Origin of the sequence: Skermanella rosea (assembly GCF_016806835.2) — a bacterium.
Taxonomy (GTDB): domain Bacteria; phylum Pseudomonadota; class Alphaproteobacteria; order Azospirillales; family Azospirillaceae; genus Skermanella; species Skermanella rosea.
Window position 1 is genome coordinate 1,911,724 of the sequence record NZ_CP086111.1, and the last position, 230,686, is coordinate 2,142,409.

Here is a 230,686-nt window from a genome sequence, read left to right on the forward strand (position 1 = left end):
CCCGACCGAACCCGTGCTGGGCGCCACCGTCGTCTATGGCGGGCACAGGATTCGCTTGATGCCGCTGGCCGGTCACACCGCGGCCGACCTCGCGCTGTTCGACGAGACCACCGGCGTGCTGTTCGCGGGCGGCCTCGTGTTCTCCGACCGGACGCCGACGACGCCGCACGCCGACATCGCGCGGTGGCTTCGGTCGCTCGACGAACTGGAGGCGCTGGACATCGCCGTGCTGGTGCCCAATCACGGCACCGTCCGGTCCGACGAAGCCGCGATAGGCCAGACCCGGGATTACCTGACCTGGCTCGACGCGACCTTGCGCGGGGCGGCTGAGGCCGGCCTCGACATGAACGAAGTCATGGCGATCGAAATCCCGGCGCGATTCGCCGCCCTCAACGTCCTTCGGGAGGAATTCACGCGCTCGGTGGCGCACCTGTATCCCAAAATAGAACAATCTGTATTGCCGCGGGTGAACTAAACAGGGTCCGATCCAGCTCCTCCCGCTTCCTTATGGAAGCGGGATGATTTGCGTTTTCTTGATTTTTTATCGCCAGACCTATTGTACTTTTTGCCAATTGCTTGGGTCCGGCATGAGGTTAATCTCCCCGACCAAGGACAAACAGGCCTGCGGGGCCGGGAAGATTTGGCAAGGCCGGGGCTTGGCTGACGGGGCGGGGTTGCTCCGGCGGCCGCCCGGTGGCCCAGCGACCCGGCGCCGGCGTCGTGTGCTCTTGAGGGAGGCTGACTTTATGAAGCGAATTAAGACGTCTTATGCCGTGGCGGGCGCCGTCGCCGGCGGGCTCGCCTTCGGTCTGGCGACGGGTGCCGCGCAGGCCGCCGGCCCGACCAACGACGACATCCTGAAGGATGCCCAGACGCCCGGCGACGTGCTGACCTATGGCATGGGCCACCAGGGCCAGCGCCACAGCCCGCTGAAGGCGCTGAACACCGACACGGTCAAGAAGCTGACCCCGGTCTGGGCCTTCTCCTTCGGCGGCGAGAAGCAGCGCGGCCAGGAGTCGCAGCCGATCGTCCATGACGGCACGATCTACGTGACCGGCTCCTACTCCCGCCTGTTCGCGCTCGATGCGCGCACCGGCGAGAAGAAGTGGCAGTACGAGGCGCGCCTGCCGGAAGGCATCATGCCGTGCTGCGACGTGGTCAACCGCGGCGCCGCCATCCTGGGCGACAAGGTCTATTTCGGCACGCTCGACGCCCGCCTGGTCGCCCTCAACAAGGACACCGGCAAGGTCGTCTGGAACAAGAAGGTCGCCGACTACCAGGCCGGCTACTCGATGACCGCGGCGCCGCTGATCGTCGACGGCAAGATCATCACCGGCAACTCCGGCGGCGAGTTCGGCGTGCTGGGCGCGGTCGAGGCCCGTGACGCCGAGACCGGCGAGGTGATCTGGACCCGGCCGACCATCGAGGGGAACATGGGGACCCTCGATGGCAAGGAAAGCACCATGACCGGCGTGCGGAACGCCACATGGACCGGCGACCTGTGGCAGACCGGCGGCGGCGCCACCTGGCTGGGCGGCACCTACGACCCCGAAACCAAGCAGCTCTTCTTCGGCACCGGCAACCCGGCGCCCTGGAACTCGCACCTGCGGCCGGGCGACAACCTGTACACCTCGTCCACGCTGGCGATCAACCCGGACAACGGCGAGATCAAATGGCACTTCCAGACCACGCCGCATGACGGCTGGGACTTCGACGGCGTCAACGAGTTCATCTCGTTCGACCTGAAGAAGGACGGCAAGACCATCAAGGCCGGCGCCAAGGCGGACCGCAACGGCTTCTTCTTCGTGATCGACCGGACCAACGGCAAGCTGCTGAGCGCCACGCCGTTCGTCACCCAGACCTCCTGGGCGAAGGGCTTCGACCTCAACACGGGCCGTCCGATCTACAACGAGGAGAACCGTCCGCCGAACCCGATGGACGGCGGCGGCGCCGCGGCCGGGCAGGGCAAGCCGATCTTCGCGGCCCCGAGCTTCCTGGGCGGCAAGAACTGGATGCCGATGGCCTACAGCCCGGAGACCGACCTGTTCTACGTCCCGGCCAACGAGTGGGGCATGGACATCTGGAACGAGCCGATCACCTACAAGAAGGGTGCTGCCTATCTGGGCGCCGGCTTCACCATCAAGCCGCTGTTCGACGACTATATCGGCGCGCTCCGCGCGGTCGACCCGAAGACCGGCAAGATCGTGTGGGAATACAAGAACCCGGCTCCGCTGTGGGGCGGCGTCCTGACCACCGCCGGCAACCTGGTCTTCACCGGCACGCCGGAAGGCTTCCTGAAGGCCTTCGACGCCAAGACCGGCGCCGAGCTGTGGAAGTTCAACACCGGCTCGGGCATCGTCGGCAGCCCGGTCACCTGGGAGATGGACGGCGAGCAGTATGTCTCGGTCGTGTCGGGCTGGGGCGGCGCGGTCCCGCTGTGGGGCGGTGAAGTCGCCAAGAAGGTCAAGGACATCAACCAGGGCGGCATGCTCTGGGTGTTCAAGCTGCCGAAGGCCTGAGGCGGTTCCGAAGGTTCGGGACGCATACTGGAACGGGTGCGGGGGCCGGTGCGAACCGGCCCCCTTTTCCCCTCGGGAACAGCGCTTTTGTGACGAGTTCCATCTTGCATCGTGCCGTAACCCGAAGCACACTCGGCTACCAGGAAACGCCGCTACAACGAGCGCAATAAGCAGCCATGTGCAAGGTTCTGATCGCGGATGACCATCCGCTGTTTCGAGACGCCCTGAAGACTGCGCTCTCGCTTTCCGTCGAGGGCAGCCTTCCCACGGAAGCCTCCAACCTCGAGGAAGCCATCGAGGCGATCCGCGCGCAGGGCGATTTCGACTTGGCGCTGCTCGACCTGTCCATGCCGGGGGTGAACGGCTTCAGCGGCCTGCTGGCACTCCGCGCCCAGTTCCCGGCCCTGCCGGTCGTGATCGTCTCCGCGCACGAGGACGCCAAGCTGGTCTATCAGGCGATCGACTACGGCGCCGTCGGTTTCATCCCCAAATCGACCCCGCGCGAGGAGATGGCGGAAGCCCTTCGCACCGTCATCAAGGGCAACGTCTATGTTCCGCCGCACATCCAGCGCGAGCAGCGCACGACGGAGTGCAACGGCCGCGACGACGATGCCGAGATCGCCCGCCGGATCGCGACCCTGACCGCCCAGCAGCTCCGGGTGCTGGAAATGCTCGGCACCGGCAAGCTGAACAAGGAAATCGCGTTCGAGCTGAACATCGCCGAGACGACGGTCAAGGCCCACGTCTCCGCGATCCTCCAGAAGCTCAAGGTCTACAGCCGCACCCAGGCGGTCGTCTTCGCCTCCAAGCTCCATTTCGACAGCTTCCAGGGCGCCCGGTAATCAGCTTCTGGAACGGGTAACAGATTTACTTGTCCACAGATGAACGCAGATGGACACAGATAATTATTCGAGATCTTCCTTATCTGTGTCCGTCTGCGTTCATCTGTGGATGATAAAATCACTTCGCACCCATTGATCGATGCTCTGGCCCGTCAGAACCCCTGTGCGGGAACAACAGCCGTGATGTGCCGGGGCGCCGCCATTCGGTCCGCGGCGCGCCGGGTAGGCACCATCATGCTCCGGGAAGGATCCAGATCGAAGGGCGCTGTCCAGACCTTGGCGAGCCGGTTGCGGATCTCCGCCCGGGTGAGGTCGTCGAGCAGGATGCGGTAGCTTCCGGCGTCGGGGAAATGGTCGTAGCGCAGGCCGGTTCCGCTGAAGTCGGCGAACAGCTCGATCGAATGCCCGACATCGACGACGATGACGAAGGGCGGCGGGCCTTCCCGGGCGGGCAGGGCGCGGGCGTAGGCCAGGGCCTGCAGTCGGGCGTCGTTCATCGTGCGCTCCCAGTGCTTGCCGCCGCGGACCGCCGTGCCGCGCCGGGTCTTCAGCGACAAGGTCTTATGGTCGCTGCCCTGTTTCGCCTCCAGCACGAAGCAGCCGCGCTTGTAGAGGTCGATCCTGCCCGTGCTGACCGCACCGTAGGCACGTGGATACGCCACTTTCCGTTCGAACACATAGAGATTGTAGCGGTCGTCGTCCCGCGTGGGGTCGGGCCTGGAAACCCCGATCAGATCGCACAGTTCCGACAGGAACAGCTGGCAGTTCGCGCGCTCTCCGGCGCCGGATTCCTTCCATCGGTTGATGAAGGCTTGAACGGGGTCGGCGATCACCGCGGATGCGAACTTCATGAGGGAACCCATGGTGGATGTTCCCGTCAAAATACATTCGTACTCACACGAAGGCAATTTTATGCATCCGGGTGCGACAGTATTGTTTAATTAGAAAGAAATTTAAGTTTACCCCAATACTTGTTCTGAAACAATAAATTTTACAGCCAAGTCGCGATTGTGAACAGGGGTTGAAGATATTAGCCCAGTAGTCGGTCGGTCGAGCGGTGCGGGCTTACCGGTCGATACGGACGCGCAGGCGCACGAGATTTCGGGTCCAGCCGGTCTTGCATCCATCCATCGTGATTCGGGTCATGTAGATATAGGCGTCGTCGTCCGTGTCCTCGAAGTTGCGCGACGGGCTATCGGGATCGACCAGCGACGGATAGACCACCGGCCGGGTGTCGCATCCCTTGTTCAGGGTGACCGGCGTCGGGAACAGCAGCCGGGGCGGCGACCATGCCAGCAGGTCGGGGCTGGTGCTGTAGAAGACGCCGTCGACCGTTGCGCCGTCCGCACCCGTGGGCTGGCGGTGGGTGAACAGGCCGATATAGAGGCCGGATGGACGGTGCAGGCTGAGGCTGGTCATCAGCCGCGTCAGGCCGGGAACCGGCGTGCATGTCGCCGGCGGGCCGGCCGGGTTCGGTTCTTCCCGGTAGGGGTCGATGAAGCGGACCGTGAAACCGCTGCCGTCCCAGGCCCGCCAGGACGCCGGGTCGTCCAGGCGGTCGGTCCGCATCAGGCAGATGCCGAAGGCCTGCTCGCCCTGCGGGGCGGCGCTGAACATCGTGTAGAAATAGTCGCCGCGCCGGATGATGTTGGCAGGGTTGAACAGGCCGCTCCGCTTGCCGCGGTTGGGGTCGTACCGGTACGGGACGCCCGCGACCAGTCGGCGGCCCTCGGGCGCCTTGAAGGTCCGGCCGCCGTCGACCGAGACGGCGTAGGTGATGGTGTTGTACCAGCACTCCATGTAGCCCCCGGACGGGCAGAGGGCCGGGCGCCGGTGACCGTGGAACTCGTTGTGGACCAGCGCATGGACGGTCCTGCCGTCGAGGGTGTAGGTGCTGGTGATCCAGCCCCGGTCGTCGAAGGCCGAGGGGTCGTCGTCGTTGGCGCCCTCGTACAGGATGTCGCAGGAATGCCGGAGATGGTCGAGGTCGGGACCGGCCATGCCCCGGTTGGTCCAGTGGCTGGCGATCAGGCGGACGGTGCCGTCATGGGCGCGGAAGACGCTGGCCGGAACGTCGGGCACGTCGAACTTCTCGCAGGCGTCCCGGGCATGGTCGAAGACGATCTCCGGCGCCGCTCCCGGCGGAATGGTCAGGGTCAGGGCGGAGGCTTCAGGCGCCGCGAGCATCGGCAGCAGCAATGCCGCCAGCAGGCGGACCGGTGCGGAGCATGTCGGCATCATTCATCTCCGGTTGCTTTCGGGACATTTCCCATGAACCGGAGATTTTAGGTGCCGTTGGTTAACGGATAGCTGACACCTCGTCCAGCCCGACATCCCAGGGCGGGACCCCGCGGAAATGTCCGGCCAGGAAATCGACGAAGCTCCGGACCTTGGGCGACAGGTTGCGGGCATGGGGATAGACCGCGTAGGCACTGGGCTGCGGCAGGGCGTGGTCCGGCAGGACCGTGACCAGCCTGCCGTCGCGGAGCGCGTCACCGACGATGAAGGTGGGCTGCCGAACGATGCCCTGGCCGGCGATCGCCGCGGCCACCAGCGCGTCGCCGTTGTTGGCCGACAGGCTGCCGGTCACGCGCACCACCGTCTCCACGCCGTCCGGCCCGACCAGCGTCCAGTCGAGCGGGGTTGGGGAGTAGGTATAGAGCAGGCAGTTGTGCCCGGCGAGATCCTGGGGCGTGCGCGGCGCTCCATGGCGACCCAGGTAATCGGGGGAGGCGCACAGGACGATCCGGATCGGGGCGAGGCGGCGGGCGATCAGGCTGGAGTCGGTCAGACGGGCGATCCGGATCGCGACATCGTAGCCTTCCTCCACCAGGTCGACCTGCCGGTCGTTGAGCACCAGGTCGATCCGGACTTGCGGGTGCCGCTCGCAATAGGCGGCCAGGGCGGAAGCGAGATGGGGGCTTCCGAAGCTCATGGGGCCGTTGACCCGCAGCGTGCCGCGGGGTTCGGCCTGCAACTCGCTGGCGACCCGCTCGGCCTCGCTCAACTGGTCCAGGATGCTGGCGCATTTCTCGAAGAAGGCCAGCCCGGCCTCGGTCAGGCTCTGCTTGCGGGTCGTGCGGTTGAGCAGGCGGACGCCCAGCCGGTCTTCCAGCTGCTGGATATGGCGGCCGACCATCGCCCGGGACAGGCCGAGATCCTCGGACGCCGCGGCCTGACTCCCCAGTTCCACGGTGCGGACGAAGGCGGCGAGGGCGGTGATCCTATCCATGAAGCGGTCTTCCCGATTGTATACGCGGAGTGGCTTATTTATGCATGAATGGGCGGATTAACCGCCAGTCGTTTTCAATGCACAGTTCTGTCCATCAGGGGACCGGACAATCCGCCCCTTTCACCAAAACGGGCCCGCGGGACGGGCCCCGGATCGGGATGGACTGACAATGAACGCTTCTCACTCGACCCACTCGCAGGCCGATTACGCCGCTCTTCTGCTGCGGGTCAGCCTCGGCATCCTCTTCCTCGCCCACGCCGGGCTGAAGATCTTCACCTTCACGATTCCGGGCACGGTGCAGTTCTTCGAGACCATCGGCTACCCCGGCTTCTTCGCCTACCTGGTCATCCTGGGCGAGCTGGGCGGCGGCCTCGCCCTGATCCTGGGCGCCTGGACCCGCGCGATCTCCATCGCCCTGCTGCCGATCATGGTCGGCGCCACGCTCCAGCACCTGCCGAACGGCTGGATGTTCGGCAGCACCGGCGGCGGCTGGGAATTCCCCGCTTTCTGGACGGTGACGCTGCTGGTCCAGGCCCTGCTCGGTGCCGGCGCCTATGCGCTGAAGCCGGAGAAGCTGCTGGGCATCGGCGGCGCCGGACGCACCGCTCAGGCCGCCCGCTGACCGCAGCGTAGTCCCGAACGAAAAAGTGCCCGGGAGCATCGGCCGATGCTCCCGGGCACTTTCAGCCACGTCAGGACTTCAGGTCGGGCTGCTCAGCCGGCCTTCGACATGGCGACGGCGGTGTCGGCCATGCGGTTGGAGAAGCCCCATTCGTTGTCGTACCAGGTCAGGATACGGACGAAGTTGCCGTCGATGACCTTGACCTCCTTCAGGGCGAAGATCGAGGAGTGCGGGTCGTGGTTGAAGTCGGTCGACACCAACTCCTCGTCATAGGCGCCCAGGATGCCCTTCAGCTGGCCGGCCGCCGCGTCGGAGATGGCCTTCTGGATCTCCTCCGGGCTGGTCGCCCGCTTGGCGATGAACTTGAAGTCCACGACCGAGACGTTGGGGGTCGGCACGCGGATGGCGGTGCCGTCCAGCTTGCCCTTCAGTTCCGGCAGCACTTTGCCGACGGCCTTGGCGGCGCCGGTGGAGGTCGGGATCATGTTCAGCGCGGCGGCGCGGGCGCGGTGCAGGTCCTTGTGCATCGTGTCGACGATGCGCTGGTCGCCCGTGTAGCTGTGGATCGTGGTCATGAAGCCCTTCTCGATGCCGACCAGATTGTTCAGCACGAAGGCGACCGGGGCCAGGCAGTTGGTCGTGCACGAGGCGTTCGACACGATCTTGTGCTCGGCCGTCAGCTTGTCGTGGTTGACGCCGTAGACGACCGTCAGGTCCTCGTCCGTCGCCGGGGCGGAGATCAGGACCTTCTTGGCGCCGGCGGTCAGGTGCTTGGCGGCATCGTCGCGCTTGGTGAAGATGCCCGAGCATTCCAGCGCGATCTCGACGCCCATGTCGCCCCAGGGGAGCTGGGCCGGGTCGCGGACCTGGACGACCTTGATCTCGTGACCGTTGACGACCAGCACGCCCTCGCGGGCTTCCACGGTGCCCGGGAACCGGCCATGGACGCTGTCGTACTTCAGCAGGTGCGCGTTGGTATGCACGTCGGCGAGGTCGTTGATCGCGACGACCTCGACGTCGGTGCGGCCGGACTCATAAATCGCGCGCAGCACCAGACGGCCGATACGCCCGAATCCGTTGATCGCAACCTTAACAGCCATCGATTCCTCCTATCCCAATACGTTCGCGGGCTTTGACGCGCCCGTTTACAACTTGGCCTTGGCGGCCGTCACCACGGCATCGGCGGTAATGCCGAAATGCTTGTAGAGATCCTGGTAGGGCGCCGATTCGCCGAAGCTCTTCATGCCGACGAAGGTCCCCTTGCGGCCGATATAGCGGTCCCAGCCGTGGCGGACCTGGGCCTCGACGGCGATGCGGACCGTGTTCTCGCCGATCACCTCGTCCTGGTAGGCCTCGTCCTGCTCCTCGAACAGCTCCATGCTGGGCATGGAGACCACGGCCGTGCCGATTCCCTCGGCCTGGAGCGTGGCCCGGGCCTGAAGGGCGATCTCCACCTCCGACCCGGTGGCGAAGATCGTGACCTTCCGCTCGCCGTCGGCCGGGGCCAGGATATAGGCCCCCTTGGCGGACAGGTTCTCGGTCGTGTGCTCGGTCCGGACCGTCGGCAGGTTCTGGCGGGTCAGCGCCATCAGCGACGGGCGGTGGACGCTCTTCATCGCGATCGCCCAGCACTCCGCCGTCTCGACCGCGTCGGCCGGGCGGAAGACCAGCAGGTTGGGGATGGTGCGCAGCGCCGGGACATGCTCGACCGGCTGGTGGGTCGGGCCGTCCTCGCCCAGGCCGATGCTGTCATGGGTCATGATGAAGATCGTGCGGCTCTTCATCAGGGCGGCGAGGCGGATCGCCGGGCGGCAATAGTCGCTGAAGGTCAGGAAGGTGCCGCCGTAGGGAATGATGCCGCCGTGCAGCGCCATGCCGTTCATCGCCGCCGCCATGCCGTGCTCGCGCACGCCGAAATGGACGTAGCGGCCGTGGAAGTCGCCGCGCTGGACGGCGCCGGTGTTCTTCACGCGGGTGTTGTTGCTGGGCGTCAGGTCGGCGGAGCCGCCGATCAGCTCGGGCACCGCCGGGACCAGGACGTCGAGAACATTGCCCGAGGCCACGCGGGTCGCCAGCTTCGGCTGCTCGGCCGAGACCTTGCTCTTGAAACCATCGATCACCGCGTCGAAATCGGCCGGCAGTTCGCCTGAGACGGCGTGGGTGAAGCTCCTGCGCAGGCTGTCGTCGGCGCCGTCCAGGCGGGCCTGCCAGCTCTCCCGCTCTGCCACGCCGCGCTGGCCGAAGCCGCGCCAGACCTGGGTGATCTCTTCCGGGACGATGAAGTGCTCGTGGGTCCAGGCCAGCTTCTCGCGCGCGGCCTTGATCTCGTCGGCGCCCAGCGGGGAGCCGTGGCAATGGTGGGTGCCGCCCTTGGTCGGCGCGCCGTAGCCGATGATGGTCTTGCAGGCGATCAGGGACGGGGCGTCGGTGGTCCGGGCGTACTCGATCGCCGTGGTGATCTGCTGCGGATTGTGGCCGTCGATCTCGCGCACGTCCCAGCCATAGGCGCGGAAGCGGTTCAGCGTATCGTCGGTGAAGCTGAGGCTGGTCGGGCCGTCGATCGAGATCTGGTTGTCGTCCCACAGGACGATCAGCTTGGACAGGCCCAGGTGGCCGGCGAAGGACGCCGCCTCGTGGCTGATGCCTTCCATCAGGTCGCCGTCGCTGGCGATCACGTAGGTGTAGTGGTCGACCAGGTCGTCGCCGAACCGCGCGTTCAGGATGCGCTCGGCCAGCGCCATGCCGACCGCGGTGGAGATGCCCTGGCCGAGCGGGCCGGTGGTCGTCTCGATCCCGCCGGACTGGAGCACTTCCGGGTGGCCGGGGGTCTTGCTGTGGAGCTGGCGGAACCGCTTCAGCTCGTCGATCGTCATCTCCTCGTAGCCGGTGAGATGGAGCAGGCTGTACAGCAGCATCGAGCCGTGGCCGGCGGACAGCACGAAGCGGTCGCGGTCGGGCCACTGCGGCGCCTTGGGATCGAACTTGAGGAACTTGCCGAACAGCACCGTCGCCACGTCGGCCATGCCCATCGGCATGCCGGGGTGGCCGGACTTCGCGGCCTCGACCGCGTCCATGGCGAGTACGCGAATCGCATTGGCCAGCTGCTCGTGCGGAACGCCGGCAGGGCTTGCGGGGGTCGCGGAGGTGGGCGGCGTCGGCATGGTGACGGGTATCCTGGCTAGGTTCTGAACGCTCGATTCCCGGTCGCCCCCACTGGTCGGGAGAGGCGGCAACCCGGGTGCGCGCGGCATTGCGACAAGGCTTCAAAATTCTGAAACGCCGGCACCATGCCGCCGCCGGTTGCCCACGTCAACACGCGAGATGCCGGTATGTGGCGTCTGCGAAGCGTGGTTGACGGCGGCGCGGGCGCGCCTCTAAGGTCGGGGCCGACTGGTTTCACTTCTGCGCAGGATCGGCTTCGCCCCGATGGACCGACTTAAAGCCGCTTTGGAAAGCCTCGACGTGGCGATCGACCAGCTCGACGCGGCCCTGGACCGCCGGGAAGCGCGCCGCATCGCCGAGCGCGACGAACTGGCACGTGCCCTGGAAGCCGCCAGGACGGCGGAGGCGGAGGCCAAGGGCGTGGCGGACACCGTCTCGGCGCGCCTGGACACGGCGATAGGCCGGCTGCAGACCGTTTTGGAGGATTAGGAGCGGATGCCGCGTGTCGACGTTACGCTGAACGGGCGCAGTTATCTGATCGGCTGCGAGGAAGGGCAGGAGGCCCGCCTGCGTCAGCTCGCCAACTATCTCGACGGGCAGCTGCGCGCCATCGCCGGCCGCGCGCCGACCGCCGGGGAGGCGCAGGCCTTGGCCATGGGCGCCCTTCTGGTGACCGACCAGCTGTTCGACCTGAAGGCCGAGTACGATGCCCTGGCCGCCAGCGCCCGCGACGCCGCATCCGGCGAAGCGAACGGAATTTCCCCGGCCGACGAGGACGTGATGGTCGCCGCGGTCGATCATCTGGCAAAACGCATCGGGGATATTGCAGCCAAGCTCGATCGTGCCTAGGTTAGGGATCGGAAGGTTGCTGCGCGGTTCGTCAGGCTGCTTTATCCCTGGGGCCGATAACCTATTACTCTCGGGAGCTGTCCCTGCCGGAACCGTGGTTTCGGTACACGGCGCCCACCTGCTTAGGCAGGCCGCAGAGGATAGCAATCACGCCAACGGCCAAGCGGCTCCTTCCACTTTCCCTTTTTCGCGCCCCCCTTTCTCGCGCCCCCCTTTTGCGCGCCGATGACCGATCCAGCCGACCTTCGCGACCTGAAGAACGCGGCGCGGGCGTCGGCCAAGGTGCTGCGCGCCGAAGCGGCTGCCGGAGCCGGCATGGAGTGCGCCGAGGCCGTGAGCCGCCGGGTCGCCGGATTGCTGGCCGGATTGTCAGGGCCGGCCGTGGTCGCCGGTTACTGGCCGATCGGCAGCGAGCTTGACGTCAGGCCGGCCCTGTCCCATCTCGACCTCACTGGTTTCGTCTGCGCCCTGCCGGTCGTGGCGGCGCGCGGCGAGCCGCTGCTGTTCCGCCGATGGACGCCGCAAAGCCCGATGGAGCGCACCGGGCTCGGCATCCTGGCCCCGGCCGCCGGGGAACCGGAGGTGGAGCCGGACGTTCTGCTGGTGCCCCTGCTGGCGTTCGACCGGGCGGGTTTCCGGCTGGGCTACGGCGCGGGCTTCTACGACCGAACGCTGGAACGGCTGCGGCGGGTCAAGCCGGTGACGGCGATCGGCATCGGCTTTGCGGCGCAGGAGGTCGAAACGGTTCCCCGCGATCGGTACGACCAGCCGCTTGATTGGATCGTGACGGAGACGTCGGCGCTCCGAATTTCAGTTTAGATTGATGGTGACATGAGACTCCTGTTCCTGGGCGACGTGGTCGGACGCAGCGGCCGCGAGGCGGCGTTGAAGCGCATTCCCGAACTGCGCGCCGCGCTGAAGGTCGATTTCCTGGTGCTGAACGGCGAGAACGCCGCCGGCGGCTTCGGGATCACCGACAAGATCGCCCGGGAGTTCTTCGAGGCCGGCGTCGATTGCATCACCACCGGCAACCATGTCTGGGACCAGAAGGAACTGGTCGGGTCGATCGACCGCGAGCCGCGCATCCTGCGCCCGCTGAACTATCCCGACGGCACGCCGGGCCGGGGCGCCTCGATCTTCCAGCTCCAGGGCGGGCGCAAGGTGCTGGTCATGAACGTCATGGCGCGGCTGTTCATGGACGCGCTGGACGACCCCTTCGCGGCGGTCGAGAAGGTGGTCCGCCAGCACAGGCTGGGCGGCGGCATCACCGCTGCCGTGCTGGACTTCCACGGCGAGGCGACCAGCGAGAAGATGGCGATGGGCCATTATCTGGACGGCCGCGTCTCCCTTGTCGTCGGCACCCACTCCCACATCCCGACGGCCGACCTCCAGATCCTGAACGGCGGGACCGCCTTCCAGTCGGACGCCGGCATGTGCGGCGACTATGACAGCGTGATCGGGATGAAGAAGGAAGTCTCGGTCGCCCGCTTCGTCCGCAAGCTGCCGACGGAGAAGATGACCCCGGCGGAGAACGAGGCGACCGTCTGCGGCGTCTTCGTGGAGACCGACGACAGGACGGGACTTGCCGTCCGGGCGGAAGCGGTGCGGGTCGGGCCGAGGCTGGCCAACCATCTGCCGGCGGTGGAGTAGAAAGGCCTGGACGCGGGCCGAACCTATCGTCGGGCCTTCCTGAGCTCGTGCTGCATGTAGGCGCGCAGCACGGCGTTGATCTTGGTCTGATAGCGCTCGCTGGTGGTCCGGAAGAAGTCCAGCACGTCATTGTCCAGGCGGATGCTGATGGCTGACTTTGTCGACGGTTCGATCACTTCGGCGGCCTCGAACCACTTGGCGTCGAGAAGCGGCGCCGCGTCGGGATCATCCTCGACAGCTGCTCTAATGTCGGCATCGGTAAGCTGTTCGACTTTTGACCAATCAGTCCTTCCGACCGACTTCGACTCCAGGGAACGTCGAACAGTAGCTGCTTCTTTCATCCTTATCCGCTCTTCTCGCTGAGATGATTCGGCATATTTCGCCACGCCATGTATATACAACTGTCAGTATGACGCCGTCCAGCGCTCCTATAGCCACATAACGGGTTTCGCCGTATTCGCGTCGGTCGTCGATCGCGCATTGGATCGGCCCGAGAAAGATTTTCCTGGCATCGTCGAAGTCAATGAGGTGCTTTAGCAGGTTCGACTCATTCTTTCTGGGGTCCCATTCGAACTCCATTCTCAACTATCCGTAGTTTCAAAATCGGTTGCCGATTTGTTATAGAAGCCTGCGCTGGGGCTGGGGCAGGCGTTGCAGTCGACAGGCCTATGCCCAATGGCATTCCAGTGTATGGAATTGGACCGGAAACCGGCAATATCGATTTAAGTAGCCCTGGCGCGGAACTTGGTCGGCCCGCCTGTCGGCAACCCCTGGGCAGACGTCCGATGGGGCCGCCCTTCGGCCGGGTTCCGCGACGGCAAGAACCCGGTTCATCAGACCGAACGGGTTAGCGGCGCCTCAATATCGCCTCATTGGATAATCAATCTGCGGCCCGTGTCCGGCGCTGGCTCGGCTGGCGCCGGCTTGCCGCCCCCGCTGCCGTTCTGTCGCGTGCGGCCCTGCGCCGGGTGTGGTAGACAGCTGCCATAATCATCCCTATCGACACTCAGAAAGCCTCTCGAAGGGCAGGTTCAAGCGCATGGCAGGTCATTCACAGTTCAAGAACATCATGCACCGCAAGGGCGCGCAGGACGTCAAGCGTGCCAAGATGTTCAACAAGCTCGCCCGGGAAATCAGCGTCGCGGCCAAGTCGGGGCTCCCGGATCCCGCCGCCAACCCGCGGCTGCGCGCCGCGATCATCGCGGCCCGGACGCAGAACATGCCGAAGGACCGGATCGACAGGGCGATCAAGAGCGGCAGCCCCGGCGGCGACGACGCCAACTATGAGGAGGTCCGGTACGAGGGTTACGGTCCCGGCGGCATCGCGCTGATCGTCGAGGCGCTGACCGACAACCGCAACCGCACCGCCGCCGAGGTCCGTTCGGCCTTCACCAAGCATGGCGGGTCGCTGGGCGAGACCGGGTCGGTCGCCTTCATGTTCAGCCGCATCGGCCTGATCGTCTATCCGGCCAAGGCTGCCGGGGCCGAGGCCATGTTCGAGGCGGCGCTGGAGGCCGGGGCCGAGAACGTGGACTCGACCGACGACGCCCACGAGATCACGACCTCGCTGGAAGACCTGTCCGCCGTGCGCGACGCGCTGGAGGAGAAGTTCGGCCCGGCGGAGAGCGCCGCCCTGACCTGGAAGCCGGTCAACACGGTGGCCCCCGACGAGGAGACCGCCGCGAGCCTGCTGAAGCTGATCGACGTGCTGGACGACAACGACGACGTCCAGACCGTGTCGGGCAACTTCGACATCCCCAACGAGCTGCTGGAGCGGCTGACCGCCTGATGCGAGCACCGGGACCGTTCAGGCTGGTCGGGCTCGATCCCGGCCTGCGGCACACCGGCTGGGGCATCATCGATGTCTGCGGCAACCGGATGACCCATGTCGCCAACGGCGCCATCCATTCCGACGGCGACCTCACCCTCGCCGAGCGGCTGGTGCAGCTCCACGACGGTCTCAGCGCCGTGATCGAGCGCTGGAAGCCCGACGAGGCGGCGGTCGAGGAGACCTTCGTCAACAAGAACCCGGCGTCCACGCTGAAGCTCGGCATGGCGCGCGGCGTCGTCCTGCTGGTCCCGGCCAAGGCCGGGCTGCCGGTGGCGGAGTACCCGACGAACCTCGTCAAGAAGTCGGTGGTCGGCGCCGGGCATGCGGACAAGAACCAGGTGCAGGTGATGGTCGGGATGATCCTTCCGGGCGTCGAGATGAAGTCGGCCGACGCCGCCGACGCGCTGGCCGTGGCGATCTGCCACGCCCACCACGCGGCCACGCGCAACGTGATCGCGGGCGCCCTGGCGATCCCGGGGGTGCGGGGAGGCCGGGCATGATCGCCAAGCTGTCCGGCCTGCTCGACAGCGTCGGCACCGACCACTGCATCATCGACTGCGGCGGCGTCGGCTACCTCGTCTACTGCTCGGCGCGCACGCTCCGGCGGGTCGGCGATACCGGGGCCGCCGTGTCGCTCCGCACCGAGATGCAGGTGCGCGAGGACGCCATAACCCTGTTCGGCTTCATCGACGCGGCGGAGCGCGACTGGTTCCGCCGCCTGACCACCGTGCAGGGCGTCGGGTCGCGGGTGGCCCTGGCGCTGCTGTCCGTGCTGGAGCCGGACAAGCTGGGGCAGGCGATCGCGGCGCAGGACCGCACCGCGCTGGCCCAGGCCGACGGCGTCGGCCCCAAGCTGGCCAACCGCCTGATCAGCGAGCTGAAGGACAAGGTCGCCGACCTGCAGTTCGGCGGCGGCCCGGCGACGGCCGCGTCCGGCGGCGCGCCGGCCGGGGCGGGGGTCACCGGCGACGCGGTATCGGCGCTGGTCAATCTCGGCTACCGGCGGGCCGAGGCCTTCGCGGCGGTCGCCCAGGCCGCCCAGAAGGCCGGCCCCGACGCCAAGGTGGAACAGTTGATCATGATGGGACTGAAGGAGCTTAGCGCGTGATGGCGGCAGCCGAGCAGGATCGCATGGTGCAGCCCGAGCCGATGCGGGGCGAGGTCGCGGGGGAGCAGGCGGAAAGCACGATCCGGCCCTTGTCCCTGTCGGAGTTCGTCGGGCAGCGGCAGGTGCGCGAGAACCTGGCGATCTTCATCCAGGCGGCGCGCGGCAGGAGCGAGGCGCTGGACCATGTCCTGTTCTTCGGGCCGCCGGGCCTGGGCAAGACCACGCTGGCCCAGATCGTCAGCCGGGAGCTGGGCGTGGGCTTCCGCTCCACGTCGGGGCCGGTGATCGCCCGGGCGGGCGACCTGGCGGCCCTGCTGACCAACCTGCAGCCGCACGACGTGCTGTTCATCGACGAGATCCACCGGCTGTCCCCGGCGGTCGAGGAGATCCTCTACCCGGCGATGGAGGATTTCCAGCTCGACCTGATCATCGGCGAGGGGCCGGCGGCGCGCTCGATCAAGATCGACCTGCCGCCCTTCACGCTGATCGGCGCCACGACCCGGTCCGGCCTGATCACCCGGCCGCTGCGCGAGCGCTTCGGCATCCCGCTGCGGCTGCAGTTCTACGAGCCGGACGAGCTGGAGCTGATCGTCAGCCGGGCCGCCCGCGTGCTCGGGCTGGAGCTGACCCCGGACGGCGCCGCCGAGATCGCGCTGCGGTCCCGCGGCACGCCCCGCGTCGCCGGACGCCTGCTGCGCCGGGTGCGGGACTTCGCGGCCGTCGCGGGCGGCTCCGCGGTCGACGCCGCGGCGGCCGACGCGGCGCTGAACCGGCTGGAAGTGGACCGGCTGGGGCTGGACGGCATGGACCGGCGTTATCTCGGCTGCATCGCCGGCAATTACGCCGGCGGGCCGGTCGGGGTGGAGACCTTGGCCGCCGCCCTGGGCGAGCAGCGCGACGTGCTGGAGGAGGTGGTCGAGCCCTACCTGATCCAGCAGGGCATGCTCCAGCGGACGCCGCGCGGACGCATGCTGACCGACGGCGGCTTCCGCTACCTGGGCCTCAGCGTCCCGCAGATCCCGGCGCGCCAGCTCGACCTGCTGGTGCCGGAGGGGGATACCGATGAGTGAAATCTTCGGCGGCGGCATGGACGGTGCGGTACATCGGCTGCCGGTCCGCGTCTATTACGAGGACACGGACGCCGGGGGCCTCGTGTTCCACGCCAACTACCTGCGCTACGCCGAGCGCGGGCGCACCGAGATGCTGAGGGCGCTGGGAAGCCGTCATGCCGAGATCGCGGGCGACACGGGTGTGGCCTTTGCGGTACGCAGGTGCGAGATCGACTTCCGGGCCCCGGCGCGGCTCGACGACCTGCTTGAAGTCGAAACGCGAATCATCGATATCCGCGGCGCCTCCATGGAGTTCGAGCAGACCGTCCTCATGGCTGGCGTGCCGGGGCGCCGGGTCCTCGTTCGTATTTTGTTAACCGTGTTCTGCATCAATCCGCTGGGCCGGCCCGTGCGGTTGCCGGAGCCGGTCCGGGCCACCCTGGACGCGCTACGGACCCGCGGCGAAACCGATCAAGGCCCAAACAGCTAAAGGCGAGACCGACTACCATGGATCCTTCTGTCATCACTTCCGGCGCGGCGGCGGCGTCTCACGACCTCTCCGTCTGGGGGCTGTTCATGGCCGCCGACGTGGTGGTCAAAGCCGTCATGCTCATGCTGTTCGCCGCGTCGGTCTGGTGCTGGGCGATCATCTTCGAGAAGATCGTCAAGCTGCGCCGGCTCAACGCGCAGGCCGCCGACTTCGAGGAGAGCTTCTGGTCGGGCGGATCGCTCGAGAAGCTTTACGAGGACGTGGGCAAGCAGCCCGGCGACCCGATGGCCGCGACCTTCGCCGCCGGCATGCGCGAGTGGCGCCACGCCAGCGAGCGCTCCCTGAATGCCTCGGGCATCAAGGCCGGGCTGCAGCAGCGGGTCGAGCGCGTGATGTCCGTGACGATCGGCCGCGAGATGGCGCGGGCCGAGCGCTACATGTCGTTCCTGGCGACCGTCGGCTCCACGGCGCCCTTCATCGGGCTGTTCGGCACGGTCTGGGGCATCATGAACAGCTTCACCTCGATCGCCGCCTCCAACAACACCAGCTTGGCCGTCGTGGCGCCGGGCATCGCCGAGGCGCTGTTCGCCACGGCCCTCGGCCTCGTCGCCGCCATTCCCGCGGTGGTCGCCTACAACAAATTTTCGACAGATTTGGGGCGCTACGCTGAACGCCTGGAGGCGTTCTCCAGCGAGTTCAGCTCCATCCTCTCGCGCTATCTGGAAGAACGGGCCTGATCCATGGGAGCCCAGCTCGCCGGGAAATCCGAGGGCCGCGGCCGACGCCGCGCCTACAAGCAGCTCGCCGAGATCAACGTGACGCCGTTCGTCGACGTCATGCTCGTGCTGCTGATCGTCTTCATGGTCTCGGCGCCGCTCATGACGGTCGGGGTGCCGGTCGACCTGCCCAAGACGGCGGCGCCGGCCCTGCCGACCGACAGCAAGCCGCTGTTCATCACGGTGGACACGCAGAACCGCATCTTCGTCCAGGAGACCGCCGTGGAGCTGGACAACCTCGTCCCGCTGCTGCGCGCGATCACCGAGAACAATCCGGAAGCCCGCGTCCTGGTGCGCGGCGACAACAGGATCGCCTACGGCACCATGCTCCAGGTGATGGGCACGATCAGCGCAGGCGGCTTCACCAAGGTCGGGCTGGTCGCCGAGCTGCCGCAACCCAAAGCCGCGGCGCGCTAGATCATGCGCAATGGCATCATCTTCTCGGTGGTGGTCCACGTGGCGGTCATCGCGATCGCCGTGATGGGCCTGCCAATGATGCAGAAGCCTATCGAGATTCCGGAATCGATTCCGATCGACATCGTCGATGTCGGCGAACTGACCAATACCCGCATCGACGAGTCGCCGCCGGCGCCGCCCCGGCCGCCCCAGGCGAAGCCCGAGCCGGCTTCGCAGCCGCCCCAGCCGCCGCAGCAGCAGCTTGCTCAGGCGCCGCCGCCGGAACCGGTGCCGGTCCCGCCGCGTCCGCCGGAGCCGCCGAAGGTGGCCGAGCCGCCGCCGGCCCCGCGCGAGCCGGCGCCGCCCCAGCGGCAGCCCGAACCTCCGCCTCCGCCCCGTCCGGTCCCGCCGCCGCCGGCTCCCGCCCCGCCGCCGCCCAAGGCGCCGGAGCCCGAACCCGCGCCCGCGCCGAAGCCTGAGCCGGCCCCCAAGCCGGAACCGAAGAGGCCCGAGCCGCCCAAGCCGGAGCCTCCGAAGCCCGAGCCCCCCAGGCCCGAACCGCCGAAGCAGGAACCGAAGAAGCCAGAACCGCCGAAGCCGGAGCCTCCCAAGGAGGTCAAGAAACCCGACCCTCCCAAGCAGGAGGCGAAAAAGCCCGAGCCGGCCAAGCCCGAGGCGCCGAAGAAGGCCGAGCCGGAGAAGAAGCAACCCGAGGCCAAGCAGGATTTCGCGAGCGTCCTGAAGAACCTCCAGAACCTCAAGCCGGAGCCGTCGAACGCGCCGGCCCAGCCGCAGCGTCAGCAGCCGGCACCGGCGCAGTCGACCCCGTCGCAGCAGCAGGCCGCCAGCAACGCGCCGAAGCTCTCCGACCGCCTGACGGCGAGCCAGGAGGACGCGGTGCGCCGGACGGTGGAGGCGTGCTGGAACGTGGACCCCGGCCTGGCCGGCATCCACGAGATCACGGTCGAGATCCGCCTGGAGATCGGCCGGGACGGCCAGGTGATGAGGGCGGAGGTGGTGGACAAGGGACGCATGGCGCGCGACCGCGCGTTCCGGGCCGTCGCCGAATCGGCCCAGCGCGCCGTGATGAACCCGCGCTGCCGCACGCTGCCCCTCCCGCCCGACGGCTACGACTTCTGGAAGGACGCCGTCTTCGTCTTCAGCCCGCGCGACATGCTCCGGGGATAGCGGACCGTTGGGCACCTTGATTATGACACGATCAAGGTGCCCATTCGGCGCACCTGCCGAGTGCTCCAGGGGACGCCCGTTCCCGCAAGAACAACGATCATAGTAAGGCATGACCCGATCATGATTGCATTCCCGTACCATCTGGTCCTGCTTGCCCGCCGCCTGGCGCTGGCCGTCCTGGTCATCACGCTGGCCGGAGCCGCGGGCGCCCGGGCCGAACTGCGCCTCGACATCACGCGCGGCAAGGTCGAGCCGATGCCGATCGCGATTTCGACCTTCCACGGGCAGGCCGGTCCCGAAGTCCAGGTCGGCCGAGACATCGCCCAGGTGGTGTCGGCCAACCTGGAGAGGTCCGGCCTGTTCCGGCCGATCGACCCCAAGGCGCTGATCCAGGATGCCGCCTCGCTGCACAACCAGCCGCGGTTCGCCGACCTCAAGGTGATCAATGCCCAGGCGCTGGTCAGCGGCACCGTCCAGGGGCAGCCGGACGGCCGCCTGCGGGTCGAGTTCCGGCTGTGGGACGTGCTGGCCGAGCAGCAGATGACCGGTCTGGCCTATTTCACCGTGCCGGAGAACTGGCGCCGGGTCGCCCACATCATCTCCGACGCGATCTACAAGCGGATCACGGGCGAGGAAGGCTATTTCGATACCCGTATCGTCTACATCTCGGAGACCGGGCCCGCCGACAAGCGGATCAAGCGCCTGGCGATCATGGACCAGGACGGCGAGAACCACCGTTTCCTGACCGACGGCAGGACGCTGGTGCTGACCCCGCGCTTCTCGCCCAGCGCGCCGGAAATCACCTATCTTTCGTATTTCAACAACAAGCCCCGGGTCTACCTCTTCAACATCGACTCCGGCCGCCAGGAGGTCCTGGGGGACTTCCCCGGCATGACGTTCGCGCCGCGCTTCTCGCCGGACGGCAACAAGGTGATCATGAGCCTGGCGACCTCGGGCAACTCCGACATCTATTCGATGGATCTGCGGACGCGCCGGGTCGACCAGCTGACCAACAGCCCGGCGATCGACACCTCGCCCTCCTACTCGCCCGACGGCCAGCGGATCGTCTTCGAGTCGGACCGCGGGGGCACCCAGCAGCTCTACGTAATGGACGCGAGCGGCGGAAATGCGCAGCGGATCACCTTCGGCCAGGGCCGCTACGCGAGCCCGGTGTGGTCGCCGCGCGGGGACCTGATCGCCTTCACCAAGATCGCCAACGGGCGCTTTCATATCGGGGTGATTCGGCCCGACGGGACCGGCGAGCGCCTGCTGAACGAGGCTTTCCACGTCGAAGGGCCGACCTGGGCCCCGAATGGACGCGTTCTGATGTTCTTCCGCGAACGTCCGAGCGGCGAGGGGAATCGCAGCAGGACCGCGCGTTTGTACAGCGTCGACTTGACCGGGTTCAATGAACGCGAGGTCGTCACGCCGCTCGATGCTTCGGATCCTGCTTGGTCGCCCTTGATTCCTTAGCGGTAACCATTTATTTTCGCGCTGCACGATCGACGCTAAGGTTAGACAGTCGGGAGATCGAAAACTTTCGGTAGACTGGGTTCGATGGACTGGGCGGAGATTAGCGTCGGCCCGTTCGCTCTTCCGTGTTTGGTATCGTGTGTCGCTGTAGGGGGTTTTTCAGATGCGTTTGAAGGTTCTGAGCCTGTTGGCTGCGGTAGTGCTGGTCGCCGCGTGCGAATCCACGCCGCAAGACGCCGGCTCGGCCGGTGCCGGTGGTGGGGCTACCGCCGGTGCGGCTCCGGTCCGGACTGGTCCGGCTCCGGGCACACAGGAGGACCTGGTCGTCAATGTCGGCGACCGTGTGTTCTTCGGTTATGACAAGTTCGACCTGACTCCGGAGGCCCGGGCAACCCTGGACCGTCAGGCCGCTTGGCTGAACCAGTATCCGCGCGTCACCGTGACCGTCGAAGGTCACGCCGACGAGCGCGGCACCCGCGAGTACAACATCGCGTTGGGCGAGCGTCGCGCCAACTCGGTGCGCAACTACCTGCTGGCGCGTGGCGTCGATGCCAACCGCATCGCCACCACCAGCTACGGCAAGGAACGTCCGGCCGTCCTCGGTTCCAACGAGGCCGCCTGGGCGCAGAACCGCCGTGGCGTGACCACCGTCAACTAAGCTGACGGCGGACACGGCAGCAGCGGATGCAAGCCCGCTGACGAATGGGGCGCCACACCCAGCGGTTCCTGAACGGGCCGCCGGGTGTGGCGCCTTATTTTTGCCTCCGGTTTCGGGTAAGGCGCGGAAATCCGCCCCGCATGCGGGGGGAGGGCGCCGCCCTGGCCGGCCGGCAGCCAAACAGACACTTTTGACGCAGCGGCAGGGACGGCCGGGTCCGATCAGGTTCGGGGAACAATGATGGCGGTAGAGGCGATGGTTCGAGCGACAGGTAAACGGTTGACCGAAGGGTGCGGCGGAGCCGCGCTGCTTGCCGGCGCCAAGCCGGCCGGTTTCATGCTGACCGGCCTCATGCTGACGGGCCTGATGCTATGGTCCGGGCCGGCGTCGGCGCAGGCCGATATCAACATCCAGAACCGGCTGAACCGGCTGGAGAACGAAATCCAGACCCTCAACAGGCAGGTATACCGCGGCGGCACGGCGCCGGCCGGATCGTCCGCGGCGCCCGTGCCCGGGGGAGCGGGCGTCCCGCCCAGCCTCGCGGCCGACTTCGAAGTCCGGCTGTCGCGCCTGGAAAGCGAGCTTCAGACCCTGACCGGCAAGTACGAGGAAGCCACGTTCGGCATCACCCAGGCGCGGGAGCGGCTGGACAAGCTGGCATCCGACCTGGACTACCGGCTGAGCGAGATCGAGAGCAAGCTGAACGCCGAGCCGGCCGATCCCCAGGCCGCCGCCCCGGCCGCGAAGGCGCAGAGTCAGACCGCCGCGGCGCCGCCGAAACCGGCCCCGCAGCAGCCCCAGCAGCAGGTCACCGCCGCGGCGCGCCTGCCGGCCGGCTCGGCGCAGGAGCAGTACAATTACGCTTTCGGCCTGCTCCGCGCCGCCGACTACGCCAATGCCGAGGCGGCCCTGGGGCAGTTCGTCAAGAACCACCCCGACAGCCCGCTGACCGGCAACGCCCAGTACTGGCTGGCCGAGACCTATTACGTCCGCGGCAAGTACAGCGACGCCGCCGTGGCGTTCGCCGAGGGATACCAGAAGTACCCAAAGGGTTCGAAGGCCGCCGACAACCTCCTGAAGCTGGGCATGTCCCTGGGGCAGTTGAACCAGAAGAAGGAGGCCTGCGTCACCTTCCAGCAGCTCAACTCGGAATTCCCCGACGCTCCGGCGACGATCAAGCGTCGTGCCGACCAGGAACGAGGCCGGCTGAACTGCTCGTGAGCCCGGGATGACCCGGGATCTCGTCGGCGACTTCTTCGATCTGATGGACCGCCTGGGACCGTTCGAACCGCGGCCCCGAGTCGCGGTCGGAGTGTCCGGCGGATCCGACAGCCTGGCGCTCTGCATCCTGATGAAGGCTTGGGCGGACCGGGTCGGCGGATCCCTGCTGGCCCTGACGGTCGATCATGGCCTGCGACATGATGCCGCAGCTGAGGCCGCCCAGGTCGGCGCCTGGCTCGCCGCCCGGGGCATCGACCATCACGTGCTCCGGTGGGGCGGGATCAAACCGTCCGCCGGCATCCAGGCGGCCGCGCGCGAGGCCCGCCATCGGCTCCTCGCGGAGCGCTGCCGCTCCGAAGGCATCCTGCACCTGGCGCTGGCGCATCATCTGGAGGACCAGGCCGAAACGGTCCTCCTGCGCTTCGCCAAGGGAAGCGGCCCGGACGGCCTGGCCGGCATGGCGCCGCTGCGGGAGAGCGGGCCCGTGCGGATCCTGCGCCCGCTGCTCGGCCTGTCGCGATCGCGCCTGAAGGACCTCCTGGAGGCGGCGGGCCAACCCTGGATCGAGGACCCGTCCAACCGGTCCGCCGCCTACGCGCGGGCACGGCTGCGCTCCATGGCCGACACGCTCGCGGGGGAGGGCTGGACGCCGGCCCATGCCGCCGACACGGCGCGCCGGGCCGGAAGGTCCCGCTCGGCGCTGGAGGCCGCGACGGCGCAATTGCTCGGACGGGCGGCCGAGGTCTGGCCGGAGGGATGCGTCCTCCTGCGGCCCGAGCCGATCCGGGCCGCTCCCGACGACCTCGCCCTGCGCGCCCTGGGCCGCTGCCTCGCTTCGGTCGGCGGCGCCCGCTACCGGCCCCGCAGCGAGGCGGTGGAGCGGTTCCACCGATCGCTTTCCGACGCCGCCCCGCCGCGCGGGGCGACCTTGGGCGGGTGCCGGATCATGCCCCGCGGCGATGGCAGGCTCCTGGTCGCGCGGGAGCCGCGGGCCGCGGACGAGCGCACCGTCACCGGGGGCGGGGCCGTCCTTCGCTGGGACGGGCGCTTCCTGGTGACGGTGCCGCCCGGCGTGGCCGGCACCGTGGCGGCCCTGGGTCCCCGGACGGGCGCGCTGCCGAAGCACCTGGAAAGACTTCCGGCGGTTGTGCGCGAGACCGTGCCCGTCCTGCTGCGCGAGGACGGTGTCACCGGCTTTCCGCGTTTCGATTTCGCGAACGAATTCAATATGCAGGACGAAGCGGGAACCGGGAAGTCGATCGTGGCTGTATTCGCCCCTCCGGAACCTGTGAGCGCATCCGCATTCGTAGTTGTTTAAAACCGGGTCGGCATTATCTAATCTGATGGACTTCCCATGTATCGGGATCAAGTGTCGAGGGCTGGCGCCCGGCGTGCATTGAAAGGCGCCGAGGTTGTCCGACGAAAGGCGTGAACCGTGAACAATTTCGGTAAAAACCTGGCTCTCTGGATCATCATCGGGCTGCTTCTGGTGGCCCTGTTCAATCTGTTCCAGAGTTCCTCCACCCGTAGTCCGCAGGCAAGCGTGCCGTTCAGCGACTTCCTGAACGAGGTCGAACGGGGCCAGGTCGCGGATGTGACGATCAAGGGCAACCAGATCAGCGGCCACTTCAGCGATGGCCGCTCGTTCAGCACCTATTCCCCGCCCGATGCCAACGTGGTCGATCGTCTGGCCGATCGGGGCGTCCGGATCAGCGCCATGCCCGACGACAGCAACGTGCCGTCGCTGTTCAGCGTGCTGCTGTCCTGGTTCCCGATGCTGCTCCTGATCGGCGTGTGGATCTTCTTCATGCGCCAGATGCAGTCCGGCGGCGGCAAGGCCATGGGCTTCGGCAAGAGCCGGGCGCGCCTGCTGACCGAGAAGGTCGGCCGGGTGACCTTCGACGACGTCGCCGGCATCGACGAGGCCAAGCAGGAGCTGGAGGAGATCGTCGAGTTCCTGAAGGACCCGCAGAAGTTCCAGCGCCTGGGCGGCAAGATCCCCAAGGGCGTGCTGCTGGTCGGTCCTCCGGGGACCGGCAAGACCCTGACGGCGCGTGCCGTCGCGGGCGAGGCCAACGTTCCCTTCTTCACCATTTCCGGTTCCGACTTCGTCGAGATGTTCGTCGGCGTCGGCGCCAGCCGCGTCCGCGACATGTTCGAGCAGGGCAAGAAGAACGCCCCCTGCATCATCTTCATCGACGAGATCGACGCGGTCGGACGCCATCGCGGCGCCGGCCTGGGCGGCGGCAACGACGAGCGCGAGCAGACCCTCAACCAGCTGCTTGTCGAGATGGACGGCTTCGAGGCGAACGAGGGGGTCATCCTGATCGCCGCGACCAACCGCCCCGACGTGCTCGACCCGGCGCTGCTGCGTCCCGGCCGCTTCGACCGCCAAGTCGTCGTGCCGAACCCGGACGTGCTGGGCCGCGAGAAGATCCTGAAGGTCCACATGCGGAAGGTTCCGCTGGCGCCCGACGTGGACGCCCGGATCATCGCCCGCGGCACCCCCGGCTTCTCCGGCGCCGACCTCGCCAATTTGGTCAACGAGGCGGCCCTGCTGGCGGCCCGCGCCGGCAAGCGCGTCGTCGGGATGGCGGAGTTCGAGAACGCCAAGGACAAGGTCATGATGGGCGCCGAGCGCCGATCCATGGTCATGACCGAGGACGAGAAGAAGCTGACCGCCTACCACGAGGGCGGCCACGCGATCGTCGCGATCCACATGAAGGACAGCGACCCGGTCCACAAGGCCACCATCATCCCCCGCGGCCGCGCGCTCGGCATGGTGATGCGCCTGCCGGAAGGCGACCGGATCTCGCTGAGCCGCGCCAAGCTGGAGGCCGACCTGGCCGTCGCGATGGGCGGCCGCGTCGCCGAGGAGCTGATCTTCGGCATCGACCGCGTGACCACCGGCGCCTCGTCGGACATCAAGATGGCGACCGACATCTCCCGCCGGATGGTCACCGAGTGGGGCATGAGCGAGAAGCTGGGGCCGCTGCTGTACGGCGAGCCGAGCCAGGAGGTCTTCCTGGGCCACTCGGTCACCCAGCACAAGAACATGTCCGACGCGACCGCGGCCGAGGTCGATGCGGAGGTCCGCCGGATCGTCGACACCGCCTACGCGACGGCGCGGCGCATCCTGACCGAGAATATCGACCAGCTCCATACGCTGGGCAAGGGCCTGCTCGAGTACGAGACCCTGTCTGGCGAGGAGATCAATGCCCTGCTGCGCGGCGATCCGATCGTCCGTACCGACAAGCAGGACACGCCGCCGCCGCCCAAGCAGCCGACCCCGGGTCGCCGGGCCTCGGTCCCGACCAGCGGCAGCAAGGACTCCGGCGGTCTCGAGCCGGAGCCCCAGCCGGGCACGTAAGGTCGGGAACGTGAAGGCTGATATTTGGTGGACATGATGGCTCCCATGGGAATGGAGCCGGCAACGAGCCCCGGGTCACTCCGGGGCTTTTGCTTGTCGGCGGAACGGTCCGGCGCTTCCGTGTACCTGCGGCCGCTGGGCATCCTCGGGCACGAGGCGGCAGGCAGAGCGGTGGAAGCCGGCACGGCGCTTCCCCTCGCGGGCGGTCCTCTGGCCTTCGGCATGGTCGAGGCGATCGCCAGGACGGAGGGCGAGGGGGCGGCCGAAGTCCGGCGCGCGGCTGGCCCGGTCGGCGAACTGGCCGGCTGGGATCCCGCCGCGGGCCTGCTCGACGCGCTGTCCCGGCCCCGGGCACCGTTCGCCGGGCTGGCGTTCGACCGGCCCGCCGTCATGGGTATCGTCAACGTCACTCCCGACAGCTTCAGCGACGGTGGCGACTTCCTGGACCATGACCGCGCCATCGCCCAGGGCACCGCGCTTCTGGAGGCCGGCGCCGACATCCTGGACGTCGGCGGCGAGTCGACGAGACCCGGAGCCGATCCGGTCCCCGCGGAAGAGGAGATTCGGCGGGTCGTTCCGGTCATCCGGCACTTCGCCGGGCGCGGCGCGGTCGTGTCGATCGACACCCGCCACGCCGCCGTCATGGCGACGGCGCTGGAGGCGGGAGCGACGATCATCAACGACGTCACGGCGCTGACCGGCGATCCCGGCAGCCTCGGCGTCGCGGCCAGGGCGCAGGCGCCGGTCGTCCTGATGCATATGCGCGGCGAGCCCCGGACCATGCAGCAGGCGCCGGAGTACGCCGACGCGCCGACCGACGTGTACGCCGACCTCGCGGACCGGGTCTCCGCCTGCCTTGCAGCCGGCATGTCCGCAGGCGATCTCTGCGTCGATCCGGGCATTGGATTCGGCAAGACGGTCGAGCACAATCTCCAGATCCTGCGCCATGCGGCGCTGTACCATGGACTGGGCGTGCCGCTGCTGATCGGGCTGTCCCGCAAGCGCTTCATCGCGTCGCTCAGCCGGGGCGAGGCACCGAAGGACCGGATGGCCGGCTCGCTGGCCGGGGCGCTGGCCGCTTTCGACCAGGGCACCCAGATCCTGCGCGTCCACGACGTCGCGGAGACCTGCCAGGCCCGGGCACTCTGGACGGGGCTGCACGTTCGGGGGAAGTGAGGCCCGGCCCTTGGCTGTTGCCGGACTTTCCGGTTAAGTACGGCATGACTGTTCGAGAGGAATGATGACGCGAAAACTGTTTGGCACCGACGGCATCCGCGGCACCGCCAACATCGAGCCGATGACCGCGGAGACCGCCCTCAAGGTCGCCATGGCGACGGCGGTCCAGTTCCATCGGGGCGATCACCGGCACTTGGCGGTGATCGGGAAGGACACCCGCCTGTCCGGCTACATGCTGGAGCCGGCCCTGACCGCCGGGCTGATCGCCATGGGCATGGACGTCGTGCTGGTCGGGCCGATGCCCACGCCGGCGGTCGCGATGCTGACCAGGAGCCTGCGCGCCGACCTCGGCATCATGATCTCGGCATCCCACAATCCGTTCCAGGACAACGGCATCAAGCTGTTCGGCCCCGACGGCTACAAGCTGTCCGACGAGGTCGAGGCGGAAATCGAGGGCCGGCTGGCCGATCCCCTGGGCTCGTCGCTGGTCAAGCCGGCGGCGCTGGGCCGGGCGAGCCGGCTGGAGGACGCCAGCGGCCGCTACATCGAGTTCGTCAAGAACACCTTCCCGCGCGGGTTGCGGCTGGACGGGCTGAAGATCGTGGTCGATTGCGCCCACGGCGCCGCCTACAAGGTGGCGCCCAAGGTCCTGTGGGAGCTCGGGGCGGAGGTCGTCTCGGTCGGCGTCAAGCCGGACGGCATCAACATCAACCGCCAGTGCGGCGCCACCGCCCCCCAGATGCTCCAGAGCGAGGTGGTCGCCAACGGCGCCGACCTGGGCATCGCGCTCGACGGCGATGCCGACCGGCTGATCCTGGTGGACGAGAAGGGCCGGCAGATCGACGGCGACCAGGTGATGGGACTGGTCGGGCGGTCCTGGTGCGAGTCGGGCAAGCTCAAGGGCAACGGCGTGGTCGCCACGGTGATGTCCAACCTGGGCCTGGAGCGTTCGCTGAAGGGGCTCGGCCTGGAGCTCGTGCGGACCCCGGTCGGCGACCGCTACGTGGTCGAGCACATGCGCGAGCACGGCTTCAATGTCGGCGGCGAACAGTCCGGCCATATCGTGCTGAGCGACTACGGCACGACCGGCGACGGGCTGGTCGCGGCGCTCCAGGTCCTGGCCGTGATCCAGGAGAGCGGCCGGCGCGTCAGCGACGTCTGCCGGGTGTTCGAGCCGGTTCCGCAGTTGCTGAAGAATGTCCGGTTCGAAGGCGACGCGGCCCCGCTGGAGGACGGGCAGGTGAAGGCGGCGATCCGGGACGGCGAGGCCCGGCTGAGCGGCTCGGGCCGGTTGCTGATCCGCAAGTCCGGGACCGAGCCCGTGATCCGCGTGATGGCGGAAGGCGACGATGAAACCTTGGTGAATGCCGTCGTCGGGGATATCGTTCAGCGGATCCAGGAAGCGGCGATACGGCAACAGGAAGCGGCGGAATGAGGGGAAGGGTCTTGATCGTCGCCGGCTCCGACAGCGGAGGCGGCGCCGGTATCCAGGGCGACATCAAGACGGTGACGGCGCTGACGGGCTATGCCGCGACCGCCATCACCGCGCTGACGGCACAGAACACCCTGGGCGTGTTCGGCATCCATCCGGTGCCGGTGGAGTTCATCGCCCAGCAGATGCGGCTGGTCCTGGAGGATATCGGGGCCGACGCGATCAAGACGGGCATGCTCCACAGCGGGGAGGTGATCGACACGGTCGCCGACGTGCTGGAAGAACTCGGCGGCGACATCCCGCTGGTGGTCGATCCGGTGATGGTCGCGAAGGGCGGGGCCATGCTGCTCGACCCCGACGCCAGCCACGCGCTCCAGCGCCGGCTGCTGCCGCGGGCGGACGTGATCACGCCCAACATCCCGGAAGCCCAGGTGCTGAGCGGCCTGGAGATCCTGGACCTGGACGACATGCGCCACGCGGCCACCCTGATGCTCAGCTACGGCCCCAAGGCCGTGCTCTTGAAGGGCGGCCACATGGAAGGCGAGACCGTCACCGACCTGCTGCTGACCAACGACGGGGAGGAGGTCTTCACCTCCCGCCGGATCGATACCCCGCATACCCACGGTACCGGCTGTACGCTGGCCTCCGCGATCGCGACCGGCCTCGCCCAGCGGCTGACCCTGCCGGAGGCGGTCGCCCGCGCCCGCAACTATGTGGACCAGGCGATCCGGCAGGCCCCCGGCTACGGCGCCGGGCACGGCCCGCTGAACCACGCCTGGACCGTCGCCGACGGGTTCTGATGCTGTCGGCATCCGTGGATGATTGGACCTGAAGCGATACATAATCAGGTTGAACCGCTTCGGTCTTCGTGGCCGGCCGTTCCACTCGGCGCACTATGTTGCGCCATGGGCGCAACCTACGGCTCGATGCAGGGCGGAGGTGATGCGGACCGGCGATCGTAGGTTGCGCCCATGGCGCAACGCAACGGATCAGCTGCCCCAGGGCGGATCGACCTGATCGAGCGCAGCTCCAGTGGTGCTGCACAGAGGTTCTGACGAGTCCTGTGGAGCGTTGACGCAGGGTGTTGGCCTTCTGCCGAGGCTGACCTCGATTCTACCGGACGGTCACGGACGGGCCATGGCAAAGGCCGGTCACACCATCGAAACCGTCGCGCCGACGGGGCTGCACAGCAGGTCGGCGATGACCTCCAGCCCGTGGCGCACGTCCTCGCGCCGGGCCGGCATGGACAGGCCGACGCGGACCGCGTGCGGGGCGGCGCCCCGGCCGACCATGAAGACGTCGGCCCCGGTCAGGATGATGCCCCGGCTGCGGGTCTCGGCCACGAAGTCCTCCCGCCGCCAGGGATCTGGAAGCTTGAGCCAGAGATGCTGCCCGACCGAAGGCACCGCGACGGCCGGGCCGTCGCGCAGGATTTCCGCCGCCAAGGCGTGGCGCGCGCGGCATTCCCGGCACTGGGTCTCGGCGAAGCGGTCGGCGCTGCCGTCCTCGATCCAGCGGGTCGCCAGCTCGCCCATCAGGGGCGGCACCGCGTAGTTCAGCGCGCGCATCGTGGCCTCCAGGCGCGGCATCAGCCGGGACGGCGCCACCAGGTAGCCGATCCGGAGGCCCGGCGCGATGCTCTTGGACAGGCTGCTGATGTGCAGCGTGATGTCGGGCGCCAGGACCTGGATCGGCGGCGGCCCGTCCGGCACCAGGAAGCCGAAGACGTCGTCCTCCACGATGGTGACGTCGTATTTCCGCGCGATCTCGATGATCCGCCGCCGCCGCTCCGTCGGCATGATCGCCGTCGTCGGGTTGTGCAGGGTCGGCACGGTGTAGAGCGCCTTGGGCGCCGACTGCCGGCAGGCCGATTCGAACGCGTCGGGCAGCAGCCCGTCTTCGTCCATGGCAAGCCCCTCCAGCCGCAGCCCGAGGGTGGCCGTGAGCGCCTTCATGCCGAAATAGGTCAGCCGCTCCGTCAGGATCAGGTCGCCCGGCCGGGTGACCGTCGTGAAGGCGATGGCCATGCCGTTCTGCGCGCCGCTGGTGACCAGCACGTTCTCCGGCCCGACCGAAACCTGGTGCCGGGCCAGCCAGCGGGATCCGGCCTCCCGGTGGGCGGGCAGCCCGCCGTGGGGCGGGTAGTTGAGCATGTCGGCGAACCCGGCCGGATCCTTCATGCCGGAGAGCAGGGCGGCCAGGGCTTCCGCGACCCCGGCGGCGCTGGGCGTGCAGAGCGACAGGTCGACCACCGCCGGCGTGTCGCCGGGCGGTGGCGGCAGCTGCGGCCACTCGTCTCCGGCGCTCCGCACGGTCCCCGCCTTCACGTAGGTGCCCCGGCCGACCTCTCCCCCGATCAGGCCGCGCCGCTCGGCCTCGGCATAGGCGCGCGTGATCGTGCCGACCGTGACCTTGAGATGGTAGGCCAGGTCGCGGTGGGTCGGCAGGCGCTCGCCGACGGGAAGCCGGCCGGCGGCGATGTCCGCGGCCAGCGCGTCGGCGATGGCCCGGTAGCGCGGACCCGGGTAGCGGTCGAGATCGGGGATCCAAGTTGTCATGGTGACAATGTATTCATTGACCCTCAAGAGAAGCAAGCAATAATCGCATTGTCTCGAATGTAGCGAGGCAGAACGCCAGAGGATGGAGGATTGTATGCATACAATTGATACCGCCACACCTCCCCGCCCGGGGATGTCGGCACCGGCCGCAACGTCTCTCCGCGTCGCCGCCCGATGGGTCCTGGCCGTCCTGTCCTCCGTCTTCGAGATCCTGATGACCTGGCATGAGAAATCCCGCCAGAGGCGCCAGCTCCTTGCGCTCAGCGACGACATGCTGAAGGATATCGGCATCAGCCGGGCCGACGCGCATTACGAGGGGAGCAAGCCGTTTTGGCGCACCTGAAGCCGTTCACCGACAGGAGCGGTGCCGAGATCCGTTTCCGGTGCGAACCGGATCTCGGCACCGCCGAGTTCATCGACGTCCTGCGCCGCTCCGGCCTGGCCGAGCGCCGCCCGGTCGATCAGCCAGAGCGGATTTCCCGGATGCTGGCGAAGGCGGACCTGATCGTCACCGCGCGCGATGGGGACAATCTGGTCGGCGTCGCCCGGTCGGTGACCGATTTCAGCTATTGCTGCTATCTGTCCGACCTGGCGGTGGACCGGCAATGGCAGGGACGGGGCATCGGCCGGGCATTGATGGCCCGGACGCGGACCGCCGCGGGTGGCGACGCCGTGCGCTGCATCCTGCTGTCGGCCCCCTCAGCGATCGAATTCTACGAAAAGGTGGGGCTGGAACGGCATCCCGACTGTTTCGACTTCACCAACCTGCACGATTGAGACCCGAACGAGAGACGCCATGAGCCAACGGATTTATCAGGTCGATGCCTTCACCGACACGGTCTTCGCCGGCAATCCGGCGGCGGTGATGCCGCTGGACATCTGGCTGCCGGACGGCACGCTCCAGGACCTCGCGGCGGAGAACAATCTGGCCGAAACGGCCTTCTTCGTCCCGGAGGGGCAGGAGGGCTACCGGCTGCGCTGGTTCACGCCGACCACCGAGGTCGACCTGTGCGGCCACGCCACCCTGGCTTCCGCCTATGTCATCATGTCGATCCTGCGTCCCGGCACGGAGCGGGTCGAGTTCGCCACCCAGGTCGCCGGCAACCTGACGGTGACCCGGCGCGGCGACCTCTACACGCTCGATTTCCCGGCCCGTCCGCCCGAGCGGCCGGCAGAGGATCAGGACGCCGTCCGCGCCGATCTCGCCGCGGCGCTCGGCGGTCCGGTTCCGTCCGACCTGCTGACCGCCCGCGACTACATGGTCGTCTACGACGACGCGGCGTCCATCGCGTCCCTCAAGCCGGATATGGGGGCGCTTTCCCGGCTGGACCGGGGCGTGCTGGTGACGGCGCCGGGCAGCGACGTCGATTTCGTGTCGCGCTTCTTCGCCCCGCATCACGGCATCCCGGAGGACCCGGTCACCGGCTCGACCCACTGCACGCTGGCGCCCTACTGGGCCGAACGGCTGGGCAAGACCGAATTGTCCGCGCGCCAGCTCTCCGCCCGAGGGGGGCAATTGTGGTGCGAGCTGCGCGGCGACCGGGTGATGATCTCCGGCAAGGCCATTCTCTACATGGAAGGCACCGTCTACCTGTGACCGGCGTCCCGATCACCGAGGCGGCCGGGGAGGAAGACCTCCGCGCCGTGCGTGCCCTCCTGCTGGACTACGGCAGGGCGATGGACTTCGCCATCTGCTTCAAGGGATACGAGCGCGAGGTCGCAGCCCTTCCCGGCCTGTGGCTGCTGGCCCGGCAGGACGGGGAGCCCGTCGGCGTGGTCGGCCTCTCCGCGCCGGCCGAGGCGGGCGGCGACTGCGAGATGCGGCGGCTCTATGTCCGCGACGACCGGCGCGGGACCGGGCTGGGGCGTCGCCTGTGCGAGGCGGCTCTGGATGAAGCGCGCCGGCGCGGCTATACCGGTATGCATCTGGAGACGCTGCCGTCGATGGCCGCAGCCCTGGGGCTTTACCGCTCGCTGGGCTTCGAGCCCGTTCCGCCCGGGGATGGCGGGGCATCCGACGGCATCATCCACCTGACCAAGAGGCTGTGACCGCGGCCCGACACCGGGGAGAAACCAAGCGCATGAAGTCGATGTTCTTCGAGGATTTTCAGGTCGGCGACCGGTTCGGGACGGCGGGTGTCACCCTGACCGAGGCGCAGATCATCGATTTCGCGCTGATGTACGACCCGCAGCCGTTCCACATGGATGCCGTTGCCGCCGCCAACGGACCCTTCGGCGGCCTGATCGCCAGCGGCTTCCAGACCCTGGCGCTGACCTTCCGCCTGCTGCGCGACACCGGCATCATCCATGACAGCAGCATGGGCGGCAGTGGCGGCGACCAGCTCCGCTGGCTCCGCCCGGTCCGGCCCGGCGATACGCTGAAGGTAGTTGTCGAAGTAACTGAAGTTCAGCCATCCCGCAGCCGCGACGACCGGGGGCGAGTCCGCCTTCAATACAATACTTATAATCAGCGGGACGAACCAGTACTTAGTATTCTATTGGATCACATTATTGCCCGCAGGACTCCCGAAACGATCTCCGTCTAAGTTCTATTATTTATCTGCCCAGATAGTGTATACATGACTTCCTCAGAAGTGGGGGTGGCGCTCGCATGCCTGACCGCACGTCCGTCGAAGTCAGTGTCGAATACGAGATGCACATGCTCCAGGACGGGGCATGGCAGCCTGCGGTCGAGTCGCCGTCCGCCGCGACGCTGCTGAAGGCGGCGGAAAAGGTGCTGGCGCTGCGGGGGCTGGACGGGGTGCGCGTGGTTCGCGCCACCCGCTTCGGCGGGTTCGACCACTCCGACCGCACGATCCTGTTGAAATGGGTGGCGCCCGGCCGGACCGATCCCGATCCCGCCGGCCTGCCGACGCTGGGCGCCCGAACGCCCTGCCGCACCCGTCAGGATTTCCAACGGGAGCAGACCCGCGACGACATCCGGGTCCTGCTCGCCCGGTTCCTGGAACCGCGCCGGATGACTCCGCTGGAGCTGATCCACTCCGTCAGGCACACCACGGAGCTTGCCTCCGGCAAAAGCATGGTGGAGGGGGCGATCCAGCGCGCCGCGATGGCCCAGGTCCAGGGCGCCAAGGACGCGTCCAAGGCCAGCAAGGCGCGCTATATCGAGTTGATCGACACGGTCCACAAGGTGATCGAGGCGTTGCACGCCGACGACCGCAAGCACTCCATCCCGCAGATCGAGGCAGGCAAGTTCCTCGCCGTGGTCTGGGAGATCGAGAGCCGGTTTCCCGATGCCGAAGATTTTTCCTACCACTGCCTGCGCGCCCTGACCCGCTACCTGATGGGGGCGGGCAGCTGGGGGGAGAAGCTGTCGCGGTTGGTCCTGCTGGTCCAGCCCGGCCTGGAGATCCGGCACTACAGGCTGCTCGACATGCTCGCGGCGGAGATTCTCGACGCGCCGCCGAGCCTGCGGGAGCTGCGGGGCGGACGGCTGCGGCCGGACCAGACGGTGATCCTGCTGGCCGAACTGCATGCCGGCACCTTCGCCTATCCGGACGGCGGAGCGCTGATCGGGCTCGCCCAGCTCAACACGCTGATGAAGGCGAACCTGCTGCCTCGGTGCCGCACGGTGCTGCGCCGCCGGCTGCTGGCCGAACTCTCCGGTCGGTCGGCCCTGCGGCCCGACGAAGGCCTGTTCCAGGAGATCGAGGCGGTCGGCGCGCTCGGCCGCTGGCTGTCCGAGGTAAATCCCGGGCTCGGCGCCGACGAGGAGATCCGGGCGACCCTCGAGCAGCGAATCGGCGCCGTCCTCACCGAGGCGCGGGTCGCCACCGAACTGGAAGGGCTGCGCACCCGGTCGGAGCGGATCGACCGGCTCAGCCGCCTGATCCGCATGGTTCCCGGCGAGCGGGACAAGACAAGGCTGCGGCGGCATCTCGCGGCTCTGATGGAGCCCGAGCCGCTGCTCCGCGAGACGGTCGGGGGTCGCAGGAGCGTGGTCGAGACGGTGGAGGCGCTGGTCGATCTCCAGTCCTCGATCCGTCTGGCCGGCTTGGCCGACGATGCGGCGGCGCCGGTCCTTGAGGAGTTGGACGGCGCCGTGTTCGAGGCGCTCCGCAACGGCGTGATGGGCGTGAAGAAGCCGCTGGCGGAACGGATCGCCGTGCTGTTGAAGGTCTGCGGGCAGGTCAGCTTCCCGGAGGGCCGAGCCCGCACCTTCGTCGCCGAAACGCTGGAGCGCGCCATGAAGAGCCCCGACTTCCAGACCACCTGGGCCAAACGCTTCGGCAGCGAGGCGGAGCGGAAGCAGGGCATGGCCAAGCTTCAGTCGGCGCTGTGGTCCGTGGGCTTCCCCGGCGCCGCCGCCTGACCGGCCCCGGTCGAAATGGCGACGTTCTCTTGCTAATTATCTTGTGCCGCCATGCCGTGGGCGCGGAACGGAATTGCGCCGTTGATTTGGTCCAGGGCGGTATCTAGTATCCGCGCCGGGCCACAACCCCCCAACGGGTTGCAACTATTCTGCAAGGAATAGCCTCCATGAAGCCGACTGCGCGGCCAAAGAACACCCATTTCTCCTCCGGTCCCTGTGCGAAGCGTCCTGGCTGGACGCTGGAAGCGCTCTCCGACGCGCTGCTCGGCCGGTCCCATCGCTCCAAGCCCGGCAAGGCCAAGCTGGCCGAGGTGATCGAGCTCAGCCGGTCGATCCTCGGCATTCCCGCCGACTACCGCATCGGCATCGTCCCGGCCTCCGACACCGGCGCCGTCGAGATGGCGCTGTGGTCGCTGCTGGGCGCCCGGCCGGTCGACATGCTGGCTTGGGAAAGCTTCGGCAAGGACTGGGTGACCGACGTGGTCAAGCAGCTGAAGCTGGACGACACCCGGACGCTCCAGGCCGATTACGGCTCGCTGCCCGACCTGTCCCAGGTCGATTTCGGCCATGACGTGGTGTTCACCTGGAACGGCACCACCTCGGGCGTGCGCGTGCCCGACGGCGACTGGATCCCGGCCGGCCGCGACGGCCTGACGATCTGCGACGCCACCTCGGCCGCCTTCGCGATGGACCTGCCCTGGGACAAGCTGGACGTGGTCACCTGGTCCTGGCAGAAGGTGCTGGGCGGGGAGGCGCAGCACGGCATGCTGGTGCTCAGCCCGCGCGCCGTGGCCCGGCTGGAGAGCTACAAGCCGTCCTGGCCGATGCCCAAGATCTTCCGCATGACCAAGGACGGCAAGCTCAACGAGGGCATCTTCAAGGGCGAGACGATCAACACGCCGTCCATGCTGGCGGTGGAGGACGCGATCGACGGCCTGAAATGGGCCCAGTCGGTCGGCGGCCTTCCCGGCCTGATCGAGCGTTCCGAAAGCAACCTCCGCGCGCTGGCCGACTGGGTCGCCCGGACGCCCTGGATCGATTTCCTGGCGGTCGAGCCGTCGATCCGCTCCTGCACCTCGATCTGCCTGAAGATCGTAGATCCGCAGATCACCGCGCTGGACGCCGCCGCCCAGGCCGACGTCGCCAAGAAGGTCGCGGCCCTGCTGGAGAAGGAGGGTGTCGCCCTGGATGCCGCCTCATACCGCGACGCGCCTCCCGGCCTGCGGATCTGGGGCGGCGCCACCATCGACCGGAGCGACATCGAAGCCCTGATCCCGTGGATCGAGTGGGCCTTCGAGACCGTCAAGTCGGAAACCGTCAAGGCCGGCTGACCCGGAAGGAAGGTACTGGAATGCCCAAGGTCCTTATTTCGGACAGCCTGAGCCCGCGCGCGGTCGAGATCTTCCGCGAGCGCGGCGTCGAGGTGGACGTCAAGACCGGCCTCAAGCCGGACGAGCTGAAGGAGATCATCGGCGGCTACGATGGCCTGGCGATCCGCTCCGCCACCAAGGTGACGAAGGAAATCCTGTCCGCCGCGTCCAGCCTGAAGGTGGTCGGCCGGGCCGGTATCGGGGTGGACAACGTGGACATCCCGGCCGCCACGGCGCGCGGCGTCGTCGTGATGAACACGCCGTTCGGCAACTCCATCACCACGGCCGAGCACGCCATCGCCATGATGTTCGCGCTCGCCCGGGAGATTCCGGCGGCCAACGCCTCGACCCACGCCGGCAAGTGGGAGAAGAACCGCTTCATGGGCGTCGAGCTGACCGCCAAGGTGCTGGGCGTGGTCGGCTGCGGCAATATCGGTTCGATCGTCGCCGACCGGGCGCTCGGCCTGAAGATGCGTGTCGTGGCCTACGACCCGTTCCTCAGCCACGAGCGGGCGGTCGATCTGGGCGTGGAGAAGGTGGAGCTGGACGACCTGCTGGCCCGCGCCGACTTCATCACCCTGCACACGCCGCTGACCGACGGCACCCGCAACCTGCTCAACGCCGAGTCGCTGGCGAAATGCCGGAAAGGCGTCCGGATCATCAACTGCGCGCGCGGCGGCCTGATCGTCGAGGAGGACCTGAAGGCGGCGATCGAGAGCGGCCATGTGGCGGGCGCCGCCCTCGACGTGTTCGCGGCGGAGCCGGCCAAGGAGAATCAGCTGTTCGGCATGGAGCAGGTGATCTGCACTCCCCATCTGGGCGCCAGCACCACCGAGGCGCAGGAGAACGTGGCGCTCCAGGTGGCGGAGCAGATGGCGGACTACCTCGTCTCCGGCGCCGTGGTCAACGCGCTCAACATGCCGTCCGTCTCGGCCGAGGACGCGCCCAAGCTGCGGCCCTACATGCAGCTCGCCGAACAGCTCGGCAGCTTCGCCGGCCAGATCACCGAGAGCGGCCTGAAGGGCGTCACCGTCGAGTACGAGGGGCACGTCGCGGAGCTGAACACCCGGCCGCTGACCGCCCTGGTCCTGATGGGCCTGCTGAAGCCGCTGCTGGACAGCGTCAACATGGTCAACGCCCCGGTGATCGCGCGCGAGCGCGACATCGAGATCGCGGAGACCAAGCGCGAGCGGGCCAGCGACTACCAGACCCTGATGCGCGTGATCGTCCACACCGAGCAGCGCAGCCGGTCCCTGACCGGCACCCTGTTCGGCGGCGAGAAGCCCCGGATCGTCGGCATCGAGGAGGTGCCGATCGAGGCAGAGCTGTCCAACCACATGCTGTTCATCCGCAACGAGGACAAGCCCGGCTTCATCGGCCATCTCGGCACCACGCTGGGGAGCGCCGGAGTGAACGTCGCGACCTTCCACCTGGGCCGCACCGCCCCGGGGGAGAACGCGATCGCCCTGGTGTCGGTCGACCAGCAGATCAGCGACGAGCTTCTGCACAGGATCGGCACCCTGCCCAGCGTCGTCCGGGCCAGGGCGCTGAGTTTCTGAGGTCGCTGTATGCAATCGTAGGTCGGCCTTCGCCGTCAGGCGAACGCCGACACCATGTGCCGACGCTCCCGCCGGGGGTGTCGGCGTCGGCCCTGCGGGCCGAGGCCGACCTACGATATTCCGGCGTGCTGGACCATCAGAACATCACGAGCTGGCGCACGGCGGTGCCGTCCGCCAGCTTGTCGAACGCCTCGTTGATCTCGTCCAGCCGGATCCGCTCGCTCATCAGGGCGTCCACCGGCAGCTTGCCCTTCTTGAACATCCGGATGTAGCGGGGGATATCCCGCTTGGGCACGCCGCCGCCCAGGTAGCTGCCCTTCAGCGTCCTCTCCTCCGCGACCAGCGAGACCGCCGGGATCGACATCATCTTGGCGGGATTGGCGAGGCCGGAGGACACCGTCGTGCCGCCGCGCCGGGTGATCCGGTAGGCCATCTCCAGCGCCGGGGCCGAGCCCGCCATCTCGAAGGCGTAATTCACGCCGCCGCCGGTCGCCTGTTTGATCCGGGCCTCCACGTCGGGCGTCCTGGCGTTGAAGACGTCGGTCGCACCCAATTGCCGGGCCAGGTCCAGCTTGCGGTCGATCATGTCGATGGCGACGACCCGGTCGGCCCCGGCCATGATGCAGCCCAGCATGGCGTTCAGCCCGACGCCGCCCAGGCCGATCACCGCCACGCTGGCGCCGGCGAAGACCTTGGCCGTATTGACCACCGCGCCGACGCCGGTCAGCACGGCGCAGCCGAACAGCGCCGCCTCGTCGAACGGGATGGTATCGTCGATCTTCACGGCGGACCGGGCGGAGACCACGGCGAACTCGGCGAAGGCCGAGACCCCGACATGGTGGTGGACCGGCTGGCCCTGCGGACCGGTGATCCGCATGCCGCCGCCCAGCAGCGTGCCGGCGCCGTTGGCCGCGGCACCGGGCTCGCACAGGGCCGGCCGGCCCTCGGAGCAGGGGCCGCACAGCCCGCAGCTCGGCACGAAGACCAGGGCGACATGGTCGCCCGGGCGGAACTCCTCGACGCCGTCGCCGATCTGCTCGACGATGCCGGCCGCCTCGTGCCCAAGCGCCATGGGCATCGGCCGGGGCCGGTCGCCGTTGATGACGGAAAGGTCGGAATGGCACAGGCCGGCGGCTTTGATCCGGACCAGCATTTCCCCGCGGCCGGGTGGTGCCAGCTCGACCTCCTCGATATGCAGCGGCTTGCTGTCCGCATAGGGCCTGGGAAGCCCGATCTCGTGCAGTACGGCGGCCTTGGCCCTCATCGCTTCCCCCTCGGCTATTGGTCTCCTTACCTCATGAATAGCGCATTCCGCCGGCCGCACGGGCGGAAAATTCAGGGCATCCGGCGCAGCACCGTATCCAGGGTGGCGCTGCCGTCCCGGGCCTGCCAGGAGCCGGCCAGGGCGCCGTCGGGGCGCAGCCGGAAGCGGAGCTGGTTCAGCGCGGGTTCGTCGAACACCAGCTCGCCGTCCGCGAAGGAACCCTCGCGGCGCGATGATTCCGCCCGCTCCTGCGCCATCAGGCCGGAGCCGAGCAGGTAGCTGGCAACGACGCGGTCGCCCTCGACCTGCTCGATGTTCAGCATCACCTCGCGGCCGTTCCGATAGAACCCGTACCAGGAGCCGGCCAGGCCGGCCGCGATCGGCGGCTTCACCGAGGCCAGCGTCGAGCCGAACCGGGGAGTGCCTCCGCTGTTGCCCAGGTCGGCGCTCGGGCGGCGGCCCCAGGACGTCTCGCAATCGGCCTCGTCGGCCGGCGTGCGGATCTGCCCCGCGACGAAGCGGCCGATGCAGCCGGCGAACCGGCGGGCGAACAGCCCGCTCGCGGCGGCGGAATGGCCGATCAGGTCGGCCGGCTGGTCGATGATCAGGTCACGGACCTGCCGGTCGCTGCGGATCGCCCGCGTCATGTCCCCGCGGCCGCCGGGGTCGTAGCCGTCGCCGTGGAAGAAGACCATCATCAGCGGTGTCGTCCCGACCTGCCGCAGCAGGCGGTAAAGCTCGGTCGCGTTGGCCCGCCACGTCCCGTACGAATCGGTGAAGCTGCCGTAGGCGGCGGGGGCGGTGGCGACCACCGCGTCGGCGACGCCGTCCTCGGCGACCGCCGCCAGGGCGGCGAAGGCGCCGAAGCTCTGGCCGGCGAGCCCGATTCGCGCATAGCCCTGGGCGCGCAGGTCGCGGGCGGCCTTGGCCAGCCGGGCTCCCGTTCCGTTCAGGCTGTCGGCCTGGCGCAGCCGGTTCAGCCTGAAGGTGTCCCAACCCTGTTCGGCCAGGGCGCGGATGTAGGGCGGCGTGGGCGCGCGCGAATCCTCGTCGTGAAGCGACAGGCCATGGGCCCAGACGATGGCACCCGCGGCCCGTCCAGGCCCCAGCGGAGCCTGCTCCGGAACGGCCGGCTCCACCCACATGGCCGGCTTCGCCGCCGGTGACGCGGCAGCGGCGGGCGCGGGCGCGGGCAGCAAGGCCGCAAGCCCGATCGCCAGTCCCGTCAAAACGCCCGTCGAAGCCCGCCCCAGCCGGTCCCGAACCCATTCCATCGCCGCAACCCGATTCCCATGGTTAATGCTCCGCTCCAGGGTCGGGCAGGGGTGGTGAAAAAACGGTTAGTACCGCAATCGATCGGCCGTGCGGACCGTTACCCGGCATCCTTCCGGTTTGTGTTGTCCCGCAACCGGGCGGGGCGTTAGGGTCGCTGCCACGGTCCAAGCCCCTCAACTCCCTTGTCTTCACCCCGAAGGCCCCATGTCCGAACCTGCCGCGACAGATGAAGCCGCCCGGTCCCGCATGGCCGAGGGATGCCCGTCGGAGGCCGCCGGGATCTACCGCCGCGCCATCGCCGAGCGGCCGGACGACTTCACGCTCTACAACAACATGGCGGCGGCGCTCCGGCGGACGGGCGACCGGTCCGGGGCGTTGGCGGCACTGGAACGGGCCGGCCGCCTGCTGCCGGGGCATGCGACGGTGGCGCTGAACCGGGCCGCGCTCCTGGCGGACCTGCGCCGCCCGGCGGAGGCCCGCGACGTGATCGCCCCCGTGGTCGCGTCCCGTCCCGGCGATGCCGACGCGGCGCTGGTGCTGGCCGGCGCCCTGGCGGACCTGGACGACTTCCCGTCCGCCATCGCCACCTACCGGCGCGCGCTCGACCACTCCCCCGACCATCCCGGCCTGCGGCTCAACCTGGGCAATCTGCTGAAGCGGACCGGCGACAGGGCGGGGGCGGCGGACTGCTACGGCGCCATCCTCCGGCGATCGCCCGGGCACACCGGCACGATACTGGCTGCCGCGGCGCTGCTGCAGGAGGACGGGGCGACCGAGGACGCCGCGGGCCTCTGCCGCGCCGCCCTGGCCCTCGACCCGGACCAGGCGGAGGCGCATCTGCTGCTCGGCAACGGGGAGCTTGCCGCCGGCCGGGCCGCCGCGGCCGCCTCACGCTACCGGAGCGCCCTCTCGATCGACCCGGCCCATGGCGGCGCTCATCTCACGCTCGGCGCGGCGCTCCAGCAACTGGCCCGGCACGGCGAGGCCCGGACATGCTTCGGCCGCGCCCTGGCGGTCGATCGCCTCGACGCCTCCGCACGGTTCCGCCGCTGCTTCGCCGAACTGCCGATCATCTACTCGGACATGGGGGAAGTGGACCGCGCGCGGGAAGCCTATGCCCGTCGCCTGGAAGAGCTGGCCGACCATTACGCCGCCGCCCCGGAGGTGGAACGGGCGGCGGCCGCGGCGGCGGTGGGCGACAGCCAGCCCTTCTACCTGGCATACCAGGGGCGCTGCGACCTCGGCCTGCAGACCCTCTACGGCGACCTCGTCTCCGGCCTGATGGCCTCCGGCTACCCGGAATACTCCCGGCCGCCGGCAGCCCGGCGCGGGAACGGCGGTCCCCTCAGGGTCGGGTTCGTCGCCGGCCATATCGGCAGGCATTCCGCCGTGAACGTGTCGCTGCGCGGCTGGGCGGACGCGTTCGATCCCGCGCGGGTCGCCCTGTTCTGCTATCACACCGGTCCGGCGTCCGACGACGAGACGACCCGCTTCGAGTCTCTTTCGCGCGCCTTCCGCCGGGGGCTGGGCGGGGTCCGCTCCTGGGCCGAGGCGATCCGGGGCGACGACCTGGACGCGCTGGTCTTCGGCGACGTCGGCATGGACCCGATGGCCGCGCGGCTGGCCGCGCTCCGACTGGCTCCCGTCCAGGCCATGTCCACCGGCCACCCCGTGACGACGGGCCTGCCGACCATGGACCTGTATCTCAGCTCCGCCCTGATGGAGCCGCCGGGCGCGCAGGCCCACTACCGCGAGACGCTGATACCCCTGCCGAACCTGGGCTACGCGTATCGCCCGCTCGACCCGCCGGCGGTGCCGCTCAGCCGCGCCGACCTGGGATTGCCGGAGGACGCGCCGATCTTCTGGTGCTGCCAGTCCCTCTTCAAGTACTTGCCATGCGACGACGACCTGTTCGTCCGGATCGCCGCGCGCCTGCCGGACGCGTTTTTCCTCTTCATCGACTACATGCCGGCGCCGCGCGTGGCGCTCACTTTCCGCCGGCGCCTCGCGACCGCCTTCGCGCGGGCCGGGCTGGATGCCGACCGCCACTGCCGCTTCCTGCCGCAGATGGACCATGCGCGCTTCCATGCCGTGGCAGGGTTGACCGACATCTTCCTCGACAATCCCTCCTGGTCCGGACACAACACGACGCTGGAGGCCCTGACCCACGGCCTGCCCATCGTCACGCTGCCCGGCGGGCTCATGCGCCAGCGCCATTCCGCCGGCATCCTGGAGATGACCGGCATCCGGGAGACGATCGCCCCGTGCCGTGACGGCTATGTCGAGATCGCGGTCCGCCTGGGAAGCGACCGCCGCCGCCGCGCCGAGCTCCGCCAAGCCCTGCGCCGCGCAGCACCCAAGGCGTTCCACGACTCCAGCGCCGTGCGGGCGCTGGAGTCGGTGCTGGAGCGGGGTTCAGCGTAGCGCGAACTGCACCGGGACGACCAGTTCCAGGGAGGTCCGGCCCAGATCGGCCGGGATCTTCGGCAGGGGCTGGGCGCGCCGGATCATCTCCAGCACCTCCTCGTCCAGGGCATCGTAGCCGGAGCTTTTCTCCAGGCGGTACGACAGCACGGCACCCTCGGCGTCCATGGTGAAGCGCAGCAGCGCGGTCCCCTGCTGGCGCATCCGCTGCGAGGACTGCGGATAGCGCTTGTGCCGGTTCAGGTGCTGGAGCAGCCGCTGCTGGAAGCTGGGCATCACCGAGGACTGCGCCACGGCCCGCGGCCTTGCCGGCGCCGGTTCGGCTTCCGCGACCGGTGCGGGAGCGGGCGGCGGAGGTGCTGGGGCCGGCGGCGCCGGCTCGGGCGGACGCGGCTGCTCGACCGGCCTGGGGCGCGGCGGCGGCGGCTTCTGCCGGGGCGGCTTGGGCGGCGTGATTTCCGGCAATGCCACTTCCGGCTCGACCTGGGGCGGCGGTTCCTCCTCGGGGGGCGGCTCCGGTGGCGGAGGCTCCGGGATCGGCTCCGGCTCCGGCGGGGGCGGCTCGGGAGGAGGGGGCTCCGGCGGGGGCGGTTCCGGCGGCGGTGGTTCCGGAGGGGGCGGGGGTGGTTCCGGCGCCGGCTCCTCGACCGCAGGCTCCGGCGGGGGCGGTTCGGGCGGCAGGTCGATCAGGACGGGGCCGGCGACCTCCGCCGGGGGAGGCGGGGTGTCCAGGGCGAGCACGCTGGCCAATATGCCGGCGTGGACCGCCAGCACGAAGCCGGCGCTCAGGCCCCAGCGCAGGACATCGGAACTCATGGTCTGGCGGCGGCGGGATCGGTCGGGGCCATGCCTTCAAGGCCGACGAGGGCGATCTTGAGGTACCCGGCGGCGCGCAGGTCGTTCATGACGGACATCAGGTCGCCGTAGTCCACTGTCCGGTCGGCCCGCAGGAAGATGCGCTGCTCGCGGTCGCTGCCGGTCGCCCGATCCAGCGCCGGTGCCAGCGGAGCCCCGCCCAGCGCCTCGTCCCCGATGACCAGGGACAGGTCGGCCTGGACCGTCAGGTAGAGCGGCTTGTCAGGCTTGGGCTGCGGCTTGGCGGTGGAGGAGGGCAGGTCCACCGGGACATCGACAGTCGCCAGCGGCGCCGCGACCATGAAGATGATCAGCAGGACGAGGATCACGTCGATGAACGGAGTGACGTTGATCTCATGGGTTTCGTCCAGGTCGTCGTCGCCCTGGTCCAGCTTGGCTGCCATGGTGCTACTCCGCCGCCTTGCGCAGGGACACCATCGCGCGGTCCACGTCGCGCGACGCCAGGCGCTGGAGTTCCGCCGCCGCGTCCATCAGCAGCGCCTTGTAGCCGGCGATGCCGCGCGCGAAGGCGTTGTAGATCACGACCGCCGGGATGGCGGCGACGAGGCCCATGGCGGTGGCGAGCAGCGCCTCGGCGATGCCGGGCGCCACGACCGCCAGGTTGGTGGTTTGCGCCTCCGAAATCCCGATGAAGCTGTTCATGATGCCCCAGACGGTGCCGAACAGCCCGACGAACGGAGCCGTCGATCCGATGGTGGCGAGGATGCCGGTGCCCTTCGTCATGCGGCGGCTGGACGAGGCGACCAGCCGTTCCAAACGCGACGCGATGCGGTCCCGCAATCCCCCCTTGTCCATCCCGGCGAACCACAGGTCGTGCTCCGCGACCGTGGCCCTGACGAAGCCGTGGACCGGGCCATAGGCCGGGCGGCTGTGCTCGGCGGCCTCGGCCAGCGAGCGCGCCGACCCGATCGCGCCGAGCGCCCGGGCGACCCGCCGCTTGGCGGCGCCCAGATCGATCGCCTTGGCAATCAGCACGGTCCAGGTCAGCACCGACGCCAGCGCAAGCCCGACCATGACCGATTTCACGACGATATCGGCCGCCATGAACATGCCCCACGGCGACAGGTCATGGGCTGCGGGAAGCGGCGCGGCTTCTTCCATCCCGACGGGCTCCCCCGCAGCGGGGTCGGCCACGGCGGGCTCCGAGGGAGCGGGTTCCGCTGTACCGTCAGCCGTGACGGGGGGCCGGTTGTCCGGGACTTCCTGTGTCTGCTGCCCTTGCACCGGCTGTTCCTGTGCCGCTGGCGGCGCCTCCGAACTCGGGACCTGACCCAGCGCGGCCGTGGAAAGGCACATCAGCGATACGATCGTGAGGGTCAGCCAGCGTAAGGCGCGGGGTCTCGTCATGCTTCGTTCCCCGGATGGGGTCCCGGACAGTTGGATTGGTGATTCATCCATAGGCGACACTGACCGGGCATGCAAATGATTTTGCGAGTCATTTGCACGGATAGGAATGATGCGGCCGGGCGGGCGGTGCGATCGGCGCAAGCGCACAATCTGAGCCGGCGGACTGAAACCATATCGACAAGTGTGGGTTGGAACCCGATGATGGGCGTGACGATTCCGTTACCGGCCCGCATGGGGGAAGAGACTGTAGATGAAGGGCGATCCCAGCGCTATTCGCCACCTGAACAAGATCCTGACGGGCAAGCTGACCGCGGTGAACCAGTACTTCCTTCACGCGCGCATGCTCAAGGACTGGGGCCTGGAGCGCCTGGCGGACCACAGCTACCAGGAATCCATCTCCAAGATGAAGCACGCCGACCGGCTGATCGAGCGCATCCTGTTCCTGGAAGGCATGCCCAATCTCCAGGACCTCAACAAAATCAAGACCGGCAACGATGTGCCGGAGATGGTCGAGCTGGAGATGGAAACCGAGCAAAACGGCCGGGAATCCCTGCTTGAAGCGATCGAAGTCACCGAGCAGATCCGGGATTTCATCACCCGCGAGCTCTTCACCGACATCCTCACCGATACCGAGGAGCACATCGACTGGCTGACCCACCAGCTGCGCCTGATCGACGGCGTCGGCCGGGAGAACTACAAGCAGGAGCAGATGTTCAAGGGGTCGTGATGCGCTACCCCTTTTGATTTGACTCCGGCGATCCGCGAACCTACCGTGCGTGGGTATTCCGACCGGACGGTCGCGGTATCACCGCGAGGGGTGCGCATGGTGCAAGAGACGATAGGGGAGCAGCTCGACGATGCCCTCGCTAAACTTGCGACCAAGCAGGATCTGATGGATCTGCGCTCGGAGTTGAAGCAGGATCACCTCGAACTCCGCAATGAACTCCATGTGATCGTCAAGGCTGCGGTTCAGGAACTGGTTCAGGTCATCAATCAGAACACTGATGATTTGTGCAAGGAACTTAACCGCGTCGGTGTTCCGGTAAGGACGCGGACTCGGCACACGTCATCGGCGGAATGACTTCGGCGAATTCGTAGGTCGGCCTCGGCCGAAGGGCGAACGCCGACACCCTGCGTCAACGTTTCCGCCATGCTGTCGGCGTCGGCCTTCGGCCGAGGCCGACCTACGATTTCACTTCCGCAGAGCCGCCGCGGCGCGGGCCAGTTCCTCGATCCTGCCCCAGTCGCGCGCCTTGACCGCATCGGCCGGGGCGACCCAGGAGCCGCCGACGCAGGCGACGTTCGGCAGGGCCAGATAGTCGGGCGCGTTCTCCAGCGTGACGCCGCCGGTCGGGCAGAAGCGCACGGCGGGCAGGGGCGCCGCCAGGGCCGCCAGCATCTTGACGCCGCCGGCGGGTCCCGCCGGGAAGAACTTCATGTGCGTAAAGTTGGCGCCCATCAGCGACATGACCTCCGAAGCGGTCGCCGCACCCGGCAGGAACGGCACTTCCGACTCGGTCGCGGCACGGACCAGGTCCGGCGTGCAGCCCGGGCTGACGATGAAGCGCGCGCCGGCATCGACCGCCGCCTCATAGTGTTTCGGGGTCAGGATCGTGCCGGCGCCGACGACGGCCTCGGGGACCTCCGCGGCGATGGCCCTGATCGCGTCGGGCGAGGCCGCCGTGCGCAGGGTCACCTCGATCGCGGGCAGGCCGCCTTTCGCCAGGGCGCGGGCGAGCGGGACCGCGGTCTCCACGTCGTCGATGGTCAGTACCGGGACGACGGGGCCGAGCGCCAGGATGGCTGAGATGGTCTGCATTCTTTAGATCCTCATGCTGCGGTAGTGAAGACCGACGCGCCGTCCTCGGCGCCGCCGACCAGGGCGCGGAAAGCGCCGAACAGGTCGCGGCCGGTGCCGAAGCGGTTGCCGGTCAGGTCGGGCGACGCGGGTTCGCGGGCCGCGAACTCCTCTGCGTCCAACAGGACTTCGAGGATACCGTTCTCCGCGTCGAGCCGCACCATGTCGCCGTCGCGGATCCGGGCGATCATGCCGCCCGACGCCGCTTCCGGGGTGACATGGATCGCGGCCGGCACCTTGCCCGACGCGCCCGACATCCGGCCGTCGGTCACCAGCGCCACCTTGAAGCCCAGGTCCTGGAGTACCCCCAGGGGAGGCGTCAGCTTGTGCAGCTCCGGCATCCCGTTGGCCTTGGGGCCCTGGAAGGTCACGACGGCGACGAAGTCGCGGTGGAGCTCGCCGCGCTTGAACGCGGCCTGGAGCTCGGCCTGGTCGGTGAAGACGCGGGCGGGGGCCTCGACGAAACGGTGCTCGGGCTTCACCGCCGACGTCTTGATCACCGCGCGGCCGAAATTGCCCTCCAGCACCTTGATGCCGCCGTCCTTGGCGAACGGCGCCTCCACGGTGCCGAGAACCTTGCCGTCCAGCGACACGGACGTTCCAGGCCGCCAAGCCAGCTTCTCGCCTTCCAGCGTCGGCTCCTCGGCGTAGCGGCGCATGCCGCCGTCGCCCGCGACGGTCCGAACATCCTCGTGAAGGAGGCCGGCGTCCAGCAGCTCCCGGATCACGAAGGCCATGCCGCCGGCGGCGTGGAAATGGTTCACGTCGGCATTGCCGTTGGGATAGACCCTGGCGAGCAGGGGCACGACGCCCGACAGGTCGGCGAAGTCCTGCCAGGTGAGCGCGATGCCGGCCGCGTGGGCCATGGCGATCAGGTGGATCGTGTGGTTGGTCGAGCCGCCCGTGGCGAGCAGGCCGACCACGCCGTTCACCACCGCCCGCTCGTCCACCACCTCGCCGGCCGGTGTATACTGGTTGCCCAGCGCGGTGATCTCCAGCACCCGCTTGCCGGCCGCCGCGGTCAGCGCGTCGCGCAGCGGGGTGCCGGGATTGACGAAGGCGGCACCGGGCAGGTGGAGACCCATGATCTCCATCAGCATCTGGTTGCTGTTGGCCGTGCCGTAGAAGGTGCAGGTGCCGGGGCCGTGGTAGGACTTCGATTCCGCGTCCAGCAGGGCGTCGCGGCCGACCTTGCCCTCGGCGTAGAGCTGGCGGATGCGCGATTTCTCGGCGTTGGGCAGGCCCGAGGTCATGGGGCCGGCCGGCACCATGATGGTCGGCAGATGGCCGAACGACAAGGCTCCGATCACCAGGCCCGGGACGATCTTGTCGCAGACGCCCAGCATCAGCGCGCCGTCGAACATGTCGTGCGACAGGGCCACCGCGGTCGCCATGGCGATCACGTCGCGGCTGAACAGCGACAATTCCATCCCGGCGTTGCCCTGGGTCACCCCGTCGCACATGGCCGGCACGCCGCCGGCGAACTGGGCGACGCCGCCGTTCTCGTGGACCGCGCGCTTGATGATGGCGGGGAAGGTCTCCAGCGGCTGGTGCGCCGACAGCATGTCGTTGTAGGCGGAGACGATGGCGATGTCCGGTTTGGCCGTCTCCGCCAGGTCCTGCTTCTCGGACGGGGCGCAGGCGGCGAAGCCGTGCGCCAGGTTGCTGCACGACAGCCGCGACCGGGTCGGTCCCTTGTCGGCCGCGGCGCGGATCCGGGCGAGATAGGCCGCCCGCCGGTCGGCGCTGCGCTCGATCAGGCGGTCGGTGACGCGGGCGAGGGTCTGGTTCAGCTCCATCTCGTCTCTCCTTCGGCTCAGCCGGCGGTCATGGCGTCGTCGTGCCAGGTCCGGCCGTCGCGTTCGATCAGGGCAACGGACTGGGAGGGACCCCAGGTGCCCGCGATATAGGGCTTGACGGTATCCCCGCGCGCGGCCCAGGCATCCAGGATGCTTTCGGTCCAGCGCCAGGCCGCCTCCACCTCGTCGCGGCGCATGAACAGCGTCGGGTTGCCCCGGACCACGTCCATCAGCAGCCGCTCGTAGGCGTCGGGGAACCGGCTCTTGAACGTCTCGGCGAAGCTGAGGTTCAGCGACGCCTCGCGCAGGCGCATGCCGCCGGGGCCGGGGTCCTTGGCCATCAGGTTCAGCCGGATGCTCTCGTCCGGCTGCAGGCGGACGACCAGCAGGTTCGGCGTGATCTCGCCGGCACCCCGCGGGAAGATCGAGTGCGGTACCTGGCGGAACTGGATGACGATCTCCGACACCTTGGCCGGCATGCGCTTGCCGGTGCGCAGGTAGAACGGCACGCCGGACCAGCGCCAGTTCTCGATCTCGACCTTCAGGGCCACGAAGGTCTCGGTATTGCTGGGCTTGCCGCCGGACGAGGCACCGGCCTCCTCGGCGTAGGAACCAACGGCCGCACCATTGACCGCGCCGGCGCGGTACTGTCCGCGCACCGTGCAGGCCGCGATGTTCTCGACCCCGATGGGCTTGAGCGACCGGAGAACCTTGATCTTCTCGTCGCGGACCGCCTCCTGGTCCAGCGAGACCGGCGGCTCCATGCCGACCAGGCAGAGAAGCTGCATCAAGTGGTTCTGCACCATGTCGCGGAGCGCGCCGGAATTGTCGTAATAGCCGCCGCGCCCCTCGACGCCGACGGTCTCGGCCACGGTGATCTGGACATGGTCCACATGGCCCGCGTCCCAGACCGGCTCGAACAGGGAATTGGCGAAGCGCAGCGCCAGCAGGTTCTGGACCGTCTCCTTGCCCAGGTAATGGTCGATCCGGTAGATCTGCTCCTCGGCGAAGACCCCGCCGACCTCGTCGTTGATCCGCTTCGCGGATTCCAGGTCGCGGCCGATCGGCTTCTCCAGCACGACCCGGGATTTCTCGGTGACGAGGCCGAAGGCCTGCAGCCGTTCGGAGATCGGGCCGAACAGTTCGGGCGAGGTCGCCAGGTAAAAGACCCGGACGACGCCGTCGCGCCCCTCCAGATGTGCCCGGAGCCCGTCCCAGCCCTGGGTGGAGGTGGCGTCGGCGGCGACATAGTCCAGCCTCGCGCCGAACCGCTCCCACGTCGCCTCGTCGAACTCGTCCGAATGCAGGTGGCGCCGCAGGGCTTCCTCGGCCTTGGCCTTGTACCCGGCCACGTCCAACTGGCTGCGGGAGACCGCCATGATGCGGCTTTCCGCGGTGATCTGGCCGGCCTTGTCGCGCAGGTAGAGGGCAGGCAGGAGCTTTCGGAGCGCCAGGTCGCCGGTCCCGCCGAACACGAGGTAATCGAAGGTTTCGACCGGAGCCGTGTGTGCAGTCATCCTTCAGCCTCCTTGCTTGTCGTTCCATTATCGGACGGGCCATTCCCGGATGGGCCTTTGCCGACCAGCGCCGTCACGTCCGCCCGGTGCGGCAGCCCGGGGATGCCGCCCCGCTGCGTCGTCGCCAGGGCGCCCGCGGCATTCGCGAAAAGGCACATGGCATGGAGCAGGTCCGATGTCAGGGGTGCGTTCGGATGTTCGAGCAATCCGGTCAGAAGGCCGGCCATGAAAGCATCGCCCGCTCCGGTGGTGTCCACGGGATCGACCTTGAAGCTGGAAGCCTTGCCCGCGACCTCCCGCGTCACGAAGGTACAGCCATGGCGGCCGTGCGTCACCACCATCAAGGCCGTTCCGGCATGCATCAGGCCGCGGGCACCCTCGACCGGGTCCGTCGCCCCGGTCAGGAAGTCCAGCTCGTCGTCGCTGAGCTTGACGATGGTGGCCCGCTCGATGCCCTCGCGGATGGCTTCCCGGGCGCTGTCCGCGGTCGGCCACAGGTCGAGCCGCAGGTTGGCGTCGAACGACACGTGCAGTCCCTGGCCGCGGGCCGCGTCCACCGCCTGGAGGGTGGCAACGCAGGAAGCCTCCGGGATCAGCCCGATCGAGCCGAAATGGACCAGCTTCGCCTTGGCGATGGCCTCGAAATCGACGTCCTCGGGGCAGAAGCCGGCGCTGGGGTCGCCGTAGAACAGGAACTCGCGCTCGGCGTCCTCCGCCAGGGACACGAAGGCCAGCGGGGTGCGGGTCCGGCGCGAGCGGCGCATCAGGCTGACGTCGACGCCGGAATCCTCCAGCGTCTTGATCAGGAAGCGGCCGAAACCGTCCTCGCTGGCCCGGCCCATCAGCGCGCTGCTGGTGCCCAGCCGGGAGAGGCCCACCGCGACGTTGGCGGGGGCGCCGCCGGGAGCCTTCTGGAACGCGGTGGCCGTCAGCAGATCGGTGCCCGTGGTGACGGGGACGAAATCGATCAACAGCTCGCCCATGCAGATCGCGTCTGCCATGTGGACCTCTTCGACTGGACGTTGAGACGGGGAAATCGGTTTCGGGGAAAAAGCCCCGCGCCGCACGAGGAGGATGGCGGACGGCGCGGGGAGAGTTTCGCGGCGGGTCTTCGCTACCCGCTTACTTCGACGTCCAGCCCTTGTACTGGCCGACATTCTCGCGGGTGATCAGCTCCGCCGGGATCAGCGTGGTGGCCTGGGCCGGCTGCTTGCCCTGAAGGATCTCGTTGCCGACCTCGACCGCCTTCTGGGCCATCGCGTAGGGGTCCTGGGCGGACGAGGCCTGGATCAGGCTGCCTTCCTGCTTCAGGGCGCCCTCGATGTCCGGGGCGCCGTCGACCGAGGTGATGATCAGGTCGGTCACGTTCAGCTGCTTGGCCGCCAGGTCGGCGCCGATCGCCTGCGGGTCGTTGATCGCGAAGACCGCGTCTATGTTGGGGAAGGCGGTCAGCAGGCCGATCATGACTTCCAGCCCGCCCTCGCGGGAGCCCTTGCCGTTCTGGTTGTCCGACAGGATCTTGATGTCGGGCGTCTTGGCCAGGGCCTCCTTGCAGCCGTTGACCCGGTCGATCACTGCGGAGACCGGCGGGCCGTTCATGATCACCATGTTGCCCTTGCCGTTCAGCTTCTGCGCGATGTACTCGCAGGCCTTCACGCCGGCCTCGATGTTGTCGGTGGTGACCGTGGCGGCGGCACCCTTGGCGCTGACGTCCACCGCGACGGCGACGATGCCGGCCGCCTTCAGGCGGACCATGGCCGGCTCGATCGCGACGGGGTCGGCGGCGTTGACCAGGACCATGTCGACGCCGGACGCGATGAAGTTGTCGATCTGCGTGGACTGCTTGTTCAGGTCGTAGTCGGAAGAGACGACCGTCACGTTGGTGTCCGGGCCGCCGATCTCCTTGGCCTTCGCCTCGGCGCCCTTGGCGATCTGCACGAAGAAGGGATTGCCCAGGCTGCCGACGGTGATGCCCACCGACTTCAGTTCCGCGGCCGAGGCCGGCGCCGCCGCGGCGGCGGTAAGGGCGAGCAGGGCGGTGGCGGCGAGCAGGGCTGACTTCTTGATCATGGTGTTTCCTCCGGTTCGGGATCGGTGTGGTTGCAGTTGGGCGTGACTTGGGTTCAGGCGGGTGTCAGGTGCGGGCGCTCCCCTTGTTGCGGTACCGGTCCAGCGCGACCGCGCCGACGATGACCAGTCCCTTGATGATGAGCTGCCAGACCTCGCTGACATTCATCAGGATCAGGCCGTTGGACAGCACCGCGATGATCAGCGCCCCCACCAGGGTGCCGAAGATCGAGCCGATGCCGCCGACGAAGCTCGTGCCGCCCAGGATGACAGCGGCGATGGCGTCCAGTTCGTAGCCCATGCCGAGCTGCGCGCCGTTGGCCGACAGGGTGCGGGCAGCGGACATGACGCCGGCGAGGCCCGCCAGCATTCCCGACATGGCGTAGACGAAGAGCAGCACCGCCCAGACCTTGATGCCCGACAGCCGGGCCGCGTCCGGGTTGCCGCCGACGCCGTAGATCCAGACGCCCAGCACGGTGCGGCGCAGGATGAACCAGCTGATCGCGACCACCGCCAGGGCGATGACGACCATCCAGGGCACGCCGAACAGCTGGCTGTTGCCGATCCAGGCGAAGGGCAGGTTGGCGTTGAACACGGTGGTGTCGTTGGCCGCCAGCCGGGACAGGCCGCGGACCGCGGTCATGGCGCCCAGCGTCACGATGAAGGCGGGCAGGCGGAAGAAGGCGATCAGGCAGCCGTTGACCGCGCCCAGCGACAGGCCGACCAGAAGCGCCAGCGGGATCGCCAGGTCGGGCATGCCGGTCAGCGTCATGGACACGGCGGTGACGGCGGAAACCGCCAGCACCGCGCCGACCGCCAGGTCGATGCCGCCGGTCAGGATGACGAAGGTCAGGCCGGTCGCCAGCACGATGTTGATCGACGCCTGCTGCATGACGATCGAGATGTTGCGGGCGTTCAGGAACTTGCCCGTGGCGAACTCGAACCCGATGCAGATCAGGATCAGCACCGGCAGCATGCCGACGACCTGGATGATGGTGTGCAGGTTCTGCTTGCGGGCTGCCGCCGCGGCCGACTTCTGCTCGGCGATCTGGGTGTCGGCGCCCATCGTCTTCATCGAACACATGGGAAGACTTCCTCCTGGATTTTTCCTTGGCTGGCTATGCGGGCCGGCGTTCTGCCGGAGCGCTCAGAGCCGGACGCCGGTGGCCAGCGCCATGATGGCTTCCTGGGTGACGGGAGGGCCGTCGGCGCCGCCGACCTGCCCCTCGATATGTCCTTCGCGCATCACCAGGATCCGGTCGCAGATGCCCATGATCTCCGGCAGTTCGCTGGAGATCACCAGGACCGCGACGCCGCTCTGGGCGAGCTGGTCGATGATGCGGTAGATCTCGGCCTTGGCGCCGATGTCGACGCCCCGCGTGGGCTCGTCGAGGATCATCACGCGCGGCTTGGATTCCAGCCAGCGCGACAGCAGGACCTTCTGCTGGTTGCCGCCGGACAGGGTGCCGACGCCGACCGCCGCGCTGGCGACCCGGATCTTGAGCTCGTTGATCGAGCTTTTCGCCCGGTCCACCGCCTTGCGGCGGTTGAGCACGCCGCCCCCGAAGGCGTCGCGGCCGATCACGCTGAAATTGATGTTGTCCTTGACCGACATGTCCAGGAACAGGCCCTGGTGCTTGCGGTCCTCGGTCAGGTAGGTCAGGCCGGCGTCGATGGCGTCCTTCGGAGTCCGGATGTTCACCTCCTTGCCGTCGATCCTGACGGTGCCGGCGGTCCTGGGATCGGCGCCGTAGATCAGCCGGGCCAGCTCGGTCCGGCCGGATCCCACCAGCCCCGCCAGGCCCAGCACCTCGCCGGCGTAGAGCGTGAAGCTGGCGGGATGGACCCGCCTGCCGCCGTCGGTGATCCCTTCCACCGCCAGCATCGGCTGGCCCCGGGCGCGGCCGGCCTTGGCGACGTGGTCGTGCTTGTAGAAGCTGCTCAGGTCGCGGCCGACCATCATCTTGACCAGCTTGTCGGCGGAGATGTCGTCCTTCTCCAGCGTGCCGACATAGCTCCCGTCGCGCAGCACCGAGACCCGGTCGGACAGCTCGTAGACCTCGGCCATGCGGTGGCTGATATAGATGATCGCCAACCCGTCGTCGCGCAGCTGGCGCATCAGGGCGAACAGCCGGTCGGTCTCGCGCGACGACAGGGTGGTCGTCGGCTCGTCCATCACCAGGATCTTGGACTTGGAATGGAGCGCCCGGGCGATCTCGACCAGCTGGCGCTCGGCGATCGACAGGGTCGCCACGACCGTCTCGGGGCCGAAGGTGGCGCCCAGCCGCTTCAGCACGTCGCGGCAGCTCTCCTTCATGCCGCGCCGGTCGATCAGGCCGCGCCTGGACGGCTCGCGGCCGAAGAAGATGTTCTCCGCGACGCTGAGGTTCGGCAGCAGGCTGAGTTCCTGGTAGATGATCGCGATGCCGTGCTCGCGCGCCACATGCGGGTTGCTGATGTCGATCGCCTGGCCGTCGATCAGGATCTGCCCGCCCGGATCGGCCTGGTAGGCGCCGGACAGCACCTTCATCAGGGTGCTCTTGCCCGCGCCGTTCTCGCCCATCAGGGACAGGATCTCGCCGCCCCAGGCCTTGAGCGACACGTTGCTGAGCGCCTTGGTGCCGGGAAAGGTCTTGGAGATGCCGCGCATCTCCAAGGTCGGCGGACGCATCTGCTGTGTCTGCGCGCCCTGTGCATGCGGGCCAAGCGCGGTCGCACCCATGGTTCCCTCCGGTGAAGTCGACTGTCGCCGTTGCTCCGGTCCCCGACGGGGACGGGACCGGCCTATTGGTTGACGAGGATTTCCCTGCTCGGGCTGAAGTTCAGGTGCAGCGGCAGGATCGCGGCACCCAGGGCGGAAGCCTCCCGCCCGATCATCCCCAGCAGCAGCCGGGGCGGCTTGCGGGCTTCCGGCGTCGCCGCGTCGAGCAGCGGGACCAGCCGTTCCAGCAGGTCCTCCTTGATCGACTTCGGCAGGTCGCCGTCCAGGACGATCGCTTCCACGTCCAGCAGCCGGGCCGCCGAGAGCAGCGGGACCACCAGGGCGTCGGCGCAGTCCTCCAGCCATTCCCCGACCAGCCGGGGGTGGCGGGTGAACGCCTCCTCGACCTCGCTCCGGCTGGAGATCGGGACGCCGTTGCCGCGCAGGTGGCGGATCAGCGAATTGATCGAAGCGCGGGTCAGAAGGATGTCGTGGCTGCGCGCCGGGTCCGGCGCGGTCGCCAGGCGGGAGCGCCCGACCGGCATCAGGCCGATGTCGCCGCCGTACCCGGTGGCCCCGCGGTAATACTCGCCGTTCAGCACGATGCCGCCGCCGACCGCGGCGCCGATGAAGACATGGACGAAGCTGTCCAGCTCTCGCCCCCGGCCGCGGAACATCTCGGCGACCGCCGCCGCCGTGCCGTCGTTTTCCCGGAAGACCGGCAGGCCGGTCTCGGTGCCGATCCGGGACGAGATGTCGACCTCGTTCCAGACCCGGTACGCCTCGGAGGCGATGTCCAGCTCCCGCCGCCAGCTTCCCATGTCGTACGGGGTCGCGATGCCGATGCCGGCCATCCGGGCGGACGCGCCCTGGGGAACGCCCTTGCGCAGCGCCGCGATGTCGTGCAGCGCCAGGCCGACCGCCTCGTCCGGCATCGGGAAATCCAGTTCGTGGTGCCGCCGGTCCAGCACGTGGCCGCGGAAATCGACCAGCAGCGTATCGATCGACCGGCGGCCGAACTTGACGCCGATGGCATAGGCGCCGTCGGGATCGAGGGAGAGCAGGGTGGCCGGCTGGCCCCGGCCGCCTGAACGCTTGCCCTCGCTGCGGATCAGCTTGCGCTCTTCCAGTTCCTTGACGATCACGCCGGCGGTGTTGTTGGTCAGGCTGACATAGCGGGACAGGTCGGCCTTGGAGGCCTGGCCCAGGCGGCGCAGCGCGTTCAGGATCACGCGCTCGTTGAACAGTCGGATATTGACGGAGTTGCTGCCCTGGCCCGTGGCCGGGTTGCCGTTCGACGTGCCCCCCGGAAGGGCCGAATTCGACGCGCTGGTCACCACAACCGTCCTCCCCGAATGGCGCGCTTCAGCGCTTAACCTTGAGTTAACTTTTGCACGCTCCCTCGGGCCTGTCAATAAATAATTCAGTCTGAATTAATGATGGGGCATCGGTACGATCCGCCCGTGGGCGGTTTCGCCACAGGGCGCGTCGCTTGACTCCCGCGAAGCGACAAGGCTAACAAACCATTAACGTTCCATCCTCCCTCAAAGTAGTCTCGGCCGGACGGCCTCTGGCCGGGCCGGCCGCCGCCAGGAGCGAGCCGATGACGATCTTCACCGAGCTTTACAGGAACTGGGCCGAATACGTGACCGACAGCACGCAGCGCTCGGTCCTTTTCTGGGATGTCCTGCGCAAGCGCGGCAATATCGCGGTCGAGCATTTCGAGCAGGGCAAGCCGCCGCTGCTGGCGTTCGAGCACGAAACGGTGCTGGACGGCAGGACCCTGGACCGGCCGGTCAATTACGCGCTGCTCCGCATCCTTCCCAGGCCGGGGCAGCGGATCGATCCGGCGAAGCGCCCGTTCATCGTCGTCGATCCCCGGGCGGGCCACGGGCCGGGCATCGGCGGCTTCAAGGAGGACAGCGAGGTCGGCTTCGCGCTCCGCTTCGGCCATCCCTGCTACTTCGTCACCTTCTTCCCGGAACCGGAGCCGGGCCAGACGCTGGAGGACGTGGCGCGGGCCGAGGCCCTGTTCGTCGAGACGGTCCGAGACCGGCATCCCGACAGCGACAAGCCGTGCGTCTACGGCAACTGCCAGGCCGGCTGGGCCGTCGCGATCCTGAGCGCCGCCCGGCCGGAGATCATGGGACCGATCATCCTGGCGGGGGCGCCGCTCTCCTACTGGGCGGGCATCGAGGGATCGAACCCGATGCGCTATACCGGCGGGCTGACCGGCGGTTCCTGGGCGGCGCTGCTCGCCAGCGACCTGGGCAACGGCCGCTTCGACGGCGCCAACCTGGTCCGGAACTTCGAGAGCCTGAACCCGGCGAACACCTACTGGACCAAGTACTACAACCTGTATTCCAGGATCGATACCGAGGAGGAGCGGTTCCTGGAGTTCGAGCGCTGGTGGGGCGGCATCTTCCTGATGAACCAGGAGGAAATCCTCGCCATCGTCAACGGCCTGTTCATCGGCAACAAGCTGGCACGGGGCGAGATCGTCTCGTCCCAGGGCGGCAAGACGATCGACCTGCGCAACATCCGCTCGCCCATCGTGATCTTCGCCTCGTGGGGCGACAACATCACGCCGCCCCAGCAGGCCCTGAACTGGATCGCCGACGTCTATGACAGCACGGAGGAGATCCGCACCAACGAGCAGGTCATCGTCTATACCCTGCACGAGGACATCGGCCATCTCGGCATCTTCGTGTCGGCCAGGGTCGCGCAGAAGCACACGTCCGAGTTCATCGGCGGCCTGGACTTCATCGACATCCTGCCGCCCGGCCTGTACGAGCTGATCATCGACGACAAGCGGCCGGACCTGCCCAACGCCGACCTTATCCCGGACCGCTACGTCATGCGGTTCGAGCCGCGCGAGATCGAAGACATCCTCAAGCTGGACGACACGCGGGAGGACGAGTTGCGGTTCGAGACCGTCGCCCGCGTCTCCCAGGTCAACGAGGGCCTGTACGAGACCTTCGCCCGCCCCTGGATCACCCCCTTCGTCACCGAGGCGTCGGCCCGCTGGCTGCGGCTGATGCATCCGGCGCGGCTCGAACGCCTGATGGCCTCGGACTTCAATCCCTTCATGCGGCCGCTGGAATCCCTGGCCGGGATGGTCCGGCGGGACCGCCGGCCGGCCACTCCCGGCAATCCCTTCGTCGAGGCGGAGCGGCGGACGTCGGACGGCATCGTCCGGGCGCTGGAGGAGTACCGGAAAGCCCGCGACCTCGGCTATGAGCGGATATTCAAGGCGATCTACGGGTCGCCCCTGGTCGAGGCCGCCGTCGGCCTGCGCGCCGAGGGCGCCCGGCATGTCCGCCGCCGGGGCGACGCCGGGCTGCGCGCCGAGCTGGCCAAGGCCCGGATGGCATTGCTGGCGACCCGGATCGGGGAGGGCGGCCGGCTGGAGGCGCTGATGCGCTCCCTGCTCTATGTCTTCCGCGAGGACCGCCGCATGGTGGACGAACGCACCTTCCGGATGATGGAGCGGATCCGCGACGAGCGGCCGGAGGCCGGGAAGGTGAACGTCGCCCAGGTGAAGGACTGCGTCCGCGTCCAGGCCGCCATCCTCCAGATCGACGAGGAGCGTGCGATTCGCGCCCTTCCCGGCCTCGTTCCCGACCGCGAGGGCCGCGAGCGCGTCCTGGACGCGGTCCGGCGCATCTCCCAGGCCCAGGGCGCCCTGTCCGCGAAGGCGCAGGCGCGCCTCGACCGAATCCAGGCGGCGCTTGGGCTGGACGAGCGGAAAACCGGACGGGCGGCCAGCGCTTGACGCCATCCCGAAAGGATTACCCCTTCTCGCTCTGGGTGGAGAGCCGGCGTTTCGAGTCTACTTCCCTGGTCATCAGCGGAAGGAGAGTTGCGTTGAGCAAGATCGGTCAAAAACAAGGCATCGTTCGAAATGCCGTGATCTGCGTCGCTTCGGCAGGAATCCTCGTCGCCGCCATCGGCCAGGCCGGTGCCCAATCCCAGCGGCCGGTGTCCGCCGACCCGGCCGCCGTGGTCAAGGAGCGCGAATCGGCCATGAAGAGCATGGGCGACGCGATGAAGAAGATCTCCGCCTACGTCAAGAACGAGGGCGGCACGGTCGAGGGGGTGCGCGAGGGCGCCGCCGCGATCCGGCAGGCTTCGCAGAAGATCGCCCCCAGCCTGTTCCCCGCCGACACCGGCATCGGCAGGATCGAGGGCAGCGAGGCCAAGCCCGAGATCTGGCAGCAGTGGCCGAAGTTCGAGCAGGCCGCCGCCCGGCTGGTGACCGCCGGCAACGACCTCTCTTCGGCCGCCGAGGGAGGTGACCGCGCGGCGATCGCCCGGCAGTTCGCCCAGGTCGGGCAGTCCTGCGGCGGTTGCCACGACGATTTCCGCCAGAAGAAAAACTGAACGTGGCTTCCTGGCTTCTACGCCTGGGCGTGCCGCTGGCCCTCGTGGCCGGCGGCGGCGCCCCCTCGATGGCCCAGACGGCCGGGGACGATCCGGTCAAGCGCGGCGAGTACATCTTCAACGCCGCCGGCTGCCTGGGCTGCCACACCGAATCCAAGGAAGCCCCCCGACTGGCCGGCGGGCGGGCCCTGAAGACCCCTTTCGGCACCTTTTACGGGCCGAACATAACCCCCGACCCGGAGACCGGGATCGGCGGCTGGACCGACGAGGATTTCATCCGCGCGCTGCGCGAGGGCCGCTCGCCGGACGGCACGGCCTATTTCCCGGTCTTTCCCTATACCTCGTTCACCCATCTGACCGACCAGGACCTGCGCGACCTCAAGGCCTACCTGGACGCCCAGCCGGCCGTGTCGAAGCCGAACCGGCCCCACGACGTGTCGCCTCCCTTCGGCTGGCGTTTCCTGCTCCCGGCCTGGCAGGCCCTCTTCCTGGAGGACGGCGGCTTGCCGCCCGAGCCCGGCCGCGATGCGCAATGGGAGCGCGGGCGCTATCTCGTCCAAGCGGCGGGGCACTGCGGCGAATGCCACAGCCCGCGCAACTTCATGGGCGCCGTCGACCACGACCGGATGCTCGCCGGATCGGCCGACGGTCCGGAAGGCAAGCCGGTGCCGAACATCACGTCCGATCCCGGGAAAGGCATCGGCAAATGGTCGCCCGGCGAAATCGCCTTCCTGCTGGAGATCGGCATGATGCCCGACGGCGACTTCGTCGGCGGCGGCATGAACGAGGTGGTGGAGAACAGCACGTCCAAGCTGACCGCCGAGGACCGGGAGGCGATCGCGGCCTATCTGCTGACGGTCCCGCCGGGCGGGTGAGCGGGGCCGGGCTTTCCTCGGGAACGCCCGGCGCGCGTTTAGGCGAAATACCCAACTTTTCGGGTTTCGTGAGAAAGCGGAGCACTTTACACTAATAACGAAGCAGTGGATGCGCCGAAGCGGCCTTTCCGGTCGCGGGACCGGAGGCTTCACCAGGAAGTGGGGCCGAACCGGGGCGCGGAGATCCGTGAGGAGGAGGATGGATGCGCGTGCCCGACCAGCGCCGACAGGCCGCTCGACGGGGCACGCCATGACGATCCTGTTCTGCGGCGATCCCCACGGCAGCTTCTCGCAGATCATCCGGGCCGTGGCCGCCAAGCGCCCGAAGGCGGTCGTCATCGTCGGCGACCATGACCTGGAGCAGCCCCTGGAAGAGGTGCTGGCGCCGGTCGTATCGGCGGGAGTTCCGATCTGGTGGATACCCGGCAACCACGACGGCGACCGGGTCCACTGGTACAGCAATCTCTTCGACAGCGGTCTGGCAGGCTTCAACCTGCATGGGCAGGTGGTCGAACTGGCCCCCGGCCTTCGCGTCGCCGGCCTGGGAGGCGTGTTCCGCGGGCGCATCTGGCACCCGTCGGAGGGCGACGGGACGCCGCGCTATCCGAGCCGGGACTCCTACCTGGACTCCTTGCCGACAGGCCACCGCTGGCGGGGCGGGCTGCCCCTGGCGCAAAGGGTGTCGATCTGGTGGGAGGACTACCAGAAGCTCAAGGCCCAGCGCGCCGACGTGCTGGTGTGCCATGAAGCCCCCAGCAGCCACAGGCACGGGTTCGCCGTGCTGGACGAGCTCGCCCGCTCGATGGGCGCCCGGACGATCATCCACGGCCACCACCATATCGGCTACCAGGTCATGCTTCCGGCGGGACTGCGCGTCGTCGGGATCGCGCGCGCCGGGTTGTGGCGGCTCGCCGTGCCGGCCAGGGCCTCCAGGGTCCGCCAGGACGCGTCGCATTATTAGAATACAAAGCTTCCGCGTGTTGATGTCGCAGCTTCGATCTGAAAACGATTCTTGATCGAATCTTCCTTATCGTGTTGCGAGCAACCGCCGCTTCGTGAACGATAATGATAAACGCATCGCTGCTCCTTCTCGGCGCGGCCACTGTCTTCGGGGGGGGATGGTTGGCCGGACGCCGGCGCCGATCGGGCCGGCTCCTGTCGCCCGGCTTCTCTCCCGCCGACCTGACCGGCGGAACAGCCTCGCCTGCACCGTCCGCCCCGGGATCCGCCGTCCTGGCCGAGGGGGCGTCCGCCCCATACGGCGATGGCGGCGCGGACGATCCCACCCGGGCCGGCCAGCAGCTCATCCTCGACGCCATACCGTTCCCGGTCGCGGTACTGCGCCGCTGCGACGAAGTCGTCCTCTATGTCAATACGCCGCTGGCCCGGATCGCCAACCAGGACGCCGCGTCCATGATGGGCCGCCGCTCCACGGTGAAGTACGCCAGGCGGGCCGACTACGAGGACGTCCAGGCGGCCCTGGAGCAGGCCGGCCGGATCGACGAGCGCGAGGTGAGGCTGCGCAATGCCGACGGCCGGATCTTCTGGGTCACCCTGTCGGCCGTGCTGATCCCCTACCACGGCGAGGACGCCTTCCTCGTGGGGTTCACCGACATCACGGCGCGGAAACAGGCGGAGGACGTCCAGCGCCAGCTGATCGACGCGGTGCCCGTGCCGCTGGTCCTCGCCAGGACCTCCGACGCGAAGATCCTCCAGATCAACCGTCGGGCCTCCGAACTGTTCGGGATCGCCTCCGACCTGGCGGTGGGGCGGTACGCCACGGATTTCTACGTGGTCGAGGAAGAGCGGCGGCGCCTGGGCGTCCTGCTGCGCCAGGACGCTCAGGTGGACGAGTTCGAGGTCCAGCTGGCCGACAGCATGAAGCGGCCGTTCTGGGCGCTGCTCTCGGCGCGGCTGTTCGACCACAAGGGCGAGCAGGCCAGCCTGACCGCGGTCAACGTGATCAACGAGCGCAAGCGCATCGAGCAGGAGCTGGCGATCGAGCGGGCCATGCTGAAGGCCACGCTGGAGAACATGGACCAGGCCATGCTGATCACCGACCGCGATCTTCGGGTGATCGGGTGGAACCGGCGCTGCATCGATCTTCTGGGACTGCCGGGCGAGTTCCTGGAGAGCGGCCCGACCAAGGACGAGATCGCCGGCTATCTCGCGGACCTGGGCGACTTCGACACCCTGCCCGAGTCGGAGGTCGACCTGTTCCGCGGCGACCAGCGGGCGCTGCTCGAAAGCCGGCCGATCTACGAGCGGCGGCGTCCAAACGGGACCGTGGTGGAGGCGCGCAGCAACCGCCTGCCGGGCGGCGGTTTCGTGTGCAGCTACACCGACATCACCAAGCGCAAGGCCGCCGAGGACGAGCTGCGTGCCTCGAAGGAGGCGGCGGAACTGGCCTATTCCAGCCTTCAGCAGGCCAAGAACAGCCTGATCCAGGCGGAGAAGATGGCGGCGCTCGGCTCCCTGGTGGCCGGGGTGGCGCACGAGATCAACACGCCGATCGGCACGGCCCTGACCGCGGCCTCCCACCTGGGCGAGCGGACGGCGGAGTTCCGAGCCCAGTTCCAGAGCGGCAAGCTGAAGAAGTCCGAGGCCGAGCGCTACCTGGAAACCGCGGTCGAGACCTCAGCGATCATGGTGGCCACCATCGGCCGCGCGGCCGAGCTGATCCAGAGCTTCAAGCAGGTGGCGGTGGACCAGTCCGCCGACATCCGGCGCCGCTTCAACCTGTCGGCCTACGTCGCCGAAATCCTGCTCAGCCTGAAGCCGCGCTTGAAGCAGGCCCAGCACTCGGTCGTGGTGGACTGCCCGCATGACCTTGAAATCGACAGCTATCCGGGTGCATTATCGCAAGTGCTGACCAACTTCGTGATGAACTCTCTCCTCCATGGCTTCTCCGAAGGGCAAATCGGAACGATCACCATCTCCGCCCAGTTGCGCGACAGCGCCACCGTGGTGATACGATATGCCGACTCCGGCCGGGGCATCCCGGAAAAGAACCTGGCGCGCATCTTCGAACCCTTCTTCACCACCAAGCGGGGAACGGGCGGGACCGGACTGGGACTGCATATCGTTTACAACATCGTGACCCAGAGCCTGGGCGGCACCATCGACGTGGTGAGCGAAGTGGGCCAGGGTGCCGCCTTCATCCTCGCCATTCCCAGGACCGCTCCGGGTCAAGTGGAGCTTTGGATCGACGAGTGATGACAGCCATCGACGGAGACATCGGCGAGGACGACGACCTGTTGTTCGCCGACGAGGCGGACGGCGAGGGCGACGAGACCCTCGCCCTGCAGGGCGACGACTCGACGGCGAACCGCCGCAGGATCAAGCCCTGGAAGGTGATGATCGTCGACGACGACCGGGAGGTGCACGCGATCACCAAGGTCGTCCTCAGCGACTTCGTCTTCGACGAGCGGCCGCTCGAGTTCATCAGCGCCTTCAGCGCGTCGGAAGCCTGCCATCTGATCCTGGAGCATCCCGACACCGCGGTCGTGTTGCTCGACGTGGTGATGGAGACCGACGACGCCGGCCTGCGCTGCGTCGAGTTCATCCGGCGCACGGCGGGGAACGAGCAGGTCAGGGTCATCCTGCGCACCGGCCAGCCGGGACAGGCGCCCGAGCGGCAGGTGATCGTCAACTACGACATCAACGACTACAAGTCCAAGAGCGAGCTGACGTCGCAGAAGCTGTTCACGGCGGTGGTCGCCGCCCTGCGGTCATACCAGCACATCATCAGCATCGACATGAGCCGGCGCGGGCTGGAGAAGATCATCGACGGATCGGCCTCCCTGTTCGAGCACCGCTCCATGAGCCAGTTCGTCGAGGGGGTCCTGCTCCAGCTCCGCTCGCTGATCCACGGGGCGACCGGATCGCTGCTCTGCACCGTGTGCCAGGACGGCGATACCGCGCCGGTCGGCGCGCTCCAGGTGCTCGCCAGCTCCGAAATGCTCGGCGTGGAGTCCGGGCAGCCGCTCGAGCGGATCCTGTCGGCCGATGCCGTCTCCGACATCCGGCGCTCCCTGGGCGAGGGGCGGAACATCTACTGCGCCGACCACAGCGTGATCGTGTTCCGCTCGCGCAACCATTCCACCAGCGTCGTCTACCTGGAGGGGCACCCGCCCCTGGGCGACCTGGACCGCAACCTGCTGGAGATATTCTGCGGCAAGGTCGCCATCGCCTTCGACAACGTCTATCTCTACGAACAGGTGCTCAACGCCCAGAAGGCGACGGTCTATGCGCTGGGCAAGCTGGCCGAGTTCAAGGACGAGATCACCGGCCACCATGTCCGGCGGATCGAGCGGCTCACCGGCCTGATCGCGGCGGAGCTGAAGGCGCGCGGCGCCTTCCCGGACGAGATCGACGACCGTTTCGTCGATCAGATCGGCCTCGCCAGCATCCTGCACGACGTCGGCAAGGTCGGCCTGCCCGACAGCATCCTGAACAAGCCGGCGCGCCTGACCGAGGAGGAGATGGCCGTGATCCGCCAGCACCCCACCATCGGCGGAAACGTCCTGCGCGAGGTCGCCAAGATGGTCCCGGGCCGCAGCTACCTGAGCCTCGGCGCCGAGGTGGCGGAAACCCACCACGAGAAATACGACGGTACCGGCTATCCCGCCGGCCTGAAGGGCGAGGCGATCCCGGTCGGCGGCCGGATCACCGCCGTCGCCGACGTCTACGACGCCCTGATGCACAAGCGCCCCTACAAGGAGGCCTGGACCCTCCAGGACACGATCGACCACCTCAAGTCCCAGAGCGGCACCCACTTCGACCCCCTGGTGGTCGACGCCTTCCTGACGATCCTGGACCGCGGCCTGGACGAGGAAGGGATCGGCTGAGGGGCGCTTATCGGCGCTGATCTCCGACCGGTATCGCTTTGTGGCCGCCGGATCAATCCGCCGCCCGCTCCTCCGGGGCGCCGTCCGGCGCCACGAGCCTTTCGGCCGGCAGGCGGACCGTGACGGAGGTTCCCTGTCCCTCGGAACTGGCGATCGTCAGGGTGCCGCCGTGGCGCTCTATCAAAGTCTTGGAAATAAACAGGCCCATGCCGCTGCCCTGGTAGCGCCGGGACATCACGTTCTCCACCCGGCTGAACGGCTTGCCGAGGTCCGGCAGCCGGCTTTCCGGGATGCCGATGCCGCTGTCGGAGATGGTGATCTCCAGGTCGCCGGCGGAGTCGTGCCGCACGGCAAGGCCGATGGTTCCCTGTTCGGGGGTGAACTTGGCTGCGTTGCCGAGCAAGTTGATCAGCACCTGCTTGAGCGCGCGGCGGTCCGCCCGGAGCATCGGCATCGGGTCCGGCAGCGTTCTCGTCACGGTCTGGCGCGTCTCGCCGGGGGAAAGGCGGGTCAGGCGGAAGGCCTCGTCCACGATCTCGGACAGGGAGACGGCCTCGTCCTGGAACTCCATCTGGCGCGCCTCGATCCGCGCCATGTTCAGCAGGTCGCTGATCAGGTCCAGCAGGTGCTGGCCGCTGCGGTGGATGTCGCTGGCATAGTCCCGGTAGCGCTCGCTCAGGGGACCCAGGATCTGCTCCTTCAGGACCTCGCTGAATCCCATGATGGCATTGAGCGGCGTGCGCAGCTCGTGGCTCATGCTGGCCAGGAATTCCGACTTGGCGCGGCTGGCCGCCTCGGCCGCGTCCTTGGCGGCCCGCAGCATCTCCTCCGTCTTCTTCTGCTCGGTGATGTCCCGGCAGACCCCGAAGACGTGGGCGACCTCGCCGGACTCGCCCAGGCTGCACTGCCACTGCGCCCAGACATGCCGCTCCTCCCCGTCGGCGCGGTGGACGCGGAACTCCATGGCCGAGCGGCCTTTTTCGGCGGCCGAGCGGGTCAGCCCGTCGATCACCGCGTCGCGGTCGTCCGGATGGACGAAGGAGAACACGTTGCCGAAGTCCGGGACGAAGCTCCGGCGATCGACGCCGAAGATCCTGTAGGTCTCGTCCGACCATTCGACCCGCCGGCCGTCCACATGCCACAGCCAGTCGCCGGTCCGGGCGATCCGCTGCGCCTCCGACAGCTCGCGTTCCCGGGTGCGCAGCGCGTCGGCCGAGTTGCGCTCGGCGGTGATGTCGGTCCCGGTCCCGCGGTATCCCCGGAACACCCCTCGACCGTCCAGGAACGGCCGTGCCTTGATCCGGAAATGCCGCAGGTCGCCTTCCGGCGTCCGGTGGGAGAACTCGAACGAGTCGATCGGGCGGCGGGCTTCCAAGTCCTCGTAGTAGCGCCGCCATTTCGGCGTCGCCGTGTTCTCCGAGACCATTTCCCGCAGCTGCCGGCCCATCATGTCCGCCGGGGCGATCCCCAGCGTATCGACCGCCCGGCCGGAAACGAAGGTGACCCGGAAATCCGTGTCGGTCTCCCACAGCCAGTCCGACGCCACCTCGGTGAAGTCCCGGAAGCGCTGCTCGCTCCGCCGCAGCGCCTCGACGGACTCGATCTTCTCGGTCACGTCCAGGATGCTGCCGGCGATGCGGACCGCGCGGCCGGAATCGTCCCGGACCGCCTCGGCGCGGGACTGCAACCAGCGGACCGCGCCGTCGGGCCGGTTGATGCGGAACGTGACGTCGTAGGGCGTGCCCCGGGCGAGGTGGGACTCATAGGCGGCCGCCACCTCCGCGACGTCCTCCGGATGGATCAGCCGTTCCAGCGTTTCGCCCAGGATCCCGATCCCCGTGTCGCTGCCCGGATCGGCGCTCGGCCCCAGCCCCAGCATCTGCTTGTGGAGGGGACTCCAGTGGATCGCCCCGGCGACGAGGTCGATGTCCCAGATCCCGACATGGCCGCCCCGCGCCGCGACGGCGTAGCGCTCCTCGCTGACGCGCAGGGCCTCGTCGGTGCGGCTCCGGATGATCGCGACGGCGGCAAGCTTGGCGAGCCGGCCCGCCGTTTCCATCTCGGTTTCGTCAGGCGCCCGGGCGACCCCGTAGTAGGTGCCGAAGGTGCCCAGCACGACGCCGTCCGCGATGATCGGGAAAGACCAGCAGGCGCGCAGCCCGTGGGGCAGGGCGCTGTCGCGATAGCCGTCCCATAGCGGGTCCGTCGCGATGTCCGCGACGATCACCGGGGTGCCGGTAAAAGCCGCCCTGCCGCAGGACCCCGTTCCGATGCCTATCGCGACGCCGTCGATGGCGGCGTTGTAGTCGTCCGGCAGGCCCGGGGCGGCGGCGATCCTGAGATGGACGCCGTCCGGATCGAGCAGCAGGACGGAGCAGCGGCTCTGCGGGGTCAGCTCCTCCGACAGCAGGCAGATCCGGCACAGGATGGTGTCGAGCGGGGCGCCTCCCACGATCGTCTCGAGGATCGCCTGTTCGCCCCGGGTCGCGGCTTCGGCGCGCATGCGCGCCGTGATCTCCACCATCGAGCCGCAGCTGCCGGTCAGGCGGCCTTCCCCGTCACGCTCCAGCGTGACGCTCACCTCGACCCAGCAGGGCGCGCCGGAGGCGGTCCGGTAGCGCACCTGGCGCCGGTAGCGGGTCTCCCGTCCCATGAGCAGCGCGGAGAAGCGGGTCAGGGAGCTCTGCCGTTCCTCCGGATCGACGAACTCATGGTACGGGCGCCCGATGCAGTCCTCGACGGGAAAGCCGGTCATCCGCGTCCATGCCGGGTTCAGGTAGGTCCATCTGCCCTGGGCGTCGGTCGCGAACACCACCTCGGGCATCGTGTCCAGGACCTTCGCGGATACCGGGAAGGATGGAGCCCGGGCCGGCTCCGGCCGTGGCGCGGAAGAAGGGGAGAATGTCGCGGAAGGCAATGTCGGACCGGCCAGTGCAGAAATCGGGGTTCTGGGCAATTATGGAATAACAGTGGTTAAGGGACTCCTTTTCAACCCGGCGGGACTTCTATAAGGGTGATGTACATTCGAGACGAAGTGGCCTGATCGGGGCATCGGACGGGACGCAGGGGCGGGACGGCTTCCCGGTCAGGCGCCCCGGGTGCCGCCCTCGCGCGCGACGCCGTCCCGCAGCGGGCTGTCCGGCACGATGCTCTCGGGCATCATCTTCAGGATCGTGCCCCCCGGCGCCGGGCGCAGGGCGGTGACGTCGGCCGGCGCCGCCGCAGGGGTGGTCAGCAGGAGCGGCATCGCCGGGCAGGTATCGGGAGCGTCGATCGCCGCGCCGATCATGGCAGTCATCCGGCCCAGCGCCTCCTGGGTCACCGAGAAGCCGTAGAGCACGGCGCCCGCCACCAGGGCGAAGCCGGAGATCAGGACGATCAGCATGCGGTGGTCGAGCAGGGATGAGAGGAGCCCGTAATTGATCAGCCGGTCGAGACCGCTCCCGGTGCTGAACTCGAGGACGGCGCCGGTGGTGAGGCCGAGGAAGCCGGCGGTGGACAGCAGGAGCCCGGTGATCTTCATTTCAATCCCATTGATGATTTGACGAGTGCAGCTGCGGGCATTGTAGTAAAATCCGCCGAACCGCTATCTCGCCCGGTAGGGGTGCCGGCGCGGTACTCTGCCCTACGCCGTTGGATGGACGCCCGGGGAGAAGTCGGGGAGAAGTCGGGGTGGCAATCCGGGTCTGGCCGGAAACGTGGGTTCTTTGTCATTGCTGCCAGCGCCGCGGCGGCTCGATAATGCCGGCCATGACGACGATCCCGAACCCCCGCATGGCCGTGCTGGCCTATCCCGATGTCCAGATCCTCGACGTGGCCGGACCGCTCCAGGTGTTCTGCCACGCTGGGTATCCGGTCGAGATCATCGGGCTGGAGGCCGGCCCGCTGCGGACCTCGTCGGGGATGCGGCTGGTCGCGGAGCGCGGCTTCGCGGAGGTCTCCGGCGGGATCGACACGCTGCTGGTGGCCGGCGGCGTGGGTGTCGGGACGCCCGCCTCGGATCCCCGCGTCCATGACTGGCTTCGCGCGATGCGCCCGCGCGTGCGTCGCCTCGGGTCGGTCTGCTCCGGCGCCTTCGTGCTGGCCGCGGCGGGATTGCTCGACGGACGCCGGGCGGTGACCCACTGGGCTCGGTGCGACGAGTTCCGGTCGGCGTTTCCGCGGGTGCGGCTGGAGCCGGACGCGCTGCATATCCGCGATGGCGACATCTACACCTCGGCCGGGGTGACCGCCGGCATGGACCTGGCGCTCGCCATGGTCGAGGAGGACCGCGGCCACCGGGCGGCGCTGGAGATCGCCCGCCAGCTCGTCCTGTTCCTCAAGCGGCCGGGCGGGCAGTCGCAGTTCAGCAGCCACGTGATGGCGGAGGCCGACGCCGGGTCGCCGGTCCGCGCCGTGCAGGACTGGATCGTCGCGAACCCGTCGGCGGACCTCCGGGTCGAGGCGCTGGCGGCCCGCGCCGGCATGAGCCCGCGCAACTTCGCCCGCGTCTTCCAGCGGGAGACCGGCACGACGCCCCAGAAATTCGTCGAGGGCGCCCGCCTAGACGCCGCCCGCGCCCGACTTGAACGCACCCGCGACCCGGTGGAGCGGATCGCGGAGGCGGCGGGGTTCGGCACGGCCGAGACCATGCGCCGGACCTTCCTGCGCCGGCTGGGCGTGACGCCACAGGATTACCGCAGCCATTTCCGGGCCGAAGCGTCGGTGACGGCGGCCTGAAACGCAATTCTGTTTCCGGGGGAACATCGTGTGGATCCTGCGCGAGGGCCGCGACGCCCTGATACTCTGCATCTGCCAAGCCCTCTTCTGGACCGGCCTGATGATCAGCATCACCCTGACCGGGCTGATCGGCCAGACCATCGCGCCGGTCGCGGCGCTCGCGACCTTTCCCGTGGGCCTGCTGATGGTATCGAACATCGCGCTGGCCCGGCCGGTCTCGCTGCTGATGCAGCGGCACGGGCGGCGGGCGGGCTTCGCCGCCGGCGCGCTGGCCGGGGTGCTCGGGGGCGTGATCTGCGCCATCGGCATCTTCCGCGCCGATTTCCTGATTTTCTGCTTGGGCAACCTCGTCCTGGGAGCGCACCAGGCGGCGGCCCAGTACTACCGGCTGGCGGCGGTGGACAGGGTGGAGCCGGAGCGCCGCGGCCGGGCGGTGTCGCTGGTGCTGGCCGGCGGCATCGCCGCGGCCATGGTGGCGCCGCCTCTGGCCTTGTGGACCAAGGACCTGTTCGCTCCGGTGCTGTTCGCCGGATCGTTCCTGGCCCTGTCCGCGTTGAGCGTCCTGACGCTGATCCCACTGGCCCTGATGGCGCCCCAAGAGGCACGCGTGGCCGAGATGGCGGGGCAGGGAAGGCCGATGGTCGAGATCGCCCGGCAGCCGGTGTTCCTGGCCGCCCTGGCGAGCGCCGCCGTCGGCCATGCGGTTATGGTGCTGGTGATGCACGCGACGCCGCTGGCCATGGTCGCGTGCAACCTCACCGTCGGCGACGCGGCCGGCACGATCCGGGCCCATGTGCTGGGCATGTTCGTGCCGTCCTTCTTCACCGGGCGCCTGATCGACCGCCTGGGGGCGCCCGCGATCTCGGCCCTGGGCGCCGTGATCCTGGGCCTGAGCGCCGCCGTCTCCGCCTGGGACCAGCAATTGCTGCACTTCCAGGCCGGGCTGGTGCTGCTCGGCGTGGGGTGGAACTTCATGTATATCGCCGGAACAACCCTGCTGACCCGGTCCTATCGCCCGGAGGAACGCGGCAGGGTGCAGGGCTTCGCCGAGACCACGATCGCGGCCTGCGCCGCCGTCGCCTCCTTCGGGTCCGCCGGCCTGCTGGGCGCGCTGGGCTGGCAGGCAGTCAATTACAGCGCCCTGCCTTTCCTGGCGGCGGCGCTGGCGGTGACCTTGTGGTATGCCGCTGGTTCCCGGCGGGAGCGGCGGTTAGCTATCTAACTTGTCCACCATGCTGGACGGCTGGACTGGACGGTTTATTGGTCATACCGCTTTTGGCCGGGAGCATGCCGACTTCTTCCAAGCTAGGTTACGGCCGCCGGCGCCTGGAAAACAGGCGCTGCCCGGGAAATCATCATGCCGGAGTGCCCGCGGCGGATCGGAAACATTCGTACCGCGCCGGTGGCCGGCATGGCATGGGGGTTGCTTCGGGTGGCGGCGCTATGATGCCGGTTACGAGGGGCTGACGGAATGGGGATGTCGATGGGACGGATGATCGGGCGGCGGACCGTGCTTGCGGTGGCGGGAGCCTTGGCGGGCGCGGTGGCCCTGGGGAGCGGCGCCGCCGGCGCCCTGGCGCAGGCTAAGGTCAAGGTCGCGGGCGTTTACACCGTTCCGATCGAGCAGCAGTGGGTCGGCCGGATCCACAAGGCCCTGAAGGAGGCCGAGGGCCGCGGTGAGATCGAGTATGTCTGGGCCGAGTCCGTCGCCGCGACCGACTATGAGCGGGTGCTGAGGCAATATGCCGAGGGCGGGCAGCAGCTGATCGTCGGCGAGGCCTTCGCGGTCGAGCGGCCGGCGCGCGCGGTCGCCAAGGATTATCCCAAGACCGCCTTCCTGATGGGGTCCAGCTTCGGGCCGGTCGCGAACAACTTCTCGGTCTTCGACAACTATATCCAGGAGCCGGCTTACCTGACCGGGATGATTGCGGGCGCCATGTCCAAGTCGGGCATCATCGGCATGGTCGGCGGCTACCCGATTCCCGAGGTCAACCGGCTGATGAACGCCTTCATGGATGGCGCCAAGGAGGCCAAGCCCGACATCAGGTTCATGGTCAGCTTCATCGGCTCCTGGTTCGATCCGCCCAAGGCCAAGGAAGCCGCCTTCGCGATGATCGACCGGGGCGCCGACATCCTGTACGCCGAGCGCTTCGGCGTGTCGGACGCCGCCAAGGAGCGCGGCAAGCTCGCCATCGGCAACGTCATCGACACCCAGCCGCAATACCCGGAGACGGTGGTCGCCAGCGCCCTCTGGCACATGGAGCCGACCATCTTCCGGGCCATCGCGGCGGTCCGCGAGGGCAAGTTCATCGGCGAGGACTACGGCCAGTTCAGCACCATGAAGTTCATGGGGTCGAGCCTGGCGCCGCTCGGCACCTTCGAGGGCAAGGTCCCGGCGGAGGCGGTGGCGAAGGTCCGTGAGCGCGAGGAGCAGATCCGCGCCGGGACCTTCACCGTCAAGGTGAACGACGGCGAGCCCAAGTCGTCGATGTAGGCGGTTCTTTGTGTCGCAGTCCACTTCCGCCGGCGAGCGGGACGTCGTCCTCCGGCTCGCCGGCATCACCAAGCGTTTCGGGCCGCTGGTCGCCAACGACGACGTCTCGCTGGAGCTCCGCGGCGGCCAGGTGATGGCCCTGCTGGGCGAGAACGGCGCCGGCAAGACCACGCTGATGAACATCCTGTTCGGCCATTACGTGGCCGACGCGGGGCATATCGAGGCGTTCGGCCGGCCGCTGTCGCCGGGCTCGCCCAAGGCGGCGCTGGCCGCCGGCATCTGCATGGTCCATCAGCATTTCACGCTGGCCGACAACCTGTCGGTCCTGGACAACGTGATCCTGGGAACGGAGCCGCTCTGGCGCCTCCGGTCGGACCGCCGCCGGGGCCGGCGCAGGCTGGCGGAGCTGGCGGACAGGTTCGGCCTCGCGGTCGATCCCGACGCCCGGGTCGGCTCGCTGTCGGTCGGCGAGCGCCAGCGGGTCGAGATCCTGAAGGCGCTGTACCGCGACGCCCGCATCCTGATCCTGGACGAGCCGACCGCCGTCCTGACCCCGCAGGAGAGCGACCGGCTGTTCGCCACCCTGAGGCTGCTGACCGCGGAAGGGCTGGCGGTCGTCTTCATCAGCCACAAGATGAACGAGGTCATGGCCGCCAGCGACGTGGTCGGCGTGCTGCGCGGCGGGCGCCTGGTGGCGCTCCGGCGCACCGCGGAGACCAGCCGGGGCGAGCTGGCCGAGCTGATGATCGGCCGAACCCTGAAGGCCCCGACCGTCCAGCCCCTGGACGCCGGGGAGCCGGTGCTGGTCCTGTCCGGCGTCACCGTGGCGGCGGGGGGCAAACCCGCGCTGGACGCGGTGGACCTGACCGTCCGCCGGCACCAGATCGTCGGCATCGCCGGCGTCTCCGGCAACGGGCAGTCCGTCCTGGCCGACCTGGTCAGTGGCCTGATCGTCCCGGACGCCGGGCGGCTGCGGGTGCTGGGCGACGAAGTCCGATCGGCCCGGCCGGGCGATATGATCCGCCGCGGGGTGGCGCGCATCCCCGAGGACCGCCACGCGACCGGGCTGGTCGGCGACATGACGGTGTGGGAGAACCTGATCGCCGAGCGCTACCGGCTGCCGGAATTCTCCAGCATTGGATTCCTGAAGCGGGACGCCGCGCGCGGGCGCGCCGAAACCGTCATCCGGGACTACGACGTGCGCTGCCCGGGGCCGGACGCGGTGTCGCGCCTTCTGTCGGGCGGCAACATGCAGAAGCTGATCCTGGGCCGAACGCTGAGCTATGGCCCGGGGCTTATCCTTGCCAACCAGCCGACCCGGGGCCTCGACGTCGGCGCGGTGGCCTATGTCCACGAGCGGCTGCTGGACGCCCGGGCCGCCGGGGCCGGCGTGCTGTTGATCTCGGAGGATCTGGACGAGATCCTGTCGCTGGCCGACCAGGTCGCCGTGATCCACCGCGGCAGGCTGTCCCCCCTCCAGCCGCGCGCCGGGGTCACCATCCGCCGGCTGGGGCTGGCGATGGCGGGGCATTGGGAAGAACTGTCGGAAGCGAACTGAATATGCTGCCTGAAAATGCTTTTTGAACCGAGGGCGCACCCGTCCGCGGCCTTGCGCTTGCTGGCCCCGGCCGGGGCGGTCGTCGCGGCGCTGGCGCTGTGCGCGGCGCTGATCGCCTGGACCGGGACCGGCGTGGGGGAGGCGTACGCGCTGCTGTTCCAGGGCGCGCTGGGCAGCCGATTCGCGCTGGCCGAGACGCTGACCCGGGCGACGCCGCTGATGCTGACCGGGCTGGCGGCGGCGGTGGCGTTCCGCGCGAAGCTGTGGAACATCGGCGCGGAGGGGCAGCTCTATGCCGGGGCTTTGGTCGCCGTCATCTTGGGCGGCGGCATGCTCGACCTGCCGGGCTGGGCGTTGCTTCCGGCGGCGCTGCTGGGCGGCGCGCTGGCCGGCTCGGCCCTGCTGGTCGGCCCGACGGTGCTGAAGACGAGGCTGGGCGTGGACGAGGTGGTGACCACGCTGCTGCTGAACTTCATCGTGCTGCTGTTCGTCTCCATGATGCTGGAGGGACCGTTGAAGGACCCGATGGGCATGGGCTGGCCGCAGAGCGCCCCGGTCCTGCCGGAAGCGGAGCTGCCGCGCCTGCTGGAACGGTCGCGGCTGCATGCCGGGCTGGTCCTGGCGCTGGTCGCGGCGGTGGCGCTGTGGATCATGAACACCCGGACGACATGGGGCTACGAGATCAAGGCGGTCGGCGCCAACCCGGCGGCGGCGGGCTTCGCCGGCATCCCGGTCAACCGGGTGATGCTGAAGGTGGCGGTGCTGTCGGGCGGGCTGGCCGGGCTGGCCGGTGCCGCCGAGATCGCCGGTCTCCGGGGCTACCTGACGCTCGACCTGTCGCCCGGCTTCGGCTACAGCGGGATCGTGGTGGCGATGCTGGCGCAGCTCCACCCGCTCGGCGTGATCGCGGCCTCGGTCTTCGTGGCGGCGGTCTTCGTGGGCGCCGACGCCATGAGCCGGACCGTGGCCGTGCCGAACTATATCGCGGAGGTGCTGGTCGCGGTGAGCCTGCTCTGCGTGCTGGTGTCGTCGTTCCTGGTCCGCTATCGCATCCGGCGGTCGCCGTGAACCGTGGATTGGAGAACCGGCCATGATGGGCGAGATCGCCGACCTGCTGCTGTCCGCCACCTTCTGGGCGGCGACGCTGCGCATCGCGACCCCCTATATCCTGGGCACGCTGGGCGAGCTGGTATGCGAGCGGGCCGGGGTGCTGAACCTCGGCATCGAGGGGATCATGACGCTGGGCGCCCTGGCCGGCTGGATGGCGGTGTACCAGGGCGCCGGCCTGTGGACCGGCGTGCTGGTCGCAGCATTGGCGGGCGCTCTGCTCGGGCTCCTGCACGCGCTGCTGACGGTGCCGCTCGGGCTGTCGCAGCATGTCACCGGGATCGGCGTGACCCTGCTGGGCACCAGCCTGTCCTATTACGTCTACCGCATGGCGCTGCCCCAGGTCTCGACGCCGCCCACGGTCGAGCCGTTCCAGCCCTTTGCCGTGCCCGTGCTGTCGGACATCCCGGTGATCGGGCCGGCGCTGTTCACCCAGACGCCGCTGACCTACGCCGCTCTGGCGGCGGTGGCGCTGGTCGCCTGGGTGCTTTACCGGACCCCGGCGGGGCTGGCGGTGCGCATGGTCGGCGAGAACCCGGCGGCGGCCGAGGCCCAGGGGATCGACGTCACCGCGGTGCGGGTCGGCGCCGTGGTGTGCGGCAGCGCGCTGATGGCGGTCGGCGGGGCCTTCCTGACGCTGTCGGCGTTCAACGCCTTCTTCTTCAACATGATCAACGGCCGGGGCTGGATCTGCATCGCGCTGGTGGTGTTCGCGTCGTGGCGGCCGGGCAAGGCGCTGCTGGGCGCCGTGCTGTTCGCCGCCTTCGACGCGTTCCAGCTTCGGCTCCAGCAGATCGTCGGGCCGGCCCTGCCGTACCAGGTGTTCCTGATGCTGCCGTACCTGCTGAGCATCCTGGCCCTGGTCGTGATGTCCCGGCGCGCGGCCTATCCGCGGGCGCTGATGATCCCGTTCCGCAAAGGGGAGCGACACTGATGTTCGACCTGATCGTCCGCAACGCCAACCTGCCCGACGGCAGGACCGGCATCGATATCGGCGTGACCGGCGGCCGCATCGCCGCCGTGCAGCCGGCCCTGGAGGCCCAGGCCGGGGAGGAGATCGACGCGACCGGACGGCTGGTGACGCCGCCCTTCGTCGATTCCCACTTCCACATGGACGCGACGCTGAGCTACGGCCTGCCGCGGGTCAACCGCTCCGGCACCCTGCTGGAGGGCATCGCCCTGTGGGGCGAGCTGAAGCCCCTGTTGACCCGCGAGGCGCTGGTCGAGCGGGCGCTGGAATATTGCGACTGGGCGGTCGGGCGCGGGCTCCTGGCGATCCGCAGCCACGTGGACATCTGCGACCCGCGCCTGCTGGCGGTCGAGGCGCTGCTGGAGGTCAGGCAGCGGGTGGCGCCCTATATCGACCTTCAGCTCGTGGCCTTCCCGCAGGACGGCTACCTACGCTACGCGAACGCCCCGGAACTGCTGAACCGTGCGCTGGACATGGGCGTCGACGTGGTCGGCGGCATCCCGCATTTCGAGCGCACCATGGCGGACGGGGCTGCTTCCGTCCGCATGCTGTGCGAGATCGCGGCCGAGCGCGGCCTGCGGGTGGACATGCATTGCGACGAGACCGACGATCCCCTGTCGCGGCACGTCGAGACCCTGGCCTACGAGACCCGGCGGCTCGGCCTCGGCGGCCGGGTCGTGGGCTCGCACCTGACGTCCATGCACTCGATGGACAATTACTATGTCAGCAAGCTGATCCCGCTGATGGCGGAAGCCGGCCTGGGCGTGATCTCCAACCCGCTGATCAACATCACCATCCAGGGCCGGCACGACACCTATCCCAAGCGCCGCGGCATGACCCGGGTGCCGGAGCTGATGGCCGCCGGCCTGACCGTCGCCTTCGGCCACGACTGCGTGATGGACCCTTGGTACTCCCTGGGCTCCGGCGACATGCTGGAAGTCGCCCACATGGGGCTGCACGTGGCGCAGATGACCTCGGTGGACGGCATGAACGCCTGCTTCCGCGCCGTGACCGAGAACCCGGCGCGCCTGATGGGCCTGGAAGGCTATGGGCTGGAAGTGGGCTGCAACGCCGACATGGTGGTGCTCCAGGCCCGCGACCCGGTCGAGGCGATCCGCCTGAAGGCGACGCGTCTGCTCGTGCTGCGGCGCGGCCGCGTGATCAGCCGGACGGCCCCGGCGGAAGCCATGCTGAGCCTGGACGGCAGGCCGGAGCGGGTGGGGTTCGCGACGGGCGCGCGGTGACGGCAACGGCTTGACGTGATACACTCCGGAGCATGACCACGCACCGAAACATTACCGACGAGGTCCTGGAAGGGCTTCGGGAGGCTGCGGATCACCTCGACGGCAAGCTTGCCAGAACCCGCGTCACCACTGGCAGTGTGACGGAGGACGCCGACGCTCGCCCGCTTGATGGAGTTCCTCCCGAGACGCCGGACGAGTAGGCTGCGCGCTTCGCTCCGGAGCGGTTTCCGACCGGGTTGACCCGCTCCGGTCCACACAGCCTGCCGTTCCATTTGCCGCAATGCGTTGGGCCACGGCCCAACCTACGGTTTGAGGCAGGGCAGAGGTGATGCTGGCTGTCGATCGTAGGTTGGGCCGTGGCCCAACGCATCGCTGGAGCGGAAGCGGCAGCCGAACTGGACACGTGAAAACGGCCCCGGCCCTGATGGGGGCCGGGGCCGTTTCGCCGCGACAGTAAGCTGAACGACGTTCAGCGAACCAATTACTTCTTGCCGGTCAGCGCGTCCTTGATGCCGCCGAGGGCGTTCTGGATCTTGCCTTCGGCCTTGTCGGACTTGCCTTCGGACTGGAGCTTGCTGTCACCGGTCAGGTTGCCGGCGCCTTCCTTCAGGTCGCCCTTCATCTTCTTCATCGAGCCTTCGGTCCGGTCGTCGGTCATCTTGCATTCCTTGGTCTAGGTTTGCCGCGTCCGCAGACGCGATCGTATACAGGACAACAGGAGTCGGCCGGAATCGTCCCGGGCGGGGCGAAACAAACTCCGGCAGGGGGACGTTGGGAAGGCGACGCCCTGTCCGCGCCGCCAATTCCGGAGTTCGCGACCATGCCTATCGACAGCGCCCTGACGACCGGACGCTTCACCCGCCTGCTGCTGGTCGCCGTGCTGATCGCCGGCCTCGCCCTGATGGCGTGGCAGATCGTAGACGTCCTGCTGCTGGTGTTCGGCGCCATATTGCTGGCCGTTCTGCTGCGCCGGTCGGCCGACTGGCTGGCGGCCCACTCGCCGGTTTCCGGCGGCTGGGCACTGGCGGCGGTGTTGCTGGCGATCGTGATCGTCCTGGGCATCTGCGGCTGGCTGTTCGGCGCGCAGGTGTCGAGCCAGGTCGAACAGCTGACCAAGGTCGTTCCCGAGGCCTGGGGACGCGTCCGGGAACAGCTTCAGGGGTCGTCCTGGGGCAGGGCGGCGCTCGATGCCATCAGCGGAGTCGATCCCGCCAGCGTCTCGGGCGGCATGGTCCGCCAGGCGGGAAGCCTCCTGATGACGGTGGTCGGCGGGCTCGGCAACGTGCTGCTGCTGGTCGCGGGCGGCGTCTACCTCGCGGCGCAGCCTGGGCTTTACCGGGAGGGCGTCGTGGCCCTGATGCCGAAGTCGGCGGAAGCGCGGACGCGCGAGGTCCTGGACGCCATGGGGGAGGCGCTGGGCAAGTGGCTGAAGGGCCAGTTCATCTCCATGCTGATGGTCGGGGCGCTGACCAGCCTGGGCCTGTGGCTACTCGGCGTGCCGTCGGCCCTGGCCCTGGGGCTGCTGGCCGGCCTCGGCGAGTTCGTGCCGCTGATCGGGGCCTTCGCGACCGCGATCCCCGCCCTGCTGGCCGCCTCCACCGTGGACATGTCCACGGTCGTCTATACCCTGGTGCTGTACGTCGTGATCCAGCAGATCGAGGGCAACCTGATCATGCCCATGGTGGAGCGCCGGATGGTCTCGCTGCCCCCCGCGCTCGCCCTGTTCGCGGTGGTCGCCTTCGGCCTGATGTTCGGCATCCTCGGCGTCATCTTCGCGACCCCGCTGACGGTCGTGGCCTATGTCGCCGTCCAGAAGCTGTATGTGGAGGACGCGCTGGGGAAGCGGAAGCCGGCAACCTGAGCCGGCCTTCTCCCCCGGCTGTCTGGCGCAATGATCGACACCAGCGGAAAAGTACCGATCACGGGCAGAAACGTCCCCCGATTCGTCATGGCCGGACTTGATCCGGCCATGACGATTGAAAGAAGGAATGTCAGCCGTGAGGAACACCTTTAGTTGGGCAAGCAATCATCGTGCCCAATAGCCGCAGCCCCGCTCCGGAAGTCTTGCCCTCAGGCGGTTCCCCTCAGGCGATTCATGTACTGCTTGCGGACCTTGGCGACCTTCGGTGCGATCACGACCTGGCAATAGGGCTGGGCCGAGTTGCGGGCGTAATAGTCGTCGTGGTACGCCTCCGCCGGATAGAAGACGGGCAGGGGGGCCAGCTCGGTCACGATCGGGCGGTCCCAGATCCGCCGCTCGCCGAAGGACTTGATCACCTCGCGCGCGGTCTGTTCCTGCTCCGCGTCGTGGTAGAAGACCACCGAGCGGTACTGCGGGCCGACATCGTTGCCCTGGCGGTTCAACGTCGTCGGATCGTGGGTGGTGAAGAACACTTCCAGCAGGTCACGGTAGGAGATCACCTCCGGGTCGTAGGTGATCTGGACCACCTCGGCATGCCCGGTCCGGGCGGTGCAGACCTGCTCGTAGGTGGGGTTCTCCACATGCCCGCCGGCATAGCCGGACTGGACCTTCTCCACGCCGCGCAGTTGCTGGAAGACCGCTTCGGTGCACCAGAAGCAGCCGCCGCCGAAAGTCGCCTGTGCCAATTGCCGATCTGCGGCCATCACGCTTCATCCTCTTGAGTCGTCGGTACTCCCGCCATGTGGTGCCTCCGGGCGCCGCCGAACACCCGCAGGCCCATCACATTGGCGAGAGCGCGGCTCAGGCGGTCTTCGCCGGCTCCAGCTTCAGCTCCTCGGCCATCTTCTGCCGCATGATGAATTTCTGGATCTTGCCGGTCACGGTCATGGGGAAGCCGTCCACGAAGCGGATGTAGCGCGGCACCTTGTAGTGGGCGATGCTGCCCCGGCAGAACTCCAGCACCTCCTCCTCGGTCAGCGTCTCGCCGTCCTGGACATGGATCCAGGCGCAGAGCTGCTCGCCGAACCGCTCGTCGGGGACGCCGAAGACCTGGACGTCCTTGATCCGCGGATGAGTGTAGAGGAATTCCTCGACCTCGCGCGGGTAGATGTTCTCGCCGCCGCGGATCACCATGTCCTTGATCCGGCCGACGATGTTGCAATAGCCCTCCGCGTCGATGGTGGCGAGGTCGCCGGTATGCATCCAGCGGCCGGCGTCGATCGCCTCGCGGGTGCGCTCCTCGTCGCCCCAATAGCCCTGCATCACGGAATAGCCGCGGGTCAGCAGTTCGCCGGGCGTGCCGACCGGGACGATCCGGCCCTCGGCATCGACGATCTTGACCTCCAGGTGCGGCTGGATGCGGCCGACGGTCGAGACGCGCCGCTCCAGCGGGTCGTCCACCGAGCTCTGGAAGCTGACCGGGCTGGTCTCCGTCATGCCGTAGGCGATGGTGATCTCGCCCATGTTCATCTCGCCGGCGACCCGCTTCATCACCTCGGTCGGGCAGGGCGAGCCCGCCATGATGCCGGTGCGCAGCGTGGTCAGGTCGAATTCCCCGAACCGGGGGTGGTTGAGGATGGAGATGAACATGGTCGGCACGCCGTGCAGGCCGGTGCAGCGCTCCTCCTGGACCGTGGCGAGGACGGCCTCGGCGTCGAACCCCTCCCCCGGGATCACCATGCAGGCGCGGTGGGTGACGCAGGCGAGGTTGCCCAGCACCATGCCGAAGCAGTGGTAGAACGGCACGGGGATGCACAGCCGGTCCCGCTCGGTCAGGCGCATCGCCTCGCCGATGAAGAAGCCGTTGTTCAGGATATTGTGGTGGGTCAGCGTGGCGCCCTTGGGATTGCCCGTGGTGCCGCTGGTGAACTGGATGTTGATAGCCTCGTCGAACTGGAGCGCGTCGCGCAGCCGGTCCAGTTCCGCGAAATGCTCGTCGCGGGCGCCCGCTGCGATATCGGCGAAGTTGAACATGCCGGCGCTGATCTCGGCCCCCAGCCGGATCACCGTCCGCAGGGCCGGCAGCTTGTGCGACTCCAGGTGCCCGGGCGCGCAGCGGTCGAGTTCGGGGGCGACCTGCCGCAGCATCCCGAGATAGTCGCTGCTCTTGAAGGAATCGGCCAGGATCAGCGCCTTGCAGCCGACCTTGTTCAGCGCGTATTCCAGCTCGTGGGTGCGGTAGGCCGGGTTGATGTTGACCAGCACCAGCCCGGCCTTGGCCGTGGCGAACTGGGTCAGCACCCATTCCGAATTGTTCTGCGACCAGATCCCGATGCGGTCACCCGGCTTCAGCCCCAGCGCGATCAGCCCGGCGGCCAGTCGGTCGGTCTCCGCCTTGAACTGGGCGTAGGTCAGCCGGACGCCCTGATGCCGGACCACCAGGGCGTCGGCCTCCGGCGACAGCGCCGCCATGCGGTCCAGGTGGACGCCGATGGTATCGCCGATCAGCGGCGTAGGCGACGCGCCGTGGACGTAGCTGCGGGTCAGCAGGGGTGTCTGGGTGGGTTCGGCCATCGTTTCCTCCGCGCGGCACCGTCGGCCACGGTGCCTTCTTCGTCTTGGTCCTTCTCCGGCGCACTTCGGCGCGCGGGCAGATGACTACAACGATCCGGGCGGAGGGTAAAATGGCGCAAACGAAGGCGCCGGGATTCGAACAACGTTTGATTTGGCGGCGAAAGTCAAACGTCGAGATGAAAGGACACGGTCCTCACACCATATAAATCAGATGACGTGGATGACCGCCTGGCTCGCGGCACCGACCGTCACGGCAAGGAATACCATGCGGGCTACGAAGCGTTCTGCGGGCGACCAACGCGCCCAGTCCTTGGAAAAGCTGTTCCACATGACAGCACCATCTTGGAGGTTTCACGAGCTTGGCTGATGACCTCCACCCTGAACGACCGTGGTTATTATCCGGTTAACATTATGGTTAACGGCAGCTGGCGGATTTTGTTCCGTGACGATATCACAGATGTCCGGCATTTGGTTGTTTTCCCCGACTGAGAATCATGATCGTTGAGGCATTCCGATGAGAACTTTGCTAGAACATCCCCATGGAATGGACTGACGAGGCGATCGTGCTGTCCGCCCGGCCGCACGGCGAGGCGGCGGTGGTGGCCACCCTGCTGACCCGCACCCATGGCCGGCATTCCGGCCTGGTGCAGGGCGGCCGTTCGTCCAGGCAGCGCGGCAACCTGCAGCCCGGCAACCGGGTCAGCGCCCGCTGGCGGGCCCGGCTGGCCGACCATCTCGGGACCTTCACGATCGAGCCGATCCACAACAACGCCGCCGGCATGCTGGACGACCCGCTGCGCCTGGCGGCGCTGGTGTCGGCCTGCACCGTGACGGAGGTCGTCCTGCCCGACCGGGAGCCGCACGAGCCGGTGTTCCACGGGCTGGCGGCCCTGCTGGAGGCGTTCGAGAGCCCGCTGTGGGCGCCGGCCTATGTCCGGTGGGAACTGGGGCTTCTCCAGGAACTGGGCTTCGGCCTCGACCTGGCGTCCTGCGCCGCCACCGGAAGCAACGACGCGCTGGCCTATGTCAGCCCGCGCACCGGCCGGGCGGTGTCCCTCTCGGCCGGCGAGCCCTACCGCGACAGGCTGCTTCCCCTGCCGGGCTTCCTGGCCGGGCAGCCCGGCTGGAGTGAGGCGGAAGTGCTTGCCGGCCTCGAGCTGACGGGGCATTTCCTGGAACGCGACGCGCTCGCTCATGCCTCCTCCCAGGCGGTCGCGGCCTTGCCCGCGGCCCGGACCCGCTTCATAGAACGCTATCGCAAAATGGCTACCCTTCCTGGTAGTAGATAAGACATGACCGACCCTGCACTCGACATCCACGACAAGCCGCTCTCCGAGGCGCTCGGCGAGCGGTACCTCTCCTACGCGCTGTCCACCATCATGGCGCGCTCGCTGCCTGACGTGCGCGACGGGCTGAAGCCGGTCCACCGTCGGCTGCTCTACGCCATGAGCCAGCTGAAGCTGGACCCGGACACCCCGCCCAAGAAATGCGCTCGCGTCGTCGGCGACGTGATCGGTAAGTTCCACCCGCACGGCGACACCGCGGTCTATGACGCGCTGGTCCGGCTGGCGCAGGACTTCGCGGTCCGCTATCCGCTGATCGACGGGCAGGGCAATTTCGGCAACATCGACGGCGACAACGCCGCCGCCATGCGGTACACCGAGGCCCGCCTGACCGACGTGGCCCGCGCCCTGCTCGAAGGGATCGACGAGGATACCGTCGATTTCCGCGGCACCTACGACGGCGAGGGCGAGGAGCCGATCGTGCTGCCCGCCGCCTTCCCGAACCTGCTGGCCAACGGCTCGCAAGGCATCGCGGTCGGCATGGCGACCTCGATCCCGCCGCACAACGCAGAAGAGCTGTGCGACGCCCTGAGCCATCTGATCAAGAAGCCCGACGCCACGGTCGAGGACCTGATCCGGTTCGTCCCCGGTCCCGATTTCCCGACCGGCGGCATCCTGGTCGAGTCGCAGGCCGCCATCGCCGAGGCCTACCGCACCGGGCGCGGCAGCTTCCGGGTGCGCGCCAGGTGGGAGGTCGAAAAGCTGGGGCAGGGCACCTGGCAGATCGTCGTCACCGAGATCCCCTACCAGGTCCAGAAGAGCCGGCTGATCGAGAAGATCGCCGAACTGCTGGCGGCGCGGAAGCTGTTCCTGCTCGACGACGTGCGCGACGAATCGGCGGAGGACATCCGCCTCGTCCTGGTGCCGAAGAACCGCAACGTCGATCCCGACGTGCTGATGGAATCGCTGTTCAAGACCACCGACCTGGAAACCCGGTTCGGCCTGAACATGAACGTGCTGGACAAGGACAACGTCCCGCGCGTCATGAACCTGCGCGAGGTCCTGCAAGCCTTCCTGGCGCACCGGATCGAGGTGCTGGAGCGGCGCTCGCGCCACCGGCTGGGCAAGATCGACCACCGGCTGGAAGTGCTGGGCGGCTACCTGATCGCCTACCTGAACCTGGACGAGGTGATCCGGATCATCCGCGAGGAGGACGAGCCCAAGCGCTCGCTGATGAAGACCTTCTCGCTGACGGAGGTGCAGGCGGAGGCGATCCTGAACATGCGGCTGCGCTCGCTGCGCAAGTTGGAGGAGTTCGAGATCCGCAAGGAGCACGACAGCCTGTCGGCCGAGCGCGCCGACCTGCTGGACCTGCTGGAGAACGAGCCCCGGCGCTGGAAGGCGATCGCCAAGCAGATCGCGGAGACGCGCAAGCGGTTCGGCAAGGCGACCAAGCTGGGCGCCCGCCGGACGGTGGTGGCCGACGCCCCCTCCGCCGTGATCATCCCGCTGGAGGCGATGGTCGAGCGCGAGCCGGTCACCGTCTTCTGCTCCGAGAAGGGCTGGATCCGCACGGTGAAGGGCCATCAGGCCGATACGTCCGACATCAAGTACAAGGACGGCGACCGGGAGCGCTTCGTGCTCCGGGTGGAGACCACGGACAAGCTGATCGTGCTCGGCACCAACGGCCGGTTCTATACGCTGGGGGTGGACAAGCTGCCGCGCGGCCGGGGTTTCGGCGAGCCGCTGAGGCTGATGATCGACCTCGCCAACGACGCCGACCTGGTCACCCTGTTCAAGCACCGGCCGGGACGCCGGCTGCTGGTCGCGGCCTCCAACGGCCGGGGCTTCCAGGTGGAGGAGGACGAGGTGATCGCCCAGACCCGCGGCGGCAAGCAGGTCATGACGCTCGGCGACGGCGTCGAGGCCAGATTCTGCATCCCGGCGGAGGGCGACACGGTCGCGGCGATCGGCAACAACCGCAAGCTACTGGTCTTCCCGCTGGAGGAGGTGCCGGTGATGGCGCGGGGCCGCGGCGTCATGATCCAGAAATACACCGACGGCAGCCTCGCCGACTTGACGACCTTCAAATTCTCGGATGGGCTGTCGTGGAAGAGCGGGGAACGCACCCGGCTGGAGGCCGACATGACCCCCTGGAAGGGCAACCGGGGCACCTCCGGGCGACTGCCGCCCAACGGGTTCCCAAAGAACAACCGCTTCGCCTGATCCCGATAAAGCTGTCCCGCCGAGGAACACTCCGACCGTCGTTTCGTTCTTCGTCGCACGAAGGCCCGGCATCATGGATGCCGGGGCACGAGACGACTGTCGGAGAGTGGGATGCGCAGAAGCCTGATGATGACGACCGCCGCGCTGGCCACCTGGTCCTGGGTCCCGGCAGCGGGTGCGCAACAGCCCGCCCCCGTGACGGCGCCGCCAGGGCCGGAGATCAACGTCCAGCAGCCCCCGGCCTCGGTGGACGTCCAGCAGCCGCCGCCGGAGGTGACGGTGGAACAGCAGCCGCCGGAGATCATAATCGAGCAGCAGGCGCCGCAGATCATCGTCCGGCAGGCGCCGCCCCGGATCATCGTGCGCCAGCCGCCGCCCGAGATCACGGTCCGCCAATTCCAGCCTCAGGTGATCGTCCGGCAGCGCGAGCCCGAGGTGATCATCGAGCAATCGGATCCCGAGATCCAGGTCGAGCAGCCGGAGCCCCGGGTGACGGTGCAGCAGGCGCAGCCCCGGATCGACGTGCAGCAGGCCCAGCCGCAGGTGGTCATCGAGCAGCCGGAGCCTCGGATCGACGTCCAGCCGGTCGTGCCGGTCCCGGCTCCCGCGCCGGCCGTTCCGCCCGCGCCGGCACCCGAGCCGGCACCCGAAGCGGCGCCGGCCGACGGTCCCGTGGCGGGCGTGGCACCGGAGCGGATGATCGGCCGCCCCGTGGTCAATGCCCAGGGCGAGCCGGTCGGCCAGATCCGGGATCTCCTGCTCGGGCCGGCCGGAACCGTGGAGACCGCGATCATCGATGTGGGTGGCTATCTCGGCGCGCCCAAGGAGGTCGCGGTGCCGTGGGGGCAGATGAACGCCGAACCGCAGGACGGGCCGGTCACCCTGCCGATGGACCGGCAGCAACTCGAAGCCGCGCCCGACCACGACTATGCCGAAGGCGCCAACGCCGTCGTCGGCCCCGCCCGCTGACCCGCGCCGCCAACAGGAGCAAACCCCATGAAGAGACACCTTCTCCTGGCGCCGGCCCTGGCGCTCTGCCTGGCCGCACCGGCCCTCGCCCAGGACCAGGCGGCACCGCCGCCGCAGCCGGCGGATCAGCAGGCGCCGGCCGGAGCCGTCGTCCAGGGCCAGGGCACGGTAGAGGTCCGGCCGGCCGACCCGCAGATCCGGATCGAATCGGCACCCGCCGAGGTGCAGGTCGAGACGACGGGCGAGCCGCAGATCCGCGTCGTCGAGGTCCCGACCATCGCCGGCCGCATGCCGGAGGACGTGGTCGGCTGGAACGTCCGCAATGCCGCGGGCGAGGATATCGGCGAGGTGCGCGACTTCGTGACCGAGCCCGACAGCCCGTCGATAACCAGCCTGGTCATGTCCCGATCGAGAATTCTCGGGCTGGGCGAGCAGCTGGTCACGCTGCCGTGGGACCGGGTCCGGGTCGATCCCCAGGGCAACGCGCTGATCGCGACCCTGAACGAGGAGGAACTGGATAACGCGCCGGAGTTCGAGTACGGCGCCGAAGCCAGGACGATCATCGGTCCGGAGCAGAACGACCAGTGACGGTCGGCAATCCAGGAAAAGCGTAGAAGTACGGGTAGGAGCCATCAGAGATGTACAGGACATCCGTTTCCCTCGCGGCCCTCGCGATGCTCGCCACGACCGCGGGAGCCGCGCAGGCGGAGATCCAGGTCGGCGTCGTGACCGCCGTGACGGGTTCCATGGCATCGTTCGGCGAGCAGATGCGCAGCGGCGTCGAAGCCGCCGCGAAGGAGATCAACGCCAAGGGCGGGATCAACGGCGAGGAGATCAGCGTCAAGGTCTATGACGACGCCTGCGACCCCAAGCAGGGCGTTTCCGCCGCCAACCAGATCGTCAACGACGGAATCCAGTTCGTCATCGGCCACATGTGCACCGGACCGTCGGTGCCGGCCTCCGACGTCTATTCGGAGGAGGGGATCATCATGATCTCGCCGACCGCGACCGCGCCGGTGCTGACCGAGCGCGGCCTGGACAACGTCTTCCGGGTGGCGGGGCGCGACGACCAGCAGGGGCAGGTGGCCGCCGACCATATCGCGGCGCAGGTCCAGAACCCCAAGGTCGCGATCATCCACGACAAGCAGGCCTACGGCAGCGGGCTGGCCGACGCCACGGCCAAGCGGCTCGCCGAGAAAGGCATCCAGCCGGTCATGACCGGCTCGGTCAATCCGGGAGAGAGCGATTTCTCCGCCCTGGTCACCAAGATGAAGTCGGAAGGCGTGAACACGGTCTATTTCGGCGGCTACCACGCGGAAGCGGGCCAGATCGTCCGCCAGATGAGCAACGCCGGCATGGACGCCGTGCTGGTCGCGGGCGACGGCCTGTCCAACCCGGACTTCTGGGCCATCACCGGGGAGAGCGGGGCCGGCACCCTGTTCACCTTCAGCCCGGACCCGACCGCCAACCCGACCGCCGCCCCCGTGATCGAGCAGCTCCGCGCGGACAACATCGACCCGGCCTTCTTCACGCTGTACAGCTACGCGGCCTTGCAGGTGCTGGCCCAGGGCATCGAGGCGGCCGGCGAACCCGAGCCGGACGCGGTCGCCGACGCGCTCCGCGAAGGGACCTTCGACACGGTGATCGGGACGCTGGATTTCGACGACAAGGGCGACCTGACCAAGCCCGCCTACGTCATGTACTCCTGGCAGGACGGGAAGTACCGGCAGGTGTCGGCGCGATAGCCCTGCCCACCGGGGAGGGTGCGCGTCCCGCGCACTTGGGCGGCGGGACGTCGCCCCTCCGCTGGAAGGGCTTCCACGGGATGGACGGCCGCCAGCGCTGTTGTCATGGGAATCCTATCCAAGACAGAAAGGCATCCCATGCGCAGCCTGCGGAATTCCACGGTCGTCATCACCGGTGCTTCGAGCGGCATCGGCCGGGCGACCGCCGTCGCCTTCGCCCGGCAGGGCGCCAACCTGGCCCTTGCCGCCCGGCGCGACGAGGCGCTGGACGAGGTTGCCGCCGAGTGCCGGAGCTACGGCGCCGACGTGATCGCCATTCCGTCCGACGTGACCGAACTGGACGACATGCGCCTGCTGGCGGAGGAGGCGGTCGAGCGGTTCGGCGAGATCGACGTCTGGATCAACAATGCCGGCATCGGCTTGGTCGGGCCGTTCGCCGACGTGCCCATGGCCTCCCATCGCCAGGTGATCGAGACCAACCTGTTCGGCAGCATGAACGGCACCCATGCCGTGCTGCCCTATTTCCTGGGGCAGAGCCACGGCACGCTGATCACCAATATCTCGTTCGGCGCGTGGATCGCGCCGCCCTTCGCCGCCGCCTATGCCGCGAGCAAGTTCGGATTGGAAGGCTTCACCCAGAGCCTGCGGCTCGAGCTGGAGGAGTGGCCCGACATCCATGTCTGCAACGTGTTTCCCGCGGTGATCGACACGCCGGGATACCAGCACGGCGGCAATTACATGGGCAAGGAGCTGAAGCCCGGATCGCCGCTGGTCTCGCCCGAGCGGGTGGCCGACGCGATGGTCGGGCTGGCGCTGCGCCCCCGGCGCGGCGTCAGCGTCGGCGCGCTGGCTCCGCTGACCAAGCTGGCCCATACCCTGGCGCCGGCCCTGACGGAGGAAGTGATGGCGCGCGGCCTGCGGCGCTATTTCCGGCGGGCGGCGCCGTCGCCTTATACCCACGGCTCGCTGTTCAGGCCGGTGCCCCAGGGGACCGGCGCCTCCGGCGGCTACCGGCAGCAGGCAAGCGGGTCACAGCCCCTGATGCTCGCGGGGTTGGCCGCGGCCGGGGTGATCGCCGCCGGGGTGTTCGCCGCGCGCCGCTGAAGCGGGTCTCACCAGAGCAGGCCGTAGACCTCGGCCATCCGGTCCATGCGGCGGCGGAAACTGAACTCGGCCTCGATCCGCCGCCGGGCCGCCCGGGCGAGCCGGTGCCGCGCCTCCGGATCCCCGGCCAGGCGACGCAGGCCGCCGGCCAGGGCTTCGGCCGATCCGGCTTCGACCGTCAGCATGTCGGCACCGTCTCGGGCGAAGCTGTCGATGCCGCCGCACCGGGTCGCCAGCACCGGGACTTCCATCGCCATCGCCTCCAGCACCACGTTGGGCAGGCCCTCGCGGAGGCTGGACAGGCAGAACAGGTCGAAGCACTCGAACAGCCCGACCGTGTCGGCCCGGAAGCCCAGCAGGCGGATCCGGTCGCCGTGGCCCGTCGCGGCGGCCTGGCCCTCCAGCGCCGCCTTCTCCTCGCCCTCGCCGGCGATCCACAGTTCCAGGTCCAGGCCCTCGTCGATCAGGGCCGCGACCGCCCGGATCAGCAGGTCGAACCCCTTCTCGGCGGACAGCCGCCCCACGGCGCCGACCAGCAGGCGCCCAGGTGGCAGACGGCCGCGCTCCGGCGCCAGGGCGGCGGGGCCGGACCGGCGGAAATCCTCCGTGTCGATGGCGTTCTCGATCAGGTGAAGCCGGTCCTCCCGGACGCCGCCGGCGCGGCAGCGCTCGTACAGGTCGGACGACACCACGATCACCTGGTCGTGGCGCGGCAGCGTCCAGCGGTCGATCGCGTAATAGAGCGGCGTCTTGGAGGTATGCTTGACCCAGCCGTGGACCGTCGTCACCAACTTGAAGCCGAGCAGCGGTTTCAGCAGCACGCCGAACAGGTTCGTCTTGTAGTCGTGGCCGTGCCAGACCTTGACGTCGTTCTCCCGGCAGACCGCCGCCAGGCGGCGCAGGCTCGCCGGACTGAAGGCGGAGGCGTCGTCCACCTCGATCAGCGGGCAGTCCTTGGCGGACGCCCGCCTGCGCAGCACCTCGAAACCCGGATCGCCGGGCGGGCGCAGGTAGCAGGCCAGTTCGCGGTAGCCGGTGCCGCGCATGTAGCGGGGCGAATTGAGGATGGTCTTTTCCGGCCCGCCGCCGGTCCCGGTCACGATCCGGGTATGCAGCACCGTGACGTCATCGGCGGGGGCGGCATCGAGGGGGGCGGTGACGCTCATGACGATGCCGTGATCCAGCGTTCGAACTGTGCCGCCTTGGCGTCCCAGCCTTCCCCGGCGAGGCGGGTGCGGGCCCGCGCCTGGGCCTCCGGCAGGGAGCGGCGCGCCCGATGGAGGCACAGGGATGCGAAGCGGGTCGGGTCGGCGGTCAGGTCCAGGGCGTCCGCCCAGGCCCGGTTGGCGGGGAGGGGGGTCGCCACCACCGGCAGGCCGGTCGCCAGATACTCCTTCAGCTTCAAGGGCTGCATGGCCCGGGTGACGGGCAGGTCGGCATAGGGCATCACCAGCACGTCGGCATCCTCCGCAAGGTCCGGCAGGCGGTCATAGGGGACGGGGCCGAGCCATGTGACGGCGGGGCTCCGGGCCAGCCGCTCGTCCACGTCGTCGTGCCGGCCGGCCATCCTCAGGTCGCAGGTCTCGGCCAAGGTCAGGCAGATGTCGGCATCCAGCCTGCGGTCGGCGTGGCCCCAGTAGAGCGCGATGGGGCGCCGCCCCGGTCCGCAGAGGGGGCGGCGGCGCACGCCGCTCCAGTGGTCCAGGTCGATGCCGTGGGTCAGGATCTGCGCGTCGAACCCCAGGCGTGACAGGCGCTGGCGCAGCACCTCGGAGACGCAGATCACGCCGGAGGCATGGTTCAGCAGGTCGCATTCCAGGGTCCGCAGGGTCCCGCCGTCCAGCCCCGGCCATTCGGCGAAATCGTCCACGCAGTAGTAGATCCAGTTCAGGCCGGGAAACTCGGCGGCCAGATCCGCGGTTATCGGCACCGTGGTGATCACGGCCGCCGGGGTGGGGTCGCGCTCCAGCACGGGGGCCAGCGCCCGCCGGAGAAGCCGCCGGTTCAGCGCGCGCTCGGCCCGGTTCTTGAAGCCCGGCCAGTGGACCGGAGAATGGACCCGGGGAGCGGGCCCTTCCGGAGCCGCCGGCTTGGCGGCACCGGCCGGCCGGACCCATGAAACCGCCTTCTCCAGCGCGCGCCCCAGGTCGGCCCGCGTCAGGCCGGGTCGGCGGGTGCCGATGGTATTGACCCAGTCCACGTCGAAGCGCGGCAGGAGATGCCGGACGAGATGCTGGGCACTGCTGGGGTGGCGCCCCCAATCGTCGCTGAAGACGACCAGGCGCGAGCGCGGCGGGTCGAACCGCGGGGGGCTGGGAACGGTCGGCGATGTTTCCCGATGCATGGCTGCACCCTGGTGATCCCCTGGCGGGGCATGAAGAACGTTGAAATCCGGAAATGCAGATACCGGAGCGGGGGAAGTACGTACCTGAACCAGGACGTATCGCAAGCCTCCCTATAGAGGGTTACCGCCGAAGTATCAGGCTGCCGTGCAATGCCGGCGCATTGGGATAAGCCCTTGATACGCTGCAGGGTGAATGAATTTTTCCGGTATTCCTTCGCGTTCTTCAGATATCGAGGCTCAGGCGCGATAATGGCGAATGAGCACTTGATTGTGTCAAATCCATTACTCTCTAGGAAAGCCTGATGGACGAAAATCCGGTCGTTCTGGTCACCGGCGGCGCCGGCTATATCGGATCCCATGCCGTGCTGGCCCTGCAGGATGCCGGTTTCCCGGTCGTCGTCTTCGACAATCTCTCGACCGGCATCCGGTCGGCCGTCCCGGACGGCATCCCGCTGATCGAAGGCGACATCGCCGATACCGAGCACGTGGCGGAAGTGATCCGCGGCTTCCAGGTCGGCGCGATCATGCATTTCGCGGGCAGCATCGTGGTCTCGGAATCGGTCGAGAAACCGCTGAAGTATTACCGCAACAACACCCAGAACAGCCTGGGCCTGATCGAGACCTGCGTACGCCTGGGCGTGAAGCACTTCATCTTCTCCTCGACCGCCGCCGTCTATGGAGAGCCCGAGGCCTATCCGATCGACGAGGAGGCGCCGACCCGGCCGATCAATCCCTACGGCCAGTCCAAGCTGATGACCGAGCATATGCTGCGCGACGCTTCGGCGGCCCACGGGCTGAACACCGGCATCCTCCGCTATTTCAACGTGGCGGGCGCGGACCCGGCCGGCCGGGCGGGCCAGAACACCCCGGCCGCGACGCACCTGATCAAGGTGGCGGTCCAGGCGGCGCTGGGGCTGCGCCCCGCGATCTCCGTGTTCGGGACGGACTACGACACGCCCGACGGCACCTGCATCCGCGACTATATCCATGTCTCGGACTTGGCCGACGCCCATGTGCTGGCGCTGCGCCACCTGGTCGGGAAGGGCGGCAACCTGCTGGTCAACTGCGCCTACGGCAGGGGTTTCTCGGTGCGCGAGGTGCTGAAGGCGGTGGAGAAGGTCATCGGCCGCCCGCTTCCGGTCGACGACGCGCCGCGCCGCGCCGGCGATCCGCCGGCCCTGGTCGCCAAGGCCGACCGGATCCACGAGCTGCTGGGCTGGAAGCCCGCCCATGACAGCCTGGAGGAAATGGTGGAAACGGCCCTCGCCTGGGAGCGCCGCTCCGCCGAGGACACCAAGGCGCGCCGGGCCTCCTGACATGTCGATCCAGGACTTCGCGCTCGGCGCCCGCGCCGCGCGGCTCGATCTGTACGACGAGGAAGCCCGCGCGGAGCGCCGCGTGCGCGAGATCCTGCGCCTGACGCAGGACCTGCGGGAGCTTTTCCCCGGCTCCAGCGGGATCCTGGACATCGCGGTGGGCAATGCCGAGGCGGTGCCCTGGTATCGCAGCCTGTTCCGCGGCGTCCGCCTCGTCTGCCTGGAGCCGGAGCGTCCTTCGCCCGCCCTCGCACGCTTCGGCGGACTTGCCCATTACCGGCGCTTCGACGGGACCAGGGTGCCCTATGCCCCCGACAGCTTCGACGTCGTCACCGGTTTCGGCGCCCTGACGGAAGCGTCTCCCGAGGGCCGGCCGCTCCTGCTGGGAGAACTGCTGAGGGTGCTGAAGCCGGAAGGGTTGCTCATCCTGTTCGAGCCGACCGGCGGGGAGAGCCCGTTGGGCGGCCGCGATGCTCGCCGCGCGGTCAGGGACGCAGGGTTCTGGAACGTGGCGGTCCGGTATGGCGGGGCCGTTCCGTTCCTGCCGTTCGGGCCGGAGTACAATGTGGTCGGGTGCAAGCTCTGATCGTCCGGTGATACATCGCGATCCGGCCAGCCTCGGCGCCGTTCTGTCCGACGTTCCGGACGGGGACTTCTACGATACCGCCACGTGGTACCGGGTCTTCGCCGAAACCTGCCTGGACCCCGGTGACCGCCTGTCGGTGGAGGCCACCCGGGAAGGGCTGGTCCTGCCGCTGCGCGAGCGGCCTGACGCCCTCGGGCCGTTCCGGGGGGTGCAGCTGTCCTGGCTCGGCAATTACTACACCTGCCGCTTCGGTCCGCTCCTGTTCGGGACGGCGGATGCCGCCGTAGCCTTCGAGGAGTGGGGCCGGCAGGTCCGCCGCCGCGAGCCGCGCCCCGCCCGGCTGGTGTTCTCGGCCCTGGACGGGGAGGCAGCCACGCTCGACGCGCTGCGGCGGGGGCTTGGGCGCGCCGGGTACCTGGTCGAGACGGTGGAGGATTTCGGCAACTGGTACAGCCCCGTCGCCGGCAGCTTCGAGGATTACTGGAACGGCCGCAACGCCCGCCTGCGCAACACCGTCGAGCGCAAGGAACGGGCGTTGCGCCGTGGCCATCGGGTGGACCTGGAACTCTTCCGGTCGCCGGCCGACGCGGAGCGGGCGACCGAGCTGTACGAGCACGTCCACGCTTTGTCCTGGAAGGAACCGGAGCCCTATCCGCGCTTCATTCCGAGCCTGATCCGCGCCGGACTGGAGGTGGGCGCCGTCCGGGTCGGCGTGCTTATGGTGGACGGCGAACCGGTTGCCGCCCAGCTCTGGATCGTCTGGCGGGGCCGCGCCACCATCTTCAAGCTGTCCTATGCCGAGAACCGCCGGAAGCTCTCCGCGGGATCGATCCTGACGCGCCACATGGTGCGCGAGGCGTTCCGGTCCGGCGACGTCGCGGAGATCGATTTCGGCTGCGGCGATGATCCCTACAAGAAGGAGTGGCTGCCCCGGCGGCGCCAGCGGTGGACGCTCTCCGCGTACGACCCGACGACGGCCTGCGGTGCCGCCCACACGCTCCGGCGCTATCTGCCGCGCCTAGTCCGCCGGCGGCTGCTGGGGCGGTGATGCCGTTCCGGGAGGGTTGGTGGAGGAGCCAGGATTTGAACCTGAAACTGCTGTCCCGGAGGACAGGGCTTTCCCGATTAAGCTACTCCCCCGAAATCCGGGCCGTCAGGCGGCGTAGAGCGCCTCGCCGTAGGTCTTGGCGAACAGCGACTGGAACTCCTGGAAGAGCTGTTCGACCTCTTCGTCCCAGGACTGGCCGACGCCGTCGGCCCGCCGGACATTGTAGAGGTCCAGGGCGGTGACCAGTAGCCGGGCGTCGTCCCGGGACAGGTCGAACTTCTTCGTCCGCATACCCTGTTCCAGTGCCTCGATCAGGGCATCGTACCGGTCGGTGGTGCGCCGCTCCCCGATGGTGGCGACACGGAAGCCGGCGGCATCCGTCCCGTGACCAATTCGGGCCGCCGCATCGAGCGTCCGGATAACCTGTTCGAGCTTCTTGCGGCTTGTCCGCGGGTGGAACATCGTGCCTCCTGACTTGCCGCGACCCTAGCCAAAGAAGAGACGCCGTGACAATCGCCGATCGGGCCACACCCCCACAGTTCCACCCAAGTGTTCCCGAGGTGGTAACCCGCGATCCGCCACATTTGTTTCATGTCTTTTCTTCCTTCGAGGTCGGCGGCCAGCAGATGCGTTTCGCCAAGATCGCGAATCGCCTGGGACGGCGCTACCGGCACACCATCGTCGCGGTGGACGGCAACACCGATTGCCTCGACCGGCTGGACCCAGGCCTGGACGTGACGGTTCTTCCGGTGGCGGTCGAGAAGGGCAGGGCCTTCAGCCTGCGCAACCTGGCCCACTTCCGCCGGGTACTGCGCGATCAGAGGCCCGACCTGCTGCTGACCTATGCCTGGGGGGCGGTCGAATGGGGGCTGGCGAACCGCATTCCCGCCCGTTGCCCCCACTTGCATTTCGAGGACGGCTTCGGGCCGGACGAGGCGGTCGGCCGGCATTTCCGCCGGCGCATCTGGTTCCGCCGGGTGGCGCTGGCCGGCCCCACGGAAGTGATCGTGCCGAGCCGGCTGCTGGAAGGGATCGCGCTGGAGAGCTGGCGGATCCCGCGGCAGCGGGTCCGGTTCATCCCGAACGGGATCGACTGCGCGCGGTTCGCGGCAGCGCCGGATCAGGGCGCCCTGCCGCCGCGCCGTCCCGGCGAGTTGCTGGTCGGATCGGTCGGAACGCTCCGCCGCGAGAAGAATTTCGGCCGGCTGCTGCGCGCCTTCGCGGCGCTGCCGCCGGAGCCGCCGGCCCGCCTGGTCCTGATCGGCGACGGTCCCGACCGTCCCGCATTGGAGGCTGCCGCCCGTGACCTAGGCATCGGCGATCGGGTGGATTTCGTGGGCAACATGATGAACCCGGAGCGGGCGCTGGGATTGCTGGACGTCTTCGCCATTTCGTCCGACACCGAGCAAATGCCGCTGAGCCTGCTGGAAGCCATGGCGGCGGCGCGGCCCGTGGTCTCGACCGATGTCGGCGACGTGAGGGCCATGGTCACCGACGAAAACCGGCCCCTCGTCGTGGACCGGGACGACGAGTCGGCGCTGGCCGCGGCGCTCCACCGCCTGCTGACCGACGCCACGCTCCGCCGCAAACTGGGCAACGCCAATCGTGCCCGCGTGGTCCGGGAATACGGCGAAGGCGCGATGCTGGAGACGTACGACCGGCTCTTCGAAGCATTCGGCCGTCCGGCGCCGCCGCAACGTCCGGCTTGACGCGGGGGCCTCACCCCTTAAGCTCCACCCTGCAAGGGGAGGACACATGAAAGAGAACAGACTTCGCTCGATCTGGCGCGACGGCGGCAGCGCCCTGAACTGCTGGCTGTCGATCCCGGACGGGTATGCGGCGGAGACCATGGCGCACCAGGGCTGGGACAGCCTGACCGTCGACATGCAGCACGGCGTGATCGATTACCGCGCCTCGGTCGCCATGATGACCGCGATCTCGACCACCGCCACGGCGCCGCTGGTGCGCGTGCCCTGGCTGGACGAGGCATACATCATGAAGGCACTCGATGCCGGTGCCGCCGGCGTCATCTGTCCCATGGTGAACAGCAGGGCCGAGGCGGAGCGCCTGGTCGGCGCCTGCCGGTACCCGCCCCAGGGCCATAGGAGCTTCGGGCCGAACCGGGCGATGCTGACCTCGGGCGGCGATTATCCCGAGCATGCCAACGCCGACGTCGTCGTCTTCGCGATGATCGAGACCAAGGAGGCCCTGGAGAACCTCGACGACATCCTCGGCACGCCGGGGCTGGACGCGATCTATGTCGGCCCGGCGGATCTCTGCTACGCCCTGACCGGCAGGTTCGGCTTCGACCATACGGAGCCGCCATTGTACGACGCGATCGTGGATATCCGCGAGCGGGCCGCGGCGCGCGGCGTGATGCCGGGCATCCATTGCGGTTCCGCGGCCTACGCCCGGCGCATGATCGAGCTGGGCTACCGGTTCGTGACCGGCGGCTCCGACGTCCATCTCATGGCGGCCGGCGCGCGTGCGGCGGTGCTGGAAGCGACCGGGCACGGGACATCGCCGGAAGCGCCCTCGGAGCGGCAGGCGATCGGACTCTACTGAGCCGGGCTCCGGATGGAAAAAGGGCGCCGCCGACCGGCTGGTCGGCGGCGCCCTTCCCCGTTGGCGAGGTCTGCCCGGCGCGACGCGTCAGGCGTTGCCGGTCTTCTCCTCGGCGCGCTTCTGCATCTGCTCCGCGGTCAGGCCCTGCTTCTCGGCCTCCTCCTGGCCGGCGTCCCGGGCGGCTTCGACACCCGCTTCGGCGGCGGTGCGGACAACGTTGGTGGCACGGTCGACCGCCTCGCTGCCGAACTCGCGGGCCCGGCTGTAGAACTCGTCGCTGTACTCGCCCAACAGCTCGTTCTCATAGCGGCTTGCGGGAATGCTGGCTCCCAGCACCGCGCCGACGGCGATGCCCATGATTCCGGCCATCAGCGGGTGCTCGTCGACCAGCCCGACGACGCTGCCGTAGCCCTGGCGGGCACGCTGCGAGGCCCGGTCGCCGTACTGGCGGGCACGCTCGCGATAGTCGGTCTGGCTGCCCGTGCCGCCATAGGCGTCGCCGCCGGGATAGCCGGAGCCGGAGAAGCCCTGGCCTTGGCCGCCGGTGCGGCTTTGGACGCGGTCACGCATGGACTGGGCGGAGTTGCCGGCCTGGTCGCGCCACTCGGACGCGCGGTTCGTCGCCTGGTCGCGGAACTCCGAAGCCCGGTGAAGGGCCTGGTCGCGCAGTTCCTCGGCCCGGTGCAGGGCGGTGCTGCCGTACTGGCGGGCGCGCCGGCGGGCGTCGCGGATGCGGGTGTCGACGCCGGGATGGCTGGTGTTGCTCCAGACCAGCCAGCCCACGCCGAGGCCGATCAGCGCCAGCGGTACCGGATTGCTGAGGATCGAGCGGTCCTCGTCGTCGTGGGAGTAGTTGCCGTAGCTCTCGTAATAGGTTCTGTTCATGGTGTTCCGCCTGATGGTCTGCGGGCTGCGGCTCTGCCCCGGGATGGGACAGGCGCGCCCTTTGTGGATTGTTCGGCCAAGCCGTTCCGGCCAGCGGGGCCGTCAGCGGCCCATCTGCGCCTTCGCCCAGTCCTTGTCGTCCTGGAGGGTCGAGATGGTCCGGTTCGGCTGGAGGTTCTTGGCCGCCAGCTTGCTCTTGCCCATCGACACCAGGATGATGCCGATCACCGTCACGACGCCGCCGACGATCAATGCGGCCAGCCAGGGCTCCATCAACGTCGCCAGGTAGTAGGTCAGGGCGAGCAGCAGGAAGATCACGCCCGCGAAGGCGACCATGCCGCCGGCGGCCAGCGAGACCGCTCCGGTCGTCGCCTGGTTCACCTTCTCGGACATCTCGACTTTGGCGAGTTCGACCTCCTTGCGCACCAGGGTGGTCGTCTCGTGGGCGAGCTCGGTCAGCAGGCCCGTCAGCGGCCGGTCGCCACCAGTCCGCTGCGGATCATCGTATCCGCGGAAGCTGTCGTCCGGCCTGCCTGTCATGGCGTGGTCCCCCTCGGCGGAGTGGTACCCTTGCTCTCGGTGTCGGGCTTCACGGTCGAAGCGGTGCTTCCGGAAGACGGAACCGCCGTGCCTCCCAGCCCGCTGGTCGAACGCTCCTCGCGCGCCGACGTCCCGACGACACCAGTGTTACGCTGCATCGCGCCGATGCCGCCGGCATTGCCGGTTCCAGCGCCCAGGCCGGAGCCGCCGGCTCCCGTGCCGGACACCCCGGCCGTCCCGGCGGGAGAGCCGGTCGTGGCCGCGCCCGCGGAACCGGCCATGGTTCCCGAAGCGGTTCCGGCGGAGGTGCCGCCGATGCCAGACGGCGAGGTGCCGGTCCCGGTCGAGTAGCCGCGGCTGCCGGTCTCGCGCCGGGCGAATTCGCTGGCGCTGCCGCCGTAGCCGCCGGTCTGCCGGCCATGGCTGCCGCCGCCGTAGCTGCCCCCACCGTAGCTTCCGCTATAGCCGCCCTGGCTCATGCCGCCGCGGTACTGCGCGCCGCGGCTGCCGGAGGTGCGCAGGAAGCGGGCGATGGCGAAGCCGACCACGACCGCGCCGCCGAGGAACAGCTCCGGCTGGCGGCGCGCGAAATGCTCGGCCTGGCCGATCAGGTCGTCAAGGTCGCGGTTGCGCAGGCTGTCGGCGAACTGCTCGATACGCTGTGCGGCCGTATCGGTATAGCGCGCGACCATGTCCTCGTTCCGCTCGCTGAGCTGGTCGGCGGCCTGGTGGAGCGCCTGCGCGACGCTGCCGATGCTGTCGGCGACGCGATGCTGCTGATGCTCGAAAGCCGAGCGGGCGCGGGTGCGGGCGGCGCCGGCGAGCCGGTTGCCCTCTTCCCCGACCTGCTGCTTGGCCTGTTCGACCGTGTTGGATGCGGTCTCGCGGGCCGATCCGGTGGTGGAGGCGCCCAGCCCCGACCCGGTGGAACTGCCCGGGGAACCGCCCAGGGACCCATTCGTGTCGCGCGTAGCCATATTCAGGACCTCCTCATGACGCTGTTCTTCGTTGCGCTCATTCACGCATTCTGACCAAAGATCTCCCAAGGAACAGCAAGCGACGGATTTGAGTTCCAAAGGGGTGCCGGATGGCAGGGTCGCCTTTCCCGGCCGGGAACCTTTCCTCGAAGGGGTTAGGTCTGCGCCGGATGCGTAAACCTTTGGCGTTTCCCAAGGCTTGACCGGTCTTTTCACTATCGACAGTATAGGCCCGTCAGGCGGTGGCTTGTTGCGGCGCGGTGCTCACTCCCGCCTCAGGAACGCTTCCGCCGGACCAACCCGGCGCGCGATGTCGCCGGCCGGGAACGCGGTCGGATATCCCGATGGCAAAGCCTCCGCGGCATGGCCGACGGACTGGAACGTGCTTTTGCCCATCCGACTGGGAGGCGGCGGGATCGACCGAAGTCGGCCCCGCCGCCTGATCGCTGGCGCTGTGCCGCCTTTGCCTGTCGTTTTCCCCAGCGCAATGGTGGTAAGGGTGCCGAATTGGGAAAAATCTTAAGCTTCTATTCACCAGTTTGCCCTTCATTAGTCATACGATGTATACAGCGTGGATGGTGAAGCCAACGCCGAACGTAACGCTGTATAACTTTGGGCGACAAAATGCAGATACGCACAACCTGTACCTCGACAAAGGCATTTGTCGTGTCGGTGTGCTGCATGCCTTGGACTGGACAAGCGGGGGAGTCTCCGCTCGGGGGCATTCATTGCGTATTTTAGCGGCTATTGTCTCGATGTCGGCTATTATGCTGACGGGTTGCATAGAGCAGGGGAAAACCGTGCCGCTCATGATCGTCCGTGCGGAGCCGCCCCCCGCCAGCGTGGAGGTCCCCCAAGCTCCCGTGCCGCGGGCCAAGCCGAAGCCGCCGGCTTCGGTCGCCGCCACCGCAGGCGTTCCCGCCGGCCGCAAGCCGATGCCCGACGCCGCCGCACCGTTCCGGCCCCCCGCTTTCGCCCCGGAGCCGGACGTCTCCTCCGAACGTCAGGACGCTCCCGAAGGTTCCGAGGCGAACGGCGGATCCGTCGTGATGGTGCCGCCCGCAGCTCCCTTGCCCGAGCCGTTGCCGGCGCCCGTGGAGGCGCTGCCGTCCCCGGCCACTCCCGCTCTCCCGGAGCCGCCGGCGGCCGTCCCGCCATCCGACCATCCCGGCCCCAAGGCCCTGGTCGGCCTGGACGAACAGGCCACCGTCCGACTTCTCGGGGAGCCGTCCTGGACCGAGGACGTCCCGCCCGCGAAATACTGGCAGTACGCCACTCCATCCTGCGTCTTGCGCGTCTTCTTCTTCATGGAGATGACAACGCAGAACTTCCGTGCCCTTTCCTATGAACTGACGAGTAGCGACGATGCCCCCAATGTCCATGAACGGTGCTTCGCACAACTCCTCGCCCAGGCTTCAGGCCGTCAGACGGCCCATGGCAACCGCATCAACTAACCCGGCTGCCGGCGTCGTGCCGTCCAAGGTCGCCTTGGTCGATGACGACGACCTCTTCCGGGAATCGTTGGGCATGAACCTGGCCGACGAGGGATACGAGGTCATCCCCTTCGACCGCGGCGCTCCGGCGCTCGACTATTTCCTGCGCGGCGGCAACGCCGACGTGGTCCTGCTCGACTGGCGCATGCCCAAGATGGACGGCATCGACGTGCTGCGCCAGCTCAGGGCCAGCGGCATCGAGGTGCCGGTGATCTTCCTGACCGTGCTGTCGGACCAGATCTACGAGGAGGCCGCCCTGGCCGGCGGCGCGGTCGATTTCGTCGAGAAATCCCGGTCGCTGCCGATCCTGCTGAAGCGCATGCAGCTGATCCTGGGCGGGCGCAAGACCGGCCCGGACGAGGGCGATCCCGCCGCGGCGCCGGGCGCGCAGGCCGGTGCGGCGCCCGCGGGCGGCGGCAACCCCAACCTGTTCAACCGCGGCGAGCTGGAACTGCGGCTGGACGGCAGCCGGGCCTTCTGGAAGGGCACCCGGGTCGACCTGACCCTGACCGAGTTCAACATCGTGCGGCTGATGGCGACCCGGCCGGGCGAGGACATCTCCTACCGCGAGATCTACGACCTGGTGCACGGCAAGGGGTTCGTCGCCGGCTACGGTCCGGCGGGATACCGGGCCAACGTCCGCGCCTTCATCAAGCGCATCCGCCAGAAGTTCAGGATGGTCGACGGCGACTTCGACCTGATCGACAACTATCCCGGTTTCGGCTACCGCTGGAGCGACGATCCGGTCGGCGGCGAGATGGACGGCGACGACGACCTGCGGGGGCATGCCGGAGGCTTGAGTTGACGGAGCGCCGACGGACGGAGACGGGAGCGGAGTCCTGATGGCGCAGCCGCGGGCAAAGACCGGCGGCCGTTGGCTCCTGCGCTCGCTGGCCAGCCGGCTGGTGCTTGTTTCGGTCGTCTTCATCGCCGTGCCCATCCTGATCTACCAGCAGTTCCGGGCGGCCGACGAGGACAAGCAGACGCTGCTCCTCCAGAGCGCCCAGCAGCAGGGACAGCTGATCGCCCGCGCGCTGGAGCCGCTGCTCGCCAAGGCGGATGCCAGCCTTCTGACGCGGCTCGGCGAAGAGCTTGCCCGGTTCGCCGACGAGAACACCCGGCTGAAGCTGCTGCTCCGGCCGAAAGGCGTTCCGGGAGCCCAGGGCTTCTACTATGTCGGCGCGGCGCCGCAGGCCCCCAACGCGAACCTGGACATCGAGCGCCAGCGCCTGCTGGAGCAGGGCATCCTGGCCCGCCTCGCGGATACCTGCAGCGGCAACCAGCCGCTGGCGATCCGGCTCCAGACGGCATCGGGCGCGCTGGAGGTGCTGACCTCGATCACCCCGATCAACAGCCCGTTCGGCTGCTGGGCCGTGGTGACGTCCCATTCGACGCCGACATATCTCGGCTCCTCGATCGGCCAGCCCTACTGGCAGACGCCGGAAGTCCAGGCCGCGGCGCTGATCTACCTCGCCATGGCGGCGCTGGTGCTCCTGCTGTTCCTGGGCGTCTGGAGCAACCTGCGGCGGTTCGGCCTGCTGGCCCGCCAGATCGGCAACCACGACGGCAACGGCCGTTCGTCGTTCGCCGAGCAGAACACCGTGCCCGAGCTGCGCAGCGTCGCCGAGGACTTCGACCGGCTGGTCGACACCCTGCGCAGTTCGGCCGACAACCTGCGCCGCGCCGCCGAAGACAACGCCCACGCGTTCAAGACCCCGATCGCGGTGATCCGGCAGTCGCTGGAGCCCCTGAAGCGGATCATTCCCGGCAGCGACGGACGGGGACCGAGGGCCATCGACATGATCGACCGCTCGCTGGACCGGCTCGACGGCCTGGTGTCCTTCGCCCGGCGCATGGACGAGGCGGCGGCCGACCTGCTGGAGCCGCCGCGCCGCAAGGTGGACCTGTCCGAACTGCTGGAGGACATGCTGAGCGGCTATGCCGGCCTGCTGGCGGAACGGCACCTGCACCTCAGGCTGCTGATCACCCCGCATGTCGTCGTGCGGGCCGGCGAGGACCTGCTGGAAACCGTCGTCGAGAACATCGTGGAGAATGCCATCAGCTTCTCCCCGGTCGACGGCAGCATCCAGGTGCGCCTGGCGCGGTCCGGCACCATGGCGGTGCTGACGGTCGAGGACGAGGGCCCGGGCGTCGATCCGGCCAATATCGAGCGCATCTTCGAACGGTATTTCTCGCAGCGCGACGCGACCGACGCGGCGGAACACCGGGCGCTGGACGCGACGGGCACCGACGGCGGCAGGACGGTCGTTCCCTTCGACCAGCCGGTGCAGCCGGCGGGGACGGGCGATTCCCTCCATTTCGGGATCGGCCTGTGGATCGTCCGGCGGAACATCGAGGCGATCGGCGGCCGGGTCACGGCGAGGAACCGGGACGCCGGAGGGTTGTTGATCAGGGTCGACCTGCCTATGGCGCTCTAGCGGTGCGCCGGACTGGGTACGAGGGAAGAATGCCCGTGCGCGCTGGCCATATCACAGCTTTGCCACATGACCGTAAGGGGGCTACCCCTATATCGTGTCAGCCAATGTATACCGAACGGATGGACTGTCATGTCCCAGCCTGATAGCGATGCGACTGGAGTTCAGAAGCCCACGGTATATCAGTACAGCTTCACGCGCGGCTCGGGGCAGGCGGCGGAGCGGGGGGTGGAGACGGCCGACACGGCCGAGCTTGGCCATGCCCTCGAACTGCTGCGCAGCACGAGCCTTCATCTGTCCCTGTTCAAGATCGTCCTGACGGACATCGACGCAGAGCAGGGGGCGATGACCATGCAGAAGGCCTTCGGCAATCGCGGCATGTTCGCGTCGCTGGCCGCCGGCGGATTCTCGCTGCTGCTGATCGGCACGGACATCGACAGCCGGATCACCAACGCGATGACGGTACAGGCGATCTATGCGTCCCTCGCCGACCTGGGGCTGCGCTCGCGCCTGGAGATCGCCGCCATCCACAGCCCGGCGCCCGAGATCGGCGATCCGGACGACATCCTGCTGCATCTGGCGAACCTGCCGACCGTCCAGCATCCCTTCGGCCGCGCCGCCTGACGGAGCCGGCCGGCCGATCACCGCCGGCGGTTGACCAGCGCTACGCCGCAGACGGCGAGCGCCATCCCGGCCAGCGCCGGGATGCCCAAGCGCTCGTCGAACATCAGGTAGGCGATGACCGCCGTCGCCGGGGGCACGAGGTAGAACAGGCTGGCGACCTGCGCCGCGGCGCCGCGGCGGATCAGGATGTAGAGCAGGAACACCGCCCCGACCGAGAGCACCAGCCCCAGCCAGGCGAGCGCGAACAGGAACTCGCCGGTCCAGCGGACCTCCATCGTCTCGAAACGCATCGCCAGGACCAGCAGGACGACGCTGGTGGCGGCGTACTGGAGGGCGGTCCCGCTCCGCAGGTCCATCCCGCCGCAGAAGCGCTTCTGGTACAGGGTTCCCACGGAGATCCCGACCAGGGCCGCGACGCACAGCGCCACGCCGGACAGGTAGCCGGCCTGCAGCGACAGGTTCTCCCAGACGACCAGCAGGACGCCGCACAACCCGAGCGCCAGGCCGAGCCACTGCCTGGCGCTGACGGTTTCGCCCAGCACCCGCCCGGATGCCGCCGCCGTGAGCAGGGGCTGGAGGCCGACGATCAGGGCGGCCACGCCGGCCGGCAAGCCGTTGGCGATGCCGGTGAAGACGCCGCCGAGATAGACGCCGTGGACCAGAAGGCCGGCCACGACGATGTGCAGCGCGTCGCTCCAGCGGCGCGGCCACGGCGCGCGCGTGACCAGTGCGACCGCGGCCAGCACGGCCGCCACCAACGAGAGGCGGATCAGCAGGAAGGTCAGCGGCTCCGCGTAGGGCAGGCCGAACTTGGCGCCGATGAAGCCGGTGCTCCACAGCAGGACGAAGACCGCCGGGATCAGGCGCATCCACGCCGGGCGTCCGGTCGGGGCAAGTGAGACTTGTGCCATCGCGCATTACCTGTCGCGCACCGGGGCGGGACGCCCGGCGCAGGCGGCAGGGCTAGCGCCCCGCAGCGGCTTTGGCAATGGCGGGATGCTCCGCCGGCCGCGGCGCGGGCTTCAGGACCCAGGCTTCGGGCTGCAGGCCTCAGGCGACATGGCGGCCCCTGCGGACGACCCGCCACAGCGGCAGCCGGACCGTGACATGGGTGCCCGCATGCTCCTCGCTGCGCAGGACCATGGTGCCGCCGTGCAGGCGCACCAGGGATCGGGTCAGCGGCAGCCCCAGGCCGGTCCCCGACGTCTCCTGCTGGAACTTGCCGTCGACCTGCCCGAACGGCTCCATGACGCGCGCAAGGTCCTTCCGGGCGATGCCGATCCCGGTGTCGCTGACGGTGATCGCCACGCGGCCGTCGGGCTCGCACTCCAGCTTCAGGTCCACGGAGCCGCCGCGCGGCGTGAACTTGACGGCGTTGGACAGCAGGTTGAGGAGCACTTGGCGCAGCACCCGCTCGTCGCCCCGCAGGATCGGCAGGTTCGGCGGGATATGGGTGTTGAACTTGAGGCGCTTGTCGTGGACCGGCTTCTGGACGAAGCGGCCGGCCGCCAGGGCGATCACGGCCAGATCGATCTCCTGCTCGTTCAGCTCGTACTTGCGCGCCTCGATCTTCGACAGGTCGAGCAGATCGTTGATCAGGTTCAGCAGATGGGTCCCGCTGGCATGTATGTCGGTGATGTACTCGCGGTACCGCTCGTTGCCCAGCGGGCCGAAGACTTCCTGGTTGATCATCTCGGAGAAGCCGATGACCGCGTTCAGCGGCGTACGCAGCTCATGGCTCATGCTGGCCAGGAAGTGCGACTTCGCCTTGTTGGCCTTTTCCGCCGCCTCCTTCGCGACGCGCATGTCCTGCACCGCCTTTTCGCGCCGCCTGGTCTCCACGCGGACACGCTCGAGCACGCGGTTGTACAGCGTGGCGATCTGCCCGGCCTCGGTCTCCGCATCCACCTGGACCGGGCGGGAGAAGTCGCCGTCGCGCCTCTGCCGGTCCATCTCCACCAGCAGGCGCAGCAGGGCGGTGTTCGCCCCGTGCTCCGCGACGTTGAGGCCGATCCGCTCGTCCTCCTGCGAGACCCGAAGCGGATAGAAGCGGTTGATCAGCCACAGGAGCGCGAGGCCCCCGCCGAAGGAGAAGGTGCCGATCGCGCCGACGCCGCCGAGCTGGACGAGGAACTGCTCCCAGCGGGTATGGCCGTTGTTCCACAGCTCCGGCCGGCCGACCAGGGCCACCGCCAGTGTTCCCCAGATCCCGCACATCAGGTGGACCGGCACCGCCGACACGGCGTCGTCGACGCGGACCTCCTCGAGCACGCGCATGCCGACGAACAGGATGACCCCGGAGACCGCGCCGATCACCAGGGCGCCCCCGGGGCCGACCACGTGGCACGGGGCCGTGATGCCCACCAGCCCGGCCAGCACGCCGTTCATGATGATCTCCACCTTCGGCTTGCGGTGGAAGCCCCAGGTGATCAGCAGGGCCGCGAGGCCGCCCGCCACGGGTGCCAGGACGGTGTTGATCAGGATGCGGGGGATCTCGGGGCTGAGCCGGAGCGTGCTGCCGGCATTGAACCCGAACCAGCCGACCCACAGCAGGAAGACGCCGAGCACCGCGACCGGCAGGTTGTGTCCCTCGATCTCCTTGCCGCCGGAGCCCGGTTCGGGGCCGAAGCGCCCGGACCGCGGACCGATCACCAGGATCGCCGCCAGCGCGATCCAGCCGCCGACGCTGTGGACGACGGTCGATCCGGCGAAGTCGATGAAGCCCAGGGAGGCGAGCCAGCCATAGGCCTGGCCGGTCTCCAGGCCCGCCCAGCTCCAGTGTCCGACCACGGGATAGATCAGGGTGGACAGGATCGCGGCGCACAGGAAATAGCCCGCGAAGCGCATCCGCTCCGCCACCGCTCCCGAGACGATCGTCGTGGCGGTGCCGCAGAACATCATCTGGAAGAAGAAGAAGGCGCCCGACCAGGGCGTCTCGCCGCCGTCGAACAGGAATCCGCTGGTGCCGATCAGGCCGGCCCAGCTCGCCCCGAACATCAGCGCGAAGCCGATCAGCCAGAAGCTGAAGGCGGCGATCAGGAAGTCGACCAGGTTCTTGATGACGACGTTGATGCTGTTCTTGGCGCGGACGAGACCCCCTTCGAGACAGGCGAACCCGGCCTGCATCAGGAAGACGAGGATGGCGGCGACGCTGAGCCATAACACGTCCATGTATTGACCCGCCGGATCCATGGTCAGCAGTTCCGTCCGCGGCTTCGGGAATGCATTCTGTCGAGGTGTCCTGGATGCTTGGATGAACGTGTGCCGGAGCCCGCTCCGGCGGGCGCGAACCCTGGCCCGGTCCGGTTCCCGACAGATCATGGAAGCTTACCCCAATTATGATTTCATGTGCCGCAAAATTTTGCCGCACCTGCGAAGAAATTCTGGGTCCCGATCAGGAACTCAGAGTTAAGGCAACATTAACCAATTCTTGGATAGTGTCCGGCATGTTTCGCATACCTGCGCCACCACTTGCCTTATTGCTTGCCATGTTTGCCGCAACTTGGGGTTCTGCGGCCGTGGCGGCGCCGCAGTCCGAAATGTCCGGGAGCGGCAGCGCGATGGAAGGGGACGTGCTCACGCTCAACGGCACCATGGTGCGCCTGCGCGGGATCGATGCTCCGGACGCCGGGCAGGTCTGCCGATCCCTGCGGGGGGCCGAGTACGACTGCTTCGCCGCGGCGCGCGACCAGCTGCAATCCATGCTGGACCTGGGGCCGGTGACCTGCAGGCTCAGCGAGCTGGACCGTTCGCAGCAGCGCGTGGGCGTCTGCCGGGTCCTCGGCAAGGATCTGGCGGCGGCCATGCTCGTGCGCGGCTGGGCTTTCGCCTACAGCCATCTCAGCCACGACTATCATGGGCTTGAGGCACGGGCGCAGGCGCGCCGCGCGGGCATGTGGGCCGGACGGGTGGAGGCGCCCTGGCTCTGGCGGACGCGGAAGCTCAATGAAAAGGGAGTCTCGGAACGTTAATCAAACTTAACTTGATGACAGGGACTGCTTCGGTGCCTAATGTAACTCCGGCTTACCGGTGAAAGGACCGAGGAAAGCAAGGCCAATGCGTGTCTATGCACGGGAATTGAACGAGCATCTGCCGAGCCTCCGACGCTACGCGCGCGCCCTTACCGGGTCGGTCGAGCGGGGCGACGACCTGGTGACGCGCTGCGTCGAGATTGCCGTCATGGCGCCGACCCGTTTCGGCGTGCCGCTGGCTTCCGCGGGCGGGCTCTACGCTCTTCTGCACGCCCTGTTCGACCAGGACGGGGAGGGCAGGCCGGACAGGTCGCAGCATCCGATCGAACGGGCGCTGGCGCGCCGGCCGGAGTTCGAGCGCCGGCTTTACCTGCTGGTCGCGCTGGAGGATCTTCCCGTGGCGGAGGCCGCCAAGCTGGTCGACCTGACCGTCACCGAGGCGACCGGGAGGCTGACCGCGATCCGAGAGTTCCTGCGGCTGGCGATGACCGCAAGGGTCCTGGTGGTCGAGGACAATGCCCTGGCCGCGGTGGATCTCAGCGAAATGATCAGCGGCATGGGCCATGTCGTCTGCGGGATGGCCGCGACGGAGCCCGAGGCCCTGGCGCTGGCCAACGCGGAAAGCCCGACCCTGGCCGTGCTGGACATCCGCCTGGCGCGCGGGGGAAGCGGCATATCGGTGGCGCGCATGCTGCGGGACAGGTTCGCCGTTCCGGTGATCTTCGTGACCGCCTATGCCGGCGACCTGCGGCTTCTCGACGAGGAGGACCTGGGGCCGGTCATCCGCAAGCCCTATACGACCACCGCGGTCCAGGATGCCATCTCGCAGGCGGTGTTCGCGCCTCTGCCCGAGATGCTGCTGCACTGATCCCGGAGTGTCATGACGAAAACGGACCGCTGCGGCCGTGGCCGGAGCGGTCCGATGTCCGTCGTCGGTCGGACGCGTGCGTCAGACCGCCCGCGAGCGGCCCGCGATCATGCGGTAGATCGCCAGGATGATGATCGCGCCGACCACGGCGCCGATGAAGCCCGCCCCTTCGCCGGCCCGGTACCAGCCCACGGCCTGGCCCAGATAGGTCGCGACGAAAGCGCCGGCAATGCCGAGCAGGATCGTGATGATGAAGCCGCCGGGGTCGCGGCCCGGCATCAGGAACTTGGCGACGATGCCGGCCAGCAGGCCGATAATGATTGTACCGATGATGCCCATGATGTCGATCCCTCTGGATTTGCCCCTTTGATAGCCCTGTAACGGCCGAAACGGTCGCGAAGTTCAAATCCAAGGCGCATGGCTGCCCCGGCTATGGCGGGGTAACATCGTCGGGAACACGCGGCGGGCGGCGCCTGCGGCACGCGTCGGAACAGTATTTCACCTCCTCCCAGACGGCGGCCCATTTCCGCCGCCAGGCGAACGGCCGGCCGCAGGCGGCGCAGGGCTTCGTCGGCAGGTCGCCCTTGCGCCGCATGGGGCCGGTCCGCCGGACGGCGGGCATGGCGGTCAGGACCGCTCGGGCGGGAGCGCTATGGGATGACGCATCTCGTAGGCGCGGGCGGCCCGAAGCACGAGGTCGTCCCGGTGCATCGGCCCGACGATCTGAAGGCCGACCGGCAGGCCCGCCGAGGTCAGGCCGCAGGGGATCGAGGCGGCGGGCTGCTGGGTGAGGTTGAACGGATAGCTGAACGGGGTCCAGTCGATCCAGCCGGTCTCGTCCGGACGGCTCGGCTCGTTCTGCCCGGCCTCGAAGGCCGGGATCGGCATGGCCGGGGTCAGCAGGATGTCGTGGCGCCGGTGGAAGAGGCTCATCTGCATGCCGAGGCGGGCGCGCGCCAGGACGGCCTGCTGGTAGTCGAGCAGCGAAAGCGACGCGCCCGCGCTTTCGAACCCGCGGAGGTGCGGGTCCATCAGCGCCTTCTGTTCCTCGGTGAAGCCGGCCATCACCGTGGCGGCGCCGGCCGACCAATGGGCGAAGAAGACGTCGGTGGCGCCCGGCAGGTCGAGGACCACCTCCTCGACCTCGGCGCCCAGGTCCGTGAACTCCTCTGCCGCGCGCCGGACGAGGGCGGCGACCTCCGGGTCCACGGGCGCGCCGTTCAGGGTGGGCGCGAAGGCGACCTTCAGTCCGGCCACGCCGTCGTCCAGCCCGGCCAGGTAGTCCTTGTCGACGGGGGGTAGGGCGTACCAGTCGCGCGGGTCGGGGCATGCCAGGACCCGTAGCATCAGCGCGGCGTCCGGCACGGTCCGGGTCATCGGGCCGACATGGGACACCGTTCCGAATGGGCTCGCCGGGTATGCCGGAACCCGGCCGAAGCTCGGCTTCAGCCCGAAGATGCCGGTGAACGACGCGGGAATGCGGATCGATCCGCCGCCGTCGGTGCCGACATGCAGCGCTCCCGTGCCGGTCGCCGCCGCCACCGCGGCGCCTCCGCTCGACCCGCCGGGCGTCATGGCCGGATTCCAGGGGTTGCGGGTGATGCCGGTCAGCGGACTGTCGGTCACCCCCTTGTGCCCCAGTTCGGGCGTCGTCGTCTTGCCCAGCAGGATCGCACCCTGCTCGCGCAGCCTGGCGGTCGCCGGCGCATCCTCCTCCCACGGCTGGTCGGGGCTGATCGCCTTGCTGCCCCGAAGCGTCGGCCACCCCTTCGTCAGGAGCAGGTCCTTGATGGTCGTCGGAACGCCGTCCACCAGGCCGAGCGGCTTGCCCTTCACCCAGCGCTCCTCGCTGGCGCGGGCCGATTCCATCGCCGCGTCGCCGTCCACCAGGGTGAAGGCATTGAGTCCGGCATCGAGCGAGGCGATGCGGTCGAGGCAGGACTGCGTGACTTCGACGGGGGAAATCCTGCGGCTTCGGTAGAGGGCCAGAAGCTCGGTGGCGGAGAGCAGGGCCGGGTCATTCTTCATAGGGGAATATGCCGATATTTGTGCGGGACGGGGGGTGCGTCATTTAGTCTAGTTCGCGGATGCCGATGTCACCAAGCCGTAATCGTTCCGTGCATTGAAGCATTAACGAAGCTCTCTTATGCTGCATCGCACAAACAAACCTGCGGGTTGATCAAGGAGCTTTGATGTCGCTCATTTCCCTGGAAGGCAAACGCGGCCTGGTGGTCGGTATTGCCAACGACAGCAGCATCGCTTACGGCTGCGCCAAGGCCTTCCGGGCGCTCGGCGCCGAACTGGCCGTGACGTATCTCAACGCCAAGGCCGAACGGCACGTCAAGCCGCTGGCCGACGAGCTGGAAGCTTCGCTGTTCCTGCCGCTCGACGTCCGGGTGGAAGGCGAGCTGGAGGCCGTGTTCGCCGCGATCCAGGAGAAGTGGGGCAAGCTAGACTTCGTCCTCCACTCCATCGCCTTCGCCCCGAAGGAAGACCTGCACGCCCGCGTCGTCGATGCGTCCCGAGAGGGTTTCCTGCTCGCCATGGACGTCTCCTGCCACTCCTTCGTGCGCATGGCCAAGCTGGCGGAACCGTTGATGGTCGACGGGGGCTGCCTGCAGACGGTCTCCTTCTACGGCGGGGAGAAGGTGGTCGAGCACTACAACCTGATGGGTCCGGTCAAGGCCGCCCTGGAGAGCGTGACCCGGTACATGGCGGCCGAGCTGGGGACCAAGGGCATCCGCGTCCATGCCCTGTCGCCGGGGCCGCTGGCCACCCGCGCCGCATCCGGAATCGACCGCTTCGACGAGCTGATGGCCCGGGTGACGGAACGCGCCCCGACGCACCATCTGGTCACGATCGAGGATGTCGGCGCCTACGCGGCCTTCCTGGCGAGCGACGCCGCCAAGTCGCTCACCGGATCGGTCGCCTTCATCGACGGCGGCTACAACATCGTCGGGTGACGCCCCGGCGGCTGATGGTAATCTCCCCTCGCCCCAGCCCGGGGAGAGGGGAGAACCATGACCGCTGAACCGCGCCTCGCGCGAATTCTCGATTTCCTGCTGCTGACCGACCGTTTCAAGACGATCGAGCGGCGGGGCTACATAGCCGACGGCTCGCGGCGCGAGACGGATGCCGAGCATACCTGGCACATGGGGCTGTTCGCCCTGCTGCTCCACAAGGAACTCGGATTCGAGGTCGACCTGGGGCACGTCCTGACGCTGGTCCTGGTGCACGACTTGGTCGAGATCCATGCCGGCGACACCTATGCCTATGACGAGGCGGGCTGCGTCGGGCAGGCCGAGCGGGAGATCGCGGCGGCGGAACGCCTGTTCGCCGAACTGCCGCCCGACCTGGGAGCCAGCTTGCATGCCTGGTGGCGCGAGTTCGAGGCCGGGGAAACCCCCGAGGCCCGTTTCGCCAAGGCGATCGACCGGCTCCAGGGCTTCGCGCAGAACTACAATTCGGGCGGACGGGCGTGGCGCGAGAACGGCATCGCTCGGGAGCGGACCTATCAGCGCACCGACCTGCCGATGGCGGTCGACCCGGCGCTGAGAAGCATCGTGGAGGAACTGTACCGGCGGGCCGACCGGGAGGGACTTTGGCCGGAGGATGCCGCTTCGCCGGGCCGGGCGGGCAGGTCCGGTCCGAGGGAGACCTGATGCCGAGTGACCCGCGGCCGGAACCTGTGTGTCCCGGCCGCCATTCCGGGATCGGCAGCCTTCAATAATACGCCACGCGCTGCCGCCGGCCTTGGGCATGTTCCCACGACCACTCCACCAGTGCCGATACGAAACGCTCCAGTACCGGCCGGACCGACGTGGCCAGGTCGCCGCGGTAGCGGAACGGGGGCTTTTCATCCATGTAGGTGCCCTGGCTTATCTGGAGCTGGACGACATGGATGTTGTCCTCCGGCCTGCCGTAGTGGCGGGCGATGTAGCCGCCCGCCCCCCGCGGGTCGAACAGGGACGTGAAATTGTCCGTACAGGCCAGGACGTTGGACAGGCGCCTGGAGAGATGGGGGCTGGCGCTGGTGTCGTCGGCCGTGACCAGGTTGAAGTCGCTCCGGCCGGGACCGGGAGCATCGCCGGCCGCCTTGGCGGAATGCGCATCGAACAGGACCGCGATCCCGAAGCGATCCTTCAGGGCGGCCAGTTCCGCCTGAAGCTGGCGATGGTAGGGGTGCCAGTAAGTCATGATCCGGCGCCTGACTTCCACCGCGTCGGGCTGGCACCCGTCCAGGTATATGGGAAAGTCGTCCGCCGTGCTGGTCGGGCACAGTTCGGTGAAGCCGCGGCCACTGGAAAGTCCGCTCCGCGACGGGTCGCGATTGAGATCGATGACGTAGCGCGACTGGGTCGCCGCGAGGAAACCCACGCCGAGAGCCGGGGCGAAATTGTAGAGACGATCCAGATGCCAATCCGTATCCGGCACCTGTTGCGCCCAGTCGGTCATGCCGACGGCGATCTCCCGGGGAAGGTCGGTGCCCACATGGGGCAGGCTTATCAGCACCGGGGTTTCTCCGGGCTGGAATCGGTAACTCTCCATCGGTTCCTCACATCCCCGCGATCCCCGGGTCGGGGCGGGGCGGCCAGAAGAAGAAGCGCCAGGGGGTCGGCAGCGGCGATCGAGGTCCGCTGTGCGACTATGACCAAAGAACTATCGATGAAGATCGTTCGGGGGTCAAACGATATGTAGCTTTTGTGAAGCGGTTGCAGTCCCGTCCGGGACCTCATGCCGCAGCGTTCAGGCTTCCAGATCCGGCTCGCTCTCGGCGACGTGGTCGACCATGTCGGACAACACCCGGCGGATGTGCTCGTCGGTGATCAGGTAGAAGACTCGGTTGCCGCGTCGTTCCGCCTGGATCAGGCGGCCGGCGCGCAGCAGGCGGAGATGGTGGCTGACCAGCGACGCCGAGAGCCCGAGCTGGCTCGCCATGTCGCCGACCGATGCGGGCGTTTCCAGGCAGGCGAGGATGATCCGCAGCCGGCTCGGATCGCTCATCAGGCGGAACATGTCCGCCAGTTCGGTGGTCTGGTCCTCCGAAAGACGCAGATGGGCGGGAAGATCCTTGGCGGAGGTATGCTTCAGCATGGATTGGGTCCGATCCGGCGGTTCAATACATAAAGATCAGCTTTCCGCCACCCGGTATCAAGCCCGGCGTCGCGGACATCAATCGACCAGGAGAGACCAGGTACGGTCGCTCAAGGGCACGGTTCCGGCGACGGCGGCCACCGTTTCGCCGGCCGCCGCCATCTTCATCTGCGTCCGGGACCACAGCAGGCCGGAGGTGCGGCTGACCAGGGGAGTGCGCGCGGCCCGCGGATCTTGCGCCGTCGGATCGACGATCTCCGCGACCACCTCGCCGTTCCTGACGAAATCACCGATCTCCCGCCGGAAGGCGACGATCCCCGGCAGCGGTGCGATCAGCCGGTCGACGCCCGACAGCGGCGTCGCCGCGCAGCGTGCCGGCGGGACCGGGCCGGGAGCACCGGCGACCAGGCCGCGGCGCTGAAGGAAGCGGAGGATGTTGTCCGCATCCGAAGCGGCGGTCCCATCCTGCACGTCGGACTTCCCGCGCAGCTCCACCGTCGCGGAAAGGCAGGCGGACGGTACCGGGAAGCGCTCGCCGAAGCGGAGCCGCAACTTCCACCAGGGCATGGAGCAGGCCTCGTCGAACGGATCGCCGCCGCTGTCGCCGGCCAGCATCACTGCCCGGCAGCCCAGCTGGGCCGCGAGGTCGGCGGCCCCCGGCCAGAGATCGTCGGACACATACATGTGCATCAGCGATTCGAGGTCGCAGTGCAGGTCCAGGACGATGTCGGCGTCGATCGCCAGGGTCAGCAGCGTCCGGCGCAGTTCCTGGACGTCGCTCCCGGAGCGGACTTCCCCGAGCGCCTCGATCAGCGCCGCCCGGATGGCGGCCACGTTGTCCGCCGCGTCGGCGCCGAGCCTGTCTTCGAGCCGCGGCGCCACGGTCTCGACCAGGTCTGCGAAGCCGCGGTTGAAATTCTGTCCATGCTCCAGGGAACTGCGGCCGTGGAGACGGCCCGCCAGGTACTGGTCAAGCCCGATCGGGTTCGCGACCGGGACGACGACGACCTCGCCGCGGATGGCGCCGTTCCGGTCGGCCTCGTCGAGTCGCGCGATCAGGTGGTGTGCGACCAGCATCCCGGGGATCTCGTCCGCATGCAGCCCCGCCTGGACATAGGCCTTCGGCCGCGCGCCGGGCGTGCCGTAACGATGCACGGTGACGTGTCTCGCCGTTCCGAGATGCTGCGCGGGAAGCGGAAGGGCGACGGTGGTCTTGGCCATGGAGTATCCGATACCGGGTTCTTCTATCCCGGCAATCTAAGCGGTGCCGGCCGTCCGGGCACAAGGAGGATTTTCGGACAACGGGCGGATCAGGACAGGGCGGGCGCGGTTTCCGTCGGCAGCGCGTCGAGAAAGGACCAGAGGGCTTGGCGGGATGTCTCGAACAGCGTTTCGACGTCCCCAAGCATCGCCCGGACCTTTTCGTTGCCGGCGCCGCCGCCTCCGGCATCTTCGACCTCCCGCCTCAGGTCCGACGCGACCGCTGCGAGCCGGGCCAGTCCCAGGTTGGAGGCGGCTCCCTTGAGCTGGTGGGCGTGTCGGTCGAGCGCCTCGGGGACGCCGCTCTCCGCCGCTTCGCGAAGCGCCTCGAGGGTCGCGGCATGGCTGCTGAAGAACTGGCCGGCGAGCCCGCGGTAATCCTCCACCCCGATCACCGAAAGCAGTTCCCGGATCCCGTCCTCGTCCAGCAGGTCCGGGGGCCGTTCGGGGCCGTCGGTCGCCGGCGCGGGCCGGTCGCCGGCATGGGACGTGGCGAAGCCGATGGATCCCCATTTCTCGATCATGTCCACCAGGATCTGCTGGTGGACCGGCTTCGCGATATAGTCGTCCATGCCGGCGGCAAGGCAGCGCTCGCAATCCGACGGAAGCGCGTTCGCGGTCATGGCGATGATCGGGATCCGCCGCTTTTCGCCGGGCAGGCCGCGAATCGCGGCGGTCGCCTCGAAGCCGTCCATCTCGGGCATCTGCACATCCATCAGGACGAGATCGTAAGCCTTCGACCGCACCATCTCCACCGCCTCGGCGCCGTTGTTCGCGATGTCGACCGCGTGGCCCATCTTGCGGAGCCGCCGTGCCGCGACCTGCTGGTTGATCAGGTTATCCTCCGCCAGCAGGATGGCGAGGAGCCGGTTCGGCGCTCCGGGCGCCGTGGCCGCCGGGCCGTCCGCCCGCGGGGAGGAGGTCACGGCCGCGGATTCGGCCGGCGGGGAATGGGCGGTCCGGGACATCTGGTCGAACAGGTAGTGGCAGCGGATGGGCTTCATCACCGTCGCCGCGGCTCCCGCCGCCTGGGCGAGGACGCGCAGTTCCTCCGATCCGTCGCTCGACGCCAGGATGGCCACCACCCCCGCGGTGAGCGGGTCGGCCTTCATCGCGCGGACGAGGTCGATGCCGGTCATCCCGGGCATCATCTGATCGATGATCGCCATGTCGTAGGGACGGCCGGACAGGCCCGCCCCGGCCAGCATGGCCAGCGCCTCGGCCCCGGAGGTCGCGGTGTCGGCGACCATGCCCCAGGATTCGAGCTGACGCTGAAGCAGGTCCCGGTTTATCGCGAGATCGTCCACCACGAGGGTCCGCTTGCCGGTCATCTCCATGCCGGCCCTTCCCGAGGCCCGGCCGACGCCGTCGGCGACGGGGGTGAGCGGAATCTCGATGATGAAGACGCTGCCCTTCCGGTGCTCGCTGCGCACGTCTATCGTCCCGCCCAGCAGGTCGATCAGCCGCTTCGAGATGGCGAGGCCGAGGCCGGTCCCGCCGAACCGCCGGGTGGCCGAGGAGTCCACCTGGGTGAACATGGTGAAGAGACGGGGCAGGGCCTCCGACGGGATGCCGATGCCGGTATCGGTAACCTCGAAACGGACGATGACCCGGCCGTTCGCCTCCCCGACCTTGCTGGCGACCAGGGATACCCATCCGGTCTCGGTGAACTTGACGGCGTTGCCGGCCAGGTTGAGCAGGATCTGGCGGATCCGTCCGGGATCGCTGCGGAAAACGCCCTGAAGCTCCGCCGGGACCAGATAGGCCAGTTCGATCCGCTTGCTGCCGGCGCGGGGCGCCAGGATCGCCAGGACGCTCTCGACCAATTGGAGAAGCTCGAAATCGATTTCGTCGAGGGTGAGGCGGTTGGCTTCCATCTTGGAGAAGTCGAGGATGTCGTTGATGATCGTCAGCAGCGCCTCTCCCGATTCCTGGATGATCTCCGCATAGCGGCGCTGTTCCTCCTCCAGCTTGGTGTCGAGCAGCAGGCCGGTCATGCCGATCACGCCGTTCATGGGCGTCCGGATCTCGTGGCTCATGGTGGCCAGGAACTCCGACTTGGCGCGGTTGGCGATCTCCGCCTCCTCCTTGGCCTTGCGCAGGTCGGCCTCGTTGCGCTTGCGTTCGGTGATGTCGCGCAGTTCGGTGACGCAGGCATCGACGCCGCGGAACGGGATCGGGCGCGAGCGCAGCTCGACCGGGTAGCAGGAACCGTCGCGCCGCAGGCCCGAGGCGTCGCAAGGCTCGGCCGAGCCGGTCAGGACCGGCACCGAGACGCGCGCCCGGTCCGCCGGATCGATCAGGTTGAGGACGCTGCGGCCGATCAGGTCGTCGTAGGAGAAGCCGGTGGAGGCGCACAGGGCCTGGTTCGCTTCCAGGATCACGCCCCGCTGATGGATCGCGATGCCGGTGAAGGACGCCTCGTGGAGGGCGCGGAACCGCTTCTCGCTTTCCCGCAGCGCCGCCTCCGACTGGCGGCGCGCCTCATGTCCGTCCATGAAGGCGTTGAACCAGCGGGTCAGGTCGGCGACCTCGCCGCTGCCGAGGACGGGGAGCCTTTCGCCGGGACCGGAGCCGTCCTGGCCGGATCCGTCCTGAAGGGACTGGAAGCGGGAGGTGATCCGGCGGATCGGCGCCACGACGCTGCGCGAATAGGACATCGCCGCGAGCAGCGCCACCGCCAGGCACACGGCCATCACCCCCGCGGTGACCCGGCTGATGGTGCCGACATGCCGGTTGAGCGACTCGAGGTCGACGACCTGGGCGATCAGCCAGCCGGTACGGTCGGAGCGCAGGTAGGTCACGACGACCGGCCGGCCGGCGATCGGGTGGGTGAAGCTGCCGGCCTGTCCGGAGAAGCCTTCGGCGAAGGACGCGTTGAGCCGTTCGCCGATCAGGCCGCGGTCGGGATGGTAGATGATCCGCCGGGCGGCGTCGGCCAGCAGCATGTGCGACGTGGCTTCGGTCTCGCTGTCGCGGAAATGCTGGTAGAGCAGGTCCACGCTGTAGTTCACCACCAGGAGCGCCACCGGCCGGTCGCGCAGGGTGGCCCGGTCGAAGCTTCGCATCACCTTGGCCGCGGTGATCACCTTGCGGTGGCTCGAACTGGCGTTGACGTTGTCCTCGATCCCTGCCCAGTGGACCGTGCTGGAACTGGCCACCGCCTCGTCGTAGATGCGCTCCCGGACATCCTTGCGGATGTGCCCGACGTCGAGCGTGTCGCCCACGTGGTAGTGGGTCCCGTCCGCGGTGAAGATGTCGATCGAGACCAGTCCCCTGATGTTCAGGTAGCTGTTCAGGATGTAGCCGATACGGGCCTGGGTCGCGAGGTTGGTGAAGCTGTCCCGGGCGGTGCCGTCCTGCTTGAGCGCATCGGTGATGGCATCGACGCCCGAAATGTTCGCGATCAGGCTCTCGACCTGGTCCATCTGGACGTGCAGGTGGTCACGCTGGCTGCGGACCTGCTCGGCCGCGTGCCGGCTCGCCTCGGTCGCCAGGATCGAGCGGGAGACCTCGATCGCGGTCAGCCCGATCGCCAGGATCGGCAGGAAGCTGAGGAACATCAGGTAGGCGATGAACCTCAGCGTGATGTTCAACCTCAAGCGGGACAGCCACATCGCGGCGTCACGGCCTCTCCGGCCGGGCGGTGATGACCCGCACCTCGACCATCGTCTCCAGCGGAACCTCCTCGCGGGACAGCATCCGGTTGGCGTAGACGACGCCCAGGTAGCCCTGGCGGCCCGCCTGCTGGTCGATGGTGGCGGCCAGGGTGCCGGCCTTGACCGCCTCGACGGCGTCGTGCAGGGCGTCGTATCCGGCGATCCTGACGTCCCGCCGCCCGGACTCCTGGACGTACCGGGCGGCGCCGAGCGCCATCATGTCGTTGGCGCAGAACACCAGCGAGATGCCGGGTTCGCGCTCGAACATCGACTTGGCGACGTCGTACGCCACGTCGATCTTCCAGTCCGCGCTCTCCTGGGCGACCACGGTGATCGACGGGTTGGCCGCGAAGGCCCGCAACGCGCCGGCCTTGCGCGCCTCGGCGTTGGCGGCGCTGCGGATGCCCTCGATGATCGCGGCCTTCGCCGGCCCGGCGACGCCCTCGGCCAGGACCATCCCGGCGAGGTAGGCGCCGTGGTCGTTGTCGACGCTGATGAAGGGCACCGGGGTCAGGCCGACCTTCCGGGAGAACTCGGCGTCCAGGCGGTTGTCGATGTTGACCACCGCCAAACCCGCCGCCTGCGCCCGCTTGAGCACGGGGATCAGCTTCACGCTGTCGCCCGGCGCGATGACGATCGCGTCGACCTTCTGCCGGATCAGTTCCTCGACGATGGCGACCTGCTGCTCGATGGAGGTTTCCTGTGCGGCGGTCTTGACCAGCAGTTCGATCCCGAGTTCCGACTCGGCCTCGCGCGCTCCCCGCTCCATCTCGATGAAGAAAGGATTGGTCAGGGTTTTCATGACAAGGGCGATCCGGCGTCGTTCCGGCACCGGATCGGCCGGCTTGGCGGCGCTTTCATTCCGGTCGGCGATGGAACCCTTGTCCGCGGGCTTGGGGTCGTCGCAGGCGGCGAGCCAGACGGTCGCGAAGGCGGCGGCGAGGATGCCGCCCACGGCCCTCGCGGCCGTCCTCAGCAGCGGACGCGGCTCCCCGTACGGGGCCTTGGCGGCGGAAGTCCCTGCGATGCCCATCGTTGCCTCTCCATCCGGGTCGGGCGCGGGCCTGCGGCGCCCCGAGTTGAACCTGCCGGCCGGCCCCTGGCAGGATCAACCTGCCGAGCCGCCCCTGCGAGACTGAACGCAAAGCGTTCAGCGATCATGCCGCCCTCGCGCGGAAAACGTACAGCGGGGCCGAAACAAAACCAATCCGGATCATGGCGGAAGATCGAGGCTTGCGGGCTGGGCGGGTTCGCCCCGCGCCGGCTCGGGCTCCCGCCGGCCGAGCGTGGCCGAGATCTGCAGCAGGCGATCGCGGAGCAGCGCCGGCCGGATCGGCTTGGTAAGGAAGGCCGAGACTCCAGCGGCGCGGGCGAGTTCGACGAGTTTGGCCTGCGCGTGGGCGGTCAGGAAAATGACCGGGATCTGGGAAGGGGGCGCCTGCGGCGGGACGACGCCGGCCGGCCGGGTGCCCGCGCGGAGATGCCGCAGGAGCTCGATCCCGTTGACGGGGGACATCTGGATGTCGCTGATGATGATGTCCACGTCGGTGGTCGCCAGCATTTCCAGCGCCACGCCGGCGCCGTTCGCCTCGGCGATGGTGCGCACGCCGAGGTTCCGCAGGATCGACAGGATCAGGTTCCGCGTGAAAGCATCGTCCTCGACGACCAGTAGGCTGATTTCATCGAGTCTCAGTCCGGCGGTCATGGGCGTTCACTTCGCGATGGGGTGACCCCCGACGTACTCCATGAGGAGTAACGCCTCCAGGTTTCCATAGCTTTACTTTAGAATGCAATCCCTTTCCACGGTCGAGTTGGGCGCCCCGTCACGGCTGGGGCATGGTGCCGCTGGTCCGCGCTCCCGGTTGCGGAGCTTCAAGAGATGCACGCACTGTCCGGCATGCATGGCGGCATGCGGCGGGATGGCATGGGGGTGGACGGGAGTATGCCGGGTCGGGGACCGGGAGACGTGATGCGGGCCGGCGGACTGGCCGTGGCGTTGGCCGCCTACGGCCTGTTCGGAGCTCCGGCGCCGGCCGGGATCGGCTGGGTCGAGGTGGCCGTGGCCGGGGGGCTGGCGTGCGCCCTGGGGGTGGTCCGCCCCCTCTGCGTGGGGAGCGGCCTGATGCTGATAGCGCCGTCGGCCCGGCTGCACGAGGTCGTGGGCACGGCGGCCTTCCTCTATCTTCTCTGGGTTCCCCTGCTGGGGGCCGCGTTCGCCGGGGCGGCGCCCGAGGATGTCTTCCGCGACATCGTGCCGCTGGGCTTCCTGTTCCTGCCGGTGCTGCTGGCCCCGGCGGGTCCGCTGGCGGGCCGCCTGCTGCCCGTCGGCCTGGCAGGGGTCGGCCTGCTGTTCGCCCTGCGCTGGTGGTGGCCGGCCGTCGATATCGGGTCGGTCGGGCGGACCGTCATGGCGGAGGGCGATCTCTATCTGCTGAACAGCCCGGCCGTGCTCTTCACGGCGGTCTGGCTGCCGCTGGAAGGGGTGGCGAGGCTGTTCCGCCGGCCCCGCCCGGGATGGGCGGTCCTCGCCGTCGCGGGGTCGGCCCTGTTGGCCGCGGCGGGAGCCGTCGCTGCGGCCGCGCTCGCGGGTGCCGTCCATCGCGCGGCGGTGCTGATCGCGGTGGCCACGGTCGTTAGCCGGATCCTCGTCCTGGGGCGGCGGGTCCCGCTGGTCTTGGCGGCCGTCGCCCTGGCCGCCGGCGGAGTCGCGGCGGTGCTGCAGGACACGATCCTCGGGACAGCCGCGCAGATCGCCTGGAAGACCGAAACCTACGGACTGAACGAGCGGGCCTCCGAGGCGGCGATCGTCGCCGGGCATATCGGCTCCTCCCCGGCTTCCCTGGTGTTCGGCGCAGGCTGGGGAGCCCTGGTGCGCAACCCCGCGGTCGGGGAGATGTGGGTTTCCTACACCCACTCCTTCGCGACCTATATGCTGCTGAAGACCGGCATCGCCGGCGCTCTTGCCGCCCTGGCCTATCTTCTCTCGCTCGTGCCGCCGCTGGTCGCGCTCATGAAGCGGGAACCCACGCTGGCGTTCGGTCTCCTGCCACCCCTGGCGATCGGCCTGTTCGCCCATACCAGCTTCAAATATCTCTGCTTCGGCCTGATCCTGTCGATCGTCACGACCCGGACCGCGCAATATCGCGACAGCGGGGCTTAATCTTCTTGCCTGCCCGGTGCCGGAATGCTTCTGTATGCGTGTATCGGAGCGGGTTTGGATCGCATCGGATGTACAAGCCGTCCATCCTTTTCATAAACCGGGTGTTTCCGCCGGATCGCGGAGCAACTGGCCGTTGCCTGCATGACCTCGCAGCGCGGTTCGCCGCGCGCGGCTGGCGGGTCTCGGTCCTGGCGTGCGGAGCCGCCGATGCGCCTTCGGACGCTCCCGAGGGGGTCTCCGTCACCCGGGCGGGAGACCGGGTCGGCGGCTCCGGCCCGATCGGCGCCGGCCACCTGTCGGCCCTGCATCGGCTGCACCGTGCGGCGTCGCGGATACCCCGGCACGACCTGGTCGTCACCATGACGGACCCTCCCATGCTCGCGGTTCTCGGACCTCTGCTCGGCCGGCGCTGGGGGTGCGGCGTGATCCACTGGTCGCACGACCTCTATCCGGACCTGCTCCCCGTCATCGGCGTCCGGTTGCCGTGGCCGACCCTGTCGCTGCTGCGCCGGATCGCCACGGCGGCGCTCCGCCGGTGCGACGCGGTGGTCGCGATCGGTTCCTGCATGGCGGACCGGCTTTCCGGCCGGGGCGTCCCGGCGCAGAGGATCGTCACGATTCCGAACTGGCCCGACCCGGTAATCCGTCCGATCCAGCGGGACGGCAATCCGGTCCGGGCCGCGCTGGGCCTGGAGGGGCGGTTCACGGTGGCCTATTCGGGGAACTTCGGGCTTGCCCATCCGCTGGACGCCGTGCTCGAGGCCGCTTCCTCCCTCGCCGTGACCGCACCCGACATCGCGGTGCTGCTGATCGGGGAGGGGCGGGGGCTGCCGCGGGTGCGGCGCCTCCTCGAACGGGACGCTCCGCCGAACCTGCGGCTTCTGCCGCTGCAGCCGTCCTCGACCCTGGCGGCCAGCCTGGGGGCTGCAGACCTGCATCTCGCCGTAATGGACAGGCGCGCGGAGGGCCTGCTGGTTCCCAGCAAGGTGTCCGGCGCCCTGGCCGCGGGCAGGCCCTGCATCCTGCTCGGTCCCCCGGGCAGCGCGGCGGCGAGGATGCTGGCGGAGAACCGGTGCGGCGCCGTCCTGGACCCCGACGATGCGGAGGGGCTGGCAGCGGCGATCCTGTCCCATGCCCGGGATCCCGCCTTCCACGCGGCGGCTTGCGAACGGGCGCGGGCGACCGCCGCGTCGTGGTCGGCCGACCGTGCCGCCGATGCCTTCCTGAAGGTGGCGGCCTCGGCCGTCCGCACCGTCTCCGGGGGCGAGGCGGCGCGACCGCCGGCATCCCGCTGCATGACCGTCGGCGGCTGACATGTCCCTAGACACGGACCTGATCGGCCCCCTGGGGGAAGTGCAGAAACTGCTGCGGAACGGCGTGATGATCGCGCTCGCCGGCCGCCGCCTCGTTCTCGGCGTCACCGCGATCTCGGCGGTCTGCGCCGTGCTGGCACTGCGCCAGATCGAGCCGGTCTTCACCGCCACCCTGGTGGTCGGGCCGACCGCCGCGGGAGGGCTGCTCGGCCGCGCCGCCCCGTTGCCGGCGATCCCGCCCGGCAGCGAGACCTCGACGATCCCGGGGGCCGGCGAGACGATGTCCAACTACGAGCGCTTCCTCTACGAACTCACGTCCTTTCCGGTCGCCGAGGAGCTTGCTGCCGCGCCGGAGGTGATGCACCGGGCGTTCGAGCGCATGTGGGATGCCGACGCGGGATCCTGGGTGCCCGACGATTCGCCCGTGGCGCGGCTGCGCCGCTTCTTCAACGAACTGATCGGCCGGATTCCCTGGACGGAGCCCGACGGCAGGACCCTGGTGCGATACCTCCAGAAAGAGGTGCGGATACAGCAGGTCGGCACCACGCCGCTCCGCCGGATCTCCTACCGGCATGCCGATCCCGAGTTCGCCCGCCTTCTGCTGAACCGGCTCTATGCCACGACCGAGCGGCAGCTCCGTTCCATGGCCGTCCGGGACAATGGCAGGATGATCGGCGAGATCTCCCGCAAGATCGCGGTCACGCAGGATGTCGGGCATGTCGGGGCGCTCCGGTCGCTGCTGATCGCCCATGAACGGTTCGCCATGATGATGGACGTGGACCTTCCCCTGGCCGCGAACCTGGTTCAGCCGGCCATGGCCGAGGCCCTGCCGGACACGCCCGATCCGGTCGTCGTCGTGGCCATCTCCGCCGCCGCCGGTTTCATTGCCGGCCTCTGCATCGTCTTCATCCGGAGCGCTGATCTGTCCGACTTCCTGAAGGCCGCCGGACGGTGATTCCGGTCTCCGCCATCGTCATGACGCGCGACGAGGCGGCGAACATCCGGGCTTGCCTCGAAACACTCCGCCGCTTCGACGAAGTCTTCGTCGTCGATTCGGGCAGCGACGACGGGACGGCGGCCCTGGCGGAGGAGATGGGAGCGCGGGTCGTGCCGTTCCGGTGGAACGGCCGCTATCCGAAGAAGAAGCAATGGTGCCTGCAGACGCTTCCGTTCCGGCATGACTGGGTGCTCTTCGTCGATGCGGACGAACGGGTCTCCGAGGGACTGGCCCACGAGATCGCATGCCTGATGAAATCCAGGCCGCGGGCGGCCGGATACTTCATCGCCGGACAGCCGGTCTTCGCGGGAAAGCCCCTGCGATTCGGCGCCTGGAACCGCAAGCTCGCCCTGTTGGACCGGAACAGGGCGGCCTTCGCATCCTTTCCCGACCTCGACGTGGACCGCATGTGGGAGGTCGAGGGCCACTACCAGCCCTGCCTGGACGGGCCGGCGGGAAGCCTGCGCGGCCGGATGATCCATCACGACGCGAAACCGCTCTACGCATGGTTCGAGAGGCATAACCGCTATTCGGACTGGGAAGCGGCGCTGATCGCGGACGACCGCCTCCGCATCCTGGCGGAGCGCGAGGAAGGGGCGCGTCGCCTGCTCAAGCGGATCTTCCGCCGGCTGCCGGCGCGCGCCCTGTCGGTCTTCCTGCACAGCTATGTGCTCTGCCTGGGCTTCCTCGACGGGGTGGACGGCTGGGACTATGCCGTCGCCCGGGCCTTCTACTACTGGCAGGTCGCGGTCAAGGCACGGGTCCGGCGCGGCGGACCCGTGCTCTAGCCGGAGCCTCAGGAACCCGTCGTGTCGCTATCCTTGGTTTCGCCACCGAGTGCCTTGATCAACTCGAAGGCACGCCGCCGGACGGTAGGGTCGCTGATGCGATAGTATGCCCGGACCAGCTCAAGCGTTTCGCGCTTCGCCATCGACTCGAATTCGTCGGTTTCGGTCGGTTCATGAATGACATCGGCGCCTTCGGGCAGCGGCTGTCCGGTCGGCATATCCTCGAAGAAGAAGCCGACGGGAACGTCGAGCACCAGTGCAAGATGATACAAGCGGCTCGCGCTGATGCGATTAGCGCCGCGCTCATACTTCTGTAACTGCTGGAAAGTAATGCCGACAGCCTCTCCGAGCTTCTCCTGGCTAAGGCCCAGCAAGGTTCGGCGCAGTCGGAGTCTCGCCCCAACATGAATGTCGATTGGATGGGGCCCTTCACCGCGACGCGATATCGTGTTCGCAGTTGCGGGTTGGGACTTTTTCGATTTCATCTTCTACCCCTGAGTACTTGCCCGGCGATTAAGGTGTAGCGCACAAATTTAGATTTCAAAAGGACTTATATGGCTCAAATGTCAAGACCTTTCGCGTGCATGATGTCGAGTACGGTGCAACCTGTCGAGCGTACCCTCATCTGGTTAGGAAAATGGAATAAGCGTAGTACAGGTTCCACTCATACTACACGTGTGAGTGGTGTCTTGGCTACTCGTACATCCGGCGGCATCGATAAATTTCGTAAAACACCGGAAATCCGCGGCGCGTGAGCATGGCCAGAGATTGCACCACCATTATTAAGAAGCAGGAAATGACGGAAAGTCGAAGATATCGGCGGCGAATGCGGGTCTGGTCACGCCGACCGATCGGGTGCATCGCATGGGATAGACCACCGGCTGCAAAAACGCACAACGGCTCGCGCACGCGGATGACTCGGGAGTTTCCGGACAGCGCCGCGATCGTGAACGCATAGTCCGCCCCGACCGTGAACGACAGGTCGTAGCTGAGATCGGCGACCGCCAGACGCCGGTAGATCATGGCCTGATGGTGGGTGAACATGCCGTACCAGACGGTCCTGTGCGATCTGGCAGGCTTCAGCAGCAGGGTCCCCCCGAGGGTGCGTTCCAGGGCGTCGCAGTACAGGAAATCGGGCGAGGAATTCCTCCGTATTTCCGCCGCGAGGCGTTCCAGGCTGTCGGGCGACGCCAGCTCGTCGCCGGCGTTGAGGAACAGCAGGTAGTCCCCGGTCGCAGCGGCCTTGCCGATGTTCATGGCGTCGTAGAGGCCCCGGTCGGGTCCGGAGCGCCACCACGCGATCTCCGGACCGAGGCGGACGATGTCGTCGCGGGTACCGTCCTCCGACCCGCCGTCGACGACGATCCAGGCGAAATCCCGGCAGGATTGGCGACGCAGGCTCGCCCGCGTCCGCCTCAGCCCCTCACGGTCGTCGAGCACCACGGTGACGATGCTGAACAGCGGGCGGGTCGATGCGTCGCTACTCATCGGTCGGTCAGCACGAACACGGCCGCCGCGGCGACGGCCAGCTGGCTGAGCAGGCCGCCGACATTCTGCGTGAACCGGAAGAAGTGGAACGGCTCCGGGTCCCGGGGCACGATGATGGTCGAGCCGGGCATCAGGGCCGTCCGCTCGTGGTTCCAGAAGCTGATCTTGAGCGGCTGGGCGCTGCCGTCCGGCTTCAGCACGAACGCGCGTGACGCGTCCGCATACTGGGTCATGCCGCCGGCTTCGCCGATATAGTCGTTCGCGTCCTTCGCGGCGGAGAACTGCAGGCTGGCAGGGGCGAGCACCTCCCCCGTGACGGTGACGGTCAGCGGGCGTTTCGGAAAGAAGACGCGGTCCCCCGGTTCGAGCACGATGTCCAGCTCCGGGCGGAGCGCCAGCCTTGCCGGGTCCGCTTCCACCGTGATCCGCCCGATGGGCTGGGCGTCGCGGAACTCGCTCGACAGGGTGCGCGCCTGCTCGATCTGCGCGGCCGGGGGCGGGTCCGGCCGCGCCAGGACGACCGAGATGTCGCGCTCGATGTTGCGGGCGATGGTTGCGAAGGACTCGGCCTGCTGGCGACGCACGCTCTCCCGCGCGAAGACCGCTCCGGCCGGATATGCCTGGTCCGTCAGCCCGCCGGCCCGCTTCAGCAGCGACGACAGCCGCTCGCCGCGGATCACGTCGAAGCTGCCGGGGCGCTTGACCTCGCCTTCTAGGGTCACGGCGTAGGGTTCCCGGTCGCTGAACAGGGGGTTGACCCGGACCGAGTCCCCGGGACCGACGACGGCCGCGAGCCCGTTGGCCGCGTCGAGGGATACCACCCGCCTCGCGCTGGTCACCGACCCGGCATCTCCCGGCGGCTCCCGGGCGGTGATCTCGACGCTGTTGCGGTCCGCCAGGTCGCTCAGTCCGCCCGCCGCCGAAAGCAGCAGGTCCAGGCCGACGCTTCCGTCGACCGGGTAGACGCCCGGTTCCCGGACGGCGCCGCGGACATCGACGGAACGGTCGGCCAGCAGGGCCAGCAGGGCGGGGGACGCCGACTCGCCGGGAAAGGCGCCCAGACCGGCCGGCACCGATCCGGCCTGGCCGGGCCCTCCGGGAGTTCCGGTCCTGGGCGCCATCGCCGACCGGATCTCCGCGAAGGAGAACAGCCTCACCGTGTCGCCGTCGGCGAGCGGGCGGTCCGAAAGGCCCTGGACGATCTCATGCGGCGAAAAGGCGATCAGCCGCCCGGTCAGGCGCCGCCGGTCGTACCGCTCGATCACGCCGAACAGCGGGTAAAGCCCGTTGGGCGCCTGGCTGCCGTCGCCGAGAAGCGCGCGAAGCGACGGCGCCTGGGCCAGCAGCCGCGTGCCCGGGAATCTCGCGTGGCCGGCCAGTTCGATCCGGGGCGACACCGAGTCGACGATGTCGCCGCCTTCGGCGCCCGCCGCGACGGAGGCCCTTCCCCCGCCCGTTGCCGCGTCCGACACCACGCCGAGCCCCCTCGGGCCGCCGCCCGCCGCGCGCGACAGGGTGGCCAGATCCGACCGGTCGGCCGCCGGGTACAATCCGGGCCGGAGGACGCCTCGAACCAGCACCGCATGTTCAATCGCGAAGGCAAGCAGGTCGGGGTGTTCGTCGAAGACCCGGGGGCACGGCATCGCGGACGGCGCCAGGTCCTTCGCGGCCCGGGCCAGCGGCCCGCGGGCGAGCACCCCCTCCGGGTCGCCCGAAAGCCGGCGTGCCAGCACCTCGAGGCCCGCGCACTCCGCCGGACCCCGGCTTCGGCCGCCCCGGCGCAACAGGTCGAGGACCGGCCGGGAGGACAGGAAGCCGACATCCGGCGATCCCAGCACGATGAGGGTATCGTCGCCGCCCAGGAGCCGGTCGGACCTCCCGTCCAGGACGGCCTGGAGATCGACCGGGGACAGCACCCTGGCGAGGCTGCGGGGATCGGTGGTCTCCAGTGCCGCGAAGGGCAGGTATGGGTCGGCGAGCAGGTCGGTGGAGCCGATCAGGGATGCCAGGGTCTCCGCCTCGGCCAGGGCGCGCGGTCCCGGCTGGCGCACATGGCCCGCGATGGTCACCGTGCCCCGGCGATGGTCGCGGGCCGGGCTGACGATCAGCAGGTCGCCGGCCGCGACGGGCCGGTCATCGGGTTCCCCCGGGTCGCGCGTCGCCTCGTCCGGCTCCTCGGCGCCGTCGCTGCCCAGGGCGAATCGGACGATGCGGACCGGCGCCGGCTGGATCGGGCCGCCCGCCAGGGCGAGGGCGCCGGCCATGGGCAGCGGCGCGCCGTCCGTCTGCGCGGCCGGTGCCAGTTCGTAGATTCCCGGGCGCTTGACCTCCCCGGCGACGGCGATGGTGGGACCGATCGGCGGAACCACGATCCGGTCGCCGTCGCGCAGGGCGGGGTCGGAACCGTCGAGACCCTGGAGCAGGCCGTAGAAATCGACGGTCCGGGAGCTTCCGCCGCGGATCAGCCGGATCGTCCGCAGGCTTCCGAGGCGGTCCACGCCGCCCGCTGCCAGGAGAGCGTCGAGCAACGTTCCGGCACCGGATACTTCGTGCCGTCCCGGCGATTTCACGGCGCCCGTGACCAGGATGCCCATCCGGCGCATTCCTTCCAGGGACAGGTACGCCTCGTGCCCGGCCATGCTGAGCGTCACTTCCGCTTCGAGCTGGCGGCGAAGGTCGGCGATCGTGCGGCCGGCCGCGCGCAGGGGACGCAGATGGTCGAGAACCACGTCTCCGTTGGAGTCCACCGCGTAGCGGCGGCTCGACGGGTAGGCCGCCCCGTGGATGGTGATCCTCAACTCGTCGCCCGGGCCGAGCAGGTAGTCGTTCTGGGCGGTGCCGAAGGACGGAGGTACCTTTCCCGGCCTCGGGGCGAAGAGCTCGTAGCCGTACAGCGTCAACGGAGCCCCGGCCCGGCGACTGAAAGCGGCCTCGATCGGGCTGACGGTGTCGGCCGACTCCGCAGGCAGCCGTCCGCCGGCTTGGCTCCGGTCGGCCCCGATCGCAGATCCGAAAAAGCACAGCAATACAATCGCCGACGGTATCAACCGCGCGGTGATCCTGCACGCGGAAGCAAGCATGATCCGTTGTACGTCCGAGAGAAAGTGCCGGAAGCGGATATGCAACCGGCCGCCATGTACAGACTATCGCATGCTCCTTATGAGGAGGCAACCGGCGACAGGGACTCACCGACGGTTACGCCCGAACGATCCGCGCAGGCGCGGCCAGGAATGGGCCGTGGCCGCGGCTGCGGCATTTTCGCCGTGACAGGCGCCGACGGCCCTTCCGGGCAGGTTCCGGCTGGGCGGTCAGCGCCGGATCTGCCGATGGCCGTCCAGGGTGAGGATCGGATCGTAAAGCTCGGGCCGGCGGTCGCGGAACAGGCCCCAGGAGGCGCGCGCCGCCCGCAGCCGGTCGAGATCGAACGTGGCCGTCAGCACCGCCTCCTGATCGCGCGGCGCTTCGACCACCTTCTCGCCCTGGGGACCGGCGATGAAGGACGACCCATAGAAGGTGATGCTCGACGCCTCGGCCTTTTCGACTCCGATGCGGTTGCTGGCGACCAGGGGCATCAGGTTCGCGCCGGCATGCCCCTGCATCACCCTCTGCCAGTGATCGCGGCTGTCGATGCCCGCGTCCTGGGGCTCGGAGCCGATGGCGGTCGGGTAGAAGAGGACTTCCGCCCCCATCAGCGCCATGCAGCGCGCCGATTCGGGGAACCACTGGTCCCAGCAGATCGCCGCTCCGATCGTCGCATAACGGGTCTTGAACACCTGGAAACCGGTATCACCCGGATTGAAATAGTATTTTTCCTGGTATCCCGGCCCGTCGGGGATATGGGACTTGCGGTAGGTCCCGAGAATCCGGCCATCGACGTCGATCATGGCGAGGGAATTGTAGTGGGCATTGTTCGCCCGTTCGAAGAAGCTGACCGGAAGGACCACCTGCAGTTCGGCGGCCAATGCGCTCATACGCCGCAGGACGGGATGATCGTCGACCGGCGCCGCCAGCGCGAACAGTTCCTGTTTCTGATCCTGGCAGAAATAAGGAGTTTCGAACAGTTCCTGAAGCAGAATGATTTGCGCGCCCTCGCGCGCGGCATGGCGCACGAGCCGTTCCGCCGTCGCCACATTGGCTTCCCTATCCCAGGTGCAACTGGTCTGGGTCGCGGCAAGTGTCACGTTTCTCATCATTCTCCTCACGAAACGATCGGGCCCGCATGTCGGTCGGGCCGCGTGGAAGGCCGGCTGGAAAGCCTGTCAACAGATGGGGGCAGGCAACCGCGGATGGTAGGGGGCGCAGGTCGAGGGCGACGACCGCGCCCGGCATGATCCCGTGGCCGTGCCCGGGAGGATTTCAGGACTACCGGACACGCCATCTTCCGAGCTTCGAAATCTCAGCTAATTTTCTCCAATTAAGAGAGAGTTTACGGACTGGCGATACGGTCCCGCGTGGCATGGCAATACATGAGAAGCCACCACATCATATAAGAACCAAGTAGTCTATTGGTTCGATATCTAATTAATCGGTCCGCAGGTTGCGACCGGTGAAGTAGTAGATTGCAAGGGGAAAAAATATTATCGTTGCAGCTAATCTTTCTCTAAAAACGATTGGCCACGATGCATAGTGGTGCCATCATGCAAGACGGTTCAATGAGTGGTTATTATGGGACGAAGGAATTTGATGTGTATCCGCCGCACCATAGGTAAGAACTATGGATGCAAAGACAGTTAAGACGCCATAGGCTACGAGAGAATCTTTACATGCCCGAAAGTATCGCGAATTTTGGTCGAAAGATCCAATATGCGTCCGAAAGGCCGGCTGGGCAGTCAAACCCGCAGAGCGACAATAGTGTCGGCTATGTGGTAAGGGATGTTCACCGCGCCTTCTCCCGTTCATTGCAGGCCAAGATCGCTGCCCACGGCGTAAGCATGGGACAATGGTTCTTTCTTCGCGCCTTATGGGATGAGGACGGGCTTACACAGCGCGAACTCAGCCAGCGCGTAGGCATGATGGAGCCGACTACTGTCACGGCCCTCAACAGCATGGAGCGGCGCGGCCTCGTCGAGCGCGTTCGCAACCCCCACGACCGCCGGAAAGTGAACATCTATCTCACTCCCAAGGGGCGCGGGCTTCGCGACGTCCTGCTCCCCTGCGCGGCGGATGTCAGCGAACTGGCGACCCGCGGCATCGATCCCGCCGATCTCGCCCTGGCGATCAACGTCCTGCACCGCATGATGGTCAATCTCGGCGAGAACGGCGACGCGATCTGACCTCGGCGCGACCCGAACCGCTCCTCCGGGGCTGATCAGTCCTCGTCGTCGGGCGAGTGCGCCGGCATCGCGGCGCCGTCGAGGCGCGCTCCTTCAAGGTTGACGTCCTTGAGGTTGGCGTCGATCAGGATCGCATCGGTCAGGTCGGCGAAACCGAGGTCGGCTCCGGAAAGATTGGCGCCCCGCAGATTGGTCCTGCGCAGGCTGGCGCCGATGAGCTTCGCTTCGCTGAGGTTGGCGGGCCACATCCGGCCGGTCGCCTTGCCGGTGGGGCCCTTTATGTCCACCGAACCCAGCTCCGCACCGTCCAGCCGCGCCCCGCTGAGATCGCTGCCGCGGAAATTGGTGCCGTCCAGCGTCGCATTGGACAGGTTGCATTCCCTGAGGTCCGCGAGCGAAAGGTCCGACATGACCAGGAGCGCCTCGGAGACGTTGGCGCCGACCAGTTTGATGCCTTTCAGATTGGCACCGGAGAGATTGACCCCGCTCAGGTCGATATGGGCCAGATCCTCGGATTGGAGATCGGCACGCTGACCGGCGGCGCCGTTGCTGTTGATCCAGTTGTAGTGCCCCTCGAGGCTGCGCTGGATCCTCAGCGAGAAATTCTCGGCCGTGCGGGCGATATTGGCGCCGGTGCAGTCTGCGCCGGACAGGTCGACCCCCTCCAGCTTGGCGCCCAGCAGGTCGGCGTTCTTGAGGATCGCCCCGGCCAGGATGGCACCGGCGAGGTTGCAGTCGCGCAGCACGGCTCCCGTCAGGTTGGCGCCGCTCAGGTTGACGCCCTTCAGGTCGGCCCTGGAGAGGTTGGTGTTCTTGACGTTGGCGCCGCTGAGGTTGACGCCGGTCATGATCGCGCCCTGGCAGTCCGCTCCGGACATGCTGACCTCGGACATGTCGGCGCCCGACAGGTTGGCCCGGGACAGCAGGGCGTCGTCGAAGTTCGCCCCGGTAAGGTCCGATTTGAGCACCTGGGCGCCCGAAGAGCGCCCGTCGAGCAGGGCGCCGCCCCGCAGGTCGGCTTCCCGGAGGATCGCCCCCTTCAGGCGGGCGCCCCGCATGTGGGCGCCCCTCATGTCGGCCCGGTAGAAGTTGCAGCCCGACATGTCGGCCTTGGTCAGGTGCGCGGCGAACATGTCCGAGTAGCTCAGGTTGGCCTTGTTCATGTCGCAGCCCGACATGTTGGCGCCCGACAGCTTCGCCGATTGCAGATTGGAGCCCGCCAGATGCATCCCCTGGAGATCGATCATCGCCAGATTGGCCCTTACACCCCCGGCCCGTTTGCTCAGCCAACGCTCATGCTTGTCGAGGATGGCGACCAATTCGTGTGGGGTCATGAAGTGGTCCGTTCGAAATGGGGAATGCGGGATATGTCGCGGCTGTTCGGCGGGATCGAGGCTGAACGGCGCTCCCCGGTGTGGGACGCCGTCCGGCACTCTGCCGGAAAGCGGTTAAGATCCAGTTGCCGAGCGCGCACGGCCCGCAAGGCGGGGCCGACGGGCGCACAAGCGGGTTGACGATCTCCCCTGAATCGATGAACACCTCCGGACGGTCGGCCGTTATCGTGCCGAGGCCCCCGGTCGGGGCCCGCAATGACCCTGGATGCAAGGAAGCGGAACATGCCGTCAGGACACACCGTGGTCGCGTTCGATACCGAACTGACCACGCTGCACAGGAAGATCGCCGAGATGGGCGGCCTTGCCGAGGAGCAGTTGATGCGTGCCATGGAGGCCCTGGTCTCCCGCGACGAGAACCTCGCGAGCAGCATCATCGGCCGCGATGCCGAGATCGACAGGGGCGAAGCGGAGGTGGAGGCCCTCGCGGTACGGGTCCTTGCCCTGCGCCAGCCGATGGCCAAGGACCTGCGGCAGGTGATCACCGCGCTCAAGGTGAGCACGAACCTGGAGCGGATCGGCGACTTCGCGAGCAACTGCGCCAAGCGGGTGATGGCGCTTTCGCAAGTGCCGCCCGCGGGTCCGATGAAGTCCCTGAACCGAATGGGCGTCACCACGGCCGGCATGGTCCACGATGTCGTCAAGGCCTATGTGGACGAGGACTACGATCTCGCGATGGCGGTCCGCGACCGCGACGCCGAGGTCGACGCCGTCTACACCAGTCTGTTCCGGGAACTGCTGACCTACATGATGGAGTCGCCCCAGCAGATCACCGCCTGCACGCACCTGATGTTCATCGCCAAGAACCTGGAGCGGATCGGCGACCATGCGACCAACGTCGCCGAAACGGTCTGCTTCCTGGTCAAGGGGCGCCTGCCCGGCGAGGAGCGGATGAAGGAGGACTTGAGCAGCTTCACGGTGGTCAACCCCCGCGAGCCCCAGGGATAACCCCGGGGCGAACGGCCGGCCGCGCTGCGACGGCGGAGCGGGAGGATGTCGCCTTCCGATATTGCCGCGGGGCGCCGGATGTTCTTTCGCACTGCGGCGGAGCGCGGTATCATGCCGCATCATTGGGTTGGCGGGATGACGCTGCATGAAATCTGCCGATAGTTCCCGCTCTTGACGATGGCGCCGGATACCTCGCTTCCCGCCGCCCTTTCCTCCCGAACCGAACAGCCCCGCCTGAAGATCCACGGCGCCGCCCGGGTCCGATTCGAGCATCGGGCCGGGACGACGCGGCTCGCCACCCTCTATCACCACGACCCCCTGCGGGTGCTGTTCCCGAACCCACGGGTCGGCGACCTGCCGGTCGCGACCCTGGTGACGACTTCCGGCGGGCTGGTCGGCGGCGACCGGGTCGACGTTTCGATCGAGGTTGGCCCCGGCGCCTCGGCGCTGGTCACGACCCAGGCGGCCGAGAAGATCTACCGGTCCACCGGCGCCGACGTCCATGTTTCGACCGGCGTGGCCGTCGGTGCCGGGGGATGGCTCGAATGGCTGCCGCAGGAGGCGATCCTGTTCGACGGCGCCCGGCTGCGCCGCGCCACGACCGTCCACCTGGAGGCGTCCTCCCGCCTGATGGCGGGCGAGCTTCTGGTGTTCGGCCGGATCGCGAGCGGCGAACGGTTCACCCGCGGGCTCGCGCGCGACTCCTGGGAGGTCCGCCGGGACAGCAGGCTGGTCTGGGCCGACGCGCTGCACCTGGACGGCGACGTCCGAAGCGCGCTGGACCACCCCGCCTGTTTCGGGGGAGCCGCCGCCTATGGCACGATCCTTTACGCGGCGCCCGATGCCGCGCGCCATCTGGACGCGGCGCGCCGCTTGATCGACACTGTGGTGTCCGGGGCGCCGCCCGGCGTCCTCGCCGCGGCGACCTGCCTGGACGGCATGCTGGTCATCCGCTGGCTCGGCGACCGGGCGCACCATGTGCGGCGCGCCTATGCGGGCTTCTGGGCCGGGTTCAGGGCTCACGCCGCCGGGCTGCCGGCGCGTCTGCCCCGCCTGTGGGACGTGTGAGGTGTGCTGCGCATGAGGCTTGAGACGATGCAAGTGGGGACGGAGCCATGAACCTTTCGCCGCGTGAGAAGGACAAACTGCTGGTCGCCATGGCGGCGACGGTGGCACGGCGCCGGCTGGAGCGGGGCGTCAAGCTGAACTATCCGGAGGCGATCGCCCTGATCACCGACTTCGTCGTCGAGGGCGCCCGCGACGGCAGGACCGTCGCCGAGCTGATGCGCGACGGCGCGGAGGTGCTCACCCGCGACCAGGTGATGGAGGGGATTCCGGAGATGATCCACGAGATCCAGGTCGAGGCCACGTTCCCCGACGGCACCAAGCTCGTCACCGTCCACCTGCCGATCCGCTGAAGGAGGTTGCCATGATTCCCGGCGAGTTGCTGGTCCGGCCCGGAGAGATCGACCTGAACGAGGGGCGGGAGACCGTCAGCCTCGACGTCGCCAACACGGGCGACCGTCCGATCCAGGTCGGATCCCACTATCATTTCTACGAGACCAACGGGGCGCTGTCCTTCGACCGCGAGAAGGCGCGTGGCTTCCGGCTGGACATTCCCGCCGGCACGGCGGTCCGGTTCGAGCCCGGGCAGACCCGCACGGTCAACCTGGTCGCCTATGCCGGCGGCCGCGAAGTCCACGGCTTCACCGGCCGGATCAACGGCAGGCTCTAGTCCAGAAGTCCCTTCTTCAGGTTTCCATCCATCCGGGGAAAGCGTCCGCCATGGCCTATCGCATCGACCGCTCCGACTATGCCGCCATGTTCGGCCCGACCACCGGCGACCGCGTCCGCCTCGCCGACACCGAACTGATCGTCGAGGTGGAGGCGGACCACACCATCTACGGTGAGGAGGTCAAGTTCGGCGGCGGCAAGGTGATCCGCGACGGGATGGGACAGTCCCAGGTGACCCGCCAGGGCGGCGCCGTCGATACGGTCATCACCAACGCGCTGATCGTCGACCACTGGGGCATCGTCAAGGCCGACATCGGCATCCGGGACGGCCGGATCGCCGCCATCGGCAAGGCCGGGAACCCCGACGTGCAGCCCGGCGTCACGATCGTCGTCGGTCCCGGCACCGAGGTGATCGCCGGCGAGGGGAAGATCGTCACGGCCGGCGGCCTTGATGTGCATATCCACGCGATCTGCCCGCAGCAGGCGGAGGAGGCGCTCTACAGCGGCGTCACCACGCTGATGGGCGGCGGGACGGGACCGGCGGCGGGAACCTCCGCCACGACCTGCACGCCGGGGCCGTGGCACATCGCCCGCATGCTTCAGGCGGTCGAGGCGCTGCCGGTCAATTTCGGCCTGTTCGGCAAGGGCAACGCCAGCCAGCCGGCGGCGCTGGTCGAGCAGGTCAGGGCAGGGGTGTGCGCGCTGAAGCTGCACGAGGACTGGGGGACGACTCCCCAGGCGATCGACACCTGCCTGACCGTCGCCGACGAGATGGACGTCGCGGTCGCCATCCATACCGACACGCTGAACGAATCGGGCTTCGTCGAGGATACCATCGCGGCCTTCAAGGGCCGCAGCATCCACGCGTTCCATACCGAAGGCGCCGGCGGCGGCCATGCGCCCGACATCATCAAGCTGTGCGGCCTGGGCAACGTGCTGCCCAGCTCCACCAACCCGACCCGGCCCTTCACGGTCAACACGGTGGACGAGCACCTGGACATGCTGATGGTCTGCCACCACCTCGACCCGCGCATTCCCGAGGACGTCGCCTTCGCCGAGAGCCGCATCCGGCGCGAGACCATCGCCGCCGAGGACATCCTGCACGACCTCGGCGCCTTTTCCATGATCTCCTCGGACAGCCAGGCCATGGGGCGGGTCGGCGAGGTGATCATCCGGACGTGGCAGACGGCGGACAAGATGAAGCGCCAGCGGGGCGCGCTGCCGGAGGAGCGGGGCGACAACGACAATTTCAGGGTCAAGCGCTACATCGCCAAATACACCATCAACCCCGCCCTGACCCACGGGGTGGCCGACCATGTCGGCTCGGTCGCGGTCGGCAAGCTGGCGGACCTCGTGATCTGGTCGCCGGCCTTCTTCGGGGTCAAGCCGGACATGATCCTGAAGTGCGGCATGATCGCGGGCGCGGTCATGGGCGATCCCAACGCGTCGATCCCGACGCCCCAGCCCGTCCATTACAGGCCCATGTTCGGGGCGATGGGCAGGGCGCTCACGGTCAGCTCGGTCACCTTCGTCAGCCAGGCCGGGCTGGAGAACGACCCCGCGGCCCGGCTCGGCCTGATGCGGCCGCTCGTGCCGGTCCGGGGCATCCGCTCGGTTGGCAAGAAGCAGATGGTCCACAACGACATGACCCCGGTGATCGAGGTCGATCCCGAGACCTACGAGGTGCGGGCCGACGGCCAGCTCCTGACCTGCGAGCCCGCGGACGTGCTGCCGCTCGCCCAGCGCTACTTCCTGTTCTGATTTCCGCTTTTCCGAGACCCCGCATGCTCCGCCGCGCCACCCGAGTCCACCCCGCCGGCCACTGGCCCACCGATGCCGCCGCCGGTACCGTCACCCTTGCCTTCGACGACCGCTTCCGCCGCCGTATCCAGCTCAACGACGATTCGGGGGCGCCGTTCCTGCTCGACCTCGCGCGCGCCGTGGTCCTGAACGACGGCGACGCCCTGGAACTTGACGACGGCACCTGCATCGCCGTGCGCGCCGCCGACGAGGATCTGGCGGAGGTGACCTGCGCCACCCCCGAGACCCTGGCCCGCATCGCCTGGCACCTGGGCAACCGGCATCTTCCGGTACAGATCGCCGGCGCCGCCGTCCGACTCCGCTGGGACCATGTGATCGTCGAGATGCTGCAAGGGCTCGGCGCCGACGTGGTCCGGCTGCGCGCGGCCTTCACGCCGGAAGCCGGCGCCTATGCGCATCATGACCACTGAAGACCCGGCGGCCGGATCCGCCCCGGTCGATACCGGGCACCTGACGCGGCTGCTCGCCTGGATGTCGCCGGGCTTCCCGATCGGCGGCTACACCTACAGCCACGGGATCGAGTACGCGGTCGAGGCCGGACGGGTCCGGGACCGGGAGTCGCTGGTCTCCTGGATCGAGGCGATCCTGCTGCACGGTGCGGGATGGACCGATGCCGTCCTGTTCACGGCCGCCGCCCGCGCCGTGCGGCAGGACGACGAGGCGGCCCTGCGGTGGGCGGCGGAACGGGCCGACGCGATGCGCGGCAGCAGCGAGCTGGCGCTGGAGAGCACCGCCCAGGGGACCGCGTTCCTCTCGACGGTGAAGGCCACCTGGCCCCCCGCCGGGCTGGATCGCTGGGCGCAGGTGCTTGCCGCCACCGGCCGGCCGCCGGCCCACGCCGTCGCCGTGGCCGTCGTCACCGCCTGCGCCGGCATTCACGCCGAGGCGGCGCTGTGCGCCTTCCTGCACGGCTTCGCGGCGAACCTCGTCTCCGCAGGGGTGCGGCTGGTCCCGCTCGGCCAGACCGACGGGCAGCGCGCGATAGCGCGGCTCGATCCGGTCCTGCACCGCGTCGCGTCCGATGCCCTTGCCGCCGATCCCGCCGACCTGGGATCCAGGGCGCCCCTGGTCGACTGGGCCGCGATGTCCCACGAAACCCAATATACGAGGTTGTTCCGCTCATGAGCCAAGCTGCCGAAACGGCACCCACCCAACCCGCATCGGCCGAACCCGCACCCATCGTCCGCTCCCACACCGGCCCCCTGCGGGTCGGCATCGGCGGTCCGGTCGGCTCCGGCAAGACCGCGCTGGTCGATGCCCTGTGCAAGGGCATGCGCGACGCCTGGGACGTCGCCGCGATCACCAACGACATCTATACCCGCGAGGACGCCGAGTTCCTGACCCGGAGCGGCGCGCTGGACCCGTCCCGGATCCTGGGGGTGGAGACGGGCGGCTGCCCGCACACGGCGATCCGGGAGGATGCCTCGATCAACCTGGCGGCGGTCGACCAGCTGAACTTGCGGTTCCCCGACCTGGACCTGATCTTCGTCGAGTCGGGCGGCGACAATCTCGCCGCGACCTTCTCCCCCGAGCTGGCCGACCTGACCATCTACGTCATCGACGTATCGGCCGGGGACAAGATCCCGCGCAAGGGCGGCCCCGGCATCACCCGGTCGGACCTGCTGGTGATCAACAAGATCGACCTGGCGCCGTTGGTCGGCGCCAGCCTGGAGGTGATGGACCGCGACGCCCGCCGGATGCGCGGCGACCGGCCGTTCCTGTTCAGCAACCTGAAGAGCGGGCAGGGGCTGCCCGAGATCATCTCCTTCATCGTCCGCGCCGGGGGCCTTCCGCCGCCGGGCTGAACGCCGCCCGGCCGGGGCAAGGAACACTGCGGCCTGTCAACTTGTTTCTTCACCGGTTATCTCGAACCGAAATGGAGAGGCAAGCGTGAACAAGGTCATCGACGATATCTATGAGAGGGTGGCCGGCGGGGAAGAGAACCTTTCCCAGGTCGAACGCTGGACCTCAATGCTCGGCGGCGTCGTCCTGGCTGCCGCAGGCCTGCGCCGGGGCGGCGTGCAGGGCGCCATCATGGGCGTGGCCGGCGGCCTGCTGGCCGCGCGCGGCATGAGCGGCCACTGCGCGATCAAGGCCATGATCAACGAACGGTCCGGCCACGACGAAGGCATGTATTCCGGGGACTTCCTGGAGTCGGAACGCCGCCGTTCCGACGACCACCTGGACCGCCCCTGGAACCGAGTCGACGAGGCGGCCGACGAGAGCTTCCCGGCCAGCGATCCGCCGTCCTACACGCCGGGCCGGGCGTAACCCGCCCGACGGCGCACCGGAATTCGACGCCTGATGCGCGCCGGCCCCGCGAGGGGCCGGCGCGCATCGTTTATGCAACCGGTATTACCAGTGCGTTACAAGCATATACTGATTATATTTCAAGCAGTTCCGGAATGGTCGAGTGTTTCGTAAACACTATGAAATTGCCATCCATGTGTGCTAAGTTGCATTCGCCTGTGTAGGGAACCGGGTGTTCCGTCGCAGGACAGCGTGTCGCGGACAAAACGATAACACGGTCCCCCAGGGGGGCGACCGCGACGCACGTGCCAACCGGGGGAGGCGAATGCAGGGCGAAAACATACTTGAAACCCGGAATCTGACGAAGGAATTCAAGGGCTTCATCGCGGTCAAGGACGTCAACCTGCAGGTTCGCCGCGGCAGCATCCACGCCCTGATCGGGCCGAACGGGGCGGGCAAGACGACGGTCTTCAACCTGCTGACCAAGTTCCTGACGCCGAGCGGCGGGCAGATCCTGTTCAACGGCAACGACATCACCCGGGTCAAGCCGGCCGACATCGCCCGGCGCGGCCTCGTACGCTCGTTCCAGATCAGCGCCGTGTTCCCGCACCTGACCTGCCTGGAGAACGTACGCGTGGCGCTGCAGAAGCGCCTGCGCGGCGACAGCTTCGACTTCTGGCGCTCGGAGACGACGCTGCACGCGCTGAACGGCCAGGCCGACGACCTGCTCGACCAGGTCAACCTGGCGGCCTACCGCGACATCCCGGCGGTCGAGCTGCCCTACGGGCGCAAGCGGGCGCTGGAGATCGCGACCACGCTGGCGCTGGAGCCGGAGCTGATGCTGCTCGACGAGCCGATGGCCGGCATGGGCCACGAGGACATCGACCACACCGCGGCGCTGATCCGCAAGGTCTCGGCCGACCGCACCATCCTGATGGTCGAGCACAACCTGTCGGTCGTGTCCGACCTGTCGGACAAGATCACGGTGCTGCGCCGGGGCGAGATCCTGGCCGAGGGACCCTACGCCGTGGTGTCGAAGGACCCGCAGGTGATGGAAGCGTACATGGGGACGGGACATGCCTGACGGGGCCGCGACGACGACGGGGATGCTGGAGATCCGGGATCTCCACGCCTTCTACGGCGAGAGCCACATCCTGCACGGGGTCGGGCTGGAGGTGCGGCGGGGCGAGGTGGTGACGCTGCTGGGGCGCAACGGCGCCGGCAAGACCACGACGATGCGCTCGATCATGGGCATCGTGGGCCGGCGGACCGGCTCGATCCGGCTGAACGGGACGGAGCTGGTGAATCTTCCGTCGAACCGGATCGCCCGGCTGGGCATCGGCTACGTTCCGGAGGAGCGGGGGATCTTCTCCAGCCTGAACGTGGAGGAGAACCTGATGCTGCCGCCGACGATCAAGGCGGGCGGGATGGAGGTGGAGGCGATCTACCGGCTGTTCCCGAACCTGAAGGAGCGGCGCAAGAGCCAGGGGACGCGGCTGTCGGGGGGCGAGCAGCAGATGCTGGCGATCGGGCGGATCCTGCGGACCGGGGCCGACCTGATCCTGCTGGACGAGCCGACCGAGGGCTTGGCGCCGGTGATCATCCAGCAGATCGGGCGGGTGGTCCGGGAGCTGAAGCGGAGCGGCTTCACGATCCTGCTGGTCGAGCAGAACTTCCGCTTCGCCGCCACCATCGCGGACCGCCACTACGTGATGGAGGAGGGACACATCGTCGACATGATCCCGAACGACCAGCTCGAAGCCAACATGCACAAGCTGCATGAGTATCTCGGCGTCTGATCCGGGCGCCGGAAAGCCGGGCAGGCAAGACCGGGCTCACGCCCGGGCAACGACCAACAACAATGATGATGAATAGGGATGCTGAACATGCTCAAGAAACTTCTCGCCGGCACCGCCACTCTCGCCCTGGCGGTCGGCGCCGTCACCGGTGCCGCGAATGCCCAGATCTCCGGAGATACCGTCAAGATCGGCGTCCTGACCGACAAGTCGAGCCTCTATGCCGACGTTTCGGGTGAGGGTTCCGTCGTCGCCGCCCAGTTGGCGGTGGAGGAATTCGGCGGCAAGGCGGCCGGCAAGCCCGTCCAGATCATCTCGGCCGACCACCAGAACAAGGCCGACATCTCGTCCAACATCGCCCGGCAGTGGTTCGACACCGAGGGCGTCGACGCCATCGCCGACCTGGTCACCTCCTCGACCGCGCTCGCCGTGCAGGAGGTCGCCCGCGACAAGGGCAAGGTGACCCTGATCTCCGGTGCCGCGACCTCGCGCCTGACCGGCGACGCCTGCTCGCCGACCGGCTTCCACTGGGCCTACGACACCTATGCGCTCGCGGTCGGCACCGGACGCGCGATGGTCCAGGAGGGCGGCAAGACCTGGTTCTTCCTGACCGCCGACTACGCCTTCGGCCACTCTCTGGAAGCCGACGTCACCCGCGAGGTCAAGGCGCTGGGCGGCGAGGTCAAGGGCAGCGTCCGCCATCCGCTGAACAACTCCGACTTCTCGTCCTTCCTGCTCCAGGCCCAGGGATCGGGCGCCCAGGTCATCGGCCTCGCCAACGCCGGCACCGACACCACCAACTCGATCAAGCAGGCGGCCGAGTTCGGCATCACCAGCTCGGGCCAGTCGCTCGCCGGCCTGCTGCTGTTCATCTCCGACGTGGACTCCCTCGGGCTCCAGATCGCCCAGGGCCTGTCGCTGACCACCGGCTTCTACTGGGACATGGACGACGAGACCCGGGCCTGGTCGGCCAAGTACGAGCAGAAGACCGGCAAGAAGCCGACCATGGTGCAGGCCGGCGTCTATTCCTCGGTCCTGCATTATCTGCGCGCCGTCGACGCCGCCGGCACCGACGACGGGCTGAAGGTCGCGAACAAGATGAAGGAGCTGCCGGTCAAGGACATGTTCGCCAAGAACGGCAAGATCCTGGCCAACGGCCGCATGGCCCACGACATGTACCTGGCGCGCGTGAAGCAGCCGTCGCAGTCGAAGGGGCGCTGGGACTATTACGACATCCTGCGCACGATCCCCGCCGACGAGGCGTACCAGAAGGCGGAGCTGAGCGGCTGCCCCTTCACCAAGAAGTGAGTCGCGGTCGATCCGAACGATAGGGAGGAACCGACGAAATGATGGAGCTGCTGGGGGTTCCGCCCCAGGTCCTGTTCGGTCAGCTCCTGCTGGGGCTGATCAACGGGTCCTTCTACGCCCTGCTGAGCCTCGGGCTGGCCGTCATCTTCGGCATGCTCAACGTCATCAACTTCGCGCACGGCGCCCAGTACATGCTGGGCGCCTTCGCGGCGTGGATGCTGCTGAAGTTCGCCGGGATCAACTACTGGCTGGCCCTGGTGCTGGCCCCGGTGCTGGTCGGCCTGCTCGGCGTCGTGCTCGAGAAGCTGATGCTCAGCCGGCTCTACAAGCTCGACCACCTCTACGGCCTGCTGCTCACCTTCGGCCTCGCCCTGATCATCGAGGGCATGTTCCGACACTGGTACGGCGTCTCCGGACAGCCCTACCCGATCCCCCAGGCGCTCGCCGGCGGCTACAACCTCGGCTTCATGTTCCTGCCGACATACCGCGGCTGGGTCGTCGCCGTCTCGCTGGTGGTCTGCTTCGGCACCTGGTTCATGATCGAGCGCACGAGGCTGGGAGCATACCTGCGCGCCGCCACCGAGAACCCGGTGCTGGTCCAGGCCTTCGGCATCAACGTCCCGGTCATGATCACCGCCACGTACGGCTTCGGCGTGGCGCTCGCCGGCCTGGCCGGCGTGCTCGCGGCGCCGATCTACCAGGTCAACCCGCTGATGGGATCGCACCTCATCATCGTCGTCTTCGCCGTCGTCGTGATCGGCGGCATGGGCTCGATCCTCGGGGCCGTGCTGACCGGCTTCATGCTCGGCATCCTGGAGGGCTTCACCAAGGTGTTCTACCCCGAGGCCTCCAACATCGTGATCTTCGTCGTGATGGCCGTGGTGCTGCTGATCAAGCCGGCCGGTCTGTTCGGACGGGAGAAGTAAGCCATGGCAACCCATTCCCATAGCGAGGCCCTGCGGGCCGGCACGCCGCCGCAGGCCCGCCAGGGCTCGCCCGCGCTGAAATGGGCGGCGCTGGCGGCGCTGCTGCTGGTGGCGCTGGCAGCACCCTTCCAGCTCTATCCGGTGTTCCTGGCCAAGGCGCTGTGCTTCGCGCTGTTCGCCTGCGCCTTCAACCTGCTGATCGGCTATGTCGGGCTGCTGTCGTTCGGCCACGCGGCGTTCTTCGGCTCGGCCGCCTACGTGACCGCCCACGCGGTCAAGGTGTGGGGGCTGACGCCGGAGCTGGGCATCCTGCTCGGCGTCGCGGTGGCGGCGCTGTTCGGGCTGGCGTTCGGCTACCTGGCGATCCGGCGGCAGGGGATCTACTTCGCGATGGTGACGCTGGCGCTGTCGCAGATGGTGTTCTTCCTGGCGCTCCAGCTGCCGTTCACCGGCGGCGAGGACGGCATCCAGGCGGTGCCGCGGGGCCACCTGTTCGGGCTGGTCGACCTGGGCGACAACCTGACCATGTACTACTTCGTGCTGGCGGTGTTCCTGGCCGGGTTCCTGCTGATCTACCGCACCATCCACTCGCCGTTCGGCCAGGTGCTGAAGGCGATCCGGGAGAACGAGCCGCGGGCGGTGTCGCTGGGCTACAAGGTGGAGCAGTACAAGCTGGCGGCCTTCGTGATGTCGGCGGCGCTGGCAGGCCTCGCCGGCGGGACCAAGGCGATCGTGTTCCAGTTGGCCTCGCTGACCGACATCACCTGGCAGATGTCGGGCGAGGTGGTGCTGATGACGCTGCTGGGCGGGCTCGGCACGATCTTCGGACCCGTCGTCGGCGCCTTCCTGGTGGTCACCCTGCAGAACTACCTGGCCGGCACCCAGCTCCCCGTCACCGTGGTCACCGGCGTCATCTTCGTCGTCTGCGTCCTGCTGTTCCGCCGCGGCATCGTCGGCGAGATCGCCGCACGCCTCAAGCCCAGGGGCTGAGGCTTCACCGTTTGTGGCCATGGACGGCGGCTACGGCCGCCGTCTTTGTTTTTATGGTCGGTGTAATCAAGATCTTGTCGTGCGCCACGACAGGCCCGCGGCAAGACCCCGCGAGGTTTTGTCCAGAATGGGCAGCTTCCACCTCTATCCAAAGGGCAGTTGCAATACGCCGAAGTGACGACCAGATGCTTGTGTGCGCTGCACCTAAGATAAATATTAAATGCTGGTTTTAACGTCTGTGCAGAAATTTCATCCAAAATTACTTTGCTGCACCCGCGATATCGTGATATAGCGGCGCAACAATCACAGTTAATCAACCGTTAACGTCCCGTCCGGCTTCGGCTCGGACGCGAAGCGATACCTGAGGAGTAGACGATGGCGACCGAAAAGGACACCACCACTCGCACCGCCAAGGACGCAGGTGAGGAAACGGTGAAGACCACCCGTGCCGCCGCCGCGGAGGCCGCGGATACCGGCAAGAAGGCTTCCCGCGAAGCTGCCGACGTCGCGGAGAAGGGCGCGGAAGTTGCTCAGAAGACCGCCGAGCAGGGCGCCGAGACCGTCAAGCGCGGCATGGAAGCCGGCAGCGACGTCGCCGGGAAGGCCTCGCAGACGGTCGCCCGCGTCGCGGAGGACACCGCCGGAGCCGCCCGCCAGATGACCGAGCAGTCGAGCCAGCAGTTCGGCCGCGTCTTCAGCATGCAGGCCAAGGCTTCGGAGGAAGTCACCAAGCGGACCCAGCAGAACCTGGAAGTCATGATGCAGGCCAGCTCGGTCCTCGCCGACGGCTTCCAGTCGGTGATGCGCGAGTGGGTGAACTACACCCAGAGCGCGGTGCAGCGTAACATCGACGGCGTGAACTCGATCATGCGCGCCCGCACCGTTCAGGATCTGCTCGCCGCCCAGAGCGATCTCGTCAATGCCGAGGTCGAGCTTCTGCTGAACAGCAGCGTCAAGATTTCCGAGGTGACCGCCCGCGTCGCCAACGACGCCGCCCAGCGGATCAACGGGCAGGTCAAGCAGCAGGCCCGCAAGACCGCCTGATCCGGTTCATAAGCCAGGTCCGGTAAACGCCGCGGCTCCGAACGGGGCCGCGGCGTTTTCGTTATCCGGGGATCGGCCTCACTCCGGCACCAGCCACTCGACCCTCGAGCCGCCGGCCTCCGCGCCCAAGGCGCCGTGCAGGGCCGGGAGCACCGTCCGCAGCGCCTTGTCCAGCTGCCATGGGGGATTGACGACGATCATGCCGCAGCCGTTCAGCCGCTTGTGGGTGTCCTCCTCGTGGACGGTCAGTTCCGCGACGAGGATCTTCCGGATTCCGGTCCGTTCGAGCGAGTCCTGGAAACGCCAGACGGCCGGCCGCTCCTTGATCGGATACCACAGGGCGTAGATCCCCGTCGGCCACCGCCCGTGGCCGAGCGCCAGCGCCGCGACCATCCGCTCGAACTCGTCCGGCGTCTCGAAAGGCGGGTCGATCAGGACCATGCCGCGCCGCTCCTTCAGCGGCAGGTGCGCCTTCAGGGCATGGTAGCCATCCATGTGCTGGACGGAGGTATTCCGGTCGCGCGCGAATTCCTGCCGCAGGGTCTCGACATCCTCGGGATGCAACTCGGCCAGGAGCAGGCGGTCGGACGGCCGCATCAGCATGCGCGCCAGCCGCGGCGAGCCGGGATACCAGCGCAGCGGCCCGCCGGTGCCGTTGAGGTCGCGTATCGCGTCCAGATAGGGCGCCAAGTCGTCCGGAAGCCCGTCCGCGGCCGCCATGATCCGGGATATCCCGCCGAGATGCTCGCCGGTCCGGCCCGCCTCGGGCGAGGCGAGATCGTAGCGGCCGATGCCGGCATGGGTGTCCAGCACGCCGTAGGGCGTCTGCTTGAGTCCGAGCCGGCTCAGGATGATGGCGACGACGGCATGCTTCATGACGTCGGTGAAGCTGCCGGCGTGATAGATGTGGCGGTAGTTCATGGGCCGATCATGTAGCGCGTCGACCGGCGCCGGACCAGCCCCGCCTTGGGTGCCCGGGTCAGAACCGCCGCCTGCCGGTCACCCCTCGGCCGCGACCTGGGCGCGGCGGAACGCCCTGCGGGTATCCGGAGCGATCGCCGGATCGCCCTGGCGGGCGCAGCGGGCTCCGTCCAGCAGGGCCGCGCTGTTCAGGTCCAGGCTTTCCAGGTGCTTGTGGATCTTGCAGGTATAGTCCCGCTGCTGGGAGCGGCTGCCGCCGTTGTAGCGGGCCACCGCGACGCTCCAGCTGCCGGAATCGGCGCGAAGGCGCTTCAGGTAGCGGGCGGCGTACCAGACATTGGCGGACGGGTCGAGGATGCGTTCGACCGGGCGGAAGTTGGCCCGGTGATGCTGGACGGAGAGCTGCATGCAACCGACGGTCGCATTCGGCCGGATACGCCCCTGGCTGTCGAGCAGATGGTTCCGGGCCTCGTCCGCCGTCTCCGAATAGATCGCCTTGCCGTTGATGTTCATGGCATAGGGCTGGGGCCTGCCGTCTTGGCCGCTCTCCACCAGCGCGATCGACAGGAGGAGGCCGCGGGGGATGCCGAGTTCCTGCTCGGCTTCGAGGACATGCTCCGTGCAGCTTGCCGCCTGCGCAGTTCCGAAGGGGGTGAAGCCAAGTCCGGCCGCCATCAAGGCGAAAAGACCCATGCACCGGATGCTCGATCGCCGGCCAAGTGCCCGCATTGCTCTGATCCCCCTTGTCGCACCAGCTTGCGCGCTGGCACCGTGCGCACGCACGGATTTGACCACCGGCCGCCGATACCGGTACGGCGACCGCCTCCTCGCTTGAGTTCCAGATGCCACACCCGGCATCCGTAAGGATGTTTTCCAGATATTCTTCCGACCGTCAACTCCTATGTAACTCCAACCCGTTACACGGGAGAAACCGATCAGCTACGATCGAAGACGATAGTGGGCAAAATAGAGGTATTGAAAAACCAATATTGACCCTTCGGGTGGCATCTGCCATATCCCCTTGGTTATATGGCGGCAGCCTTTCACGGGTCCCTCAATCTTGACAGATCAGCTTCTCCGCCCGGCCGGTGACGATACGGCCGACCTTGCCAGTCCTGCAAATCCTTTGAGTCCCGCCGAATTCGCCCTCGTATCGGGCTATGCCCTGCGCGATGCCGGCGACGCGGCCGCCGCCGAGATGGCGTTCCGGCAGGCCGTCGCGGCCGATCCCGCATGCGGGGAAGCATCGGGAGCCCTGGCACAACTTCTCGCCGACGACGCGCGCTGGGATGAGGCCGCCGAGGCTTTCCGCGTCGCCTTGTCGCAGGAGCCCGGGCGGATGGATTGGCGGACCGGCCTGTCCGACACGCTGGTCCGATGCGGCGAAACCGCGGAAGCCATCGCCCTGTGGCAGGACCTGCTGGAGCGAAGGCCGGACAGCGCCGCCGGGCACCGCGCCCTGGCCCGTCTCCTGATCGGCGCGGGGCAGCCGCTGGAGGCGATCGAGCATTTCCGGGAGGCGCTCTTCCTGGATGCCGGGGACGCCGGGACGGCGGTCGAGCTGGCGGACGTCCTGGTGGCATCCGGCGATCCGCTCGCCGCGGTCGAGACCCTGCAGCCGGTGCTGCGCCGGCGTCCCGACCATGCGGCCGGCCAGTTCGTGCTGGGCCGCGCCTGGCTGGAGCTGGGCGAACGCTCCAAGGCGCTGACGGCGCTCCGGGCCTGCCTCGACGCCGATCCCGCCGATCTCCACGGCGCGGAAGCCCTGATCGCCCGGATCGAGGGTGACACGACCGAGACCATGTCGCAGGCCTATGTCCGCGCCCTGTTCGACCGCTATGCGGAGCGGTTCGACGAGGACCTGACCATCCGCCTGAAGTACCAGGCGCCCCAGACCCTGCGGGCTACCGTCGACCAGGTGCTCGGCCCTGGCGCCGCCGATCTCCACGTCCTGGACGTCGGGTGCGGCACGGGGCTGGCCGGCGTCGCCTTCAGGCCGCTGGCCGCACGGCTCCACGGGTCCGACCTGGCGCCCCGCATGGTGAGGAAGGCCGGGAGCCGCGGCGTCTACGACGGCCTGGAAGTCGGCGAGATGACCGCGGTGATGGCGCGGGAGCCAGGCGTCTGGGATCTCGTCGTCGCCGCCGACGTGCTCGTCTATGTGGGCGACCTGGCGGAGGTCATGGCCACCGCCGCCCTGGCCCTGAAGCCCGGCGGCCTGTTCTGCGCGACGACGGAGCGGTGCGACGGCGACGGCTTCGTGCTCGGCCCGTCGCGCCGCTTCGCCCACAGCCCGGCCTACCTCCGTCGCATGGTCGCCGAGGCGGGCCTGGAGATCGTCGTGCTGGAGGAGGCCGTGCCCCGCTGGGAGAAGGGGCAGCCGGTGCCCGGCCTGGTCATGGTCGCCCGGCTGCCGGCCTAGACGACCCGCATCAGCGGTTCCCGCTCGCCCTCGACCTGCCAGTGCGCGTTCAGGCGGCCCTCCTCGTCGAAATGGAGGGCCAGCCAGTTCCGCGCCCGGATGTAGCGGCGGCCGGTCTCGGGAAAGGGCACCATCTCCAGCGTCATGCCGTCGGCGATGGTCTCCGTCCCGCGGCTGAGCCGTTCCAGGACGTTCGCGTACATGCGGGACGGCGCCGGATGAACGATCCCGGAGGAGGTCAGCTGCCACAGGTCGAAGCCGGGGCCGTGGATCACCCCGCAGGCGCCCAGGTGGATCTCGCCGGAGACCACCGTGATCCGCATGTCCCGGTCGCGGGCCACGGCACCCAGCAGGCGGACGAGACGGATATACTCCTCCTCGTGGACGTAGCTGCGCCACTGGTCGCGCAGATCGTCCTCCATCGCGGCCTGCGCCGGCAGGAAGTTGATCAGCTTCTCCAGGGCATGCAGGTTCGCGAAGACCATCGGCACGCTCGACATCAGGAGCAGGTGGCGGCACCCGTCGAACCGGTCGAGCCAGCCGGGCAGGGCCTCCCATGTCGCCTCGGACATCACGCGCGCCTGCGTCCGCTCGGTGCGCAGGTCCGGGGCGAAGATCCCGAGATCGCCGATGCGGAAGCCCTGGGTGAAGGTGCCCAGTTCGCCGCCCCACACGCAATCCGGCGGGTCGTCAGGGGCGCAGCCGACCTGGAACAGGGCGAAGCTTCGGCGCGCGACCTCGTAGACCCCCTGGAAAACCGGGCAGGTCCGCCGGTCGTCGGGATGGGAACCCCAGCCGTCGAAGATGTCGTGGTCGTCCCACATCATGACGGACGGAACGGTCGACAGCAGGGCCGCCGCCTCCGCTTGGCTCCACTGGCGGCAATAGAGGTCGAAGTAGAAGTTTTCGGCCTCCTCCGACATCGCGGAAGTGAACGGCGCCGACAGCTGCTCCCGCGGGGGCAGTGAACCCCATTTCCGCAGGGAGGGGCAATCGTCCCAGACCGCGTCGGCATAGAGCTGGTCGCCCCCGTGCAGGAGCAGGTGGAAGGGGCGGACGCGGTGCTGTGCGTTCAGGTGGCCCCAGCGCGCATTGCGCGGCAGGTCCTGCTGGCTGAACACCGATTCGTCCTCGGTCCCGTTGCAGGCGGTATAGGCGATCCGCGGCATTCCGGACAGGCCGGGAACCGTCATGTACCAGCGGTCCCCGCCGCGGAAGCCGTAGCCGACGCGGGTGTCGTCCGCCGCGCGCGGGACCGCGAATTCCCAGCGCCAGACATGGCGCTGGCCGAGCGACGCGACATGGCGGGGCGGCACGGGAAGCATCACGCCGTCGACGGCCATGTCCGGAGGTTCGGCCGCCCCGGTCAGGACGAAAAGGGCGGAAACCCGCCAGCGTTCACCCTGCACGCCGCGGAAATGCAGGACTGGACCGATCAGCTCTCGACGTTCTTTCTTCTTCGGCGGCAACGGCATTCAAAGGCGCCCGACTATCCTGGAAGTTCGACCGAGGAATATGAACGCCCCGTCCGGACGCGGGTTCCGTTTGCACCGTGAAGATTTGAGCCGGGTCGCCGGGACCGGCGGATCAGGTTCCTTCCGACCTGCGCCGGCGGAGAATGTCGAGCATCCGCTCGGGTACCGGTTCGTTGAGGACGCCGTCGTAGATCCGGTGAAGCTCCTGAACATGCTGGCGATACTGCTGGAGCAGGGCGGCGGCTTCGATGTCGGTCTTGATCACCAACTCCACCTCCCGCTTTTCCTCGTCGCTCAGCGCGCCATCAAGATAGGCATTGATGTCGCTCATGGTCAGTCGCTTCATTGGTGTACATCCCGGCGCTACTAGGGGCGGTTCACCCCGCAACGGGAACAAACCGAAGCAGGCGGTCTCCTGATGGACAATGAGCACTCTTGAGGCCGTCAAGCACTTCTATGCCATTTACGCTAAACCACCGGGTATCCGCAATGGCGTTCGCGGACCGCGACCTCCCGGTATGCATGAAAAAGCGACTGAACCGGCTACAATCGTGGCGTCGGGTCCTAAACAAAGTTCCCCCTCTCCTTGTTCCGGCGGGAGGTGCCCGGCTGACTTCCTTCCGGGCGCCTCCCGCCGGGCATACGGCAGGAGCCATGGAACCTGCGGCCAGCCTCCGGGTCAGGCGGCCATCAGGGTGTTCAGCCGCTCGCGGGCGCGGCACAGGCGCGACCGGATCGTGCCGATCGACACGTTCAGCTTCTCCGCCGCTTCCTGGTAGGGGCGACCCTCGATGGCGACCAGCCGCACGACCTTGCGCTGGCAGGGCGTCAGGCTGTCGAAGGCGCGGTCGACGTCGCGGAACACGAGGCGGGAGAGCTGGGCCGGTTCGACCGACATGGCGTGGTCCCACAGCTCGACCTTTGTGACGTGCTTGTCGCGCTGCAGATTATTGAAGTGAAGGTTCTTCAGCATGGTCGTCAGCCATGCCTGCATGTTGGTGCCGGGTTCGAAGCGATGGGAACGCGACAGGGCACGCGCCAGGCAGTCCTGGGTGAGGTCTTCGGCGCTCGAAGCGTCGCGAGTAAGCTTACAGGCATAGCGCTGCAGATTGGGAATGCAGTTGACTAGTTCCATGTCGAACGAGTAAGCCATAGTACGCTCCAATGGTCTCTGTTCTGGGAGGGCGGCCCCGGGGTCTGGTGCTGCGCCCTCGAACGGTCGGGAGTGGGTTTGGTCCCAGGCGGTCCGGACTGGCAGGTCCTGGAGCGTCCGGTGCCTCACCGGGTCTTGGTCGGCGGAGGTGAACTTGTCCCGCATCGCGGGCAAAGCTTCGCCCTGGAGTGCCGGTGGCAGCCGGCCCTCCCCGGATCCGGCGCCGGTGAAGGCGCCTTGTCGGACCCGGTCCTCTGGGTTCAATTCATGAGCGGTCCATGCTGGTCACGGTCGGCTTGTCGATCCCTCATCGCTGCGGAGCGTGCCCGGTGGCTCCAGTTTCTGGCGCCGGCCCGGTTGCTCCGGTGTTGGTGCGATTTCAACGTGGACCGTTTGCGAATGTTCCAATCGGGAGAACCAAAGAAATTCGCAGGGGAAGTGCAAATAAGCGGTATATCGATTAGCTGCGCCCGGCTTCACCATTCGTCCGACCATCCAAACGTCTTATGAACTCGCGAACGATAATTTTATACAATTCATCTTTTAATCTGAGGTCCTCCACCCCGGTATCAATGTTCGGATTGTCATTGATCTCGATGACGAAGATGCCGCGATCGTTCTGCTTCAGATCAACTCCGTAGAGTCCATTGCCGATCAGGCCCGCGGCCTTTACCGCGATCTCCACGACGGCCTTGGGCGCCTCCTCCACCAGCATGGTCTTGAAGGAGCCCTGCTCGAACCGTCCGTCGCTGTTGTGCTTGACGATCTGCCAGTGTTTCTTCGCCATCAGGTACTGGCAGACGAAGATCGGCTGCCGGTTCAGCACGCCGACCCGCCAGTCGAACTCCGTATACATGAATTCCTGGGCGAGGATGACGTCGGACTCTTCGAACAGGGTGGCGGCTGTCGCCTCCAGCTCTCCCCGGTTCTGCACTTTGTAGACCCCGCGCGAGAACGACCCGTCCGGGATCTTCAGGACGATGGGGTAGGGGATGTCCTGCTCGATCGTCGCGACCTTCGCCTTGTCGAGGATGATGGTCTTCGGCGCCGGCACCTTGTTCGCCCTGAGCAGTTCGGCCAGGTAGACCTTGTTGGTGCATCTCAGGATCGAGTTGGGATCGTCGATCACCGCCATGCCTTCCTTCTCCGCCTTCTTGGCGAAGCGGTAGGTATGGTCGTCCAGCGACGTGGTCTCGCGGATGAACAGCGCGTCGTACTCCGCGAGGCGCAGATAGTCCTTCTTCTCGATCGGCTCGATGGCTATGCCCAGCGCCTCCCCGGCCCTGATGAATTTCTGCAGCGTCTTGGCGCTGCTGGGCGGCAGCTCGTCCTTGGGGTTGTGCAGCATCGCCATGGTGTAGCGGGGCGGCGCCTTCTCCGTCGGCTCGCGCCAGGTCGCCTTGGTATAGGCGTCGAGCGCGGCGCGGAAATGGTCCTCCTGGTCGGTCCGCAGGTCGTCCAGCGACAGGGGCTGGAGCGAATGGATGTGCCAGTCGTCCTTCAGGCGGATCTGGATCTTCAGCATGGGGCACCGGAACACGTCGAAGGCGCGCCGGGTCACATCCTGGAACCGGCGGTCGTCGGCGCTGCCGAAGAAACTGTAGAGCGTGAACGACGCCTCGGGCGGCTGCGCCATGCGCTTCAGGCGCCGGCGCAGCAGCTCCTCCAGCTCGGGCAGGGCGTAGCGGTAGATGCTCTTCTGGCTGAGGTCCAGGATGGTCTTGACCGACGGGATGACCTTCTGCGTGCGCGCCTCGGCGAGCAGCGAGCAGTAGTAGCCGGCGCCCAGATAGCTGTAGGCCCGGCTTAGGTTGACGATCTTGGGGTTGCGGGACCGGACTGCGTCCGGCCGGGCGATGTAGTCCTTGGTGGTGATGATCTCGAGATCGGTGCGGTCGAATTTGAAGTCGGAGGACCTGTCGACGATGATCAGATGGGACGACATTCAGTGTTGATCCTGGCGGGTTTGACCCCGCGCGGGTCCTTGCCGGCGGGATCGGAGGACGACCATGGCCTTGAGCTGGGCCTTGCCGTAGCGGGCCATGCGCTCGAAGTCCTTCTTGAGGATGGGCATGTTGACGCGATCCGTGTCGCTGGTGTGCTTGGCTGTTTCGACCAGGGGGTCGTGGACATAGAAGAACCGTTCGTCGCATCCCGCGACAACGACCCAGTGGGGAAACTTCTCGTGGTAGATCCGGTAGGAGCTGATCAGCACCACCGGGATTGCTCCTGACGCCACGAGCTCGGTCAGCTCGCCGGCGCCGAAGCTCCGGTAGCCGACCGCGATGTCGGTTTCCGCGATGTCCTTCTGCATGTCCTCCTGGACGAGCCGGAGCACCTCCTTCTTTTCCTCGCTGCGCACGCTGTCCAGGAACAGCGCGCGGTCGTCGTTGAGGACCAGTTCCACGCCGAAGCCGCGCCGCCAGGCGGACAGGGCCAGCCCATAGGGACCGCATCCGCCATGGCCGGACGTCATGAAGATGGTGGTGGATTCCCGCCAGATCCGCAGTTCCAGCGCCCTGTTCAGGTCGAGCGTGGGATCGAGCGCCTTCATCGCCATCATCAGGGCCGACGGGCCACAGGTGAAATCCAAAGTTTGTTCATAATAGGGCACCCGGATGCCGCGCGGTCCGGCGGCGTTGGCCAGCCGCTTTTCCAGCCGCAGCGCCTCCATGTGGTCGGCGTAATAGTCCCGGTAGATGCCGAATTCCCGGTAGCCCGCCCGGCGGTAAAGCTCGATGGCCGGCTCGTTGTCGCGCCGCACCTCCAGCCTGAGATAGACGCACTCGTGCTCCTTGGCCTCGCGCTCGGCTTCCGCCAGCAGCCTTTGGGCTACCCCTTGCCGCCTGAAATCCGGATCGACCGCGAACGAGTAGAGCCGCGCCAGGGAAGTCCCGGCATTGAACAGGAGAAGCACGTAGCCCGCGATGCGGCGCGGCTGCGGCGGTCCCTCCCCGGCGGTGCCGGCGGCGGATGCCACCGCATGGGTTTCGACCAGGCAGACGGCGTTACCGCGCTTGAGGAGGTAATTGAAGTTGCGTCGGGTGAGGCGGTCCGACTCGAACGAGCGGTTCTCGACCTCCAAAAGCGCCGGGATATCCGAAACGGTAGCGCGTCTGATCGTATTTGCCGGCGCACTCTGGTGGATTAGTTTTGTATGCGTGGTATGGTCCAGCATCTTGCCCTACGGGATAGGCACCGGCACGGTCGGTGGCACCACATCCTACTCTCTTCACGATAGCAGGGAAGATGCTGCGAAATGAACCGGGCGCCGAGATCCGGACAGCAACGCTTAGGAAGTCTTAACTAAAAAAGCGGTACACGGTTAATCATTCGCGTGGCACGAGGGGACGCGCGATCCGATTCATGAAGTTTGCAGCAGAAAGTCGCGTATCCATGGACGCTCGCTACAATCCGCGGAACCTGGAACACCGGGGCCTTGACACCGAAGCCTTCAAGAGGTCCTTCCTCGAAGGCCTGGTTTACACGGTCGGCAAGGATAGCCGCTCGGCTACTCGCCGCGATTGGTTCACCACGTCGGCGTTCGCGGTGAGGGATCGCCTGGTCGACCGCTGGATGGAGACCACGCGCAACTACTACCAGGCCGACGCCAAGCGGGTCTATTACCTTTCCCTGGAGTTCCTGATCGGCCGCCTGATGACCAACAGCCTCGCCAACCTGGGCGTGATGCAGGCGGTCGGCGAGGCGCTGGACGGATTGGGCATGCGGCTGGACGACATCGTCGACGTCGAGCCCGACGCGGCCCTGGGCAACGGCGGCCTGGGGCGCCTCGCGGCCTGCTTCCTGGACAGCATGGCGACCCTGGGCCTGCCGGGCTACGGCTACGGCATCCGGTACGAGTTCGGCCTGTTCGAGCAGCGGTTCGAGCATGGCTGGCAGGTCGAGCACCCGGAACACTGGCTGCAGTTCGGCAACCCGTGGGAATTCCCGCGTCCGGAAGTGCTCTATCCCGTGCAGTTCTACGGCCGGGTCGAGGAGACCCGCGACAGCATGGGCGAGCGGGCCTACAAGTGGGTCGATACCGAGCGCGTCCTGGCGATGGCGTTCGACACCCCCGTGGTCGGCTACGGCGGCAGGACCATCAACACGCTCCGCCTGTGGTCGGCGCGGGCGACCAGCGACTTCCATTTCGGCCACTTCAACGACGGCGACTACATGAAGGCCGTCGAGCAGAAGATCCTGTCCGAGAACCTGAGCCGGGTGCTGTACCCGAACGACGCGACCGATGCCGGGCGCGAGCTTCGCTTCAAGCAGGAATATTTCTTCACGTCCGCCTCGCTCCAGGACATCCTGCGCCGCTATACCCAGCACCACAGCGGCTTCGACGAACTGCCCGGCAAGGCGGCGATCCAGATCAACGACACGCACCCGGCCATCGGCATCGCCGAACTGATGCGCCTGCTGGTCGACAAGCATGCGCTCAACTGGGACCATGCCTGGGACATCACCCAGCGCACCTTCTCCTACACGAACCACACCCTGCTTCCGGAAGCCCTGGAAGCCTGGCCGGTCCGGCTGATCGAGCGGGTCCTGCCGCGGCACATGCAGATCATCTACGAGATCAACGGCCGCTTCCTGCAGAAGGTGCAGGCGCGCAAGTCCGTGGACAGCGGCACGCTGGCCCGGGTGTCGCTGATCGACGAGAACGGCGACCGCCGCGTGCGCATGGGCAACCTGGCCTTCATCGGCAGCCACAAGGTCAACGGCGTCGCCGGCCTCCACACGGAACTGATGAAGCAGACCGTGTTCGCCGACCTCCACCGGGAGTTTCCCGACCGGATCAACAACAAGACCAACGGCATCACGCCGCGCCGCTGGCTGCACCAGTCCAACCGGCCCTTGTCCGACCTGATCACCAGCCGGATCGGCAGCGGCTGGATCCGGAACCTGGAGGAGCTGGAGGCCTTGAAGCCGCGCGCAGAGGACGAGGTGTTCCGCGAGGAGTTCCGCCGGGCGAAGCGCCAGAACAAGAAGCGCCTGGCCGCGCTGATCGGGCGGGAGCTGAACGTCGAGGTCTCGGTCGACAGCATGTTCGACGTGCAGGTCAAGCGCATCCACGAGTACAAGCGCCAGCTCCTGAACGTGCTCCAGACGATCGCGCTCTACAACGACATGCGCGACAGCCAGACGGTCAACTGGGTGCCGGTGACCAAGATCTTCGCCGGCAAGGCGGCTCCGTCCTATCATATGGCGAAGCTGGTGCTGAAGCTGATCAACGACGTCGCCAAGGTGGTCAACCAGGACCCCGCCGTCCGCGGCCTGCTGAAGATCGCCCTGCTGCCGAACTACAACGTCACCCTGGCGGAAGTGATCATGCCGGCGGCCGACCTGTCGGAGCAGATCTCCACCGCGGGGATGGAAGCGTCGGGCACCGGCAACATGAAGCTGGCGCTGAACGGCGCCCTGACCATCGGCACGCTGGACGGCGCCAACGTCGAGATCCGAGAGGCGGTCGGACCGGAGAACATCTTCATCTTCGGCCTCAATGCCGAGGAGGCCGGCTCGCTCCGTCACGGCAACTACAACCCGCGCGACGTTATAGCGGCCAACCCGCCGCTGAAGCGGGCCCTGGACATGATCGCGAGCGGCGTCTTCTCGCCCGACGATCCGCACCGGTACCGCCCGCTGATCCAGTCCCTGACCGACGGCGGCGACCCGTTCCTGGTGACGGCCGACTTCCAGGCCTACCGGGAGGCCCACGAGGCCGCCACCGACCTGTACCGCAACCCCGACCAGTGGACCCGGAAGGCGGTCATCAACACCGCGTCGATGGGCTGGTTCTCCAGCGACCGGACCATCGGCGAATACGCCCGGGATATCTGGAACGTCATTCCGGTCCTGCCGGAGGAGTAATTCCCGGAAGAGCATCGGCGGAGGAGGGGCGGTGGGCCGTCCTTCTTCCTGCCAGCTTGCCGCAGGCGCACATATCATCGAAATCGCCTCTGGTAATTTCCGGGAAAGGTGCTATCTACAGCCCTGTTGAGTGGCTTGGGCCCCCGACGGTCGGCATGGTGCCGTATCCGCATTTCGGCCCCTCGTGCCTTGCGGATATTGTATTGCTGGACCTTCGGACGCGACTATCGCCCGATCGCCCCGCTCGCTCATTTTCCGAAAGCAGCCGCTCGTTACGCGCGACGCCCCCTGGCTCGAAAAGCCGCCGGGAGCGCCGCCTTGTCTTGTCCCACGGTGTCGGCCCATGGCCCTCGCCGTACGGACTCACGTACCGAGGATTACGTTTTTGACTATGACTTTCGCTGAACTCGACCTTCACCCGACCATTCTGCAAGCCGTCGAGGCTTCCGGCTACAACGAGCCGACTCCAATCCAGGAAAAGGCTATTCCGTTGGCGCTGGCCGGTCGGGATCTGGTCGCTTCGGCCAACACCGGAACCGGCAAGACCGCCGCGTTCGTTCTTCCGGCCCTTCAGAAGCTGAAGACGCCGCGCCCGGCCGGCAGCTTCGGACCCCGCGTCCTCGTGCTGTCGCCGACCCGCGAACTGGCGACCCAGATCCTGGACGCCGTCCGCAAGTACTCCAAGTTCGACCGCGTCCAGACCGGCGTGATCCTGGGCGGCATGCCCTACCGCGAGCAGCTCCGCATGCTGGAGCGGCGCGTGGACCTGATCGTCGCCACCCCGGGCCGACTGATCGACCATCTGGAGCGGGGCCGCGTCAACCTGTCGGGCCTGGAACTGCTGGTGCTGGACGAAGCCGACCGCATGCTCGACATGGGCTTCATCGAGCCCGTCGAGCAGATCGCCGCCGCCTGCCCGGCGGGCCGCCAGACCCTGATGTTCACCGCGACCTGCGACGGTCCGATGGAGCGGCTCGCCGCCCGTCTGCTGAAGAACCCGGAGCGGATCGACATCGCGGGCCGCAACGTCAGCCACGACACCATCGACCAGCGCCTGCTCCGGGCCGATGACCTGGGGCACAAGCACCGCCTTCTCGACCACCTCGTGTCCACCGACGAGGCGGGCAAGACGATCGTCTTCGCCGCGACCAAGCGCGACGCCGACCGCCTGGCCGAGGAGCTGTGCGCCAAGGGTCATGCCGCCGGTGCCCTTCATGGCGACATGAAGCAGCACCAGCGCAACCGCACGATCGACGACCTGCGCCGGGGCCGTATCCGCCTGCTGATCGCCACCGACGTGGCGGCCCGCGGCATCGACATCTCCGACATCACGCAGGTCATCAACTTCGACCTGCCGAAGATCGCGGAGGATTACGTCCACCGCATCGGCCGTACCGGCCGGGCCGGCGCTTCCGGGACCGCCTACTCGTTCTTCACCCGGAGCGACTGGAAGCAGGTCAAGGCGATCGAGCATTTCATCGGCAAGCCGCTCGCCAACCACGTCATTCCGGGCCTGGAGCCGAGCGAGCGTCCGCGCAGTGCCAGCCCGGGCGGCTACAACAAGCGGCCCTACCGCAGCGGCGGCCAGGGCGCTCCCCAGGGGCGCGGCGGTTTCGGCGGCCAGCGTCGCCCTGAAGGCGAGCGGAGCGACCGGGGCCATGGTCACGGCGACCGGCCCCACGCCGAGCATCGCCACGCCGGCGGCGACCGTCCGCACGGTGAGCGCGGCGGCTACAATCCGGTTCGCCGGGACCGCGACCATTCGGCCGGCGGCGGCCGTCGCGGATACTCGTCGGCCAGCTAAGGCCGACGGGATCTCCGGGGTACGAAACGCCAAGGGAGGCAGCTCATGGATGACCTGCAGGATGCCGTCTCCCGGCGCCGGACGTTCGCGATCATCGCGCACCCCGACGCCGGCAAGACGACCCTGACCGAGAAGCTTCTGCTGTTCGGTGGTGCGATCCAGCTCGCCGGCGCCGTCAAGGCGCGCGGCGAGCAGCGTCGCGCCCGGTCCGACTGGATGAAGGTGGAACGCGAGCGCGGGATCTCCGTGACCGCGTCCGTCATGAACTTCGATTATGACGACCGGACCTTCAACCTGGTGGACACGCCGGGCCACGAAGACTTCTCCGAAGACACCTACCGCACGCTGACAGCCGTCGACAGTGCCGTCATGGTGATCGATGCCGCCAAAGGCATCGAGAGCCAGACCCGCAAGCTGTTCGAGGTCTGCCGGCTGCGCGACGTGCCGATCATCACCTTCGTCAACAAGATGGACCGCGAGGCCCGCGACCCGTTCGAGCTGATCAGCGAGATCGAGGAGACGCTGGCGATCGACGTCACGCCGGCCAGTTGGCCGATCGGGTCCGGCCGGGACTTCCTCGGCTGCTACGACCTGCTGCGCGACCAGTTGATCCTGATGGACAAGCGCCAGGGCGATGTGGCGAGCCAGGGCATCAAGTGCGAAGGGCTGGACGACCCGAAGCTCGACGAGCTTCTGCCGGCCCATGCCGTCGCGACTCTCCGCGAGGAGGTCGAGATGGCGCGCGGCCTGTGCCCGGAATTCGATCTCGAGTCCTACCGTGCCGGCCACCTGACGCCGGTATTCTTCGGCAGCGCCATCAATAATTTCGGCGTCCAGGAACTCCTTCGGGGCCTGGGCGAGCTGGCGCCGCCGCCACGCCCGCAGCCGGCCGACGGCCGCAAGGTCGAACCGATCGAGCCGAAGGTTACGGGGTTCGTGTTCAAGGTCCAGGCCAACATGGATCCCAATCACCGCGACCGCATCGCCTTCTTCCGGCTGTGCTCCGGCCATTTCCGGCGCGGCGTCAAGCTGAAGCACATGCGCTCCGGCAAGCAGCTCGCCGTCAACAACGCGGTGCTGTTCCTGGCCCGCGACCGGGAACTGGCCGAGGATGCTTGGCCGGGCGACATCATCGGCATCCCGAACCACGGCTCGCTCCGGATCGGCGATACGCTGACCGAGGGCGAGGAACTGCGGTTCACCGGCGTGCCCAGCTTCGCGCCGGAACTGCTGCAAAGGGTCCGCCTGGACGATCCGATGCGGGTCAAGCATCTGCGGAAGGCGCTGGAGCATTTCGCGGAGGAGGGGGCGAGCCAAGTGTTCAAGCCCTTGCTCGGATCGGACTGGCTGGTCGGCGTGGTCGGTCAGCTCCAGTTCGAGGTGCTGGCGGCGCGGATCGAGGCCGAGTACGGCATTTCCGCCCGGTTCGAATCGGCCTCGGTCGATGCCGCCCGGTGGATCGAGTGCGAGGACCCGGTCGAGATGAAGCGCTTCGTCGACTCCAACCGCGCCAACCTCGCGGAGGATCATGACGGCGCGCTGGTCTTCCTCTCGCGCAACTCCTGGCACATGAACCGCACCCAGGATGACTTCCCCAAGGTGCAGTTCCTGAAGACCCGCGAGCAGAATCGCATCGTCCAGCAGGCCGCCGCGCAGTAAAGTTCTCGACAGACGCACGTAGGTGGCCGCTGATATTTACGAATACTTATCTGCGTCCATCTGCGTTCATCTGTGGATGATAATTTTTCCTGCCTTGTCCTGGGATGACCTGAGAGCGACAGCGGTGGCCGGTGATGACCCACGGCAACCGAAGGTTTTTCCTCCGGCAGATTATTCACCCTTTCATCGTCATGACCGGGCTTGACCCGGTCATCGCTTGCAGACTCCATCAGCGCCGCCGTGCGGAGAGATACCCGGATCAAGTCCGGGTATGACGAAGAGGGGCGCCTCTGCCCATAGCTCAGCCTTTTGACCATGACGAAAGGGAGAGCTTCTGCCCTTAGGCAAGGCTTTTTCGCATTGGGCAATCGCCGTGCCGCACGGCCGTGTGGATGACCCGGGCCGTATCTTTGCCCATCACCGTCATCTGTGGCAAAACAGCTGCCAGCCAATCCAACGGCAAGGTTCAGGCCGGCTCCAGCGCCTCGCGGGTGACCGGGGCGGCTTCTTCCCCGGTGCAGATGCAGTCCTTGCCGGACTGCTTCGCCACATACATGCGGTGGTCGGCGATCTCCACCAATTGGGTCGAGCTTTCCGGCGCCTCCGCGATGGCCTCGGCGATACCAATGCTGGCGGTCTGCGGCTTGCCGTCGGGTCGTACCCCCAGCCCGTCGGCGCGCAGGCGCCGGATCGCCGTCAGCGCGCCCGGCGTGTCGGTGTCGGGCATGACGATCAGGAATTCCTCCCCGCCCCAGCGGATGACCAGATCGCCCTGGCGCAGCCCCTTCAGCAGGGACTGCGCCGCGTCCCGCAGCACCCGATCTCCCTCCTCGTGGCCGAAGCGGTCGTTCACCTTCTTGAAATCGTCCAGGTCGACGAAGACCAGGGACAGCGGGCGCTGGTTTCGCCGGGCATTGCCGAACTGGAGGTTCAGCATCTCCTCGCCGATCCGCCGGGCATAGGCGCCGGTCAGCTTGTCGTGCGAGGACTGGTTGACCAGCGCCATCAGGAAATGGAGCTGGCTCATCGCCGCCAGCGTCGCGACGGAGGACAGCAGCAGCAGGAGCCACATGGCCCCGAGATAGGAGTTGAACGGGAAGATCGCCGAGCCGTAGACGCCGGCGGTCAGGTGGGCCAGCACCAGGGGCGTCGCGAAGATGATCCCTTCCACCGCCGTGATGGGAAAGACGCTGAGGCCGGCGCACATCACGAAGGGCAGGAAGGCGTAGCCCGCCGCTATCGCAGCCGCGGGACTGTCGGGATCGAACTGGTTGACCATCGGATGCGACGCGATGAAGAAGAGCGTCGGCACCAACAGGGGCCATGCCAGTGCCGTCCAGGCCTGCGTCATCCCTTCGCCGCCGCAGCCGACGGTTGCTAGGCCAGCGCGATTGGGAGTATACGAAATCGTGCGCCTTACAGGACGACGAGCATGTCTTCAATCACCAGTGCTGGACCAGAAGGTTACGAACACCAGCACTTAGCTACTGTTTGGGTAGCGCTTATGCTATGGCGGCACGCCGATTTGCGTGTCCTGCCAGAGGAAGGTGAGGATTTCCGGATCGAGTGCGGCATCCTGCCGGACGGAAACATCGACATTCAAGTGAAGCAGACACCTCAGCCGTTCACAATGCAGCGTTTAGCCGATATCCTAAGCCGGTTTGGCGACCGGCAGGCCAGAAGCTGTACGTTTAACAGATTGCTGGATTGTCAGCGGATTTTGGTGATTGTCGGCGGGTCTTGCCAATCGGACACGGAACGCTACCGCTGCAATACCGGTGAGTTTGACGCGAAGCCCGCGGTCTCGCCCGAGGCCGCACGCGGCATCATGTCAGCTTTATCCGCTGCGGGGACGCAGGTCAAAAATGACAGTTATCTTGACATTGCGCGACGAAAGCAACTTGCTAGCTTTAGCAACTTGATGGTCTCACAGGTACAGGAGGCTTTGCGTCGGGTATCAGTATGGGATCGGATTGATGAGCCATTCATCCGGCAGCGTTGCATCGATATGGTCACACGGTTGCGGATTCCGGTCGACCAAGCTGAGAACATCGTCAAAAAATTGGTAGCGGCTAGTAGGGAAGCGGCCAAAGACAAAGCGGACGTAATGCCGACGCTGCGGGGAATCATCGAAGATTGCCGAATCGATAGATACTGCGGCCGAGATCACATCGTTCGCGCTGATGAGCAGACCTTCTTTGAACGCTTATGTCGGGACTACGCCATCTTGTTGAGCGGTCCGCCTCGTTGCGGAAAGACAGAAATGGCGCGCGCTCTATTGGATTGTGCCGCCGATAAGGGTTATTTCACAAACATTTTTGACAACTCCCAAGAAGCGCGACAGTTCCTCAGCCAGGGCAGCCGGGGACATCGCGCTTGTTTGCTGGATGATCCACTCGGCACCCGCGGTGTTGTCAAAGACCAAGGTCAGGGTATGCGTGAACTACGCGCCGCTGTCGACGCGACGGGGCCAGGTCGGTTTTTAATCATCGCACAGAGTCGCGATGAACTGCTGTCTGCCAGTAGCGCTGACACCCTCGACCAATGCCGCCTGCCGAAGGCGCCCTGGCAAACGCTTAACGAATATCCGGCCGGGTTCCTTAGTCAAGTTTGGGCGAGCCTCAGGCGTGAGCGCCATCTACTGGACGCAAAGTCTGATGCCGTGGATAGTTTGCTCGCTAATGACGTTCAAGTTGAAGTCGGTGCTTTGGAACTGGTCGCCGCAAATCTTGACTTTTTGCCTGACGCTCCCACGCAGGATGACCTGTGGCGTGTGTTCCATCAGGAGGCAAGCGATCTGATTCATTACTTAGTTCATCGCCGGGGTGAGGACGTAGGCGACCTCATGCTCATCCTGGCAATTACAACCACCCCCCGCTTATCAGTCAATGAGCGAGAGATTGCTTTTATACTTTCTGATGACAAATACCTGCCGGGCCAGGGCTCGATATTTAGGATGACTATATCGTTCGGCAAGAATGGATACGAAAATCTAGAGCCTCCCAAGTACGATTCCCCTCCCTATTTGGATCATGCCACGATAAGGCTTCTTGATGATTTGGAGCAACGTCGCCTGATCAACGTGTCGGGATGTGATCTACAGTTCCGCCACTCCTACTACCGAGCAGCGGGCGAATGGTGGGGAAAAGGCATCGGGCGCCGTCGCGCCATGATTATCCTGTGGTGGGTCCGCAGGGGAATGTTCAGTGCCTCGCCCCGCACGTCTAGAGCCACAGCGTTCAACCTGCCGGTCCTGTTTAACATGCTGCGTGACGAGGCCATGCGGATTAATTTGTTGGACTTGGCGGCAGACGGTCTTGGCTGCCGCTATCCGGCGACAAGGGATCTTTGCCACCGTTTTCTTCTGTCCAACCAGAACGCACTCAGCAGCAATGCGCGCGACATGTTACAAGGAAGCGGCATCTACGATGACCGTCTATTTAGCTTCGAGTGGCTAGGTGGCGAAGCTTGGAGACCGGACCAGTGGTCGTTTGGCTCGTATGTCCATGGCGAAATAGAAGACATTCAGCCCGAAAGCGTCAACCGTGTCCTCGGGTGTCTTGCCGCTGGGATTGAGGCGGCACCTGCCAGTCAGGATGCCGCGCATGCAATACTCCATTTGGCACGTTATCCCATGAGACTGACTGCGGCAATGATGGAAAACCTCCTGAGCTACGATCTGAGCGCCATCCGTGCCGAGGCAGCCGATGTATGGCTGAAGGTGGAACGGACAGAGGATGCGCACATCCGGGATCGCATTTTCTCCGACCCAGCTCCGGTCGTAGCACATCGTTCTTTTCGCAGTGTGGCGAGGGCCTGGAGCAGTTACTCCGAGGACCGGCGTAAGCTTCTGGCGAAAGACATCGGCAACGCGGCTGGGAGCACTTTCCTTTCGGCAAACGCTTTCATGCAGACAATGAGCAAGTTCGACCGGCCGCACGACTTCATGGCGAACCCACCGTGGGACTTGTTCGCTCAGACATTGCCTGCTGCAATGCGGGGCTTGGGTGAGACACAGACGTTCGATACGACGAGCCTTTGGGCGACCATCTACAACGATGCATTGCCGCATCTATCCTGTCATGACATCGTGAGCATCTGCACCGCTTGGTCTGAAGTTCTGCTGGGCTGGTCGGATAACACCTTCCGTGACTATGACTTTTCCGGGATTGTACCCGTGTTAGTGAAGGGCACTGATAGTGAGCCGGAGCTACGCGCCGAATTAAGTCAGCTGCTTTTGAGGGCGATGAACACGCCCTTGCAGATCGTTCTTCTCAAAGATTATTTGGAGCAGTGGGACCTTCTGACGCAGGCGGAGAGGAATATCATCTCTGACCGGCTGACCGGCAATCATCCGGAAAAAATCTGGTATCAAGCTATTGCCCTGACCCGGGACAGAGTGCCGCCAGAGGTTCAGGAGTGGATCACAGGTGACCCCGCAATCTTGAAGCTTTCGCCGAAGGAACTACGCGCACAACTTGATACGGAACTATTCACCACCTGCGTGCAGGTGTATTCCGGGCAACTTTACCCTCTACCTTCGCTGGGTGTGAGAAGGAACGGGCGCGATGTATGGTGCCCGGTCATGGAACTGCTCAGGGGGAGTCCACATGACCGACACTTCCTTCTCGCCCTGGAGGAGGCCCTTGGCAGGCGGGATGATGCAGCCGTCAGGGCCAGTCTTCAGGTCGCAGAAGACGCTCAGCTCCAGAAATTATTCGAAATAATGCTGGCGCATGAGATCGACTATAGTGGCGGTTGGATGCCGAATGCGTGGGATGCTCTACTAACTCGGGCCAACAAACCAGATGTGCGTAAACAATGGTTGGACAAAATGGCCGAAGCGGCTCCAGCCATCATTGACGGCATTGACGAAGCACGGTATTGGTTGATCAATAAAGAATTTCGAGAGGAGTTCCTGGGCAACTTTTTGTCCGACCATGCTTTACTGATATTTATGGACATTCTTGATCAAATGTCTAAGCAGGATGGAGAAGAGTTTTTTGATATAATTAAAGCTTGTGAAAGATTCATTGGAGTGCAGGCGCCTAGACTGATTCACACATTTACAATCCTAGAACATGAACTAGCTCGGTTCGGGGCCGCTGCGGAGCCTCTACTTAGCAATTTGGAAACTTTGCGACGGAAAGCAGTTAGCGAAGCAAACCGAATCCGGGAAGAGGGGCGCCCGGCTCTCCGATTTGTTCAGGACTGGACGCGCCCTTCGATGCTTGATGGTGCGATCTGACAATCCAGGAATTTATAGTATAAGATTTTATAGTCTTAATCGCATTACCTAAAGGCCGTTTCGTGCTGTTCAGGTGTATAATCAGTCGGACGGGCAGAGCAATTTAACAGTCAAAAGCTCGGCGTGTTGATTTTGGATGTTGTATTGTTTTATACAACCTACGGCCCGTACTCATGGGATCCAAGCATTTATCTTGTGCCACGGTTCAAGCCGACTCCAGTTCCTCGCGGGTGACCGGGGCGGCTTCTTCCCCGGTGCAGATGCAGTCCTTGCCGGACTGCTTCGCCACATACATGCGGTGGTCGGCGATCTCCACCAATTGGGTCGAGCTTTCCGGCGCCTCCGCGATGGCCTCGGCGATACCAATGCTGGCGGTCTGCGGCTTGCCGTCGGGTCGTACCCCCAGCCCGTCGGCGCGCAGGCGCCGGATCGCCGTCAGCGCGCCCGGCGTGTCGGTGTCGGGCATGACGATCAGGAACTCCTCCCCGCCCCAGCGGATGACAAGGTCGCCCTGGCGCAGCCCCTTCAGCAGGGACTGGGCCGCGTCGCGCAGAACGCGATCGCCCTCCTCGTGGCCGAAGCGGTCGTTCACCTTCTTGAAATCGTCCAGGTCGACGAAGACCAGGGACAGCGGGCGCTGGTTCCGCCGGGCGTTGCCGAACTGGAGGTTCAGCATCTCCTCCCCGATCCGCCGGGCATAGGCGCCGGTCAGCTTGTCGTGGGAGGACTGGTTGACCAGCGCCATCAGGAAATGGAGTTGGCTCATCGCCGCCAGCGTCGCGACGGAGGACAGCAGCAGCAGGAGCCACATGGCCCCGAGATAGGAGTTGAACGGGAAGATCGCCGAGCCGTAGACGCCGGCGGTCAGGTGGGCCAGCACCAGGGGCGTCGCGAAGATGATCCCTTCCACCGCCGTGATGGGAAAGACGCTGAGGCCGGCGCACATCACGAAGGGCAGGAAGGCGTAGCCCGCCGCTATCGCAGCCGCGGGACTGTCGGGATCGAACTGGTTGACCATCGGATGCGACGCGATGAAGAAGAGCGTCGGCACCGACAGGAGCCATGTCAGCGCCGTCCAGGCCTGCTTCATCCCCTCGCCGCCGCGGTAGTAAAGCGCCAGCGCGCCGAAAGCGACGCTCGCCGCGATCCTCAGGGCCGCCAGGTAACCCCATTCGGGCCAGGCGAACAGGTACATGTCGATGGCGATCCAGAGCGGCGTCAGGATCGAGAAGACGCCGGCGACGATCCGGGCCCGTGAAACGATCAGGGCGGCCCGCCGCCGCTGTATCACCGGCGAGTGACCCCCGGGCTGGATCAGGTCATGGACCTGCGCCAGCGAGAGATCACCGTCGATATTCGCCAACGTTTTGTCGGCTAAACGAACCAATATATCTGAAAGTGTTTGTTTCACGCCTTTTCCCGCAAGGCTTTAATCTATTTTGCGGGAATATACTAAAACAAGTCCTACATTGGTAGGGTTTTTCAATCCGCGAGAGGTTCGACGTCCACCTGGACGCTCAGGGTGTGGCCCCAGCCGCCCAGGATCACGCCTCTCACGGGACTGACGTCGTCATAGTCGCGGCCCCAGGCGAGCGTGATGTAGTCGGCGTCCACCGGCTTGTCGTTGGTCGGGTCCAGGTCCACCCAGCCGGTCTCCGCCCCGCACCAGACGGAGAACCAGGCGTGCGACATGTCGGCACCGACCAGCCGGGGACGGCCCGGCGGCGGGTGGGTGCGCAGATAGCCGCTGACATAGCGGGCCGGAAGGCCGAGCGACCGCAGGCAGCCGACGCCGAGATGGGCGAAGTCCTGGCAGACGCCGCGCCGGTGGGCGAGCACGTCCGCCAGCGGCGTCGCGACCGTCGTCGCGGTCGAATCGAAGGTGAAATCGTCATGGATGCGGTGCATCAGGTCGAGCACCGCTTCGACGGTGGGCCGGCCCGGCGGGAAGGACGGTTCCGCATAGGCCGCGAGATCGGGCGACGCCTTCACCATCGCGCTGTCGAAAAGGAACTCGTTGGCCCCGATCGCGGCGGCCGACCGGGGTGCCCGGGCCGTTTCCCGGACATCCTCCCAGGGCGGGGCGGAGTCGTCTTCCAGCGGATCGGGCGGCGTAACCTCCAGCTCGACGACCGACTCGATCGTCAGCGACCGGTGGGGCTCCTGGACGGCGAAATACTCCGCCGGGTTGCCGAAATAATCCAGCCAAGCCTCCCGCAGCGCGGGTTCGGGCGTGATCGTCAGGGTGACCGACGAGCAGGCCTGGCGCGGGTTGTCCCGCGGGCCGAGATGGACGACGTGCTGGGAGACCGAGACCCCGTCGCCGTACTCGTAACTGGTCGTGTGCCGGGTGCGGTAGCGCACCGGCCGGGCGGCGGCGTCCTCGCGCGCGTCGGCGTCTTCGGGCGCGTCGGCGCTATCAGGCGGGGCGGGAGAAGGCATGGCTGAAATAGGCGTGGGCCAGCAGGTTGGAGATTTCCGGCAGCCTGTCGGCCAGGCTGTTGAGGGCGTTGCGCAACGCGAAGCGGTCGCGGATGATCTCCGGCTCGCGCAGGATCTCGCGGGTGTCCTCGATCAGGCGGATCGCCGCCGTGATCGGGCTCTGGTTGACCCGCAGGTTGACCACCGGCGGGCGCGGTAGGGCCGCCAGGTGCCGGGCCAGGTGCGACAGCTGATAGGCGAGCGCCCGCGGGTTCGTCTCGTCGCACAGCAGCAGGTACAGTACCGGCGTCCGCTGGGCGGTCGTGTAGTAGCGTTCCCGGTAGGTCATGAAGCTCTCGCCGAGCTCCAGCAGGACCTCCAGCACCGCCGGATCGTCGCCGGCGGCGTCGCAGATCCGGGTGCCGCGCATCAGCGCCAGGCTGTTGATCCCGCGTTCCAGCCGCCGCCCGATGTCCAGGAACCGCCAGCCCGGGCCGCGCGTCATGCTTTCCTGCTCCAGTCCGGCGAGCGCCGCGAGCGTGGTGATCAGGTCGTCCAGCCGCAGCAGCATCGCCGTGTCGATCCGCGCCCGGGCCGAAGTCGGCTCGCACTGGCGGTCGAGCTGGGAGATCACGCGCCACATATCGAGCGACAGGCGGTCGCGTACGCCGGCGGCGGTGCGGTGAAGCCGCTGGATGTTGGCGCGCAGGCTGTTGGGGTGCCCGCCGTCGAACACCGCTCCCTGGAGGGCTTGGCGCAGGCCCCGCCCGGTACCGCTTTCCGCCATGTCGGCCAGGTCGCGGGGCACCATGCCGGTCCAGTCCATCAGCCGCATCAGCGGCACCAGCTCGTCGCCGCCGCCGGGCCGGGTCCCGTCGGACAGGCGCGTGTAGACCCCGCGCAGGATGCGTAGCGTGCTTTCCGAGCGCTCGGCGTAGCGGCCGAGCCAGAACAGCCCGTCGGCGACGCGCGACGGCAGGTCGCCGCTCTGCGGCTTGACGTCCACGTCGCGCGCGGCGACGGTGCGCGGCTCGGTGCTGCGGACCTCCGCCGGGACGCCCTGGGGACGGGGCGGCGCGGGGCGGCCTTCCGCCGGGCCGCGGGCCATCACCCAGGTATCCTTGCTGCCGCCGCCGCGCTGCATCGACACGATCAGCCGGCCGGCGGTCGCCGACATGCGGGTCAGCCCGCCGGGCATCACCGTGTAGCCGCCGTCGGGCCTCGCCGCGAGGAAGACCCTCATCACCAGCGGGCGGGGCTGCAGGGCGCCGTCGATCCAGGTCGGCACCGTGGAAAGCCCGAGCTGCTCCTGGCCGATGAAGTCGGCCGGGCGGGCGCGCAGCCGGGCGATCAGGTCCTGGCGTTCCTGCCGGGTGAGGGACGAGCCGAACACCGGCTCGGAGCCGAGATGCGCGAAGGCCGGCTTGATCACCAGGCGATCGAGATGCTCGACCACGTAGGTCCGCTCCTCCTCCTGGCCGCACCACCACATGGCGACGCCGGGGATCTTCAGCTCCTCGCCCAGCAGGTGGCGGCACAGCATCGGCAGGAACGGCTTGAACGACAGCGACTCGATCAGCCCGGTGCCCAGCGCGTTGGCGACCGTCACGGTCCCGGCGCGGACCGCCTGGACCAGCCCGGCGACGCCCAGCGAACTGTCCGCGCGCAGTTCCAGCGGATCGCAATAGTCGTCGTCCAGCCGGCGCAGGATCACGTCCACCGGTTCCAGGCCGCTCAGGGTCTTCAGGAACACCTGGCGGTCGCGAACCGTCAGGTCGCCGCCTTCCACCAGCGTGATGCCCAGGTGGCGGGCCAGGTAGGCGTGCTCGAAATAGGTCTCGTTGTAGGGGCCGGGCGTCAGCAGGACGATGCGCGGATCGCGGGTCGGGCGGGGCGCCAGCCGGACCAGCATCTCGCGCAGCGCCGTGAAGAAGGGACCCAGCGTGCGGACGTTGCAGTCCTTGAAGGCGTCGGTCAGGACCCGGCTGACCACCGCGCGGTTCTCCAGCGCGTAGCCGGCGCCGCTCGGGGTCTGGGTCCGGTCGCCCAGCACCCACCAGCGGCCGTCGGGCGCCCGTGCCAGGTCGGCGGCGTAGAGGTGCAGGAACACCCCGCCGGTCGGCACGGCGCCGTGGCAGGCCCGCTGGAAGCCGCGGTCGGAATAGAGCAGCGCCGCGGGCAGGCGGCCGGACCGGATCAGGTCCTGGGGGCCGTACAGGTCGGCCAGCATGGCGTTGAGCAGGGTCGCGCGCTGGATCAGCCCGGCTTCGATCGCGTCCCATTCCTCCGCCGGGATCAGCAGCGGGATCATGTCGAGCGGCCAGGGTCGCTCCATGCCCTGGGGATCGCCGTAAATGTTGTAGGTGACGCCGTTCTGGTGGAGCAGGCGGCGCGCCGCCTCCCACCGCTCGGCCATCAGCGACGGGTCGAGGGCGCCCAGCGCTCCCATGAAGCGCTGCCAGTGCGGCCGCAGCCGTCCGCCCCCGGTGACCATCTCGTCATAGACCGGGCCGGTGCCGTATTGGAGCGCGTGCGCGTCGCCGAACAGGGAACCCTGCTCGGCGACGGCGCGGCGGCCTTCTTGTTCCAGTGCTTCCGTGTCAGCCAAGGCGCAGGTCGAGGGTCAAAGGAAACTCCAGGTTTCGCCTTTCCGGCGGCGTCTCCATAGGACCCGGAGTGTGACCGAACGGGAAGAAGCGGGCAAGCCGCCGTCCTTCGGCCTCGTGGGCGTTAACCGGGAAAGTCTCGTGGTTCCGGCCTCCCGGATGGGCCACGTGGTACGAGCAGCCGCCCACCGAGCGGCCCGACCAGGTGTCCAGGATGTCGAACACCAGCGGGCTGTGGACCGGGATGGTCGGGTGCAGGCAGGACGGCGGCTGCCATGCCCGGTACCGCACGCCGGCCACGAATTCCCCGTCGACTCCCGTGGGATGGAGCGGAACCCGGCGGCCGTTGCAGACCACCGCGTGGCGCGACCCGACCATGCCGCCGATCTTCACCTGCACGCGCTCGACCGAACTGTCCACATACCGCACCGTGCCGCCGCCGCCGGGCTCCTCACCCAGGACGTGCCAGGGCTCCAGCGCCTGCCGGATCTCCATCAGCATGCCCCGATGCGCCACTTCGCCGCAGAGCGCGAAGCGGAAGTTAACATGCGGCGCGAACCATTCGTCCTGGATGGCGTAGCCATGGTCGCGCATGTCGGCCAGCACGTCCGACAGGTCTTGCTGGATGAAATGGGGCAGCATGAACTTGTCGGCCAGCTCGGTGCCCCAGCGCACCAGCCGGTTCTTGTACGGGGTCTTCCAGAAGCGGGCGATCATGGCGCGCATCAGGAGCTGCTGGGTCAGGCTCATCTGGGCGTGCGGCGGCATCTCGAAGGCGCGGAATTCCACCAGCCCCAGCCGGCCGCTGCTGCTGTCCGGCGAGTAGAGCTTGTCGATGCAGAACTCCGCCCGATGGGTGTTGCCCTGCATGTCGGTCAGCAGGTGGCGCAGGACCCGGTCGATCAGCCAGGGTGGGCACCAGCCGCCGGCCGCCGCCTGGTCGATCTGGTTGAACGCGATCTCCAGCTCGTACAGCGAGTCGTTCCGCGCCTCGTCGATCCGCGGCGCCTGGCTGGTCGGGCCGATGAACAGGCCGGAGAAGACGTAGGACAGGGACGGGTGGTTCTGCCAGTAGGTGATCAGGCTGCGCAGCAGGTCGGGCCGGCGCAGGAAAGGGCTGTCCGCCGGCGTGGCGCCGCCGACCACCACGTGGTTGCCGCCGCCGGTGCCGACATGCCGGCCGTCCAGCATGAACTTCTCGGTCCCCAGCCGGGCCTGCCGCGCCTCCTCGTAGAGGGCGAAGTTGTTCCGGACCAGCTCGTCCCAGGAATGGGACGGGTGGATGTTGACCTCGATCACGCCCGGGTCCGGGGTGACCGCCATGCTGTTGAGCCGGGGGTCGCGGGGCGGCTGGTAGCCTTCCAGGATCACCGGCATGTTCAGCTCGACCGCGGTGGCCTCGATCTCGGCGACCAGGGCCAGGTAATCCTCCAGCATGCCCATGGGCGGCATGAACAGGTAGAGCTTGCCGTCGCGCGCCTCGCAGCACAGGGCGGTCCGAACCACCCACCAGGCCGACTTGCCGGCTTCGGGGATCTCGGTCCTGACCTCGGCCATGGCCTGGTAGGCCTGGCGGCGCAGGGCTTCCGGCTTGGGCGGCTCCGCCGTGCGCTGGCGCAGCGGAACCGCGTGGGGGGCCAGCGGCGCGCGCTCGTCGAACGGGTCTTGCTCCCAGGAATAGGGATAGTCGCGCATGTCCACCCAAGGCAGGGAGCCCAGGGGCAGGCGGTAACCGAGCGCGCTGTCGCCCGGCGCCAGCAGCAGGCGTTCCTGGCGCAGCGGCCAGGTGCTGGACAGCCAGACCGGCCCCTTCTGGTCCATCCGCCGGTTGATCGGCAGGGCGAATCCGACCGGCTCGTTCAGGCCGCGCTGGAACACCTTGGCCAGCCGCGCGCGCTCCTCCTTGTCCTCCAGCTTGCTGTCGAGCGGATCGACGTTGACCGGGAGCTGCTGTTCCTTCCGCAGGTAGTGCCAGGGATCCTCGTAGGCGGCGAGCACCAGGCTCGGCTCGATCCCCAGCCTCTTGGCGAGCGTCACCAGGAACAGGCCGGCCTCCTCCGTGCCGAAGCCGTAGTCCACGGTCTCCTTCGCCAGCAGGTCGGTGTTGGCCCACAGCGCGTCGCCGTCGCGCCGCCAGTAGATGCTGAGCGCCCAGCGCGGCAGGCTTTCGCCCGGATACCACTTGCCCTGGCCGTAATGGACGAGGCCGCCGGGGGCGAACCGGCGCATCAGGCGGTCCAGCAGGACGGCGGCGTATCGCCGCTTGGTCGGCCCGACCGCGGCGGTGTTCCACTCCGCCCCCTCCATGTCGTCGATCGACACGAAGGTCGGCTCGCCCCCCATGGTCAGCCGGACGTCGCCGTCGTTCAGCTCCTGGTCGATCCGGTGGCCCAGCGCCTCGATGGCGCCCCACTGGGTCTCGGTATAGGGCTTGGTGACCCGGGGGGCCTCGTAGATGCGGGTGATCGACATCTCGTGGCCGAACTCGACCTCGCACTCGTCCACCGCGCCGGTGATCGGGGCGGCGCTCGACGCGTCGGGGGTGCAGGCCAGGGGAATATGCCCCTCGCCGGCCAGCAGGCCGGAGGTCGGGTCGAGCCCGATCCAGCCGGCGCCGGGCAGGTAGACCTCGGTCCAGGCGTGCAGGTCGGTGAAGTCCACCTCGGTGCCGCTCGGCCCGTCCAGCGCCTTCTGGTCGGCGGTCAGCTGGATCAGGTAGCCGGACACGAAGCGCGCGGCGAGGCCCAGGTTGCGCAGGATCTGGACCATCAGCCAGGCGCTGTCGCGGCACGACCCGGTGCCCAGCTCAAGGGTCTCCTCCGGGGTCTGGATGCCGGGCTCCAGCCGGATGACGTAGCCGATCTCCTGCTGGAGCCGCTGGTTCAGCGCCACCACGAAGTTGACCGACTGCATCGGCTCGCGCGGGACCGACGCCAGCCAAGCCGCGAGCTTCGGGCCGACCTTCTCCGTCTCCATGTAGGGGCGCAGCTCGCGCTGCAGCCACGGCTCGTACTCCAGCGGCCACTGCTCGGCGCTGGGCTCCAGGAAGAAGTCGAACGGGTTGATCACCGAGATCTCGGCGACCAGGTCGACCTCGATCGACAGGATGTCGGTCTTCTCCGGAAAGACGAAGCGGGCCAGATAGTTGGACTGCGGGTCCTGCTGCCAATTGAGGAAGTGCTGCTTCGGCTCGACCTTCAGGGAGTAGCTGAGGATCGGCGTGCGGCAGTGGGGGGCGGGCCGGAGCCTGACGATTTGCGGTCCCAGCGACACCATCCGGTCATAGCGGTAGAAGGTCTTGTGATTGAGTGCGACGTGTATCGCCATGAACTCGCCTCGAATTTTTGGTGCAGGGCGCACCGGCTGCGACGCAGGAGGGGGGAACCGTCCGCCGGTCCGGCGTTCCGGCTATTGGGTATTAGCCTGTCATCATATCCCGCATCGCGGCATGACGGTACCCGCCAGAATCACTCGGATGAGGAAAAGCGCCCTGCTTGCCGACTCCCGACGATCGGCCCATTTATAGCGACAGAATGTCGCAGCAAGGCGGGGAGGTGGGACGCTCAGCGCTCCTCGGGCATCGCCCGGCGCTCCGGAAGAATGAAAAAGGGAACTGAAGGCATCTTTGGGAGGAAGCCTCTGATGGGAATCGTCATTCAGCTCGGCCAGGACAACGGGATACCCGAACTGGCCGAACGGGTCGCCGGCGCCTGCCGCAACCGCCTGCTCGAACGGAAAACCGCCGCCGTCTCCTTCAACCACATCAGCGAACAGCTCGGCGTCGACCCGCGTCTGGTGCCCAAGGCCGTCGCTTGGCTCCAGCGGAACGGCCGGGTGGAGGTCCGCGACTTCAGCATGCGCAGCCGCCCGCACGTCACGGTGCCGGGGGTCTGCCGGATCGACGACGTCGATTGCTGTCCTCCGGCGGAGAGGACGTGAGGGCACCATTCAAGGAGATCGTGGACTTGAATTCATCATGCGCGGGCTTGACCCGCGCATCCACGCGCAAACTGCCGGGATGAAGTGCGCGCGTGGATGGCCGGATCAAGTCCGGCCATGATGAAGAGGAGGGTTGGTACTTCCATAAAAGATGGCATGCGATCTAAGTAAACAGTGATCACATATTCAGCCGTTCATACAAGCCTTCCCATTCCGGATTGTCCTTGAGGATGAGGAGCACCTTCCATTCCCTTGACCAATGCTTGATGTTCTTCTCCCGCTGCACGGCGCGTAGAATTTCATCATGCCGTTCCACCCAGACCAGGCGTTTCAAACCGTATCGCATCGTGAAGCCGTCATAGGCTCCTTCCCGATGCTCGTGCACGCGCCGCGCCAGATTGGTCGTGACGCCGACATAGAGCGTCCCGTTGGCGCGGTTCGTCATGATGTAGACCCATGCACCCGAATCCGTCGGCATACCTCTGGCTCCCACTGGTCCCGCCCTCGGGACAATCTGCCGCAGTGCGTCTAAGGTATCATATACAGCCTCCCGGTCCTCAGGCATTCATAGTGCCACGTCCAGGATAACCACGCCGTGGTCAAAGGGGGAAACGATGATTCACCAAGCTCTCGACAAATTCAGTCAGAAGATCGCCATTCGGCCAAAGTATGACAACTTCATCGGCGGCCAGTGGGTAGCCCCGGTCAAGGGCCAGTACTTCAGCAACATCACCCCGATTACCGGCAAGCCGGTCGGTGAGATCGCCCGGTCGACCGCCGAGGACATCGAGCTGGCGCTGGATGCCGCCCACAAGGCCAAGGACAAGTGGGGCCTGACTTCCCCGGCCGAGCGCGCGAAGATCCTGAACCGCATCGCCGACCGCATGGAAGAGAACCTGGACCTGCTGGCCCTGGTCGAGACCATCGACAACGGCAAGCCGATCCGCGAGACGACCCACGCCGACCTGCCGCTGGCGGTCGACCACTTCCGCTATTTCGCCGCCTGCATCCGCGCCCAGGAAGGCTCCGCCTGCGAGCTGGACAGCACCACGGTCGCGTACCATTTCCACGAGCCGCTGGGCGTCGTCGGCCAGATCATCCCCTGGAACTTCCCGCTGCTGATGGCCGTGTGGAAGCTGGCTCCCGCGCTGGCCGCCGGCAACTGCATCGTGCTGAAGCCGGCCGAGCAGACCCCGATGGCCATCATGGTCCTGGTGGAGCTGATCGCCGACCTGCTGCCCGAGGGCGTGCTGAACATCGTCAACGGCTTCGGCGTCGAGGCCGGCAAGCCGCTCGCCCAGAACAAGCGGATCGCGAAGATCGCCTTCACCGGCGAGACCACGACCGGCCGCCTGATCATGCAGTACGCGTCCGAGAACATCATCCCGGTCACGCTGGAGCTAGGCGGCAAGTCGCCGAACATCTTCTTCTCCGACGTGATGGCCGAGGAGGACGACTTCTTCGACAAGGCGCTCGAAGGCTTCGCGATGTTCTCCCTGAACCAGGGCGAAGTCTGCACCTGCCCGAGCCGCGTCCTGATCCAGGAGAGCATCTACGACCGCTTCATGGAGAAGGCCATCGCCCGCGTCGGCCAGGTCAAGCAGGGCAACCCGCTCGACAGCTCGACCATGATCGGCGCCCAGGCGTCCAACGACCAGCTCCACAAGATCCTGTCCTACATCGAGATCGGCAAGGCCGAGGGCGCCAAGGTCCTGACCGGCGGCAACCGCGCCGTCCTCGAGGGCGAGCTGGCGGACGGCTACTACGTCCAGCCGACAGTGCTGGAAGGCAACAACAAGATGCGCGTCTTCCAGGAGGAGATCTTCGGGCCGGTCGTGTCCGTGACCACCTTCAAGACCGAGGAAGAGGCGCTCGCCATCGCCAACGACAGCCTGTACGGACTGGGCGCCGGCGTCTGGAGCCGCGACGGCAACCGCGCCTACCGCATGGGCCGGGGCATCCAGGCCGGCCGCGTGTGGACCAACTGCTACCACCTGTACCCCGCCCACGCGGCGTTCGGCGGCTACAAGCAGTCGGGCATCGGTCGCGAGAATCACAAGATGATGCTCGACCACTACCAGCAGACCAAGAACCTGCTGGTCAGCTACAGCCCGAAGGCGCTGGGCTTCTTCTGATCGCGTGACGTCTCCGGGAATTATCCTCCCTGAACTGGTTCCCCTCTCCTCCGCACGGAGGAGAGGGGCTTTTCGTCGTGGCGTTTCGGGAAAACAGGGGAGAGCAACGACATGGTAGAGCGCGTCACCGTCACGCCGGCCGCCGTCGCCGTCATCGAGAAGCTGAAGGCGATCCACGGCGACTTGGCATTCCACCAGTCCGGCGGCTGCTGCGACGGCAGCGCGCCCATGTGCTTCGCGGCCGGCGAGTTCCGCACCGGCGCGCAGGACGTGTACCTGGGCGAGATCGTCGGCTGCCGGTTCTTCATCGGCGCCGCGCAGTTCGAATACTGGTCGCACACGCAGCTGATCATCGACGTGGTGCAGGGCAGGGGCGCCGGCTTCTCGCTGGAGGCTCCGGAAGGCGTGCGCTTCCTGACCCGCAGCCGGGTCTTCACCGACGAGGAGGTCGCGGAGCTGGAAGCGGCCGGGCCGCCGCCGCGCGGAGACGCCTGACGCTTGATCCGTCCCGTCCCCGGGGGTAAGGCGATTGCCTCGGCGTCCCGCCGGTGCATCTATCTTTCTCGTGCCGCCCGCCAAGGGCCGGCAGGAGCTTCAGGAAAGGCCCTCGGGAAGGACATGGACAGCATTACGCAGAGCCTGCTCGGCGCCGTGGTCGCGCAGGCCGGATTTCGACGGACCCTCGGCCGGCAGGCGATGGTGGCAGGGGCGTTGCTGGGTGCCGTTCCCGACCTCGACGTGGTCGCCGGCTTCTTCGGTCCCTATGCCAACTGGGTCCATCACCGCGGCATCACGCACTCGATCTTCTTCGGTCCGGTGGTCGGGCCGTTCTTCGGATGGGCGATCTGGCGCTTCCACCGGTGGCGCGCGTCGCGGCGGGGCGAGCCCGACCGTCCCGATCCGCCGGAGGTGCTGAGGGCCTGGATCTGGCTTGCGGTCCTGGTTCTGTTCACCCACCCGATCATCGACGTGTTCACCAGCTACGGCACCCAGCTGCTGGCGCCGTTCTCCCGCCACCGCTTCGCGATCGACGCGCTGCCGATCATCGACCCGGTCTACAGCCTGGCGCTGATCGCTGCCCTTGTCGTCGGCACCGCGGCCAAGCACCGGCCGGGCGCCGCGGTCGGATCGGCGGCCGCCGCCCTGCTGTTCATCTACGGCTATTCGCTGATGGGCTGGGCGATCAACGACTCCGTCCGGGCCACCGCCCGGGAAGAGCTGCGGCAGGCGGGCCAGCCGGTCGGCGAGGTGCTGGCCTATCCGCAGATGTTCCAGCCCTGGTTCCGCCGGGTCGTCGCCGAGACCCCGGAGTCCATCATGGTGGGCTACCGTTCGGTCTTCGGCGACCGGCCCATTGAGTGGCAGACCTATCCGATACAGACCGATCCGCTGATCGACCGGGTCGCGGCCACGCCGGAAGCGGCGATCTTCACCTGGTTCGCCATGGACAAGGTCTTCTGGCAGGTCTCGGAGACTCCCGGCGGCGCGGTGGTCGAGGCGCTCGATTACCGCTACGGCATGTGGGGTGGCGACGCCGTCGGATTCTGGGGCATCCGCGCCCAGGTGGACCGCGACGGGCATATGCTCGGGCCGCCCGAGAAGTTCCAGCGGGAGCGGAGCGCTTCCGGAAGCCTGCTGCGGGATTACTGGCGGGTGATCTGGGGGTAGGCGGCTCCGGTCGGCCGGTTCAGAACAGCTCGACGCCCTGATCGTCCGCCGGCAGCTCCGTATCCAACGCCCCCAGCCCGTCCAGGCCGCTGCCGCCGAGCAGCAGCCGGCGCAGATCCTGCTCCCGCGCCGATCCCGCGATCGCGGGCGGCAGCAGGGTGGCCAGCCAGCCGGAGCGGTCGGGAACGTCGCGCAAGGCCGGACTGGCCGACCGGGTGGCGGCGTCCAGGTCGGCAAGGCCGGCCTTCATCGCCAGCATGCCGTCGACCACATGGTCCAGCCGCTGCTTCGCCAAGTCCTGGAACTGGAGCCTCACCACGATCTGGCCGATGTTCCGGCTCATGTCGGCGGAGGCCGTGACGGCTTCGCCCAGCACCGAGGTGAAATGGTCCGCCTGGACGATCAGGCCGGACATGGCGAGGTCGATGCGCTCCTTGGCGAGCAGCTGGGGCGACAGGTCGGTCTCGGCGATGGTCCGCAGGATGTCGTAGCCGCGCGCGACCCCGCGCGAGACGGCGCCGACGGTCTGGCGCATCCGCTCGGCCAGGGCGGCGGTCCCGGCGGACAGCTCGCGCACCTCGCCCGCCACCACGTGGAAGGTCTTTCCGGCGGCGCCCGCCCGCGCCGCCTCGATGCTGGCGTTCAGCGCCAGGAAGCTGGTCTGCTGGTTGATCTCCTCGATCTCGCCGATGAACTTGCCGACCACCTCGACGTCCTGGACCACGTCGTCCAGCAGATACACCATGCGCATCGCCTGCATGGACAGCGAGACGATGTTGTTCACCATCTCGACCAGGATCTGCTGCATCAGCATCATGACCTGATCGATCGGGACGCGCTCGCCCTCCAGCTCGACGATGTTGGCGTTCGCGATGATCTCCTGCACCCGCTGGCCCTGCTCGTCCGCCGAGGCGGCGAGGTCGCGGAACCCGCTGCTGATGTCCAACGTGCTCTGTTCGACGATCCGGCTGGTCTCCTGCACCTCCAGCCGGAGCGAATCCAGGCATCGGGACTGGAAGGCGCAAAAGGCCCGCCAGTCGGCGAGCAGGCCGATCGCGGGCGGAAGGGCCGGAGAGGACGCGTTTTCCATGCTGGCCAGCCCTCTCTCCGCGACGGATCCCCGGGCATTCGGCCCAAATCCCGCGCAGCCTAACGGGTGATGGTGAATGAAAGGTAACCGTACATCCCGTCAGGCGAATTGCCCGGCACAGTAGCCGGACGACCATGCCCACTGGAAATTGTAGCCGCCCAGCCAGCCGGTCACGTCGACCACTTCGCCTATGAAGAAGAGGCCCGGCACCTTGCGGGCTTCCAGGGTCTTGGACGAAAGCTCCGACGTATCGACCCCGCCCAGCGTCACCTCGGCGGTCCGGTAGCCCTCGGTCCCGGCCGGCGTGATCCGCCAGTGCCGCAGGTCTTCGGCGAGGCCGGACCAGTCGCGCTCCCGCACCTGTCCCGCCGGCCGCCCCTCCAGCCCGGCGGGCGTCACCCGGTGGGCGAGGCGGCGGGGCAGCACCTCCGACAGCACGGTCTTCACCTCCGCCTTGGGCCGCTCGGCGGCCAGCCGCTTCAGGTGCGCCGCCGCGTCCAGGCCGGGCAGCATGTCGATCTCGACCGTGTCGCCGTCGCGCCAGTAGGACGAGATCTGCAGGATGGCCGGCCCGCTGATGCCGCGGTGGGTGAACAGGATCGCCTCGTCGAAGGCGGTGCCCCCGCAGCGCACCGACGCCTCGCACGCCACGCCGGCCAAGTCCTTGAAGTTGCGCGGGTCGGCATCGGCGAAGGTGAAGGGGACCAGCCCGGCGCGGGTCGGCAGCACCTTCAGCCCGAACTGCTCGGCGATCCGGTAGCCGAACCCGGTCGCGCCCATCTTGGGGATCGACAGCCCGCCGGTCGCGATCACCAGGCTCTCCGACTCGAACGTCCCGCGCGACGTCTCCACCCGGAACAGGTCGTTCCGGGCGATCCGCGTAACCGACGTCTCCAGCGCCAGCCGGACGCCCGCGTCGTCGCACTCGCGCAGCAGCATGCCGACGATGTCCCGCGCGCTGTCGTCGCAGAACAGCTGGCCCAGCTTCTTCTCGTGGAAGGCGATGCCGTGCCGCCGGACCAGGGCGATGAAGTCGTGCTGTGTATAGCGCTTCAGCGCCGAGATCGCGAAATGCCGGTTGGCCGAGACGAACCGGTCCGGCGCCGTGTGCAGGTTGGTGAAGTTGCACCGCCCGCCGCCGGAGATCAGGATCTTCTTGCCGGCCTTCTCGGCGTGGTCGATCAGCAGCACGCTCCGGCCCCGGCGCCCGGCGGACATGGCGCACATCAGCCCTGCGGCGCCGGCGCCGATCACGATGGCGTCGAATCGGGTGGCTTGGCTCATGCTCTGCTCATGGGAAATCGGGGACTCTCCGTTCAGGTGCCGCGCCGCTTGGCGCGGCTGGTCGGTTCGGCCTGGAGGGGATCGTCGGGCCAGTAATGCTTGGGATACTGGCCCTTCAGGTCGGCCTTCACGTGGCGGTAGGTGTTGGCCCAGAAGCTGGCGAGATCGCTGGTCACCTGCATCGGCCGGCGGGCCGGCGACAGCAGGTGAAGGACCAGGGGCACCCGGCCGCGGGCCAGCGCCGGGGTCTCCGCCAGGCCGAACATCTCCTGGAGCCGCACCGCCAGCACCGGCACGTCGCCCCCGGTATAGTCCAGCGGTATGTGGGACCCGCTGGGCACCGTGACATGGGTCGGCGCCGCCTTGTCCAGCTCGCGCTGCCGGTGCCAGGACAGCAGCGACCGGAGCGCCGCCGACAGGTCCAGCCGCTTCAGGTGGGCGCGGCGGGTCAGGCCGGTCAGGAACGGCGCGAGCCAGTCCTCCAGCGTGTCGAGCAGCGCCGCGTCGGACAGGTCCGGCCAGTCGCCGTCCGGACCCTCGACCCGCCGCAGGAACTCGACCCGCGCGCGGAAATTCTCCAGCTCCCGGGTCCAGGGCAGGACGGCGAGGCCCAGTTCGCGGATGCCCTGGCAGAAGGCGGCGGCGGTCCGGGCGCCTCCCGGGTCGGGCAGCGGCTCGTCCTTCAGGACCAGTTCGCCCAGCCGGCGCTGGCGGCGGGCAAGCACCGCCTCCTCCCTGCCGTCCCAGGCGACGAACTCCACCGTCTCGATGGTGTCGGCGAAGTCCTCTTCCAGCTCGGCCAGGGTCAGGGGGGCGGCCAGGAAGATGCGGGCCTCCCGCTTTGCGCCGTCCAGGTCGGCGACCGCCAGGAACTCCTCGGCGGCCAGGGGCTCCTTCTTCAGGAAATAGGCGCCGCGCCCGTTGCTCAGCCGGTACTGGCCGTCGCTTCCGGGCCGGCGCTGACCGATCCGGTCGGGATAGGCCAGCGCCAGGACCCGGCCGGTGTCGGCCACGTCGCCGTCGCCCGGTCCGATGCCCAATTGGCGCTGCCACTGGCGGGCCTGCCGCACCACCTGCTTCACCGTCCAGCCGCTCCGGTCGGAAGAGCGCAGCAGCTCGACCCGGCGGCGCAGGTCGCCGTCCCGCGGCTCGCCGGTTCCCCCGGCCGACGGTCCGGCCAGGATGTCGCGTTCCCCCAGCAGGGCCGCGATCTCGCAGGCCAGCGCGCCGCAGCCCAGCCGCTCGCCGGCCAGCACCATGTGGGCGAGCCGGGGATGCATGCCGAGCGACGCCATCCGCCGGCCGTGCGGCGTGATCCTGTCCCCGGCGTCGAGCGCGCCTAGGCGGCGCAGCAGGTCGCGGGCCTGGGAGAGGGCGGGCGCCGGCGGCGGGTCCAGCCAGCGCAATTCAACGGGATCGACCACGCCCCACTGGGCCAGTTCCAGCGCCAGCGGCGCGAGGTCGGCGGCCAGCATCTCCGGCGCGGTGTGGGGTTGCAGCGCGCGGTGCTGCCCCTCCGGCCACAGCCGGTAGCAGACTCCGGGCTCCAGGCGCCCGGCACGGCCCCGGCGCTGGTCGGCCGAGGCCTGGCTGACCTTGACCGTGTCCAGCCGGGTCATGCCGCTGCCCGGATCGAAGCGGGAGACCCGCATCAGGCCGCTGTCCACGACCACCCGGATTCCCTCGATCGTCAGGCTGGTCTCGGCGATGGAGGTCGCCAGCACGACCTTGCGCCGGCCCGGCGGTGTCGGCCCGATCGCCTGGTCCTGCTGCTCCTGGGGCAGGTCGCCGTAGAGCGGGGCGATCAGGATGCCCGGCCCCGGCAGGGCGTCGCGAAGCTGCCGCTCGACCCGCCGGATCTCGGCGACGCCGGGCAGGAAGACCAGGATGTTGCCCGGCTCCTCGTCCAGCGCGCGGAGCACCGCCGCCGTGACGGCGTCCTCGATCCGGCGCGCCCGGGACGGGTCGACATGCCGGGTCTCGACCGGGAAGGCGCGGCCTTCGCTGGTGACGACGGGAGCGCCGCCCAGCAGCCCGGCGACCGCGGCGCCGTCCAGCGTCGCCGACATGACCAGCAGCCGCAGGTCGTCGCGCAGCACCGTCCGGGTCTGGAGGCACAGCGCCAAGCCCAGGTCGGCGTCCAGGCTGCGCTCGTGGAATTCGTCGAACAGGACGGCGCCGACGCCTTCCAGCGCCGGGTCTTGCTGCAGCTGCCGGATCAGAACGCCCTCGGTCACCACCTCGATCCGGGTCCGCGGACCGACCTTGCTGTCCATCCGCACCCTGTAGCCTACGGTCTCGCCGACCGCCTCGCCGAGCAGCCCGGCCATGCGGCGGGCCGCCGCGCGGGCGGCAAGGCGCCGCGGCTCCAGCATGATCAGCTTGCCTCCCGCCAGCCATCCCTCGTCGAGCAGCGCCAGCGGGACGCGCGTGGTCTTGCCCGCACCCGGCGGCGCCTGGAGGACGGCATGGCGGGAGCCTGCCAGGACGCGGCGGATCTCCGGCAGGACGGGGTCTATCGGCAGCGCCGGGAAAACTGTTTCAGGATTGGACAAGGCGCTGTGTTCGTCGGGTTTCGGAAATGGCGGCGGGCTCTATAGCACGGGTTTGGCCGCGGTGCTCGGCCATCGGTCGGCCGGTGCCTCCGGTATGAATTGGTGTCATCCGCCGCAGGGTTACAGGGGGACGGCTTTACGGAAAATTAGCGCCGCCGGCGCATGCTGCCGTCCTGTGATCCTTCAACCCCGGACTTCCCCGACGAGGGTCCATGATCACGAGCGCCGCATCCTCCTCGCGGGCGTCGTCCGCTTCGACGGTTTGGCTCAGGCCGATCCGCTCGATGCCGTGCGGCTGCGCGGATGCCTGCGCCCACGTCCTGAAGAGCGATACCTCCTCGGGCATCTCGCCGTCGTCGTCATCCGGCGTGAACGGTCAGTCGAAGGACGGCGAGAAGCGCGACGCCTCCGGCCTGACCGAGGCCGAGCGGGACCAGGTCAAGGAGCTGAAGAAGCGCGACACGGAGGTGCGCAACCACGAGCGCGCCCATCAGGCCGCCGGCGGCCAGTATGCCGGTTCCCCGTCCTACACCTACCAGACCGGCCCGGACGGCAGGCGTTACGCGATCGGCGGGGAAGTGTCGATCGACATCAGCCCGGAACGTGATCCCGCGGCCACCATCGCCAAGATGGAACGGATCAGGGGCGCCGCGACCGCGCCGGCCGAACCGTCGCCCCAGGACTACAAGGTGGCCGCGGCGGCCGACAAGGCGCGCATGGAGGCGCAGCGCGAACTGAACGCCCAGACCCTGGAGAAGATCCAGGGCGGCGGCGAGGCGGAGGAGGGCGGGGAAGGGTCCGCAATCGACGGGAAGGCGCAATCCATCGACAAGTCCCGGTCCGGCCCGGCGTCGGCCGGGCGGACGGAACAGGGGCAGGAGGAGAACGAGAAGGAAAAGGAGCAGGACGGGCGGCAGGCCGGACAGCAGGATGGCTTCCCGGAGCAGAACGGCGGCCTCGTGGCCTCTGCCGCCCGCGCCTATCGCAACGCATCCGCCCTGGGACGGACTGCGGGCGGCTTGGTCGGGATCAGCGCATGACGCGTGTGACTTGGCGCCCCTTCGGGTGTTAAGGGAGTTCCGCTTCCCGCCGCACACCGACCCGGATCTCCCGCACGTGACCTTGTTCGTCCTCATCGTCTTCACCGTCACCTATGCGGGCATGGCGCTGGGGCGGTTCCCCGGCCTGCGGATCGACCGCACCGGCATCGCCCTGGTGGCCGCCATCCTGATGCTCGCGGGCGGGGCCCTGGACAGCGGCCAGGTCGCGGGGGCGGTCGATTTCCCGACGCTGTTCATCCTGTTCGGGCTGATGATCCTGTCGGCGCAGTTCGCGTCCGCCGGCTTCTACGACTGGTGCGCGCTTCGGATCGCGCGGGCCGGCCGGTCGCCCCGGGCGCTCCTGGCCGTCACCGTCGCGGTCGGCGGCGGGCTGTCGGCCGTGCTGGCGAACGACGTCGTGGTGTTCGCCATGACACCGATGCTGTGTGCGGGGCTGAAGGGACGGGGCCTCGATCCGCGCCCCTACCTGATCGCCCTGGCCGGCGCCGCCAACGCGGGGTCGGCCGCGACCCTGATCGGCAACCCTCAGAACATCGTGATCGGGCAGGTCGGCGGGTTGGATTTCTGGCGGTTCTTGGCGGCCTGCGGCGTGCCGGCGCTGGTCGCGCTGGCCTGCGTGTTCGTCACCGTGTCCGTGGTCTGGCGCGGGCGCCTGACCGATGCCGGCAACCCCGCCTTCGCCGACCTGCCGGAACCGGACCTGGACCGCTGGCAGTTCGGCAAGGCGCTCGTCGCGACCGTCGCGCTGATGGTGATGTTCGGAATGCCGCTCCCGCACGAGGTCGGCGTCCTGCTGATCGCAGGCATGCTGCTGATCAGCCGCAGCCTGGAGAGCCGGCGCATGGTCGGCATGGTGGATTGGCCGCTGCTGGTCCTGTTCGCCTGCCTGTTCGCGATCAACTCCGCCCTGGAACGCACCGGCCTGCCGGCCGAGGCCGTGGCTGCGCTGGCCTCGGCCGGGCTGCTGCCGGACCGCCTTGCCGTGCTCGCCCCCCTCTCGGTCGTCGCCAGCAACACCATCGGCAACGTGCCCGCGGTGGTCCTGCTGCTGGCGGTCTGGCCCCAGCCGCCGGAAGGCGCCATGTACGGGCTGGCCCTGCTGTCCACCCTGGCGGGGAACCTGCTGATCCTGGGCAGCCTCGCCAACATCATCGTGGTCGAGCGGGCGCGCGCCGTCGGGGTGCGGCTGGGTTTCCTCGAACATGCCCGGTGCGGCATACCTATGACCGTATTCTCGCTCGGCTTTGCGTGTGTGTGGTTGTGGGCAACCGGACTGATGCCGTTGAAGTGAACGGAAAGTTCCGTAACATTCCGGAAATTTCTATTGTGCACCTGCGAGATGAAGATGAACCGATCGGTCCAGAAGTGTTGAGGTGGCCGGGTGGAGATTCCCCGATTACTTAAATTGCCAGCTACCCGGACGACTTAATGTTCACCCGGCGGTGAATTTTTCAACAAAACCCTTTCGACGTTGAGGGAATTGCGCTATGGTCACTCCAACGATGCGGGAACAAGAAAAGCAATAAGCGAACCCGCACGACAATGGCACGCTGGGGGAGGGCGCTGCCGAACAATGAACGATCCTGCCCAGATCAAGGGCGGGACGACTAGGTTGAGGAAAGCAACGCACCGGTTCCGCTCCCGTTTGAGCGAGCGGCTGAGGTTGGCGTCGAGCCGGCTTTGGATACCAACTTGGCCACACCGGGGGCGCCGCCCCCGTCATGAAAAGGTTCCGTGGCGCAAGGCGCTGGAACCGGCCAGGTGCCAAGAAAAATATGAGGGTTAGAACGATCTGACGGCGGGCTCATGGCCCGCCGTTTTCTCTTTGTGCGGCCCCTTCCGGGAGCGGCACCCGTGCCGTCACTCCGACGCGTCGCGATAGGCTTCGAACATGGCCTCGATCGTCTCGCGGCTGACGTCGCGGGTGATGAAGACGATCCGGGAGCGGTGGTCGTCGGAAGGCCACGCTTCCAGCCGCACGGGCGGATGGAACACGTGCTGGACCCCGTGGACGACCACGGGCGTGTCGGACTCCCGCACGTTCAGGATGCCCTTGATCCGCAGCAGGTCGGGACCGCGCAACGTGATCAGGGTTTCTATCCAGGTGGCGAACCCTTCCCAGGCCAGCGGCTCCTCGACCGTCATGCAGAAGGCGCTGATGTGGTCGTCGTGCCGGTTCCGGTCGTGGGCGTGATGATGGTCGTGACCATGATGGTCGTGGTCCCCGTGCCCGTGATCGCCGTGCCCATGATCGCCATGCCCGTGGTCCTCGCCGTAGGCCTCGGCCCGCAGCCAGCGCTCCACGTCGGGGCTCTTGGTCGTCGGATTGTAGAGCCCGGCGTCGAACAGCCCGGCCGGGTCGATCTCGCCCTGCACGGCGCGCATCAGGGGTGCAGCCGGGTTCAGCGCGGCCAGCCGCCGTTCCAGGTCGGCCAGCGCCTCCGGGGCGGCGATGTCGGTCTTGGTCAGCACGATCCGGTCGGCGACGGCGGCCTGCTTGACGCTTTCCTGGTGGCGGTCCAGCTGGTCGGCGCCGTTGACGGCATCCACCGTGGTGATCACGCCGTCCAGGCGGAAACGCGCCGCGATCAGCGGGTCGTTCATCAGGGTGTGGAGCACGGGAGCCGGATCGGCGAGGCCGGTGGTCTCGATCACGACGCGGTCGAACTCGGGGATCTCGCCGCGCACCCGCTTCAGGAACAGGTCGCGCATGGTGTCGATCAGGTCGCCGCGCACGGTGCAGCACAGGCAGCCGCTGTTCAGCAGCACCGTGTTCTCCGAGCTTTCGGCGACCAGCAGGTGGTCCAGCCCGATCTCGCCGAACTCGTTGATGATCACCGCCGTGTTCGCCATGCCGGGATGGCGGACCAGACGGGAGAGCAGCGTCGTCTTGCCGCTGCCCAGGAAGCCGGTGAGGACGGAGACGGGCAGGCGGGTCGGGTTGGCGGCGATGACAGTGGTCACGGTTCGGCTTTCTGAGGAGATGACGTTAGCGAATTCTGGCAGGCGGGGCAGAGCCCGCGCACCTCGACCGTCGGCCGGTCGATCTGGAACCCCCGGGAGCGGGCGCTTTCGGCGATGGCGGCGCTGACGCCCTGGTCGTTCAGCTCGATCGCGTTGCCGCAGTCCCTGCATACCAGGAATTGGCCGGCATGGGCATGGTCGGGATCGGGACAGCCGATATAGGCGTTCAGGCTCTCCAGCCGGTGGACCAGCCCGTGCTCGACCAGGAAATCGAGCGCGCGGTAGACGGTCAGCGGCGCCACCCGGCGGCCGTCCACCTGCATGTCCTCCAGGATCGCGTAGGCGCCCCGGGGGCGGTGGCCGCTCCAGACCAGTTCCAGCACCTGCCGCCGGATGGGAGTGAGCCTGGCCCCGCGCGACGCGCACAGCGCCTCCGCGCGCGCCAGGGCGCCGGAAACGCAGTTCTGGTGGTCGTGCGCGGCCAAGGGCTGGGCCGAGGGCCGGGCCGGAGGTGTGGTGATCGCCATGGCGGCTCCCGGAAGATCGTCGGTCGGCATGTTATCATATAACGATCCTCCGCCGGAAGTTAATGGGCCGGCCGAAGGTCGATGCCGACACCATGGCCGGAGCGTCGATAAAAGGTGTCGGCGTTCGCCCTGGCGGGCGAAGGCTGACCTACAGCGCTCCGCATCCTTCACTGATTATGGCGACCCCCATGAACCTCCAGGCACTGTCGCCGGGAGCAGCAACATCGGCGCCGGACACGGCATGCACGGGTTGTCGCCCGACCCCCTCACCCCGACCCTCTCCCCCAAGGGGGCTAATCTATCAACAGATCTTTTTAGGTGCGGCAGGTTGACTCGGGTTTGTCGCTGTAGTTGCGTAGTTTGGCGGGGATGTGATTCTGTTCGTGACGTTCTCAGGCGGAGGGCGTCACGAATGGACATTCAGGTTGATATCGTCGGCCGTTTCAACGATGAACGGCTGAAAAAAGGGGGCGGCAACTGCTGCAAAGGATGGTCGAGCGCTCGACCGTCCGCATTCGGCGTTTGTCGAACGACCGGATCGAAGAGGCTCGCTTCGGGCGTTGGCTGAACAATGCCAAGGTAAGACTGGTGGAAATGGAATGCACGATCGGCGAGCAGATGCGGGCGCGCGTCGTCGGCCTGCATGTTCTGGCCATCCAGGACACCAGCGAATTGAACTATCAGGCCCATGCCGGACGAACGCGGGGCCTGGGCACCGTGGGCAATGGCCGGGACGCCGGGCTGTTCGTCCATCCGGTGCTGGCGGTCGAGGCCGAAAGCGGAGCTTGTCTGGGACTTGTCGGAGCGCAGGTCTACGCCCGTCATGAAACCGCGGCCAAGCACCGTCGGGCTCTGCCGATCGAGAGCAAGGAATCGATGCGCTGGCTGGAGGGCGCGCAGACAGCCAAGCACTATCTCGATACGGCCCGGCACGTCACGGTCGTCGCCGACCGCGAAAGCGACATCTACGAGGAATGGGAGCGGCTGCCGGAAACGGGTTTCGATCTTCTGACGCGGGCCTGCCGCGACAGGGCGCTGGCCGGAGGCGGCTACTTATACGCCTGGAGCGACGCGCTGGCGGTGGCGGAGCGCTTCACGCTGGACCTTCCCGAACGCCCCGGCAAGCGCTCGGCCCGCACGGCGACCCTGGAACTGCGCTACGGCGCGGTCGCGGTGAAACGGCCCAGGAACGGGACACACCCCGGCGCCGCACCGGCGCTCGCCCTTCGAATGGTCGATGTTCGCGAAGTGGACGCCCCCGCCGGAGAAGACCCGGTACATTGGCGGCTGCTGACGACACATCAGGTCGAGGACACCGCAAAAGCCTTGGAAATCGTGCTTTGGTACCGGCGGCGCTGGACCATCGAGCAGCTTTTCCGTACTCTCAAGACGCAGGGGCTGGATATCGAGTCGAGCCAGGTCGAAAGCGCCGACGCCCTTCAGCGGCTGGCTTTCGTCGCCCTGGTCGCCGCCACGCACATCCTGCAACTGCTCGGCGTTCGCGACGGCGTCCTGGTTCGCCCGATCGACGACACTTTCTCCGCACAGCAGGTCAGCGTCCTGATCGCCCTACAACCACGTCTGGAAGGCCGCACCGCCGCCCGCAAAAACCCACATCCGCCCGACACGCTGGCTTGGGCCGCATGGTTTATCGCCCGTTTGGGCGGCTGGGACGGCTATCCCAAATCCAAGCCGGCTGGACCCATCACTTTTGCCAGAGGCTACGCCCGTTTCGCAACAATGTGCGAGGGCGTAGCTCTCCGGCAAAAGATCTGTTGATAGACTAGGTTCAGAACACAGGGGGCAAAGGGTTGCTCCCGGCGGACCGGCCCAATCCGTCAACGGCGCTACAGTACCGCCGACCGCTTGGCCCGTGAAGGGTACAGGGGCAGCGCCACCTCAGCGGGAGCCTCGCGGAGGGTGCGTGTCCCGCCGCCCGCGGGACGCGCACCCTCAACATATCTTGCACCGAACGCGAATTCGAGCTAATGTTCACTAATTGTTCCCTTTCGGCCAAGGCGCCCCAGCCATGCTCGACCACCAGCCCTCGACCTCCGCCCGCCCCGCCCCGCCCGTGATCGTGCTGCCGCCCCGCCAGGAAGCCTTCTGTCAAGCCATGGCCTGCAACGTCGGCGCGGCGGAGGCGGCGCGCCGGGCGGGCTACTCGCCCAAGGGCGCGAAGCAGCGCGGCGCCGTCCTGATGGGCCAGCCGGAGATCCGGGTCCGCGTGGCCCAGCTCCGCGCGGGCCGCAGCGCCGACCACCAGGCCGACCTGGAGGAGGCGGCAACCCTGGTCCGGACGATCATGGACGAGGCGCTGGAGCGCAAGAGCCTCGGGCTGAGCCTGCGCGCGATCGAACTGTGGCTGAGGCTCCGCGGCGTGGTCCAGGACAAGCGCATCCCTCACCACTTCCTCGGCGACAAGCCCCATCCCGACGCCGACCTGGAAAACCTGGACTGCGATCCGGACGACGAACCTGCCCAGGCCGCCCCGGCGAAGCCGACGGCTCCGCACCCCGCGCCGGTAAAGCCCTCCCGTCCCGCCCCGAAGCGGAATAGTGACCTTTCGGCCCTCCCGATAGTGACCTCCCCCAAGACCGCCGCCCTGTTCGGCTCCACCTCGCTGGGAGCGCCGGTGCCGCCCTTCCGGGTGCCCGCCGCCGCCGCGCGGTGAGCCTGCGGACGACCGGAACTGGCCGGTTCCAACGAAAACGGGCGGCCGAAGCCGCCCGTTCCCGAAACGCCGTGCCGGACCGGTCAGACGCCGATGACCCCGCCGTCCTCCTTGGTCACGACCACCACCGACGGGCGGGGCGGCATGCCGTCCTTGAAGTCCGGCCAGCGGGTCGCCGGGTCCTCGAAGCTTGACGCCTTGCCGAACTCCGGCCAGTCCTTGGTGTTGTCGGTCGCCGGGTGCTGCACCGCCAGGAACAGGGTCTTGTCGTCCGGCGTGAACACCGGGCCGCACATCTCGGCGCCGATCGGCACGCGGAAGAACAGCTTGCTGGTGCCGCGCAGGTCGCCTTCGGTCTCCATCGCCCAGACGCCGTCGGTCGTCTTCGTGGCCTTGTAGCTGTTGCCGTCGGTGGTGACCCACAACCGGCCCTGGCTGTCCATCGCGCAGTTGTCCGGCATGCCGAACCAGCCGTCGGGGGAGGTCGCTGGGTTGAAGGTGGCGCCGACCGCGGCGACGCTGGGATCGCCGCACTTCACCAGGATGTCCCAGGCGAAGGTGGTCGAGGCGTGGTCGCCGTCGGTCGGGGTCATCTCGATGATGTGGCCGAAGGCGTTGTCGGCGCGGGGGTTGGCCACATCGACCTGCTCGGCCTTGCGCCGGGTGTTGTTGGTCAGCATGACATAGACCTTGCCGGTGACCTTGTTTGGCTCGACGTCCTCCGGCCGGTCCATCTTGGTGGCGCCGAGCACGTCGCCGGCCTTGCGGGCCTGGATCACCACGTCGGCCTGGCTCTTGAAGCCGTTCTCGGCGGTCAGCTTGCCCTGGCCGTGGACCAGCGGCAGCCACTCGCCCTTGCCGTCCTCGCCGTACTTGGCGACGTACAGGGTGCCCTTGTCGAGCAGGTCCATGTTCGCGGCGCGGTCGTTCGGGTTGAACTTGCCCTCGGTCACGAACTTGTAGACATAATCGAACCGCTCGTCGTCGCCCATGTAGAAGACGACCCGGCCGTCCTTGTTGACCACGCTTTCGGCGCCCTCGTGCTTGAAGCGGCCGAGTGCCGTGCGCTTCTTCGGCACCGAGGTCGGGTCGAGCGGGTCGATCTCCACCATCCAGCCGAACCGGTTGGCCTCGTTCGGCTCCTTCGAGACGTCGAAGCGGTCGTGGTAGGTCCCCCAGTTGTACCAGTTGCCCGGCACGCCGAGCCGCTTGTAGTTCTCCGCCTCGGGATGGTCGTCGGCGAGCTCGCCGCCGAAGTTGCCGTTGAAGTTCTCTTCCGCCGACACGTAGGTGCCCCAGGGCGTGATGCCGCCGGCGCAGTTGTTGATCATGCCGATCACGCTGGTGCCGGTCGGGTCGGCCTTGGTCTTCATGCGGTCATGGCCGGCGGCCGGGCCGGTGATCCGCATCACGGTGTCGGACGCGGTGATGCGGCGGTTGTACTTGCTGTCGGGCACCACGGCCCACTTGCCGTCGGTCTTCCTGACCTCGATGATGGTGCCGCCGTGGGCCGCCATCTCGATCTCGGCCAGCTCCTTGGTCATGGCCGTGAACTTGGCCTCCTGCTGCTCCACGCCGACGCCGGGGAACATGACTTCCTCGTCCGTGTATTCGTGGTTGATGCAGAGCAGGCCGTGGTCCGGATTGTTGGAGCCGTAGGGCAGGCCGATGTAGCCGACATAGTCGTTGTTGTAGCCGAACTGCATCTTCTGCGCGGCCGCGGTCTGCTTCATCGGGTCGAAGGCCGGGGCGCCGGGCAGCACGGGGTCGCCCCAGCGGATCAGGATGTCGGCCTTGTAGCCCTTGGCGACGTGGTGGGTGCGGTCGACGCCGCGGCTCACCTCGTCGAAGCTGAAGCTGGCCTTGCTGCCGTTGCCGGCGGCGGCCTTGGCCTTCTCGGCCGTGGCGAGCGCCAGCGGGCCGAAGGTGGCGGTGATGGCGGCGACGGCGAGCGACCCGCGCAGCATGTCGCGGCGACCGAAGCGCTTGGCGATGATGTCACCGAGCGTCGGTCCCTCGGAGGGATTGCGGCCGATGTCCTCGGACGCCTCGAAGGCTTCCGCCTTGCACGAAAACTGGGAAATGTCGCGGCTGTCCATGGTTCTCTCCCACCTGCTCCGATCCGTGATCCGCCCCGTGTTCCGGGGTGTGTTGCCGCGGACCATAGACCGGCGCCATGACACTTCGGTGACCGTTCCATTACCCGATCATTAAATCAAAATCCGAATTATCCCTTTGAAAAACCGGGAAATCATTCATCGAGACCGCGCCCGGCGGTGGACTGCGCCGCGCCTCACGCTAGTTCAGTCACACGTGTTGACGGATACGAACAAACAGCGTTGAGGCTCGGTACCAATGGCAGCACCCATCATCATCTTCGGCGCCAACGGCGGCATCGGCGAGGCCCTGGCGCGGCGGCTCGCGGCAGGCGGCGCGGAACTGTTCCTGACCGGCCGCTCCGCCGACAGGATCGGCCCGCTGGCCGACGAGTTGAAGGCCCGACACGCCCGGTGCGACGTGCTCGATCCCGACCAGGTCCAGGCTGCGGTGGGTGAGGCCGACCAGGGCGAGGGCATCGCCGGGATCGCTTATTGCGTCGGTTCGATCGACATCAGGCCGCTCAAGGCGACGAAGCACGACGATTTCATCCAGACCTACAAGCTCAACGTGCTGGGTGCGGTGGACGCGGTCCGTGCCGCCGAGAAGGGGCTGAAGTCGGCCAAGGGGTCGGTCGTGCTGTTCTCCACCGTCGCCGTCCAGCAGGGCTTCGCCAACCATACGCTGATCGCGACCGCCAAGGGCGCGGTCGAGGGGCTGGGCCGTTCCCTGGCGGCGGAACTGGCGCCCCATGTCAGGGTCAACGTGGTGGCGCCGAGCCTGACGCGGACGCCGCTCGCCCATGGATTGACCTCCAACGAGCAGATGACCCAGAGCATAGCCGGCCTGCACGCGCTGGGCCGCATCGGCGAGGCCGACGACATCGCGGCCATGGCGGCCTTCCTGCTCGGCAAGGACAGCGGCTGGATCACCGGGCAGGTGTTCGGCGTCGACGGCGGGCGGAGCAGCCTGCGCACCAAGGGCTGAAAGCGGGACGGGGCGCGGCTCGGACCGCGCTCCGGAGCCTCCGGTCACGCGGGGCTTGACTTCGCACTTGCGAAAGAGCAACTATCGTACTCGAACAAACGTACCGCCCGATCGCGCGAAGCGGCTTCGCCGCTGCATCGGGTGGACCAGCATCAGCACCAAGGGCGACCCGGCAGCGCGCGGGGCAGGCCCCGAAAGATCCCTTCATAGTGACGTCTTTCAGCGAACTCGGCTTGAGCGAGCCGATCCTGCGCGCCATCAGCGCCGAAAACTACAGCACCCCCACTCCGATCCAGGCGCAGGCCGTGCCGCACCTGATCCAGGGTCGCGACCTGCTGGGCGTCGCCCAGACCGGCACCGGCAAGACCGCGGCCTTCGCGCTGCCGATCCTCCACCGCCTGTCGGAAAACCGCACCCGGCCCCAGCCGCAGGGCGCCCGCGCCTTGGTGCTGACGCCGACCCGCGAGCTCGCCATCCAGATCGGCGAGAGCTTCGCTACCTACGGCCGCAACCTGCCGCTCACCCGCACCGTCATCTTCGGCGGCGTCGGCCAGAACCCGCAGGTCCAGAACATGGCGCGCGGCGTCGACATCCTGGTCGCCACGCCGGGCCGCCTGCTCGACCTGATCGGGCAGGGCTTCATCAAGCTCGACCGGCTCGAGGTGTTCGTGCTGGACGAGGCCGACCGCATGCTCGACATGGGCTTCATCCATGATGTCCGGCGGGTGATCAAGGTCCTGCCGGCCAAGCGCCATACGCTTTTCTTCTCCGCGACCATGCCGCCGGAGATCGCGAAGCTGGCCGACAAGATCCTGACCGACCCGGTCCGGGTCGAGGTGACGCCGGTTTCCAGCACCGCGGAGCGGATCGAGCAGCACGTCATGTTCGTCGAGAAGGCGGACAAGCGGCCCCTTTTGGGCGAAGTGCTCAAGCGTCCCGACATCGGGCGCGCCCTGGTGTTCACCCGGACCAAGCACGGCGCCAACCGGGTCGTCGAGCAGCTCGGCCAGATCGCGGTCCGGGCCGAGGCGATCCACGGCAACAAGTCGCAGACCGCGCGCCAGCGGGCGCTGGAGAATTTCCGCACCGGCGAGATCCGGGTGCTGGTCGCCACCGACATCGCGGCCCGCGGCATCGATATCGACGGCATCACCCACGTGATCAACTACGACCTGCCGAACGTCCCGGAGAGCTACGTCCACCGCATCGGCCGGACGGCGCGGGCGGGGACCAGCGGCATCGCCATCTCGTTCTGCGATAGCGAGGAGCGGGCCTACCTCAAGGATATCGAGAAGCTGATCAAGGTCCGCATCCCGGTGGTCGAGGACCATCCCTGGCATTCCCTCGGCGGCGTGGTGCAGGCCGATCCCGACGCGCGGCCCCCGCTCCAGGACCGCCGGCCGCAGCGCAACGGCAGGCCTTCCCAGGGCCGGCAGGACCAGCCGCGCCAGGGCCGGCAGGACCAGCCGCGCCAGGGGCAGGGCCGTCCGGGCCAGCCCCAGCAGGGCAGGCCGCCCCAGGGCAACCCGTCCCGCCGCCGCTCCGGGCGCTGACCTCCTGCGGGAGCATCATACCAGCCGTTGAATAACAGGCGTCGAAATCCCATATCTTGTGCATTCCCGCCCAAGGTATTTAAGGATTTCGACGCATGATCGACTTGATGAGTCTGGCTATTCTCGTTGGCGCCGGCCTCATAGCGATCAGTGTCCTCACCAGCTTGATTTCCTTCCGGGTCGGGGCGCCCCTGCTTCTGGTGTTCCTCGGCGTCGGGTTGCTTGCCGGCGAAGACGGTATCGGCGGCATCGACTTCGACAATGCGGGCCTGGCCTATTTCGTCGGCTCGATCGCGCTGGCGATAATCCTGTTCGACAGCGGGTTCGAGACCCGGTGGCAGACCGTCAAGGCGGCGGCCTGGCCGTCCCTGACTCTCGCGACGGTCGGCGTCGTCCTGACCACCGGGCTGGTGGGCGGGGTCGCGCATCTCGCCTTCGGCATGCCGCCGCTGGAAAGCCTGCTGATCGGCGCGATCGTCAGCTCGACCGACGCGGCGGCGGTCTTCTTCCTGCTGCGGGTCGGCGGCATCAACATCCGCGAGCGGGTGCGGTCGGTCCTGGAGATCGAATCCGGCAGCAACGATCCGATGGCGATCTTCCTGACCATCACCCTGGTCGAGCTGATCGCCGGCGGCGCTTCCGCCGACGGCATGTCGTGGGAACTCGCCCGCTCCTTCGTCCTCCAGATGGGGGTCGGCGTCCTGGGCGGCGTCGCCGGGGGGTGGCTGATCGTCCAGGCGGTCAACCGGATCGAGCTCGAACAGGGACTCTATCCGATCATCGTCGTCAGCTTGGCCCTCTGCCTGTTCGGCGGCGTCTCGATGCTGGGCGGCAGCGGCTTCCTCGCCGTCTATGTCGGCGGCATGCTCGCCGGGAACAGCCGGCTGCACGGCGCCCGGGCCCTGCGCCGCTTCCAGAGCGGCCTGACCTGGCTGTGCCAGATCACCATGTTCCTGATGCTGGGGCTGCTCGCCACGCCGTCGGAATTCCTCGACATCGCGCCGCAGGCGATCGCCCTGGCACTGTTCCTGACCCTGGTCGGGCGTCCCCTGGCGATCTGGCTGTGCCTGATGCCGTTCGGGTTCACCCGGAGCGAGACCGCCTTCATCGCCTGGGTCGGGCTGCGCGGCGCCGTCTCGATCCTGCTGGCGATCCTGCCGCTGATCGCCGGCTTCCCGGACGGGCAGATCTTCTTCAACACCGCCTTCATCATCGTGCTGGTCTCCCTCCTGGTCCAGGGCTGGACGATCAAACCGATGGCGCGCCGGCTCGGCCTCATCGTGCCGCCGCGCATCGGCCCGGTCGACCGGGTGGAGCTGGAGTTGCCGGGGGGCGCCAGCCACGAGCTGGTGGCCTATCGGACGGTGGCGGGCAGCCCGGTGACGCTGGGCGAGCGGATCCCCCGCTGGGCCCGGCCGTCGCTGATCGTCCGCAACGGCCAGTCCATGCGCCTGCACAAGGCCGGCCGGGTGGAGACGGGCGACCTCGTGCTGATCTTCACCTCGCCCGACAGGCTTCCCCTGCTGGACCGGCTGTTCGCCAGCCCGACGGAGTTGAAGGTCAAGGACCGGGAATTCTACGGCGACTTCACCCTGGCCCCGGACGCGGCCATTGGCAAGCTCGCGGAGACCTACGGGTTCGCGCCCCCGCCGCAGGATGCCGGCCTGACCGTGTGCGACCTCCTCAAGCGGGAGTTCAAGGGACGGGTCGAGACGGGGGATCGGCTGGCCTACGGTCCCGTCGAGCTGATCGTCCGCGCCGCCGCGGACGACAAGATCGACGAGATCGGACTGGCGCTGGAACCGTCGCGGTCCGGCCGGCCGGGGTTGTTCCGCCGCTCCGGCCGGACCTGACCGGCATTCAGGCCCGGCGGCGGCGCAACAGGCCCAGGCCCAGCAGGCCGCCGGCGAGCAACACGAGCGTCGCAGGCTCGGCCACCTCGGTCGGGTCGCCGTCGGAACCGCCCACGCCCCAGTCGGACAGGGCGGCCAGGGCGTAACTCCCGAGGATGCGGTGCGCGGCGGCGCTGGGATGCACGCTGTCCCAGAACAGGTACTGGTCGGGATTGGCGCAGACGGTCCCGGGCTGGCCGATGGCGCCGCTGAAGCACGGCGTGGTCACGTCGGTCAGCCCGTAGCCGGCGGGGTTGGCAGCGACGTCGTTGAACAGGCTGCGGACGTCCAGCGGCACCAGTTCGACCGGAAAGGTCGCCTCGATGCCGGCCAGGACCGACGTCAGCGCGGCGTTGAACGCGGCCGACAGGGTGGTGGCCCGCTCCTGTATCGCGGGGCCGCCCGCGATCGACTCCGGCGTCATGGCCAGATCACTCAGGTTGGGCACCATGATGTAGCGGGCGCCGGCCAGGGCGAGGTTCGTCACGGACTGGCGGACATTGGCGGTGGCCGCCGCTGCCAGCGTCTCGGCCGGAAGGGTGCTGCCCAGTTCGTTCCGGACGTCGTTGCCGCCGCCATAGACGATGTAGAGGGCGTCCGGGTCCGCGCCGGTCGGCGGCAGCCGTGACAGGAAGCCCAGCGTCTGCAGGGTCACGCCGGGTACCGGCACCCCTCCGACCGACGCGGTCCCGCCGGTCGTGGCGCCGCCGACAGCATAGTTGTTCCCGCCCAGGAGCGACGGCCGGGACTCGGTGCCGTAGGCGGCGGCGACGATGTCGGTCCAGACGGGGCCGTTCGAGAACCGTCCCGGCGCGTAGGGGGGCGATATCGGCAGCAGGCCGAGGGTCGCGGCGGTGACGTTGCCGGTGTCGCTCAGGCTGTCGCCGAACGTGTAGACCGACGTGACCGGGGCCGCCCCGGCCGGGCCGGCGCTCGCCAGGATGCCGACCGAGACGCCGATTCCCGCCAGCATCGCCAAGCCCTTCGGCGCCGACGGCGAATGAGCGAACCACCAAAGCATTGTCGCCTCCAGCATATTTTTGCAACCTTTGGTAAAGAGCTTTTCGGCGTGCTTGTAAAGGAACGGCGATACCGGTGCAATGGCGCGTTCGGTCGGCCCGTCACTCGCCGGGCTGGCTCGCCTCCTCGCCTTTCCGCCGCCCGTTCCATTGGCGGTAGAATCGATAGGCGAACAGGAGGACGAGGCCGGCGATGACGGCGGTGCTGATCGGGCTGATATAGGCTTCGACAGCCTGCCACTGGCCGCGCAGGATGTAGCCGCAAGCCGCGAGCGCGCCGGTCCAGGCCACGGTCCCGATCGTGGAATAGAGCAGGAAGGGGATCATGGGCATGCCGCTGATGCCCGCGGGAACGGAGATCAGGGTCCGCACGCCGGGCACGAGGCGCCCGATCAGGACCGCCACCCCTCCGTGGCGCTCGAACCAAGCCGTCGCATGGTCGATATCCTCGGGCGACACCGTGATCCAGCGCCCGTACCGCTCCGCGAAGTGGCGCATCCGCTTGGCGCCGTATTTCTTGCCGGCATAGTACCAGGGCAGGGCGCCGGCTACCGAACCGACGACGCCGGCCACGATGACGCCGACGAGCGACAAGGGGCCCTCGGCCGCGGTGAAACCGGCCAGCGGCATCACGACCTCCGACGGGATCGGCGGAAAAATGTTCTCCAGGAACATCAGGAACGCGATGCCGGCATAGCCGAGCGAGTTCATCAGACCGGTGATCCAGTCAATCATGTCATTCCAACCTTCAGCCTTGGTCGACCTTGCATCCCGTGATCCCGGTGAAAACCGTGAACCGGTTGATCCGTTGCAGGACGATCATGTGCGGTCGCCGCCCCTCCGCTTCAATTCGCGCCGTGCGCGACGCTCCGCCCGGCGGGCCTGCCGCCGCTGGCGGCGCTGCCACAGTCGGAAATAGAAGCGGCTCCTGGCGGCGTCGAGGGCGTGCAGCAGGTCGCCCGGCCGGGGGATCACGGGGATGCGCGGGCCGGCCGTCGGAGTCGCCGGTTCGAGCGCGAGGCCGACGGTGAGGAGCCTGCCCTCGTCCATGTCCCGCGCGATCAGCTCGACCGAGCCCATGCGCAGGCGGTCGCCGACCTCGACCGAGTCGCGGAATTCCTGCCGGAACAGGTCGGACAGGGTCAGCCTGGCGTTGCGGACGGAGAGGGGCAGGCCGTAAAGCTCCGCCAGGGCGCCCACCGTGACGTCGGCCTTCAGGCTCAGGTCGCCGAAGAACTGCCGGTCGTCCTCCGCCAGCTCGCGCGTCTCCCCGAACAGCCGGTCGAGCAGCGCCACCCGCGACGGCGCGGTGAACAGATAGACCAGATCGCCGGCCTGGAGGTGGCGGACGGTATGGACCGTCTGGACTTGGCCGTCCCGGATGATCAGCGACGGACGCGCCCAGCGGGGCAGGCGGTGCCCTGTCACCACCGGGCTGTGCTCGCGGATCGTATAGGCGACCAGTTCGTAATCCGCCTGCCCGGGCAGTTCCAGCTCGACGCGGTCGACCGGCCCGATCCGCGGCGGCACGATCAGCTTCAGCCAGTGCGCGAGCGGCCTGATCGTCCAGCCCTGGACCAGCAGCGACATCAGCACGATCAGGAAGGCGATGTTGAAATAGATCTGGCTGTCCGGCAGCCCGAACAGCGCAGGCACGATGGCGAGCAGGATCGACACGGCGCCGCGCAGTCCGACCCAGGCGATGAAGGTGGTCTCGTTGGCGGTGAAGCGGAACGGCGCCAGGCACAGCCAGACCGCCAGCGGCCGGGCGACCAGGATCAGCACCAGGGCCAGCAGCGCCGCGGGCGCCAGCAGTTCCGGAAACTGCGACGGCGTCGCCAGCAGGCCCAGCATGACGAACATCACGATCTGGCTCAGCCAAGTCAGCCCGTTGTGGAACCGGCGCAGGCTCTGCGCGCCGCGCAGCTTGGCGTTGCCGGCGATCAGCCCCGCGACATAGACCGCCAGGAAGCCGCTCCCCCCGAGCGTCCCGGCGGCCGCGAAGATGAACAGCGCGAGGGACAGGGACACGACCGGGTACAGCCCCTGCTCCAGGCGGATGCGGTTGATCGCCAGGATCAGCAGCCATCCGCCCGCAAGGCCGAACAGGACGCCGCCGCCGATCTGGGTGGCGAACATCAGGAGCAGGTCCCAGGGCGATGCAGCCCCGCCGGCCGCGATCAGCTCGACCAGGGCGATGGTCAGGAAGATCGACATGGGATCGTTGGTCCCCGATTCGATCTCCAGGGTCGAGCGGACACGGTCACGGAGCGTGATTCCGCCGACCCGCAACAGGAAGAAGACCGCCGCCGCGTCGGTCGAGCTGACGATCGCGCCGACCAGCAAGGCCTCCAGCCAGGGAAGGCCCAGGGCGAAGCGGGCGGCGGCGCCGACCAGGGCCGTGGTCGCGACGACTCCCGCCGTCGCCAGCGTCAGCGCCGGCCAGGCCGCCGCCTTGTAGCTGGAGAAGCGCGTGTCGAATCCGCTTTCGAACAGGATGATCGCCAGCGCCACGCTGCCGATCAGGAAGGCGGCAGGCGTATTGTCGAAATCGATGCCGCCGATCCCGTCCTCCCCCGCGGCGAGACCGACGCCGAGGAAGATCAGGAGCAGCGGGGCACCGATGCGGAAGGAAATCAGGCTCGTGAAGATGCTGACCAGCAGGAGTGCCGCGGCGACGAGAATGATTAGGTTGATCAATTCCATGGAAACATCCCGGCGCGACTTCAGATTGTGGCTGGACTGCCCTTTGACGACGCTTGGCGAAGCCGGGCAGCATTTCCGGGTGTTCGGTCCAGGGTAGACTTTCACCTACGGCTACGCATGCGCACAGCGCCAGCATCCCCTTTGATACACCGGAGCCGACCAGGACAAAAACAGGTTCCAAGCGTCACCGGCAGCAACAATATACCCGAAGTCAGAAATCAAAAGTATTAGTAATAGGCTGTATGGGTGATGTTACTGATCCAACACATATGTGCCCAAAGCTCACACTGTGAAGCAGAAAGGACTTCAGCTGGATCAGCATTGAGGTATCTATACGGCCAAGACGACAGCGGGGACGACAAGATCGTGGCTGCGTCGGTTGAATGAATACTCGATAGGGGTAGCTTAAATGAAAAAGATCCTTTTGGGGACCACCGCGATCGCCGCCGCCGCTCTGTATGCGCAGGCTGCACAGGCGCAGATCACCGTTTCCCTGGGCGGTTACACCGAGTTCTTCGGTGCCTACTACGATGACGACGTTCCGGGCCGTACCAGCCGCGAGTTCCAGCTCGAGACCGAAATCACCGTCCGCGCCGACGGCAAGGCCGACAATGGCCTGCTCTACGGTGCCAAGGTCGAGCTGCAGAACTCCTCGGGTGCCAACGCCGGCATCGTGACGGACGAGGCCTCGGTCTACCTCGGCGGCACCTGGGGCCGTATCGAGCTCGGTGACTTCGACGGCGCCGCGGACACCCTCGCGATCTATGCCCCGCTGATCGGTATCGAGCAGCTCGACGGCGACGCCTACGACTTCCTGGACGTCACCTCCGGCGGCACCCGCTTCGGCGCCCAGCCCTTCTTCGGCACCATCAAGGCTCCGGACTCGGGTGACTCCACCAAGGTCATGTACCTGACCCCGCGGTTCGCCGGCGTGCAGGCCGGTGTCAGCTACGCCACCCAGAACGGCAACGAGGGCCAGTCGGTCGTCGGCCTGAAGTCCCAGACCACCTACAAGGACTTCTTCGAGTTCGGCGCCAACTACACCGGCACCTTCGCCGGCTTCTCGGTCGCCTTGGGCGCCACCGGTTCGACCGCCAGCGGCGAAGACGCCCTGGGCGCCACCGAGCTGGAAGACTTCTTCGCTTGGCAGGCCGGTGCCCAGGTCGGCTACGCCGGCTTCAAGTTCGGCGGCGGCTACATTGACGGCGACGACTTCGGCGCTGCCGCCGGTACCGAAGCCGGTGACGCGAGCGCCTGGCACGTCGGCGCCAGCTACACGGCCGGTCCGTTCGCGGTCGGCTTGAGCTACGCCGATGCCGAGGGCGCGAAGGGTGGCTTCACCACCTACACCCCGGACTACAAGACCTACGGCGGTGGTTTCGCCTACACCCTGGCCCCGGGCTTCATCGTCCAGGCCGACCTGATGTTCGTGGACGAGGACGTCGTCAACCTCACCAACGGCGCCACGGCCAGCAACGAAGGCTACGTCGCCGTGCTGAGCACCCGTCTGAACTTCTAATTGAAGTGCGGACCCGGGCAACCGGGTCCGATCGGACAAGGAAAGGGGCAGCGGTTCATCCGCTGCCCCTTTCTTGTATTCGGAGCGGCCTGTCCGACTCAGCTCACGATCCGCCACGACCCGTCGGGTTGCTGGCAGGCGGTGCCGTTGGCCCGTTCGGCCCGTCCGCCGATATAGACGGTATGCTGGTATTCGCGGCAGGTCTGGCCGCCCGGGTTCTGGAATGTCCGGGTCGGCTCGATGGTGCCGCGGCGGTCGCTGTCGGCACTGGACCACTGGATCGGCTCGTTCCGGGTGATCGCGGTCTCTTCCGCCTGGACCGCGGTCGTCTGGTCATTGCCCTGCAGGTGCCGGCTCAACTGCTGGCCGGCCAGCGCTCCGGCCAGGCTGCCGAACGCCGTTGCGGCGACCCGCCCGGTCCCGCCGCCAATCTGCGATCCGAGAACGGCACCGCCGACGCCGCCGCCCAAGCTGCCGATGACGTCCCCGGTGTTCATGCCTTCGCAGGCGCCGAGACCGAGTGACAGGGTGGCGAAAGCGGCGATGGTCGCTTTGCGGTAAGCCATGGCGTCATCCTTTCTGGCAGGCGTGTTGGCCCGTGCAACGCCGAGATCATGCGAATGTTCCGACCGGGAGGGGCCCGGAGGCAGGGGAATGGATGTGGCGCGTTCCTGTTGTTGCGTCATGCCGGCTGCCGTCGCGGCAGCGGGCCAATGATCAAGACAGGAGAAACAGCATGACCCGCATGGCCATCGCCGCATTGGGCCTCGCCCTGTTCGCCGCAACCGCTTGCGAGAATCTGAGCGAGCAGGGGAGCAACACCCAACCGGACGGCCGGTCCAGCACGTCGGGCGGCGCGACCCTGGGATCCCGGGGCAGCAACGGACCCGCCACCGGCATCCCGCGGACCGGCAACGCCGACGTCGGAGCGCCGCGCACCGGCAGCAGCGACACCGATGCCGCGACGGGCGACATGATCCAGCCGGGGCCGCTTCCCGGCGAAGACATGCTGAACTGAGGATGGACGGACGGGCGGCGCCCGGCTAGGGAGCCGCCCGTCCGGCGTCGTGCCCTCAGGCGACGGCCTGCTCCAGCGCTTCGAGCACGTGCAGGCCGATCATGGTCTCCTCGCTGGTCCTCACGACCAGCACCTTGACCGCCGAATCGGCCGTGGAGATCACCTGGGCGTTGCCCTCGTTGGCATCGGCATCGAGAGAAATGCCGAGCCATTCCATGCCCTCGCACACCCGCCGCCGGACCATCGCCGAGTTCTCGCCGATGCCGGCGGTGAACACCAGGGCGTCGAGCCCGCCGACCGAGGCCGCCAGGGCGCCGAGCTGGCGGCGTATGGCATGGACGAAGTAGTCGATCGCCCGGGTCGCTCTGGGATCCTCGCTGCGTTCCAGGTCGCGCATGTCCGGGCTGATGCCGGACAGACCCTTGAGCCCCGACTCGTGGTAGAGCAGGCGGGTGACTTCCGGCACCGTCATGCCGGCCGTGCCGATCAGATGAAGCAGCACGCCGGGATCGATCTGCCCGCTGCGGGTTCCCATCGCCAGGCCGTCGAGCGCCGTGAAGCCCATGGTGCTCTCCACGCTCCTGCCGCCGCGGATCGCGCACATGCTGGCGCCGTTGCCGAGATGGGCCACGACGACCCGGCCCGAGGCGACGTCCGGAGCAACCTCCGTCAGGCGGCGCGCGACATACTCGTAGGACAGGCCGTGGAATCCGTAGCGCCGGATCCCCTGGTCGAAATATCTCAGGGGGATCGCGAACGCCTCGGCGGCGAAGTCGTGGCCGCGGTGGAAGGAGGTATCGAAGCAGGCGACCTGGAGAACGCCGGGATAGCGGGCCTCGACCGCGTCGATCGGCGCCAGGTTGTGCGGCTGGTGCAGCGGCGCCAGCGGCACCAGTTCCTGGAGCTTCGCCCGGACGGCGGGGGTGATGACCACGGGACCCGAGAAGTCGGAGCCGCCGTGGACCACCCGGTGACCGACGGCCAGGACCCGGGCATCGCCGAGGAACCCGTCGAGCCACTCGCTGATCACGTGCAGCGCCGCTTCATGGTCCGTCGGGCCGGAGCCGTCCTCCCAGCGGGTCTCGGCCAGCACCGTGCCGTCCGCATCCTTCGCGACGAAGTGGACGTGCGTGCCGATGCCTTCGATCTGACCGACTGCCAGCATGCGGACGGAGTCCGGTCCGACCGGCGCCTCCACCGAGAACTTGATGCTGCTTGATCCGGCGTTCAGGACGAGGATGGAGTCGATCATTGCTGCCCTCCCTGGATGCCGCCGAGGTCGAGGATGGCCTTGCCGGTCCTGGCGTAGGCCTGATGGAGCTGCGCCAGCGCGCAGGAGGCGAGACGGGATTTCTCGTCGTCGGCCCGGCTGGTCAGGATGATCGGCACGCGGGCGCCGAGCACCAGCCCCGCCGCGTCGGCATGCGCGATGAAGGTGAGTTCCTTGGCCAGCATGTTGCCGGCCTCCAGGTTGGGAACGATCAGCACGTCGGCGCGTCCGGCGACGAGCGAGGCGATGCCCTTTGTCCGGGCGGCTTCCAGATCGACCGCGTTGTCCATCGCGAGCGGGCCGTCGACGATGCCGCCCTTGATCTGTCCGCGTTCGGCCATCTTGGACAGGACGGCCGCGTCGAGCGTCGACGGGATCTTGGGGGTGACGGTCTCGACCGCGGACAGGATGCCGACGCGCGGCTGGCTGATGCCGAGCGCCAGGGCCATGTTGATCGCGTTCTGCACGATGTCGACCTTGGTCTCCAGGCTCGGCAGGATGTTGATGGCGGCGTCGCTGACCAGCAGCAGATGGTCCATGCCGGGCACGTCCATGACGAACACGTGGCTGATCCGGTGGGCCGTCCGCAGGCCGGTGCCGGACTTGGTGACCTCGTGCAGCAGCTCGTCGGAATGGAGGTTGCCCTTCATGATCGCGCCGGCCTTGCCCTGGTGGACCAGCTCGACCGCGTGGGCCGCCGCGGCCTCCGACTGCGAGATCTCGACGATGGGGAATCGGGAGATGTCGCCGCCCATCTCCTGCGCGACGGCGCGGATCCGGTCGGCCGGCCCGATCAGGATCGGCTCGATCAGCCGGGCGGCGGCCGCCAGCAGGACGCCGCCCAGGGAGCTGCGGTCGGTCGGGAACACGACCGCCGTCTCCAGCGGGGGCAGCGCCTCGCAGGCGCTTATCATGCGGGTGAACTTCTCGTGCCGCTCGATCATCAGCTTGGGCAGGGCCGCGTCGGGCGTGTCGATGTGCTCGGTCGGGGCGAGGACGTCGGCGACGCCCTCCGCGACCAGGACGCCGTTCTGGTTGACCAGCTTGCAGTCGAGGATGACGATGCCGGGTTCGCGCTTCTCGGTCACCGTGACGGTGATCGAGAGCTCGTCGCCGACATGCACCCGCTCGTAGAACGAGAGCGTCTGGCCCCGGTAGCGCGTCCCGGCGCCCGGCAGGGAATTGCCGAGCACGGCCGAGATCTGCGATCCGACCCACATGCTGGGGGCGATCGTGTCGGGATCGACGATGCCGTTCCGGTCCTTGTCGCGCGGCAGCGTCAGCGGATTGAGGTTGCCGGATGCATGGGCGAAGACCACCAGATCGTTCGCCGTGCAGACCCTGCGGATCGTCGCCGTGTCGCCGACGGAGATCTCGTTGAAAGTCCGGTTACGTGCCATGGGTCCCCTGGAATCACGTCGGCTGCCGAAGCAGCCGTGAGTTGAGGTGGCCGAAATCGGAGTCGGGGGCAGCGGCGCCGTGCCGTGCCGCGGACGGACCCCGTTCAGCGATCTCCAGCCTAGGACCTTACCATGACGAGATCATTAGCGTTCCCGGACTTTTCTTCGCGGTGCGGCAAAACGCCGTCGGGCCGGAAGGGGAGCGCCCGTGGGCCGGGCGCTCCCCTTCCGAACCGCGTCCCCGGCGCCCGCCCGCGCGGATCAGGCGCTGAGCGCCCGCGGCCTGTCGAGGCCCTGGTGGATCGCCCACAGCGCGGCCTGGGTCCTGTTCGCGGCCTTGATCTTGCGCAGCAACTGCTTGACCGACGCCTTGACCACCATTTCGCTGAGCGACAGGTGGTCGGCGATCATCCGGTTGCTGTCGCCGTTGACCAGGCGGCGCAGGATCTCGGCTTCGCGAACGGTCAGTCCGCGGGGCGCCGCCGGCTTGGGGGCCGGGATCCTGAAGGCGCTCAATCCGGCCGGAAGCAGGGTATGCCCGTCCATCACGCGGTCGAGTGCCGCGGTCAGTTCGCCGGGATCATGATCCTTGGTGAGGTAACCGTCGGCATGCGCCTCGACGGCCTGCCGCAGGCGGTCCGTCTGGAGATTGGAGGTCAGCATCACGAGGCGGGCGTCGGGTATGGCGGCACGCAGGGCCGGGATCGACTGGGCCTTGTCCGAGCCGGGATCGAGGACGATCAGCCGAGGTGCCGGCCTGATCTCCGAGAGCCGCGATGCCAGCGCCTCCTCGACGGTCGCATGCTCGGCAACCACCTGGTAGCGCGAGCCTTCGAGCAGGCGCACCAATCCCTGGCGGAACAGGCGGTGCGGGTCGATCAGCAGGGTCGGGGTCATGGGTATTCTCCATCGCGGGAACCTGACCCAAAAAGACCATGCGAGCCGAACGGAGACAGTGAAGTAGTTCACAAACGGTAAAGAAATTTTCTTTTTCTGGCTTGATAATCCAGTTGCGAACGCGCCGGGCACCGGATGCGACATTTTGGCCGCCGATGCCGCCCCCGGACTCCCGCCAGGGCATCTGTGGCATGGTTGGAGCGCGGACGCATTCGGAGTGGAGAGGACATTGAAAACTACTCTTGCCGAGGGTCCTCGAATCAGGATATGCAACGAGATATATAGAATTTGAATCTAACTATTTTAATTTCGAACGAACTGCGGACCCGTTTCAAATTCCTGCGCCGAGGAGACAGCATGCATAGGTATTTCGCCGGATCGGGATCGTGGCCGATGCTGGCCGCGGCGTTACTCCTGCTGGTCGGCGCGGTTTGGGCATTCCCGGCGCAGGCCGGACCCTTGAAGGTCGTCTACGTGGAACTGCCTCCCTACACCTATACCGATCCCGACGGCACGCCCAAGGGAAGCCTGGTCGAACTGACGCGCAAGGTCGCGGCCGACGCCGGGGTGGAGTTCACCGCGGAGTCGGTCCCGGCGCGGCGCCTGTTCCAGGGGATCGCAGTGGGTGATTATGACATGTTCATCGGCATCAAGACGCCGGAGGCGTTCCAGGGCACGACGGTCGCGAGCAGGTCGGTGATCGCCAGGATCGATCTCCATGCGTGGTCGATCGGCACGGTGCCGGAGGTCAAGGCCAAGGAGGACCTGACCGGCAAGCAGGTGATCGTGCTGACGGGCTATTCCTACGGCGGATGGCGCAGCTATTTCGAGGATCCCGCCAACGGGGTGCAGATGGTCGAGGCAAGGGCTCCCGAGCAGGCCCTCCAGCTGCTGGTCGCCGGGCGGGCGCCCATCCTGCTCCAGTACGAGCTTCCGATGGAGCAGGCGCTGGGCGGCAAGCGTCCGCCCGACCTGAAGTCGAGCCTCATCTCCAGCCTGGACTGCCATTTCGTCGTTTCGCTGAAACGCCCGGACGCGGCCGAACTGGTCGGCAGGCTGGACGCCGGATTCGAGAAGCTCAAGGCGGCCGGCGCCTTGCCCTGACGCCGGGTCCCGGCGGCCAGCCTTCCCCCGGCCCGGAAGCCTTCTTTCCCTCGAACCACGGTCGAAGCGGAACATGCCCGATCCAAACGCTGCACCGGAAGCCGCCGGAATCACCGGCCGGTTCGGTATCCGCCAGAAGGCGCTGATCCTGATCGGCGCGACAATGCTGCTGTCCGGCGCCTTGTCCATCGGCTTCACACTCCACAGGTCCGAGCAGGCGGCCTATTCCGACCTGGGAACCCGTGCCGACATCATAGCCGCGCTCCAGGCGAGGTCCGCGGCCATCCCCCTGTTCGACCTCGACTTCGAACAGGTAACCGAACTGGTCAAGGCGGCGGCAGGGGACCCCGACTACCTCGCCAGCTTCGTGCGCGATCCCAAGGGGAAGGTCGTCGCCGCCGTCGGCGACCTGGAGGCGACGGAGGGCTTCATCGAGGTCGTCCGGGAAATCCGCGGCGGTGCCGGCGGGCAATCCGCCAGGATCGGCGAATACGTGCTGCGCCTGAAGACGGCGCGGACCGACGCGCATCTGCGTTCGCAGGCGACGGTCCAGATCGGCGGCGGCGTCGCGGCGCTGGTGGTCGTCATGGCCATCCTCTACGCCATCATCGCCTCCTTCAGCGGTCCGCTGGAGAAACTGACCCGGTTGGTCGGGCGGCTGGCCTGCGGGGACCACGGAGTCACGGTTCCCGATACCGGACGCGGCGACGAGATCGGCGCCATGGCGCGCGCGGTCGACGTGCTGAAGGCCAAGGCGCTGGAGAGGGAGCGGCTGGAAGCCGAGAAGATCGAGTCCCGGGCGGCGGAAGCGGCGCGGGCCAGGCGCCTGACCGATCTGGCCGCGGCCTTCGACGGCAGCGTCGAACTGGTCGTCGTGGAGGTGTCCGGGACCGCCGGGCAGATGAAGGCCGGGGCGGAGGGAGTGCTCGACGGCGCGCTCGCCGTCGACCGGCGGAACAGCACGGTCGCCGCCGCGGCCGGGCGGGCATCCCGGAGCGTATCCATTGCCAGCGGCGCCGCGGAGGAACTGACCACGTCCATCCAGGTCATCGCCGAAAGCGTCGGCCAGTCGGTGCTGGTCTCCGGCCAGGCCATCGGCAAGGCGGACGAGACCCGGCGGACCGTCGAGTCGCTGGCGGAGGCCGCCCACAAGATCGGTGAGGTGACCGACCTCATCAACCAGATCGCCGGACAGACCAACCTGCTGGCGCTGAACGCGACGATCGAGGCCGCGCGGGCGGGGGAGGCGGGCAAGGGATTCGCCATCGTCGCGTCGGAGGTCAAGAACCTGGCCAGCCAGACCGCCAAGGCGACGGAGGAGATCGCCGGCCAGATCCGGGCGATCCAGGCGGTGACGCAGGAAACGGTCTCCGCCATGCAGCAGATCTCCGCCGCTATCATGGACCTGAACGACCGTTCCGGCCAGATATCCGCCGCCATCAGCGAGCAGCTCGGCGCCACGACGGAGATCGCGGTCCAGATCAGCGGAGCGGCCGAGGGGGCGGAGACGGTCGCCCTGACCATCCAGGAGGCTGCCGGCGTCTCCCACGAAGTTTCCACCGCCGCACGGGAGACCGTGCAACTCGCGGCGAAGCTGCAGGAGCGATTCAGCGCGCTCCGCACTGAAGTCCGCCAGTTCCTGGACTCCGTGAAGGCGGCCTGACGGCGAGCAGGCTGTCGACAGGGCGGAGGAGCCTTTCGGCGGTTCCGGCTGTTGGATCATCGGCCGGCGCCTTGCGGCGGCGTCGGCGGTCGTTCCCCGATCCGGACCCGTCATCCAGGAGCATCGCACCCCTTGCCCCCGTCCGTTTCCGCCGCCGGTTTCGGTGGCATCCTCCGAGCCCTGCGCAATCCGAATTACGGTCTCTACACCGCCGGCAACGCGGTATCCCTGATCGGCACGTGGATGCAGCGCATAGCGGTGGGCTGGCTGACCTGGCAGTTGACCGGTTCGGGCGCGTGGCTAGGTGCCATCGCGTTCGCCGACCTCTTTCCGACGGTGTTCGTCGGCCCCTTCGCCGGAGCGGTGGCCGACCGGTGGGATCGTCTGCGAGTCACGAAGGTCAGCCAGACGCTGGCCATGGTCCAGGCGATCACCCTCTTCGGGCTGACCTGGTTCGACCTGATGACCATCGAACTGCTGTTCGCCCTGACCGTGGCGCTTGGCGTCATCGCCGGTTTCAACCAGCCGGCCCGGCTGGCGCTCATCCCCAGCCTGGTGCGGCGCGAGGACCTGTCGGCGGCGGTCGCGATCAACTCCATCATCTTCAATTCGGCCCGGTTCATCGGTCCTGCCGTTGCCGGCTTGATGATCGTGACCGGGGGGCTGGCAACCGCTTTCGCCGTCAACGCCCTCAGCTTCGTGTTCTTCCTCGTGGCGCTGTCGCGCATCCGCCTGCCGGCCGAACCGCCGGCACCGCCGCGGGCGCGGAGTTCGCTGTTCCGCGACGTGGGGGACGGAATCCGCTACACCGCCTCGCACGAGGGGATCGCGCCGATGATGATGCTGCTGATCGTGGTCTGCCTGTGCGTCCGTCCGGTCGTGGAACTGCTGCCGGGGTTCGCGGCGGCGGTGTTCGCGTCGGGAGCGGGCGGGCTGGCCGTGCTCACCTCGACCATCGGAGCCGGCGCGGTGCTGGGCGGATTCTGGCTGGCCCGGCGGACCGATCCCGGCGGGCTGACCGGCATAGCGCTGGGCAACACGCTGGTGCTGTCGCTCGCCCTGCTGGCCTTCGTCGCGACGGACCGCTGGTGGGTGGCGATACCGGCGCTCGGCATCCTGGGAGCCTGCATGGTCGTCACGGGCGTCGGCACCCAGACGCTTCTCCAACTGTCGGTGGCCGGCGAGATGAGGGGCAGGGTCCTGAGCCTTTACGGGGTCATCTTCCGCGGCGGTCCGGCCCTCGGCGCGCTGGTGGTCGGGGTAGCTTCGGAACGGTTCGGGCTCCGCGTCCCCCTCGCCGTGAGCGCGGGGTTCGCCGTATTGGCTTGGCTCTGGACATGGTCGGGACGCGCACGGATCATCCGGGCGTTGGAGCCGGAAAGCCATGCCGATTGATGCTCAGTCCGGTGGAAAGTTGCGGGGCAACGGTAACTATCGATTTTCTTCGCGAAAGCAAACGCCGTGGCAGTTGATGTCATAATCCTGCCGGTAAGTTTCTTCGACCTTGCATATGACAGTCTTTGAACTGCGAAGCAAATATTCAGAACTATTTAGAAAACTTAGTGATATATGCTGGAAGGCGTGCTATCGTGCTTCGACGTATGACAAAAGGCCGAAAAGGCGGAGCCGGACGTGGAGAGACGACATCCAGACGCTTCCGCGCCGGAAGGGTGGGGCGGTTCGCCAGCCGATTTTCGGGCTGCGGATTTCCGAGCCAATGTCCTGGTCCTGGACGACGATGCCGCGGTTTGCCAAGCCTTCGCCTTCACGCTGGAAGATTTGGGATGTTCGGTCCTGGCGGTCACCGGCATCCGTGAGGCGTTCTCCCTGATCGCCAGCCGGGAGTTCGTTCCGGACCTCATCATCGCCGACCAGGGCCTGGGTGAGGGAATGACTGGGCTCGAGGCTGTCCGTCTGCTTCGGACCCGCTTCGGCAAGCAGATCCCCGCCTGCATCGTCACGGGCGATGTCCTGTCAGACGCCTTGCGAGGCGTCTCGGCCGAGGATATCGGCTGCCTCGCCAAGCCGATCGGCTCCGCGGAACTGCAGGCCCTCGTCGCTCCCGGAGACATGGCGTCCTGCCCGAGCATGCGCAAGGAGCTTGAGATTCGAACGGCATGGCAACGATGAAGTAGCCGGTTACCGTGGATTCGTGTCATATCCGTGATTGTTCCGGTCTCGGGAGACTGTTTCACTGCGGTGGATGCGGCTGAATGCCGGTGGGTACCGAAAAGCTGTGGGGAGTCCTGCGCGGTCTTCGATTGCGCCTGATGCTGCTGGTATGCTGCGGCGTCCTTCCCTTGTCCCTCCTGGTCCTTCACCTCCTGGAACAGCAGCGCCAGCAGATCCTGACCGGCGCGCGCGACGATGTCATGACCCTGGCGCGAGAGGCGGGCATGCGGCAGGGCGAGGTCCTCGCCCAGGTGCGAGGGCTTCTCCAGGTGCTCACGGCCGTTCCGGCCCTGCGGGAATTCGAGGAGGGAACCTGCAGCGGGATGCTGGACGAGATCGTCCGGCACCAGCCCGGCCTAACCTCGCTCTGGATCGCCCGGCCCGACGGCAGCGTGCCGTGCAGCCACCATCCGGGGGGCCTCGCCCTCAACATGGCCGAGCGCGCCTACTTCCGGGATGCCGTGTCGGAGAACAGGTTCGTCGTCAGCGATTACCTGATCGGCCGGGTCAGCGGGCGGCCGGTCCTCGGCACCGCCTTGCCGTTCAGCCGGCCGGACGGGCGGATCGCCGGAGTCGCGATGGCCGGCATCAATATCGGCTGGCTTCACAGGCTGGCGGAGCAGGTCGTCAATGCGAAGGACATAAGTTTGGTCCTGGTCGACGGGAACGGCACTTTGCTGGCCCATGGCTCGGTCGCCGCCCCGTCGGACCCGCCGGTCGGCTCGAAAGTCGCGGATCATCCGCTGGTCGCCGCCATGCTGGGCAGTCTGGAGGGCACCGTCGAAACCTCCGATTTGTCCGGAGTCGGCCGCCTGTTCGCCCATGTGGCGCTTCCCGGAACCGGCGCCAGGCTCGCGGTAGGCATCGAACGCGACGCCGTCCTGGCCCAGGTCGACCGGCAACGCACCATCAGCCTTGTGACCCTTTTCCTGGTGGCTGCGGCATCCCTGACCACCGCCGCCCTGGCCGGGGAGGTGCTGGTGCTGCGCTGGCTCGACCGGCTGCGGGAAGCGGCGGCACGGCTGGGGCGGGGCGACCTGTCGGTCCGGGCGCCGCTGCCTTCCGGCGGTGAACTGCGGGAGTTGGCCGGCGCCTTCAACGACATGGCCGACAGCCTGGAGCAGCGCGAGCAGAGCCGTAGCGAGTCCGAGGCCCGGTTCCGCGACATGGCCGAGGTATCGAGCGACTGGTTCTGGGAAACCGGGCCGGACAACCGCTTCACCTATATCTCCAAGGGGATCAACCTGACCGGGGCCGGACAGGACCTCTTCGTCGGGGCGCTGAGGGAGGAAATCGCGGCGCAGCCGGCCGACGATGCCGACCGCGAGACCTGGGACCGCTACAGGGCGGACCTCCTGGCCCGCCGCCCGTTCCGCGATTTCACCTACCGGATCATCATGCCCGGCGGATCGGTCCGGCACCTGTCGACCAGCGGCAAGCCGGTGTTCGATCGGACGGGCCGGTTCACCGGTTATCGCGGCGTCGGACGGGACGTGACCCGGGAGGTCGAGGCGGAGCAGGCCGTGAGGAAGGCGCGGGAAGCGGCCGAAGCGGCGAACCAGGCCAAGTCGCAGTTCCTGGCGATCATGAGCCACGAACTCCGCACGCCCATGACCGGCGTGCTCGGCACGATCGACCTGCTCTCCGACACGGGTCTGACCACCGAGCAGGCCCAATGGCTGGCCATCATGCGGACATCCGCCGAGACGCTGATGACCGTGCTGAACGACATCCTGGACTTCTCGAAGATCGAGGCGGGCCAGCTCCAGTTCGAGCAGGTCGAGTTCCGGCTCGGCACGGTGACCCGCGAAGTCACCGGCCTGTATGCCCGGCTGGCGGCCGACAAGGGGTTGTCCTTCACGGTCCTCCGGGACGGATTGCAGACTGACGAGGTGCGCGGCGACCCGGTGCGGCTGCGACAGGTCCTGTTCAATCTGGTCGGCAACGCCCTCAAGTTCACCGAGCGGGGTCGCATCGAGATCCGGGTCTCGGAGGTGCCGTCCGACTCCGCCGGCCTGATCGTCCGGTTCGAGGTGGAGGACACCGGCATCGGCCTCAGCGAGGAGGAGCGCCGCCACCTTTTCCAGGCGTTCTCGCAGGCCGACGCGACCACGACCCGCCGGTTCGGGGGGACCGGCCTCGGCCTCGCGATCTGCAAGCGGCTGGTCGAGGCCATGGGCGGGGACATCGGGGTCGAGAGCGTTCCCGGCGCGGGGTCGACCTTCTGGTTCACGGTCAGCCTGGAACGCTCCGCCGTGCCCGTCCCGGCTCCCCGCCCGGATGGGGGCGTGCCGGACGCCGCCCCCAGGCGCGTGCTGCTCGCCGAGGATGACGATCTCAATCGCCTGCTGATCGCGACCATGATCCGGCGCATGGGGCATGAGGTTCGGACCGCCGAGGACGGCGCGCGGGCCGTGGACGAGGTGGCGGCAGGCGGGTATGACATCGCCATCCTGGACCTTCAGATGCCGGTGATGACCGGGCTGGAAGCAGCCCGGCGGATCCGGGCGATGCAGGGGCGGGCGGCCGAACTGCCGCTGGTGGCGCTCACCGCCGACGCCATACCTGAACGGCACGCGGAGCTTCAAGCCGCCGGCTTCAACCGGTGCCTGACCAAGCCGGTCGACCCTCGCCAGCTCGCCGAGGCGATCGGCGGCCTTACCCGGGCGATCGACGATCTGCCGGCATCGGCGGTTCGTTGAACGGTCGGGGCGCGGAGCGGAACCAAGGGAACAGGAGCGGACGCCGACCGTTAGGCTCGGACAATCCGGTGGCCGTGGCGGAAAACCCGTGACGGTGGTTCTCAGCTTTCCTGTGCGGCGCCGTGACTGCCTTGATATGATTGCCGGAAACCGGCAAAGGGAGATCTAGGGGAATGAGCCTGTTCGACGAAGTTGAAAGTCGGGTGAGACAACGCGCCTATGAGATCTGGCAGCGCGAGGGATGCCCGGAGGGACGGGAGGCGGACCACTGGGCGCTGGCCAAGGAAGAAATCGCGATCGAGGACAACCAGTCCCAGACGCTGGCCCCCAATCCGTCGCAGGGCGGCGACGATACCGTCGTCCATCCCGAGCCTGTCGAACCGCTATTGGCAGCGGAAAGCCTGGAGGAGGATATCGGCGGTCCGACCAACCAGTCGGACGAGCAACCGCTTCCCAAGCGCACCCGCACCCGCCGTACGGTCGCCGCCGGTGATGCCGAACCGGCTCCGGCACCGTCGGGAACAGCCGGAGCGGCCAAGACGACCAGGACGCGGAAGGCCAAATCCAAGGAGTAGGATCAGGCCGCGTCGCTCACCGCGATCAGGCCGCCCAGCGCGCCGTAAGCCTTGCGATCGGCGCGCATCAATTCCAGCAGTTCGCGCAGGCTCTCCTGCGCGAAGGAGCAGGTCTGCCGGTCCAGTTCGGCGCGGGTCAGTTCGATGAAGCTGTCGAGCAGACGGGCGTGCACCCGGCAGGCGGAGCGGAGTTCGGAAGCGATGATCGGGGTGCGCATGTCGACTGGCCCTTCGGCTCATGTTGAACGTGGCTCCATTACGCTTTTTTCCGGTTAATGACTGGTAAAAGACTGGTCCCTGCGATCGATTTCAGACGAACTACCTCTTTTGAGAAAACAAGCCTTCGCACATTGCGCTACTCAGCCGTTCTCCCGCCCTTGGAAATGTCCGCACTCTCCTTGCGGGGTTTTTCCATCCTTTGATGGCGCGGACCTCTGTCGATCCGTTTGGGGAGGAATCAGATTGGTCAGCTTGGCGTAAGCTTCCCCTCGGAATTCTTCGAGCTGTTCGGCGATCTCCCCGGACGAGCGGCCAAGCGAGCGGAGCAGCAGGCCGCCCAGGCGGAGGCTGCCCTCCACCATCTCCGGGACGACGTGATTCGCACCGGCGTCGTGCAGAAGCTTCTGGTGTTCATGGTCCCGCGCCCGGGCATGGATGTCGAGCAGGGGGCTGAGCCGCCGGATCGCCTCCACCGCCCGTTCGGCCGCGTGGGGCTGGTCGAGCGTCACCACGGCCGCACGGGCGCGGTTGACGCCGGCGGCCTTCAGGACCTCGGCCCGGCTCGCGTCGCCGTAGTAGATCGGAAGGCCGCGCGCCCGGCCCTCCGCGACCCTCGACGGCTCCAGGTCGAACGCCATGTAAGGCAGGCGTTGCGCCTCCAGCAGCCGGGCGATGGTCTGGCCGACCCGGCCGAATCCGGCGATGATCACATGGCCCTTGAAGTCGCGGGCGTCCTCCTCCAGCCGGTGGAGTTCGGCCGGTCCGACCCGCGGCGACAGCAGCGAGCCGATCCAGCGGCCCGCCACCATCAGGAACGGCGTCAGCGCCATGGTCAGGGCCACGACCGCCAGCATGAGCTGACCGACCTGCCCCCCCAGCACGCCCAGCGCCATCGCGAGGCTGAACAGGACGAAGGCGAATTCGCCGCCCTGGCCGAGGCTGAGCCCGACCTGGGCCGACACCGCCGTGGGAAAACCGAAGGACCGGCACAGCACGGTCAGCACGACCGCCTTGCCGAGCACCAATCCCGCGACCAGCGACAGCACCAGCGGCGCTTCCCGGACCACCAGCCCCAGGTCGATCGTCATGCCGACGGTCATGAAGAACAGCGCGAGCAGGATTCCCCGGAACGGCTCGATGTCGCCCTCCACCTGATGGCGGTACTCGGTCTCGGCGATCAGCAGGCCCGCCAGGAAGGCGCCCAGCGCCATCGACAGGCCGGCGACCTCGGTCAGGTAGCTGACGCTCAGCACGACCAGCAGCGTCACCCCGGTGAACAGCTCCGGCGACTTCGCCGCGGCGACCGCGCGCAGCGCCGGCCGCAGGATCAGCCGCCCGACGACCAGGATGACGAGCAGCGCCGCGACCGCCTTCAGCGCGGCGATGCCGAGCGCGCCGGCAAGGCGTGTCCCGCCGCCGGCCAGCAGCGGCACCAGGGTCAGCAGCGGGACCACCGCCAGGTCCTGGAGCAGCAGGATCGCGAAGGACACCCTGCCGTGCCGGGTCGGCAGCTCGCCGCGCTCCACCAGGATCTGCAGCACGATGGCGGTGGACGAGAGCGCCAGGCCGCCGGCCAGGATCGCTGCCGCCTCGCGCGGCTGGCCCAGCCAGCGGGCGGCGAAATAGAACAGGGCCGCGGTGACGACGACCTGGAGCGTGCCCAGCCCGAAGACATGGAAGCGGATCGCCTTGAGCCGCTCGATCGACAGTTCGAGCCCGATCGTGAACAGCAGGAACACGACTCCGAAGTTGGCCAGGACGGTCATCCCGGAAACGTCGGAGACGATCGCCAGCCCGGCCGGGCCGATCAGCATTCCCGCCACGAGATATCCCAGCACCGGGCTGGAGCGCAGCCGCTGGAAGATCGGCACCACCAGGATGGCGGCCGCCAGGACGATGAGGACGTCGTGAAGATCTTGGGTGGCGTGCATTCGCGGCTCGACAGCAGGGGCATTTCGGAGGACGGGTCACTCGCCCCGGACTTCCTCCACCATATCGACCAGCCGCGAATAATCCTTAACGACGAGCGCATGGCTGCGTCGCTCGACGATCCCGCTCCGGGCAAGGTCGCTGAGCACGCGGGCGACCGTCTCCCGGGTCGTGCTGACCCGGCTCGCGATGTCGCCATGGACGGGAATCGGAGAGATTTCCGCGGTGTTGTCGGGCTTCAGCCCGGGCTTGGCAAGCCGGACAAGCTCCGCATGGACGCGGTTGTTGGCCCCGAGCGTGCTGAGATCCATGATCCGCCCGGTAGCGCTCCGGATGACGGCGGCCATCCGCTGCATCAGCATCAGCGCCACCTTGGGATGGGTCGTCACGATCTCCTGGAACAGGCGGGGCGGGACGAAGGCGATCAGCGTGTCGGTCAGCGCCACCACCGTGGCGGACCGCGGCTCGCCGTCCAGGGCCGAAAGCTCGCCCATGTAGCCCCCGGCGGAAACGTCGTCGAAGCTGATCTCCCGGCCGGACATGGAGAACATCACGACGCGCACCCGGCCCTCGACGACCAGGCAGGCATCCCGCGTCTCGCTGAGATGGTCGATGATCTGCTCGTCGGCCTTGTAGCGGCGCCAGCTGCACTGGCGGACGATGGCGGCACGTTCTTCCGGCGTCAGGGACGCCAGCAGATCGATCCGGTCTAGCGAGGCGGCCTGCACTTCCGGCACGGTTGGATACTCCAGCAAGCAAGGGGCGCAATGGAACGGCGAGGGCGGACGAGGAGAGCGAAGGCTGAGGGGAGGATAGCCCACGACAGTTTCGCCCGCGACCCCCTGAAACCACCCGGCCGATCCGGAATCGTGCCGCACCGGCGAAATGACCTGTTGTACGCTTCCGATCAGCACCGATCTCATGAGTCACGGCAATCGAGGCATTGTGCCGCCGTCGGCTTCGGCCCATCATCAACCAGCGTGTCAGCCCAGGTTCCGCCCGTGCTCCCCCAAGAAGATCCCGATCAGTCCGCGTCCTCCCCCGCCACCCCGGGCAAGGGCGGCAAGCCCCTGCGCATCGGCCTGATGGGCCGGGTCCGGGCCTATTTCCTGGCGGGCATCCTGGTGACCGCGCCGGTCGCCATCACGCTCTATCTCGCCTGGGCGGTGATCAACCTGATCGACACCGCCGTGTCGCAGCTCCTCCCGGCGCAGTACAATCCTGAAAATTACCTGCCGTTCAGCATCCCCGGCCTGGGCGTGGTGATCGTGATCGTGGCCCTCACGCTGACCGGCGCCCTGACCGCCGGCGTCATCGGAAGGCTGGTGGTCCGCGCCGGCGAGGCGGTGCTGGCCCGCATGCCGGTGGTGCGCAGCGTCTACGGCGCCACGAAGCAGATCCTGGAGACGGTGCTGGCCAACCAGTCCGCCGCCTTCCGGGAGGTCGTCCTGGTCGAGTATCCGAGGCGCGGGATCTGGACCCTGGGCTTCATCACCGGGCATACCCAGGGCGAGGTCCAGGACCTGACGGTGGACGACGTGGTCAACGTCTTCATCCCGACCACGCCGAACCCGACGTCGGGCTTCCTGCTGTTCGTCCCCCGTTCCGACCTGCACGTGCTGGAGATGACCGTGGAGGAGGGGATCAAGATGGTCGTCTCCGGCGGGATCGTCACGCCGCCGGACCGCCGTCCGGTCACCGCCCGGCGCGGGAGCGTCGAGGAGCGGTCCAGGGCGCCGGAGACCGTGGAGTAGGCCGGGGAGACTGGGCCGGGGAGACTGGGCCGGGGAGACTGGGCCGGGGAGACTGGGCCGGGGAGACTGGGCCGGGGAGACTGGGCCGGGGAGACTGGGCCGGGGAGACTGGGCCGGGGAGACTGGGCCGGGGAGACTGGGCCGAGGAGACTGGGCGGAGGGCACCGGGCGGACCCGGGCGGCTTCCCGCGATCTCCCTCGGTGCCGCTTGGGGGCTTCGGGTGTTAAGGCTGGTGAAGCCCCCTTTTCCGGTTCGGCCGGGCAATCAGACCGAGTGCCGTGTTCCCCTCCCATGTCCGAAGTCACACGCTACACGTCCGGCGCCCAGGCGAAGGATGACGACGCCAAGTCCGGGTCGCCGTCCGGGCAGGCCGACCAGTCCCGGCTAGGCCGCCGCCTGAGCCTTTCGATTCCGACGCGGAAGCTGCGCAACAGCGAGCTCGTCCTGATCCTGGTCAGCGGCCTGCTGGGCGGCGTGGTCGGGTTCGGGGTCATGCTGCTCCACGACTTCGTCGAATTCCTGCACCACCTGGTCTTCGACCTCGGGGAAGGACGTTACCTGAGCGAGGGCGTCGGCATCGCTCCCGCCACCATGCTGGTGGTCCCGACCCTGGGCGGGCTGCTGGTCGGGACCCTGATGTTCTTCGTGCGCCGCTGGCGCCCCGGCGAGATCGTCGACCCGATCGAGGCGAACGCCCTGTTCGGCGGCAAGATGTCCCTGGTCGACAGCTTCCGGCTGACCGTCTCGACCCTGATCTCCAACGGCTGCGGCGCTTCGGTCGGGATGGAGGCCGCCTATACCCAGACCGGGGCCGGGCTCTCCTCGACCGTGGGGCAGGTGATGCGGCTCCGCCGCGGAGACCTGCGCATCCTGACCGGCTGCGGCGCCGCGGCTGCGATCGCCGCCGCGTTCAACGCTCCCCTCGCCGGCGCCTTCTACGCCTTCGAGCTGGTCATCGGCAGCTACACCCTGGCGGCGCTCGCCCCCGTCGCGGTCGCCGCCGTGACGGCGACGCTGGTCGCGCGGATGACGATCGGGGTGGCGCCGATCTTCGCGGTCGATGCGCCCCTGATCGGCGTCGGCGCGGTCGATTACGCCGCCTTCGCGCTGGTCGGGTTCGCCTCCGGCTGGCTCGGCATCCTGACCATGCAGGCGGTCACCGTGTCCGAGCGGCTGTTCCGGCGGATGGCGCCCCAGATCTGGGCGCGCCCCGCGATCGGCGGGTTCTGCGTCGGCCTGATCGCGATGGCGGTTCCCCAGGTGCTGGGCAGCGGCCACGGCGCCCTGCAGATGAGCCTGGACGGGCAACTCGCCCTGCCGGTGCTGCTCGCGCTGCTGTCGGCGAAGATCCTGGCGTCCGCCATCTCCCTCGGGTCGGGGTTCCGCGGCGGGCTGTTCAGCTCGTCGCTGTTCCTCGGCAGCCTGTTCGGCGGAATCCTGGCCGAGCTGGCGCTGGGGCTCTATCCCGAGCTTTCGGTCAGCCAGACGGCCTTCATGCTGGTCGGCATGGGATCGGTCGCCGCTGCGATCATCGGGGCGCCGATCACCATGGTGATGCTCGTGCTGGAGATCACCGCCGACTTCCCGGCGACGCTGGGCGTGCTGACCGGCGTGGTGGTCTCGAGCGTGGTGGTCCGCAAGGTCTTCGGCTATTCCTTCGCGACCTGGCGCTTCCACCTGCGCGGGGTGCCGATCCGGGGCGCCCACGATGTCGGCTGGATCGAGGATCTCACCGTCGGCCGGCTGATGCGGCGCGACCAGAAGATCGTCGCCGAAGACATGAGGATCGCGGCGCTCCGCCGGATCTACCCGCTGGGAAGCGTCAAGCAGGTCTTCGTCGTCGACGAGTCGGGCCAGTACATGGGGCTGGTCGACATGGCCGCGGTCCACAACCCCGACCTGGACGAGAAGGCGGACGAGACCCAGGTCTCCGAGCTTGCCCGGAACGTCCGCTATTTCCTGCTGCCCCGGACCAACGTCCGGACCGCCCTGAAGCATTTCAGCGAGGCGGAGGAGGAGACCCTTCCCGTCCTGGACGGGCCGAGCAGCCGCAAGATCGTCGGCTACCTGACCGAGGCCTATGCGCTGCGCCGCTACAACCAGGAACTGGAGAAGCAGCGCAGCGACGAGCTGGGCATGAAGAACCTGTACGGCGCGGACTGACCGCTCCTATCCCGACCGCAGATACTTCACCGCCTGGTCCCGCTCGAACAGGTAGAGCAGCACGCGGAGCGCCTTGCCGCGCTCCGTCTGCAACTCCGGGTCCCTCTCCAGGATCAGCCGGGCGTCGTCGCGGGCGACCGCCAGCAGGTCGCCGTGGACGGCGAGGTCGGCCATGCGGAACTCCGGCAGGCCGCTCTGGCGCGTGCCCAGCACCTCGCCGGCGCCGCGCAGGCGCAGGTCCTCCTCGGCGATCAGGAAGCCGTCCTCGGTCTCCTTCATGATCGAGAGCCGGGCCTTGGAGGTCTGGCTGAGGGGATTGTCGTAAAGCAGCAGGCAGGTCGAGGCGGCGGTGCCCCGGCCGATCCGGCCCCGGAGCTGGTGAAGCTGGGCGAGGCCGAAGCGCTCGGCATGCTCGATCACCATGACGGAGGCCTCGGGCACGTTGACCCCGACCTCGATCACCGTCGTCGCCACCAGCACGTCCAGGTCGCCGCCCGCGAAGGCGGCCATGACAGTGTCCTTTTCCGTCGGCTTCATCTTGCCGTGGACCAGCCCGACCCGCTCGCCGATCTCCGCGCGCAGCAGCGCGTGCCGGTCGGTGGCGGCGGCGAGGTCGACCAGCTCCGATTCCTCCACCAGCGGGCAGACCCAATAAACCCGGGCGCCCTCGGCGATCTTGCGGCGGACGCCGGCGATCACCTCTTCCAGCCGGTCGATCGGGATCGTGATGGTGGTGACCGGCTTGCGGCCGGGCGGCTTCTCGGTCAGGCGCGACACGTCCATGTCGCCGTAGGCCGTCAGCGTCAGGGTCCGCGGGATCGGCGTCGCGGTCATCACCAGGACGTCGACGCCCCGGCCCTTGGACGACAGCTGGAGCCGCTGGTGGACGCCGAATCGGTGCTGCTCGTCGATCACCGCGACGGCGAGGTCGCGGAACGCGACGTCCTCCTGGAACAGGGCATGGGTGCCGACGATGATGTCGATCTCCCCGGCGGCCAGCCGCTCGTAGATGGCCGCCCGCGCCTTGCCCTTGTCGCGCCCGGTCAGCACGCCGAGCCGCACCCCGGCGGCCTCCGCCAGCGGCCCCAGCGTCTCGAAATGCTGGCGGGCGAGGATTTCCGTCGGGGCCATCAGCGCCGCCTGGGCGCCGGCCTCGACGGCGTTGAGCATGGCGAGCAGCGCCACGACCGTCTTGCCGCTGCCGACGTCGCCCTGGAGCAGGCGCAGCATGCGGCGGTCCGCCTGCATGTCGGCGTAGATCTCCTCCAGCGCTCCGGCCTGGGCGCCGGTCAGGGCGAAGGGCAGGGCCGCGACCACCTTGGCCCGCAGGCGGCCGTCGCCCTTGACCGATCGGCCCGACAGCTTGCGCTGGTGCTGGCGGATCAGGGCAAGTGCGAGCTGGTTGGACAGCAGCTCGTCGAAGGCGAGCCGGCAGCGCGGCGGCGCCAGGCCGGACAGGTCGGATTCGTCCTGCGGATTGTGGACGGTGCCGAGGGCGGCGCGCCATGACGGCCAGCCGCGCCGGGCCAGCCACGCGGGGTCCTGCCATTCCGGCAGTTCCCTGGCGGCGGCCAGGGCCGAGGCCATGGCCTTGCGCAACACCTTGGAGGCGAGGCCGGCGGTCATGGGATAGACCGGCTCGACCGCCTCGAACTCCCCCTTGGCGTCGGCCGGGACGATATGGTCCGGGTGCGCCATCTGGGGCGTGCCGTTGAACCACTCGACCTTGCCGCTGACGACGATCTGCTGCCCGAGCGGAAGCTGCTTCAGCAGCCACTCGCCGCGGGCGTGGAAGAACACCAGGTCGATCTCCCCGCTGTCGTCCCGGCAACGCACCTTGTAGGGGTGCCGCGGGTTCATCGGGGCGGAGTGGTGCTCCACCCGGACGGTCAAGGTCGCGATGGCGTTGTCGGGGGCGTTCGCCACGTCGGGCGCGAAGCGGCGGTCGATGATGCCGGTCGGCAGATGCCACAGCAGGTCCGCCACATGGGGACCGACCAGCTTCTCGGTCAGCTTGCCGAGCTTCGGTCCGAGCCCCTTCAGCGTCGTGACGGGAGCGAACAGGGGGAACAGGATGTCTGGCCGCAAGGAGCGCCCTCGTTACGCGGGATGGGATGGCGGACTTAGCCGCAGCCGGCCCGTTGTCGCAAGTTCCGCGTCGTGCTTCAATCCCGAGCGACGGATCGAACGGGGAGCGCTGGCGTGACGGTCAGGACGATGAGCCGGGGCGAGGTGGATCAGGTGATCGAGTGGGCGGCCGAGGAAGGCTGGAATCCCGGGCTGGGCGACGCGGTGCCGTTCCATGCCGCCGACCCGAGCGGTTTCCTGGTCGCGGAGGCTGGCGACGGCCGGCCGGCCGCGGCCGTCTCCGTCGTGCGCTATGGCGAGGACCTGGGCTTCCTCGGGCTCTATATCGCGCGGCCGGAATACCGGGGGCGGGGACTGGGCATGGCGGTCTGGCGGGCCGGCATGGCGTATCTGGCCGGACGGACGGTCGGCCTGGACGGCGTCGTTGCCCAGCAGGACAATTACCGGAAGTCGGGCTTCGTCCTGGCGCATCGCAATGTGCGCTACCAGGGGACCGTGCCGGCGGTTACGCCGCCGGACCGGCTCACCGACCTTGCCGCGGTGCCGTTCGACCGGCTGCTGGGTTACGACCGGCCGCTGTTCGGCGCGCCGCGCCCGGCCTTCCTGTCGGCCTGGATCGGCATGCCCGGGGTCGTCGGGCTGGCCGCCGTGGGAGCCGCCGGGGACCTCGGCGGCTATGCAGTCGCCCGGCCCTGCCGGGCCGGCTGGAAGATCGGGCCGCTGTTCGCCGACGATGCGGAAACGGCGGACAAGCTGTTCCGCGGGCTGTGCGCCAGGATCCCCGGGGGCGAGCCGGTGATCCTGGACGTGCCGGAGCCGAATCGCGCCGCGGTGGCGCTGGCCGGGCGGTACGGCCTCGTCCCGGTGTTCGAGACCGCCCGCATGTATGCCGGCCGGCCGCTCGACCTGGACCTCGGCCGGATCTTCGGCATCACGACGTTCGAGCTGGGGTGACCGGGCTCAAACTCCGACGCCGGCATCGGACCCCTGCCGCGCCCGGCGGCGCTGGACCAGCAGGACGGCTCCCAGCGCTGCCAGGATCACCAGGAAGGACAAGGCGGTCGTCAGGGTGCCCAGCGCGTACAGCACCGGCGTCGTGACGTTGGTGGTCATGCCGTAGATTTCCAGCGGCAGCGTGTTGAAGCTGCCGGCCGTCATCAGGGTCCGGGCGAACTCGTCGTAGGACAGGGTGAAGCCGAACAGCGCGATCCCGATGACGCTGGGGGCGATGATCGGCAGCACCACGAACCGGATCGTCTGCCAGGGCGTGGCGCCCAGGTCGCGGGCCGCTTCCTCGTAGGCCCGGTTGAAGCGGTTGAAGATCGCGAACATGATCAGCAGGCCGAAGGGCAGGGTCCAGGTCAGGTGGGCGCCCAGCGCCGAGCTGTACCAGTTCGGCTCGAACCCGACGATGTTGAACATCAGCCCGATGCCCAGGCTGACCAGGATCGACGGCACGATGAGGCTGGCCACGGCGACGTAGAAGACCACGCCCGAGCCCCGGAAGCGGTGGCGGAAGCCCAGCCCGGCGGCGACCGAGAACAGGACGGTCACCACCATGACGATCAGTCCCAGGCTGAGCGAGCGGGTCAGCGCCCCGCCGAAGTCCCCGACCGCCTGCTGCTCGAAGAGGTTGTGGAACCAGTGCGTCGAGACCCCGTTCATCGGGAAGGTCAGCCCGCCGTTCGGTCCCTGGAACGACAGGATCACGATGGTCGCGATCGGGCCGTAGAGGAACAGCACGAACAGCCCGAAGAAGGCGGCCAGCAGATAGAAGCCGAGCGGGCGGGGTTCCCGTCCGCGCCGTGGTTTCGCCATGGCTCACAGCTCCTTTCGGATATCGACGACCCGCAGCATCAGCGCCACCATCATCAGGACGACCAGCAGCAGCACGACCGCGTTGGCCGCCGCGGCGGGGTATTGCAGCAGGGAGATCTGGTTCGCCATCATCAGGCCGACCGAGGCGCTCTGGCCGCCGCTCATCAAGCGCACCGTGATGAAGTCGCCCATGACGAGGGTGACGACGAAGATCGAGCCGATCGCGATTCCCGGCTTGCTCAGGGGGATGATGACGTTGGTCAGCACCTGCCAGCCGGTGGCGCCGGCATCGACCGCCGCCTCGACCAGGACCCGGTCGATCCGCATCATGGAGTTGAAGATCGGCACGACCATGAACAGCACATAGAGATGCACGAAGGCCAGCACCACGGAGAAGTCCGAGAACAGCAGGAACTCCAGCGGCTGGTCGATCACGCCCATGGCGAGCAGGGTCGAGTTGAGCAGCCCGTTGCGGCCGAGGAACGGGATCCACGAGATCATGCGGATGATGTTCGATGTCCAGAACGGGATCGTGCAGATCATGAACAAGGTGATCTGCCAGGTCAGCGACCGGACATGGAAGGCCAGGAAATAGGCGACGGTGAAGCCGATGCCCAAGGTCAGCGCCCAGGTCAGCGCCGCGTATTTCAGCGTGTTCAGGTAGATCTGCCAGGTGACCGGCGAGGTCAGAAGCTCCTCGTAATTGAGCAGCATGAAGTCGGGGATCACCCGGATAGAATCGTAGTCCCAGAAGCTGACGACGACGATGGTGGCGATCGGGACGAGGAGGAACACGGCGAAGGTGAGCGTGAGCGGCGCCACCTGGAGATAGGGGGCGACCGCCGCAGCCAGACGTGTCCGGTCGAGGCGCTTCGACGTCGCCCCCTCCCGGCGCCGGGCCGGGAGGGTTTGGGTCTGGCCGGTCATGCGGCGATGAACTCGTTCCACTTGCGGAGCATATAGCGGTCCTCGTCCATGACGGCGTTCCAGCACGCCACGGCGCCCATGCGGTCGTAGAACGAGCCGCCGTCGCGGACCGCGCCCGCCTTCTCCATCACCTTGCCCTCCGGGCTGAGGATGTCGGTCGCGGCCGGCTTGCCTTCCATCCAGAAGGCCCATTCCTCGGCGCTCATGTGCTCCTTGGCGGTGTCGAGCACGGCGCTGTAGTAGCCTTGGCGGTTCAGGTAGGCGCCGACCCAGCCGGACAGGTACCAGTTGATGTATTCATAGGCCGCTTCCAACTCCAGTCCGCTGACATGCTTGGCGATGCCCAGGCCGCCGCCCCAGGCGCGGTAGCCTTCCTTGAGCGGCTGGTAGGTGCAGGGGATTCCCTTGGCGCGGACCGCGGCGACCGCGGGCGACCACATGGACTGGATCACGACCTCGCCGGACGCCATCAGGTTGACGCTCTCGTCGAAGGTCTTCCAGAAGGCGCGGAACTGGCCGGCCTTCTTGGCCTCGATCAGCAAGGCGACGGTCTTGTCGATCTCAGCCTTGGTCATGTTGCCCTTGTCGCCGTACTTCATCTCGCCCATGGACTCGGCGACCATGGCGGCGTCCATGATGCCGATCGACGGGATGTTGAGGATCGACGCCTTGCCCTTGAACGCGGGGTCGAGCAGGTCCTTCCACTGGGTGATCGGCTTGCCGACCAGGTCGGGACGGATGCCCAAGGTGTCCGCGTTGTAGATGGTCGGGATCAGCGTCATCCACTGGGTCTGCGACGTGGCGAACTTGGTCGAATCCTTGCCTTCGACGAAACCCACGGTATGCGGCGCCGTGCCTTGCGCGATGGTGGACTCCGGGGTCAGCTTGCCCGTGATGAAGAGCGGGACGATCTTGTCGAAGTTCTTGATCTTGCCGACGTCCATCGGCTGCATGACGCCGGCCGGGAAGACCTTCTTGCAGATCCAGTACTCGATGTCGGCGATGTCGTAGGACTTGGGCTGGGTGACCGCGCGCTGGGAAACCGCGTCGCTGTCCAGCGCCGTCATCTGGAGGGTGAAGCCCAGGTCCTGCTTCACCTTCTCGGCGACCGCGTTGAGGTTGGACACGCCGGTGCCGAACTGGCGCAGCGTCACGTTCTTGATGTTCTGCGCCCAGATCGTCGGGAACCCGGTGATGGCGCCGCTGCCGACGGCTAGGCCGGCCGCTGCGGCGGTCCCCTTCAGCGCCTGCCGGCGGGTGATACCGGCGGAAACCGGCTTCGGCGAATCGGTGGTGTCTCTGCTCATCTTTGAAGCCTCTCGGTTTTCTTGTTTGTCGGTTGTGGGGCCGGCCGCTCGGGATCAGGCGGCGAGCGGGTGCATGTCTTCCTCGGCCCAGACGGCGGTGACCCTCTCGCCGGCGTTGAGCGGGGCCGCGAAGAAGGCCTGTTCGGTGACGGTCACGGCGAACTCCTCGACGCCCGGGGATGCCAGGCGCAGATGGACCATCGGTCCCTGGTACTCGACCAGCCGGACCGTGCCGGTGAAGCTGTTGGGGCCTGCGGCCGCCCGGTCTGGAAGGATGCGGATCTTGTCGGTGCGGACCGCGAACTGCCGGCCGGCGGCTCCGTCGAGGGACGACAGGACATTGTGCCCGCCGATGAACCGGGCGACGAAGGCGTCGCGCGGCCGGTTGAACACCTCGCGCGGGGAGCCGGCCTGGGCGATGCGCCCGTTGTTCATCACCACGACGAGGTCGGCGAGCGCCAGCGCCTCCTCCTGCCCGTGGGTGACGTGGATGAAGCTGATGCCAAGCTCGCGCTGGAGGCGCTTCAACTCCTCCCGCATCTTGACCCGCAGGAAGGGGTCGAGCGCCGACAGCGGCTCGTCCAGCAGCAGCGCGCTCGGGTTGGTGATCAGCGCGCGGGCGAGGGCGACCCGCTGCTGCTGCCCGCCGGAAAGCTGGGCGGGCAGGCGCTCGGCGTACTTGTCCATCTGGACGAGGCCGAGCAGGTCCATGGCCTTGGCCCGGCGCTCGGGCTTCGAAACCCCCTTCAGCTTCAGGCTGAAGGCGACGTTGTCGACGCAGGTGAGGTGCGGGAACAGCGCGTAGCTCTGGAACATCATCGCCGTGCCGCGCCGGGCGGGCGGCAGGTCGTTGATGTGCGTATCGCCAAGCAGTATGTCGCCGTCGGAGACGGACTCATGTCCCGCGATCATCCGGAGCGTCGAAGTCTTGCCACAGCCGCTGGGTCCCAGAAGGCAGCAATATGTTCCCGCCGGAATGCGCAGGTCGATCGAATCGACCGCCGTTACCGGCCCGTACATCTTGGTGACCGCAGCGAGTTCGATATCCGCCGGTCCGGCCATTCGCCTCTACTCCACCCTGTCTCTTTGACTTGCCGATCATCAGCAGGCCACTCTTCAGCAATTTGAATGCCAGGGAGGTCGAACGGGCGGAAAGAGAGGCGGGGGCCTCCGGCACGAGGGAACCATGGTCAAATTCTATTCAGATCAGGATCTTTTGCATGCATCTTAGGCAACCGCGGTGATGTGGGGCATCGTTGTCGGCATGGAGGCGGAGGCCCGGATCGCCCGGCGGTCCGGCCAGAAGGTCGCGCTGCCCGCAGGGGCGGCGGGGCTGCTCGCCGACGGGGCCGGCGGGCTGGTCAGTTTCGGCATTGCCGGCGGCTTGGCGCCCGGCCTCGCCCCCGGAACGCTGGTGATCGCGTCCGAGGTGGTCCTGGAGGATGGCAGCCGATTTCCAGCCGGCCTGCCGCCGGGTTGCGCGGTGCCGGAAGGTGCCATGCGGGCGCCGGTCGCGGGTGCGGCGGCGATCGTGCCGGGCGCGGCCGCGAAGCGGGACCTCCACCGGCGCACCGGTGCCG

At 67.9% G+C, this 230,686-nt stretch carries 199 protein-coding genes, 1 tRNA gene and 1 other RNA gene (2 of these 201 running past the window's edge); 118 read left to right on the plus strand and 83 right to left on the minus strand.

Annotated elements, in window-relative coordinates; translation table 11 throughout:
* The 3 genes from JL101_RS08785 to JL101_RS08795 all read left to right on the plus strand — a co-directional run.
* Positions 1-475: the 3' portion of a quinoprotein relay system zinc metallohydrolase 1 gene (locus JL101_RS08785; protein ID WP_203099880.1), read on the plus strand. Its footprint begins 470 nt before the window's first position; the window shows 475 of its 945 coding nt (coding positions 471-945); its start codon lies beyond the left edge, outside the window; it ends in the stop codon at positions 473-475.
* A 271-nt stretch (positions 476-746) separates the two neighbouring features.
* A complete protein-coding gene (locus JL101_RS08790; RefSeq protein ID WP_203099882.1) occupies positions 747-2,519 on the plus strand; it encodes a methanol/ethanol family PQQ-dependent dehydrogenase in 1,773 nt (590 codons plus the stop codon).
* 176 nt (positions 2,520-2,695) lie between these two features.
* Complete coding sequence (locus JL101_RS08795; RefSeq protein ID WP_203099884.1) at positions 2,696-3,361, plus strand: response regulator transcription factor; 666 nt, start codon at positions 2,696-2,698, stop codon at positions 3,359-3,361.
* Positions 3,362-3,513: 152 nt separating this feature from the next.
* On the opposite strand, the gene JL101_RS08800 is transcribed toward JL101_RS08795, so the two are convergent.
* The 3 genes from JL101_RS08800 to JL101_RS08810 form a co-directional block, all read right to left on the minus strand.
* Positions 3,514-4,224 carry a type IIL restriction-modification enzyme MmeI gene (locus tag JL101_RS08800; protein WP_203099886.1) on the minus strand — a complete coding sequence of 237 codons (711 nt, stop codon included), beginning with the start codon at positions 4,222-4,224 and terminating at the stop codon, positions 3,514-3,516.
* Between the two features lie 202 nt (positions 4,225-4,426).
* A complete protein-coding gene (locus JL101_RS08805) occupies positions 4,427-5,602 on the minus strand; it encodes a hypothetical protein (protein WP_203099888.1) in 1,176 nt (391 codons plus the stop codon).
* Positions 5,603-5,660: 58 nt separating this feature from the next.
* Positions 5,661-6,593 (minus strand): LysR family transcriptional regulator, encoded by a 933-nt coding sequence (locus JL101_RS08810; RefSeq protein WP_203099890.1) that lies wholly within the window; start codon positions 6,591-6,593, stop codon positions 5,661-5,663.
* A 169-nt stretch (positions 6,594-6,762) separates the two neighbouring features.
* Between JL101_RS08810 and JL101_RS08815 the strand changes: the two genes are divergently transcribed.
* A complete protein-coding gene (locus JL101_RS08815; RefSeq protein ID WP_203099892.1) occupies positions 6,763-7,215 on the plus strand; it encodes a DoxX family protein in 453 nt (150 codons plus the stop codon).
* A 92-nt stretch (positions 7,216-7,307) separates the two neighbouring features.
* On the opposite strand, the gene gap is transcribed toward JL101_RS08815, so the two are convergent.
* Positions 7,308-8,315 carry a type I glyceraldehyde-3-phosphate dehydrogenase gene (gene gap, locus JL101_RS08820; protein ID WP_203099894.1) on the minus strand — a complete coding sequence of 336 codons (1,008 nt, stop codon included), beginning with the start codon at positions 8,313-8,315 and terminating at the stop codon, positions 7,308-7,310.
* Between the two features lie 45 nt (positions 8,316-8,360).
* Positions 8,361-10,376, minus strand: coding sequence for a transketolase (gene tkt / locus JL101_RS08825; RefSeq protein WP_203099896.1), 2,016 nt, complete (start codon positions 10,374-10,376; stop codon positions 8,361-8,363).
* 265 nt (positions 10,377-10,641) lie between these two features.
* On the opposite strand from tkt, the gene JL101_RS08830 reads away from it, so the two are divergent.
* From JL101_RS08830 to JL101_RS08850, 5 genes are all read left to right on the plus strand, one after another.
* Positions 10,642-10,866 carry a hypothetical protein gene (locus JL101_RS08830; RefSeq protein WP_203099898.1) on the plus strand — a complete coding sequence of 75 codons (225 nt, stop codon included), beginning with the start codon at positions 10,642-10,644 and terminating at the stop codon, positions 10,864-10,866.
* A 6-nt stretch (positions 10,867-10,872) separates the two neighbouring features.
* Positions 10,873-11,226: a cell division protein ZapA gene (locus JL101_RS08835; RefSeq protein WP_203099900.1), complete on the plus strand. Its 354-nt coding sequence runs from the start codon at positions 10,873-10,875 to the stop codon at positions 11,224-11,226.
* A gap of 13 nt (positions 11,227-11,239) precedes the next feature.
* Positions 11,240-11,400, plus strand: a non-coding RNA gene (gene ssrS / locus JL101_RS08840) — 6S RNA.
* Positions 11,401-11,451: 51 nt separating this feature from the next.
* Positions 11,452-12,045 (plus strand): 5-formyltetrahydrofolate cyclo-ligase, encoded by a 594-nt coding sequence (locus JL101_RS08845; RefSeq protein WP_203099902.1) that lies wholly within the window; start codon positions 11,452-11,454, stop codon positions 12,043-12,045.
* A 12-nt stretch (positions 12,046-12,057) separates the two neighbouring features.
* The gene (locus JL101_RS08850; protein ID WP_203099904.1) at positions 12,058-12,876 is read left to right on the plus strand and encodes a TIGR00282 family metallophosphoesterase; all 819 of its coding nucleotides are present in this window, start codon (positions 12,058-12,060) and stop codon (positions 12,874-12,876) included.
* A gap of 23 nt (positions 12,877-12,899) precedes the next feature.
* Here the strand turns inward: JL101_RS08850 and JL101_RS08855 are convergent, their stop codons facing one another.
* Both JL101_RS08855 and JL101_RS08860 read right to left on the minus strand, forming a co-directional pair.
* On the minus strand, positions 12,900-13,217 hold the full coding sequence (locus JL101_RS08855; protein ID WP_203099906.1) for a BrnA antitoxin family protein: 318 nt from the start codon (positions 13,215-13,217) through the stop codon (positions 12,900-12,902).
* The gene (locus JL101_RS08860; protein WP_203099908.1) at positions 13,159-13,455 is read right to left on the minus strand and encodes a BrnT family toxin; all 297 of its coding nucleotides are present in this window, start codon (positions 13,453-13,455) and stop codon (positions 13,159-13,161) included. The genes JL101_RS08855 and JL101_RS08860 overlap by 59 nt, the downstream gene beginning before the upstream one ends.
* A 460-nt stretch (positions 13,456-13,915) precedes the next feature.
* Here JL101_RS08860 and JL101_RS08865 point away from each other — a divergent pair, with 460 nt between their 5' ends.
* From JL101_RS08865 to thiD, 16 genes are all read left to right on the plus strand, one after another.
* Complete coding sequence (locus JL101_RS08865; RefSeq protein ID WP_203099910.1) at positions 13,916-14,665, plus strand: YebC/PmpR family DNA-binding transcriptional regulator; 750 nt, start codon at positions 13,916-13,918, stop codon at positions 14,663-14,665.
* A complete protein-coding gene (gene ruvC, locus JL101_RS08870) occupies positions 14,665-15,207 on the plus strand; it encodes a crossover junction endodeoxyribonuclease RuvC (protein WP_203099912.1) in 543 nt (180 codons plus the stop codon). The genes JL101_RS08865 and ruvC overlap by 1 nt, the downstream gene beginning before the upstream one ends.
* Positions 15,204-15,815 (plus strand): Holliday junction branch migration protein RuvA, encoded by a 612-nt coding sequence (gene ruvA / locus JL101_RS08875; RefSeq protein WP_203099914.1) that lies wholly within the window; start codon positions 15,204-15,206, stop codon positions 15,813-15,815. Before ruvC ends, ruvA begins: the two co-directional genes overlap by 4 nt.
* A complete protein-coding gene (ruvB, locus tag JL101_RS08880) occupies positions 15,815-16,885 on the plus strand; it encodes a Holliday junction branch migration DNA helicase RuvB (protein ID WP_203099916.1) in 1,071 nt (356 codons plus the stop codon). Before ruvA ends, ruvB begins: the two co-directional genes overlap by 1 nt.
* Positions 16,878-17,354 (plus strand): tol-pal system-associated acyl-CoA thioesterase, encoded by a 477-nt coding sequence (ybgC, locus tag JL101_RS08885; protein WP_228435364.1) that lies wholly within the window; start codon positions 16,878-16,880, stop codon positions 17,352-17,354. Before ruvB ends, ybgC begins: the two co-directional genes overlap by 8 nt.
* A 17-nt stretch (positions 17,355-17,371) precedes the next feature.
* Complete coding sequence (gene tolQ / locus JL101_RS08890) at positions 17,372-18,091, plus strand: protein TolQ (RefSeq protein WP_203099918.1); 720 nt, start codon at positions 17,372-17,374, stop codon at positions 18,089-18,091.
* Between the two features lie 3 nt (positions 18,092-18,094).
* The gene (locus JL101_RS08895) at positions 18,095-18,547 is read left to right on the plus strand and encodes an ExbD/TolR family protein (protein ID WP_202679848.1); all 453 of its coding nucleotides are present in this window, start codon (positions 18,095-18,097) and stop codon (positions 18,545-18,547) included.
* Positions 18,548-18,550: 3 nt separating this feature from the next.
* Positions 18,551-19,714 (plus strand): hypothetical protein, encoded by a 1,164-nt coding sequence (locus tag JL101_RS08900; protein ID WP_203099920.1) that lies wholly within the window; start codon positions 18,551-18,553, stop codon positions 19,712-19,714.
* Positions 19,715-19,834: 120 nt separating this feature from the next.
* A complete protein-coding gene (gene tolB, locus JL101_RS08905; protein ID WP_203099922.1) occupies positions 19,835-21,187 on the plus strand; it encodes a Tol-Pal system beta propeller repeat protein TolB in 1,353 nt (450 codons plus the stop codon).
* Positions 21,188-21,350: 163 nt separating this feature from the next.
* Positions 21,351-21,845: a peptidoglycan-associated lipoprotein Pal gene (gene pal / locus JL101_RS08910; protein WP_201070655.1), complete on the plus strand. Its 495-nt coding sequence runs from the start codon at positions 21,351-21,353 to the stop codon at positions 21,843-21,845.
* A 279-nt stretch (positions 21,846-22,124) separates the two neighbouring features.
* Positions 22,125-23,066: a tol-pal system protein YbgF gene (ybgF, locus tag JL101_RS08915; protein WP_228435365.1), complete on the plus strand. Its 942-nt coding sequence runs from the start codon at positions 22,125-22,127 to the stop codon at positions 23,064-23,066.
* Positions 23,067-23,073: 7 nt separating this feature from the next.
* The gene (gene tilS, locus JL101_RS08920) at positions 23,074-24,384 is read left to right on the plus strand and encodes a tRNA lysidine(34) synthetase TilS (protein ID WP_203099924.1); all 1,311 of its coding nucleotides are present in this window, start codon (positions 23,074-23,076) and stop codon (positions 24,382-24,384) included.
* A 117-nt stretch (positions 24,385-24,501) separates the two neighbouring features.
* Positions 24,502-26,436 carry an ATP-dependent zinc metalloprotease FtsH gene (gene ftsH / locus JL101_RS08925; protein ID WP_203099926.1) on the plus strand — a complete coding sequence of 645 codons (1,935 nt, stop codon included), beginning with the start codon at positions 24,502-24,504 and terminating at the stop codon, positions 26,434-26,436.
* Positions 26,437-26,529: 93 nt separating this feature from the next.
* Positions 26,530-27,612, plus strand: a complete 1,083-nt coding sequence (gene folP / locus JL101_RS08930) for a dihydropteroate synthase (RefSeq protein ID WP_228435366.1) — start codon at positions 26,530-26,532, stop codon at positions 27,610-27,612.
* A gap of 61 nt (positions 27,613-27,673) precedes the next feature.
* Positions 27,674-29,047, plus strand: a complete 1,374-nt coding sequence (glmM, locus tag JL101_RS08935; RefSeq protein WP_203099928.1) for a phosphoglucosamine mutase — start codon at positions 27,674-27,676, stop codon at positions 29,045-29,047.
* Positions 29,044-29,844 carry a bifunctional hydroxymethylpyrimidine kinase/phosphomethylpyrimidine kinase gene (thiD, locus tag JL101_RS08940; protein ID WP_203099930.1) on the plus strand — a complete coding sequence of 267 codons (801 nt, stop codon included), beginning with the start codon at positions 29,044-29,046 and terminating at the stop codon, positions 29,842-29,844. The genes glmM and thiD overlap by 4 nt, the downstream gene beginning before the upstream one ends.
* 351 nt (positions 29,845-30,195) lie before the next feature.
* On the opposite strand, the gene ehuR is transcribed toward thiD, so the two are convergent.
* On the minus strand, positions 30,196-31,602 hold the full coding sequence (gene ehuR / locus JL101_RS08945) for a MocR-like ectoine utilization transcription factor EhuR (protein WP_203099933.1): 1,407 nt from the start codon (positions 31,600-31,602) through the stop codon (positions 30,196-30,198).
* Between the two features lie 94 nt (positions 31,603-31,696).
* Here ehuR and JL101_RS08950 point away from each other — a divergent pair, with 94 nt between their 5' ends.
* The 8 genes from JL101_RS08950 to serA all read left to right on the plus strand — a co-directional run bounded on the left by JL101_RS08950 (position 31,697) and on the right by serA (position 38,864).
* The gene (locus JL101_RS08950) at positions 31,697-31,945 is read left to right on the plus strand and encodes a DUF1127 domain-containing protein (RefSeq protein WP_228435367.1); all 249 of its coding nucleotides are present in this window, start codon (positions 31,697-31,699) and stop codon (positions 31,943-31,945) included.
* On the plus strand, positions 31,933-32,379 hold the full coding sequence (locus tag JL101_RS08955) for a GNAT family N-acetyltransferase (RefSeq protein WP_228435368.1): 447 nt from the start codon (positions 31,933-31,935) through the stop codon (positions 32,377-32,379). The genes JL101_RS08950 and JL101_RS08955 overlap by 13 nt, the downstream gene beginning before the upstream one ends.
* 19 nt (positions 32,380-32,398) lie before the next feature.
* Positions 32,399-33,199, plus strand: a complete 801-nt coding sequence (locus tag JL101_RS08960) for a PhzF family phenazine biosynthesis protein (RefSeq protein ID WP_203099935.1) — start codon at positions 32,399-32,401, stop codon at positions 33,197-33,199.
* A complete protein-coding gene (locus JL101_RS08965; RefSeq protein WP_203099937.1) occupies positions 33,196-33,651 on the plus strand; it encodes a GNAT family N-acetyltransferase in 456 nt (151 codons plus the stop codon). Before JL101_RS08960 ends, JL101_RS08965 begins: the two co-directional genes overlap by 4 nt.
* A gap of 32 nt (positions 33,652-33,683) precedes the next feature.
* Positions 33,684-34,148, plus strand: coding sequence for a MaoC family dehydratase (locus tag JL101_RS08970; protein WP_203099939.1), 465 nt, complete (start codon positions 33,684-33,686; stop codon positions 34,146-34,148).
* Between the two features lie 65 nt (positions 34,149-34,213).
* Positions 34,214-35,935 carry a hypothetical protein gene (locus JL101_RS08975; protein WP_203099940.1) on the plus strand — a complete coding sequence of 574 codons (1,722 nt, stop codon included), beginning with the start codon at positions 34,214-34,216 and terminating at the stop codon, positions 35,933-35,935.
* A 167-nt stretch (positions 35,936-36,102) separates the two neighbouring features.
* A complete protein-coding gene (locus tag JL101_RS08980) occupies positions 36,103-37,266 on the plus strand; it encodes a phosphoserine transaminase (RefSeq protein WP_203099942.1) in 1,164 nt (387 codons plus the stop codon).
* Between the two features lie 20 nt (positions 37,267-37,286).
* Complete coding sequence (gene serA, locus JL101_RS08985; RefSeq protein ID WP_203099944.1) at positions 37,287-38,864, plus strand: phosphoglycerate dehydrogenase; 1,578 nt, start codon at positions 37,287-37,289, stop codon at positions 38,862-38,864.
* 136 nt (positions 38,865-39,000) lie between these two features.
* Here serA and JL101_RS08990 read toward each other — a convergent pair whose 3' ends face one another.
* Positions 39,001-40,128: a zinc-dependent alcohol dehydrogenase family protein gene (locus JL101_RS08990; RefSeq protein WP_203099945.1), complete on the minus strand. Its 1,128-nt coding sequence runs from the start codon at positions 40,126-40,128 to the stop codon at positions 39,001-39,003.
* Between the two features lie 71 nt (positions 40,129-40,199).
* The gene (locus JL101_RS08995; RefSeq protein WP_203099946.1) at positions 40,200-41,402 is read right to left on the minus strand and encodes an alpha/beta hydrolase; all 1,203 of its coding nucleotides are present in this window, start codon (positions 41,400-41,402) and stop codon (positions 40,200-40,202) included.
* Positions 41,403-41,607: 205 nt separating this feature from the next.
* Here JL101_RS08995 and JL101_RS09000 point away from each other — a divergent pair, with 205 nt between their 5' ends.
* On the plus strand, positions 41,608-43,827 hold the full coding sequence (locus JL101_RS09000) for a tetratricopeptide repeat protein (RefSeq protein ID WP_203099947.1): 2,220 nt from the start codon (positions 41,608-41,610) through the stop codon (positions 43,825-43,827).
* Here the strand turns inward: JL101_RS09000 and JL101_RS09005 are convergent.
* Genes JL101_RS09005 through exbB form a run of 3 tightly spaced genes read right to left on the minus strand, consistent with a single transcriptional unit; the run spans position 43,819 to position 45,804 of the window.
* The gene (locus JL101_RS09005) at positions 43,819-44,643 is read right to left on the minus strand and encodes an energy transducer TonB family protein (protein ID WP_203099948.1); all 825 of its coding nucleotides are present in this window, start codon (positions 44,641-44,643) and stop codon (positions 43,819-43,821) included. The two genes, JL101_RS09000 and JL101_RS09005, sit on opposite strands and share 9 nt — an antisense overlap.
* Positions 44,640-45,086, minus strand: a complete 447-nt coding sequence (exbD, locus tag JL101_RS09010) for a TonB system transport protein ExbD (protein ID WP_201070586.1) — start codon at positions 45,084-45,086, stop codon at positions 44,640-44,642. Before exbD ends, JL101_RS09005 begins: the two co-directional genes overlap by 4 nt.
* Positions 45,087-45,090: 4 nt before the next feature.
* Positions 45,091-45,804 carry a tonB-system energizer ExbB gene (exbB, locus tag JL101_RS09015; protein WP_203099949.1) on the minus strand — a complete coding sequence of 238 codons (714 nt, stop codon included), beginning with the start codon at positions 45,802-45,804 and terminating at the stop codon, positions 45,091-45,093.
* A gap of 496 nt (positions 45,805-46,300) precedes the next feature.
* Between exbB and bfr the strand changes: the two genes are divergently transcribed.
* Both bfr and JL101_RS09025 read left to right on the plus strand, forming a co-directional pair.
* On the plus strand, positions 46,301-46,777 hold the full coding sequence (gene bfr / locus JL101_RS09020) for a bacterioferritin (RefSeq protein ID WP_203099950.1): 477 nt from the start codon (positions 46,301-46,303) through the stop codon (positions 46,775-46,777).
* Positions 46,778-46,873: 96 nt separating this feature from the next.
* Positions 46,874-47,131 carry a hypothetical protein gene (locus JL101_RS09025; RefSeq protein WP_203099952.1) on the plus strand — a complete coding sequence of 86 codons (258 nt, stop codon included), beginning with the start codon at positions 46,874-46,876 and terminating at the stop codon, positions 47,129-47,131.
* Positions 47,132-47,242: 111 nt separating this feature from the next.
* Here the strand turns inward: JL101_RS09025 and eda are convergent, their stop codons facing one another.
* The 8 genes from eda to JL101_RS09065 all read right to left on the minus strand — a co-directional run bounded on the left by eda (position 47,243) and on the right by JL101_RS09065 (position 57,329).
* Entirely contained in the window at positions 47,243-47,869 is a 627-nt protein-coding gene (gene eda, locus JL101_RS09030) for a bifunctional 4-hydroxy-2-oxoglutarate aldolase/2-dehydro-3-deoxy-phosphogluconate aldolase (protein ID WP_203099954.1), read from the minus strand.
* Between the two features lie 11 nt (positions 47,870-47,880).
* Positions 47,881-49,707 (minus strand): phosphogluconate dehydratase, encoded by a 1,827-nt coding sequence (edd, locus tag JL101_RS09035; RefSeq protein ID WP_203099956.1) that lies wholly within the window; start codon positions 49,705-49,707, stop codon positions 47,881-47,883.
* 17 nt (positions 49,708-49,724) lie between these two features.
* Positions 49,725-51,224, minus strand: coding sequence for a glucose-6-phosphate dehydrogenase (gene zwf, locus JL101_RS09040; protein WP_203099958.1), 1,500 nt, complete (start codon positions 51,222-51,224; stop codon positions 49,725-49,727).
* Complete coding sequence (locus tag JL101_RS09045; RefSeq protein WP_203099960.1) at positions 51,221-52,225, minus strand: PfkB family carbohydrate kinase; 1,005 nt, start codon at positions 52,223-52,225, stop codon at positions 51,221-51,223. The genes zwf and JL101_RS09045 overlap by 4 nt, the downstream gene beginning before the upstream one ends.
* A 121-nt stretch (positions 52,226-52,346) precedes the next feature.
* Entirely contained in the window at positions 52,347-53,294 is a 948-nt protein-coding gene (locus JL101_RS09050; protein WP_203099962.1) for an ABC transporter substrate-binding protein, read from the minus strand.
* A 64-nt stretch (positions 53,295-53,358) separates the two neighbouring features.
* The gene (locus JL101_RS09055) at positions 53,359-54,375 is read right to left on the minus strand and encodes an ABC transporter permease subunit (protein WP_228435369.1); all 1,017 of its coding nucleotides are present in this window, start codon (positions 54,373-54,375) and stop codon (positions 53,359-53,361) included.
* A gap of 63 nt (positions 54,376-54,438) precedes the next feature.
* A complete protein-coding gene (locus tag JL101_RS09060) occupies positions 54,439-56,013 on the minus strand; it encodes a sugar ABC transporter ATP-binding protein (protein ID WP_228435370.1) in 1,575 nt (524 codons plus the stop codon).
* Positions 56,014-56,075: 62 nt separating this feature from the next.
* The gene (locus JL101_RS09065; RefSeq protein ID WP_203099964.1) at positions 56,076-57,329 is read right to left on the minus strand and encodes an ROK family transcriptional regulator; all 1,254 of its coding nucleotides are present in this window, start codon (positions 57,327-57,329) and stop codon (positions 56,076-56,078) included.
* Between the two features lie 266 nt (positions 57,330-57,595).
* Here JL101_RS09065 and JL101_RS09070 point away from each other — a divergent pair, with 266 nt between their 5' ends.
* From JL101_RS09070 to JL101_RS09095, 6 genes are all read left to right on the plus strand, one after another.
* Positions 57,596-59,767, plus strand: a complete 2,172-nt coding sequence (locus JL101_RS09070; protein ID WP_203099966.1) for a DUF3141 domain-containing protein — start codon at positions 57,596-57,598, stop codon at positions 59,765-59,767.
* A gap of 92 nt (positions 59,768-59,859) precedes the next feature.
* Positions 59,860-60,375 carry a c-type cytochrome gene (locus JL101_RS09075; protein WP_203099968.1) on the plus strand — a complete coding sequence of 172 codons (516 nt, stop codon included), beginning with the start codon at positions 59,860-59,862 and terminating at the stop codon, positions 60,373-60,375.
* A gap of 2 nt (positions 60,376-60,377) precedes the next feature.
* Positions 60,378-61,250 (plus strand): cytochrome c, encoded by an 873-nt coding sequence (locus JL101_RS09080; RefSeq protein WP_228435371.1) that lies wholly within the window; start codon positions 60,378-60,380, stop codon positions 61,248-61,250.
* Positions 61,251-61,500: 250 nt separating this feature from the next.
* Positions 61,501-62,211, plus strand: a complete 711-nt coding sequence (locus JL101_RS09085; protein ID WP_203099970.1) for a metallophosphoesterase family protein — start codon at positions 61,501-61,503, stop codon at positions 62,209-62,211.
* A gap of 161 nt (positions 62,212-62,372) precedes the next feature.
* A complete protein-coding gene (locus JL101_RS09090) occupies positions 62,373-64,466 on the plus strand; it encodes a PAS-domain containing protein (RefSeq protein ID WP_203099972.1) in 2,094 nt (697 codons plus the stop codon).
* Positions 64,466-66,100, plus strand: a complete 1,635-nt coding sequence (locus JL101_RS09095) for a DUF3369 domain-containing protein (protein WP_203099974.1) — start codon at positions 64,466-64,468, stop codon at positions 66,098-66,100. The genes JL101_RS09090 and JL101_RS09095 overlap by 1 nt, the downstream gene beginning before the upstream one ends.
* Before the next feature lie 52 nt (positions 66,101-66,152).
* Here the strand turns inward: JL101_RS09095 and JL101_RS09100 are convergent, their stop codons facing one another.
* Entirely contained in the window at positions 66,153-68,924 is a 2,772-nt protein-coding gene (locus JL101_RS09100; RefSeq protein ID WP_203099976.1) for a PAS domain S-box protein, read from the minus strand.
* Positions 68,925-69,185: 261 nt separating this feature from the next.
* Positions 69,186-69,623, minus strand: a complete 438-nt coding sequence (locus tag JL101_RS09105) for a hypothetical protein (RefSeq protein ID WP_203099978.1) — start codon at positions 69,621-69,623, stop codon at positions 69,186-69,188.
* Positions 69,624-69,850: 227 nt separating this feature from the next.
* Between JL101_RS09105 and JL101_RS09110 the strand changes: the two genes are divergently transcribed.
* From JL101_RS09110 to JL101_RS09140, 7 genes are all read left to right on the plus strand, one after another.
* Positions 69,851-70,819 carry a GlxA family transcriptional regulator gene (locus JL101_RS09110; protein WP_228435372.1) on the plus strand — a complete coding sequence of 323 codons (969 nt, stop codon included), beginning with the start codon at positions 69,851-69,853 and terminating at the stop codon, positions 70,817-70,819.
* Between the two features lie 28 nt (positions 70,820-70,847).
* Entirely contained in the window at positions 70,848-72,041 is a 1,194-nt protein-coding gene (locus tag JL101_RS09115; RefSeq protein ID WP_203099982.1) for an MFS transporter, read from the plus strand.
* Positions 72,042-72,302: 261 nt separating this feature from the next.
* A complete protein-coding gene (locus tag JL101_RS09120; protein ID WP_203099984.1) occupies positions 72,303-73,313 on the plus strand; it encodes a BMP family protein in 1,011 nt (336 codons plus the stop codon).
* 10 nt (positions 73,314-73,323) lie between these two features.
* Positions 73,324-74,871: an ABC transporter ATP-binding protein gene (locus JL101_RS09125; protein ID WP_203099986.1), complete on the plus strand. Its 1,548-nt coding sequence runs from the start codon at positions 73,324-73,326 to the stop codon at positions 74,869-74,871.
* 15 nt (positions 74,872-74,886) lie between these two features.
* Positions 74,887-75,939, plus strand: a complete 1,053-nt coding sequence (locus tag JL101_RS09130; protein ID WP_203099988.1) for an ABC transporter permease — start codon at positions 74,887-74,889, stop codon at positions 75,937-75,939.
* A gap of 25 nt (positions 75,940-75,964) precedes the next feature.
* Positions 75,965-76,912 (plus strand): ABC transporter permease, encoded by a 948-nt coding sequence (locus JL101_RS09135; RefSeq protein WP_203100117.1) that lies wholly within the window; start codon positions 75,965-75,967, stop codon positions 76,910-76,912.
* Positions 76,912-78,192: an amidohydrolase family protein gene (locus tag JL101_RS09140; protein ID WP_203099990.1), complete on the plus strand. Its 1,281-nt coding sequence runs from the start codon at positions 76,912-76,914 to the stop codon at positions 78,190-78,192. Before JL101_RS09135 ends, JL101_RS09140 begins: the two co-directional genes overlap by 1 nt.
* 481 nt (positions 78,193-78,673) lie before the next feature.
* Here the strand turns inward: JL101_RS09140 and JL101_RS09145 are convergent, their stop codons facing one another.
* Positions 78,674-78,850 carry a CsbD family protein gene (locus JL101_RS09145; RefSeq protein ID WP_158045886.1) on the minus strand — a complete coding sequence of 59 codons (177 nt, stop codon included), beginning with the start codon at positions 78,848-78,850 and terminating at the stop codon, positions 78,674-78,676.
* A 162-nt stretch (positions 78,851-79,012) separates the two neighbouring features.
* Between JL101_RS09145 and JL101_RS09150 the strand changes: the two genes are divergently transcribed.
* The gene (locus tag JL101_RS09150; protein ID WP_203099992.1) at positions 79,013-80,053 is read left to right on the plus strand and encodes an AI-2E family transporter; all 1,041 of its coding nucleotides are present in this window, start codon (positions 79,013-79,015) and stop codon (positions 80,051-80,053) included.
* A 209-nt stretch (positions 80,054-80,262) separates the two neighbouring features.
* Here the strand turns inward: JL101_RS09150 and msrA are convergent, their stop codons facing one another.
* Together msrA and JL101_RS09160 are read right to left on the minus strand one after the other, a co-directional pair.
* A complete protein-coding gene (gene msrA, locus JL101_RS09155) occupies positions 80,263-80,817 on the minus strand; it encodes a peptide-methionine (S)-S-oxide reductase MsrA (RefSeq protein ID WP_203099994.1) in 555 nt (184 codons plus the stop codon).
* A gap of 97 nt (positions 80,818-80,914) precedes the next feature.
* Positions 80,915-82,627 carry an AMP-binding protein gene (locus tag JL101_RS09160; RefSeq protein WP_203099996.1) on the minus strand — a complete coding sequence of 571 codons (1,713 nt, stop codon included), beginning with the start codon at positions 82,625-82,627 and terminating at the stop codon, positions 80,915-80,917.
* Between the two features lie 216 nt (positions 82,628-82,843).
* On the opposite strand from JL101_RS09160, the gene JL101_RS09165 reads away from it, so the two are divergent.
* The 7 genes from JL101_RS09165 to JL101_RS09195 all read left to right on the plus strand — a co-directional run bounded on the left by JL101_RS09165 (position 82,844) and on the right by JL101_RS09195 (position 89,954).
* A complete protein-coding gene (locus tag JL101_RS09165; protein WP_203099998.1) occupies positions 82,844-83,116 on the plus strand; it encodes a hypothetical protein in 273 nt (90 codons plus the stop codon).
* Between the two features lie 50 nt (positions 83,117-83,166).
* Positions 83,167-83,916, plus strand: coding sequence for a DNA repair protein RecO (recO, locus tag JL101_RS09170; RefSeq protein ID WP_203100000.1), 750 nt, complete (start codon positions 83,167-83,169; stop codon positions 83,914-83,916).
* A 3-nt stretch (positions 83,917-83,919) separates the two neighbouring features.
* Positions 83,920-86,136 (plus strand): DNA topoisomerase IV subunit A, encoded by a 2,217-nt coding sequence (gene parC / locus JL101_RS09175; RefSeq protein WP_203100002.1) that lies wholly within the window; start codon positions 83,920-83,922, stop codon positions 86,134-86,136.
* Positions 86,137-86,247: 111 nt separating this feature from the next.
* Positions 86,248-87,105, plus strand: coding sequence for a PRC-barrel domain-containing protein (locus JL101_RS09180; protein ID WP_203100004.1), 858 nt, complete (start codon positions 86,248-86,250; stop codon positions 87,103-87,105).
* 27 nt (positions 87,106-87,132) lie between these two features.
* Entirely contained in the window at positions 87,133-87,693 is a 561-nt protein-coding gene (locus JL101_RS09185; protein ID WP_203100006.1) for a PRC-barrel domain-containing protein, read from the plus strand.
* Between the two features lie 50 nt (positions 87,694-87,743).
* Positions 87,744-88,850, plus strand: coding sequence for a branched-chain amino acid ABC transporter substrate-binding protein (locus tag JL101_RS09190; RefSeq protein ID WP_203100008.1), 1,107 nt, complete (start codon positions 87,744-87,746; stop codon positions 88,848-88,850).
* Positions 88,851-88,988: 138 nt separating this feature from the next.
* Positions 88,989-89,954: an SDR family oxidoreductase gene (locus tag JL101_RS09195; protein WP_203100010.1), complete on the plus strand. Its 966-nt coding sequence runs from the start codon at positions 88,989-88,991 to the stop codon at positions 89,952-89,954.
* An 8-nt stretch (positions 89,955-89,962) separates the two neighbouring features.
* Here JL101_RS09195 and JL101_RS09200 read toward each other — a convergent pair whose 3' ends face one another.
* A complete protein-coding gene (locus JL101_RS09200) occupies positions 89,963-91,120 on the minus strand; it encodes a glycosyltransferase (RefSeq protein ID WP_203100012.1) in 1,158 nt (385 codons plus the stop codon).
* Positions 91,117-92,298: a glycosyltransferase gene (locus JL101_RS09205; protein WP_203100014.1), complete on the minus strand. Its 1,182-nt coding sequence runs from the start codon at positions 92,296-92,298 to the stop codon at positions 91,117-91,119. The genes JL101_RS09200 and JL101_RS09205 overlap by 4 nt, the downstream gene beginning before the upstream one ends.
* Positions 92,299-92,600: 302 nt before the next feature.
* Between JL101_RS09205 and galE the strand changes: the two genes are divergently transcribed.
* Genes galE through JL101_RS09220 form a run of 3 tightly spaced genes read left to right on the plus strand, consistent with a single transcriptional unit; the run spans position 92,601 to position 95,248 of the window.
* Complete coding sequence (gene galE / locus JL101_RS09210; protein WP_203100016.1) at positions 92,601-93,614, plus strand: UDP-glucose 4-epimerase GalE; 1,014 nt, start codon at positions 92,601-92,603, stop codon at positions 93,612-93,614.
* Position 93,615: 1 nt separating this feature from the next.
* On the plus strand, positions 93,616-94,200 hold the full coding sequence (locus JL101_RS09215) for a methyltransferase domain-containing protein (RefSeq protein ID WP_203100018.1): 585 nt from the start codon (positions 93,616-93,618) through the stop codon (positions 94,198-94,200).
* A 7-nt stretch (positions 94,201-94,207) separates the two neighbouring features.
* On the plus strand, positions 94,208-95,248 hold the full coding sequence (locus JL101_RS09220; protein ID WP_203100020.1) for a GNAT family N-acetyltransferase: 1,041 nt from the start codon (positions 94,208-94,210) through the stop codon (positions 95,246-95,248).
* Positions 95,249-95,265: 17 nt separating this feature from the next.
* On the opposite strand, the gene JL101_RS09225 is transcribed toward JL101_RS09220, so the two are convergent.
* A tRNA-OTHER gene (locus tag JL101_RS09225) sits at positions 95,266-95,340 on the minus strand.
* 13 nt (positions 95,341-95,353) lie between these two features.
* Positions 95,354-95,710, minus strand: a complete 357-nt coding sequence (locus tag JL101_RS09230; protein WP_203100022.1) for a hypothetical protein — start codon at positions 95,708-95,710, stop codon at positions 95,354-95,356.
* Between the two features lie 98 nt (positions 95,711-95,808).
* Between JL101_RS09230 and JL101_RS09235 the strand changes: the two genes are divergently transcribed.
* On the plus strand, positions 95,809-96,957 hold the full coding sequence (locus tag JL101_RS09235) for a glycosyltransferase family 4 protein (protein ID WP_267133564.1): 1,149 nt from the start codon (positions 95,809-95,811) through the stop codon (positions 96,955-96,957).
* Positions 96,958-97,003: 46 nt separating this feature from the next.
* Entirely contained in the window at positions 97,004-97,813 is an 810-nt protein-coding gene (locus tag JL101_RS09240; RefSeq protein ID WP_203100026.1) for an HpcH/HpaI aldolase family protein, read from the plus strand.
* A gap of 87 nt (positions 97,814-97,900) precedes the next feature.
* On the opposite strand, the gene JL101_RS09245 is transcribed toward JL101_RS09240, so the two are convergent.
* From JL101_RS09245 to JL101_RS09255, 3 genes are all read right to left on the minus strand, one after another.
* Positions 97,901-98,698, minus strand: a complete 798-nt coding sequence (locus JL101_RS09245) for a hypothetical protein (protein ID WP_203100028.1) — start codon at positions 98,696-98,698, stop codon at positions 97,901-97,903.
* A 102-nt stretch (positions 98,699-98,800) separates the two neighbouring features.
* Positions 98,801-99,238 (minus strand): phage holin family protein, encoded by a 438-nt coding sequence (locus tag JL101_RS09250; protein WP_201071443.1) that lies wholly within the window; start codon positions 99,236-99,238, stop codon positions 98,801-98,803.
* The gene (locus JL101_RS09255; protein WP_203100030.1) at positions 99,235-100,215 is read right to left on the minus strand and encodes a hypothetical protein; all 981 of its coding nucleotides are present in this window, start codon (positions 100,213-100,215) and stop codon (positions 99,235-99,237) included. Before JL101_RS09255 ends, JL101_RS09250 begins: the two co-directional genes overlap by 4 nt.
* An 809-nt stretch (positions 100,216-101,024) precedes the next feature.
* On the opposite strand from JL101_RS09255, the gene JL101_RS09260 reads away from it, so the two are divergent.
* The 4 genes from JL101_RS09260 to JL101_RS09275 all read left to right on the plus strand — a co-directional run bounded on the left by JL101_RS09260 (position 101,025) and on the right by JL101_RS09275 (position 104,767).
* Positions 101,025-101,669, plus strand: coding sequence for a hypothetical protein (locus tag JL101_RS09260; RefSeq protein WP_203100032.1), 645 nt, complete (start codon positions 101,025-101,027; stop codon positions 101,667-101,669).
* Positions 101,650-102,513 carry a response regulator transcription factor gene (locus tag JL101_RS09265; RefSeq protein ID WP_228435373.1) on the plus strand — a complete coding sequence of 288 codons (864 nt, stop codon included), beginning with the start codon at positions 101,650-101,652 and terminating at the stop codon, positions 102,511-102,513. The genes JL101_RS09260 and JL101_RS09265 overlap by 20 nt, the downstream gene beginning before the upstream one ends.
* 37 nt (positions 102,514-102,550) lie before the next feature.
* Positions 102,551-104,146, plus strand: coding sequence for a sensor histidine kinase (locus tag JL101_RS09270; protein ID WP_203100036.1), 1,596 nt, complete (start codon positions 102,551-102,553; stop codon positions 104,144-104,146).
* A gap of 129 nt (positions 104,147-104,275) precedes the next feature.
* Positions 104,276-104,767: a hypothetical protein gene (locus JL101_RS09275; RefSeq protein ID WP_203100039.1), complete on the plus strand. Its 492-nt coding sequence runs from the start codon at positions 104,276-104,278 to the stop codon at positions 104,765-104,767.
* A gap of 17 nt (positions 104,768-104,784) precedes the next feature.
* Here JL101_RS09275 and JL101_RS09280 read toward each other — a convergent pair whose 3' ends face one another.
* Together JL101_RS09280 and amt are read right to left on the minus strand one after the other, a co-directional pair.
* Entirely contained in the window at positions 104,785-105,678 is an 894-nt protein-coding gene (locus JL101_RS09280; RefSeq protein ID WP_203100041.1) for a DMT family transporter, read from the minus strand.
* Positions 105,679-105,817: 139 nt separating this feature from the next.
* A complete protein-coding gene (gene amt / locus JL101_RS09285) occupies positions 105,818-107,938 on the minus strand; it encodes an ammonium transporter (RefSeq protein ID WP_228435374.1) in 2,121 nt (706 codons plus the stop codon).
* A 389-nt stretch (positions 107,939-108,327) separates the two neighbouring features.
* Here amt and JL101_RS09290 point away from each other — a divergent pair, with 389 nt between their 5' ends.
* Complete coding sequence (locus JL101_RS09290) at positions 108,328-108,738, plus strand: thermonuclease family protein (protein ID WP_203100045.1); 411 nt, start codon at positions 108,328-108,330, stop codon at positions 108,736-108,738.
* 85 nt (positions 108,739-108,823) lie between these two features.
* Positions 108,824-109,606, plus strand: coding sequence for a response regulator (locus tag JL101_RS09295; protein WP_203100047.1), 783 nt, complete (start codon positions 108,824-108,826; stop codon positions 109,604-109,606).
* Between the two features lie 81 nt (positions 109,607-109,687).
* On the opposite strand, the gene JL101_RS09300 is transcribed toward JL101_RS09295, so the two are convergent.
* The 3 genes from JL101_RS09300 to JL101_RS09310 form a co-directional block, all read right to left on the minus strand.
* Positions 109,688-109,945, minus strand: a complete 258-nt coding sequence (locus tag JL101_RS09300) for a GlsB/YeaQ/YmgE family stress response membrane protein (protein ID WP_203100049.1) — start codon at positions 109,943-109,945, stop codon at positions 109,688-109,690.
* Positions 109,946-110,036: 91 nt separating this feature from the next.
* Positions 110,037-110,228 carry a DUF2256 domain-containing protein gene (locus tag JL101_RS09305; RefSeq protein ID WP_407697414.1) on the minus strand — a complete coding sequence of 64 codons (192 nt, stop codon included), beginning with the start codon at positions 110,226-110,228 and terminating at the stop codon, positions 110,037-110,039.
* Between the two features lie 5 nt (positions 110,229-110,233).
* A complete protein-coding gene (locus tag JL101_RS09310; RefSeq protein WP_203100051.1) occupies positions 110,234-111,634 on the minus strand; it encodes an amidase in 1,401 nt (466 codons plus the stop codon).
* Positions 111,635-111,798: 164 nt separating this feature from the next.
* Between JL101_RS09310 and fabI the strand changes: the two genes are divergently transcribed.
* Both fabI and JL101_RS09320 read left to right on the plus strand, forming a co-directional pair.
* On the plus strand, positions 111,799-112,569 hold the full coding sequence (gene fabI / locus JL101_RS09315; protein ID WP_201071412.1) for an enoyl-ACP reductase FabI: 771 nt from the start codon (positions 111,799-111,801) through the stop codon (positions 112,567-112,569).
* A gap of 57 nt (positions 112,570-112,626) precedes the next feature.
* A complete protein-coding gene (locus tag JL101_RS09320) occupies positions 112,627-113,268 on the plus strand; it encodes an HD domain-containing protein (protein ID WP_203100053.1) in 642 nt (213 codons plus the stop codon).
* 61 nt (positions 113,269-113,329) lie between these two features.
* Here JL101_RS09320 and JL101_RS09325 read toward each other — a convergent pair whose 3' ends face one another.
* The 6 genes from JL101_RS09325 to JL101_RS09350 form a co-directional block, all read right to left on the minus strand.
* A complete protein-coding gene (locus tag JL101_RS09325) occupies positions 113,330-114,154 on the minus strand; it encodes an N-formylglutamate amidohydrolase (RefSeq protein WP_203100056.1) in 825 nt (274 codons plus the stop codon).
* Between the two features lie 198 nt (positions 114,155-114,352).
* Positions 114,353-114,700, minus strand: coding sequence for an ArsR/SmtB family transcription factor (locus JL101_RS09330; RefSeq protein ID WP_202683355.1), 348 nt, complete (start codon positions 114,698-114,700; stop codon positions 114,353-114,355).
* Positions 114,701-114,778: 78 nt separating this feature from the next.
* On the minus strand, positions 114,779-115,921 hold the full coding sequence (locus JL101_RS09335) for a succinylglutamate desuccinylase/aspartoacylase family protein (RefSeq protein ID WP_203100058.1): 1,143 nt from the start codon (positions 115,919-115,921) through the stop codon (positions 114,779-114,781).
* Positions 115,922-116,010: 89 nt separating this feature from the next.
* The gene (locus JL101_RS09340) at positions 116,011-119,562 is read right to left on the minus strand and encodes a response regulator (protein ID WP_203100060.1); all 3,552 of its coding nucleotides are present in this window, start codon (positions 119,560-119,562) and stop codon (positions 116,011-116,013) included.
* 22 nt (positions 119,563-119,584) lie between these two features.
* Positions 119,585-120,652: a sugar ABC transporter substrate-binding protein gene (locus JL101_RS09345; RefSeq protein WP_203100062.1), complete on the minus strand. Its 1,068-nt coding sequence runs from the start codon at positions 120,650-120,652 to the stop codon at positions 119,585-119,587.
* Positions 120,653-120,832: 180 nt separating this feature from the next.
* Positions 120,833-121,324 carry a response regulator gene (locus tag JL101_RS09350; RefSeq protein WP_203100064.1) on the minus strand — a complete coding sequence of 164 codons (492 nt, stop codon included), beginning with the start codon at positions 121,322-121,324 and terminating at the stop codon, positions 120,833-120,835.
* A gap of 174 nt (positions 121,325-121,498) precedes the next feature.
* Between JL101_RS09350 and JL101_RS09355 the strand changes: the two genes are divergently transcribed.
* The 4 genes from JL101_RS09355 to JL101_RS09370 all read left to right on the plus strand — a co-directional run bounded on the left by JL101_RS09355 (position 121,499) and on the right by JL101_RS09370 (position 125,877).
* Positions 121,499-122,779: a hypothetical protein gene (locus JL101_RS09355; RefSeq protein ID WP_203100066.1), complete on the plus strand. Its 1,281-nt coding sequence runs from the start codon at positions 121,499-121,501 to the stop codon at positions 122,777-122,779.
* Positions 122,780-122,847: 68 nt separating this feature from the next.
* A complete protein-coding gene (locus JL101_RS09360; protein WP_203100068.1) occupies positions 122,848-124,092 on the plus strand; it encodes a glycosyltransferase family 4 protein in 1,245 nt (414 codons plus the stop codon).
* A gap of 1 nt (position 124,093) precedes the next feature.
* Positions 124,094-125,047 (plus strand): hypothetical protein, encoded by a 954-nt coding sequence (locus JL101_RS09365; RefSeq protein ID WP_203100070.1) that lies wholly within the window; start codon positions 124,094-124,096, stop codon positions 125,045-125,047.
* Complete coding sequence (locus JL101_RS09370; protein ID WP_228435375.1) at positions 125,044-125,877, plus strand: glycosyltransferase family 2 protein; 834 nt, start codon at positions 125,044-125,046, stop codon at positions 125,875-125,877. Before JL101_RS09365 ends, JL101_RS09370 begins: the two co-directional genes overlap by 4 nt.
* An 8-nt stretch (positions 125,878-125,885) precedes the next feature.
* Here the strand turns inward: JL101_RS09370 and JL101_RS09375 are convergent, their stop codons facing one another.
* The 4 genes from JL101_RS09375 to aguB form a co-directional block, all read right to left on the minus strand.
* Positions 125,886-126,362: a helix-turn-helix domain-containing protein gene (locus JL101_RS09375; RefSeq protein WP_203100071.1), complete on the minus strand. Its 477-nt coding sequence runs from the start codon at positions 126,360-126,362 to the stop codon at positions 125,886-125,888.
* Positions 126,363-126,570: 208 nt separating this feature from the next.
* Positions 126,571-127,365 (minus strand): glycosyltransferase, encoded by a 795-nt coding sequence (locus JL101_RS09380; RefSeq protein WP_203100072.1) that lies wholly within the window; start codon positions 127,363-127,365, stop codon positions 126,571-126,573.
* Positions 127,362-130,391 (minus strand): SLBB domain-containing protein, encoded by a 3,030-nt coding sequence (locus JL101_RS09385; RefSeq protein ID WP_203100073.1) that lies wholly within the window; start codon positions 130,389-130,391, stop codon positions 127,362-127,364. The genes JL101_RS09380 and JL101_RS09385 overlap by 4 nt, the downstream gene beginning before the upstream one ends.
* Positions 130,392-130,673: 282 nt before the next feature.
* A complete protein-coding gene (gene aguB / locus JL101_RS09390; protein ID WP_211111245.1) occupies positions 130,674-131,555 on the minus strand; it encodes an N-carbamoylputrescine amidase in 882 nt (293 codons plus the stop codon).
* A gap of 573 nt (positions 131,556-132,128) precedes the next feature.
* On the opposite strand from aguB, the gene JL101_RS09395 reads away from it, so the two are divergent.
* The gene (locus JL101_RS09395) at positions 132,129-132,638 is read left to right on the plus strand and encodes a MarR family winged helix-turn-helix transcriptional regulator (RefSeq protein ID WP_203100075.1); all 510 of its coding nucleotides are present in this window, start codon (positions 132,129-132,131) and stop codon (positions 132,636-132,638) included.
* A 35-nt stretch (positions 132,639-132,673) separates the two neighbouring features.
* On the opposite strand, the gene JL101_RS09400 is transcribed toward JL101_RS09395, so the two are convergent.
* Entirely contained in the window at positions 132,674-133,972 is a 1,299-nt protein-coding gene (locus JL101_RS09400; protein WP_203100076.1) for a pentapeptide repeat-containing protein, read from the minus strand.
* Positions 133,973-134,254: 282 nt separating this feature from the next.
* Between JL101_RS09400 and phoU the strand changes: the two genes are divergently transcribed.
* The 15 genes from phoU to JL101_RS09475 all read left to right on the plus strand — a co-directional run bounded on the left by phoU (position 134,255) and on the right by JL101_RS09475 (position 146,846).
* Complete coding sequence (phoU, locus tag JL101_RS09405; protein ID WP_203100077.1) at positions 134,255-134,977, plus strand: phosphate signaling complex protein PhoU; 723 nt, start codon at positions 134,255-134,257, stop codon at positions 134,975-134,977.
* Positions 134,978-135,154: 177 nt separating this feature from the next.
* Positions 135,155-136,045, plus strand: coding sequence for an urease accessory protein UreD (locus JL101_RS09410; protein WP_203100123.1), 891 nt, complete (start codon positions 135,155-135,157; stop codon positions 136,043-136,045).
* 47 nt (positions 136,046-136,092) lie between these two features.
* Positions 136,093-136,395, plus strand: a complete 303-nt coding sequence (locus JL101_RS09415; RefSeq protein ID WP_203100079.1) for an urease subunit gamma — start codon at positions 136,093-136,095, stop codon at positions 136,393-136,395.
* 11 nt (positions 136,396-136,406) lie between these two features.
* A complete protein-coding gene (locus tag JL101_RS09420; protein ID WP_203100089.1) occupies positions 136,407-136,712 on the plus strand; it encodes an urease subunit beta in 306 nt (101 codons plus the stop codon).
* A gap of 50 nt (positions 136,713-136,762) precedes the next feature.
* Positions 136,763-138,472: an urease subunit alpha gene (gene ureC, locus JL101_RS09425; protein WP_203100091.1), complete on the plus strand. Its 1,710-nt coding sequence runs from the start codon at positions 136,763-136,765 to the stop codon at positions 138,470-138,472.
* A gap of 23 nt (positions 138,473-138,495) precedes the next feature.
* Positions 138,496-138,942, plus strand: a complete 447-nt coding sequence (gene ureE / locus JL101_RS09430) for an urease accessory protein UreE (RefSeq protein ID WP_203100093.1) — start codon at positions 138,496-138,498, stop codon at positions 138,940-138,942.
* On the plus strand, positions 138,932-139,657 hold the full coding sequence (locus tag JL101_RS09435; RefSeq protein WP_203100095.1) for an urease accessory protein UreF: 726 nt from the start codon (positions 138,932-138,934) through the stop codon (positions 139,655-139,657). Before ureE ends, JL101_RS09435 begins: the two co-directional genes overlap by 11 nt.
* Positions 139,654-140,337 carry an urease accessory protein UreG gene (gene ureG / locus JL101_RS09440; protein WP_203100097.1) on the plus strand — a complete coding sequence of 228 codons (684 nt, stop codon included), beginning with the start codon at positions 139,654-139,656 and terminating at the stop codon, positions 140,335-140,337. Before JL101_RS09435 ends, ureG begins: the two co-directional genes overlap by 4 nt.
* 85 nt (positions 140,338-140,422) lie before the next feature.
* Positions 140,423-140,803 (plus strand): YgaP-like transmembrane domain, encoded by a 381-nt coding sequence (locus JL101_RS09445; RefSeq protein ID WP_228435376.1) that lies wholly within the window; start codon positions 140,423-140,425, stop codon positions 140,801-140,803.
* A gap of 304 nt (positions 140,804-141,107) precedes the next feature.
* Positions 141,108-141,866 carry an ABC transporter ATP-binding protein gene (locus JL101_RS09450; RefSeq protein WP_228435377.1) on the plus strand — a complete coding sequence of 253 codons (759 nt, stop codon included), beginning with the start codon at positions 141,108-141,110 and terminating at the stop codon, positions 141,864-141,866.
* Complete coding sequence (locus JL101_RS09455; RefSeq protein WP_203104631.1) at positions 141,859-142,581, plus strand: ABC transporter ATP-binding protein; 723 nt, start codon at positions 141,859-141,861, stop codon at positions 142,579-142,581. Before JL101_RS09450 ends, JL101_RS09455 begins: the two co-directional genes overlap by 8 nt.
* Positions 142,582-142,668: 87 nt before the next feature.
* On the plus strand, positions 142,669-143,886 hold the full coding sequence (locus JL101_RS09460) for an ABC transporter substrate-binding protein (protein WP_203104639.1): 1,218 nt from the start codon (positions 142,669-142,671) through the stop codon (positions 143,884-143,886).
* Between the two features lie 38 nt (positions 143,887-143,924).
* A complete protein-coding gene (locus tag JL101_RS09465) occupies positions 143,925-144,812 on the plus strand; it encodes a branched-chain amino acid ABC transporter permease (RefSeq protein ID WP_267133554.1) in 888 nt (295 codons plus the stop codon).
* A gap of 3 nt (positions 144,813-144,815) precedes the next feature.
* On the plus strand, positions 144,816-145,802 hold the full coding sequence (locus JL101_RS09470) for a branched-chain amino acid ABC transporter permease (protein WP_228435378.1): 987 nt from the start codon (positions 144,816-144,818) through the stop codon (positions 145,800-145,802).
* Positions 145,803-146,177: 375 nt separating this feature from the next.
* The gene (locus tag JL101_RS09475) at positions 146,178-146,846 is read left to right on the plus strand and encodes a phasin family protein (protein ID WP_203103438.1); all 669 of its coding nucleotides are present in this window, start codon (positions 146,178-146,180) and stop codon (positions 146,844-146,846) included.
* 78 nt (positions 146,847-146,924) lie between these two features.
* Here JL101_RS09475 and JL101_RS09480 read toward each other — a convergent pair whose 3' ends face one another.
* Both JL101_RS09480 and JL101_RS09485 read right to left on the minus strand, forming a co-directional pair.
* Positions 146,925-147,767 carry a 23S rRNA (adenine(2030)-N(6))-methyltransferase RlmJ gene (locus JL101_RS09480; RefSeq protein ID WP_203103440.1) on the minus strand — a complete coding sequence of 281 codons (843 nt, stop codon included), beginning with the start codon at positions 147,765-147,767 and terminating at the stop codon, positions 146,925-146,927.
* Positions 147,768-147,845: 78 nt separating this feature from the next.
* Positions 147,846-148,460: a transglycosylase SLT domain-containing protein gene (locus tag JL101_RS09485; RefSeq protein ID WP_203103442.1), complete on the minus strand. Its 615-nt coding sequence runs from the start codon at positions 148,458-148,460 to the stop codon at positions 147,846-147,848.
* 433 nt (positions 148,461-148,893) lie between these two features.
* Here JL101_RS09485 and JL101_RS09490 point away from each other — a divergent pair, with 433 nt between their 5' ends.
* Positions 148,894-150,189: a tetratricopeptide repeat protein gene (locus tag JL101_RS09490; RefSeq protein ID WP_203103444.1), complete on the plus strand. Its 1,296-nt coding sequence runs from the start codon at positions 148,894-148,896 to the stop codon at positions 150,187-150,189.
* Here the strand turns inward: JL101_RS09490 and JL101_RS09495 are convergent.
* From JL101_RS09495 to JL101_RS09515, 5 genes are all read right to left on the minus strand, one after another.
* Entirely contained in the window at positions 150,186-151,664 is a 1,479-nt protein-coding gene (locus JL101_RS09495; protein ID WP_203103446.1) for an alkaline phosphatase D family protein, read from the minus strand. The two genes, JL101_RS09490 and JL101_RS09495, sit on opposite strands and share 4 nt — an antisense overlap.
* 112 nt (positions 151,665-151,776) lie before the next feature.
* A complete protein-coding gene (locus tag JL101_RS09500) occupies positions 151,777-152,010 on the minus strand; it encodes an anti-sigma factor family protein (protein WP_201071281.1) in 234 nt (77 codons plus the stop codon).
* 333 nt (positions 152,011-152,343) lie between these two features.
* Positions 152,344-152,817, minus strand: coding sequence for a sigma-70 family RNA polymerase sigma factor (locus JL101_RS09505; protein WP_158045815.1), 474 nt, complete (start codon positions 152,815-152,817; stop codon positions 152,344-152,346).
* 460 nt (positions 152,818-153,277) lie between these two features.
* Positions 153,278-154,762 (minus strand): RimK family protein, encoded by a 1,485-nt coding sequence (locus JL101_RS09510; RefSeq protein ID WP_203103448.1) that lies wholly within the window; start codon positions 154,760-154,762, stop codon positions 153,278-153,280.
* Positions 154,763-155,902 carry a GNAT family N-acetyltransferase/peptidase C39 family protein gene (locus JL101_RS09515; RefSeq protein WP_228435379.1) on the minus strand — a complete coding sequence of 380 codons (1,140 nt, stop codon included), beginning with the start codon at positions 155,900-155,902 and terminating at the stop codon, positions 154,763-154,765. It abuts the gene before it with no gap.
* A gap of 311 nt (positions 155,903-156,213) precedes the next feature.
* Between JL101_RS09515 and JL101_RS09520 the strand changes: the two genes are divergently transcribed.
* The 3 genes from JL101_RS09520 (at position 156,214) to JL101_RS09530 (ending at position 162,154) form a co-directional block, all read left to right on the plus strand.
* On the plus strand, positions 156,214-158,691 hold the full coding sequence (locus JL101_RS09520) for a glycogen/starch/alpha-glucan phosphorylase (protein ID WP_203103452.1): 2,478 nt from the start codon (positions 156,214-156,216) through the stop codon (positions 158,689-158,691).
* A 391-nt stretch (positions 158,692-159,082) separates the two neighbouring features.
* A complete protein-coding gene (locus tag JL101_RS09525) occupies positions 159,083-160,495 on the plus strand; it encodes a DEAD/DEAH box helicase (protein ID WP_203103454.1) in 1,413 nt (470 codons plus the stop codon).
* A 45-nt stretch (positions 160,496-160,540) separates the two neighbouring features.
* Positions 160,541-162,154 carry a peptide chain release factor 3 gene (locus JL101_RS09530; protein WP_203103456.1) on the plus strand — a complete coding sequence of 538 codons (1,614 nt, stop codon included), beginning with the start codon at positions 160,541-160,543 and terminating at the stop codon, positions 162,152-162,154.
* Between the two features lie 466 nt (positions 162,155-162,620).
* Here JL101_RS09530 and JL101_RS09535 read toward each other — a convergent pair whose 3' ends face one another.
* Positions 162,621-163,505, minus strand: coding sequence for a diguanylate cyclase (locus JL101_RS09535; protein ID WP_203103458.1), 885 nt, complete (start codon positions 163,503-163,505; stop codon positions 162,621-162,623).
* An 81-nt stretch (positions 163,506-163,586) separates the two neighbouring features.
* Between JL101_RS09535 and JL101_RS09540 the strand changes: the two genes are divergently transcribed.
* A complete protein-coding gene (locus JL101_RS09540) occupies positions 163,587-167,402 on the plus strand; it encodes an ATP-binding protein (protein WP_203103460.1) in 3,816 nt (1,271 codons plus the stop codon).
* A gap of 205 nt (positions 167,403-167,607) precedes the next feature.
* On the opposite strand, the gene JL101_RS09545 is transcribed toward JL101_RS09540, so the two are convergent.
* From JL101_RS09545 to JL101_RS09560, 4 genes are all read right to left on the minus strand, one after another.
* Complete coding sequence (locus JL101_RS09545; RefSeq protein ID WP_211111306.1) at positions 167,608-168,765, minus strand: diguanylate cyclase; 1,158 nt, start codon at positions 168,763-168,765, stop codon at positions 167,608-167,610.
* A 119-nt stretch (positions 168,766-168,884) separates the two neighbouring features.
* The gene (locus JL101_RS09550) at positions 168,885-169,844 is read right to left on the minus strand and encodes a transglutaminase family protein (protein ID WP_203103462.1); all 960 of its coding nucleotides are present in this window, start codon (positions 169,842-169,844) and stop codon (positions 168,885-168,887) included.
* Entirely contained in the window at positions 169,822-172,431 is a 2,610-nt protein-coding gene (locus JL101_RS09555) for a circularly permuted type 2 ATP-grasp protein (RefSeq protein WP_228435380.1), read from the minus strand. The genes JL101_RS09550 and JL101_RS09555 overlap by 23 nt, the downstream gene beginning before the upstream one ends.
* A complete protein-coding gene (locus tag JL101_RS09560) occupies positions 172,424-175,756 on the minus strand; it encodes a transglutaminase family protein (RefSeq protein ID WP_203103464.1) in 3,333 nt (1,110 codons plus the stop codon). Before JL101_RS09560 ends, JL101_RS09555 begins: the two co-directional genes overlap by 8 nt.
* Before the next feature lie 315 nt (positions 175,757-176,071).
* Here JL101_RS09560 and JL101_RS09565 point away from each other — a divergent pair, with 315 nt between their 5' ends.
* Positions 176,072-176,368: a hypothetical protein gene (locus JL101_RS09565; RefSeq protein WP_203103466.1), complete on the plus strand. Its 297-nt coding sequence runs from the start codon at positions 176,072-176,074 to the stop codon at positions 176,366-176,368.
* A gap of 178 nt (positions 176,369-176,546) precedes the next feature.
* Here JL101_RS09565 and JL101_RS09570 read toward each other — a convergent pair whose 3' ends face one another.
* Positions 176,547-176,846, minus strand: a complete 300-nt coding sequence (locus tag JL101_RS09570) for a GIY-YIG nuclease family protein (RefSeq protein WP_203103468.1) — start codon at positions 176,844-176,846, stop codon at positions 176,547-176,549.
* A gap of 136 nt (positions 176,847-176,982) precedes the next feature.
* Between JL101_RS09570 and adh the strand changes: the two genes are divergently transcribed.
* From adh to JL101_RS09585, 3 genes are all read left to right on the plus strand, one after another.
* Positions 176,983-178,503 carry an aldehyde dehydrogenase gene (adh, locus tag JL101_RS09575; RefSeq protein WP_203103470.1) on the plus strand — a complete coding sequence of 507 codons (1,521 nt, stop codon included), beginning with the start codon at positions 176,983-176,985 and terminating at the stop codon, positions 178,501-178,503.
* A 111-nt stretch (positions 178,504-178,614) separates the two neighbouring features.
* The gene (locus JL101_RS09580; protein WP_203103472.1) at positions 178,615-178,998 is read left to right on the plus strand and encodes a DUF779 domain-containing protein; all 384 of its coding nucleotides are present in this window, start codon (positions 178,615-178,617) and stop codon (positions 178,996-178,998) included.
* Between the two features lie 123 nt (positions 178,999-179,121).
* Positions 179,122-180,171 carry a metal-dependent hydrolase gene (locus JL101_RS09585; RefSeq protein ID WP_203103474.1) on the plus strand — a complete coding sequence of 350 codons (1,050 nt, stop codon included), beginning with the start codon at positions 179,122-179,124 and terminating at the stop codon, positions 180,169-180,171.
* A 19-nt stretch (positions 180,172-180,190) separates the two neighbouring features.
* Here JL101_RS09585 and JL101_RS09590 read toward each other — a convergent pair whose 3' ends face one another.
* The 3 genes from JL101_RS09590 to hrpB form a co-directional block, all read right to left on the minus strand.
* Positions 180,191-181,261: a methyl-accepting chemotaxis protein gene (locus JL101_RS09590; RefSeq protein ID WP_203103476.1), complete on the minus strand. Its 1,071-nt coding sequence runs from the start codon at positions 181,259-181,261 to the stop codon at positions 180,191-180,193.
* 99 nt (positions 181,262-181,360) lie between these two features.
* Positions 181,361-182,545, minus strand: coding sequence for a BaiN/RdsA family NAD(P)/FAD-dependent oxidoreductase (locus tag JL101_RS09595; protein ID WP_203103478.1), 1,185 nt, complete (start codon positions 182,543-182,545; stop codon positions 181,361-181,363).
* 32 nt (positions 182,546-182,577) lie between these two features.
* Positions 182,578-185,100: an ATP-dependent helicase HrpB gene (hrpB, locus tag JL101_RS09600; protein ID WP_203103480.1), complete on the minus strand. Its 2,523-nt coding sequence runs from the start codon at positions 185,098-185,100 to the stop codon at positions 182,578-182,580.
* Between the two features lie 212 nt (positions 185,101-185,312).
* On the opposite strand from hrpB, the gene JL101_RS09605 reads away from it, so the two are divergent.
* Entirely contained in the window at positions 185,313-186,140 is an 828-nt protein-coding gene (locus JL101_RS09605; protein WP_203103482.1) for a putative metalloprotease CJM1_0395 family protein, read from the plus strand.
* Positions 186,141-186,216: 76 nt separating this feature from the next.
* Positions 186,217-187,452: an SLC13 family permease gene (locus JL101_RS09610; RefSeq protein WP_203103484.1), complete on the plus strand. Its 1,236-nt coding sequence runs from the start codon at positions 186,217-186,219 to the stop codon at positions 187,450-187,452.
* A gap of 569 nt (positions 187,453-188,021) precedes the next feature.
* Here the strand turns inward: JL101_RS09610 and JL101_RS09615 are convergent.
* Both JL101_RS09615 and JL101_RS09620 read right to left on the minus strand, forming a co-directional pair.
* On the minus strand, positions 188,022-189,125 hold the full coding sequence (locus JL101_RS09615; protein WP_228435381.1) for a CobW family GTP-binding protein: 1,104 nt from the start codon (positions 189,123-189,125) through the stop codon (positions 188,022-188,024).
* On the minus strand, positions 189,122-189,652 hold the full coding sequence (locus JL101_RS09620; RefSeq protein ID WP_203103499.1) for a Fur family transcriptional regulator: 531 nt from the start codon (positions 189,650-189,652) through the stop codon (positions 189,122-189,124). The genes JL101_RS09615 and JL101_RS09620 overlap by 4 nt, the downstream gene beginning before the upstream one ends.
* Positions 189,653-190,141: 489 nt before the next feature.
* Here JL101_RS09620 and JL101_RS09625 point away from each other — a divergent pair, with 489 nt between their 5' ends.
* Together JL101_RS09625 and JL101_RS09630 are read left to right on the plus strand one after the other, a co-directional pair.
* Positions 190,142-191,431 (plus strand): IS4 family transposase, encoded by a 1,290-nt coding sequence (locus JL101_RS09625; RefSeq protein ID WP_228434914.1) that lies wholly within the window; start codon positions 190,142-190,144, stop codon positions 191,429-191,431.
* Between the two features lie 250 nt (positions 191,432-191,681).
* A complete protein-coding gene (locus JL101_RS09630; protein WP_203102490.1) occupies positions 191,682-192,326 on the plus strand; it encodes a terminase small subunit in 645 nt (214 codons plus the stop codon).
* A gap of 83 nt (positions 192,327-192,409) precedes the next feature.
* Here JL101_RS09630 and JL101_RS09635 read toward each other — a convergent pair whose 3' ends face one another.
* On the minus strand, positions 192,410-194,425 hold the full coding sequence (locus tag JL101_RS09635) for a PhoX family protein (RefSeq protein ID WP_203102492.1): 2,016 nt from the start codon (positions 194,423-194,425) through the stop codon (positions 192,410-192,412).
* 256 nt (positions 194,426-194,681) lie between these two features.
* Between JL101_RS09635 and JL101_RS09640 the strand changes: the two genes are divergently transcribed.
* The 3 genes from JL101_RS09640 to JL101_RS09650 all read left to right on the plus strand — a co-directional run bounded on the left by JL101_RS09640 (position 194,682) and on the right by JL101_RS09650 (position 198,816).
* The gene (locus tag JL101_RS09640; RefSeq protein ID WP_203102494.1) at positions 194,682-195,410 is read left to right on the plus strand and encodes an SDR family NAD(P)-dependent oxidoreductase; all 729 of its coding nucleotides are present in this window, start codon (positions 194,682-194,684) and stop codon (positions 195,408-195,410) included.
* A 233-nt stretch (positions 195,411-195,643) separates the two neighbouring features.
* Entirely contained in the window at positions 195,644-196,963 is a 1,320-nt protein-coding gene (locus JL101_RS09645) for a DEAD/DEAH box helicase (protein ID WP_211111281.1), read from the plus strand.
* A gap of 95 nt (positions 196,964-197,058) precedes the next feature.
* A complete protein-coding gene (locus tag JL101_RS09650) occupies positions 197,059-198,816 on the plus strand; it encodes a potassium/proton antiporter (RefSeq protein ID WP_211111282.1) in 1,758 nt (585 codons plus the stop codon).
* Positions 198,817-198,823: 7 nt separating this feature from the next.
* Here JL101_RS09650 and JL101_RS09655 read toward each other — a convergent pair whose 3' ends face one another.
* From JL101_RS09655 to JL101_RS09665, 3 genes are all read right to left on the minus strand, one after another.
* Entirely contained in the window at positions 198,824-199,876 is a 1,053-nt protein-coding gene (locus JL101_RS09655) for an SGNH/GDSL hydrolase family protein (RefSeq protein WP_203102499.1), read from the minus strand.
* Positions 199,877-199,976: 100 nt separating this feature from the next.
* Positions 199,977-200,609, minus strand: a complete 633-nt coding sequence (locus tag JL101_RS09660; protein ID WP_203102501.1) for a DedA family protein — start codon at positions 200,607-200,609, stop codon at positions 199,977-199,979.
* An 84-nt stretch (positions 200,610-200,693) separates the two neighbouring features.
* The gene (locus JL101_RS09665; RefSeq protein ID WP_203102503.1) at positions 200,694-202,580 is read right to left on the minus strand and encodes a potassium/proton antiporter; all 1,887 of its coding nucleotides are present in this window, start codon (positions 202,578-202,580) and stop codon (positions 200,694-200,696) included.
* 409 nt (positions 202,581-202,989) lie between these two features.
* Here JL101_RS09665 and JL101_RS09670 point away from each other — a divergent pair, with 409 nt between their 5' ends.
* Positions 202,990-204,099: a porin gene (locus JL101_RS09670; RefSeq protein ID WP_203102505.1), complete on the plus strand. Its 1,110-nt coding sequence runs from the start codon at positions 202,990-202,992 to the stop codon at positions 204,097-204,099.
* Between the two features lie 98 nt (positions 204,100-204,197).
* On the opposite strand, the gene JL101_RS09675 is transcribed toward JL101_RS09670, so the two are convergent.
* Positions 204,198-204,665 (minus strand): RT0821/Lpp0805 family surface protein, encoded by a 468-nt coding sequence (locus tag JL101_RS09675; protein WP_203102507.1) that lies wholly within the window; start codon positions 204,663-204,665, stop codon positions 204,198-204,200.
* A 170-nt stretch (positions 204,666-204,835) separates the two neighbouring features.
* On the opposite strand from JL101_RS09675, the gene JL101_RS09680 reads away from it, so the two are divergent.
* The gene (locus tag JL101_RS09680; protein WP_203102509.1) at positions 204,836-205,117 is read left to right on the plus strand and encodes a hypothetical protein; all 282 of its coding nucleotides are present in this window, start codon (positions 204,836-204,838) and stop codon (positions 205,115-205,117) included.
* Between the two features lie 55 nt (positions 205,118-205,172).
* Here JL101_RS09680 and JL101_RS09685 read toward each other — a convergent pair whose 3' ends face one another.
* From JL101_RS09685 to JL101_RS09695, 3 genes are all read right to left on the minus strand, one after another.
* Positions 205,173-206,369, minus strand: a complete 1,197-nt coding sequence (locus tag JL101_RS09685; RefSeq protein ID WP_203102512.1) for an acetate/propionate family kinase — start codon at positions 206,367-206,369, stop codon at positions 205,173-205,175.
* The gene (locus JL101_RS09690; protein WP_203102513.1) at positions 206,366-207,787 is read right to left on the minus strand and encodes a bifunctional enoyl-CoA hydratase/phosphate acetyltransferase; all 1,422 of its coding nucleotides are present in this window, start codon (positions 207,785-207,787) and stop codon (positions 206,366-206,368) included. The genes JL101_RS09685 and JL101_RS09690 overlap by 4 nt, the downstream gene beginning before the upstream one ends.
* 261 nt (positions 207,788-208,048) lie before the next feature.
* Positions 208,049-208,684, minus strand: coding sequence for a LuxR C-terminal-related transcriptional regulator (locus tag JL101_RS09695; protein WP_203102515.1), 636 nt, complete (start codon positions 208,682-208,684; stop codon positions 208,049-208,051).
* Between the two features lie 357 nt (positions 208,685-209,041).
* Between JL101_RS09695 and JL101_RS09700 the strand changes: the two genes are divergently transcribed.
* From JL101_RS09700 to JL101_RS09725, 6 genes are all read left to right on the plus strand, one after another.
* Positions 209,042-209,788 carry a substrate-binding periplasmic protein gene (locus JL101_RS09700; RefSeq protein ID WP_203102517.1) on the plus strand — a complete coding sequence of 249 codons (747 nt, stop codon included), beginning with the start codon at positions 209,042-209,044 and terminating at the stop codon, positions 209,786-209,788.
* 73 nt (positions 209,789-209,861) lie between these two features.
* Positions 209,862-211,451, plus strand: a complete 1,590-nt coding sequence (locus JL101_RS09705; protein ID WP_203102518.1) for a methyl-accepting chemotaxis protein — start codon at positions 209,862-209,864, stop codon at positions 211,449-211,451.
* Between the two features lie 132 nt (positions 211,452-211,583).
* A complete protein-coding gene (locus JL101_RS09710; RefSeq protein WP_203102519.1) occupies positions 211,584-212,846 on the plus strand; it encodes an MFS transporter in 1,263 nt (420 codons plus the stop codon).
* Positions 212,847-213,083: 237 nt separating this feature from the next.
* Entirely contained in the window at positions 213,084-213,581 is a 498-nt protein-coding gene (locus tag JL101_RS09715) for a response regulator (RefSeq protein ID WP_203102520.1), read from the plus strand.
* An 83-nt stretch (positions 213,582-213,664) separates the two neighbouring features.
* Positions 213,665-216,325: an ATP-binding protein gene (locus JL101_RS09720; protein ID WP_203102521.1), complete on the plus strand. Its 2,661-nt coding sequence runs from the start codon at positions 213,665-213,667 to the stop codon at positions 216,323-216,325.
* A gap of 173 nt (positions 216,326-216,498) precedes the next feature.
* Complete coding sequence (locus JL101_RS09725) at positions 216,499-216,900, plus strand: DUF2934 domain-containing protein (RefSeq protein ID WP_203102522.1); 402 nt, start codon at positions 216,499-216,501, stop codon at positions 216,898-216,900.
* A gap of 2 nt (positions 216,901-216,902) precedes the next feature.
* Here JL101_RS09725 and JL101_RS09730 read toward each other — a convergent pair whose 3' ends face one another.
* The 3 genes from JL101_RS09730 to JL101_RS09740 form a co-directional block, all read right to left on the minus strand.
* Positions 216,903-217,118 carry a hypothetical protein gene (locus JL101_RS09730; protein WP_203102523.1) on the minus strand — a complete coding sequence of 72 codons (216 nt, stop codon included), beginning with the start codon at positions 217,116-217,118 and terminating at the stop codon, positions 216,903-216,905.
* Positions 217,119-217,259: 141 nt separating this feature from the next.
* Positions 217,260-219,050 (minus strand): monovalent cation:proton antiporter-2 (CPA2) family protein, encoded by a 1,791-nt coding sequence (locus tag JL101_RS09735; protein WP_203102528.1) that lies wholly within the window; start codon positions 219,048-219,050, stop codon positions 217,260-217,262.
* Positions 219,051-219,086: 36 nt separating this feature from the next.
* Entirely contained in the window at positions 219,087-219,785 is a 699-nt protein-coding gene (locus JL101_RS09740) for a Crp/Fnr family transcriptional regulator (protein WP_228435382.1), read from the minus strand.
* Positions 219,786-220,049: 264 nt separating this feature from the next.
* Here JL101_RS09740 and JL101_RS09745 point away from each other — a divergent pair, with 264 nt between their 5' ends.
* Both JL101_RS09745 and JL101_RS09750 read left to right on the plus strand, forming a co-directional pair.
* A complete protein-coding gene (locus JL101_RS09745) occupies positions 220,050-220,802 on the plus strand; it encodes a DUF502 domain-containing protein (protein WP_407697415.1) in 753 nt (250 codons plus the stop codon).
* A 292-nt stretch (positions 220,803-221,094) separates the two neighbouring features.
* Positions 221,095-222,966, plus strand: a complete 1,872-nt coding sequence (locus JL101_RS09750) for a chloride channel protein (protein WP_203102530.1) — start codon at positions 221,095-221,097, stop codon at positions 222,964-222,966.
* Positions 222,967-222,972: 6 nt separating this feature from the next.
* Here JL101_RS09750 and recG read toward each other — a convergent pair whose 3' ends face one another.
* A complete protein-coding gene (recG, locus tag JL101_RS09755; protein ID WP_203102532.1) occupies positions 222,973-225,054 on the minus strand; it encodes an ATP-dependent DNA helicase RecG in 2,082 nt (693 codons plus the stop codon).
* Positions 225,055-225,168: 114 nt separating this feature from the next.
* Here recG and JL101_RS09760 point away from each other — a divergent pair, with 114 nt between their 5' ends.
* A complete protein-coding gene (locus JL101_RS09760; protein ID WP_228435383.1) occupies positions 225,169-226,008 on the plus strand; it encodes a GNAT family N-acetyltransferase in 840 nt (279 codons plus the stop codon).
* 6 nt (positions 226,009-226,014) lie between these two features.
* On the opposite strand, the gene JL101_RS09765 is transcribed toward JL101_RS09760, so the two are convergent.
* Genes JL101_RS09765 through JL101_RS09780 form a run of 4 tightly spaced genes read right to left on the minus strand, consistent with a single transcriptional unit; the run spans position 226,015 to position 230,168 of the window.
* Positions 226,015-226,872: an ABC transporter permease gene (locus JL101_RS09765; RefSeq protein WP_203102533.1), complete on the minus strand. Its 858-nt coding sequence runs from the start codon at positions 226,870-226,872 to the stop codon at positions 226,015-226,017.
* 3 nt (positions 226,873-226,875) lie between these two features.
* Positions 226,876-227,799 (minus strand): ABC transporter permease, encoded by a 924-nt coding sequence (locus JL101_RS09770; RefSeq protein ID WP_228435384.1) that lies wholly within the window; start codon positions 227,797-227,799, stop codon positions 226,876-226,878.
* Positions 227,796-229,106: an ABC transporter substrate-binding protein gene (locus tag JL101_RS09775; RefSeq protein ID WP_203102535.1), complete on the minus strand. Its 1,311-nt coding sequence runs from the start codon at positions 229,104-229,106 to the stop codon at positions 227,796-227,798. Before JL101_RS09775 ends, JL101_RS09770 begins: the two co-directional genes overlap by 4 nt.
* Positions 229,107-229,160: 54 nt before the next feature.
* Positions 229,161-230,168, minus strand: coding sequence for an ABC transporter ATP-binding protein (locus JL101_RS09780; protein ID WP_203102537.1), 1,008 nt, complete (start codon positions 230,166-230,168; stop codon positions 229,161-229,163).
* A 181-nt stretch (positions 230,169-230,349) separates the two neighbouring features.
* Here JL101_RS09780 and JL101_RS09785 point away from each other — a divergent pair, with 181 nt between their 5' ends.
* On the plus strand, positions 230,350-230,686 hold the 5' portion of the coding sequence (locus tag JL101_RS09785) for a phosphorylase family protein (RefSeq protein WP_203102539.1). Its footprint extends 266 nt past the window's final position; the window shows 337 of its 603 coding nt (coding positions 1-337); the start codon lies at positions 230,350-230,352; the stop codon falls past the right edge of the window.

Excerpts from the sequence above, each read along its gene's own strand:
- JL101_RS09195 (WP_203100010.1), top strand. The coding sequence starts at position 88,989 with ATGCGCAGCCTGCGGAATTCCACGGTCGTCATCACCGGTGCTTCGAGC.
- JL101_RS09650 (WP_211111282.1), top strand. The coding sequence starts at position 197,059 with ATGATCGACTTGATGAGTCTGGCTATTCTCGTTGGCGCCGGCCTCATA.
- JL101_RS08995 (WP_203099946.1), bottom strand. The coding sequence starts at position 41,402 with ATGGAATGGGTTCGGGACCGGCTGGGGCGGGCTTCGACGGGCGTTTTG.
- JL101_RS08810 (WP_203099890.1), bottom strand. The coding sequence starts at position 6,593 with ATGGATAGGATCACCGCCCTCGCCGCCTTCGTCCGCACCGTGGAACTG.
- eda (WP_203099954.1), bottom strand. The coding sequence starts at position 47,869 with ATGCAGACCATCTCAGCCATCCTGGCGCTCGGCCCCGTCGTCCCGGTA.
- msrA (WP_203099994.1), bottom strand. The coding sequence starts at position 80,817 with ATGGCCGCAGATCGGCAATTGGCACAGGCGACTTTCGGCGGCGGCTGC.
- JL101_RS09685 (WP_203102512.1), bottom strand. The coding sequence starts at position 206,369 with ATGATCGACTCCATCCTCGTCCTGAACGCCGGATCAAGCAGCATCAAG.
- JL101_RS09375 (WP_203100071.1), bottom strand. The coding sequence starts at position 126,362 with ATGAAATCGAAAAAGTCCCAACCCGCAACTGCGAACACGATATCGCGT.
- JL101_RS09675 (WP_203102507.1), bottom strand. The coding sequence starts at position 204,665 with ATGGCTTACCGCAAAGCGACCATCGCCGCTTTCGCCACCCTGTCACTC.
- ruvC (WP_203099912.1), top strand. The coding sequence starts at position 14,665 with ATGCGAGCACCGGGACCGTTCAGGCTGGTCGGGCTCGATCCCGGCCTG.
- JL101_RS09055 (WP_228435369.1), bottom strand. The coding sequence starts at position 54,375 with ATGTGTTCGATGAAGACGATGGGCGCCGACACCCAGATCGCCGAGCAG.
- pal (WP_201070655.1), top strand. The coding sequence starts at position 21,351 with ATGCGTTTGAAGGTTCTGAGCCTGTTGGCTGCGGTAGTGCTGGTCGCC.
- JL101_RS09605 (WP_203103482.1), top strand. The coding sequence starts at position 185,313 with ATGATCACGAGCGCCGCATCCTCCTCGCGGGCGTCGTCCGCTTCGACG.
- JL101_RS09660 (WP_203102501.1), bottom strand. The coding sequence starts at position 200,609 with ATGATTGACTGGATCACCGGTCTGATGAACTCGCTCGGCTATGCCGGC.
- JL101_RS09750 (WP_203102530.1), top strand. The coding sequence starts at position 221,095 with ATGTCCGAAGTCACACGCTACACGTCCGGCGCCCAGGCGAAGGATGAC.
- JL101_RS09505 (WP_158045815.1), bottom strand. The coding sequence starts at position 152,817 with ATGGCTTACTCGTTCGACATGGAACTAGTCAACTGCATTCCCAATCTG.
- JL101_RS09625 (WP_228434914.1), top strand. The coding sequence starts at position 190,142 with ATGGTCGAGCGCTCGACCGTCCGCATTCGGCGTTTGTCGAACGACCGG.
- ybgC (WP_228435364.1), top strand. The coding sequence starts at position 16,878 with ATGAGTGAAATCTTCGGCGGCGGCATGGACGGTGCGGTACATCGGCTG.
- JL101_RS09570 (WP_203103468.1), bottom strand. The coding sequence starts at position 176,846 with ATGCCGACGGATTCGGGTGCATGGGTCTACATCATGACGAACCGCGCC.
- JL101_RS09780 (WP_203102537.1), bottom strand. The coding sequence starts at position 230,168 with ATGGCCGGACCGGCGGATATCGAACTCGCTGCGGTCACCAAGATGTAC.
- JL101_RS09000 (WP_203099947.1), top strand. The coding sequence starts at position 41,608 with ATGTCCGAACCTGCCGCGACAGATGAAGCCGCCCGGTCCCGCATGGCC.
- JL101_RS09085 (WP_203099970.1), top strand. The coding sequence starts at position 61,501 with ATGACGATCCTGTTCTGCGGCGATCCCCACGGCAGCTTCTCGCAGATC.
- JL101_RS09485 (WP_203103442.1), bottom strand. The coding sequence starts at position 148,460 with ATGGGTCTTTTCGCCTTGATGGCGGCCGGACTTGGCTTCACCCCCTTC.
- JL101_RS08980 (WP_203099942.1), top strand. The coding sequence starts at position 36,103 with ATGAAGCCGACTGCGCGGCCAAAGAACACCCATTTCTCCTCCGGTCCC.
- JL101_RS09450 (WP_228435377.1), top strand. The coding sequence starts at position 141,108 with ATGCAGGGCGAAAACATACTTGAAACCCGGAATCTGACGAAGGAATTC.
- JL101_RS09435 (WP_203100095.1), top strand. The coding sequence starts at position 138,932 with ATGACCACTGAAGACCCGGCGGCCGGATCCGCCCCGGTCGATACCGGG.
- thiD (WP_203099930.1), top strand. The coding sequence starts at position 29,044 with ATGAGGGGAAGGGTCTTGATCGTCGCCGGCTCCGACAGCGGAGGCGGC.
- JL101_RS09705 (WP_203102518.1), top strand. The coding sequence starts at position 209,862 with ATGCCCGATCCAAACGCTGCACCGGAAGCCGCCGGAATCACCGGCCGG.
- JL101_RS09005 (WP_203099948.1), bottom strand. The coding sequence starts at position 44,643 with ATGAGTTCCGATGTCCTGCGCTGGGGCCTGAGCGCCGGCTTCGTGCTG.
- JL101_RS09060 (WP_228435370.1), bottom strand. The coding sequence starts at position 56,013 with ATGGGTGCGACCGCGCTTGGCCCGCATGCACAGGGCGCGCAGACACAG.
- JL101_RS09680 (WP_203102509.1), top strand. The coding sequence starts at position 204,836 with ATGACCCGCATGGCCATCGCCGCATTGGGCCTCGCCCTGTTCGCCGCA.
- JL101_RS09585 (WP_203103474.1), top strand. The coding sequence starts at position 179,122 with ATGGACAGCATTACGCAGAGCCTGCTCGGCGCCGTGGTCGCGCAGGCC.
- tilS (WP_203099924.1), top strand. The coding sequence starts at position 23,074 with ATGACCCGGGATCTCGTCGGCGACTTCTTCGATCTGATGGACCGCCTG.
- JL101_RS09095 (WP_203099974.1), top strand. The coding sequence starts at position 64,466 with ATGACAGCCATCGACGGAGACATCGGCGAGGACGACGACCTGTTGTTC.
- ureE (WP_203100093.1), top strand. The coding sequence starts at position 138,496 with ATGCTCCGCCGCGCCACCCGAGTCCACCCCGCCGGCCACTGGCCCACC.
- JL101_RS09665 (WP_203102503.1), bottom strand. The coding sequence starts at position 202,580 with ATGGAATTGATCAACCTAATCATTCTCGTCGCCGCGGCACTCCTGCTG.
- JL101_RS08800 (WP_203099886.1), bottom strand. The coding sequence starts at position 4,224 with ATGGGTTCCCTCATGAAGTTCGCATCCGCGGTGATCGCCGACCCCGTT.
- ehuR (WP_203099933.1), bottom strand. The coding sequence starts at position 31,602 with ATGACAACTTGGATCCCCGATCTCGACCGCTACCCGGGTCCGCGCTAC.
- JL101_RS09240 (WP_203100026.1), top strand. The coding sequence starts at position 97,004 with ATGAAAGAGAACAGACTTCGCTCGATCTGGCGCGACGGCGGCAGCGCC.
- fabI (WP_201071412.1), top strand. The coding sequence starts at position 111,799 with ATGTCGCTCATTTCCCTGGAAGGCAAACGCGGCCTGGTGGTCGGTATT.
- JL101_RS09475 (WP_203103438.1), top strand. The coding sequence starts at position 146,178 with ATGGCGACCGAAAAGGACACCACCACTCGCACCGCCAAGGACGCAGGT.
- JL101_RS09460 (WP_203104639.1), top strand. The coding sequence starts at position 142,669 with ATGCTCAAGAAACTTCTCGCCGGCACCGCCACTCTCGCCCTGGCGGTC.
- JL101_RS09655 (WP_203102499.1), bottom strand. The coding sequence starts at position 199,876 with ATGCTTTGGTGGTTCGCTCATTCGCCGTCGGCGCCGAAGGGCTTGGCG.
- JL101_RS09520 (WP_203103452.1), top strand. The coding sequence starts at position 156,214 with ATGGACGCTCGCTACAATCCGCGGAACCTGGAACACCGGGGCCTTGAC.
- JL101_RS09690 (WP_203102513.1), bottom strand. The coding sequence starts at position 207,787 with ATGGCACGTAACCGGACTTTCAACGAGATCTCCGTCGGCGACACGGCG.
- JL101_RS09595 (WP_203103478.1), bottom strand. The coding sequence starts at position 182,545 with ATGAGCCAAGCCACCCGATTCGACGCCATCGTGATCGGCGCCGGCGCC.
- JL101_RS09500 (WP_201071281.1), bottom strand. The coding sequence starts at position 152,010 with ATGAAGCGACTGACCATGAGCGACATCAATGCCTATCTTGATGGCGCG.
- JL101_RS09320 (WP_203100053.1), top strand. The coding sequence starts at position 112,627 with ATGACCGCTGAACCGCGCCTCGCGCGAATTCTCGATTTCCTGCTGCTG.
- JL101_RS09725 (WP_203102522.1), top strand. The coding sequence starts at position 216,499 with ATGAGCCTGTTCGACGAAGTTGAAAGTCGGGTGAGACAACGCGCCTAT.
- JL101_RS09290 (WP_203100045.1), top strand. The coding sequence starts at position 108,328 with ATGGAAGGGGACGTGCTCACGCTCAACGGCACCATGGTGCGCCTGCGC.
- JL101_RS09335 (WP_203100058.1), bottom strand. The coding sequence starts at position 115,921 with ATGGCCAAGACCACCGTCGCCCTTCCGCTTCCCGCGCAGCATCTCGGA.
- JL101_RS09245 (WP_203100028.1), bottom strand. The coding sequence starts at position 98,698 with ATGAACAGAACCTATTACGAGAGCTACGGCAACTACTCCCACGACGAC.
- JL101_RS09720 (WP_203102521.1), top strand. The coding sequence starts at position 213,665 with ATGCCGGTGGGTACCGAAAAGCTGTGGGGAGTCCTGCGCGGTCTTCGA.
- serA (WP_203099944.1), top strand. The coding sequence starts at position 37,287 with ATGCCCAAGGTCCTTATTTCGGACAGCCTGAGCCCGCGCGCGGTCGAG.
- JL101_RS08990 (WP_203099945.1), bottom strand. The coding sequence starts at position 40,128 with ATGAGGGCCAAGGCCGCCGTACTGCACGAGATCGGGCTTCCCAGGCCC.
- JL101_RS09255 (WP_203100030.1), bottom strand. The coding sequence starts at position 100,215 with ATGGCTACGCGCGACACGAATGGGTCCCTGGGCGGTTCCCCGGGCAGT.
- ruvA (WP_203099914.1), top strand. The coding sequence starts at position 15,204 with ATGATCGCCAAGCTGTCCGGCCTGCTCGACAGCGTCGGCACCGACCAC.
- JL101_RS08975 (WP_203099940.1), top strand. The coding sequence starts at position 34,214 with ATGCCTGACCGCACGTCCGTCGAAGTCAGTGTCGAATACGAGATGCAC.
- JL101_RS08795 (WP_203099884.1), top strand. The coding sequence starts at position 2,696 with ATGTGCAAGGTTCTGATCGCGGATGACCATCCGCTGTTTCGAGACGCC.
- JL101_RS09410 (WP_203100123.1), top strand. The coding sequence starts at position 135,155 with ATGGCGCCGGATACCTCGCTTCCCGCCGCCCTTTCCTCCCGAACCGAA.
- exbD (WP_201070586.1), bottom strand. The coding sequence starts at position 45,086 with ATGGCAGCCAAGCTGGACCAGGGCGACGACGACCTGGACGAAACCCAT.
- JL101_RS09700 (WP_203102517.1), top strand. The coding sequence starts at position 209,042 with ATGCATAGGTATTTCGCCGGATCGGGATCGTGGCCGATGCTGGCCGCG.
- JL101_RS09280 (WP_203100041.1), bottom strand. The coding sequence starts at position 105,678 with ATGGCACAAGTCTCACTTGCCCCGACCGGACGCCCGGCGTGGATGCGC.
- ureG (WP_203100097.1), top strand. The coding sequence starts at position 139,654 with ATGAGCCAAGCTGCCGAAACGGCACCCACCCAACCCGCATCGGCCGAA.
- JL101_RS09140 (WP_203099990.1), top strand. The coding sequence starts at position 76,912 with ATGTTCGACCTGATCGTCCGCAACGCCAACCTGCCCGACGGCAGGACC.
- JL101_RS09300 (WP_203100049.1), bottom strand. The coding sequence starts at position 109,945 with ATGGGCATCATCGGTACAATCATTATCGGCCTGCTGGCCGGCATCGTC.
- JL101_RS09130 (WP_203099988.1), top strand. The coding sequence starts at position 74,887 with ATGCTTTTTGAACCGAGGGCGCACCCGTCCGCGGCCTTGCGCTTGCTG.
- JL101_RS09270 (WP_203100036.1), top strand. The coding sequence starts at position 102,551 with ATGGCGCAGCCGCGGGCAAAGACCGGCGGCCGTTGGCTCCTGCGCTCG.
- recO (WP_203100000.1), top strand. The coding sequence starts at position 83,167 with ATGGAATGGACTGACGAGGCGATCGTGCTGTCCGCCCGGCCGCACGGC.
- JL101_RS09730 (WP_203102523.1), bottom strand. The coding sequence starts at position 217,118 with ATGCGCACCCCGATCATCGCTTCCGAACTCCGCTCCGCCTGCCGGGTG.
- JL101_RS09550 (WP_203103462.1), bottom strand. The coding sequence starts at position 169,844 with ATGCCTTCTCCCGCCCCGCCTGATAGCGCCGACGCGCCCGAAGACGCC.
- JL101_RS09310 (WP_203100051.1), bottom strand. The coding sequence starts at position 111,634 with ATGAAGAATGACCCGGCCCTGCTCTCCGCCACCGAGCTTCTGGCCCTC.
- JL101_RS09275 (WP_203100039.1), top strand. The coding sequence starts at position 104,276 with ATGTCCCAGCCTGATAGCGATGCGACTGGAGTTCAGAAGCCCACGGTA.
- aguB (WP_211111245.1), bottom strand. The coding sequence starts at position 131,555 with ATGAGAAACGTGACACTTGCCGCGACCCAGACCAGTTGCACCTGGGAT.
- JL101_RS09495 (WP_203103446.1), bottom strand. The coding sequence starts at position 151,664 with ATGCCGTTGCCGCCGAAGAAGAAAGAACGTCGAGAGCTGATCGGTCCA.
- JL101_RS09630 (WP_203102490.1), top strand. The coding sequence starts at position 191,682 with ATGCTCGACCACCAGCCCTCGACCTCCGCCCGCCCCGCCCCGCCCGTG.
- bfr (WP_203099950.1), top strand. The coding sequence starts at position 46,301 with ATGAAGGGCGATCCCAGCGCTATTCGCCACCTGAACAAGATCCTGACG.
- JL101_RS09455 (WP_203104631.1), top strand. The coding sequence starts at position 141,859 with ATGCCTGACGGGGCCGCGACGACGACGGGGATGCTGGAGATCCGGGAT.
- JL101_RS08855 (WP_203099906.1), bottom strand. The coding sequence starts at position 13,217 with ATGAAAGAAGCAGCTACTGTTCGACGTTCCCTGGAGTCGAAGTCGGTC.
- JL101_RS09525 (WP_203103454.1), top strand. The coding sequence starts at position 159,083 with ATGACTTTCGCTGAACTCGACCTTCACCCGACCATTCTGCAAGCCGTC.
- adh (WP_203103470.1), top strand. The coding sequence starts at position 176,983 with ATGATTCACCAAGCTCTCGACAAATTCAGTCAGAAGATCGCCATTCGG.
- JL101_RS09470 (WP_228435378.1), top strand. The coding sequence starts at position 144,816 with ATGGCAACCCATTCCCATAGCGAGGCCCTGCGGGCCGGCACGCCGCCG.
- zwf (WP_203099958.1), bottom strand. The coding sequence starts at position 51,224 with ATGACTGCACACACGGCTCCGGTCGAAACCTTCGATTACCTCGTGTTC.
- JL101_RS09620 (WP_203103499.1), bottom strand. The coding sequence starts at position 189,652 with ATGGCGATCACCACACCTCCGGCCCGGCCCTCGGCCCAGCCCTTGGCC.
- phoU (WP_203100077.1), top strand. The coding sequence starts at position 134,255 with ATGCCGTCAGGACACACCGTGGTCGCGTTCGATACCGAACTGACCACG.
- JL101_RS08835 (WP_203099900.1), top strand. The coding sequence starts at position 10,873 with ATGCCGCGTGTCGACGTTACGCTGAACGGGCGCAGTTATCTGATCGGC.
- JL101_RS09330 (WP_202683355.1), bottom strand. The coding sequence starts at position 114,700 with ATGCTGAAGCATACCTCCGCCAAGGATCTTCCCGCCCATCTGCGTCTT.
- JL101_RS09325 (WP_203100056.1), bottom strand. The coding sequence starts at position 114,154 with ATGGAGAGTTACCGATTCCAGCCCGGAGAAACCCCGGTGCTGATAAGC.
- JL101_RS09350 (WP_203100064.1), bottom strand. The coding sequence starts at position 121,324 with ATGACCGCCGGACTGAGACTCGATGAAATCAGCCTACTGGTCGTCGAG.
- JL101_RS09420 (WP_203100089.1), top strand. The coding sequence starts at position 136,407 with ATGATTCCCGGCGAGTTGCTGGTCCGGCCCGGAGAGATCGACCTGAAC.
- JL101_RS09050 (WP_203099962.1), bottom strand. The coding sequence starts at position 53,294 with ATGATCAAGAAGTCAGCCCTGCTCGCCGCCACCGCCCTGCTCGCCCTT.
- JL101_RS09100 (WP_203099976.1), bottom strand. The coding sequence starts at position 68,924 with ATGCCCGAGGTGGTGTTCGCGACCGACGCCCAGGGCAGATGGACCTAC.
- JL101_RS09480 (WP_203103440.1), bottom strand. The coding sequence starts at position 147,767 with ATGAACTACCGCCACATCTATCACGCCGGCAGCTTCACCGACGTCATG.
- JL101_RS09150 (WP_203099992.1), top strand. The coding sequence starts at position 79,013 with ATGCCTATCGACAGCGCCCTGACGACCGGACGCTTCACCCGCCTGCTG.
- JL101_RS09510 (WP_203103448.1), bottom strand. The coding sequence starts at position 154,762 with ATGTCGTCCCATCTGATCATCGTCGACAGGTCCTCCGACTTCAAATTC.
- JL101_RS09205 (WP_203100014.1), bottom strand. The coding sequence starts at position 92,298 with ATGCATCGGGAAACATCGCCGACCGTTCCCAGCCCCCCGCGGTTCGAC.
- JL101_RS09770 (WP_228435384.1), bottom strand. The coding sequence starts at position 227,799 with ATGACCGGCCAGACCCAAACCCTCCCGGCCCGGCGCCGGGAGGGGGCG.
- tolQ (WP_203099918.1), top strand. The coding sequence starts at position 17,372 with ATGGATCCTTCTGTCATCACTTCCGGCGCGGCGGCGGCGTCTCACGAC.
- parC (WP_203100002.1), top strand. The coding sequence starts at position 83,920 with ATGACCGACCCTGCACTCGACATCCACGACAAGCCGCTCTCCGAGGCG.
- JL101_RS09765 (WP_203102533.1), bottom strand. The coding sequence starts at position 226,872 with ATGGCGAAACCACGGCGCGGACGGGAACCCCGCCCGCTCGGCTTCTAT.
- JL101_RS09190 (WP_203100008.1), top strand. The coding sequence starts at position 87,744 with ATGTACAGGACATCCGTTTCCCTCGCGGCCCTCGCGATGCTCGCCACG.
- JL101_RS09670 (WP_203102505.1), top strand. The coding sequence starts at position 202,990 with ATGAAAAAGATCCTTTTGGGGACCACCGCGATCGCCGCCGCCGCTCTG.
- JL101_RS08850 (WP_203099904.1), top strand. The coding sequence starts at position 12,058 with ATGAGACTCCTGTTCCTGGGCGACGTGGTCGGACGCAGCGGCCGCGAG.
- JL101_RS09145 (WP_158045886.1), bottom strand. The coding sequence starts at position 78,850 with ATGACCGACGACCGGACCGAAGGCTCGATGAAGAAGATGAAGGGCGAC.
- JL101_RS09540 (WP_203103460.1), top strand. The coding sequence starts at position 163,587 with ATGTCTTCAATCACCAGTGCTGGACCAGAAGGTTACGAACACCAGCAC.
- JL101_RS08860 (WP_203099908.1), bottom strand. The coding sequence starts at position 13,455 with ATGGAGTTCGAATGGGACCCCAGAAAGAATGAGTCGAACCTGCTAAAG.
- JL101_RS09395 (WP_203100075.1), top strand. The coding sequence starts at position 132,129 with ATGCCCGAAAGTATCGCGAATTTTGGTCGAAAGATCCAATATGCGTCC.
- JL101_RS09355 (WP_203100066.1), top strand. The coding sequence starts at position 121,499 with ATGCACGCACTGTCCGGCATGCATGGCGGCATGCGGCGGGATGGCATG.
- JL101_RS09295 (WP_203100047.1), top strand. The coding sequence starts at position 108,824 with ATGCGTGTCTATGCACGGGAATTGAACGAGCATCTGCCGAGCCTCCGA.
- JL101_RS09025 (WP_203099952.1), top strand. The coding sequence starts at position 46,874 with ATGGTGCAAGAGACGATAGGGGAGCAGCTCGACGATGCCCTCGCTAAA.
- tkt (WP_203099896.1), bottom strand. The coding sequence starts at position 10,376 with ATGCCGACGCCGCCCACCTCCGCGACCCCCGCAAGCCCTGCCGGCGTT.
- JL101_RS09365 (WP_203100070.1), top strand. The coding sequence starts at position 124,094 with ATGTCCCTAGACACGGACCTGATCGGCCCCCTGGGGGAAGTGCAGAAA.
- JL101_RS08815 (WP_203099892.1), top strand. The coding sequence starts at position 6,763 with ATGAACGCTTCTCACTCGACCCACTCGCAGGCCGATTACGCCGCTCTT.
- JL101_RS08845 (WP_203099902.1), top strand. The coding sequence starts at position 11,452 with ATGACCGATCCAGCCGACCTTCGCGACCTGAAGAACGCGGCGCGGGCG.
- ureC (WP_203100091.1), top strand. The coding sequence starts at position 136,763 with ATGGCCTATCGCATCGACCGCTCCGACTATGCCGCCATGTTCGGCCCG.
- JL101_RS09735 (WP_203102528.1), bottom strand. The coding sequence starts at position 219,050 with ATGCACGCCACCCAAGATCTTCACGACGTCCTCATCGTCCTGGCGGCC.
- JL101_RS09230 (WP_203100022.1), bottom strand. The coding sequence starts at position 95,710 with ATGTTCCACCCGCGGACAAGCCGCAAGAAGCTCGAACAGGTTATCCGG.
- edd (WP_203099956.1), bottom strand. The coding sequence starts at position 49,707 with ATGGAGCTGAACCAGACCCTCGCCCGCGTCACCGACCGCCTGATCGAG.
- JL101_RS09135 (WP_203100117.1), top strand. The coding sequence starts at position 75,965 with ATGGGCGAGATCGCCGACCTGCTGCTGTCCGCCACCTTCTGGGCGGCG.
- JL101_RS09345 (WP_203100062.1), bottom strand. The coding sequence starts at position 120,652 with ATGGGCATCGCAGGGACTTCCGCCGCCAAGGCCCCGTACGGGGAGCCG.
- glmM (WP_203099928.1), top strand. The coding sequence starts at position 27,674 with ATGATGACGCGAAAACTGTTTGGCACCGACGGCATCCGCGGCACCGCC.
- JL101_RS09695 (WP_203102515.1), bottom strand. The coding sequence starts at position 208,684 with ATGACCCCGACCCTGCTGATCGACCCGCACCGCCTGTTCCGCCAGGGA.
- JL101_RS09580 (WP_203103472.1), top strand. The coding sequence starts at position 178,615 with ATGGTAGAGCGCGTCACCGTCACGCCGGCCGCCGTCGCCGTCATCGAG.
- JL101_RS09215 (WP_203100018.1), top strand. The coding sequence starts at position 93,616 with ATGTCGATCCAGGACTTCGCGCTCGGCGCCCGCGCCGCGCGGCTCGAT.
- JL101_RS08865 (WP_203099910.1), top strand. The coding sequence starts at position 13,916 with ATGGCAGGTCATTCACAGTTCAAGAACATCATGCACCGCAAGGGCGCG.
- JL101_RS08900 (WP_203099920.1), top strand. The coding sequence starts at position 18,551 with ATGCGCAATGGCATCATCTTCTCGGTGGTGGTCCACGTGGCGGTCATC.
- JL101_RS08805 (WP_203099888.1), bottom strand. The coding sequence starts at position 5,602 with ATGATGCCGACATGCTCCGCACCGGTCCGCCTGCTGGCGGCATTGCTG.
- JL101_RS09250 (WP_201071443.1), bottom strand. The coding sequence starts at position 99,238 with ATGACAGGCAGGCCGGACGACAGCTTCCGCGGATACGATGATCCGCAG.
- JL101_RS09775 (WP_203102535.1), bottom strand. The coding sequence starts at position 229,106 with ATGAGCAGAGACACCACCGATTCGCCGAAGCCGGTTTCCGCCGGTATC.
- JL101_RS09635 (WP_203102492.1), bottom strand. The coding sequence starts at position 194,425 with ATGGACAGCCGCGACATTTCCCAGTTTTCGTGCAAGGCGGAAGCCTTC.
- JL101_RS08895 (WP_202679848.1), top strand. The coding sequence starts at position 18,095 with ATGGGAGCCCAGCTCGCCGGGAAATCCGAGGGCCGCGGCCGACGCCGC.
- JL101_RS09590 (WP_203103476.1), bottom strand. The coding sequence starts at position 181,261 with ATGGAAAACGCGTCCTCTCCGGCCCTTCCGCCCGCGATCGGCCTGCTC.
- ruvB (WP_203099916.1), top strand. The coding sequence starts at position 15,815 with ATGGCGGCAGCCGAGCAGGATCGCATGGTGCAGCCCGAGCCGATGCGG.
- JL101_RS09160 (WP_203099996.1), bottom strand. The coding sequence starts at position 82,627 with ATGGCCGAACCCACCCAGACACCCCTGCTGACCCGCAGCTACGTCCAC.
- JL101_RS08970 (WP_203099939.1), top strand. The coding sequence starts at position 33,684 with ATGAAGTCGATGTTCTTCGAGGATTTTCAGGTCGGCGACCGGTTCGGG.
- tolB (WP_203099922.1), top strand. The coding sequence starts at position 19,835 with ATGATTGCATTCCCGTACCATCTGGTCCTGCTTGCCCGCCGCCTGGCG.
- JL101_RS09530 (WP_203103456.1), top strand. The coding sequence starts at position 160,541 with ATGGATGACCTGCAGGATGCCGTCTCCCGGCGCCGGACGTTCGCGATC.
- JL101_RS09070 (WP_203099966.1), top strand. The coding sequence starts at position 57,596 with ATGACGATCTTCACCGAGCTTTACAGGAACTGGGCCGAATACGTGACC.
- JL101_RS09415 (WP_203100079.1), top strand. The coding sequence starts at position 136,093 with ATGAACCTTTCGCCGCGTGAGAAGGACAAACTGCTGGTCGCCATGGCG.
- JL101_RS09260 (WP_203100032.1), top strand. The coding sequence starts at position 101,025 with ATGATCGTCCGTGCGGAGCCGCCCCCCGCCAGCGTGGAGGTCCCCCAA.
- JL101_RS09640 (WP_203102494.1), top strand. The coding sequence starts at position 194,682 with ATGGCAGCACCCATCATCATCTTCGGCGCCAACGGCGGCATCGGCGAG.
- JL101_RS09565 (WP_203103466.1), top strand. The coding sequence starts at position 176,072 with ATGGGAATCGTCATTCAGCTCGGCCAGGACAACGGGATACCCGAACTG.
- JL101_RS09105 (WP_203099978.1), bottom strand. The coding sequence starts at position 69,623 with ATGAAGATCACCGGGCTCCTGCTGTCCACCGCCGGCTTCCTCGGCCTC.
- galE (WP_203100016.1), top strand. The coding sequence starts at position 92,601 with ATGGACGAAAATCCGGTCGTTCTGGTCACCGGCGGCGCCGGCTATATC.
- JL101_RS08960 (WP_203099935.1), top strand. The coding sequence starts at position 32,399 with ATGAGCCAACGGATTTATCAGGTCGATGCCTTCACCGACACGGTCTTC.
- JL101_RS09400 (WP_203100076.1), bottom strand. The coding sequence starts at position 133,972 with ATGACCCCACACGAATTGGTCGCCATCCTCGACAAGCATGAGCGTTGG.
- JL101_RS09120 (WP_203099984.1), top strand. The coding sequence starts at position 72,303 with ATGGGACGGATGATCGGGCGGCGGACCGTGCTTGCGGTGGCGGGAGCC.
- JL101_RS08950 (WP_228435367.1), top strand. The coding sequence starts at position 31,697 with ATGCATACAATTGATACCGCCACACCTCCCCGCCCGGGGATGTCGGCA.
- JL101_RS09380 (WP_203100072.1), bottom strand. The coding sequence starts at position 127,365 with ATGAGTAGCGACGCATCGACCCGCCCGCTGTTCAGCATCGTCACCGTG.
- exbB (WP_203099949.1), bottom strand. The coding sequence starts at position 45,804 with ATGGAAGAAGCCGCGCCGCTTCCCGCAGCCCATGACCTGTCGCCGTGG.
- amt (WP_228435374.1), bottom strand. The coding sequence starts at position 107,938 with ATGGACGTGTTATGGCTCAGCGTCGCCGCCATCCTCGTCTTCCTGATG.
- JL101_RS09560 (WP_203103464.1), bottom strand. The coding sequence starts at position 175,756 with ATGGCGATACACGTCGCACTCAATCACAAGACCTTCTACCGCTATGAC.
- JL101_RS08790 (WP_203099882.1), top strand. The coding sequence starts at position 747 with ATGAAGCGAATTAAGACGTCTTATGCCGTGGCGGGCGCCGTCGCCGGC.
- JL101_RS09265 (WP_228435373.1), top strand. The coding sequence starts at position 101,650 with ATGGCAACCGCATCAACTAACCCGGCTGCCGGCGTCGTGCCGTCCAAG.
- JL101_RS09180 (WP_203100004.1), top strand. The coding sequence starts at position 86,248 with ATGCGCAGAAGCCTGATGATGACGACCGCCGCGCTGGCCACCTGGTCC.
- JL101_RS09465 (WP_267133554.1), top strand. The coding sequence starts at position 143,925 with ATGATGGAGCTGCTGGGGGTTCCGCCCCAGGTCCTGTTCGGTCAGCTC.
- JL101_RS09185 (WP_203100006.1), top strand. The coding sequence starts at position 87,133 with ATGAAGAGACACCTTCTCCTGGCGCCGGCCCTGGCGCTCTGCCTGGCC.
- gap (WP_203099894.1), bottom strand. The coding sequence starts at position 8,315 with ATGGCTGTTAAGGTTGCGATCAACGGATTCGGGCGTATCGGCCGTCTG.
- JL101_RS09200 (WP_203100012.1), bottom strand. The coding sequence starts at position 91,120 with ATGAGCGTCACCGCCCCCCTCGATGCCGCCCCCGCCGATGACGTCACG.
- JL101_RS09045 (WP_203099960.1), bottom strand. The coding sequence starts at position 52,225 with ATGGCAGACGCGATCTGCATGGGCGAGCTGTTGATCGATTTCGTCCCC.
- JL101_RS09305 (WP_407697414.1), bottom strand. The coding sequence starts at position 110,228 with ATGCCCGCCGTCCGGCGGACCGGCCCCATGCGGCGCAAGGGCGACCTG.
- JL101_RS09360 (WP_203100068.1), top strand. The coding sequence starts at position 122,848 with ATGTACAAGCCGTCCATCCTTTTCATAAACCGGGTGTTTCCGCCGGAT.
- JL101_RS09110 (WP_228435372.1), top strand. The coding sequence starts at position 69,851 with ATGACGACGATCCCGAACCCCCGCATGGCCGTGCTGGCCTATCCCGAT.
- JL101_RS08830 (WP_203099898.1), top strand. The coding sequence starts at position 10,642 with ATGGACCGACTTAAAGCCGCTTTGGAAAGCCTCGACGTGGCGATCGAC.
- JL101_RS09535 (WP_203103458.1), bottom strand. The coding sequence starts at position 163,505 with ATGACGCAGGCCTGGACGGCACTGGCATGGCCCCTGTTGGTGCCGACG.